Raw genomic sequence first — 230,686 nt, forward strand, 5'->3', positions numbered from 1 at the left:
CACAGTTTACGTTACAGTCTCACTTTTCGAAAACAAAATCGCCTCTTAATCCTCTATCTCTTTCGCTTAAACCACGATATTGAAATACAATATTTTCAATAGCTATTCCTTCAGATTTTAATTTATCTATTCTAAGTGGTAAATAATTTGGTTTTGTTTTATAATACTCGTCACCACAATCATTTTTACATTCGTGTATTATACCAGAGATTTTATTTTTGCTTGGAATTTCTGAAAGATTATACATAGGAAGAGTGTTATCTAAATCAATTTTAAAAGATTGTGTGGAATCGATAATTACAAAACCAGATACATGAGAATCTCTTCCCCCCCAAGCATCATATTTATAAAGTAATTTAGACGACCCCTCTATTTTTTGTACATATAATTCAGCAATATCCCATTCACTAGACATGTCAAAACCACAGCTATTTAAGACGATTGTAAGTATAGATAAAAATAAAAACTTAAATTTCATTTTGTGAGCGGTTTTTCTATTTGCAGTATTCATTAATTCGTTCTTTCGCATATTCTGCTCCGTTGTCCAATGCTTTATTCCAATTTTCGCAAGCTCTCTCTTTGTCTTTTATATTGAAATAAGTGTTGCCTAAATTAAAATATGCCTGTTGTTTTGCTTCCTGCTCCAGTTTGTCAAGTTGCAAAACTGTTTCATAGTCAGCGATTGCACCTTTATAATCTCCATTTTCGTCTTTAAGTCCACCACGATTTATTAAAGCACTCGCAAATTTTGGTGCAATTTCTATTGCTTTGTCGTAGTCTTTAAGTGCCAATTTCCAAGTGTATAGCTCGTTTTTTACGATGGCTCTTGAATAGTAAGCATTTGGGTCTTTGGGGTCAATTTGGATTGTTAAGCTCCAATTAAATATTGCTCCGCTTAAATCTCCATTGTTATAACATGCTAAACCTTTGTCAAAATAATAGTCCGCCTTTGTTGAGTCAATTACTGGAAATTTCTGTTCCTTTGGATCAAAGGGTCCACCGTAAGCATCAAGTTTCGCGTCAAATTCAAAACCTCTTTTATACATATCCAAACCCCAAAAAAGTAAGTTGTCGGCTGTCATTGGAAATTCATTTGTCTCTCCGTTTAGTTCCCACAATTTTCCGTATTTCTTAACTTCTTGAACAGTGTATGGATAGTGTACCTTGATAAATTCTCCAAGCTTTTGTAAGTTCTCACTTTTATCGGAGATAAAAGTAAAGTCCATTTTTGTTAAGCAGTTGTCTTTAAGACCACTCTTTACCATACTATTAAAAACGTCTTCGACAGAAATCATTTCTTTGTCAAATCCGCCAACAAAATTGTCCCAGGTGAAGAATGTCTGTTCCATTTTCTTTTGTCCGTAGGATATTAAGGTTGTTAATAAAAGTAATAGTGTCAATATCTTATTTCTCATTCGTGGTGTCAGTTTTTAAATCGACTAATAAAGCTGTTCGCTTAGCAATCTGATATATCCTTCAATTTTTTTGATTGATATAGTGATCATCTTTATAACTATTAAAATCAACATAAATGCTACTGTTATTAGTTACTATTATGGCATTATACTTTTCAATCGGGCAAGGTTAATACCCGAGCCTAATATACATTATTTATGCTGAATTAATAGGTCTACAGCTATTAACTTTCAAGATTATACAAACTGTAATGCGAAGGTATTGGTTTGAAAGTAGGATTGGTTAGGGGAAACCGTAAGATATTATAGGCTATATGATAAACCCAATAAAAAAATGCGGGGCATCGTATAGATAATTTTTTCGGAACTGACGTATTCTGTCAGTACCGCAGTGCGGTAACTTGTATTTTTTAACACGTTTAGCCCTTGAATATAATAACTGAATGGAGATTTTACTTTCTGGTAACGCAATTCAAAATTTCCATTTATATTAGTAGGATCAGCACTGCTATCACCCAGCCCTGTCTTCAAGAGACTCCAGTCTGTCTTAAATACAAAATTCTTCAGCTGATATTTCCCGGTAATGCTCCATTTATTGAGCGCGACCTTTTGATTATCTGCCAAACTCTTTTGCCAGCTATCTGTTCTTGTCCAGGCTATTTTTACATCAGCCAGCTTTGGTATAAACCACCTTAAGGAAAGGTCCGTCGAAACCGTATTCTGCCGTAGATAAATCTCGCTGTTATCGATACCTTGTGCTAACCTCATATGGATATAGGACAGATATACACCCGGTTCAAACCTACCGTATCTTATGCTATAGCCCCCGATATTGGTGAAATTGAGATCGGGTCGGTCAAACAGCTGCACTGTCTTCAACTGCTCATAGGAAGAAGTCAAAAGGCTGTTCCCTTTGATCTTATCTTTCAAAGTCAATGTACTGTTAAAATGGATTACCCGAAAGTCTGTAAGTCTAAAATTGTTATAGGTAAAAGTAAGTTTATGGAATGTCTGTCCCTCCAGCAGGATATTTCCCCGAGACAAACTATTGTAACCTGTGATCCAATAAGACGGATTAAGGTCCATTGCTGTCGCAAAAGTATAACCTCTTCGGTAATTAAGGCGAAATCCATCCAATGCACTTTTCCCATATTTTAGATCCACCTCCGGTTGTAGAAACCATTGCCCATGACGATTATAGTTTGTTGGAGTCTGGTTGATTAAATATAAGTAATACTGCTTTAAAGAAAATAATATTTTTAACTTATCAAAGTCCAACCGATAGCTCCCACCCAAATAATTGCTGCTGTTTCGATAATATTGTCCGTGATCAAATAACTGTGCCCCGGTTGTATCCTGGGCTCCAACTGACTGCCCATTCTGCCGTAATAATTCATTTTGGGAGTTGACTTCCAGGTGAAGTTGCTGGTTTTGATTGATGACCCAATAGTATTTATAAGACCCATTGAAAAGATGCTTCTTCCGCTCCACAGGTCTCACTATACTATAGTTCGCCATAGAATCAAAACGTATAAAACCACGCAGGAAAAGGCTGTCCGAAGAAAGGGAAAAATTGTCTCTCTCCGAGGTATACTGATGCTGGAAAGCAAATGAGCTGTAACTTCGCAAAGAATGCTTCCAGCTACCTTCCAGGTATTGTTTTAAAACAACAGAATGTCCATCCTGGATTTGTATACTATTGTTGTCTACTCCAAATCTGTCAATGACATTGTTAGTATGTACCTGCTGCTTGGGCATTGTCCAGAATGTACCCAGCTTATAATCCAAGCTAAAATATGGACTTGGCTTAAAATTGCTCGAAATATTGAAAGACGCCTGCCTATTAACCTGCGAAGAACGCATATTGGTTTGTTCTGTATACCGAAGGTCGGGAAAAGAATAATGATTAGTGCCTTCTAACATGGTGCCCAGTCTGTTTTCGGAATATACGCCATAGAGATTTACGTTCAATTTCTTCTTTAGCCCCTTTTGAAAACCGTTGAATGCGGCGAATTTATTGATGTTTTTTATCACATTTCGATTGTCACGATTGTAACCCGTCAGACCATCCTTGGGAACTGAATTTGAAAAATACTGCAACTCGGCGCCCTGCACGCGATCGATATCTTCCTTGGATACCGGTGAAGTACCGATATTATTGATATCCCCAATAAAAGACATAGTTTTTGCCGGTGAGTAATAAAATAGAGCGGCGTGTTCCTTGTAAGATTTTTCGCTTCCCAATGAAGATTCAAGATCTCCAAAGATGAAATTCTTCTTATTCTCTTTCAGTTTGACGTTCATGGCAAGCTGATCATTTACCTGCACGTTTTTCAGCAGGTCGTTTTGGGAAAATCTACTGATCATCTCAACCTTGTCTACTGCATTAGCGGGAATATTCTCGATAGCGAGCTTACTGCCGCCACCAAAAAAGCGTTCATTTTCCACTAAGGTTACATTGACCTGCTTTCCCTGAAAACGCACTTTTCCATCTTCGATAGAAAAGCCAGGCATCTTTTCAATAAGATCCTGTAATTTTCGGTCGGTACTGTCCCTGAAGTAATCGGCAGAAAAACGGATGGTATCTTTGGCAATTTCCACCGCGCGGTATCGGTAGTCAATCTTTACTTCATCAAGTTTCTGGACAGATTTTAATAATTTGTATTTGATTTTCCGTTCTGCTGACTGATTATCTAAGGTATCAACAACTTTCTGATAACCTAACCTGGAGATTGTGAGCTCAATTTTTCCTACGTTCGGAAATTCAAACTGAAAATGGCCCTGCTGATCACTTTTCTGAAATAAGGGAGCACTTCCGGAAGAAGGAATACGCTTGATCACGATACTTGCGTTCTCCAACGGTTTGTCACTCTCGTCAACAACAAGACCTTTAATTAGCAAGCTTTGTTGCGCCGGTAAACTAGGGGGAAGAACAAATAAGAGAATAAATAATAGTATAAATCTAAACTTCACGCGCTATTAGTAGGGAATATTCAAATCTTTGGCTTTTTCATATAATCTAGTACGCCACTCTTCTTTAGTAATAATTTCTTTATTCGGTAATGGTGCAATCTCAGGTTTACTTGCAAAATTCAATTCCTTCAATCCATAAAGAGTTCCACCTTCTTGAAATTCAAAGATCAGTCCTGGAAGATTCCGTGTGTATATAGGACCAAAGGATACCGGAATATCAGGGCAAAACCAAGCTATAACGAGCCTTTTCTTTATCTTAGTAACTCCTTCCTCGATATAGCTTGTTTCCCTATTTCCCGTTGCTTTATAACAGATGAATTCACCTATCTGCTTAGTTTCAGCGCTAATTTTCCAATCAAAATTATTATTTGTTTTTAGCATTAAACCCTTTTTATCAAGCGGGTTTTTCATATCCCGATCAAAATTATAGCAATACGCTGTATCCTGCCATGTAGAATCCCTATATCCTATTAAAGTCTCAGTACTCCTTACATCTGCCTTGGCCAACTTGTCAATTTCTTTACTTTTGACTCTGGTAAATAAGGACCTGCTTGCTGTAAATTCAAGTTTAAAAGTCATCATGGAAGCGATTTTCGGGACAAAAGAATGGGCGCTCAATATCCAAAGCTCCTCTGGCGTGTTAAGTGAACTATCGGCGCTTTTTATTACTGAATAATATGCATAGCCGGAAGTTCCCTGACCTTGGCTTTTTAAAATAAAAAATAATAAAAAAAAAGGAAGTAGAGTTCTGTGTAATCTCATTCTTAAAATTATTAAAATGGCTGGATAAATCCAGCCATATTTATGAAATATAAATTTACCAAATTAATAATGACATTATGTCTGCGGCAATGAAGAGTGTGTACCATCTGCACACTTTTCCATTTCAATCTGCAAAATGTCATCCAATACATCTTGTGGATATGCCCCAACCATCTGACTCCCTCGAATTAGTACTTGTATAACGCAAATTACCCTCGGATCTTGAGCTTCAACCATCGTATTTTCTTGTTTGGTAGAGGTTTCTTCAACCAATACATTTTCATGTTTGATAGGAGCTTCTTCAGCGATGGTTGATGCTTGAGCATGATTAAACCCAAAGATTACGCCACCTAGTAGCATCATCTTTAAAATACTTTTTTTCATAATTTATATTTAATATAATATCGAATATATTTATAAAAATCACATCTATAATATGGTTTTTTGAAATTTACACAAATGTGTAGTAAATAAAAGATTGTCTGAATTAATTAATGTCACCTGAATACTATTATTTACATACAAATAATATATCACTTTATAAATCACCGAATTACAACAATAAAAAAAAGATAATCAACATGAAACGACATAAATTTTACCCTAAAAAAAGGTGTACCCAACAATATATTTGAAGCTATTTTCTTTTACACCATTACCTCTGTTTCCGTAAAAGGAAGTTAATTGATTGATGTAAAACGGAAAAATCTCCTCCATTGGTTTCATTCATAGCATAATCTGTGGGTAAAGAAATAGAATACTTGCTTTCCCCTAATTACCTTTCTTCCAATGATTTTACAAAAGTGGTATCCACCGAATGATCCACAGATTTATGATCATTATTTTGTCCAAAGCTGGTCAATATTAATGTTGTCAGCAAGACAATCATTGTCAATTGTATCTTCATAACTTGGTTGTCTTTGTAAGGATTGGTTATTCTAAATTTTATACTTCATGACCTAGCATATGACTCACTTTTTCTGAAAATTCGCCAATATCTTCATTTAACCCAATAATAGCATCAGCACTAATTGCATGTAAATGCTGCTTGAGCGTTTCTGTAACATGTTTATACATTTCCCGTACCTCCTTTTCATTGCTGGTCGAGCGACCTCCAAGGAAATCTACATAGCTCGCTCCTTACTCGTATTGGTTATCACGACTTTCCCTACTCCGCCAGATTCTGTGGAAGCTGCAAACTGCCTTTCTCAAAGAACTATACCCAACCAAAGGTAAAAATTCACATGGAGGAAGAATTGCTTTATTATAAAATTTTAATTTTCCACATTTCCATATTTTGTCTCGATTTATTACGAATGGTGATATAATTATTGTCATCCCATTTATAGTCTAAATAATAAACTATTTCACCACCGCTAGGCTCGTCTTCTGTTATCAAGTCTCGATTGATTTCACGACTAGCCTTGTCAAATAAAACCCAAAATAACCTAAAACAGTTAATCTCCCATTCGCACCAAAGTCCTAATTTCCATTGACGATTTGGTGAGATTTTGTATTTACTATTTATAAAGAATTTATAATTCAAATCGTTGTCAAGACAATATTTATATGCTTTCAATAATGGTTCAGTATCCCACTTTTCCAATTCAGCAATATTGGTCATTCCGGAATGAATCAAATCAAGCTGTAAAAACTTCTTTTCACATGCACTCATTTCAAAATACTGGTCAAAATTTATTTGCTTATAAACTTCGCGGAAGCCCTGATATGATGTTATTTTATCCACTTCTGAAGGATCATCTCCAACCGAAATCACACATTTCCTGACACCATCAGTATTATATTCACGAAGAAATGACCAATACATTTCCGCAATGCTCCAACATTCTTCATTAAATTCTTTAAAATTTTCACCTTGAACAAATTTCGCTCTCAGACTAATTTCACTTAAATTCATTAGGTCTACTATTTACTTAAAAGTGAGAGATAGTTATTTCCCTATGCATCATGAATCGCATAATTATAGAGTAATTCTGCCAGTTCTTCATTAGAAAGTGATCTGTTTTGACCATTATTTGCCTCTTCAATGGCGTCTAAGAAATAATAAAAATCAAATAAATTATGGTAATTTATTCCATTATCTGAATATTCTATACTACCTCCAGTTTTCTCGATTTCAAAATATCGCAATTCATTATGAATATCCAATGGGATCTCCATAAAAACCTCAATCACTTCGGATTGCTCATGCAATGACTGCAGATGGCAGAATTCTTTGAACGAACCACCATCCCTAAAAAAATCAATTAATTCTAAAAGCTTCATCTAACGCTGCTATTTTATGTTAAATTTAAACAATCTTAAAACACCTGGCAAAGAATTGAAGATAACAAAAACAACTGCAGATTAAATAATGAGCATACTGTAGATTTCGGACATCAGGGCCATGCAATTCCGACGCAAATTGACCACTATAAATAGGAACCATAAAATAAGCAAAAATGGATTTTAAACTTCTCAGCATAATATTTTAATGGTCAAAATTTTCCGAATTGAATGGTCATGAATTTTCGAATTCGGATGGTCTGCAGTATCGAAATCTCCACGTTATCGTACATATAATATCTATTTGGGCCTTTTATCTCGAAAGACTTAAACAACAAAAGCCCAATCTCATAAACCTGGATTGGGCCACTTTTATTTTTCCACAAGCTACCTTTACTATTTCAATTCTGATAAAAATACTTTAACAACAAAATTTCTTATTTCATACCAATTATTATCTGTTAGAAAGTCCTCAACATTCCATCTAAACTGATCCAAATCCTCAATAGCAGACCGTATCTTCATTAATAAAACAACACCATTGCTGGAAATAACATTAGACTGGTGTAATTCTTCAATAAAAGTTTGATTTAAAAATGAATGATAGTCTCCTTCAAGCTCTTCTAAGCTTCTTCGAACTTTTTCTTCATATAAAACACCTGGTTCTTTGAGTGGAACAAGTATCATGTTTAATGTAGATACCAGTAACTCGTATTTTTCAATTATATTTAGACTATTTTCCATAAATTATCCGAGATTTATCATCTTTAGCAGGCCTATATCCCTCTCCTACAACTTTAGTTTTTCCTGAGGAACCACTATTTATTTTATAATATCTTTACCCATTCCCTATAAATTCTCACCTCCATTTGTGACTTTGCCCATTATAATTCAAATAATCAAAGAAGCTTTAGACAAAGGAGGTTACGCGGTCTGTTATGACCTGGCCTCCAAGATATGTCGCAAATTTGTTCATGAATAAATATGTTGAACAATCTGAGAAAAAACTATCTTCCCCATTTCAACGATTTACTTATATTCTGTTACTTTCTCAACAAACACCTGTTAATTTAAAAAAATAAAAAGATCAATTTCTAATGGCTCATGTCGATCTTCAAATACGAGGAAAAATAAGAATTTGCATCAGACCTGATATACTTCCCAAACCACGCCGCCCAATACCAATTTGACAAGAGTGCCATCTTCAACCAGTGTATGTAGCATCTCATGTAATTCAGACTCCTCCAATTTAACTATTCCATATGCTTTATTGGTCAAAATAAATTCACGCATTTTCCATAGGCTGAACTTTATGGAATATGCATTGATAGGCATAAAATCAAATTCACATACTACACCATCTTTCTCTAAACGGCAGCCCGCACCATGAAACTGGTAATTGAATCCACCAATTTGTCCAGAGCGATTTCGACTGCTTTTTTGTTCAAATTCATCAATATTTGGAGAGAACTGATATTTGAAGTCGTTAATGAAAGCAACATAGTCATTCAAAACCTTCCGTATAATTAGATTATTCATGTTGTATTAAGATACAAAATAGATACGTAAATTAGTCGCTTAGTTATATATATTAATACGATGAGAATTTCTTGGATTCGTAAGTTATCATTTATGTTTATTGTATCAATAAGCATCTTATCGCAGTCTGTCGGTCAGTCCCTTGTTTTGGATGACTCAATCGCGGATATTCCTCCTCACATGATTGAAATATTTCCTGAGCCACCTTATGGTACAAACGGATTTAAAAATTGGATTGTTAAAAATTATAAGATACCAACTGCAGCCAAGAAAGCCAAAGTAAACGGCAAACTGATGATCAATTTTACGATTGAGAAAGATGGACGGCTCAGTAATTTTCAGATAACCAAAGATATCGGTTATCAAACAGCTGAAACACTAATTGAATTGATCAAAAAATCCAGTCCTTGGAAACCGGGATACCAAAATGGACGTGCTGTAAAATCCGGCTATACATACCCCCTATCATTCAGTGAAGGTGATTTAAAATTAAAATCTGAGGCAAAAAGACAAAGATGAAAATCCACATCGTTAGCGACCTGCATAGAGAATTTGGATACAATGATTTCGATCTGAATTTAGCAGATGTACTTATATTGGCTGGAGATACGGATCTAGGAGTAAAAGGGATCAGCTGGCTCAAATCACTTTCATTGGATATACCGATCATTTATGTGCTGGGTAATCATGAGTATTACAAAGGAGCCTATCCGAAAACACTATATAAAATCAAGGACGCTGCAAGCAATTCAAATATCCATGTGCTGGAAAATGAATCTTTGGAGATCGACCACGTTTGTTTCCATGGCTGCACACTCTGGACCGATTTTTCCTTAAAGGGCAATCCTGCCGAATATGGATCGTTATGCCAAAGCCGTATGAATGATTATAAGAAGATCAGATTAGGTGACAATTATGCCAAATTAAGAAGTATCGTTACGTTTAGAATCCACCAAACTTCCAGACAATGGCTGACGGAAAGTCTTAGTGTCAGCGAAGCGAAACACAACATCGTAGTGACGCATCATGCTCCGAGCATTCGATCCTTGTCCATGAAGTATTTAGACGATCCGATCAGCGCCGCCTATGTCTCAGATATGGAAGACTTGATAATAAAGCATCAGCCCTCCTACTGGATCCATGGCCATATACATACTCCTGTAAACTATAAAATCGGTAACACCGAAATTATATGCAATCCACACGGCTATATCAATGAACTGTATAATGGATTTAATAAGAACCTCGTCATAGAGATATGAACAAAAAACAACAATGAGAATGGAACAAATCGAAGTCCTATGGCAGGGAAAAGCTATTCAATTTCCATATCGGATATATACATTCATAACGAAAAACGACGTTGAAACGATGAAGGATTTTTTACCATGACACCGTGGTGCTTCCACTCCACCGGTTTGCGCTTTAAGAATAAAAAATACTAGCCATAGACGGATAGTCCAGCCTAATTTTGTAAATTCAACGTATAAGCCATAGTATGAAACAGTTCATAAAACTATTCCACATTTCTGCCCTTACTATCCTAGTTACCGGTTGCAAGGATCCATCTCGCACAAAGACAATGGATTTTGGTCTATTTACGCTTGAAGTTCCCTATAAATGGCAGCAGGTCAAACAAAACGGAATAGACAGTTATGTCGGCGCAATTGCTGTAGACAACAACGATACGCTTTACTTCGATCTGGGCATGTATTCCAATAGTTTGACAGAGCATAACATAGAAGTCATTACCAGACAGATGATGGAGGAAAGTGCAATGGACTCTTCGGACTATATTATTGTAAAAGATATGCCGATACTGGATCTGGATCTCGACGCCGATCTGTACAGAAAACAAAATGTGTCCTGGGATACTATCGATAATAGAAGAGCGAAAATCGTATTTCCGAGAATATCTGGAAAAGGAACCACCGGAGTGTATATCGGCAACCTATGGGGAGACTCTTCAAAAGTCCGATTTAACCTTCATGGTTCAAACCTGAAAGCGCAAACAGAACAGGATCTTCTTAAATCGATAAAGACATTGATATTCCACTAACGTAATATAGATAATGAAGAGAATTAACGCTACACTATTTGTACGTCTCAGTTTTATGGCTTTGACATTTTATGTAGTATTAATAGACGGAGATTGGCTGAGGTATTTTACGGGGAGTTAAAATTTTAACCTGATTATCTTTGGATTTCAAGTTGCAGCACTTATTTATGCAGGGTACCTACAGGCGCAGAGAAATAGAAAGATATTCTCCATATTCTGGCCAGCATTGATTGGACTACTGATGTTAATATTGACTAATTTATTTAAATTAGAGCTAAATATTTAGAAAACTCTATTAAGCAAAATGAAATCAACGGAAGTATATCGAATAATCAATAAAATTATCTTTCCCGAATTAAAAGGTGCAGGGTTTAAAAAGACTAAAAGTGGCATGCTGGGATTTTACAAACAATTAAAAGATCACTATTTAGTTATTTGGTTCCAATGTGCCCAAGGTGGTTTTGATGCTTATGCTGGTTCTAAATTTGTCGTTGAAGTACAGATTAGCAAGAACAATGACATCGGCTCTCCTTCTATTTTCAGGGAAAGAATCCCATTTTTTTTAACAGTGGACGATCTAGCCAGAGTAACTGAGCTCGAAAATAAAGTTAAAGACAAACTGCGTTTGCCACCTAATAACCATTATATTTTTGGCATGGATGAAAATATACAGCTTTGGTACAAGAAAAAGTTTGAGAAAGTTGAAAACATCTACAAAAATTCTAGTGATATCTGGTTTGTATATTTTGACGAAACAGATATCAACAATTGGATTGAATCCTTACAACCTGTCATAAGAAAGGTCATATTTGATTTTGAAAAATCAAATTACTAAATGGAAAGTTTTTAATATCTTATCTAAAAGAATAGTTTTCCAACATGTTAAATGCCAACAGTTCATTTCGGCAGAAAGAAACCATCTACATCGATGGAAAGGACAAAACCAAAGATATCCAGTCCTATTCTTTTGTGAGCGAGAAACGTATTGTGGCATTTAAAAGCAGTAATAAACAATACACCTACAACAAGGATAAAGTTCAGATCATCAAATCTGCTTTTCAGAGCAAAAAAGCGGCTACCACTTTCAACTATCTAAAAGCGATTGCCGATGCTGTAGGGCTTAATTCTGAAGATGGAAAAAACATTCTTGAAGATAGCTTTATAGAATATCATTTATCCCAGAATATGCCATCCTATCCAATTATCTGAATGAAATACAACCCAAAAATTGTGATCTCCTCGCCCCTGTTGAAATCTTTCCTTTTGGATTCAATCCCAGTCAAAAAGAAGCTTTAAATAATGCCTTTGCCAACCTACTCAGTATTATCGAGGGCCCTCCTGGGACCGGTAAAACACAGACGTTTACATGAAGATGTCTCGCTTCTTTAAAAGCTAAGTCAGTATTATTAAAAACGAACAAATTCCCTGGATACATTGGCAAGAATTATAAATAATTTAAATAAAGTACAATCGCCTACCAGATTTGAATCATGGATGGTTATTCATAAAAAACAAAAATATATTAATGGGAGATATTGGATTTAAAGGTGCTCCTAATGAACATAGTGAAGTTGCTCTTGTGTTTGTTCGTTTTTTGTAGATTTGAACCGTATTCAACGTTTTGTTTTAATTTTCCGCTATACAATTGAGGCACCGTTAATTATAATTGGGATTATTAGTGACCTTGGTAATATCACAATCAGATAAAAAATGAGCAACAGTGATACTAAACGACTTTCACGATTGACCGCAATCTTGACCCGCTTACAAACTAAACATTTAATAACAGCTTCTGAACTAGCTGATAGATTTTCAGTGAGTAAAAGAACAATTTATCGTGACATACGCGCATTGGAAGATGCCGGAGTGCCCATTCTTACGGAAGAAGGGAAAGGTTATGCGTTGATGGATGGTTACAAAATACCACCTGTGATGTTTACGGAAAGTGAAGCCAATGCGCTGATAACAGCAGAACAATTGATTCTGAAAAATAAAGATGCTTCGTTTGTAAAAGACTACACTGATGCGGTTAACAAAATAAAAGCGGTTTTAAGAAATAATACAAAAAATAAAGCCAATCTGTTGTCGAGCAGAATTTTATCCGGACAAAATACTGAAAGAGTCCGTACAAGTAACAATTTATCAATTCTGCAGTTAGCTTTGACAAACTATAATTTGGTGAAGATTAAATATTATTCTCCCGAAAATCATCAAACTACAGAAAGAATGGTGGAACCTTTTGCCATTTACACCACAAAAGAAAATTGGCTGTTAATTGCGCTTTGCAGACTCAGAAACGACTACAGGGCTTTTCGCCTAGATCGTATCGAAAGCTTATCGGTTCAGAATCAAACATTTGTACCGCACAAAATTACTTTCGAAGAATATATTGCCCTAATTGAGAAAAAATGTTTGTGACCCTTGACATAAGGCTGTCTTTAGCCTGATCTATTTTTGCATCAGTATAAATTTAAAACTGAAAAAAATATGATTCTACTCAACACTGGTCCAGCAAAAGCTATGGAATTTACGAGTTTTAGAAAAAGAGAAAATATCACCGATGATGAGCTTTTGTTTGCTGTGTTAAAATTTGAAACGGTCTTGGCTCAACAAGAAGATATCCTTTTTCATTGCCTGGTCAGGAATTATGAAAATGAATATGCAAATGTTCTTTTTGCGGATTCTATCGAAGCTTTAAAAGATTTGGGTAAAAATCTAGCTCATCAACCGGAAGTTCAACGTTTTTTCGAAATGGTTGATAGGAGAACCGTAAAAATCGAATATCACGACATACAAAAAGACAATTTTGAGATTCCGACGCATTTTTCCTGCATCGAGAAAGGAACATTTTCTTTGAATGATATTAATAATTCAGATAAATTATCGTCAGTTTCCGAGAATATTGAAAATGAATATTTAAGTGCTTTTGAAAATACTCAAGCGCATTTTATCGGAAAATTAGTTGAAAACAAATTTTCAGAAGTAACCTTTGGTAAAACTCTCGCAAAAACAAAGCAGACCTGTTTCGGTTATTTTGAGAATCTTTATGGTCTGGAATTATTAAATCTTGCTGATAAAGAAAATATGGAATTAAATTTTTGGCACTTAATTGCATAAAGAATGACAAAACAAATTCCACTTGTTGACAAGTTATATCTTCTTGAAAAATTTCAGGGAAAAGGGGGATGGACCTTTGCCAGAATACCTGAAGTCGCTCCAAACAACAACTCCCCTTTTGGCTTGGTAAGAGTTAACGGAACGATTGACGGTTGCAAAATCCGAAACTATAATCTGCAATCAATGGGAAATGGTCTTCTTTTTCTTCCAATAAAATCTGAAATCCGTAAAAAAATCAAAAAACAGGAAGGCGATTATGTTCACATAATATTGTATGAAGACGTGAATCCAATTGAAATCCCAGAGGAATTAATTCTTTGTCTAAAAGAAGTTGAAGGTGTTTATGAAGCATTTTTAGCGTATTCTGAAAGAAAAAAAATTACGATTCTCAACTGTATCTATTCGGCAAAAACAGACCAGACGAGAGTGAACCGAATTGCAAAAACAATTGATGAAATTGTTAACAAAATTAAATAGCGTAAAAATGGAAAATATAACGATTCAAAAATTTTATATCGCAGGAATTTCTGTGAGAACGACTAATCAAAATGGTCAAGCTTCAGAAGACATCGAAGCACTTTGGGAAAGATTCTGGACTGAAGATATTCAGAATAAAATCCCCAATAAAACCAGTGACGAAATATACGCCGTTTACACGAACTATGAATCTGATTTCAAAGGCTTTTACACAACGATTATAGGAATGTCCGTTGATTCATTAGAGAATTGTCCCGAAGGTTTTGTAGGAATAATTATTGAAGCGGACAACTACGAAAAATTTGTTTCTAAGGGCAAAATGCCTCAAGCGGTTGTAGAAACCTGGTTAGAAATATGGGCAGACCAAGACTTGAATTCAAGACGTGCTTACAAAGCTGATTTTACAATCCACGGAAAGAAATATTACGACGGAGATAACGCTGAGGTAGAAACTTATCTGTCAATCAAATAATTGCGTAAAACAAGCTATTACTATTTATTTCGGATAAAGGCCAAAAAGTGATTGAATACAAAGTTTTAAGATTGGCTTGATCTGGAAACTTTGGATACATTGCCAAGAATTATAAATAATTTAAGTAAAGTACAATCACCTACCGGATTTGAATCATGGATGGTTATTCATAAAAACACAAATATATTAATGGGACATCTTTTCTTTGTTACATTGATCATACTACTTTTCACAGTGACAAAAAAGGACATTTATTCATTAAACTTGTAAAAATAATTTCAATCAATTAAGTAAAAGTACATGGATGATCAATTATATGAATTGAAAGTAAACGACAAACATAGCTTCATCAAATTTCTTGATTTGTTGCGCCGGGATTTGCTCCATCACCCTGAAACTTGGGAAAACAAAACTTTGCCCGACTTTCTGGAGGCTTTGGCATCATACGCAGAAGACATCCAAGGGTATTATGATAATACAGACGCAAATGTAGATGCTGAAAAAGCTGCGTGGTCAACGTTTGCTGATATTTTCAAAGGAGCGAAAGTTTACGAGTAATAGTAAACGCTCCTTTCACATATTTGTATATTTACCAACGAAGAACATTCGCCTAAATATACTAACGAAAACTACAGAATAATATATGAACATACAGCTAAGTGTCAATAGAGATTTAAACGCAAACGACGTTCTGCAACTATACCAAGCTAATAAATGGAGTGCAGCCGAAAAACCAGAACTACTGATGAAAGCACTCTTGAATTCGCATTCCTTAGTTACGGCATGGGACGGTCCCACATTAGTAGGCCTAGGGAATGCCATTTCCGATGGTTATCTCGTGGTATATTATCCACATCTACTCGTACTACCCTCCTATCAAGGCAGAGGGGTTGGGCGTTTGATTATGGATAAAATGCAAGAGATTTATAGGGGCTTTCATATGCAGATGCTTACTGCTGACGGTAAAGCTATCGACTTTTATAAAAAGAATGGCTTTGAACGGGCAGGTCAAACAGAGCCTATGTGGATCTATAAAGGTAATGATCACTGAGAGAAAGTTAAGGTTATCTCCTACAAAACCCATGATAGATTCAATGGTTAAAAGCTTAGAGCCAGTTCAATGAGCTCCTAAAAATAGATACTTGGTTAGATAGTAAATTAATAATCGAATAGAAAAGATTACCTATCAGAGAGAAATATAAAGGCCGGACTTGCTTCCCCGACCTTTGACACAGTTTACTTTACACTTCCAAAAACTTAGAGTTTTTCGACCTCTTCGACTGAAAGTCCTGTGCCTTTAGCAATATCAGCTATTGGTAATCCCATTTCCTTAAATGCTTTGGCAGTCTCAAGAGCTTTTTTGCGTTCCCCTTCTGCCAGACCTTCTGCTAGGCCTTTAGCGTGACCTAAAGCTTCTCCTGATTTCTTGGCCGAATTAAATACGCTCTCCGCATCACGATTATGTTTTAAACTTGCTTCATATGACATGAGTTCCTCCTCCTTTAATTTACCTATCTCTCCTATCTCAAAGATAAGACCAAATTGATAGCAAATCTAACCTCTCTATATAATCTCAACTTTAATCTCATTTAAAAGGAGTTACACTGATTTCAATCATCAGATTTTCAAAATAAAAATAGAATCCAAATGAATCCCTTATTTTCTTTGGTGCGCTTTGAAATTTCAAACCGCTGTCGTTTATTAATTTCTGATATACCTCGTGAACAGCTTTCTCATCTTTTTGATAAAATCCAATATGGAAATTCGCTGGATACTTAGGTCTACTTTCTTCGTTGTTCAATTGCTGCCCCCAAAGGACCAAAGCAAAATTATTGCTACTTTCAAGCACGGCCATTTTGCCGTTTCTGTTTATTATTAAATTAAAACCCAAATTTTGGGTAAATAAGTCTACGGCTTTATCTACCTCTTTTACGACTAGATTAATGTGATTTAGATGCATTTTATTTTCTGTTATTTAATACAAAATTATGCATCAGGAATCAGGTTCAATTGGATAAATCGGTCATTTTCATTTTTGTTTAAAATAGTTGGCGTTACTCCGGCGTATTTTTTTACTTCACGGATAAAGTGAGATTGGTCGCCATAGTTCAGTTCTGGATAGAAGTTCCCTTCTTTCAGCTGTTTCAATGAATTTGAAAAACGTACAATGTTAACATATGATTTTAGTGTAAGCCCAAACCAATGCTGGAAATAACGGTTAATCTGCCTGCTACTCCAAAATATTTTACCTGCCAGTTCATTTACCGTAATTTCTCCTCTAGATTTACTGATAAACTCAAACAACTTCTGTTTCATTCCATCCATTTGTTTTTTATATTTAGAAGAAATAGTATAACAGGCCTTTTGATAAAAACACTCGAAGTCAATGAGGTCATCTTTTGAAAATCCCCAATAATCATCTGGCAACGTTTTTTTCGTATTTTTTAAATCCGAAAAAGAGTGATTAAAAATATATTCCGCAGCAATTGGATAAAAGCTAATGGCGAACATCCGAGATTTCGGAAATGGTGGCTTTATAACAGCTTCTGTACAGACTCCACAAATAAAAATCTCAAAGGCTCCTTTTTCATCTGTCAGAAGAAATAAGTCTATTTTGCCGTCTGGAACGATAATTCCTTCTTTATTCTCATCAGAATGATTTATTACCATCCAGATACTCTCTACGATGTGTTCAAGTGGTTGCCACGGCTTAAGTGAAATATATTCTAATTGATTATTTTGAAGATTCATCGTTAAGCAGCTCTAAAATTGATATTTACAAATGTATCATTTTAAATAATTCTCTGTTCACTCTTCTTAACATAATCTCATCGCAAAAAGCAGTGGATTGGCCGTCGGCGGTTTGCATCTGCGTAGCTATCTTCACTTGTATTTTAAATGCTCCGACAGAAAAGCCAGTATTTCCGTTACCAATTTTTGATGTATTGATTTTCTGTCCATGGCATTATGGTCTCGATAATAAACAGGTTCTTCATTAATCAATTTAAGCTTCCCTTCATTCAAGAAAATGTAATGCCCCACTTTACCTTGAAGTACGCTGTATTTTGAATTTTCGATTACTTCATGGTATCGTATTGCGTTAGTTTTAAGAGGAGCAATCGAATCGTCAACCGCGCCAATGATCAAAACTGGAGATGTATTGGTTTGCTTCACTTTGGGAAGGCCGAGCCCAAGGGCTGGAGACAAGGCTACACTGGCTTTAACGCGACTATCTCTTAAATTTAGCGGCACCTGTTCGCAAGATATTTTTTGCATTAATTCCTGGAGGTCACCTAATTCAGGAACAACAAATTGTTTTCGATTTTCGGCTAACGATGCGTTTTTCTTGAGCGTATCGCAATCTAATTTGACCCCGGCAAGCGCCAAAGTAGTATATCCCCCCAATGAAAATCCTATACCGGCAATCCTACTGCTGTCTATGTAGCTATTAAACCGTGTGTCGTCAAGTAATGATGAAATCAGGAAATGAATATCTAGCGGTCTATCCCAATAACGTACAAAGTTTTCAGGGATTTTATTATCCAGCGTGTTGCCCCAATGATCTGGAGCAACAACAAAATATCCATTTTTCGCCAATTCAATCGCCAGCCAGGATAAGCTAAATCTGTTGCCTCCAGTGCCATGAGACAACACGATCAATGGATGTTTATTTTGTATAAATTCCGCATTTTTTGCTGTAGGTGGTAAAACAAATGGCCGTTCTGTATCCTTAACATTGCTGTCCTCGGTCGGATACCAGAGCTGCGCACTTAAAGGACGCCCTCGTATATAATCAGAATAGGCAATTTTCCGTTCGCCAACGTTGTTGACCGGTGTATAATAAATCATTAAAAACAGACTTAACAAAATAAGACTAAATGGGATATTCATATTTGATACCAATAAACTTAGGTTATTATCAATGAGAATAGAGACCAAGCCTCCTATCAACAGACAAATTTACGATCAGTACCGTTATTAGATCAATGGTTATCTTTAACCATAAAATCAGTTTTCTCTCCATTATCCTATTTTAGATAGCAGCTCAGACATAGACTAAGCTGCTAGTTGATACTGGCTAAAAAATTGATCCAACCCTTCTTGAGTAAGCTTCAATCCAAAGCGCCTAAGATTAACAGAAAAAATGTTTTTTTTAAAAGCATGGAAGAGTGGTCACATTGATTTTCTGATCACGAAAAGTACTCGCATACATTTCGTGATAACCTAAATTAATTATCGTTAATATTTTTCATTTCAAAAATTTGATATTGATCATTTTACATTCTTCTCCTTCTTGGTGATTTGTCATCCGATTGATCAGAAAAATGATTTTCTTTCTCCTTTGGGGCACGTAATCCGCCAAACTGCCAGCTGACCGTCAACGTAGCGGCCCTATTATAAAATCTGTTGATCACTACTTATAGCGGCTATTAGGTAAAAAAGCTTTATCTAACATAATTTTACCTATTAAAATTGATAATATTTATTATATTTATTTAATAGACCATTAAATTTTTGATGACCAATTTATCCTTAATTCCTGCAATGACGTATTGTCAAAACACTATTCTCTTTTATTGCTCTATGTTGTGATATTGAACAGTATTTCCTATCCTTAATGAAAGAACCACTATAATGGCAGATTATGAAATGGGATATAAAGGAAAGAAATGTACGCAGCCAATTCAATCATAATAGTAGAATACTTGCACTATTTATAAAGAAAAATATTTCAACTATGAAAAAATCAGTAATAATTGCTTTAATGCCAATATTGTTTCACGGTATCATTTACAGCCAAGAGACAAATAATCAATCCGTAGGTTTAGTTAACAGGGGCGACCTATAGTTTCTATTTTTCCGTGTAGTAATTCCAGATAGCTTTTGTTATGTCGGCAATAATTTTTTCAGTGACCTCTCGTTCTTCGGTGATATCTTTTAAGTAAACAGAAAGAACGACGTGATTTCCATTGGGAAGTTTAAAAATGCCTACATCGTTCATCGCTGCTCTTAAACCATGCTCATTTCTATCTGAAATTCCAGTTCTGTGTGCTAATTCTGTTCCTTTGGGAAGCCCTGCTTTCATCCAGGTAAGGCCTCTCGAGCATTCAACCATGAGTTGATAGAGGTATTTTGTGGTGTTCTTTTTAAGAACCTGCCCTGCATAAAATTTCTCCAATAATTCGGTGGACGCTAATGGCGTTGTTGTGTTAACATAAAGATTCTCCCAAGTTCGCATTTCTTGTTCATTGACTTTTATGGTAAAATCCTTTATTCCTTGTTTATGGATAAACTTTTGGACGGTCTCTGGACCTCCAATCAGGTCTAGAAGAATATCACAGCCATTGTTATCGCTGTGCGAAACAGTATATTGTAATAGTTGGTCCAAAGTTAAATCCATATTTCCGTTCGGAAATTCTTCCCGAATTGGGCTCCAGGTATCTGCATGCAGATCTTCTTTTTTAATGAAAAATTTCTGTGATAAAGAAAGTTTACCCTGATCAACCAAGTTCAAGGTCGCCAAAGCAATATGAAATTTAAACACGCTCATTAATGGTGCATTTAAATGTCCATTAATGCTTAATGTGTCTTTGGTTCCAATTCCCTTCATTGAAATACCGACTGTTGCATTCTTTGTTGCAATGATTTGATGAAGTTCTTTGCGGAGGCTATTACTTTGCTGTGCAAAAGACTGAATTGAAAACAAGAAAATACAGAAAAATAATGAAAGTTTTTTCATGAAGAAATTTAGTTTAAAAGGTTACTTTCTTTCACAATCTTTCTCACTTCCTGCACAAAATAGTAAGCGATATCAAAGTTTTCATTGCCTGTATTTTCCATTACAACTACGCTGGTTTTAGTTTTCGGATAATATAAATTAACGGCCGTAAAACCTTCACTCGGATGGAAACCTGTATGCCCAATTTCGTAAATATCCGCTTTATCATTTATGCGCAAGCCATAACCATATCCAATTGGCTTTTCGCTAAAAACCTGATGTTGGTTGGTAATTACATAATGGGTCATCATGTTATAAGTCGCAGGTTTTAGCACTTTTCCGCTATGTAGACATTCGTTCCATTTTGCCAGATCGGGTGCAGTAACTATCAGATGACTTCCGAAATAATTTGTACTATCGAAATCTGACTTTACATTTAATCGAAAAGTTCCGTCTTTTTTTATGGTGTGTCCTTTTACCAAAAGCTGGCTATTTTTTTTATTGGGATAATAACTATTAGCCATTTTACATTTTTTGAATAAGGCTGTAATTAAAGTTTCAAAACTTTTACCACTTTGTTTTTCCAAAACCAATCCTGCAACATAATACCCAACGTTTGAATAGCTAAAAGCCGTGCCTGGCTTAAATTTCAAGGGTTTGTCCATGCTTTCGCTGTACAACCCCGATGTATTGTTCAGCAAGTGATGAACCGTAACGGTATCTGCCCAGGAATATTTAAAATCAGGCAAATACTTTCGGATTGGGGCTTGCAAATCAATTGTTCCTTTTTCGACTTCCTGTAAAATCAGGGCAGCTGTAAATTGTTTAGCTATGGACATTGTCGAAAATTTATCATCGATTTTCAACGGCGTCTGTTTGTTAAAGTCAGCAAATCCATGCGCTTTTGCATATTTCGTTTTTCCGTTTTGTTGAATGTGAACAGCACCATTAAATGCTCTCGGATTTGTAGCGTTTAGTAAACTATCTATCCTTGTCGGGTAATCATCTTTTTGCTGTGCCGAAGAAGTACAACTTGTCAAAAGAAATCCCAACGCAAGAAATGTTAATTTGAAAATTTGTGTCATTGTATTGATGTTCTGAACTAGTCCTCTTAATTTTTACGGTTATTGGGCTTAGGAATTTAGGTTTGATGCAGATTTTGTATCCGTAAAACCAACTCAAGCGCTACCACCAAATAAAGAAACAAATAAAAAATGGAATACCTGAGCAAAATTAAATTAACATAAAACTTAATGTCAATTTCTTATCTTTTGGAAATACTCCGACGGGGACACTCCTTTTACAACTCGCGCTCCACGTATTCAATCTGGTAACCGATGCGTGCATGTTGCAGGTAGTGGTAAAATCCGTACCAGTATACTTTTTCAGTATATAGGACATGTAGCGTTCATTGGTGCCGATCAGTGCTGCCAGGTCGGATAGGTTGTGCCCTTTCTTCGACTAAGCACTTCTGTTATTAGATTTATCCATTGCATAATAAAAGGAAAAAACAACAGTAGTCGCTGTAATTAATCCTATTGTGATATATCTCGCAATTCCAGGATTTGGATCTAAGAAATAAAGTACGAATTATCAAACCATTCCGCCGTCAATAAAGCGCGCTCACCCTTTCATGAAGCTATGCACAATAAACAGCAAAAAAACCAATCTCACAAACCCGATTGGGCCACTTTGATTTTCCCACAATCTACCTCGACTATTTCAATTCCGATAAAAATACATTAACAACAAAATTTCTTATTTCATGCCAATTATTATCAGTTAGAAAGTCCTCAACATTCCATTTAAAATGATCCAAATGCTCAATTGCGGACCGTATATTCATCAATAAAACAACACCATCTTTGGAAACAACATTAGACTGGTGTAAATCTTCAATAAAAGTTTGATTCAAAAATGAATAATAGTCTCCTTCAAGCTCTTCTAAATTTTTTCGAACTTTTTCTTCATATAAAACACCCGGTTCTTTGAGTGGAACAAGTATCATGTTTAATGTAGAAACCAGTAACTCGTATTTTTCAATTATACTTAGACTATTTTCCATAAGTTATTCCAGATTTATCATCTTTAGCAGGACTATATCCCTTTCCTACAGCTGTAATTTTTCCTGAAGAACCACTAAGATACCAACGGCAGCCAAGAAAGCAAAACTAAACGGCAAACATTTATGCGACCAGCCGTTTGAAACTTACCAATGACCATTTAATTCCCGAATAGATGAACCGTAAAGACAAGTAAATTGAACCGTAGAAGAAAGCAAAATGGTAATTAAATCAAGACCTTTGTATAATAAAATTAAATTCGTCAAATGTCAGAAATCACCAAAATTCAATTGGGTCAAAACGGCCCCACGGTTTCAAAGCTTGGTCTGGGATGTATGCGGATGTCATCAATATGGGGTGGCCCAACTCCCGACGAAACCGAATGTATTGCAACAATCCATCAAGCTTTGGACAGCGGGATAAACTTCCTGAATACGGGAGATTTTTATGGTGCAGGCCACAACGAAATGCTTATTGGCAAAGCAATTAAGGGTAGACGGGATGATGCCTTCATCAGTGTCAAATTCGGTGCTATTTTTCACAACGGCCAATGGATTGGCTTGGATCTCCGTCCTGTAGCGATCAAGAATTTTATCAACTATTCGTTGACCCGTCTGGGCATTGAAACTATCGACTTATATCAACCCTGTAGAATGGATAGCAGTGTGCCAATAGAAGACATCATTGGAACGATTGCAGACCTCGTAGCTGAAGGAAAAGTACACCATATAGGCGTATCGGAAATAACCGCCCATCAGCTCCGTAAAGCCAATAGCGTTTATCCCATCAGTGCACTGGAAATCGGTTATTCTTTGGCTGACCGTCAGATCGAAAATGAGCTGTTGCCTGCAGCTAAAGAATTAGGGATTGGTGTCGTGGCATTTGCCAATACGGCCGAAGGACTCTTAACAGGTGACCTGCAACCTCCAATTCCTGCGGATGACCATCGAAATCACTTTTCCCGTTTTCAGGGTAATAACTTAATCCATATTCTTGAAAAAGTAGAAGTATTAAAAGAAATTGCTTTACGTAAGAATGTCAGCCCTACACAACTTGCGATTGCGTGGGTAAAAGAACAAGGCGACAATATCATGCCATTGGTGAGTATGAGCCGCAGATCAAGACTACCCGAAAATATCACTGCGATGGAAATTGTATTTACGCCAGAGGAGATGAATATTTTAAACACTACATTTGCAATAGGTGCTATCAAAGGCGGTACTTACTTACAAAGATAAATGGAAAGTCCAGCAGAAATACTTCCCGGCGTGATATTCTATTCTTACCTTTCTTCTCTAAAGAAAGAGAAAGCATGCGTCTGGAACCATCATACCCTGGTATTACAGGTTTCGGGCCAAATGGTTCTCGAAACCGCTGAGCAGCATGTAAATATATCTGCCGGGGAAGTATTGCTAATTCACAAGAATCAGCTTGGAACCTTGACTAAAACTCCCGGGCCAAATGGCCACTATGAAACTATCGTAATATCACTGCAAGAAGATCTGATGCGCCAGATAGCACTAGAGGAAAAGATGGAAGCTCAGGGTAAATACACCGGACTTCCGAATATATGCCTTCCCAATAATGCGTTTATCAAAGGTTATTTCCAGTCGGTCATTCCCTACGCGCGAAGCGCTGGTCATGAAATGACTGACGAGATGGGCCTTTTAAAGGTGAAAGAGGGAATCAAGTTAATACTGATAGCTATCCCGGCACTGCGTAACTTTTTGTTTGACTTCTCAGCATCTTATAAGATGGATCTAGAAAAATTTATGCTGAGCAATTTTCATTTCAATGTCCCTATTGAAAAGTTTGCACAACTCACAGGGAGGAGCCTTTCAGGATATAAAAGAGATTTTCAGAAAACCTTCGGTATGCCGCCACGTAAGTGGTTACAGGATAAAAGGCTGAATGAAGCATGGCATTTAATTAAAAGAAAAAACAAAAAACCATCAGCTATCTATCTCGATCTTGGTTTCGAGAACCTGTCCCATTTTTCTTCCGCCTTTAAGAAGAAATTTGGCGAAGCGCCGACTTTAGGTGAATAGGATTCCCACCCTTTTAATTGAATTTTTAACTCTTAAAAACCTACCACCTATTGCCCATATTTTGTCATCTATTCCATTGATCGACCAATTAAGAAAGTATCAGCTTGGAAAGGTTACTTTTAAGCTCTTAGATGGTTTGAACTACCTTATATCAGAAGCTATTTAACAAACATTCCGGAAAGCAACATATGCTCGTTAAAATTCAGCGTTACTGTATAAGGTACTGTTTTGATTTCGATATAATTAGCAAAATCCACCGGATGATAAGTTATTTTGAGCTTATCTAACAGCTTTAGCACTTCTTTAAATTGTAAGCCTGGTTTTAAGTTATTTTCAAATGAGATGTTAACCTTTCCAAAGTCGTTGATGGCGTAACCATTGATCGTGTTTTCCTTTTGGTTCTCCGGATCATTTTTGCTGACAGCAAAATAAAGGTTGAAATCATGATAGGTATCCTGATAATAGATCTCATTGGTTTTTCCGGTAGCGCCATCAAACTCTGTTATCCGTTCAAAACGATTATTTATAGGAGATTTCGTAAAATCCTCTTCAGTTGTTTTGCCAACAATGAAATTGTTTATATTCCAGTTATTATCAATTTTCAGCGTGGGTTTGTCTTTAACATCTTCTGGTCTGGTCGCATTTTTTAGCAGGTCCGCCATATATTCTTCATTGTTGCATCCGCCAAAATCAATTAAACCATTCATGATATCCCAATAACACGTTTTAGACAGGTTTGTATTGTTCAGCATGATTAACCTATTATAGTCTGGCGCGTATAAAATAAACTTGTTTTGGGGCTTTAAATTCCAGTATAAACCATGGTCGGTATTTGGATTTTTTGTTCCTTTACCATATTTTGCCTCTAGTTTCTTTAAGATACTCGCCTTTAACTCTTGCGTCTTGAGCTCAATTCTTACGCCATATATTTTACCATCAGCATCGTATCTTTTTAAAGTTTCGTCTAACTCAATGGCGGTTTTGGCTTGTTTGAGATCAATGTGTCCACCGCCAAGACGTGTAATACTATCTGTTTTTAATGTTTCAGAGTTGATTTGAAATATAATCCGCTGCCCTGCTAAATCAATTCCATCGAAACGATACCTTTGTGATTTTTCAACCTCGAGCAACAGACTGAAGGGATACTCGATAGTCTCAACGCCAACCAATAATCGATCCTCAAATTTACTGATGTGTTCAATCGGCTCATTTAAGTTCAAGTTTGCTAAATCTATTTTTTCCTGACTTCTGCAACACATAACAAGGGGTAAAACAGCTAGTAATGATAATTTCTTCATGATTCTTATTCTTTTTTATAACAGGCAAAACGCTACTTTTCACTGGATCTTTCCCACCTTAATCTCCGATCACCAAAAGGTTCTGTTTTCCCTTTTTTATAAATAACCCGTTTACGAATTGTTCCATCTTCTTTATAGTAAATCCATTCACCTTCCTTAAGGTTGTTTAGATATGTGCCCCTCTCTGCCAGCTTCTTATTTCTGTAAACGCTGGCCTCTCCATTTTTAAAACCATCTGTAAATGGCTCGAAATTGGTTTGAAACCCATTAAATTTTATCGCATAATTCCCGTTTAAAGGTTCTCCCGTTTCCTTTAAACAAGTTTTATCAGTAGCATCATCGTACTCGGTTTCCTCAAGTTCAATCTTGATCCATGTTTGTGCAAAACCATTACTCATTGGAATTAAAAGAAAAAATAAAAAAGTGATGCCGCCAAGCATCTTCCTTAAAGCAGTTAGCGGTAAAATTAAAATCGATGGAATTAATATTACTTTATTCATTTATCAGGATGCTAAAATGTTGACATTATTGTTTAAGATTTCAGCTTCATTTACCCAACAAATTTAGCTGTAAATTTTAGCGCTAAATGAACCGATTACGATTCGCTTGGTATAAATAACGATTCGTGGCCATTTGCTTTTTTTCCTTCTTCGATGGGACCTTTAATTCATTATGCTGCTGCCAGATCTGACGACTTTGTATTCAAACAATGGCTTCGAACAAAAACGGTCGGATTATATTACCTTATAATTTGTTTAAATAATACATGGTATTCTTCTTCTATACTCTTCTTGAATTCAAGGCTTTGCTCCATTGTGTTTTATTGCATCTTGGACATGCCTTGGAATCGTTCTCAAAACTAAATACGACATGGCCGCAATACATGCATGCGAATGGCCCTTCAGCACTGAATACATCAACCTTTTTGAAAGAAGATGGGAATAATGGTAGCCCATACCTCACATCACTATCAGCATAAAATAAAACGCTTAATGTTCCATCGACTTCTAGAATCCCTTCCTTAACCTGTCCCAAATGTTCAACATTTAAATTTCTCAGTTCAGAAAAAAATTCCATACGCGAAAAGGTATTATCATTTTCATGTTTTATATCAAATACGCCATCCTTTACTACAGGTAAAACTTTACCTTCCAATAAATGGGCAATATTCTCTGATCGGGAGGCAATCCAGGTTACCAACTTATAAACAAAGATTACACATATAAAGACAACAATCGCATGAAAGATGGGTATTTCTTCTTGAAACATGGGATCTCCCGCAGCTGAGCCCAAACTGATTATAATCGCAACCTCAAAAAGAGTTAACTGCCGAACTCCCCTTCTACCCGAGAGCCTTAGAATGATCAATATTAGAAGAAACATTATAATTGTTCTCGCGCCTATTTCAATAAGAAAGGAGCTTTCCACCCCCTCTGCAAATATTTTTTGTATATCAATCATAACCTTTTAAAATCCAAAAATCTTAATGTGGCCGCCGCCATTCAATCCTAAAACATTCCTCCGGTCGCAATAGTTCATCACTTAGCAAAAACAACAAACATACGGTATCAATCTTCAATGATGGCAAAGTAATAGTCACGGTAAAGAATCTATTGACTAATACATAGATGTCAAGGTCGATATTTCTGAAGGAAACAAAGTTTTTATTGGAGTTTTTGTATATTGGCTCCACAAACCCATATTATCTAGCTTTATATATTCCCAAAAATGAAAAAAATATTATCGCTCATTGTCATAATTTTGTTCTGTCAAAGTCTAAGCGCCCAGACCATAGAAGAATTAAATGCGCAAGGTATAAAATATGCTAAAAAAGAAAAATTTGACGAGGCTTTTTCAGCTTTCGATAAAGCAATAAATCTGTATCCCAATTCACCTGGTACCTACGTAAATAGAGGCAACATTCACAGGTTTCGAGGAAATTACGACCTTGCAATAGCTGATTATTCAAAATTTCTGGATTTTTCTCCCAAGAACATCGATGTGCTCTATGCCAGAGCGGGTGTTTATAAAGAAGTTGCTGCATTTGACAAAGCAATTTCTGACTATTCGAGGGTAATTGAAATAAATCCATCCTATACAGACATATATTTTGACAGAGCATATTCTTATATCAGATTGAAAGATTATGAGAATGCAAAAAATGATCTAATAGCACAATTAAAAATATCGCCGAAAGATTTTAAGTCGCTTGCAAATCTGATAAACGTTAAAAAGGAATTAAAACTATTTGACGAAGCGCTTGTGGACTATGATAAATTACTAAATGAATTTTCTAATCAGCCAGACCTTCATATACTTTATAACAATCGAGCGAATCTCTATAGAGAAACTAATAGACCTCAAGAGGCACTAGTGGAAATAGAGAAAGCTTTAAAAGCAAATAAGAACTATGCTATAGGTTACTTTAATCGGGCAAGCATCTATCTGGATCTTGGCGATGAAAACAATGCTTGCAAAGATTTTAAAAAAGCATTGTCCCTAAATCTTCAGGAAGATCCCCATTTTGAAGTAGATGAAGATTTTGAAAAGCTGAAATCACTTTGTAAATAAATGATTTGCTGAACTCTTTTTATGCAAAATTGCATATATTGGATTTGAAATAAAGGCTATTCATATTAAATCAATATTTTATGGGCAATATATTTGACGAGCAAAAGTTATACCCTTATGATGGGACAATCAAAGGCCATTTCAAAGATCATTATGACAGCGTTTTCATTGCTCTCCTCCCCTTCTTTCAACTTGACAGAGAGGAAACTGATAAAAGTAATCTAAAAAAAGCTAAGTTACTATCGCACGAAGAAGCGCTGAAGGAAGTTGATTTTTTAAAAAGACTTCCCGAAGCGAATAGGGAAATCTATAGGCCCTAAGGACTTCTATAGGTGGGCTAAACCAGAATTTTACGAGACCGGACCTCATGGAAAAGCTTAACAATTTTACAGACCACGAAAGTATCTACCAACCGACTGAAGGCGCGCTTGGTATACTTTCAAAGATGGCTATCCGTAAAGCTTTCAAACTCTTGGGAAAAAACCAGATCCTGATAACAGACGAATTTTATGAAAACACCACAACTATAGATCTTGATCGATTAACGGAATATGAATTCTGTGATGAGATCGGCGGTAAAGATTATTATCTATACTCGGCTGATAAAGAAATTCTATTTACCATTGAATGGGATAGCTTCTTCTTTCTCATAGCAACAGATCATAAAAAAATGGATAAGCTTATCGCCAGCCATTTGTTTGAGGGTTTTCTTTGTAGTGACAAGACAGAACATTATTGGGAATACACCTTTGAATAAATAACAATTATAGTCTAAAAAAGGCTCATTATAACATAGTTACACAGTCATTTATGAAACCAGAAACTCAAGAAAAATTTGACAGAATCATAAAAGAAAGCTTTATTGAAATCTTAAAACCGCTCGGTTTCAAAAAGAAGGCCAACAACTTTTATCTGCAGCTTGAGAAAATCGGTCACATCATAAATATTCAAAAAAGTTGTTATAGCACCAGAGATTCTAGTTCCACCCGAAGCAATGTTTTTTAAATAGAAAAGCGCAGATCGATGATTTTAATGGACATATGTATTCGATAGCATATTGAACCATTCCCAAAATCTCACCTTACCAAATCGTCATTAGACTACTAAATTCGGGAAACTGTTCAAGTATTTCCCTCTTTGAATAGGGAGTTTGCTACAATACTTAATCGATGATAATGTCTGTTTCATTTTTCTATCCAAAGAACTCACACTGTTCAATATGGTAATGAGTTAATTCTTAAAATATCTGGGTAACGAAAATGGAATCCAATTGAAGAATCTTTACTATTTTCATTAATAAGATTTTATCTATATTCATAAGAATTTGCTTTTAAAATATAAGGCTTGGAACATATTCAATTAAATCATTTAATTAAAATTATCAAGCAGTTGTTTCCTTTGAATGATAAGGAGATTTCACTCTTGAATGATGGTATCAGTTTTTTTTCTGCAGAAAAGGAAAAGAATCTGATCAAACCGTTGCATGTTGCCGATCGGCTTTTTTTTCTAGAAAAGGGAACTGTTAGAAGTTTCTATCAGAAAGATTATAAAGACATCAATACTGAATTCTTTTTTGAAAATGATTTTTTTACCGCGTTTACAAGTTTTCTGACCCAGGAGAAAACGAACTTACATTTTCAATGCATTGAACAATGTGATTTAATAAGTATACCAAGGGAGCTCTTGGATAAATTGCTCCAGGAGGATACCAAATGGAATATTTTATTGAATAATATTTTAGCCAAAGAATATATCAAAAAATGCCGAAGGGAAAGTTCCTTTCTACTTTTGGATGCAAATGAACGATATCACTATTTTCTAAAACAGTTCCCGGATGCAGATAATCGGATACCGCTTTTCCATATTGCTTCATACCTTGGGATGAGTCCTGAAACACTCAGTAGGATCAGAAGTAAAAAAATCAATCAAATTGATCTAAGTCAAGTAAACAATATTTAGATTTCCACACTTTTGTCATAGTAAGATTGAAACATTCTATGGAAAAAAGAGTAAAATTTGACTTCGAGATATTCTTTACAAATGGCGGTAGTATCAAAGGGGAAGATTTCAGATTAGATATATCCGGAGACGATATCAGCGAGAGTGCCCTGGCCGACTACATCGTTGAAGATATGCAGTTGCTAATGGTAGGAAAAGTTAATATCCTTAACAAAGAAATCCTGATTGAGTCCCATAAACGTAAGCCAATCGATGAAAGTGTGGTAGAAGACTCCTTAATTGATTTGAGTCATACAATCGAAGATGGACTGATAACTTACAAGGGGCTACCGGCACCTCATATTTGCGATTATCTTTCTAGGGAACAGTCAAAAAATAACTATGACGGCGATACATCTTTTCAAATTGGAAAAATCGAGATGGTCACTAACACCGGAACTTATATTGATTGCCCGTTTCATCGATTTGCGGATGGCAACGACACAGCCCAAACGGCATTAAAGAGTTTTGCGGAGCTTGACGCGGTAATGATTCATATACCATTTACAGAAACCCTGAAAATTACGGAAGATCATCTTAAGAATAGAGAAATCAGAAATCGAGCGGTGTTAATACAGACTGGTTGGGATAAACATTGGAATACCGAGCTATATTATCAGGGCCATCCTTATCTTACCGAGCAGGCGGCAATGTATCTTCGGGACTGTAACGTCAAACTTGTAGGTATTGATTCCCATAATATAGACGACACAGCCGGGAGAACAAGACCTGCTCATACCTTGCTATTGAGTGCCGGGATTTTAATCGTTGAGCATCTCTGCAATTTAAATAAATTGCCAGATCATAACTTTAAGTTCACCGCTGCCCCACCAAAAGTCAAAGGTGTGGGGACTTTTCCGGTGAGAGCATTTGCTTCCATTGAAAAAAAATAATTATATTCAAATACGAAATCACTTTCAGCAAGAAACACAATTACATGGAAAATAACATCGGATTGACAAAGGGTGCAGGCTGGCAGTTCGGAATCAGAAAAACAATGCCAGCGAACCTGGAAACACTATGGAATATCTTTTTTTCAGACCGGGGATTAAGCTATTGGTCTGAAGGCGTAGACCAGGATTTTTCAACTTTTAATAAATATTCACATATCCGGACAAAGTGGAGGCACAAAGATTTCACAGAAGCCGCCAATTTACAGATCAGATTTATTCCTTCGAAAAATCAAGATAAAACAACAATTTCATTTCATGTTGATAAATTAAAAAATGAAGGCCAGCGTGAAGTGACTAGAGAATATTGGTCAAAAGTGATTGAAGATCTAAAACTGTTGCTGGAATCTCAGAGCCAGAGTTAAGCCTACGAATCGACTACCTCATTTGACATAATGGATATTTAAAATATGCACGCAATGCATGTTCTATGCACCGGACTGAAATCGAAACAAACACTTTGTGTGGATGCTTTTATTGTTTACAGACTTTTTCTCCAGTTGAGATTTTGGAGTAGATAGATGGAATTTGGTAAATTTAAGGATATAATTGCCTAACTTAATACGCTATAAGCATGGATATAAAGTTAGTTAAATACGTAGAAAGTGATTTTGATCTTTTCAAGACAATGGTAAGTGATGATGAGACAATGAAATATATAGCCGGAGATGGCTGGACAGAAAGTCAAGCAAAGGTTCACTTTGACGCAATGATTGAAATTAATCGCAAAGAAGAGGGTTTGGGATTTTACAAAGTAATCAATCAAGAAAACCTATTTATAGGAAATTGCTCATTAGAACGCTACAAACATGATTGCAAAATTCTTGAAATCGGATATGTACTGAAAAAGGAATTTTGGAGAATGGGATATGGATCTGCAATATGCCTAGAAATACTTGCTAAAGCCAATGGTTTATATCCCGAATCGCAGGTTATCGCAATTATAAATCCAGATAATCTTGCTTCGAAAGCACTACTTGAGAAGTATGGTTTTGAACTTTATTTTAGAGGACTGGAAGACGGTCAGTTTTGCGAAAAATTTATATTAAAAACGCGGAGTGTAGATTAGAGAATACGCATATAGATAAACCTTCTCCCAGAAAAGTATCAGGAGGTGAAAATTCTAAATGAACCTTTATGTGAAGGACAAGGAGAGCCACTGAATATCTTCCTTTCTCCATTTTATTTCGCCGCGCTGGATCATAGCGATATATTTTTGGGCATGATCGTCGGTCAATAGGCTTTGGTCGTCAATATGATATTGAAATATCCCGGTAGTCTTATCGCAGGTGATACTTCCAACAATGGCTTCGTTGAGATAGATATGCCAAAGACTAAATTTCTTCACGCGCACCTCAATTACCTGACGCTTACCCTGGTGATAGAAGATTTCCGGCACATCGTTATCGAATCGGATAATCAACGAATCTATAAACGCTTCTTTGATATCGTCGGCAAGTTCAACGTAGGCTAATTCGTATACTCCATGAGATTTTCTGAAAACACAGTATGTGAATCCATTTTCGTTGTAATGAAGATAGTCCTTCATTCCCATACTCTTATCGTGTATCCTCATTCGAACAAACATAAACTGATTTCGGTGATAGACTTCAAGAGGTTTCATGAAGCATTATTACTAGTATTGTTAGTAATAAATCAAAAAAGGATTTACAATTTTTCTAAAAACAAAGGTCTAGCTGTGCATTATCCAGGAAATTTTATCCCTGATTAATTGTGATTGATCCAACTGTCTATATCGGATGAAATCAAGTTGCAACGTGACTTTCTATTATAATTGGCTTTCGATTAACGCGACAGCTTCTAAAGCGGAAATTTCAGTATGTGACAACGTCAAATAACATCTTTCAACCATTTGGTATACCAATCTTCAAACGACACCCTCAAGCCATTCGAATCTAATAAAGGGTTTATTCCTCCATAATCAGCCCTCTCATCAATCCAAATATTTCCGTATTCAACTCCATTTACAACCAAAAGATAAGTACAACCATGCCCAATATGGCAAATCTGCAAACATCCATGTATATGGTCTGTATCCATATATGCATTTAACTGATTTTCATCCGGTCGCTCTCCACTCTCCCAATCAATCTCAAAAACCCAGTCTTCATTCCAGCTTTCAGAACAAGGAAAAGGCATTGTCAGATCAATAGCAGGTTTTGTTTTAAGTTTGAAGTCTATCATTGATTCCTCTAATGACAAAAGCCCATAATCTGGTCCAGTACAACCATTCCCTATTTTGGTAATGAAGTCCCTGTAATTTTCAGGAAACTTAATCCTTAGATTACGTTCAATGTAAATGACCACGGACTCAGGAATAGTGGGATTAAGGAGAAACTCTTTTTGTATAATTTTGTTTAATTTATTTGGGTTATCCTGTAGAAAGCGTAATTTCTCTTTTATATAATTTATATCCATGCATAATTCCATTGTTGCAACCTCTCACCTAACTGGGGTATTTAAAAGTAAAGAATTCAGTGGTGAATTACTAATTTTAAAAGTAAGAAAAAGCGTATCTGATTATCGGATTTCACTGCATAGATCATGCGAGGCACCTTGCTTCTTCAATTTCTTCCAGTTTGGATGGATGACTCATTACTGTCTCAAATGAATAACTAATACCATTCTCTAGTAAATGATACCGTATAAAAGAGCTAATAAGCGAAACTTCATAGCTATGTGTATCCTGCGGCTTGTCCACAATCATATTTTCACGAAGACAACAAATAAATTCAATTAGTACCGTAAATTAGAAAAGTCCAATCCCAGCTTTCGGAAAAATGGGGTACTTACACACCAATAATGCTAAAATATATTTTAGTGAATATGGTAAAGTTGATAAACAGCTGAGACAATATTATTTTATTAAACCGAACGATTCAACCCACTTCTCTGTTATGGGTGATTGGGACTCTCCTTCGAATTATAGATTTAATGATGATAGCATGATATTTATCTTTTCAGTTGATTCTATACAGTTAAAAACAGAAATGTTGGATAAACATCCACAAACTATTATTCGGAAATTTGAAATAGCCCAAAAGACATTAATCGATAACAATTGGCGTTTTGAAATCAAGTAGCCCCTCACGAAAAAAGTGCATCAAAAGATGACAGTTTGGTGATAAAAATTGAGGCAAAACACAATAATCACCTGCAAATAAACCACTTATTAATTCACCAAAATAGTTAAGACTGTAAAGTAAAATTTGTCCACAAATTTAATTGGCTCAAGCCATTCATCCATTGGCGTGACAGTCACCCCATATTAGATAACATTTTGAAAAACTGAAAACCTTATGTCGATAGACGACTTGCAGATCTGATTGTGACTTATTCAGTGGCTAACCATTGACGACTTCACCACCATTGGGATGTAAAACTTGACCACTCATAAAATGTGAATCTTCGCTAGCTAGGAATAGAAAGCTTGGTGCAATTTCATTTGGCATTGCTGCCCTTCCCATTGGGGAGTCGCTTCCAAATTCGGAATTCTTTTTAGGATCAAATGAAGATGCTATCAATGGAGTCCATACCGGCCCCGGCGCAACAGCATTGACCCTAATTCCTTTAGCTATAAGATTTGCTGACAAGCTTCGTGTGAAAGAAATTATTGCACCTTTTGTAGCAGAATAATCGATCAACTTTGGACTGCCTCGATATGCAGTCACCGAGGATGTATTAATGATGCTTGCCCCCTTCTTAAGATAAGGCATAGCATACTTCGTAATCCAGAAATAGGAATAGAAATTATTCTGAAAAGTCTTGTGTAACTGTTCAGTGGTAATTTTTTCAATTGATTCTGTTTCCCAATGCAGCCCCGCGTTATTAACGATAATATCAACTTTCTTATGCGTTTTTATCGTAAATTCAATTACTCTTTTACAGTGATTTTCTTTTCCCAAATCACCTTTAATCAGCGTACATTTTCTAGAGAAGGATTCAACCTCCTTCTGGGTTTGTTTTGCATCTTTTGTTTCACTAAGATAGGCAATAACAATATCAGCTCCCTCCTTCGCAAATAACAAAGCTACAGCTTTCCCGATGCCGCTATCTCCTCCCGTAATTAATGCTACCTTATTTTTCAATTTTCCTTCTGCAGGATACTTTAACGGCGAAGTGTCAGGAACTGGTGTCATATTTATTTCTAATCCGGGTCGCTTTTGCTTTTGCAACGGTCGAATCTTTTTACTTGCTGCTTTTTTCATACCATTTTTTAGAATAATGACAGATAATAGCTGATTTCCAAAATGTGTAAGGGTCAGTGCAAATGGCAAAGTCCTAAAGTCTCGGTAATCTTTAGTAATCTGTATTGATAAATGGAGGTAATCGCCATTCTGCGAAAGAGTTTAACCGATTCATCCATAGAGTGAACAAATCCAAAGTCTGAAAGGTTTGGCAGCTATTTACATTTGCGCTATCGCTTTTGCCTTATCTTCAATTAAAGCCTTCTCATACTTAAATACAAACCCTTTGGTCAATAATCCCTCGTCACCTTTAAGTCGTTTTTGATTTGTGTAGCCTAATTCAAATTCTACTGAATGTCCTTGACTTACTTTTATCCTATCAAGTGTATCATTAAATGCAAATCTCTTTTTAGAATTTGTTGCTACAATGTGGTTAGGAGTCTCCCTGTCTAATTTTATTCCTGAGTTGTTTGCTTTTTCAATTAAGTTATTTATATCAGTGCACCTATGTTGGTCAAGCGATAAACAATATGCGCCTACTAGACAAGAGTCTTCGCGGATTCTTCTAATATCCAGAGCCCAAGAATTTCTTCCACCACGTCCGTCTCGCTTTGGGCAAGCTGTTGTTAGGTGCAGCAATTTTTCCCTCTTTCATTATTTCTGTCACGTCCATAATTAAACCTTCCACCATTGGAGAAAAGTTTCTGTACTTTTTATGCTGAACTTTTATAATATGATATGAGTTCTTAGATGTCTCGTCTGAGGAGTTATTTATTCTAATAATTATTCTGCAAAGTTGTTCAATACAATTTCGTACAATATTGCTGTTATCTGTTCCTTTTATTATGCTCTCAAGGATTTCAAGAGCTTTGGTATTTTCACCGGTCTCAACATATAACGCTGCCAATTCTTGATTGTAGACTTCGGTTAGAAAATCTTTATCATTTTTTTTGAGTGTCAATTTAAACGCTTCAATTTCTAAAGCCTTGTCGTTTGTATATTTCACGTATGTCCTATATAAACTTAGTTCTTCATAAGTCCACGCTCTTTCTTGATCGATCCATTCGGGTAGTTTCTTCAAAAATAGTTCCCGTTCATTTGTCGAATAGAGAAAATACAGCTCGTCATGAATTGGTAATTTGTAACTTCTGAAATAGGACTTTTTGTATTCTTTCCAATCGTCAATGTCTATTTGCGAATAAATACAACTTTCTTCAGCTTCTCCAATATACTTTAACAGTTCAGTTTTCTTTGGGTTGTCCGCTGTTTTTAAATATCGGTAAGTTTCTTTAATTCCTGCCGAAACCAAATATTCGCTATCAAATCCGATTCCGCTGTCAAAATCAATATTTTTAGCTTCAAAGAACAACCAAACAATTTCAGGTGAATTGAAAAGTGTCAGTATGAAGGCGCAGAAATATAAATTATCAACTTCACCGCCCTTTCCATATTTTCGCCATTCCATCTCTTCTGCAAAAAGAAATTTTACGATTTCATAGTCTGTCTGTTTAAGGTCATTGTAAATCGCAATATTGAGTCTTAATCGGTCAAAGTGTTTTGAATCTATAGCGTCTTTGTCAAAGCGATAATTGTCCAAGAGTTTTGGGTTCTGTCGGACTAATTCGAGTTCAGCTTTATAATTTTCTACTACTGTCACGGTGTCTTGGTGTTATTATACATAGCTCTCAAATATACGCAATTCAACAGATTAGAAAATGGATGCTTTGTGGAGATTTCGGGCATTGAGACCTCTCGCTTTTTTAGCTCGGTCAGAATTGCCCGAATTGAATGATCATCAGTTTTCGAAACAGATAATCAACGGTATCAAAATCTCCAATTAAGGGAAGATCATTACCCGTCGAGTGGCAGATATGACACATACTTTGTACTATAGGTTCGGGTGGCTTTCTGAAATTTTCAGCTCTTCATAAAATTACATATATTGGATTATTAAAATAAAGGCTATTCATAGTATAGTTGAATTGCAAAAGAAGTTAAACTATGACCTGACGGTAAATCTGATATCCGAAATATCGGTATTATTAAACTGAGTTCAGGCAGAATAAATCATAAGGCCGTATTATTGGCAATTGCAAATCAGGACTTTCCTTCAAGATTCCCGAGGTTAGAGGATAATCACATAATTTCGAACAAAGAGATTTACTTTATAAATATCAATAAAAAACTTATTTTAAATATGTACGACGACAGAGGTCTTGATGTTGTCGCTACTGATATTGAAGCACTGCGACCAATTTACGAAAAACATAGAGACTGGATCCTTGACTGTGACAGGGAGCAAATAGAAAAGCTCCTCAGTACTATCTCCCAATGATACGAGGATAGATGGAACGCCAGACAAGCCATCAATGCCGGAATAAAATTGAAGAAGTATTTCATCTCTAAGGCCAGCTTTGGAAACGTTCTGTGAAGTTTTCCTCATCCCACACGTCATAGACTTATAACCAACGACTTGGCAAAACAGATCCACTTTCGTATCTTCGATACGGCTACGATACTTCGCTAAGTCGCCACACCAGTTACCTGAAAACATACCACGACTCATCAAGACAACAAAATTGAATTTATGACACCGACGGAAAAACTAACATCCATTTTGACCGAACAATATATCTCAGAAGATTTTGTAATTGCAGACTTGATAGACGAACAAATTCAAAGCGGATTTGCGTGGGGCAAATTCGGATCAAACATTGACAAAGCAAAACGATGCGAAACTGAATTAATTTGGCTAATTGAGAAGTCAAAGGACTTTTATCAAAGCTATTTGGACGATAATGATAATAGGCAATCTGACAATGTTTAGGGAGTACAAATAAACCGTAGCATGAAATTCTTAAATCATTCATTTTAACGCTAGCTTTATGGAAACTAATGGAGCAACAGTAGTAATTTCTCACCATATCAGAGAAGGACGGGATCATGATTATGAGCGATGGCTGAATGAGATAGGACCGCTTTGTAGAAATGCAAGAGGACTTATCGACTGGCAGATCATTCGTCCGATTCAGGGGCTAACTTACCTGTATACAGTCATCATTCGGTTTGATACGATAAGTAATTTGAAACACTGGATGCAATCCGACGATAGAAAACAATTGATTGAAAAAATCCGTCCCCTTTTGGCGAAAGATGATAATTATTACATTAAAACGGGGCTTGATTTTTTATTTACTTCAGAAAATGGCACGATGAAGCCTCCAGTGCGCTGGAAGCAATTTTTGGTAACATGGTCGGCTATTTATCCTTTATCAATAGTAATTCCGATAATTTTACTTCCTATATTAAAAAGGCTGGGATTCCCTTCCATCCGGTTGGTTGATTCACTGTTTATATCTTGCGCTGTCGTTGCATTAATGGTCTATGTCATTATGCCTAACTATACGAAATGGATAAAAAAATGGCTTTATCGGTAAATTAAAATGATAGAAAATTTGTTATAGGAAACGACACCCAGCTTTACAAATTCTGCACTCATAAAACAATTACTTTGTGGTATTAAATATTGTGAGAAAATTCAGGGTTTATGAAATCAAAAAACCTTATCTGTTTTCATAATAATCTGTACGACGGTAATAATGTATGGTCGAATTAGATTTTTTCATCCTATTATTATAGTCTTTTTTAAACAGAAACGCTATAATCACAATAAATACGAACAATGATAAATAGACAAATAATATATCGCATAGCCAAGATCCTTGCAGATAAAAAGAATCGTCTGCAAGAAAAAACTTTTGCTGTTCAATATTTTGTGGATTGTAAAACAATATGTATTCCTTATCGGATATTTTTCTCTTTGCTCTGTCAAACAGTTCAGTCCGCATCTCTTCAAAACGTCGCTGGCCCATAACAGGTAAAAATGCATAGCGCTTTTCCGCCTTATCTAATTTCCGCAAATACAGCTGTCCGTTCGCAGTATACCGGTATTCGATACTTAAATACGCATATTTTGTTTTTCCTCTTTGTATTTTAGACTCGAAGTTTATGATAGCGGGTGCTGTAGCAGCCCAGCTCGGATGCGTCAGCGCAAACTCTTTACGTTCCAAAGATGGACTTACAGAAAAAAGGGAAATTATTAAAATATAAACTGCTACCAATAGGATCCCAAACGCCACGCGCTTGCCACCTTGCATCGTTATGCGTCTTCCATTCACATCATAGTGGGCTTCCCGGCCATCGCTATTACCTAATTTGCTAAGGACTATTTTTTGTAAAAGGAAATAAAGCAAAGAAGAGCATACCAGCGCATAAATAAAATAACGGTAACTATTACCCCAAAAAACGATGACAACGATGAAGGCAGCAGCCACCAACCATTGCAGAAATTTCCCAATTGATTTCATAAGACTTTGTTCAGATTTAAGCACCAAGCATAGTAATAACTTTTATAGTTTATTCCGTTACAGTTCCCAATTATTCAAGAATAAAAATAAGGTATTCGACAATATCCATAGCCCCCTATTTAAAATCCGTGAGCAGAAAATTATGATTCGCTGTACAGTTGTAAATTTTTGTAACCTGGATCAAGGAGCGGAAGTACCACTTCCTTTTTATCATCCTGAAAATTACAGCAAAAGCTTATCGAATGAAAGTACCTTGTCCATTCAAACTTTAGCGCGAGACAATCTTTTTTCGTTCATAAATATTCAGAAAGACTTTAACGGTTATGTTTTTATTCAGGAAAGTGTCTTTCAATCAATTTTAAACCAATCCCAATTGGAGAGCAAATTAAAAGAATCCGGTAGTGAATTACTAATTTTCAAAAGAAGGAACCGCATTTCAGATAATCGGATTTCATTGCATAGATCATGCGAGGCATCTCTGCTGGGTTCCAGAGTGTGTTATGATAAACTTTGAAGACGCAATGAGGGTCATCCAAATATTGAGTCAGTCAATAGAAATTTTAGCGATGAGTCCCAGAAAAATACATTGTTTTCTATCTTTATAAGACGCCAATAATCATAATCTATTTTTTCACTGACAACGCAATTTTGGCTAGTTGTATCGGTAAACTGGCGTCCAGATGATCTTCCTCCATCCAGATTGCTGATAAGCCTACCCATGCGATTACCCAGTCTAGCATTCTATGGAAATCAATATTGGTCTCTTGGCCAATTACCTCAATTTGTCTAACGAGTCGACCTTTATCTAAAGCGACTTCTTTATAAGGGTTACACAATATGTTTGCAAAGTCGAAGGCTCTATCGCCACATAATGCTTTTGGATCTATTGCTAACCAACCGTTAACATCCGAATAAAGGATGTTTTCATGGTGAAGATCTCCGTGAAGCACACAGAGTTCAGTTTGGTTAGAAAGTAATCTACTTGCTACTAAAGCAGACTCTTTTAAAATTTCATCGGAGAAATTTACTTCGTTTAAAAGTGGGGCAAACCAATCCATTAGAGAAATTAAAGGGGGTAATTCTTTTCCTTGAGAACTATGGAGCTTATTAGCGGTCTGGCAAATGATACGAGTTGCTTCGTTGTCTTGACCCTGCTTTACTAAATTTATCAATGATACATTATTTTCATTTTCTATTCTCTCGAGTAGAATGGCTTTAGAATCTACTTTTAAAACTTTGGCTGCGGCTTTACCATCCCACCACTGCAAAAGTTTTGACGCACGAAGTTCTTCTTCTATAAATGGAATTTTGAGCATTGCTTTTAATCCGTCATAAACACAGGGTTGTAATAAGCTTGAATTTGTTCTAAAACTTGCTCCTTCCCGTGAAAGATTCCATTTTTTGATATATAACGCTAGTATTGGTTCAGTCATTTAATGGTTTTATAAAATTTACATCCTTGACTTTAATTGCCTTAAGATATTAGCAAAGAAGTAAATTACACAAAACCATTCGAATCATAAGCGCCCAGTGTAAGAAATTGTAAGTACAAATAAATGTAACATGGTTTTTTGTGCATTCTTTTTTCATATATTTAGTTGATATTCTCATAGAAATAAACGAAAGTAAGCGATATGGATACAGGATAATGTAGATATCCCCTATCAATTAGAAAAGTCCAACTATAGCTTTAGGAAAAATAGTCTATTGGCCAGACATATTGGGAAAGCTAGATAACAATGGGCCGAGCGAACTTCGAGGAACTTGGAAATTAAGGTCAGAATACCGCAAATGCACCTGTATGAATAGTATAAAGGATATTCTTTTAGTATTGGATTTGGACGAAACATTGTTGTACGCGACAAAAAATAAGTTGATACAGCAGGAAGACTTTGTTATAGGGCCATATTATGTATATGTCCGTCCAAATTTAACCTATTTTTTAACAAAGATGGCTGGAGATTTTAAACTGGCCATTTGGAGCTCTGCGGATGATAGTTACGTGCAGGAACTCGTTGATAAAATAAAACCAGCCGCTGTCAATTTTGAGTTTATCTGGGGACGATCGCGCACGACAAAAAAAAGAATGAGTGTGACTGATGAATACTATTACGTAAAAAGGTTATCCAAAGTAAAACGCAAAGGCTTCTTATTGGAAAAAACGCTTATTATTGATGATACGGCTGAAAAATCAATGTTGAACTATAGCAATGCAATCCAAATAGTTGAATTTGTAGGAAATACTAACGATGGCGAGCTACTCCTACTGGCTTCCTATTTAAAGAAATTTAAAAATGTCGAAAATGTCAGGAGAATCGAGAAAAGATATTGGAAGAGTGAAGTTTTTGCAGATTACGTGTAGGATTCAGCTATAAAATTAATCGAAATAGCGAATATATTTTTTGCTGTCCCCTTACCGAGATAATTTCCGACTTGTATATTTATATTTACGAACGAATGATATTAGAGATCAAATTCAGACGCGCATTAAAAACTGACCTCAAGTTTCTGCTGGACCTCAGAAAACAGACCATGACTCCGCATTTAATTGCCAGTTCATTACCCATCTCAGAAAAAGCGCATTTACAAAGGATTGATTATAAATTTGAACATGCCTTAATAATTGAAATGGAAGACATTCCTATTGGGCTTTTAAAAGTGGATAGACAACACGATAATATTGATCTGATACAAATTCAGATCACACCCAACTACCAAGGTAAAGGGGTCGGTAGGAAAATATTGAATGATTTGATAAAGGAAGCTATTGAAACAGAGAAATCGATCACATTAAGTGTCTTAAAAACCAATCAGGCTAAAAAACTATACTTAAACGTTGGTTTCAAAATTGTTGGTGAGACGGATAATTCCTATCTTATGCTATCTGATGCCCACAAGAAAAGGTCTGTTTAACAGGCCTGCTATCGTATCCTTTTGGTCAATCCATTATTTGGGGCGACTCAATAAGGAATATCCCTTCTCACATGCATGAAGTATTTTCGGAGCCACCTTACGATACAAACGGATTTAAAATTTAGGATACCATCGGCTGCTAAGATTAAGGAATATAAAACAATTTTAGAAAAGTCGATCAACAGCCGAAGCATCCAAACTAAAAATTACATAAAAAATAAAAGTAGGTATATTTACTTTTGTATCAGGTAAAACAACGACTAATGTACGATACTTTAATCAACTATATCAATTCGCGGGTCTCCAGACCCCTAACCTTAGATGAAATCGGGATCCTAAAAAATAATTTTGTGCACCGTAAAATCAAAAAACGTCAAACATTTTTGCAGGAAGGTTACATAAGTAATAACATGGGATTCCTTGTCAAAGGTGCTATGAAAAAATACAGTATAGACGCTAAAGGTACCGAGCACATCATGAGTCTTTATATTGAAGGCTGGTGGGTCGGTGACCGTGAAAGTTTTGCAAAAATCACACCCTCCGCCTTCTATATTGAAGCTTGTATAGATACTGATTTGCTTGTATTGACAAAAAATGCCGCAGAAAATGTATTTTCTCTTCCAATCATGAATGAACTTACACGCCTATTGGATGAAAATTATTCTTATGCAAGCCAAAAAAGAATAAATGCTGCCCTAAGTATGACTGCTGAAGAACGTTATAATATGCTCATTGATAGCTATCCTGAATTTACACAGCGATTTCCACAGCAGCTGATTGCATCTTATCTAGGTATTACCAAAGAAACGCTGAGCAGAATCAGGTCCCGGGCAGTCAAAAAATAATCAGGATTGATTTACCATGGGAATTACTTTTGTTCCGATTAATTCAATAGCTCTGAATGTATCTTCCTTGCTCAGTCCTGGGTTATCCATCTGAAATGTAAATCTTGAGATACCACCCAATGCCTCACTATGTCGCAATATCTTTTCTGCAACTTCTTCGGGACTGCCAATAACATAGGCGCCAGTCGGCTCAGCTTGGGCCTCAAACATTTCCCGCGTTGGCGTCGACCAGCCTCTCTCCTTTCCAATTTTGCCCATCATTTCCTGATACCCCGGAAAATAAAGATTTTTAGCCTTTGATGTTGTATCCGCGACAAAACCGAGTGAATGTAATCCTACTTTAAGCTTCTCCCGAGGATGTCCGGCTTTTTGTCCGGCCTCATAATATAAATCTATCAAAGGCCGAAACCGATGGGTTTCACCGCCGATGACGGCTACCATTAATGGGAGCCCCAGTATTCCGGCTCGAATAAATGATTGTGGCGTGCCTCCCACTCCTATCCAAACAGGGAGTTGCTCCTGCACCGGCCTCGGATATACTGCCTGTTGTTTCAGCTCTGCCCGGAATTTTCCCTTCCAGGTTACTGTTTCATGATCACGTAATTCTAGAAGCAATTTGACTTTCTCCTCGAATAGTGCATCATAGTCTTGCGTGTTGAACCCAAATAACGGAAAAGCATCAATAAATGATCCTCTTCCGGCTACAATCTCAGCCCGCCCTTTAGAAATAATATCCAATGTTGCATACTCCTGGAATACCCTTACCGGATCCGCCGCACTCACTACAGTAACCGCACTCGTTAGACGGATATGCTGAGTTCTAGCGGCCGCTGCAGCCAGTATAACTGCTGGTGATTCATCTAAAAATTCTTTTCTATGATGTTCCCCGAGCCCGAAGACATGCAAGCCTGCCTGATCTGCAAACGCTATCTTTGACAATAGGGCTTCCATTGCTGTTATATTTTCCGCTGAACTCAACCCACCATCATATGCTCCGGTAGCGATAAAACTATCTATTCCTATTTCCATAATTACTTTTAATCTGATAGACTTCCCTTATTGAAAGCTATTCAAATTTCTATTTTTCCGACGGCTTAAAACGATGATCTAGATCAAAAAAGATGTTTTTTCATTTTAGATTGGCACTTAAAGGAGCATGCATTGAACAATGCAATCTGATAAGTCTATCAACTCGAATCTTTCTTAATTCTTGCTCATCGCTTTCATGGCTAGACCAGCGGCCACTCCTCCGATCACATACCAGGCCACGGTCATTAACTTGGTACGATCAGTCTTTTTTATTGGCTTGGCATCCAGTCCGGCCTGTTCAGGAATAGTCAGTGTTGCCAGACCAACTACTGTTCCGAGCAGCGCTCCTTTGAGCAGCATATTTTTCTGACCTCCATATCCGATGAGGGTATATAACATGGCATTGGAAGCTACATCTGCCCCAAAAGTTGCCGCCACCAGTGCATTACCCTTTGGCGGTTTAAATCCAGCAAAACGCACTGTTTTCTGCATCGCTTCTTCGCCTACTTTATCCACTTCTGGTGCTTTGGGATCGAATCTCTTGGCAGCACTATGGACCACATTGAGTACGAGCGCACCGATCAATCCGCCCAACATATTTTTATTAAATCCATTCATATTTTGCTTTTTACGTTTTCAACCTTTTTTGTACTGTTTTTGTGCAGTTATTCTGAGAACAATGGACAACCTAAAATCGTTTAATCAAATCCACAGACGAAATTTTTGCTACAATGTATTAAGCTTTCAGGACAGTCCAGAGAAGTTTGTTCAGAACTGGCAAATCGATCGTTTGCTCTTGCGGAGGATGGTTGCAGAAATACCTCACCCTATATTGAAGTAACTTTTCGGAAGATTATTTTAAGTTTTCTTTTGTGAATGCTGCGATGTCCCGAAAAGCTTCTCTGGTTTCTCTTAAAACAGCTCCCATATGCAAAAAACCATGGACCATCTCTTTGTAATGAGTAATTTTGACTGGTATTTCGGAGGTTTTCATATTCGCTGCCAATTGTTTTCCTTCATCCCGCAAAGGATCGTGTTCAGCCAATAAAATCAACGTTGGAGGCGTATTTTTAAAATCTTTAATCAAAAGAGGAATTGCCATGGGGTTCTGTTGATCCATTGGGTCGGTTAGATACCAATTCCAGGCTTTTATTCCTTCCTCTTTATTAATAATCGGACCATTTTCATAGTCTTTCCATGACTGTGTATTTAATTGATTATCAGCTGCCGGATAAATCAACACCTGAAACCTCAAATGCTCACCAAGCCGTGTCGAAACTCCTACGGCTAAGGCTGCCCCCGCACTGTCGCCAATAATTCCGATCATATTTTTATCGATGTTTAAAGAGTCCGAATTATTAACGACCCACTCAGTCGCTGATTGAGCATCATCGAAACCAGCCGGAAAAGGATACTCTGGCGCCAGTCGATAGTCGACAAAAACAATGGCAGAACCCGTAGCATTGGCCAATTGACGGACAATAGCATCGTGCGTCTCAAAACTTCCCGAAATAAACCAACCGCCATGAAGATAAACGATAGCCGGTGATTTTTCATTTATAATTTCATTGGGTCGGTATATTCTCACAGGAATTTCGTGATTCTTGCTACGAATATTAAATTCTTCTATCATTTTCACTGCTTCTTTTTTGCCGCTGAGCTGAATGGCCATTGTCTCATATCCTTTGCGGCTTATATCTAATGAATTTATGCCGTCAAACACATGAAGCTTGTTCAGGTTTTCAATTATTTTAGTTATTTCAGGAGTCAATTTAGTTGTATTCATTTCTTTACTATGATTTATGTTTTTATTGAAAATCATTCCCGGTATCACGCGTATTCCGAGAATCTTTTTGATAGGCTATCAAAATTTCAAGTAAAATTAAATAGAAGTCATACATTTACTATAATACACCGCTGAATGTATGTTACTAACAAATTTGTAAGTAATATTTTAGGCAATATTAGGATATGGTACCAGAAGACTAAATAAGAGCTATTATGTTTCCCATAGATCATGAATTTACAATGGTATATACATTATATATACTTCTATTTTCCTATATTATCTATCGAATTTTAGCAGCTGGCAACGGAGAAAAAGTTCGACTGATATTTATTGTGTGTATTAGCCTTATAGCTAATGTTTTTCTTTATATAGATCCTGCTGATTTTCAAGGTGGAGCATCATTAGTGGTACTATTTTACTCATTAATTATTTGGGTGTTAACCTTCCTAGCAACAGCTGTCAATTACATTTTTTCAAGTTGGAAAAAGAAAAATTAGCTATCGTAGTTATGGAAAAAGAAAGAAGTCAAAAAACTATACGGACTCAAAGAATCATCCATATATGCCGAATGCTATGTTGCCAACCTGTTTATGTTTTTTTTATTTTGGAAGATTGAAATCCACTTAAAATAATTGACACTAATACAAGTAAAATTCCAACTATTAAAAATGGAATCCAAGATATGAAGCAAAATTCTGATAATTCTATTATGAATGAGCTATAATCACCTCTCGAAGCAAACATTCCGACGCCAAATAATAACATTAGAATTGACGAAAGACATAATGTTATTCCAATGAAGAATAATTTTCTACGATGTGACATTTTATTCGGTGTTTTCAGGTTCATAGCTTCCCCAAGCCGATCTTAGGATAATTATATCCTCAAATTTCCTCCCCTTCGACGTAATTGGAAGTGGGTACTACCATAGAATTCTACTTTTCAACTGTGAAATTAATATGAACATCCACAATTTACTCAAGCCAGTATCACTACGATTATTGACTAATTTTAATACAAAGATAGCAATTGTCTTTAGCTATTTTGACCGTTTATTAAATAATGGAAGCGAAATCATTTTACATCTCAATTTATCCACTGAGCGTGTTTCAAATACGCTCAGTTTATGTTGTTTGGTGTACAGTACCACATGCTAGCTAAACTCCTGACGCGGATTTATACGTGTTTTTCAAAAAAAACAGGCTGTTTTTCATTGGTTTTAGTTTTATAGATTAAATTGGACAACAATATTTGGAATACAACACTATATGGGAAAACGTGCGTCAGGCATTAATGAATTAAATATATATCTTAAGGCTTTAAATTCTGCTTATTCAGGCATTATTATCACCGATAATTTGCAGCATGATAATCCGATTATCTATTGCAATAAGGCCTTTGAAAACATCAGTGGTTATTCACACGATGAAATTATCGGTCACAATTGTCGCTTTTTGCAAGCGCAGGATCGTTCTCAACCTGAACGCTACATCCTCAAAGATTGTATCAAAAATGGTGAAGAATGTAAGATCGAAATTCGCAATTACCGCAAAGACGGAACACTTTTTTGGAATGAGCTTTTCATTTCACCTGTGAAGAATGAGGCCGGCCAGGTGACGCACTTTATTGGTGTTCAAAATGATATTACCTCGCGTAAAAAGGCCGAACACGAACTTCGGGAGGAAAAAAACAATGTTGAGATCAAAATACAGCAACGGACCAAAGAATTGCAGGAGAAGGAAAGCTTCCTCTCGAGCATGATTGAAACGGTTCGCGAAAGTCTTCTAGTACTCGATGGCAATTATACTGTGCTGAGTGCAAATAAACATTTTTTAACATCATTTCACGTCTCCTCAGAGGAGACTGTAGGAAAATTATTGTTTGATCTGGGCAATAAGCAATGGGATATCCCCTCCTTGAAGGAACTTCTTACGCATATTTTACCAACCAGCAATCCCGTAATTGACTACGAAGTAGAACATGTATTTCCGCATATCGGCCGCAAAGTGATGTTATTAAATGCCTATCGCATAGAGTTTGAAGGGCAATATAAAGACCGTATCCTGATCGCCATTGAAGACATCACCGAGAAAAAAGAACAGGATCTACGTAAAGACGATTTTTTGTCCGTCGCTAGTCATGAACTAAAGACGCCCCTAACGACCATTAAGGGGCTTGTACAGATTCTGCAACGACTTAGTATAGACCATTCCGACAATAAATTTGTCAGTACACTGGATAAAATTTCGGCCTATATAGATCGACTGAATATATTGATTACTAAATTACTAGACACCTCAAAAATACAGTCTGGCCATATTGAGCTCCACATGGAGCCATTTGCCATAGATCATACAATTCGGGAAGCCATTGACAATATAATGGTAGGTGTACCTGGTTACAAAATAAACCTATTTGGCTCCACAGATGCTACAGTTAGCGGCGATGAATTACAAATTATTCAGGTAATCAATAATCTGTTGTCCAATGCGATCAAATATTCACCGGGTTCAAATAGAATCGACGTTGCCATTCACAGGGTTGCCAATTTTGTCAAGATCTCTGTACGAGACTATGGCATGGGAATAGCAAATGTCGACAAGCAAAAAATATTTGAGCGCTTCTTTCGCGCCGGCCATACCCAAAAGAAATTTCCGGGATTAGGTATTGGACTTTATGTATCGCACGAGATCATAACGCATCACAACGGAACCCTTTGGGTAGAAAGCGAACCCGGAGAAGGTTCTACTTTTAATTTCACATTACCAATAATGAGGACAGAAAACGATGGAAAGTAAGAAAATAATGATCTGTGACGATGACCAAGGCATTGTTGAGATGCTGGAATTATTCTTGGATCTGGAGGGTTACCAGGTCTTAAGCGAAACAAACAGTACAAATCTGACCAAACAGCTCATAGCATATCAGCCAGATCTTTTGTTATTGGATCTCTGGATGCCTGTGCTTTCGGGCGACCAGCTGATTAAAATCATACGCAATACACCCGAAATCAAAAATATACCTATCCTTGTTCTATCCGCCAGTGTAGATGGTCGCGATGTTGCCGAAGGACTTGGCGCAAACGGATTTATTGCGAAACCTTTTGATTTAAATGAAATTACATCCAGTATTCACGACGTATTGGCTAGTTAAAAGTATAGTACAATCTCCTAATTTCGTCCGACTTCGTTGGGTAGGCCCTGCTGGCACACAAAACTATACAGTCGAAAATCCGGATATCCTTGATTTCTTGATCACTAGCGGTTTTTCCAATAAATTAGAAACTTTGACCGCTAGGTTGTTGTTATAATAATCAAAAATGTGACTTAAATAAAGTAAAATATCATGGCAAAAAAACAACAGAACTCAAAACAGGAAATTGCGAACTTTTTAGGTGAAATGATTTCATTCAGAAACGCATTGAAGCTGACCCATTGGTCGATAACAGGAAAAGGGAGCTATGAGGCTCATATTTCTTTAGACCAAGCGATTGAGTCTCTTATTGATATTACAGACAGACTGGTGGAAACCACTTTTTCATTGGAAGGTACACTTGATATCGTGATTCCCCAAACGTCAAAACCGGCTAATTACATCAAATACATTGAGGATTTTTACAAGCAAGTTGAAAACAAACGAGAAGGACTTTTTAAGGAAAACTTCTCACAATCCATTATTGATGATGCGCAAGAAGCTGTCCAACAGTTATTGTTCAGATTAAAAAGATTGGAGTAATGCCCATGTTCGGGAGCTTTTCCTGAGTAACGGTCGAACCTATATTCGGCCGTTTTTTTATAGATTAAATTGAGTAACCAATTGCTCTCCCCTCCAGTAACAAAAATAATAGCACGCTATTTTTACTAGCCAACGTCTTGATTACTGCATTTTTTAATGATTTTATTTTCTTGCAAAGAGCAAGAAAATAAAAGAGAAATTTTGGATAAACTAAAATACTTTACCAACTAGAGCAATTAGGGGTATTATCCTAAAATTCTTTTTAAAATTATTGTCCGCAGTCTATCTTCGTTTTGATCACCCCAGTGTCCTAATGCGGAAATTATGGGTATTAAACTCATCCCTAAATCTGTAAGCGAATATTCAACTTTTGGAGGAACGACAGGATATATTTTCTTCATGACTAGCTCATGATCTTCCAGTTCTTTCAGCTGTATATTCAGCACCCGTCTGGAGGCGTCTGGTATCTTACGCTGCAATTCACTCGGTCTTTTATGTCCCTGGTCAATAAACCAGAGCAAGCGTATTTTCCATTTTCCGTAAAGCACTTCACCTATCAAGTCGAGACCGCAATTTAGGTTCGGAATTATTTTTCTCTCATACATATTTTCAAAATTAAGGGTATGTTCCGATTTGTACAATAGGGGAAAAATTTATCCCTATATGAATCGTAATTCCGTACTTGCACAGGCTGGTTTTATACCTCAATTTTGTCCTATAAACAATTTGTAAAAATGGAACAATTTAATTTCAACAACGAATTATCAGACAAGATTGCCTTGGTAACAGGGGGTACAAAAGGCACTGGAAGAGCAATCGCGGAAAGACTATTACAGGCTGGAGCAACAGTTGTGATTACCGCAAGAAACGTCCCCGACCTGGAAAACAGCAAGCTGCATTTCATTGCTTCCGATCTGAGTACAGCAGAAGGGGCTCAAAAAGTGGTGAGCGAAGTGCTTTCGAGCTATGGTAGACTAGACATCTTGGTAAACAACCTTGGTGGATCTTCTACCCCCGCAGGAGGATTTGCTGTGTTAAGTGATGAGGATTGGGAATCGACACTGCAAGCTAACCTTTTGGCTCCGATCCGTCTAGATAGGAGCTTTTTACCGCAGATGATAGAACGCCAAAACGGTGTGATCATCCACATTGCTTCTATTCAGGGCAAATTACCCTTATATGATTCAACATTACCTTACGCAGCGGCAAAGGCTGGATTGAGGAACTACAGCAAAAGCTTATCGAACGAGGTTACTCCTAAAGGTGTCCGTGTACTGACGGTTTCGCCTGGCTGGATCAATACCACCGCATCTGAAGCCTGGCTAGGCGAAATTGCAAGAAATTCGAACAGTACTATAGAAGAGGCGCAACAGGGCGTAATGGATGCACTGGGCGGGATCCCTTTCGGGAGACCTGCAGAGCCTGCAGAGGTAGCTGAACTTGTTGGCTTTCTAGTTTCACCAAGAGCCAGCTATCTAACGGGGACAGAATACGTAATTGACGGCGGAACATTACCAACCATTTAATAATCTTCCTAAGATTTGAAAATATGAATTTACCAAACATTATCTCCGAACTCCTGAAAGCACAAAACAAATTTGACAGTGGTGCTTATGCGAATTGTTTTACTGAAGATGCAGAAGTATTTGATGAGGGAAAAAAACACAAGGGAAAAATTGAAATTAGAAACTGGATTGACAAAGCTAACAAAGAATACGGGGCGACCATGGCACCATTAGATTTTAATGAAAGCGAAAATATTTTATCAGCAGAGACTGCAGGCACATTTCCTGGTAGTCCCGTTGTTTTGAGATATCATTTCCAGTTGTTTAATGATCGAATTAAATATCTGAAAATAACAACTTAACAGTGCAATATATTATTGGCGCCGATAGTAGCATTGTCCACCTTTGGATTATTATTCAAAGTATTCAATAGGAAATCTGGGGTAATTATTTACTTTTTTAGTATCTTAACAGTAAACAACCATCCTATGCCAAAAAAAATTATTAGAAATCTTCAGATCGGTGTAATGCTCTCTTTAATACTGCTGATTACGGGTTCTATAGCCTCTTATATTAGCATACATAAGCAGATGGAAAGTAGGCAAAGCCTCTTAAAAACGAAGGAATCTATCAGTTTAATAAAGGATATTTTAAACACGCTGTTAAATGCTGAAACTGGCAATCGGGGTTACCAGCTTACCGGCAAGGAAGAATTTCTTGAACCGTTGGATAAAAGCGGGAAAGAATATCCCCTGCTTATTGCTGACAAAGAAAGGTTTAATCTTAAAGATAAACTCCAAATTAATATCTTTCATGAACTGCGGCACACCTCAGACCTGCTGATGAAAGAATATGCCTCGCTGATTAATAATCGTAAAAAGGGTATATTAATGACCCCAGAAGAGCTTGAACAAAACAAGCAGATCATGGATAAATGTCGAATGCTTGTTCAGGAATTTGTAAAACATGGAGAAAGTCAGCTTGCTATAAAAAATGAAGACCTGAATAACTCCACCAAACGGACCGTTTTGTTCATTATATTTTCTGCAGTTGCGGCAATCGGTGTCACCATTTTCGTCTATATTCAACTAAAATCTGACATAATGCGCCGGGACAGGTTGGAAAAAGATCTGTTTTATACGAAGGAAATGCTCGAGGAAACAAGTGCGGTTGCCCAAGTGGGAGGCTGGGAAGTCAATATGAAAAGCGGAAAACTCACTTGGTCTCAAAGTGTGCGAGAAATTCATAAAACTAACATTAATTTCCAACCAACTTTTGAAAATGCCCTTGGATTTTACGAAGGAAAAAATAGAGAGCGAATAGAATATCTATTTAACAGAGCAGTACAACAAGGAATTTCTTTTGATGAGGAGCTGCAACTCATGCGTAATGACGGCGTTACGATTTGGGTAAGGATAAAGGGTATTCCCGAATTTGAAAATGAAATATGCCACAGGGTTTTTGGAATTATTCAGGACATTGATGCCTTCAAAAAAATGTTTCTAGAGGTTGCCGAGAAGGAGGCTATGATGCAGTCTTTTGCCACCGATGTTCCTATTCCATTGGCAATGTTGGACAAAGCCCTTAACTACGTTGCTGTAAGTAGTAGATGGCGAGATGAATTTAATATGAATAATGTCGATCTTATCGGCAATAATATATTTACAATATCGCCTAATATTCCAGAAGAAAGAAAAAAAATTTACAGGAATGCGCTTTTGGGAGAAACGTACATCGATGGGGATTTTGCGGTAAAGGTGGAAGGTAAAGAAGAAATTCAGCATTACGACCTTAAAGTCGGGCCATGGTATCTTACAAAAGATGAGGTTGGAGGTATAATTATTTCCATACAGAATATTACAAATTCCGTAAAAATAAACGAAGAACTGAAAAGCGCTAAGGAAACTGCGGATATAGCCAGCAGGGCAAAATCCGAATTTCTGGCCAATATGAGTCATGAGATCCGTACGCCTTTGAACGGAGTTATTGGATTTTCAGACCTCCTCCTCCGTACACCGCTGAATGAAACACAAACACAATATCTGAATTACATCAACGAATCAGGAGAAAACCTGCTCAGCATTATCAATGATATACTGGATTTTTCTAAAATAGAATCCGGAAAAATGGAACTTTTGATCGAAAAAAGTGACTTGTATGATATGTTAAGTCAAGTCATCAACGTGATTCTTTATCAATCCCAGAAAAAAAACATCGAACTTCTTCTCAACGTTGAGCCGGGCCTCCCGAAAACACTTTTTATTGATGAAGCCAGGTTAAAACAGATCTTGATCAATCTGCTAGGGAATGCTGTGAAATTCACAGAAAAGGGTGAGATCGAACTAAAAGTAGAGAAATTGCGCATGGATGATCATACGATTGCTTTGCGTTTCTCGGTAAGAGATACAGGAATCGGCATTCCTGTTGAGAAACAGAAATATATTTTTGATGCCTTTACCCAGGAAAACAGTTCAATCAGCAAGCGATTTGGCGGTACGGGACTAGGGCTAACGATCTCAAACAATATCTTGGGCTATATGGGGAGTCATTTATCTCTAAACAGCGAGATAGACAGCGGATCTGTATTTTTCTTCGATCTCACGGTTCCATACGAAAAGTCTGAATGGAAGGAAGAAGATGAAACGGCTATTAAAAAGGCATTAGTGGTAGATGATAATGAAAGCAACAGGATTATCCTTGAACACATGCTTACCTATAAAAATATCAAATCCACATTGGCTTCTAACGGCATGGAAGCACTGGATATCATGTTGAAGGGTGAGCGGTTTGATGTGATTTTGATGGATTATCATATGCCTATCATGTCTGGATTGGAAACAATTGAGAAAATAAAAGGCTTGTTAAATCAGCGAAAGGAGATCGCTCCATTTATAGTACTTTCTTCTTCTTCGGAAGAACTGGATATACTTACTTCAGTTAGAAAAATAGAAAATACACATTTGCTGTTGAAGCCTATAAAATCACATGATCTATACAAAACCCTAAAAAAGGTAGACAGAAGTACTGTATTAGAAATTATTCAGGATCAGCCAGAAAAAGATTCGCATGCATTTGCACGGGAATTAGATGTGCTTTTGGTTGATGATAACCCAGTAAATATGGTCCTGAACAATAGGATAATGAAGTCTCTAGCTCCCAACATACATTTAACGGAAGCTGCAAACGGTTTACAAGCTTTGGAAGAATGCAGGAAAAAGCAGTTTTCCCTTATTATTATGGATGTACAGATGCCGATAATGAGTGGTATTGAGGCAACACAAAATATTAGAATGCTGTCAGGATATCAACACATCCCGATCATAGGTGTTACCGCCGGAAATGTGCTGGGAGAAAAAGAAAAATGTCTTGAATCCGGAATGAATGACTTTCTTCCTAAACCAATACGGCGGGCAGACCTTCTCGAAGTACTCAAAAAATATATTAGTGTTTAATAGTTATAGAAATAGGAGTGCTTAGCATATAAATGAGTTCATATTATCGCGCCATCTATAATTTATCGTCCACCAAAGTGCTTATAATACATTTGGTAATACTTATCCTATGTCAAGCTTGAGTTTTGGATACTAAAGCTTAATTTTGGTTATCACAACAAAAATTATAAAACCGCCAATTTGGAAAATTACAGTATTACAACAACTCTGCATTCACCTGCAGAAAAAGTACTCGGTACATTGATCAATGACATTCCACTATGGTGGACTGAAATTTTTGAAGGCATTTCAAATAAACAAAGGGAATCTTTTACGACTCTTTTTGGAGAACCAATAGTTAACCAATTTCGCCTACAGGAGCTCCAAGCAAACACAAAAGCCGTGTTTTATAGCATCCTCTGAGTTATTTTGCCGGTAGTAGGAAATTTACACCCGTTTGAAAAGCAATCCCGCCAAATCTATTTTCGGTTGCAAAATTCTGCGTTACCCGGGCCATTATACCGATTTTATGAGGTACCACCCAATACGATCCGAATGCACCTATTCCAGCATTTTGGTCAGAAAGAAAACTTCCTTCTGTTCCCTTGTCATCGGATACTTGTTTTGAATAGTTACCAAATAACCCTACTTCATCTCCCCGAGAATTCAGTAGATATGAACCACCTAAATCAAAAGTAAGATGACTTCCTTCTTTAAAGTCAGTGTTTTTTTGCCACTGATTGATCTCTAATGTAGGAGCAATACTTAAATTGATCTTGGAAGTTGGTTTATATTTAAGAGCACCACGGATATTATGTGACCAATATCCATGCCCCCCATTATCTAAACTACCATGCTCGTATTTCCCAGTCGGCGCCCATAGGCCATAATTTAATGCATATTGAAACTTCCCCTGCTTCCATGATAACCAGATTGGCTGTACATACATGTCGCCAAATCCTAAACTCTTATTGGTAAAAACATATCTTCCAGGACCTGTCTGCTGCGAATAGTAGTCCAACGCAATATTGGCGGTAGGACTGTTTACTGTCGGAATAACCATCAGTCCCCAATTGGCGCCCAAGATCTTCCCCTTTCCTCCGTAAATTGCCATCAGGATAAAAGAATGCGTGATCACCTTTTGTTCAATTTGTAAAGTAGTAGGATTTCCAGGAACCGGATTAATCAATTGATCTGTCTTTTTACCCTGACCATTGAAATAATTCATATTGGCATAACCATACCATACTGGTATAATCAACCCTTCATGCGGAGCAAAATAATCGTTGGGATTAAACGATGAACCGTTGTAATGCCCCTGACCATAAACTTTCATCATGGAAAGGATAAATAGAAACACATAAAATATCTTTTTCATATGACGAATCATTAATCCCTTATAATATCATTCAAAATGCAAACAACTCTACGCGTGTTTTGTTGCATTTTCCAGATAATTTCCACTTTATATTCATCCTCCTACTCGCGCAGCGCTTAAATGTATTAAAGACGATATTCGATCACAGCGAATTAAGCAATAATTATTTAAAAAGTATTTGGATAATATTTTACGAGCCAGATGTAATATTTCACATGGCATAACTGTCTTAAAGCAAAATCTATTTTATAAAATCGTAGAACAACGCTTTTCAAGCACAAAATTACAGTTGACATTGATAAAATAAAGCTATTTACTTAAACTAAAACCCCCCAATGAAACTATTATTTAACCTCCTTCTTTTCATGCTATTGACCACCTGTGTATTCGCGCAGACAGCTTCTACGACATGGCATAAATTCCTCTCAGACTTTAAGAATTTAGAACAGGAATATAATAATTATTACCCGGCAAAGGATTATCAAAAAGCAACCACAGTATTAAATGCCATATCGGCCAAAATGGACAGCTTACAGCTGTCTGAAAAAGAAAAGCAGGAATATCAAACTACGATAAGTGAAATTAATGCGAATATAAACTACAACCTTGCTTGTTTACAATCATTACTCAATCAAAAAAAACAAGCTATTTCAAGTTTTGAAAAGGCAATTTTGTGGGGATATACCGACTATCGTAATGCTTTAAATGATCATGATCTAAATAATATTCGTAAGGAAAGTAAATTTTTAAAAGCATTAGCCCAACTGAAGCAATACGATAAATTAACCCTGCTGCAGCAATCTGGAGGATATGTTTCTGCAAATAGTGACTCTTTGCCGACATTTACTTACGAGGTAACAAGCAATCGTAATTTATCAGCGGTAAAAAGTTTTTTCAACCTGGACTCGATAGCTGGTAATGGCGACGAAATTTCCAAAATCCGTAATATCATGTTTTTTGTGGCAAACAACATCAAATATGACGGCAGCAATTGGGCGCTATGTGAATTTGACGCAATTGATTTTTACAACTACCACAAGGCAACAGGAAAAGGTATCAACTGTCGGCACAAAGCGATGACGTTAAATGAAATGTATCTCGCTATGGGATTTAAGTCACGCTATGTTACGTGCATGCCAAAAGACGACAAAGATACTGATTGCCATGTAATCAATAGCGTATATGCTGAAACTCTAAAAAAATGGCTGTGGATGGATCCTTCCCATGGCACATTTGTGATGGACGACAACAACAATTTACTGAGCATTGAAGAAGTCAGGGAGCATTTAAAAAATAATCAATCGCTCAAGCTAAACCCAGAGTCCAAAGTAAATAAACTTTGGTACCTGGATTATTATATGGCAAAGAATTTATATTGGATTCAATGCACAAATAAAAGCCAGTTTAACACAGAAAGTAGATATAGGCCTGCCGACCCTGATCTGCAGTACATTTCTTTAGTTCCAAGCGGGTTTAACAAAAGCAATAACAAATATTTAAAAAACAATGTGATTACATTCGATCCTGCCTACTTCTGGAGATCTCCGCAATAAATAACAACATACTCATCTTTATTAACGATTTTTGCAAATTTTACATTCGCTAATTGGCTTACTACAATGAAAATTAGTGCTAGGAGATTTTTGTGATTCATTTTTTATCATATTATTGCTCATCATAATTTGGGAACGTTTCGAAATAGAATTTTAATTTCTAGCTCAGACTCGAAGGCTTTGACTTTACGTGAATGCCCGTCATTACCGCGTATTTATAAACACAATTTGTTGATCGCAGATTTTCATACGCTTAAATTCAACTTGTCGGACTATCATTTTTATTTACAATCAATTCTTCAATTTCCTGCTTCCAAAATTCCGAACTTGATAGCAAATCAGCGTTTATTTTTGAGAATTTTTGTTTGAGTGTTTCAATATCCTCTTGCCTATACAAGTTATCAAATAAAGCTTCCGCACCATATTTTGATTGTACAACGTTAATAAACATTCTGTAGGCCAATATTGAATCCAAAAACTCATCTATGTTTCTGTTTGTTGAGACAATCTTCTCCAGTTCAAAATCTAAAAGGACAATTTCGTTGTTGTTTAATTTATTAATACAAAAAGGATTCCCAGCTCCGTCTGATCCAAATACAATATATTCTAAACCATTTTCAAAATTTTTATCGAAATAATCATTTAGTGTTTGAAAGTATATAAAGCTTTCTTTCCTATTAAAACTTGAAAACGGAGCAAATGATTCTGGAACACCGCCGTTTAAAGCTTTTGCTACTTTGTCGTCAGAAATTAAATTACCAATCAGATCAAGGTTTAATTCGAGCCATTCTTCATATTCATGAGGACTCCAATTTTCTTTGCTAAATTTCATATACGATTGTTTTGGTACACATGGGTTCATCATCCATTCTAGACTTATCCCTTATAAACTGAAAAAGATCTATCTTTATTTCTTCTAGATTTTCCACCATAATTTTTCTAACATAGCTAATAATTTTGTAAGGCTGGTTTTAAAGCATCTATACTTGAGGTGATAACCATCAATTTCAATGACAATTAAAGCTTTTCAGTTCAAAGTAACAGTCTTCACAGATAAGTTTGATATTTGCGAATTTCTCAGAATCTTCGTTCCAACCATTATTTCTGAGCCTGACCTTTTCACATTTATCACACCAAGCTTGAAAATCGTCATCGTCACCAAGTTCCATCCCTCTATATGTTTCAAAAGCCTCTTCAAAGCCTTTGGGATCCGCTAAGTTTAGATGCTGACAAATAAATGCGGGTCTTGATCGTCCATGGATTTTGCATTCAACTTTTGCTTGGTTAAAATGGATAACTTCCCGAGAATCTTCCTCTAAAACAGCAATGATGAGAAAATAGCTTTGGAGCTTTTCGGTGGAAACCCTATACACTCCCATGCCGCCCAAAAGATCAAAAGATATCGCCGCAAATTCCCAACAATCGAACTCATCGGCTGGGAAAGTTCCATCTATCAATTTTCGATAATCGTTTTTGATTCCAAATTCTCTAACTGCAAATGTGCTGTCCTTATTAGGCTCGAGACAATGGTCATTGAACCAACTCCACATCCACGTTTCTGATGTAAGTGAAAAAGTACCAATAGGAATATATTTGAAATACAATTGATCTTTATCGTCATTGTATAACCGCAAGAGTGCAAGTTCAGCATCGTAAAACCAATGTTGATAGCCGTCCATGCTCAATTGTTCTCTAAATATTTCCTGGATTTGCATAAGTTCACGACACTTTTTACCAGCAAACTGTTCGTAATTTATTCCCAACTTTGTATATGTTTTATTTTTGGCAGTCTTTACAACATTTCTAACTACTTAAAACTGAATGACTATCCGGCCTTTCAGCTTCTATCAGAGTGACAATATAATCATATGGCATCTATTGATCAAAATAAATAAAATTTTCTTCTGTATCCCGCAATGGAATAAACCTGAATCAATGTAATGCAGTCACATCTATGTCATTTTTAGAATAATAACGTTTTGCTTCTTCCTATAACTAATTGTCCGAAATCAATTTATGCAATACTTTTTTTAATTCACTACTCCGAAGGTTTCGTGCTACAATCTTTCCTTCTTTGTCTAAAAGAAAGTTGTCAGGAACTCCTTTTAAACCAAAAATCTGATAAAGTTCACCACTAAGCCCCCCCTTGTCCCTTACATTAGTCCATGAAAGCTTTTCATTATTTATTGCTGTAAGCCAGTCCATACGTGATTCATCGATCGATACGGCCAGGATCTCAAAGTTTTTTGATTTGTATTCGCTATGCAAAGATTGCAAAAGGGGAAATTCCTTGCGGCATGGCCCGCACCAACTTGCCCAAAACTCAACCAAAACATATTTACCTCTGAAGTCTTCAAGACTAACGAGATTGCCGTTATCGTTTGCAAGCTCAAAAATGGGAAGACTTTTGCCGATTTCAAGCTGAGGCTGAGCCTTTATCTTTTTGTTCAAAAGTATGCCTGTGAAGCTATTTTTTTGTTCGGTTGACAATGCGTTATACAAAGTATTTAGCAAGTCGGGGTGTCTACTCAAGGACGAAAAAGATCTGTTCAAAAGGTATAAGCTATAGAAACTGTTAGGATTGTTTTGGATAAATTTGCTTATTATGCTGTCCTCTAGTCCGGTCGCTTTTTCTTGGTCTTTATTTGATAAATAGATGGCTCTTCGGTTTTCGCCATAGGTAATTGCTATCTTATCCAATGTGGAACCTTTCAATACATATTTGCTATCATCTATTTTCAAATTGCTTTTAGGGCCCACAAGCCAACCTGTTAGACCATGAAAGTCAACCGTATCCCCTGGTGAAACCCAAAATGAGTAAACAATTTGATCTTTTACAAGTCGTGGATTGAAATCATTATCAATAATAAAATTAACCCGCGTCGGCTCACCAATACTACCATGAAAAGTAAAAGTTCGATCCGCAGATAATTGTAGCAAATCATCTATTTTCTTTTCATTATTTCTATACATAATTCTATATTTCGCATTCGGAACAGTGTCGATCTTTCCTTGAATAATAAAGCCGTTATTCCTCTGCCCTAAGATTATCAAAGGCATTGATAACAAGAATGAAACTATAGCCAATAATGCAGTTGACCGTTTTCCCATAACTATTAATTAGGTTTATACTAATCAAATTACTAGTTATAGATCACAAATGCAATTCATCTGCAAAAAACTAATCCTTTGGTGAGAAAATTACCATTGTAGTATCAAGAAAAGATAGGTTGTAAGTTCGCACCTAATCGCATAGCCTCATTGAACGAAATCTATGCTATCGTAAATATTGAGAAAAAGTCTCCCTTGAAGATGGTCAAAAGAAGATTTATTAATTTGCTCTTTCCAAATGATCATTTATCTAGTTCCATTCAAAACTATAATATGCTTGATACCAATGTCCTGACACAGATTGAAATCTAAAAAATAAAACAATGTCGTCCAACTTTGACTGATAGGTTATCTCATAATAATTATCTCCTTTCTTCTTTAAAAAGGAATAATCTTCAACATTACAATCCTGATATTGTCAATAAAAAGTTTAAACATATTAAGTTTTTTACCATTGAATCGATTTGTATTTTTAAAGATTTTATAGGTCATAAGTTAGCACCCCAAATTGTTGAAAACAAAGAAAATTATGGGGCGAAATTTGTAGTCTGGTTGCAGGACATGAAATACTTAAACAATTCTTGAACAATATAGGTCATCCTCTATTTTTTGAAAAATCGTTTTGATCCGTAAAATACTCAAGCCCTATAATTAATACAATGGTGCTGCCATTATTTATTTTCTGTATCAATGAAAGCAAATCCCACCGTCCTGTAACATACAAATAGGTTTTCTAGCGCCAGCTTACCAATGGCATACTTTTTATTTTAGGAGCAAATTCACTTATTTTTCATAAGGAAACCTTAATCGCATATTCATTGAAAGGTATAAAATCAAATTCCCATACAATACAGTCTTTTTCTAAACGGCAACCCGTGCCTTGAATTATGATCAAAGGTTCTTAAAAGCTGAAACATTTGTTCCAGAGTACTTTTTGAAAAACCGGCTAAAATGGGCAGGACTTTCAAAACCGAGTTCGTATGCTATTTCCTTCGCTGACTTCTCGGTATAATGGAGGTACCTTTTAGCCTCAAGAATTATTCGGTTACGGATAAGAACAGATGGCGCTGACTGTTTCAACAGCCCAAATACATTGCTCAGTGTTTTTGGTGATTTGTTGAGTGCAGCGGCATAGAACCTGACTTCATGTTCCTCTTTAAAGTTACATTCCAGTAGCAATGCAAACTTTCTCACAATATCCATTTTTTCGTCGGGAAATAGCTGATAGCTTTCACTTTGGAGCTTTGCAATTCTTGTGGTATTGATAATAACTCTCTTAAGAAGGGTGCGCAGCATTTCACCCTGAAAATTATCTTTTACCATCATCTCATTGGAAAACACATTCTCCAGATGAGACATTTCTTCGACAGCAGTATCATTTAATACAATGAACATTGGATGTCGAATACCATAGAACAGAAAACCAACACAACCGACCTCAGCATCGTGGTCAACGATACAATAGAACTCCCTATTAAACTGCCAGGCAGTCAGCGCATCGGGCTGCTCAAATACAAAATGCTGATTGGAAACCAAAGGAAGTATACACCTTGCTGGCATCGTATAGCTAATCTCATCGATCGTCACTTTCTGTTCGCCGCCCTTGTTGTAGATAAATGTGTTGATAGGCAGAGAACCCGCATTACGAAGTCCCCTACCTGAAAACTGGTTGTTGTCACTATGCATCACAAACCGTGCAGCGGTCACGTTATCATTATACTCCCTAATCATGTTGTCGTTTACTTACAGCATTTCAATTCGCTTAAATTTAATCATTTTCTTAAGAGTCTACTATCCAAAAACTAGAAATTTAAAGGTCTTCTTTAATGCTGCTTGCAGCTGCAAGCAGCAGATTGGAGGACAATCTCTGTTTGAAATCGGGATTGATAAATTCAAAGTGTATGGTTCCCGTTTGATCGACTATAAAAACTGATGGCACTGGGAGCAATAACTCGCTGTCCTTACCTCCAGTTGTTTTCGGAAGCATCTCCCAATAGTCTTTTGGAGCTTTATATGCAATCCCCATTTGTTTCGACAGCGCAAGATCTGAATCCGATAAAAGTGTATAGCTTAATTTTTCTTTTGCTGCAGCTTCCATTAGTCCTTCAGATTCGTCTGTGCTTATGGCAATCAACTGATACCCCATTTCCTCCAATCCTGAAAAGGCCTCTTGTAAGCCCGAAAGTTGTCTGATACAATAAGGACACCAGCCACCGCGGTAGAAAACCAAAATGGTCGGTTTTTGGGAAATCGCCCTATTGAGATCAAATCGTTTACCGGAAACGTCAAACAATACGGCCATCGGTATTTTTTCTCCACACAATAGCGGGCTGATGTCTTCCGGATTTTGCGGAATATGATAAGGTGATTGCTTCATTTCGATTTTATGTATCACGCCGTCAGCTTTACTCATGCGAGAAGGCTCTTGCGCATTGGCTAGGCCTGCGATGCACGTCGTGAATAACAGCAACGCAATAAACGCAGCTAATTTTGTTTTTATATAATTTTTCATTTTACAACACATTTACTACTTATTAAACTGAATCTATACTTTTTCCCCATGGAAACTCAATCGATACTTTAGCCCCGCATGTAATAGGTTGCTGATTGTCCTGTCTCCAGTAAGGACAATAATATCCATGAGATTTTCGTACGTATAACCGGACTCAAAAATTAGTTGATTGTTACTTTTATCATGCTGGAAATTGATGGCAGTGTGGTGAACCCATTTGGATTAGGCACTTCTATAACAGGTTTACGTTCTGTCGCAGGAGTGCCGCCTAATCCTGCTTGCTCATTGCCGGCTCCGGGAAACTGATTAATCGCTGTCCCATTGTCAAACAATCCGATTGAATAGGATACATCTCCTTTTACTGTTGCATCAATTCCATTATCTTTTGTGGCGAAGAACCAATCGTTGGAAAGCCCATACATGCTTGCAATGGCAATTCGGTCTCCACTTGCTACACTTAACTGCTGCGAAACGCTACTTCCCGCCTGCGCTCCGATTTTAGGAAGTAATACAGTTGAGCTAGCAGCCGGAAGGATATAAACAGCTTTTACACCTGCGAGTGTTTTAAGATAAGTCGCCAGGCCTGATGCATCACCTTTTTGCGCTAAATCTTTCAGTCCTTTTCCAAGGTCATTTTCACCGGTTTTATATATCGGGTTTTCGATGCCTTTATACAACACCACCAAAACCGGAGATAATGGTGTAAAAATACCTGTTTGTGTATTGATATAATTTCCTAAAACGCTATTGTCTCCCATTTCCGCAATATTTGTCATGCCATTTGCACTTGGTTTTCCTGCCTCAAATAATGGATTAGAATTTATCAGCTTGCCTCCTGCGATATATGAAATCGCCCAAACTCCGGGACTGAAGGGAGTCGGATTGCTCGTATCGCCAGAGGTATTAGTGATTATAAGTGTAAAATTGGAATTCCCTTCATAATGAAGTGTTGCCTTCATTAAAGTAGAAGCTGCAGCATAAGTATTGCCCTGTGCATCGGTTCCATTTACTTCGCTAATAGCTTTTGGAGCAGTTTCTGTGGTTCCCGGGTGCATTACAGCTGCGCCTGGTTTCTGATTGATACGAGTACCATTATCCCATAATTTGATCTGTACCGAAACATCGCCCTCAACCGGAGTTCCATTGTCCTGATACAGCTTTATGCCAGGATCTTCTGGAGCAAAAAACAAATCATTCGACCAACCATACATCGTTGCAAAGCTAAGCGCTTGTCCTTTGGCTGCAGAAAACTTAATTGAAATTGCTTCACCAGGCATAATCACTGGCGAAGCACCATTGTTTTTAAAACGACCAGACTCGACCAATGGTTTCGAATCCAATACATTTTCTATCGTGATGGTCGTCTCCGACATCGATGGCATAGTATCATTTTTTTTGCAAGCGGTAATTAGCGAGGGGAATGCTGCTATAGCCCACAAAATTGAATGTTTATACTTCATAATGAATTCTTTTTAAATTACATTACAAATGTAAATTTCATCAGAGGAGCTGCAGGTATCTGGATTTCCCGCTGTGTTGCCGATATTTCCCGATGGAATAGTTTATAGGCAAGTAGGTGTTGGACTGTATTGATAGTACAAGAGGACTGATCCGCCAGAAAAAGGCTTTGTTTTTAATAATTTAAAAACTTTTCTATCGATTATATTTTCAAAAAGTGAAAGCCCCTGTCCTACAACAACTGGATAAATGCACAGCTGAAATTCGTCGATCAAATTGAGATTCAACAACTGTACAATTAAACTTCGACTCCCAACCAAAATATCCCTACCGGATTGCTGTTTCAATTTCAATAATTCATCTTTAAGTATACCATCGGCCAATTTTGCACTTGCCCAGTCTATATTTTTCAGGCTATTTGAAAAAACAACTTTTGGAATTTTATCGATAGCCAATGCAAAGTCATCCATTGATTTTTCACCTGAGGGACTTTTTACAAAAGGCCGCCAATATTCCATAAGCTGATAAGTAATCCTACCATACAAAATGACATCAGCGTTATTTAATAGATGCGTATAATGAAGATGTATTTCCTCATCGGGAATGCCTGCTGTATGATCACAAAACCCGTCAAGGGTCATATTGAATGCTGCAATTACTTTTCTCATATCCTTACGATAAGCTTCTTTTACACCATAAATCTAACATTTTATATATTGAAAAGACTTTGCATACGACAAGAAATAAAACTGATGTGCTATTTTACATTTTTCACCATCAAGATTATTATTTTAATTCTTATTTTCACAAGCGCAACAGGAAGCAAAATCCGTTACTCCTACTGTAGGATCAATGCTTTCGCAGGTGCAGTGGCGTCTGTTAGTGAAGTAGTAAAGAAATATACTTAGCAATGCTCAGACAGTTTCTGGATCTGAGATACACGTTTAGAAAAGAACATATGAAAAAAATCGTGTTATTAAATACCATGTTTATTCCATTAATCGGATGGGCTCAATTACAGCCAGTTTTTAAGCATAAAATAGATTCTATTTATGATAAAAATAAGGATGCAATCGGGATTATTGTTCATGTAGAAGCACCGAAACACAATATTTCCTGGAGTTATGCAAGAGGAGTAGCAGATACCAGCACGAACCAAGCGCTGGAAGACCAACAGCCTGTTTTGATTGCTAGCAACACAAAACCTTATGTTGCTGCAGCAATGCTAAGATTGGTAGAAAAAGGTGAATTTTCTATTGATCAACCGATTGCCAATTTATTATCAAAAAAAACACGTCACCTATTTGAAAGCGATGGCTATAATCTAGCGGGAATTACTATAAAGAACTTGCTGTCACATACTTCGGGAATTCAAGATTATGTAGATGAAGCTTATTTTGAATTCGTCAATCAGCATCCTAAATATAAATGGAAAAAAGACGAGCAGATCAAAAGATCCATCGATATCGGGAGCCCACAGCCTGTCGGGGAAAAGTTTAGTTACGCTGATATTAATTATTTGCTCCTCACCGAGATTATTGAGCAAAAAACGCATCTGCCATTTTATACAGCTATTCGAAATTTACTGAAATACAAAGAATTAAATCTTACAAAGACATGGTTTATAAACTTAGAGCATTATCCTGAAAGCACCTTGCCACTCGCCCATCAATACGCTAACAAATACAACTGGGACTCTTATGCTATTGATCCTTCCTGGGATCTGTACGGAGGCGGCGGAATCGCAGCAACAGCCAAAGAGACTTCCCTGTTTTTCCAATATCTATTTAACGGGAAAATCATTCAGGATAAAAAGCTTCTAGAAGCGATGCATACCTATGTTCTTTCGTCGGATAAATCTAAATACTGTTTGGGAATTTATCATTTTGACATGGGATTCAACGCCTACTATCATGGGGGTTGGTGGGGAACAGATGTGATCTATTCGCCGGAGTCTGATGCGACTATCACTGTCTTTACATTGCAAAAAGGATTTCAGCACGTCATCAATCCATTTATCGGAAAAGAATTTCAAAAGCTATTGATTGCAAAATCAGCAATAAAATAATAGTTGGTTTCGCTGCATTACTATGGAAAGCTTAAAATTCGATTGCCAAACCATGACCTAGCATCATACCAAGTAAACATTAGACAGTCAATCGCTTACGATATTGAACATAGTAGTATACAATTACGTTTAGCAAAACAATGAGAGCAGCCATTATAGCCGTTGTATACACCGGACTATTAACTAATTTATTAGCAGCTGAAATAGCTATTAAAGCCCATACGGCGACAAGTCCAAATACCGGCAAATGACGTTGCCAGATCATCAATAAGTGAATGATTAATGCAATTGCAACCATGATAATAGCCCATATGGTAGCTGACAATCCAAAACCACCCCAGCCTATCTTCGTCAGATAGGCTGCAATATTGGCAATCAAAGCGACAGAAATCCACCCTGCATAAAGTTGAAAAGGGATCTTAAGAAATATACGCTTGCTGCGTGCAGCATGAAACGCAATAGTTTGTGTATAGTAAATTATCTTTAATAGCGACACAAAAAGTAAGACCATCAATAAAATAGTTAAAAAGGTATAGTCATACAACCAGGTAATGACCCATAAACTATTTGCTAGACAAGAAATCAAGAACCACCATCCGACTTTTAAAACTACTTTATCTTTTTCATTTGTCTGTCTGACAAAAGGACCAAAATAAATTACAAATCCAAACAACCCCAAATAAATGAGACCCCATATGGAAAAGGCATATCCCGCAGGTGTAAATAGATTTTGATATTTAGCAGAAATTGTTGCCATGGTCTCCCCATTAAAAATCCCCGTATTGGATAGGTAATTAATGATCACAGTGATGACCAAAGCAACTCCATTGCTTATTTGATAAAATTTCTTCATTGTAAACTACTTCTTTCTTTTCGGTCACGTGAACTGCAATAGATTCGTTACCACTAATTATGAGTTTGATTAAATAATTTTTCTAAAACCTGATGACGGTAATCGAAGATTCGCTCCAACTTCCTTTTAACAAAAATTCCGTGCGCAATTGTGCCTAGAATCCCCAAAGGCAATTCATAATCAACCCTGTCTTTCATGAGTACCCCATTTTCGTTTGGGATAAATTCATGAAAATGACTCCAATAGGCATAAGGTCCCTTTAGTTGGAAATCAGTAAAACTTTTATTCTTTTCCACCTGCGTTATTTTGGTCTTCCACTTCAGCGGAAACCGAAGAATCGGAGATACCAAATAATCGATGATCATTCCTTCAAAAATTTCTTGTTGATCACAGTCTGAGGTGACTACAAAACCCATATCTTTTGGAGTAATTTCTGAAAGATTCATGGGTGACGAAAAAAATGCCCATGCGGTATCCATATCGCAGGTCAATTGCTGTTCTCTATATAATTTGTACCTCATCTGATTTGAGCTAACTTTATTGCTTGCCAATATAACAATATTAATGCAATTTAGTTTATTATTACACCATAAAACACCTTTACGAGGTACTGAATCGGTGTTATAAAGAATATTTTTACACAAATACATTATTTAAATTGAAGCTAGCTTTTAAAGCATACTTTTTATCAATGGCTATTTAGCAGCAATATCCTTTTCCAATGCTTTTACGAGCGCCTTTGTATAACTTTTAGAAAAATCTGCTAAGCTGGAAGGGTTGATCGTTTCAGACTGTACACTCCAAAGCAGTTGTTCGGAGCTAACATCATATAGATTGCTTTCCAGATAGTACATTTTATCCGTCGTGTAATAACCAGGATCGTATGCAATTGGGTACCAATGGGAGTAATAGCTCCAAAAATTACCATACCAACCAAATCTCGGATAAGGCATATAAGGCCCATTTCCCGGTACATATCGGGTCTCGCTGGCTTTGTCGATCAGGGTAACAGTGAAAATGGCATCTGCATTCAAACTGTGTACTGCTTTCATCACTAAATCTTTGTTTTGACTTTCATCTTTGGTAAACGTCCGTTTAAAAACGTCGCTGCTTTTAATAGCCTTGTAGCCATGCATGGAAGCTGCTTCTGCCAAATTGGATTCAATGACCTCCTTTGCTTTAGCGTGGTTTGTCATTGCAATAATGAATATTGTTTGGTATTGTTTGGGAGTAAGGTCTCTATTTTTATAGATATCTGTTATCCTTGTTGAAGTGCTACAAGCCAACAACAATAAGCTTGAGACAATTGCGATTAAAAATGACTTCGATTTCATATGTTTTAAAAATTAGTGTCGTTTAAATTGTTGAAGAGCGTCTTTTCCGAGGGATGGTAAAATTACACCAGTAAATAGAATTATAATGGACAGTTTAATAGCACATCCTATCTAACCTTTTGTTAAACAACACTTTTACAACAACATTTGTTTTCACAATTATTGATCGTAAATGAAATACTTTAATTTTTAATTGATATTATCAGAAAATCATCTTGACCATTTCAATCTGGTTGATTGTGTTGACCAGGCCTTGTCTTTGTAGAAATAGTTGCAAGTTTTTGGCTTTTTCATCAACGTTAGTAATTTGTACCTTTGCGCTGGACACAAACACTTTCAGCTCGGATAAAAGCTGTGTTGCAATACCTTTCCGCCTATGCTGCCGTGCTACCGCAATTTGGTAGATCCGCCTATTGGACGAATTGAACAAGATATATCCCACCAAATCGGAGCCAATAAATGCCCCCACCCCTTTAAGCTGAATTAATTCACTACGCTCACTTCTATTTTGCCAGCTGGGTTCAACATCCCAAAAAGACTGCAAAATATCCCAAGAAAAATCATGGATAGACTGTATACGGATAGGCTGTGTTCTGCCAGATAAAGCACCCATCTTTACATGAAGTTCTCCTCCAAAGCACAGTAATCTACGGCCTTTAACAAAACCATTTTTTTCATATACCCGAATAGCACGTCGATTACTTTCTATCACTTCCAATAGTAATTTTTTCACGCGATACTCTCTGAAATATGGCTGCATAAATCTGTACATTTCACCGACTAATCCGCTGTTCCGATAGGCGGGCAAAACACCTGTACCAGCGTTGTAGATCACTTTACTACCCTCAATTTCTCGCATGCCATGCATAATAAAAGCTACCAGTTGTATTCCGTCAAAAACACCAACTGACAAGTCCATTAAAATATCCTCGCCTCTGATCTTCGACTCCAATTGCAATGCGTCTAACTGAAATGGTACAATATAGTCGGCAAAAGCTCCATTAATTGCATTTAACAAGTCAGCACTATCTCCCGCTTTCAATTTCCGTATCTCCATCCCTTATTTTTTATGGACTATTAAATTTATTGATGCCTGAACAAAGAGCTCTCATGCTATCCTTTCCTAAATTTTTTCATTCGGACAAAATCTGATTTCTGTGATGCTTCAAATGCACCACATAGTCAAGCATCAAAAATTCGAGGCTATGGTCATTACAAGTCCTTTGAATCAATTTGTTCGCAATTACCTGCTTAAACAAAAACAACAATTGTTCGTTTACCGATCGCCATAAATTGCATAATTTCTCGGTCTCAGCATGTTGGTAACCTGCAGATGCACAATAGGCTACCTGATCATAGTATATTTTTGGATTTTCTTCAAATTGAGCTCTTATAAACCGTTGGTAATTAACAAAAGCGCTATCGACTAGATGACCCAGAATCTCCTTTTTGCTCCATTTATCTGGTTCTAATTTGCGATTAAAATCGTCATCATTTATTTCCAAAATTTGCGAAGAAAACTTCTGAATAATATGCTCAAATTCTTCCAATAATGTATTCATACCTAAATCTAGCTAGTATAACCTTAATGTCTTACCAATTTAATCCGATGCATCCACGCTGCTTTGTCCAAGGTTCTCATTATAATACGATTCTATTGTTCCGCAACCTTTATTGTATCATTCCACTATTGTACCATTCCACAGCTTTTGCTTCATGCTCTTTCAAAAATTCATCTTTCGCATTATTATAGTCGTTGCCATCTTTCCATTGCTGTAACACCAACTTTTCTTTGATTGCCTGATACTGATCTCTTACTTCGTCATGTGCACGCAGATAATCGCGAAAGGCTATATGGCGCAACCAGTGTTTTGATTGCAAGGGTATGCTATGGATATGTGCTACTCGTAACGAATGGTCATGCAATCGTGCTGGAATTTCATCGCCAGGTGCGATTTGCTCTGGTAATCCTAATACTTCAGGACGATCAATCAGGGCGATAAAAAAACGTCTATAAGGCATATCCTCGTTGTATTTTTCATAATATACATAGCACTTGTCCCGCAACAGGAGCGGAATGCGATCAAGATCGTTTTCTTCCTCTAAACCGATCAATATTTCAATGATTGGTTTGGCAGACAATCCCTCAACGGCCGTACTGCCTATGTGATCAACCCTCGACTTTATTGGTTTCAACAACGTAAAAAGTTCATGTTGAATACTGTCAAAATTCGCTTTCCATATCGGATTATAAGGTTCAAACGGTAAAATCATACGCTGTTGTCTTTGCCAATACAAGATAAATACACATCATTCGATCAAATACGCCTCGAATGACACCCTAAAAGTTAAAGTTAATAAATTTATCGTTTTCCGAGAGAGCCTATAATCCAGTTCTCTTTTTTCTAATGCATTTATCGGGCAAATCTCTTCGTTCCAACGACACAAAGAATAACAGCAACTGTTACGGCCAGCATGCCAACACCGACTTGTTCATGAAGAAGCCCGGCGGCTAAAGCCAGACCGAAAAAAGGCTGGAGTAACTGTAATTGTCCGATGGTCGCCGTGCCACCTTGGGCGAGTCCTTTATACCAAAAAACAAAGCCAATAAACATACTGAACATCGACACATAGGCTAAACTGGCCCAGGCCCCGATAGGCACAGTGTCAAAAGACGATGGAAGGTAGACAAAGGTAAGTGGCAACATCAACGGCAGCGACAAAACCAAGGCCCAGGAAATGACCTGCCAGCCCCCTAGCGTCTTGGTCAATTTTGCACCTTCAGCATAGCCCAAACCACAGAGAATGACCGATAAAATCATTAAAACGTCGCCTAAAGGTGAGGCTGTTAGTCCTTGTGCCAGCGCATAGCCGATCACCAGTAGACTCCCTAGAGCAGAGAACAGCCAAAAGATTGGCTTCGGACGCTCGCCACCGCGTATAATACCAAATACGGCTGTCGATACGGGCAAAATACCGATAAAAACGATGGAATGCGCGGACGTGATGTGCTGCAGAGCCAAAGCGCTCAGTAAGGGAAATCCAACGACACATCCTATTGCCACGATGCATAGCGACCCCAATTGCTTTCTTTCTGGACGTTTTTCCTTAAAAACCATCAATGTTATCAGTGCCAATATGCCTGCAATGGAAGCCCTTGCTAATGTAACAAATACAGGGTCAAAAGCTAAAACCGCCATGCGTGTTGCCGGCAACGAACCACTAAATAATACCACACCAATAAAACCATTTAACCAACCGCTTGTTGTATTTTCCTGTAATTTACTTATACTTAATTGCGCCATGTATCAATCTTTTACACAAAGTTCGTCCATTACAAGAATTAAGCACAGTCACAGTTTTTGATAATTCAATGGACACAGTTACCTTTAAAGACGAACACTAATCCTAATTTGATGAAAAAAGATTATTTGTATAATGAAATAGCAGACAATATTGCCAATAAGATTAAATCAGGCGTCTTAAAAGCTGGCGAAAAACTACCTTCGGTGAGGAAGCTAAGCGCTGAACACGGTATCAGTATAAATACCGCAAAAAGGGCATTTCTAGCGTTGGAAGAACGTTCTCTTATACAGTCCAAGCCCCAATCCGGCTACTTCGTTAGTCCTCCAAACTATTTGCAACTTCCGTTGGCGGCAGCCAGTCAACCTATTCCAATCGCCAACAACAGAGAACCGGATCAATTGATGAATAAGGTGTATTCAACCATGGGACGTCGCGACTTAACCTTATTTTCAATCGGTGTTCCTTCCGGAAGTCTCCTACCTACCGCAAAATTAAAAAAAGAAATCGTCCTCGCTACACGGGAGCTCAGCGATGGTGGCACAGCATATGAACCCTTGCAAGGCAATATAAAATTACGTCGTATGGTGGCCGTACGTTCATTGGCCTGGGGTGGAAATCTAAATGAAGATGATGTCGTTACCACCAACGGCTGTATGAATGCTTTAGTTTTGTGTCTGATGGCCTTAACCAAACCTGGAGATACACTGGCTCTGGAAAGCCCCTGCTATCCGGGTATCCTCCAACTTGCCGTCAGTCTAGGGCTTAAGTTGCTGGAAATAGCTACGGACCCCATCATAGGAATAGACATTGAAGCCCTCAAAAATCTGTTGCCCCAAATTAAAGTCTGTTTACTGGTCCCCAATTTTAACACCCCTTTGGGTTATTGCATGCCGGATGAGCATAAGAGGGAAATTGTGGCATTGTTGTCAAAACACCAAATTCCGCTAATCGAAGATGACACCTACAGCGACCTCCATTTTGGCACGCAACGCCCCAAATGTTGCAAATCTTTTGACCGGGATGGCAATGTCCTCTGGTGTGGATCCGTTTCAAAGACGTTGGCTCCAGGCTTCCGTGTCGGATGGGTTGCTCCTGGAAAATACAAAGAACAGATTATCAAACTAAAACTGATCCATTCCCTGTCATCTACGGCGATCATCAATGAGGCGGTTGGAAATTTTCTATTAACCGGAAAGTATGAAAACCACCTGCGTAAACTTCGTAGATCATTAACGGAAAACTACCAGCGCTACGCTGCCATCATTTCGGCCCATTTTCCGGAAGGCACTAAAATTAGCCGTCCACAGGGTGGACTTGCCCTATGGGTCGAGTTTCCAAAACACATCGATACAGGCAAGCTATATAACTATGCGCTTAAACTACAGATCAGCATTTCACCGGGGCGGATTTTCACCTTACAGGATCAATTTCACCATTGCATGCGTCTCTGTATTGGTTTACCCTGGAGCAATGAACTCGCTTTAAAATTAAAACAGCTCGGTAAACTTACAAAAGCACTCTAATACATAACATGATAAGAGCATAATACCAACGGTCGGGGCAATAAAACAACAGATCGGAGCCTATGATTACTTGAGTTCCAGCTCCAGCCTATGTTTACCAGCGTCCAATTGGACGACATCCCTACTGCTAATGCTAACATTATCCGGCGGATAAAATGTCGCCGTGGCATTTGCGGGTATTTGGATATCATAAACAATCTTTTTATCCTTTAACTTCCATTCGGAAACAATTTTACCGTAGGGTGAATCATAAGAAATAGAAGATTCTTTCAGTTCCTGGGGGAAGATGGGTTTTAAGAGCACATGTTTAAATCCAGGTTGTTTAGGATCTGGCAGAATCCCGCCGATAGATTTAAAAAACCAACCACCGATTTCGCCAAACATCATGTGGTTGTCTGAAATATCACGGGTTGCTTTTAAATCCCAGTTCTCCAACAATGTTGTTGCGCCATTTACAATCCACCATCCCCAAGACGGATAAGTATCTTGTACCGCAACCTTATAGGCTGTCGTTGCATAACCGTTATCTTTTAACGCATTCAATAATGCTTTTGCACCCAATACTCCTACATCTAAGTGAAAGTTGGTCTCTTCCACTTTCTTATTCAGGTTGGCTGCAACCCGGGCTTTCATTTCGTCAGGTACCACACCCCAATAGAGTGGAACACTCAGTTCAGTCTGTGTTCCATTGCTATAAATACCCTTGGAAGCATCTAAAAATTTAGCGTTGATGGCCGTCTTAATTTTTCTGCTCAGCAGTTCATATTTTTTTTGATCTGCTGTGTATCCAAACAATTTAGCCGTAGCAGCCAAGATGGTCGCATCCACATAAAAATAAACCGAGGAGGTCAACTCCAGATTCGACTGTGACTTCACTGGCACCCAGTCTCCACGCCCAAAAGTGGTCAACCCAGATGGGCTGATTCCGTCGACATAATCGACATAGCGTTTGATATTAAGATAGCATTCTTCTAATGCACGTGGGTCTCCATAAAACTGATAGATCTGCCAGGGAATGATGGCAATGGTACTTGTCCAATCCAAACCATTCGCTGTACCATAACCCCATCCCCCAGTTGGAATAATATCGGGTAAGACACCGTTCTCCTGTTGCTCATCACGATGATCCGCCATCCATTTTTCATAAACTGTTATCCCGTCAAAATTGTACAAAGCTGTTTCAATCGCAAGGTGCCCATCCCCTGTCCAACCGTTCTTTTCGCGCTGCGGACAGTCTGTCGGATAGCCCATCAAATTGGACAAGTAGGCATTGTTGGTCGCTTCCCATAGTTTGTTGACCAACGCTGATGACGTCTTGAGCTGTCCAATGGCGGGCACATCACTATGCATAAAATAAGCGGTCACAGCCGAACTATCCAATGCAATTGCCGCACTACTACTAATTTCGACGTAACGAAATCCTTTGTAACCGAACTTTGCCATAAACTCATCATTACGACCGCTTAAGGTAAGAATGTCCGTTTGAAAGGGCTCCTTTTCCTTATCGCCCCGATAATAAACATCAATATTGGACAGGTCAAGACGCCCATCTGCCGACAATCGTTCACCGTGCTTGATACGTAGCATAGTCCCTGCAGCTCCTTTGACTTTAACTTTTGTAATCCCAGCCATATTTTGGCCCATATCGAAAACATAAGTACGTTGGTCTATCTTTGTCACTGATTTGGGCTTATAGGACTTCACGAGCCGAATCGGTACCATCTGTTGGGAAACGATATGTGCAGATGGCGCATTTCTATACTGAACAACCTGCCAAGTTGAATCATCATATTTAGGTTTGTCCCAGTTGGGTATTTCCAGTCTTGCATCATAATGCTCACCAGTGTAAATATTATTATAAGTAATTGGTCCCGAAGCTGTTTTCCACTGCTTATCTGAAACAATAGTTTCTACTGTACCATCTGTATAAACGATTTTCAGCTCTAAACAGAATGTTGGTCGGGCCCGCCACGGTGCTTTATCAAAGTTCCAAACCGCCAGTGGTTGGTGATTATACCAGCCATTCCCCAAAACAACGCCAATAGCGTTCTCTCCTTGTTGGAGCTGCTGGGTTACGTCCGTCACGACATATAATGTACGCCGGTCGAATCGAGTATACATTGGATCCAGGCGATGGTCTCCTACGCGTTGACCATTCATGGAAAGTTCATATAGCCCTGCTGTGGCAATATACGCGCGTGCAGACTTTATCGGCTTATTTATCTTAAATTCTGTTCTAAAATAAGGCGTTTCTCGCGCATGAATATCCTTATTGTCGCTAATCCATTTTCCTTTCCAAAGGTCCATTCCCATCATTCCAGTTTCGAACGATGCTATTTTAGAACTTGTTGATATACCATCCTTATCCCATACTTTAACCTTCCAGAAATACGTGGTCTGTGGCTTTAACTGTGCGCCGTTATAGGTCACTAACATGGACGAGCTGAGCTGTTTGCCACTATCCCAGCTATTTTTCGTCTCCTTCAGTAGTGCCAGCGAATCTTGCCCTAAAAGGATCTGATAAGCCTGTTGTACCGCACCATTACGTTGGTCCTCAAGTCGCCAGCTAAGTCTCGGCTGGGTTGCATCGATACCCAATGGATTGACCAGACGTTCGCATGTCAACTGTACCGCGATGCAGTTGCTTTTAGGTTGGGCATAAGTGCTGTTCGTTATACACAACAGTATTGTCAATAAAATCCTACGCATGAAAAGATACTATTCTTGGTGGTTGTTAAATTGTTTTAGCTGATTTAAAAATCTAATATATCAAATATTTTCCACATGGTGACCTGTACTTTCCTGCACGATATACCTCAGGCAGCAAAATAAATTCTTGCAACTTTCATAAAAATAACCTTATATTAGTCGCAACTTTAGGGGTGTCTGCTCATGCAGGCTGAGATTTTACCCTTAGAACCTGATCCGGATCATACTGGCGTAGGGAAAAGTGAGCTGTCTACAAGGTGCATTGCTGCGCCTTTGTGTAGCCATTCCTAAAGTTTTACCAAAAAAAATTAAGGAATGGAACTTACAATAAACCATCAAATTCGATTTTTCGATCCCGCACTTACTTCACTAGAAGGCTTGTTACTTTTGGAATTATCTGGCAAAACCCAGGGTGTGGCTGTAGCCATCAACAACCAAGTCATCCCCAAAAAGGACTGGGCTACGACAACACTTAAACCTTTTGATCAGATTATCTTAATCACTGCATCTCAAGGCGGCTAGCCTTTCAAAAAAAATCAACCGAGTAATTCACCACAGTACAGAAAAAATGACAGCTGACACAATTACGCAATCCCCCTTTCCAAATGCAAAGAAAATTTTTGTAGCCGGAAAACTATTTCCTATTCAAGTCGCTATGCGTCAAATCTCCTTGAGCCCAACCAAATTAACGAATGGACAGATCGAAATTAATCCACCGGTAACAATCTATGATACTTCTGGGCCTTATACAGATGACACCATCCATATCGATATCCGCAAAGGACTCCCTCGCCTTCGCGAGCAGTGGATCTTGGATCGTCAGGATGTCATACAGTTGGCTGGCATCAGCTCTGAATATGGACAAAAACGACTTTCTGATCCAACGTTGGACGAACTCCGATTTGCCTATAGCCACAAACCGAAAGTAGCCTCTGCCGGCAAGAATGTCACCCAATTACATTATGCAAAGCAAGGCATCATTACCCCGGAAATGGAGTATGTTGCTATCCGGGAAAACCAACGTATTGAGCAGTTGGAAGCCAGTACCCCTGGAATGGATCATCAGCATCGGGGGCAAAACTTTGGTGCGAGAACACATGATAAAGCTATTACACCAGAATTTGTCCGTGAAGAAATCGCCGCCGGAAGAGCGATCATACCCAATAATATTAATCACCCTGAAAGTGAACCCATGATTATCGGACGCAACTTTCTTGTTAAAATCAATGCCAATATTGGCAATAGCGCCGTAAGTTCAAGCATAGAGGAAGAAGTTGAGAAAGCGGTATGGGCCTGTCGTTGGGGGGCTGATACCATCATGGATCTATCCACTGGCAAAAATATTCACGAAACCCGCGAATGGATTATCCGTAACTCGCCAGTCCCAATCGGTACAGTACCGATCTATCAGGCGCTCGAAAAAGTAAAGGGGGTGGCCGAGGATCTTACCTGGGAAATATTCAAAGATACCTTGATTGAACAGGCCGAACAGGGTGTTTCGTACTTTACCATACACGCCGGCGTATTGCTTCGTTATATCCATCTCACGGCATCCCGAGTTACTGGAATTGTCTCCAGAGGCGGCTCTATCATGGCCAAATGGTGTCTTTTTCATCACAAAGAAAATTTTCTCTATACCCATTTTGAGGAAATATGCGAAATTATGAAACAATATGATGTGGCCTTTTCACTTGGCGACGGTCTTCGCCCCGGAGCTATTGCAGATGCAAACGATGCAGCTCAATTTGCGGAGCTCGAAACCCTGGGCGAACTCACCAAAATCGCCTGGAAACATGATGTTCAGGTGATGATCGAAGGGCCAGGACATGTTCCTATGCAATTGATCAAAGAGAATATGGACAAGCAATTGGCCTGTTGTGACGAAGCGCCATTTTATACCTTAGGTCCCTTAACAACAGATATTGCTCCAGGCTATGACCATATCACATCCGCCATTGGAGCGGCTATGATCGGTTGGTATGGCTGTGCAATGCTTTGCTATGTTACCCCAAAAGAACACCTGGGTCTACCAAATAAAAAAGATGTCAAAGATGGTGTAATCACCTATAAACTAGCTGCCCATGCGGCCGATTTAGCCAAAGGACACCCTGGTGCACAATATCGTGATAACGCCTTGAGTAAAGCCAGATTCGAATTCAGATGGGAAGATCAATTCAACCTTTCCCTTGATCCAGATACCGCACGGGAATATCATGACGAAACATTGCCGGCAGATGCGGCTAAAGTTGCGCACTTCTGCTCCATGTGCGGTCCCAAATTTTGCTCGATGAAAATAACGCAGGAAATCAGGGATAGTGCCGCCCAGGGGATGCTGGAAAAATCACAGGAATTCATCGCACAAGGAAAAGAGATCTATTCATGATTATTGCATTGACAGCAGCAGAAACAATCCGTTCTGAACAGGCGATTATAGCAGCGTTGTTTAAAGAAGGTCTTGATATTCTGCATTTGCGTAAGTATCATTTTACAGACTTACAAATGTCGCGATATATAGAAACTATAGCTCCTATATACCGCGACAGATTGGTTCTACACTCACATGCGCATCTATCGGCTGAGCTTGGGATTGCACGAATCCACCTGAACGATAAAAGTAGACTGCATGGATCTGCAAATCAACTGGGACCTACAACAATCTGTTCAACATCTGTGCATGATATTGATCAATTCAATAGCCTTGATGAACGTTGGGCCTATGCTTTTTTCAGTCCATTATTTCCGAGCATCTCAAAAGTGGGGTATGGAACGCATAATGCAAGACTAGGTCAACTCCCGTCACGCGCCAACTTTGCTGTTCGTCTCATCGGTCTTGGAGGGATAAACCAAGACAACTGTCTTATTCCGATGCAGCAAGGTGCAGATGGGATTGCCTTATATGGCACTTTATGGAAACATCGGGATCCTATTCAAAATTTTATTGCATGCAAACAAAAACTATGGAAAGACTCCAATATATCTCACAAGGTAAAACTATAAGGGAACAAAAAAACAACATGCTGAAAGCGCTGGATGCGGGGGCCAAATGGATACAGATCCGATGGAAGGAAGCCGAGGAAAAAGATCTTTATGCGCTCGCCGAAGAGATCAGGCAGGCTTGTTCCGAATTTGGTGCCAGCTGTATCATCAATGACCATCCTTCGCTTGCAGCGGCTGTAGACGCTGATGGGGTGCACTTGGGACTGGACGACTGCAGTGTAGCAGCTGCCCGGCACCTATTGGGTGCAGGAAAAATAATCGGCGGTACAGCCAATAGCTTTGCCAATGTAAAGCAAAGAATGAGTGAACATTGTGACTATATCGGGCTCGGGCCATTCAACTATACCACGACAAAACAAAAACTAAGTCCCCTACTGGGGATTGCAGGATATGAAAACATCATCCAACAAGTCCGCCGAGAAGGCCTAACCCCTATTCCAATATTCGCAATTGGCGGTATAAGCCAACTTGAAGATATCCAACATCTATTAGAAATTGGCGTCTACGGTGTAGCACTCTCGGGAATCGTAACCAAGACTCCAAACATTGTTTCATCCATCAATAAAATTTTACTATGAGCAACCTACATATAGCCGATCGCGTATTTGAATCCAGATTATTTCTCGGTACGGGCAAATTCGGTAATCTCACGGAAATGAGCGCTGCCATTGTGGCTTCGGCTTCCCAATTGGTCACCGTCGCCCTCAAACGAATCGACCAGACCGGCTCAGACGACAGTCTCATCAGTGCGCTCGATCTGGCGGCAATCCATTTGCTTCCCAATACTTCGGGAGCACGAACAGCTGAAGAAGCAGTACTTGCGGCTCAACTTGCTCGCGAAGCACTGGAAACAAACTGGGTGAAATTGGAAATTCATCCCGACCCACGTTATCTGCTGCCCGATCCTATTGAAACCTTACGCGCAACCGAATCACTTGCTAAATTGGGTTTCGTCGTCATGCCCTATATTCACGCAGACCCGGTACTTTGTAAACGTTTAGAAAATGCAGGCACAGCTGTCGTTATGCCTTTAGGTGCCCCTATTGGAAGCAATAAAGGGCTGCGTACCTTGGACTTTCTCGAAATTATTATTGAGGAAAGTAATGTCCCAGTGGTCGTAGACGCTGGAATCGGAGCGCCTTCCGATGCCGCTAAAGCCATGGAAATCGGAGCTGATGCGGTGCTTGTCAATACGGCAATTGCAGTCTCTAATAATCCGATACGTATGGCCGAAGCTTTCAGAGAGGCCGTTATCGCTGGACGGAAAGCTTATGAGGCCGGATTGGGAAAGATAGGCTCCCACGCAATCGCTTCGAGCCCCCTAACTTCATTTTTATTTGACTGATAATTCACTATGACAGATTTCAAAATGATACGCGATGAATACTCCTGGGATGAGGTCCATGCACAGATTTATGACGCTACCGATCAGGATGTACAACATGCGTTAGAAAAAGACCATTTAACAATCGCTGACTTTAGAGCGCTCATCTCACCGGCTGCAGCACCATATCTGGAGCAAATGGCACAAAAAACCCAACAAATCACGCAACGTCGTTTCGGTAAAACCATACAGCTCTATGCCCCGCTTTACCTGAGCAATGAGTGCCAAAACATCTGTACATATTGCGGTTTTAGCATGGACAATAAAATCAAACGCAAAACGCTGAGCAACACCGAACTATTACTAGAGGCAATGGCACTCAAAGCCATGGGAATCAACCACATTTTACTGGTCAGCGGAGAAGCCAACAAAACTGTCGAGATCACTTATTTCCTAAATGCTATTCGGCTTTTAAAACCTCATTTTTCACAGATATCCATTGAAGTGCAGCCACTGGAAGAATCCGAGTACCGATTACTGCAGGCAGCCGGAGTCTATGCAATATTGGTCTATCAGGAAACCTACCATCGCGAAGTTTACAAACAATATCATCCGAAAGGAAAAAAGTCCAATTTTGACTATCGTTTGGATACGCCTGACCGTATAGGCCGGGCGGGAATCCATAAAATCGGACTGGGCGTATTACTTGGGCTGGAGGACTGGCGGGTGGACAGCTTTTTCACCGCGGCACACATCGCCTATTTACAAAAACGATATTGGCAAACACGCTATTCGATTTCCTTTCCACGCCTGCGACCAGCCGCAGGTTCTGTTGAGCCAAATTTTCATTTGGCAGACCGCGATCTACTGCAGTTGATCTGTGCATACCGCCTGTGGAATGAAAATTTAGAAATCTCCATTTCGACCCGAGAGAACGAAACCTTCAGGGATCATATCATACCTATTGGCGTAACGACCATGAGTGCCGCTTCGAAAACCAATCCGGGAGGCTATGTTGTTGATCCGCAAGCTTTGGAACAATTTGAAGTAAGTGATGAAAGAGATATGGAAACAATAAAAAATCAAATCCGAAAGATGGGCTATTCTCCAGTGATGAAAGACTGGGAGAGCAATTATGCGGGTATAGTACGTTAAATACATGAAAAATAACATTTTTGATCGCTATAGCAGACAGATTTTTATTGAAGAGATCGGCGTTGCCGGACAACGGAAGATTATGGATGCCAAGGTATTGGTCGTCGGTGCGGGCGGACTCGGGAGCCCTGTCGTTCAATATTTAGCCGCGGCTGGTATAGGCAAACTTGGCCTGGTTGATTTTGACAGGGTTGAAATCCACAATCTAAATAGACAGATCATTCATTCCGAAGATAATATACACCAGGCAAAAACAGAAAGTGCCACAGCCTATATACGGCAACACAATAGTACAATTGATTTTGAGCCCTTTCAGGTAAAAATAGATGCAGACAACGCGCTAGCATTGCTCGCTCCCTATCATATCATTGTCGATTGCTGTGATAACTTTACAACACGCTACCTGCTTAATCATACGTGCCTACAACTCGATAAACCTTTGGTGTACGGTAGCATCTATGGTTTTGAAGGACAGCTGGCTGTCTTTAACTATCAGGGTAGTAAAAACCTATTGGATATCTTTCCAACGCCCCCCGATCCGGAACAGGTTCCAAATTGCGATAAAAATGGGGTGCTGGGTCCTTTACCCGGTATTATCGGCAGTATGATGGCCATGCAGGTGCTTAAAATAATAACCGGATTACCCGTAGACAGCAACCAGTTAACGGTTGTTGACACATTCCATTGGCGTTTTTCGAAACTCTCCTTCTAAGGATTATTTCGGAAGGCGTTCCGCAAAAAGAGATAGAACGCTTTAAAAGAGCTCAAAAATTTATTTTAAAACAAAAGCAGACAAACAAAATTTGCTAATTTTAGTTTATATATTAGCAAGCTTAAATGTCAACTTTACGATCTGGAATGAAAAAAGTAATTTATCCATTACTCTCCCTCTCTTTATTACCCTTATTTTCAATTGCGCAAGAGACGAAACTCACTGCTGACGATCTCTTTGTAAAAGCGCGAAAGGTAGCCTTTGATTCAAAAGATTATCCGCAAGCCATTCAATTATCCAAACAGGCGCTACTTCAAGCACCGGATTACTCGGATATCAGTATCTTTCTCGGACGGCTTTATACCTGGTCGGACAAAATTGATTCGGCAAGAACCATCTTCACAGAACTGGACAAAAAGAATACAAGTGATGAAGATTTCTTTTTAGCCTATGCCTCATTGGAATATTGGAATGATCAGACTGACAAAGCTATTGCAATTACAGACAAAGGGCTTAGCCTACATCCGCAGTCGCAGGATCTACTTCTGTTAAAAGGTAAAATTAGTTATGGCAATGATCATTATGAAGCTGCCGAAAAGGCAATTCATCGTTTATTGGCAATTAATCCTAAAAACACAGAAGCTCGAGCACTGGCAAAAAGTATTGAAGAATATACGGCTAAAAACGCAATCGGTCTGACCTACAACTTCGTCTATTTTGACAAACAGTTTGATCATAATTGGCACATTGTAGGCTTAAGTTATAAGCGGGCAACCCCCATAGGGTCAGTTATTTTCAGGACCAACTATGCAAATAAATTTGCAGAAAACGGCGTACAATTCGAGATGGAGGCTTATCCGCGTCTTTCAAAGATATTTTACCTATATGTAGGTGCTGGATACTCCAATAATGTAGGGATTTTTGCGAAATATAGAACTGGCGTGTCTCTCTATGCCAATCTTCCGAACAGCTTTGAGGGAGAGATCGGATATCGTCAGCTTTATTTTAGCGACAACATCTGGATGTACACGGCTTCAGTCGGAAAATATTACCAAAACTTTTGGTTCAATCTGAGGACTTATCTTACACCGGGCGAAAAGAATATTTCCCAATCCTATACCGGAACAGTCCGCTATTATACAAAAGGAGCAAACGATTACTTCGGATTTAGTGCCGGAACGGGTCTGAGCCCCGAAGAAAACCGAAATAATCTATTGGACAACGCTTCCTATAAATTAAAGACATTCAAAGTAGGTGCCGAGTATAACTTCTCGGTGAAACAAAGTAACCTATTTTCAATTTCGGGCACCTATTATAACCAAGAATTCAGGCCAAAAGAGAAAGGAAATCAATTGGACATCATCCTTGGTTATATTCGAAAATTCTAGTTCTTCTTTGTTCTATTAAAGTAATTTGTATACACACTGTCTGGAAGAAGTCGCTTCTGGGTATAAAAGAGTTTGTTCTTGCGCTTAAATAATTCAAAGCGCTTGGACAATTCTTCTTTCGCATTATCCGCGGTGGCATCTTCATTGAGTATTCCATCCAGTTTATACAGTTGTCCGTCGGAAAGATGGTAACTGCCCTTTACAAAATCTATCAATTGATTTTTACTCTGCATCATGGCTATGCCATCACCCTGAGCTGAAGCGCCCTTGTCAAGCCCCTGACCGATCCAGGTAACTTGTGTAGGAGTTTTCATCCCAAAATTCTCGCGATAGTAGGCCAATATGGAAGGGGCGACATCAAAATGGCTAACAAAATGATGAAAAGTCTTTGGCCCTTTCAAAAGTGGTGAATAAATCAACAGTGGAACATGATAACGATCGATTTTGCTTTGCAAGGGTATCTCAGGCATCGCGTGGTCCCCAGTTATGACAAAAATAGTATTTGCAAAATCTGGTCTCTTTTTATATTCATTAAAGAACTGCTCCATCGCATCATCTAGATTCAGCACCGAAACAAGCTGGGTACGGTTTTCCAAAGCCCACTTTTTTTGTTCGGGTGTAAGGTTCAATGTTGCGATACGTTGATCAAATAGTTGCTCATAATGAGCCGCATTATTAATCAAAAACGGATTATGGGTTGATAGTGTCAAAAGAACATGGAAATAAGGGTGTTCCTGTACCTTCTGTACTTCAAGAAGTTTGCTAAAGACAGCTTGATCTTCATATCCCCAGCTCTCCCCACCCTTTTCGGGTAATTTTTTATAAGGAGGTCCGAATGCGGCTTGGTCCATGAGCATATCTATTTTATTATAATCCATGAACTTTTTCATGAAATCAAAATTAGAATGACCGCCATAGAAAAACCCAGTATTGAATCCATTACTCTTCAAAATATTAAATAGATTAAAGTTGTCAGGCAAGGTGTCTTGTTCCAGGAATCCATGTGTTGCAAAAGGCAACGAACCTGTTATGGTCGGCAAAACGGAAAATGTCCGACCCGAGGAACTCATATTATTATCCCAATACAAAGACTGTTGCTTCAATGTACCTATAAAAGGTGTAAAGTTGCCAATATAGCCACTTTCGGCACTATAGGCATGTCCTAAACCCTCAATAACAAGAATGACCAAATTGGGTACTTTCGCCGTTTTCTGCATGTATGCCCCTAGGAAATCTTTAGTATCCTCTTTTTTCAAAAAGGGAAATCTAGTATCTACCACTTTTGCATCATCGTCGTCTTTATTGAACATAGCGAGCATCCCGGGGTGCTCATCCACGTAATTAGTGAAATTGGAATCGAAAAAATAACGCCACTTACTCCGGCTTGCATTGGCGACGAATTCATCTTTTTCGGAGCTCCCCCCCAAAAGCGAAGCCGAGGAGACAAAAAACGATATGATCCCCAAAGATAACAGTGCAATACTCGCATAAGCCTTTTTGAATGTCTGTTTATTGGCTACCCAAAGGGGAACCCAAGAAATTACGATCAATAATAAAAGTAAAGCAATATTGGTAAAGCTCAACATACCACTGGCCTCCAAAATTTGCTTCATCTCTTCCGAACTATAATAGAACATATCAGCCCCAAGCAAATTTCTCGATTCGCCAAAATACAAAAACAAGATGAATTGCATAACGACGATAAACGAGAACGATATGACCATAAGAAGTCTTGCCCAAAAACTGCTGATGAACTGAAGCAATAAATAGCCGATTCCCAAACAGGCCAAGGATTGAAAGATAAACAAGATGTTATCCAAAAACAGGTATTTCCCGGCATGTGACTCCGAAAGCTGAGAAAATCGACGACCGTACCACCACCACTCGACACCAACAGATAACATATACAAGGCAAAAACAACCAACATAACAGGTCCTAAGCTCTGTAACGACAGATTTAATCGCTGACCAAGGTATTTCCAAACCGACTCATTGGCATCTTTTTGTTGAAAGCCTTGCCGTGTCATTTCTCCCCAGCCATGCTGCTTGCGAAAGTAATCAACAACCCCCTGTACCCCAGCTTTAACAACAATGGGATGAAAGTATAAAGGTTCTAGTATCGCCGTAGTTATCAGGGTGGAAAGATCTCGTTTCTTCGAATAAACCTGATGGCTAACAAGATCAACCAAGATGGCATAGATCGAATACAAAATTCCGGAAGCAATCACCAGTGCAAATAGTGCAACGAAAAATGGCCAATTGATTATTCCTAGAATAAAAAAGATTAGAAAAACAATATAGCCCGTAAATTCGACAATGGGTCCCAAGAATTCAAAGAAAAACCAATAAGGCATACTGAGCATACCAAAACGGCCGTATTTGGGATTGAACATGAGTTTTCGATGTTTCCATAAGGTTTCCATCGTGCCCCGCATCCAACGATTGCGCTGCTTACGCAATACTTCTTTTGACTCGGGTACTTCCGTCCAGCACAATGGATCAGGAATGTTGACCACCTCGTAGGCTTGCTTTTGCTCCTCCATATAGCGGCGCATACGAACAACGAGTTCCATGTCTTCTCCCACAGTATTTCGGTCATAGCCCCCGCACGCTAATACAATCTCCCGGTCAAAAGCGCCAAATGCCCCGGAAATAAGAATTAATCCAGAAGCCCTGGACCAAGCCATACGGCCTAAAATAAAAGCGCGGATATACTCCAAAGCCTGCGTACGTCCCAACCATGATTTTGGTAGATTAACGTCGACCACCGAACCGTTCACGACATTACAGTTATTAGCCAAACGTATAACTCCGCCACAGGCTATAACCCGTTTGTCGGTCTGCTCCAAAAATGGCTTTGCTAATTTTAGAATAGCATCCTGTTCCAAAATGCAGTCCACATCAATACAGACGATATAATCTCCTGAAGAAATATTAACGCCGACATTGAGCGCATCAGCCTTACCGCCGTTTTCCTTGTCAACAACAATCAGCTTCTTAAAAGCTGGATTTTTGCTCTTATAGATCCCCCTTATATCCTTGGTCTCAATAGTTCCCTGAACAAAAAAGGACGTTGGTTCAAGTTCATAAGAAGCTATCAATTTCAAAATTGAGTCGTCTTTACTACCATCATTAACGATAATAATTTCCAGATTATGATAATACAGCGACAATAATGAACGTACGTTTTCAACGATGGTCATCCCTTCGTTGTATGCTGGCGCAATCAGACTGAATGTTGGCGCGTTGGGGTTGGTGGCAATAATACTATAATCCGTAAATGTATTATTGTGTTTGTAACGAAACACCGCTCCATAAGCGTATAGCCCTATCCAAGTATAGATAATGAATACTGCTGCCGAATAAAGCAAAAATAACCAAACTATAATTTCGTATACGATATGGGAAAACTCTAACATTTTTTCTCTTGCAAAGCGTGTTTAATAATTTGTGTAAGTTCGTCGTATGTATCTTCACGTTGTGAAATCTCGCGCAAATACTGTTCTTCGCCCAGTACAACGAGTACTTCTGCTGCAGAAATTTTAATTGACACTTGGTTATGATTCCACAGTTGATCCTTTAGAAAATACTCACTTTCTCTACTTTTGGCAATCTTCATTGCTTTAAGGATTTCGATCTGAACTTCTATTGGTTGCAGATCAAAATTTTGCATAAATTGCTGAATTGTCCCACTGTTCTCAATAGCCTGCAACGTTCGTATGGCTTGTACACGAACCTTCGTAGATGGATGATCCAATAGGCTAAAAACTTCGGTATAAAAAGTCATCAATCTAAATTTTCGGATCAAACGCAATGTAAATACGACGACAGAATCATTTGAACTCTTAAGCCAGGTATCCACATGTAACTCCGAAAGCTCGGGTATTTCATGAATAGAAAACAATAAACGCAGTTGTTGCCAGTCAGATAAGGGACGATCGAAATGGTCCAAAAAACCAAGTCCCTCATATCCCTTAAAACTTACGATCGCATATTGTGCTTCTTGATATACCGCAGTACGGGGATCATTAAGCTTGGCTGTTATCTCAGGGATTGCCGGTTCAACATTCATCGCGGCAAGCTCTTGAACCCCACCCGCAACCAGATAAGCTTTTCTATGCCGAAGCTTTCGCCAAGCCTCATCCTCCAATTTAAAATCATGAAACAACCTATTGATCGATTGTTTCGCTCCACCAGAAAATTTTCGATCCGAGTCAACTAATACATCCAAAAAAAGAGCCCGAAAAGAAGGTTCCTTCAGGTATTTCGCAAACTCCAGGTCTCGATCGCCATTCTCATCGCCACCTACTATAGTTTCCATAATTTTGTACTCGATGATCTGTCGCCAAGATTGCCTATTATGAAGGATTCTATAGCTATAAAAGCTGTATCCCAGTACTGTGATAATCAATAATAGTACTAAAATCAATACGATAACAATCGCCAGAATAAGCTCATGTAGCTCGATATGGTGGTGCATAATTTTATTTATTTATCAGGCGTTTTATCCTAAGAATCAGTTCGTTTGGACTAAATGGTTTAACCATAAAATCAGATGCGCCTAAATCAAATGCATCCACCACGACCTCCTCTTGGCCCATACTCGATAATACAATAACCGGGATTTTCTTTCCGATACTCTTTATTGCCGAAAGAATTTCAATACCAGAAGCAAAGGGCATCATAATATCCGTTACAACTAAATCCAAATTCAGTTCATTAATTTTCTCGATGGCTTCACGGCCATTTCTGGTCAGCACCACTTCGTGTCCTTCTTTCACTAATTTGTGTTCAACAGTACGTAGTATCAATTCGTCGTCTTCCGCTATTAAAATCAACATATCATTATTTATTTAAGATTTTTGCAATTAATTCCAATCCGATATCCATTTCTTGTTCGATTGCCACAAAAGCGATCGCAAGGTCTGTTTCAATCGTTGGGCTGATCTCCAGGTCCTTGGTCATTTGAGCCAATTTAATAAGTCCGGCTGTCGATGAAGTTCCCCGCAACTTATGAAGGAGTTCTTTGATGCGTACAATATCGTTTGTATCAATGGCCTCCTTTAACTGCTTTCTAGACCCCTTTATTTCCCTGACGACCAAATCCAGAAAAAAGGTTAAAAATGCGGGATCATCGCCAGCCTGTTCTTCCAGCCGTCGCATATCCAGATGCTCGTCCAAATCTTCCAGATCCGAGGCTTCGGCAGCACTGGGTTTAACCGATAACATGGCTTTTTCCAAGGCCTTGAATAAATCCTGTTGACGAATAGGTTTAGCTAGAAAGTCTGACATTCCCGCTTCCAGACAGCGTTCCTTTTCGCCTGAAATATTACCGGCAGTAACACCGATAATAGGTGTCTCAGCATAGGAGGACATTTGCCGGATCTGCTTGGTTGCTTCAATACCATCGACCTCGGGCATCTGAACATCCATCAAAATAAAATCAAATTGTTTCTCTTTGCAAGCACGAATGGCTTGGGCTCCGTCAGAAACTTCGGTTAACTGGGCGCCAGGCATGATGCTAGCCATCATGCGTAAATTAAGCGCCATGTTAACGGCATTGTCGTCTGCCAAGAGCACCTGAACGTCTTGACCGTACGATTCTGATGATAACGATAAGTTTGCATTCGCCTTTACTTGCACAGCATCTTCCCTATTTTGTTGTATCGCCCTTCTTAAAGTCGAATACAGTTCTTCAGATTTAATCGGCTTAAGTAGACAGAATGACCGCTCCTCCTGTCTAAATGCAGAAATCACCTCATGCTCTTCCGAGGAAGTATGTAATACAATCAATGGAATGCCTTCTTCTTGTTTTCTAAAGAGTTCCTTAATCTTTTCTATCGTTTCCAGACCCGATAAGATAGGCATATGATAGTCCATTAAAATCACATCGAATCGTTCACCTTTCATCAGCAACTGTAAGGCTTCCATACCGTTTTCTGCGAGGACAGACTCAACGTTTTTATAGGCCAACATATGTTGAAGGATAATCCGATTATTAGCATTGTCATCGACAACGAGGACACGATTTAACGGTAAGTCTGTATCTTCCTCCTCCATTTCTTCGCATCGGACCTCGATATCAAAATAGAACGTCGATCCGACGCCCAGTTCGCTTTCCAGATTCAATTTACTACCCATGTATTTCAGGAGGTTATTGGAGATTGTCAAGCCTAGTCCCGTGCCGCCGTATCGTTTACTGACGGAGCTATCTTCTTGTGTAAAGGCATCAAAGATGCGTTGTTGTTTCTCTGGTGGAATTCCTATCCCCGTATCTCTAACCGAAAAACGTAAGGTCAATTTATCCTCATCGTTGCGAAGTTTACTGATCTTAAATTCAATCTCACCTTTTTCCGTAAACTTAACGGCGTTACCTAATAGATTCACCAATACTTGCTTAATACGTGCCTCATCAATCCAAACAAAAGCCGGCAGCCCCTGTTCAATGTTCAAAAGCAGTTCGACTTCTTTGCGTTGTGCTTGATAGAGAACAACATTAATAACCTGATTCGCTACATCATATACATTATACTTATCGACAAATAATTCAAGCTTACCGGATTCGATTTTTGAAAAGTCTAAAATATCATTAATAATATTGAGTAAGCTGTTTCCAGATTCATTGATATAGCCTAAGTATTGTAACTGTGTATCATTTAATGGTGTTTTTAATAACAAATCGGAGAATCCAATCACACCGTTCAATGGCGTTCGAATTTCGTGACTCATATTGGCGAGGAATTCGGACTTTGCCTTACTCGCCAGATCGGCCAACTCTTTCGCTAATTTTAATTCATCATTTATTTTAACCGATTCAGTGATATTTTGTGTAAAAATAATGATACCACCTATACTTCCATCAGCGAGATGCCACGGTCTTACTTCCCAATTGAAATGTTGTGCTTCGGCAAGTCCACCAGCCTGTATGACTTCATCCGTATTCTTATACGGTATTCCCTCCAGCGCATCAAGGTAGATTTTTTTTCTATTTTCCGGTATATTTGGAAACAATTGAAAAAAGTTACTATTTGGCGGCAAACTTACTCCTTCGTGAAAATCTTCCAACCATTGATTACTCACCGAAATATAGTTAAAGTCTCGGTCAAACATAGCAACCGAAGCAGGAACATAATCCACAAAAGCCCGTAACATAGATTCTTTGCGTTCCAGTTCCAAGAATAGCGATTTACTTTTATCAATATCCTGAATAATTCCAAAAACACGTTTACACACATCATTTTCAAATTCGGGAATACCTTTTACCCGCACCCAAATTGATTCACCATCTTGTTTTAATAGACGCAATTCGGTATCATAGGGTGTTCTTGTTTTAACGGCGTTTTCAAAAATTCCACGCAAAATAACCTGGCTTTCCGGCTCATAAAATCCGATTGCATGTTCAAAATCAGGTGTAAAATCAGGATCCACACCATGAATTAACTTCGTGGAGTCGGACCAATAGACCTTGTTTTCAGCTAAATTGACCTCCCATCCGCCTACCTGAGCGACAGCATTGGTCTGCTCCAGGATTTGTTTGGTATGCAAAAGATCATTTTCAAGGCGCAGTCGATCCGTCATATTCAAGGCCGTACTGACAACATAAGATCGTCCATTTTCATCCGTTTCCAACATATTATGGTATAGCCAAGAAATGTCTTCACCATCTTTTGTTTGAAGAACCATCATTCCCGAGTCCTCTTTGTTGCTTGCAATACGTTTGAGATAGTCTTCAACAAGACCGACATGATGAGACGGCACCAATTTCTTGAGGTTAAGTCCTTTTACCTCTTCTTTGGCATACCGCAATATCTCCCTTCCTTTTTCATTAACGGATAGAATATTACCGTCCAAGTCATGCATGCTCATTAGACCGATCGCATTTTCAAAAAAGCTACGGAATCTACGTTCAGAATTCTCCAACTTGAGTTTTTCTTCGCGCTCTTTTGTTACGTTTCTGCCAAAAGCCAGAATATCATGATTTATTGGATCATATTTGAAATGCCATTCAATTTCAACAACTTGGCCATTCTCTATTTTAGTCCTACTCGTTGATTGAACGCCGTATTTGGTTTCCTCAACCCGACCTAAGTCCGACACTAATTCCCTTTCAGTATCTCCCAATAAGGTAAAAATAGATTTGCCTAAACTATTCGACCTGGACAATCCCAGGACTTTACTAAATGCGGGGTTAACTTCTTTTACCTTGCGCGCCTCATCCAATACACAAATAATATTGTTCGTCAAGTGAAAAATTTCGGAGAAGTAACCAGCCTGAACTTTTCGTTTTTTTCCCAATAATATTTTGGTTACTGCCTTGCCCAGCTCCTCCAACGAGTCTTTTTGTTTATCCGAAAGCGTTTTCGGGTGGAAATCAATGACACAGATCGTTCCAAGCGCATCGCCATCATCATCCAGGAGCGGAACGCCGGCATAAAAACGGATATTTCCCTCGCGAATCAATGGATTGGAAGACGAGCGTGGGTCTTCAAAAGTATCTTCAATGACGAGGACCTCCTTACTCATTATGGTGTATTGACAGACTGTATTCTTCCTGTCAACGGTATCCAACTCCATACCAACGCAACTTTGAATACGTTGTGTGTCTTGCTCCATCATGGCAATTAACGCTGCGGGACAATCTGTAATCAGACAGGCCGCCTGCGCAAAAACATCCAGCTCAGGGTCTTTCCCGAGTCCCATTAACTCATAGGACTTTAATTTTTCTATCCTTCTTAACTCATTTTCAGGAAAAACATTATTTGCCATTCACTTCTACTATTTAGATCTGGTTTATTGTGACCGTGAAGTTAATAAAAACATTGTTTAACGCCTAAACAATAAGGAAATATTGCTCAGATAAATGTTTTATAAAGAACAATCAACTGCAAAAATAGTTGATGCTATAAAAAGATTATTCATACGCCTTCTTCATAATTTAGTTATTTACTAATTGAATTTTATATCGTTTTTACCTTATTAAGAAAGCGGGAACTTTAATTCTACAGTGCATTTGGATAAATTGATCCAGAAAATAGCTTAAAAACGAACGAGCCCCGCTAAATGTGATAGCGGGGCTCTGCGATAGGTATAAGTTAAAAAAGTTTTTCAATACTCTGTTCGGCATAGCCGGCACTTGCTGTCATTCCCTTCCCTCCGATACCGGTTCTAACATGTATCTTTGAGCTAACGTCGATTTCAAGAATATGATCTTTGTGCTGCGAATAATAACCTGCCCAAGAGGATGAAATCGAGGCACGCTCCATCGGCATGATACGGTTGGCTTCTGTAATCATCAATTCATTGATATAGGAATTCACAGCGAAGCCCAATTCATCCAGTCTGTTGCCCGCTGCATATTCGTGCGAATCACCGATAATAATACTACCATCCGTGGCCTGTTTAAAAAGCATATGAATTCCATAATTGCGTAGCTCCTGATAGTGATCAGGCAATGGAATTGTTTGAAAAGATGGGCAGTATTCTTCAAAACTCTCGTATCGACGAATGGTCAGTCCTGTTAAAATATTCCCTGGCAAATGGATATGGGCCAAAGGTTTCGTTCGCATCATTTGCAACTTGCTAATTTCAAGTCCACTATTGTCAAATAAGGAACGATATAAAATTTTAAACTCGTATCCATTGCAAATAAGCAATTTCTTCCCTTCAAAGTTTTGCAACGTACTGCTTGTGACAACAACAGCATCATTTTTATCCTCGCAGGCCACAATTGTCGTATCGTATTTCAACGTATAGTCCACAAACTTATTTTGCATATAAATATGCAGCTGTCTAATCATTGACTCGGGTTCTACACTGAGTTCCTGCGGAAAAAAGATGGCCTCTTTAACATAACTAGCATTCATCACAGGATATTTCAATAAAACCTGTTCCTTCGACCAAAGTTCATGTTCATATCCTTTCGCTTGATAATGCTTAGATAACTCATGAAGTACCTGAACTTCATCATTATCTGAAGCAATATAGATACTACCATTTTTTCTAACGGATATATCCATCTCCCGCTGAATAGATTGATATATTTCAAGTCCACGTACACCATAATCAAACCATTCACCGGCCATCCCCGATGGCACTACTTGTCCAAAATTACGAACGGTAGATCCCACGGGAAAATTATCCTTTTCGAGTTGGAGCACACGTAACCCCTTTTGTAACGCATGATAGGCATGAAAGGTTCCTAAAATCCCGCCCCCAACAATAATTAAATCATATGTATTTGTTTTCATCTTTATAAATAGAATATCATAAAAAAGTATAGTTAACTAATTTGTACTTCTCCTTTTGTCGCATGCCAAGGAGCCAACAACTCATCGTCGCTTTCTTTCATCTGTTCTTTTTTTCGAATAAAATAAAGTAGGGAGAAGATGCCCAAAATCGCTCCGATAATAGACGCCGAAAAAACCAATTGAATAAAGTAATTTCCCCAAGTAACAGAATTTGGCATAAACTCTTTGTTCACCAATATCAGAAAACTACCCAAATAGCCGATTGAATCAGCCATATACATCACAAAACCAATATTACTTTTCATACGATATGTAGCGATCATTCTTTCAAAAAATATAGCGTTATAAGGAATGTATGCCATATATAACCCCAAACCGACGAGCAACATCCAACTTAAACCATCAATCCATTGCCTCGTAAACAAATAGGTAGAAATACCTGCAGTAAGGAAACCCATAATGATCATATAGTGAATCAACTTAAACGCTTTAAGATTGTTTTTAACCATGATAAGACAACTCACCAACAGCAATACAATTAATGAAATAGTCCCATCAACTTTTGCAAAAATACCCGCTCCTTTTACATGTAACATCTGCCAGATTTCTACCTCAAAGTTATCCCGCACGTCACGTAAAATAGTAAGCATCGTGTACACGATAATAGTCAATACAATCCCGGGCATAAAGGTTTTAAAAAAGTGTTTTCGCATTTGACTGTCCATTGCAACGCGTTCTGTCCGTAGCTTCTTATCCTCCGTTGTAGGTTCTGGGGCATTTTCAAGTATCCATACGCACAAAATAAAGGGTAGAAAAAAAAGTAAACCCGTCAAAAATGGCATCCAAAATTCATTAATATGAAAAGAAGACATCAACCACCGTCCAACAGTTTTTATCAGTCCAGAAGCAAAAATCAGACTCACGGACATTACTGCCCCCATAATCTCTGTAAAACGCCTTCCTTCTAAATAACTAAATACCAATCCCCAAACCATTCCCAATGGAAAACCATTGATAAAAAGAAAGACAACATTCCAAGGCCTTGGACAAAGTGCAAATGCCAAAAGCCCTATCCATGAAATACAAATCAATGCGATTAAATACCCTCCTCTATTACGTTGTTTACTTTCAGAAATAAATTTAATGCCATAGAACTTTGACAACAAATAGCCCAGCATTTGAATGACCACCATACAGACTTTATAATCGACACCAAAAATAGTATCATTTGCAAAGGCAGATGCCGTAAATGACTTTCTAAATGAATACATACTCGTATAACATAAAAATGCTGTAACAGCCAGAACAATAGCCACAGATTTCTCATCCAGTCTATTTATGCGTCGTTTTATTCGTTGGTTTAACTCCATCATCTAAACTTGTTAACAGACCTCATCGTCCGCAATCAAAAGTAAATTTTGGAAATTAACACAAGACTAAACTTTTGTTAAGTATTTATAAACAAATATAATTATCCATTTGTAATACGAAAAGTATAAAATAAAAAAAGCATCATTGAATGATTCAATGATGCTCTAATACTTAACGTGTTATTATCTATTTCTTATTTTCAAAAAAGTATACAATTAGCATGACGGCCTTTCCATTTCCAACATTGCGCGGTGTATGTGATAGTCGTCCATTAAAGAAAATCGAATCGCCCTCCGCTAAGCTAATTTTTTGATCATTGAAGATATACTCCACCTGTCCGCTAATGATATATTTATATTCATAGGCTTCGGTCTCCACCATGGGGCGTTCTGCATCTGGAAGCAACTCCAAAAGAACAATATCCATGGTCGAACTATCCATCGCAGTTGTAAAAATCCGTTTATAATGAAAACCTATCGCCGACTCTTTTTCAAACGGACTATACGTATCTTTTTTCCGAACGACCACAGGGCCTGAATCCAATTCAGAATTAAAATCTTTAAAAAACTCGTTAAGATCAATATTCAGTGCATTGATGATATTAATCAATACGAGTAAGGAGGGTATTGTTCTGTTATTTTCAATCTGCGAAATAAGCCCCTTGCTTACACCCGCTCTATCGGCAACTTCCTGTATGGTAATTCCTTTTTCTTTTCGAATTTCCTTAATTTTATTGCTAATCTTGAATATCGTATTATCTTCCATAACTTGGCCAAAAGTAAACATTTTTATGATGTCGTGTATATTAAGTTTTTATCACTTAATCATAGGTCACCTATAAAATTATGATATTTTACTGTTCTCAGAAAACTGAGGTTCAATAACAGTAGATTTTTTTTCATCATTCATTTTGCTCAGCATTGGTGAGTACTATTGGTAAACTTTAACCCAGTCAACACGCATCTCAACGGGTAGCTTGTCTTGATTCACTTCACCAACCCAGCTTCCGCCCAACTGTTGGTCAATCAAAAGATAAAAGGGTTGATCATAAGGCCACTGAGAGGGATCTACACCATCAACTCTTGGGTAAGTAAAGGTGTCAACACCATTTAACTGAAATACGATACGGTCGGGATACCAGCTTATACCATATATATTATACGCGTCAGTGTTGACCGAAGCGGTACCAAAATGTTTCGGATTCTCCTTTTGCCCCAGATCCAACGTATAATAGGAATGCGTGGTCTGGTATATGATATTGTCAAAATTAAGATGCTCCATAATATCGATTTCACCATTTCTAGGATATTTCCCATACTTGTCCAACTCCGCCAGCATCCACATGGCAGGCCATGCTCCTTTTGCACTTCCTAGCTTGGCTCTGATTTCTATGCGTCCGTACTGAAAAGCAAACTTCCCCTTGCTCCATATCCCGCCTGTCAAAAATGGTCTTGAATCGCTATTTTTGTCTGTATTTTTTATTCCTTTAAGAATTAACTCACCATTTTCCCATCCAAAACAGGCGTCATCCATGCTCATATGCCGATTCCAATCGGCTTCCCCTGCTGGAATCCGGGACCATTTACTACTATCTAGTTTTGGGGAATTGAAGTTTTCTTCCCATACCAGCTTCCATTCTTTAAGCTCACGATCCTTCTTTTGCATATACACATAAGGATATTCTTTTGGACTATAATGAACACTACATGCAGAAAATAGTAAGAAAAAACAACTTAGGCTTAGGACTCTCTTCATAATTAAAATAGTGGTTTCGCAAAAAATGATTTAGGCCTAAATTTAGACATAAATTACCATAACCGACAACTCCGCTAAAAATTAATAGAAACAAAGATTCAAACGCAAAAAATGAGATTGCGCAAAGTCCTTAAAACATAGGGTGAGCATTTGCCGCGTTCTTAGGTACATCTTGCTGCGCGTCCCAATGCTCTACGATTTTACCTTCTTCCAATCTGAAGATATCGATTGTCGATTTAAGGCTACCATCTGGATTCTTATTTTTTAGGTGTATGAAGACCAAGTCGCCGTCCGAAGCAATATGCTGTACATCAATCTTTGTCTTAGGCTGCCCTTCAAACCACTTTGTCGCAGCGAGCTTAAACGCTGCTGCCCCATCCGCAATAGCGGGATTATGTTGGATATACTGAGGAGAAATGTACTTGTCAACTGCAGAAATATCCTTATCACCAAACATTTGCTGATAAAAATCTAAAACGATTCTTTTATTCTCTTTGTTTTCGTCAAGTTGTTTTTGCGCAGCTTCTTTGGATTCATCTGTCGAAGGTTGCTGACAACCCAGCGTTAGCAATAAAACAGAGAAAGTCATAACCTTAACCATTATTCTATTTTTCATCTTTAAATCCATTTTAATTGAAGTCATCGATTCACACCTCACCTTAGCACACTCCAATTTACCTAATTTATACAATATAAACAGCTTTTATCTGAGGTCTTTTACTTTATAAATATTGGCATGATAATTGGATTTATTCCTATAGTATAATATTCAGAAATATACATTTCATAAATTTAGGTTAATAATTGGTTAGGTTAAACACCTGAAGTCCCCAACTTCAGGTGTTTTTTATATATTTTCGAAAATCAGTATTGCTATAAAAACAAAAATGACAATTATCGCTTTTATTAATCTAGTTCAATAAAATTCCTTATTGCGCGATGTAACTTTACGTCAGTTAAGAAAATAAAATTATCAGCTATGGAAAATAAAATATTAGGACTACATCACATTACGGCGATAGCAGACAATGCAAAGCGAAATCTCGATTTCTATACAAAAGTACTGGGCGTACGCCTTGTCAAAAAAACAGTTAATTTCGACGACCCAAGCACCTACCACTTCTATTTCGGTAATGAACAGGGCGAACCAGGAACGATTCTTACGTTTTTCCCTTGGGAAGGTATCGGAAAGGGTACTCCGGGAGCGGGAATGGCGACTCATATTGGCTATGCCGTACCTCAAGGGAGTTTGGATTTCTGGAAAAATCGCTTAGCGGAACATCAGATTAGTTTACAGGAAAATGAGATTTTTGGAGAGAAGCTGATTTCATTTAATGATCCCGATGGATTGCAACTTCAGTTTATTGAAACTAACGACCCTAGAAAGGCATGGACAACTACCGACATCAATGCAGATCATGCGCTAAAAGGATTCCATAATGTCACGCTTTCATTAAAAGAAGCAGATCCAACTATACGCGTATTGACCGATATTTTAGGTTATTCGTTTCATCAGCAGGATGAGAACCGCTATAGATTAACAACTGACAGCATTGAAACAGCAAACATTGTCGACATAATAGCGGATAAAAATCTGCCCTATGGCAAAAATGCGGCCGGCACAAACCATCATATCGCATTCCGGGTAAAGGATGATAATGTATTGATGGAGTATCGCGAAAAGGTCCTTTCGGCAGGGCTGAATATCACAGAAAAAATAAATAGAGATTACTTTTTCTCACTCTATTTTCGTGAACCTGGCGGTGTCTTATTTGAAATCGCGACAGACAATCCCGGGTTTACAGTAGATGAACCCTTATCCACTTTAGGAGCGGCACTCAAATTGCCAAAACAATATGAAAGCTATCGTTCGCAGATTGAACAGACATTGCCAAAAATCGATTAATAAAAGTTTATAAACATCATTTTACAAAAGAAGAAGTTATGGAAAGAACTGAAATTGTATTAGACAAAAATCAACGTGGGGAGCTCCAATTATTCTCCGACGATCACAAAGCAGGTTTAATGAGCATCGCTATCATTGACGGGAATTTAGTAGTTTACCATACAGAGGTAGACGAAGCTTATGAAGGCCGAGGATTTGCCAAAATACTTCTTGAGAAATTGGTATCTCATGCGCGTGAAAACAACATGAAAATTGTTCCTTTATGTCCTTATGTAAACGCACAGTTTCATCGTCATCCAGAGCTTTATCAGGATGTTTGGTTTAAAAAAACGGTATAAATTACCATAAAAAGAAGGGACAAAATGAGTCATTCAATCAATATTAAAACGGCTGGGCAAAGTTTGGAACAGGCAAAAAAAGCCATCGTCATGATCCATGGTCGTGGGGGAAGTGCAGAAGACATCCTTGGTATGTCATCCTATCTTCATGTCGATAATTTTGCGTTACTTGCACCACAGGCAGAAAATCACAGCTGGTACCCCTATTCTTTTATTGCTCCCGTACAAGAGAACGAACCCTGGTTGAGTTCTGCAATTGATCTGATCGATCATACGGTCAAACTAGCTTTAGCCAATGGAATCCTCACCGAAAACATCTATTTTTTTGGTTTTTCTCAGGGTGCCTGTTTAACACTAGAATACCTTACACGGCATGGTCAACGCTATGGTGGTGCTATAGCAATTATTGGCGGAGTAATCGGTGAAGAAATTAACAGGGATAATTACAAGGGTGACTTTGCTCAAACACCTATTTTTATAGGCACTAGCGATCCAGATTTCCATGTTCCTCTTGAACGGGTGGAAGCTACAGTAGCCATCTTAGAACAAATGAATGCCAATGTAAAGCTCATGGTATATCAAAACGCAGGCCACTCCATCAACCGCGAGGAGATCGATCTTGCAAACGAATTCGTTCTTTAAGAAAGACAGAAATGATCCATTGGTAAGAGTGATCCATTGGTTGTTGATTAACTATGATTAATCAACAACCAATTTTTTCGACACATTAGACTTTAGGGTATTTATAGCCATTATGATAAACTGATGCCAGGTACCTATTCGCTTTCTGATCCGTAAAATGCTGTTGTTCTTTATCCCAATAGAGTTTTTGTCCTGTCCTAAATGCAATATTTCCCAATTGAGAAAAGATGGCAATATGGGCTCCTACTTCAATTGGTGCATGGAGTATTTGTGGATTACGTTGGCGAATGGCAGCCACAAAATTTTCCATATGTTTATCCAAGCCATTTTCTAAAGAAGGTTGGATAGAGACCGCTTCCATCCTTCCTTTTTCTGGAATGACCTCCCATCCCGATCTATTCAACACCAGCGTACCATTGTTACCAATAAATGCGACACCATGATTACGATTATAAGGTCCGAGATCAATACCCTTAGCATGCTCCCATTGGATGTTGAAGCCCTCAAACTCATATACGGCAGTCATGGTATCAGGCGTTTGGCCAGCATCGTCCGGGAATGCGAACTTACCTCCTGAGGCCATGATGGATTTTGGATCAGAAACTTTCATCCCCAGTAAAGCATAATCCAACATATGCACGCCCCAATCTGTCATCAAACCACCCGCATAGTCCCAAAACCAGCGGAAATTAAAGTGGAATCGATTCGAATTAAATGGTCTTTTTTGTGCCGGGCCTAGCCATTCCGTATAATGCACACCTGCGGGAACCGGTTCATCGGGTACAATGGGAATAGCACTTTTCCACCCCTGATAAGACCAAGCTTTCACCAATCGTATTTTACCTAATTTACCCGAATGAACAAAATCAATGGCGTCCTGGAAATGTTGCTGGCTCCGTTGCCACTGTCCAACTTGCACAATAGCCTTATTCTTTTTTGCCGCCTGAACCATTAATTGACATTCAAGGATAGAGTTACCAATAGGCTTTTCGACATAGACGTGTTTCCCCGCATTTACGGCATCGATCATTTGCAGGCAATGCCAATGATCCGGAGTTGCAATAATGACCGCATCCACCATTGGGCTGTTGAGCATTTTTTTATAATCTACAAATGTTTCGACATGTATGTTTCTTTTTTGAAGTTCTTCCGCTCTCTTTTTAAGAATATTTTCATCCACATCGCAAAGAGCGGTACAAACCAAGCCATCATTCTTTAACAGCGCATTCAAATCAGCCCAGCCCATACCATTTACACCAATTAATCCAACCCGGATGGATTGATCTAAAAAGGTTGAACCTTTCGCATTTAAAAAAAATGTTGAAGCAGCTAAAACAGTAGACGTTTTGATAAAATCTTTTCTATTCATTGGATATTGGTTTAAGTTTTGTTTTTAACGGATATCATCTAAATATCAAATACGAATAGACTACATATGCTTGGATGAATGCCATTTAACAAGAATTACGTTCTTTATTATTAAAAACAAATTGCTTCGATGAAAATACAAAAATGAATTTAGGTGCTCGCAAAAAGCATTGTAAAATATATATCGACAATTGTTGCGGAACCTTATGGACAAAACGAAAAAATGGTCGAGTTAGAATCACTCGACCATACATCTACCTATGAAAAACATGCCCTTGGGAGGGGCGCATGAAGTTAATACTAATTTCACGAAGAACAAACATTTAAAAAAATATTTATCTAAATAATTAATAATACCATTAACAATAGAATTATTAATTGATCATGTTACATTGGTTGGAGGGATTGTGTTATATTAGGCATTTATGTTCAATAATTTCCTTCCTCTAGCGCTGTTCCAATCAACATCTTCTTCAAAAAAAGCCTCAGTTACACAACACATTTTATAATTCATTTAAAAAAAATAAAAGATTAATCATTTATTATGCCTACCTTGCCGCACTTAATTAAAAATAATGAATACAGGTAAAATTAAATTTTTCAATGAAACTAAAGGTTTTGGTTTTATTACACCAGAGGATGGTAGTGCAGATGTTTTCGTACACGTTTCTGCGCTTAAAAACCAAGTATCTGAAGGCGACGTTGTAACTTATGATGTAGAAAGAACTCCAAAGGGGATCAGCGCTACAAATGTAAAATTGGCGTAATCCAAAAAATACACTTTCTTGTTAATGGGGTAATTCTTAATGACTTATCCCATTTCTTTTTCCTATTCTTCCTTTACAATTTTTCAGCAATCCTTTACTTTTCCGTTGAAGACTTTTAGTTTTCAAATAAAAGCATAAAAAGGATTCTCAAAGGTTTTATTTAAGACAAATTCGAACATACTATTTATGGAATTTAAACAACTCAGTTTAATCGCTCCGCTTTTAAAAGCAATAACAGAAACAGGCTACACACACCCCACTGCAATTCAACAGAAAGCCATTCCAGTTGTATTGCAAGGCAACGATCTTATTGGTTGTGCACAAACGGGAACAGGCAAAACCGCCGCTTTTGCACTTCCGCTTTTACAACGTCTTGAAGAAACTAAGACTTCAGGTAAGCTCGTTCCGATTAGGGCTTTGATCCTTACGCCAACACGTGAACTAGCCATTCAAATTGGAGACAATATAAACTTATACCGGAAATATCTAAAACTAAACTACTGCACTATTTTCGGTGGTGTAAGCCAAGAAAAACAAGTTAAAGAAATTAAAAAGGGCGTCGATATTCTTGTAGCTACCCCAGGCCGCTTACTGGATTTAATGAATCAAAAAATAGTTTCTCTAGATAAAATCGAAATCTTAATATTGGACGAGGCGGACAATATGCTGGACATGGGCTTTATTCATGACATCAAAAAGATCCTGGCCAAAGTTCCGTCAAAACGACAAACATTATTCTTCTCGGCAACGATGCCACCCAATATCCGTAAATTTGCACATGGCATATTACATAAACCTATTGAAGTTGACGTCACCCCGGTAAGCTCAACGGCCGAGAAAGTCAATCAATCTGTATTTTTTGTTGAAAAGAAGGATAAGATCAAATTATTGACGAGCATACTAAAAAAGCTGAAGCATGAGCGTACCATTGTCTTCTCCCGAACAAAACACGGAGCGGATAAAATCGTTAAGTTACTTGCGAAAAATGGTTTGAGAGCAGCAGCCATTCACGGAAATAAATCTCAAAATGCGAGACAAAAAGCGCTAGGTGAATTTAAGGACAGTCATCTTAAAATATTGATCGCTACCGATATTGCTGCAAGAGGAATTGATATCGAACAACTCCCCCTTGTGATTAATTATGATCTCCCTAATGTACCGGAAACCTACGTTCATCGCATCGGAAGAACAGGAAGAGCTGGCCAGGAAGGAAAAGCCGTTTCTTTTTGCGATGTAGAAGAAAGACCATATTTAGCTGATATTGAAAAATTAATCGGACTAAAAATCAAAATAGAAAAGATCAATAAATAGATCTTTATAAAACCTCAAGTAAAAGCCCCTAAATTATTGGATTTAGGGGCTTTTATGTTTTATTTATGGTTTGCGATCTGCCATCAACAGTGTCGATGGCGTGAAAGGAAGCCAATGTACTTTTTTATTGACAATTTTGTTCCAGCTGGGAAGGCTGATCAACATTAAGTCTTGCTCCTGCCAGGTCTCACGGTTTAACTCTTTTTCAGTTAGTGTAAGATGATTTGGTACAAGTTGTTCCAATTGCCTCAATTTCTCTTTAAAGCTCTCATTGGTTTTCAGCACTTGGTTGAGATCCCACACAATGACTTGAGCATCGGAATGCTGTATTAGACGCTGTATCATTTCACCAAGAAATTCATCGTTTTTTAAGACAACAGGAACAACCACACGCTTTGCCTTTAGAAAATTTTTATCGATTAAGATACCTACCTGTGCATTTACTTTAGCATTGATTTGCTGATTTCGATCGAAAGTCATGAAAGGAGACTCTGCATTTGTAACCGTATGGAATAACTTCTCGGGATTCACAATCCGGGTAGTAAAATCTAAAAAACGCCCCAGTAAGCTTCCCTCATAAATTGATTCACTGACACCCAACAATAATAAGTCCTGATTGCGCTCATTGGAAGTTTGAACAATCTCGCTGTCAATATCACTGGAGATTTTAAAAATTGTCTGGATCGGTTGCCCAAGCTGCATCGCCACCTGCTTAATTTCACGGAAACTATCCAGCTCCTGGATTTCCACTTCATAATGATGTAATTCGTTGGCAGGCTCAATATGTAATGCCGTAATTTCAGCGTTCTTTTTTGATTTCAACGTTAAAGCATCAGCCAGATACAATAGTGAAATCCCCGTGTTACTTTTCGCAAAAGACAATAGAATCTTAAATTTTGATTTATCACGGAAATCTTCCTGTAGTGAATTTTTCTTAGGTCGATAGAGGAAATTGATTAAATCTAAAGATGGTCCCGTCATAAAAGTAGTGACCAACGCCATTACAACCATCATCGAAAATAATTCAGCACTTAAAACGCCAAGATCGTATCCAATATTGAGGACGATAAGTTCCATTAGTCCCCGCGTGTTCATTAAGGCACCAATACTCAAACTATCTTTCCAGCTTTGACCAACAAAGCGCGCCGCTAACGTACTACCTGCAAATTTACCAATAACCGCAACCAAAATAATCCCAATGGTAATCATCCATAACTGAAGGTCATTAAGCAGACCGATCTGCGTGCGGAGACCTGTAAAGACAAAGAATAAAGGTAATAGTAACAAGGTTGAAACATCTTCGATTTTTTCGATAAATGCTGTCCGGAATCGACTCCCTTCAGGCATAATAGCTCCGGCCATAAATGCTCCAAAAAGTGCATGGATTCCGATTACTTCGGTCGCATAAGCCGACAATAACAGCACAATAAAGAAAATAGCAACAACAGGCTTACTTAGGGCTTCTTTACTTCCTTTTACCTCTCCAACGCGCATCAAAAATGGACGAACGATCTTAATCATGATGAGCACATAGGCAACAGCCAGCCCGATGGTATATAATGCACTAGCGAAATCACCCGCTTTGACAATTGCTATCACGACAGCCAGAATACACCAAGCTGTAATATCGTCTGCAGCGGCGCAGGTAATCGCCATTGCACCTAACTTACTTTTTTGCAATCCCCTTTCTTGTATAATTCTAGCAAGAACAGGAAACGCTGTTATACTCATGGAAATACCAATAAACAAGCTGTAGGATAGAAACTCTACATTTGTGGGTGGATGGAATAGGTATAAAAAATAAGCCAGTGAAATTCCCAACGTAAATGGGATCACAATGCTTGCATGAGAAATGACAACAGCATCATGCGCTTTATTTCGCAGCACATTCAGGTCCAGCTCCATTCCAATGATAAACATAAATAAGATTAGCCCAATTTGGCTCAGAAACTGCAAGTTACTAAGCGATTCTACAGGAAAAAGTGTATGCGAAAATTCGGGAAAATGGAGTCCCAGCAACGATGGCCCCAATATGATACCGGCGAGCATCTCTCCTATGACGACAGGCTGCTTAATCTTTATGCAAATCCAGCCCATGATACGTGCAGCGATAATGATTGTCACGATTTGCGCCAGTAATATCGCTAGCGGATGCTGCAGACTATGGAATAAGGTTGATGTAAAATCGTTCCAGGCACCTTGACTTGTTTTCTGTCCACGCAGCAGCTCTGGAGCCTCCAGCTGTGTCCCCAAATGAATCACCCAATACATCACACCGAGTAATGTACCCACTAACACTACGTAGAAAATTGTATTCCTATATCTCCTCATCTTCAATGGCAATTAAAATAAATATAATGACAATAGCATACTAAGTCCCGACCAATATTCTTTAAATAAAGGGGGGATAAAATACATTCTCAACAAAAATATAATTCTGTTGCAGTTTTAATGCCTTTCAGCAGGTAGGTCTAAGAAAATATGTAATGAACCAAAAGAATTTTGTAATCAACTGAATTTCTCGAAAAACATTTTCTTGTACGATTCGCCCAAATTAAAAACAAGGGGTAGATTTTGTTCGTCCAACAAAGTGCTTGTAATTTCATCAGCCGAGAAAAATTTGACGATCTTGGCTGCAATGATCTCTTTTTTATTGATACGGATAAAATCCTGTTCAGGCAAGATCTCCATCAGCTTATCAAAGCTTATATTTTTCAATAAAATAAATGAACCATCCGCCAAATAAACTGTTTTATCCCGGCTGTCTACTTCAGCTATTTGAACATAGTTAATCTGTTCGAAATACAATACTGTTTTTCCTTTATTCGTATTAAATTGCGCAAACGAGACAGTTTCAGATCGCTTGCTGATTAGCTGCTCAACCTTCATAATGGCTTGTTGAAGACGTTCCAAGGACAGTGGTTTACGCATATAATCTACTGCGTTGATGTCAAATGCCTCGCTCGCATATTGTTTATATGCGGTAGAAAACACAATTGGAAAGTCTTTTAGCTCTATGGCTAGATCAAATCCGTTAAATTCCGGCATTTCAATATCCAGAATACAAAAATCAAAACTCAACTTGCGGTATTCACTCAATAATACAGTTGGATCATTAAAAGTTTTCACCACCTCCAAGCCAGGAATCTGTTCACATAGCATTTTCAAAAATCTCAAGCTTGGTATTTCATCATCCAAAAGAATACATTTCAAATTTTTTTCAATCGGCATACAATCTAATTTGAAGGTGGGCAGTATAAACATCATTTTCTACAAATCTGCGCAGATGATGTCTACCTGGATAATACAACATGAGACGCTCTTCCAAGGTTTTGCTACCTATTCCACTTTTAGACTTTTGCAATGGTGAACGTTTTGATATTCGATTGTTTACAACTAATTCGAATAAACCGTTCTTAAAGGTCAACATGATTGCGATAAAAGAATCCGGACCGTGAAAGTCCGCATGCTTAAACGCATTTTCAATTAAATCAACCGACATCAGAGGAACAAAAGAAGGTGTGTTCAATATAGCGTCATTTAGTTCATCAATATCAAATTTTACGCGGATATCAAATAAAGGGCTTAATTTAACTTTATTAATCTCAATGAGATTGCGGGCAAATTCAATTTCGGCCTTTGGTGAAACGAGCTCATCTTCGCTTTCATACAACACGTAATCCAATACCATGGCCAATTTGTCCATCGTATAATAGGTTTGATAAGCATGGGAAAGTATTCCGTTCAACGAATTTTTAAGCAAATGTGGATTTAATTGAGCCCGATGGAAATGTGCTATCTTTTGATTGTCCATACGATTAAAAAGATCTTTTTGTCGTCTATTTTCGACCTCCAATTTCCGGTATTTTTGTCTTAACAATAGAAACAAAACCAATACTACAGCAACAATGGTCAGCAATAATAGAATGATTATATTCGAGATTTCAGTCGTCATGTTCATCCAAACTTAGTTAAAATTTCATTCTAAACGAAAAACCAGTTGCAGAAAACCTGGATAATCAAACTCGTTAACGATCAAATGAAATCTGAGCAATCTAAACAAAATACAGCACTGTAAAATTCTCATGTATTTATTACAAAAATTAACAGTTTCATTACAATTTAGTCACTTTGAAACATTAATTTCAGATTATTATCCTTATATTGAGACTATTGTAATTAGCCGATCAAATGATTGTCTACGCTATTTTGGTTAAACCCGCCTGATTCTTAATCAGGCCTAATATGAAACACTATGGAAAAGCTCATTTTCGAAACTAATGCACAACATCCCAGTCTTGTAGACAAAATTAAACAAGCTGTTGAAAAACTGAATGGCATCCACGAATGGAAAATCGACTTGGATTCTATTTACAATCTGTTAACCATAGAAGGCATTCGATTAAACCCGACGGAAATCGAATCGGAGCTTGCGCTACATGGCGTCGAAGCAAGTCGTCTATATGAAGAGTAGACAAACGACTTGATAGCAAATAAAATAAGTTTCTTGGAAGCTAGATGGTTAATAACAACCGAATTCAATAAAACTGAACTTCTTCCAGCATAAGATTAATGCATTCTTATGCTGGAAGAAGCATCAAATCTTTTTAATAACCATGGCAGAGGCACCGCCGCCACCATTACATATCGCAGCCAGTCCTAATGATCCCCCTTCCTGTCTTAAGATACTACTAAGTGTTACCACAATTCTAGCTCCCGAACATCCCAATGGATGCCCCAAAGATACCGCCCCCCCATAAACGTTTACTTTGTTCAAGGGTAAGCCTAAAATTTGTGCATTTGCCAAAGCGACAACAGAAAAGGCTTCATTAAATTCGAAATAATCAATATCATCAATGGTAAGGCCTGCTTTTTTTAATACTTTATTTGTGGCAATACTAGGCGTTGTCGTAAACCATTCTGGCACTTGTTCAGCATCAGCATAAGCAATAATCTCGGCTAAGGGGACAAGTCCAAGTTCTTCCAATTTTTCACCAGACATGAGCAGTACCGCAGCAGCTCCATCACTTATCGTCGATGCGTTCGCTGCAGTTACAGTCCCCTCTTTTTTGAAAGCGGGTTTAAGCTCAGGTATCTTGTCAAAATTGACCTGAGAAAACTCTTCATCCCGCGAAACAAGCACCTCTCCTTTTCGACTCTGTACCGTTATAGGTTGGACTTCGCTCAAAAACTTATTTTTTTGCCAAGCATCGAGACTTCTTTTATAGGAACTTATTGCATAATTATCTTGTTCTTCACGACCAATATGATATTTTTCGGCGCATAGTTCCGCGAAGACTCCCATGGCATCATTTGAATAAGCATCACTCAAGCCATCGCGTTGCAAGCCATCACTCAGGCTTTGAGCACCAAACTTCGCACCCCAGCGCATAGCATCTGCATAGTAAGGTACCCTGCTCATGCTTTCCATCCCCCCTGCAATCACAACATCCGCATCTCCCAATAGAATACTCTGCGCAGCAACCGCTATGGCTTTCATGCCACTTGCACATACCTTATTGATGGTTGTTGCAGTTGTATGATCTGATAAACCGGCGAAACGAGCAACCTGTCGAGCCGGTGCTTGTCCTAAATCAGCTTGCAAAACAGCCCCCATAATAATCTCGTCGACTAAATCACTGGCAATTCCAACTTCATCAACAACCGCTCGGACAACCCGGGCTGCGAGCTTCGTGGCTGAAATCGACGATAGCGCTCCACCAAAGCTTCCAATTGGTGTACGTTTCGCTGCAACGATAAATACGCTTTTTGACATGATATAAAAATTTATAATTGTTTTGCTAAAATTAGGAGGCCTATCCTAAGCGTATCCGCAACAGCCCTTCCTCATCTTAAAGATAAAAAATATAACAGATACCCCACAACAAGTCGGTTTTATTTTTTTTATAAAAACAGAATAAATAGAAAAAAAACAACCCAAAAACTTCCCTACTTAAACTATTAAACGAAAAATAAAGAATAAAAATTTGCAAAAAGCCAAGCCTTTTCGTTAAATTCGTTTAGATAACATCCTAATGGACGGGCATTCAAAAGGCCCCCTTACATAAGATAACCAGAAGCAAGATAAACGATTATGCAGACAATCCGGTTTACAGCTGAACATCAGATTTTTCGCGATACACTTCGCGCATTTATTCGAAAAGAGATTACACCTTACATCGATTATTGGGAAAAACAGGGGGAGATCGACCGGAAAGTGTGGAAGAAAATGGGTGATATGGGATTTATGGGTCTCAATTATCCAGAAGTGTATGGCGGACTAGAACTCGATTTTTATTATTCCTTGATACTCTGCGAAGAATTATCGTATTGTTTTTCTGGCGGATTTACCATTTCCGCGCTTGTCATTCAGTTTATGTCGGCTCCATACCTACTGAAATATGGATCAGAAGATCTGAAAGCACGCTATCTTAAACCGGTTATTGCTGGTGATATGATCAGCGCTGTTGCTATTACTGAACCCGGGGCTGGTTCTGACGTAAAGCAGATCAAAACAACAGCTGTCCGCGACGGAGATTTTTATATTGTCAACGGATCTAAAACATTTATTACCAACGGTTACTACGGTGATTTTTTCATTACAGCAGTCAAAACGGCTCCTGACCAAGGAACAAAAGGAATAAGCTTGTTAATTATTGACAGAAATGCAAGCGGAGTCTCTTCAAACAAAATCAATAAATTAGGTTGGCACGCCTCGGACACTGCCGAACTAGGTTTTAATAATGTGCGAGTCCCTATTTCTCACCTTGTTGGCATTGCCGGAGAAGGATTTCGCTATTTAATGGATGGACTTCAGTTGGAAAGGCTTACCGCAGCTGTTCATAGTCTCGCTACCGCAGAATCCGCATTTCAGTATACGCTTGATTATATAGCACAACGCGAAGCCTTTGGAAAAAAGATCCAGGAATTTCAAACCATACGGCACCGGATCGCACAAATGGCAGCCAATATTGCTACCACGAAAGCCTTTGTCTACCATTGTTGTGATCTCCAAGACCAAAACGAATATGCAGTCCAAGAATGTTCCATAGCGAAGCTACAAGCAAGTGAGCTCGCCGTCAATGTCGTAAACCAATGTCTCCAATTATTTGGCGGTTATGGCTTTACAGAAGATTATAAAATCGCACGTTTATATCGCGATGTCCGTGTCGGCACCATTATCGGAGGAACCTCAGAAATCATGCTCGAAATTATCGCGAAAATGACAATAGATCATGTGACTTATCAATCCGGAAAGTCCAAACAATAGAAAGCTTTTAAAAATCAGGACCAATACAATGGATGAAAATAAATCTTATAGGACACACCCTCTCTTTCGTGTAGAACAGGATAATCATCATATCATTACAATCCAACCTCTATCGGCAGCAGCTCCAGAGCAGTTGGATATGATAGGCTATCTCACACAATTTGTCGATTTGGTTACGTTCATTCTCGAACGGGAAGATACGGTAGGCGTCGTATACACTTGCCCGATTCAAGACGAAAAAATTGAGTATGCGCAATTATTTAGGCAGTTTTCTTCGAGCCGCTCGAGCCCTTCGGACTTATTCGAGCTTACATCAAAAGTTTTGCGTTGGGAAACGTTTAAAAAGCCAATTGTCTCTCTTTTCACTAACAATTGTACTGCGATTGCCCTAGCGACTATGCTATGGTCTACTTATCGTATCGCCTCCGAAAAACTTCAGTTTGGCTTTCCGGAAAGTAGGTATGGTTTGTTTACGGCTTTTGGTGCAACGATCTATTTGCCAGCATTGATAGGTACTGAAAATGCCCTAAGTCTGCTGACACAAAGCAAACTTGTGAGCAGTGAAGAAGCACATCAACTTGGGTTAATCAATGAATTGGCGCAGAAGCCGGACGATTGCCTACCTTTAGCAAAAAACTGGATTCTTCATCCTCCCAGCATTGATGCCAACCAGCACACAAAACAAATGGACGAACTGGGGCCCGAAGCAATTCTCGCTATCCAAAAAAAAGCACGCGGCTTATACGCCGGCACAAATGCAGTTATTGAATTATTACAAAAAAAACAATTATCTACACCGTTTGAGGCGGCCGAGCAGGAAGCAAACTTGTACCTGCATGTATTAAGACGTCCCGAGCCACTCAGCATGGTCCGTACACTTCATTATGGTGTCCAATTGGCGAAATCACCCAAAAGTATAAACCATTTTGAGGATTATAGCCTAAAAAAAATAGGCATTCTGGGTGCTGGAATGATGGGTTCGGGGATCGCTTATGAGGCGGCCCGGGCGGGAATAGAAGTTGCTTTAAAAGACGTTACACTTTCCCAAGCCCAACGCGGCAAAGCTTATGCTAAGCAGGTTTGTGAAAAATCACTGGCTTTAGAGGCCATGACCGCATCCCAAGGGGAACAATTGCTTGCACGCATAAAACCAACGGAACAAGTCGGTGATCTGAATGGATCTGACTGTATTATTGAAGCTGTATTTGAAGATTTCCACCTAAAAGCTAATGTCACACAAGAAAGCTTACCCTATTTAAGTGAAAATGGGTTCTTCGCGACAAATACGACATCATTGCCCATTACGGAGCTTGCGAAAGCAAGCACCGAGCCTAAGAGTTTTATCGGCATGCATTTCTTTTCTCCTGTTGACCGCATGCCTCTTGTCGAAATCATCTGTGGTAAACAAACCGCGCAAAAAACGTTGGAGAAAGCACTCGCCACAGCTTTACGCCTCAATAAAATTCCGATAGTCCTACAAGACGGTCCAGGTTTTTTCACCTCGCGTATTTTCTTCAACTATTTACTGGAGGGTATTACAATGGTATTGGAAGGAATCTCTCCAACTCTTATTGAAGAGGAAGCGATAGCTGCAGGTTTTGCCGTAGGTCCCTTAGCGGTATTAGACGAAATCTCCTTGGAGCTAATGCTCCATGTATATGATCAACTTCCACAACTACATGCCAGCCAAAAGCGCACATACAATTACCTCAAAGGTATGGTGGATCAAGGAAGAAAAGGAAAAAAATCAGGCGCCGGATTCTACGATTATGACACTGAAACCAAAAAGAAGAAAATTTGGAAAAACCCTATAATTGCATCTGTAAAGGAAAATATAACTGCTACAATTATCCGTAAGCGTTTATTGCATGTTATGGCATTGGATAGTTACCGATGCCTCGCAGAAGGTGTACTTCATCAACCCATCGATGGCGATATTGGTTCCATCTTAGGGGTTGGTTATGCAAGCCATACAGGGGGGGTATTCGGTCACATCGATCTCACAACACTTCCTCTATTCGTTTCGGAATGTCAACTATTTCAGCCCTACGGTGAACAATGGGATATTCCAGCATCTTTAAGAGAGCTGGCAGATAAAGATTTCAGATTTTATAATGGTTTCGACTCAAACTGGTCTTAAAACCGACCTGTGCTCAACTGAAGAAGTTGTCTAGCACCTATTAAATGCTACCCTAATAGATAACCATTAAAGGGTTAAAAAACTACCAAACAAAGGATTACATCTTTAAAACTAAAAATTCTATATAATTGCGTAATGATGTTATAAAGTACTAAACAAAAGCTAGGGCGACAAATAGGCTGAGTCACCCTAGCTATATCATTAGCGCACAAACAAATCCATGATACGCGAAACATCCTGTTCGAGGAAAGTATCGTAGTCCAAGGTAGCTGCAAGTATTTCCTTTTGCTGTTTTTCAGAAAATACCCGAGCAAGATTTGTTTTGTATTTTTCAATTAACTTAGGTATTCCTTCTGCCCTCCTTCTTGGATGACCTATTGGGTATTCGACAACTACCTCAGGCAATAAGGTCCCATCAGTCAATTCAATGGTCAAAGCATTTGATATCGCCCGCTTCTGTGGATCGTGATAATCAAGGGTGAATTGAGTATCTTCGATACAATAAATTTTATCGCGCAGTACATCAATTCTTGGATCAGAAGCGATATGATTTTCATAATCTTCAGCTGTCAGACGTCCAAAGATCAGCGGCACAGCAACCATATATTGAATACAGTGATCACGGTCTGCAGGGTTGTGCAAAGGCCCCTTTTTATCGATAATCCGGATAGCCGCTTCATGTGTACGAATGGTAACACGGGCAATATCCGAAGTACTTTTTCCGAATTCCTTCAATTGCTGATGAAGTAACATTGCTGCTTCGGTTGCAGTCTGTGCATGGAACTCAGCGGGAAAAGAAATCTTAAAAAGAATATTCTCCATCACATATGATCCGTAAGCACGTTGAAATTTAAATGCACTTCCTTTAAAGGATACATCGTAGAATCCCCAGATTGGAGCTGTCAAAACAGATGGATAGCCCATTTCTCCTGTTTTTGCGATCATGGCCAGTCGAACAGCACGTGAAGTTGCATCTCCGGCTGCCCATGATTTTCGGCTACCTGTATTTGGTGCATGCCGATAAGTGCGTAAAGCTTGTCCATCGACAAAAGCCAAAGAAACCGCGTTGAGCAATTCCTCTCTTGTGAGACCAAGGAGCCTACCTACCACCGCTGTTGAAGCTACCTTAACCAAAATAACATGGTCCAAACCCACTTTATTAAACGAGTTTTCAAGCGCCAAAACACCTTGTATCTCATGAGCCATAATCATTGCCTCGAGCACCACTTTAGTTTTCAATGGTTTTTGACCATTCGCAATATTGGTTCGGCTCAACCAATCTGCGACAGCTAAAATTCCCCCTAAATTATCGGATGGATGGCCCCATTCTGCAGCTAGCCAGGTATCATTAAAATCCAGCCATCGAATAATCGTGCCGATATTGAAGGCAGCCTGAATGGGATCCAATTGAAAATTTGTACCCGGCACCCTTGCACCATTCGGTACAACGGTCCCTGCCACAACTGGCCCCAACAATTTAGTACAGGCAGGATAAGTCAATGCTTCCAAGCCGCAGCCGATGGTATCGAGAAAACAGTAAAATGCTGTATTCCAAGCAACTTTTTCCTCAATTTTATAATTTAGGACATAATCCACAATGTCCACTAAAACCTGATCCGGTTGTGGTCTTTCATTTGATATTGCTGAACTCATTCGTGTATTTCGTATAAGACTATCGTTCTATTTATTAATATAATTCGTTTTTTTTATGCGCTAAATTCTTCCTCTCCCCCCTGTTCAAAAAGCACTTTAAACACCTTTCATTAATCCAAATTTACCGTTCGGAAAGAGGTACAAAAGGTCTATCATCGGGACCAATGTAGTTTGCACTCGGCCGGATAATTTTTCCATCCTGACGTTGCTCAAAAACATGCGCTGACCAGCCTGTTATACGTGAGAGAACAAATAAGGGCGTAAACATCTCCGTTGGAATCCCCATAATATGATAGGACACGGCGGAGTACCAATCCAGGTTAGGAAACATTTTCTTTTCTTCCCACATAACTTTTTCCAACCGCTCTGCGATCAGGTAGAGTGTCATGTCTCCTGCTTCTTCCGACAGCTCTCTCGCAACTTGTTTTATCACTTGATTTCTTGGATCCGAGATCGTATACACCGGATGGCCAAATCCAATAATGACTTCTTTATTTGCCAATCGTCTTCGGATATCCTCTTCCGCCTCATCAGCATTTGCATAACGACTCTGAATTTCGAAAGCGACCTCATTGGCTCCGCCATGCTTAGGTCCACGTAGCGCACCTATTGCCCCTGCTATACAGGAATACATATCTGATCCTGTTCCTGCAATTACCCGAGCGGTGAATGTGGATGCGTTGAATTCATGCTCCGCATATAAATTAAGTGAAATTTGCATCGCACTCACCCAAGACGGCGATGGAACCTTTCCGTGCAGGAGATGTAGAAAATGTCCGCCTAAAGTGGAGTCCGAAGTCTCAACCTGCACCTCACGTCCATGCTGACTAAAGTGATACCAGTACAACAGTGCTGAAGCCATCGATGCCATCAGACGAGTTGCAATATCCCGTGCACCAGCAATGGGATGACTATCCTTTTCTGGCGATACACTACCGAAAAACGAAACATAAGTCCGTAAAACATCCATGGCATGGGCTGTAGATGGCAACTGCTTAAGGACTTGTTGAACAGTAATAGGTAGGCCACGTTGACTGATCAACTGACTTTGATACGTAACGAGCTGCGCCTGTGTTGGTAGACTTCCATAAATAAGTAAGTAAGCAACCTCTTCAAAACTTGCCTGATGCGCCAGATCTAAAATATCATAACCCCTATAATGCAGATCATTACCACTTTTTCCGACAGTACTCAAAGCCGTATTACCAGCTGTTACACCAGAAAGTGCTACACTTTTTTTAGGCTTAAAACCTGCGCCGTTTGTCTCTTCCATCTGAATATAATTATTTGTTAAACAATTGATCCAATCGATTTTCATAAGCATAATAATCGATACTTCTGTATAACTCCTCTCTCGTCTGCATATCGTCGATCACATTCAGCTGCCCCCCATCTTCCCGAATATGACGATAAACAGTTGTAGCGGCTTTATTAGCTGCACGGAAGGCAGATAGCGGATAAAGGACAATAGAAACATCCGCGTGACGAAGTTCATCCAGGCCAAACAACGGTGTTTGTCCAAATTCGGTGATATTCGCCAAAATCGGAAGACCTGTTGCCGCACTAAATTGAACGTATTGCTCCAAATGATGCACCGCCTCGGCAAAAATAAAATCCGCTCCGGCTTCTTTATAAGCCACTGCCCTTTCCAAAGCAAGCTCAAGGCCTTCGGAAGCCAGTGCATCTGTACGTGCACCAATGGCAAAATGCTCATCCGTGCGTGCATCCACCGCCGCTTTCAGACGGTCAACCATTTCAGATCGAGAGACGAGCTCTTTCCCAGGCCGGTGCCCACAACGCTTAGCTCCCACCTGATCCTCCATGTGTACTGCCGCCGCGCCCACTTTAATTAAAGACTTTATTGTACGTGCCACATTGAATGCCGAAGGACCGAAGCCAGTGTCAATATCCACCAGCAAAGGAAGTTTACACACGTTTGTAATGCGATCCACATCAATCAAAACATCCTGAAGTGTTGTAATCCCAAGATCCGGAATCCCAAGAGAACCTGCTGCAACACCACCTCCAGAAAGATAAATAGCTTTAAAACCGGCCTGTTCAGCCAAAAGAGCATGATTCGCATTGATCGCTCCAACAATTTGTAATGGTTTTTCATTCTTGATCGCTTCCTTAAAAAGGAAGCCCGGGGATTTTATCATAATATCGAATTTGAAATTCCATGCCCTATAACCTCCTTTAGATGCAGGTTACAGCGACTACTTAAGTTTACTTAGTCTGAAGGAATTCTTTTGAGGCCCTTCCTCTTAAAGATACTAATTATCACCGCAATAAAACAAATTATTTTCTACATTAAAGGTCAATGACAGAAGAAAATACGGTAATAGTCCCAATTAATTATAAATAAATTATTTCAGCGGCTAAAGCTTTCCCGCAGTCTGCTAAATGGCCTTATCAACCGTGCACTATTTTTTCTAAGGGAGGATACAGTAGCAATTAAAAAGCCTCAACTTTTTGAAATTGATTTTTTTCTAATACTACAATCCCTTATTAAACGAGTTAACCGTACAAGAAACCCTTGCCAAAATACTAGCAAGGGTTTTCGCTTCAGTAAAACAGTAAAAATAACTTACTTTTCAATAAATTTTTGTCCATGAAAGACGCGTTTTGCCTGTCCCCGTGACACCTCGATTTGATCTTTCCATTTTTGTACTTTGGTCGCGTTTAACTTGGCCTGCCCTAAATCCCGAAGACGTGCAGCCAAGCGCAGCATTGCAATCTCCTTATTCTGCAATTGGGATCTCGTATCCATCACCTGAACACTCACCCCTGTCGGTGCATGCGTAGCTCTGACGCCAGAACTTACTTTATTGACATGCTGCCCACCTGCGCCGCTACTCCGCATTGTTTGGAAATATACATCCTTCAAATCCAACAGCCTTTCCTTTTCCCCAGGATGGTACATTTTAACGTCGACAAACCAATTCTTCCGTTTGTGTAAAGGACGAAAGGGGCTTTTACACACCCAACAGATTGTACCAACCCAATGATCAATCAATTGTTCCATATCTCTTCCGCTCAATCTGACGATTAACGAACAAGGAAGTCCATCAACGTCTTCTCTTTCTATTTCCGTGACTTCTACACCAACTTTACGGCTTTCAACAGCGAGTCTATCGAATACTAGCCGGACAGCCATATTACATTCCTTAGGACCTCGTCCCGAAGAAACCTGTAAATACCTTTCTTCCATCACCTTTATTTGTCCATGCGTACAATCTTCGGACTAAACGTTCCGAGAACATTCACCAGTTCCTCCTGCAATTTCATCACCCGATGAATATCTTTATAAGCACGTGGCGACTCATCCAACGCGCCCCCGATCAACTCCACACCACATGCTTCCAGATCTTTCAACATGGCGCTTTTTGTTAAATTATTTTTGCACGCAGATCTCGACATAACCCGCCCCGCTCCATGGGATGCCGACTGTAAACTTAAGGGGTTTCCCCTCCCTTCCACAATGAACCCCGGTGCTGTCATCGAGCCGGGAATCACCCCCAATACACCCTTTCCAGCAGGAGTTGCTCCCTTCCGATGAACGATATATTCCTCACCATTCACGAATTCCTTCCATGCGAAATTATGATGATTTTCGATCGTTACCACGGGGTTACATCCAAGTGCTTTAGCCAAACGTCGGTGGATATCCGTATGACAGGCCTGGGCATAGTCCCCTGCCAAATTCATTGCCATCCAATATTCTTGTCCTTCTTGGGTTGATAAATCCAACCAGGCCAAATGCTGCACATGACGAGGTAATGGACACAGTTGGGCAGCCAGACTCGTATAGTGTTTAGCGATATGTGCTCCCAGGCCGCGAGAACCACTATGGGATAAAATCCCCAAATACTGCCCTGGATCCATCCCCCATTCGTTCCGCACGGTATGAAGCTCAACAATGCCCATTTCGACAAAATGATTTCCGCTGCCAGAAGTCCCGAATTGCCTATAAGCTTTCCCCAACAGGGATTTTAACAGCGGGATTTCCTGAAATTCCGCCCTACTGAAAATGATGTGATCAGACTTCTCACGATGCGTGTCGGTTAAACCAAATTTGGTATTTTCCTTCAATATATTTCTCAGTTGAAATTCTCGTCCTTTAAAATAACTGCCAGGTAAGTCGAATATCGACAGGCTCATCCGGCAACCGATATCCACCCCGACACCATAGGGTATAACGGCATTTTCTGTAGCCAGGACCCCACCGATGGGAAGCCCATAACCTGTATGCGCATCTGGCATCAATGCACCTTGCCTTGAAATAGGCAATTGCAATGCATCGTACAATTGTCTTTTCGCCTGCTCATCAATTTCATTTGCACCAAATATGTTAAATGGAGCTCCATGCGCGCTCAGCTCCCGGACACGTATTTCTATGGGCTGCACCAGTCCTTCAGAAAGCTTTCCCCATATTTTATGCTCCATAAATCGCTCCGGAGCTTCTAAAAGCTCAGCAAGTTCAAGAAGAATGGTTTCTTTATTTTCTTTCTTTCGATACCTTGTGATCAGTCCCAAAGCTGTGTTAACTATATTATTTTGTGGAAAACCTATTTTTATTAGATCTTTTCCAGATAATTTACTTCCCATTTTTTGTAAAAAACATACATAATTAGCCACCAATTCCATCGTAGAAATCGGCAGCATTTTTGAAAAAATTTCGGGAATATTCTTTTAGAGATAACGAATCTATTAAACAAATGCTCTTCATTATGCACAGTTAATTCGTGCGAAAGAGCGGATTATAAACAGCTTTTCAGAAAGCCATATGCCCCTAAAGTGTCTAAGTTGTATGAATAGAAACGAAAATCAGGAAAAATAAAAAGCCCGAATGAACTTCGGCTTTTTCATCTGTATTAATTGGTTTTCCAAAAGAAGTGAAGCGATCCGATTATTCATTCCAGCGGATTGAACAAACACGATGTGCTCCAATTTTGAAGAATGTCTTAATTATGACAAAAAGCACGAAGATTGCTTTCAGCAAATCCATTTGCCTTAAAAGCTTGCGGTGTTATAATCTTGGTGACCAACATATCTCTTCGTTTTTAATTGTTATAATACTATTCTTGACAGCAAAGATAAATAAGTTTTATTTAAACTTTTCATATTTGCAAAAATTTAATTCGGGTTAAATGGAAGTGGATCCTTTAGCACAAATTTAAAGTCGCGTGTATTCCCGCCTCTGGTTACGCGGAAACGCATTTCCTTTCCCTCTTCTGATTTAAAAAGATTGTGGATCGACTCCAGGGAAAATGAAGATGCAGGTCTACCATTGATCCTTATAACCTTATCTCCCGGCATTAGTCCTGCGATTGCCGCAGGCGAACCATCACGAACCGTCGCAATTTTGTACATATTCCGTAGTACAAAGCGATACTGCACACTGTTGCCCATTCTTACCTCTGTACCGCCATCTTTTTGCAGAACCACGGGTATTTCTTCTTTTTCGTATTTAATGCCATCGTGGATAATTTCTAAGCCACTCATATTCAAATAATAAAAGCGATCAAAATCTTTATTCTTATGAAGGTATATGGATTTGTTGGGGTAATCGAATACGACCTTAAATCGGCGTAACAACTCATTTCCAATGGAACCTACCCTTTCGCTCACAAATGTTGCATGCTGTAACGAACTCAATTCGGGATAGGCTACGAGGGGATAATCCATTGTAAACGGCCCAAGTTCGAGCGATCGGATTCGATTTCTTTTTCCATAAATCTCACCGTTAAATCCTTGCCCTATGTAGTCATCAATAAATGGAGGCTTAATATCAAAATTATTTAGCTTGGAAGGAATAAGCATTAAGGCATCGCTATTTCCCATGTCGATCAATACACGACCATCAATAGCCACATCGCCCTGTTTAAAAGCAACCGAAGTATAGGGGCGACTGTTTAAAATATCCAAGGGCAAACGCTGCATCTTCTCAAGCCCCTTAGGCTTGTTCGCTCTAGGATATAAGGTGATGCGATGTTTTTGAAAATCCATTTCGATCATTTGGTTTTCAAAAAAACGACTACCCATAATTCCATTCACTTCCACGCCGATCCGGGTAGAAATATCAATATGAGCGTTTTGAAGAATATAGATCGGTTGATCCGAATCTTCATATACGCCTGCAATATTCACGTGATTGCTGATGGATAAATAGCCATCCAAACCCTCTTCCCGACCCAAGCCCTGAAACTTATTAACAAAAACAGCGCTATCAATTGACTTTAATGTTTCCCCAAATATCATGGTTTCTTTAACACCTGTATCCAACAGGAAGTTCATCATATACCCGTTTACTTGCACAGGTATAATGACTAGGTTATGAACAAAAAGAAAAGGAATTTTGACATTCTTTTTCCCGTTCAAGACAAACCCCACTTGTCCCTGCGTCATGAAAAAACACAACAGTGCCAGCGATAAAAAAACTGTTTTCATCCAAGTTTATATTTGGTATTTCCAATTTAAACAAGAAAATTCAGATTAAAGAAAGTTTATAAAAAAAAGCCCGTCTTACTGCCAATTCAACGGTAGGCAATTTATCTTTCTTATCTACAAGTCTGGTTGAGGATTACACCTACGTTACCGTTTCTTTGCTCTTTTATTGCTCTTTTATTGGCATTTTATCGTTAAAACACCAAAGAAAGACCAGAGAAACACCAAAGAAAGACCAAAGAAATACCAAGGAAACACCAAGGAAACACCAGAGAAATAGCGAACGAATACCCAGGAAGGTCTAATGAAAGTCCCTATAATAAGCGAAGAAACACCAAAGAACAAGCTATAGCTATTGTAGCAAATTCGGATCAAAGAGCGATCAGATTAGCTATTTAGACACTGCTTGTTCAGTGCTTGTTCAGTGCTCGTTCAGTGCTTGCTCAGTGACAACTGAATAAGTAATGACTAATCACTGTCTAAAAACTGCTTAAAAACTGGTATTAGGTATACGTTGGTATTAGGATATATCCGTTATATTGTCTATCTTGATAAGTTATTATCGGGGTATTGTCGAAATCATCAGGTCAGAAAAACATAGGTGTATAAAAAAAGCCTCTTTACGTATCGTAAAGAGGCTTTCAGTACCCGGAGCCGGAGTCGAACCGGCACGGTTTCCCACTGGTGTTTGAGACCAGCGCGTCTACCAATTCCGCCATCCGGGCATATCCGTTTGGGATGATGCAAAAGTAGGTTTTTTATTGAAAAGGAGAAAACTTTTTGAATAAATTTTCAATCAAAACCAATATAGGACTGAGATTCAGTCAAATAATTTTTCATTAGTTACTCAAAAAACTTGCTTTAACTGTGATATTAGCTGTTTTTTTTCTTGATGCTGTATTAAATGCACCACCTGAAGAGTATTCTTCGTTGTCGTTTTGTCCCGTTATCTGAAAAATTCCCAGATCGGCCTTTACCAGATTACCCAATCCGGCATTCGATTCCTTTGCGATATTCTCTGCACGTTGATGTGCATTTTTTGAAGCCTGTGAAATAAGTTCCAGCTTTAGATCCTCTAGCTTGGAGTAATAATAGTTAGGGGTACTGGAGCTAAGTTCTATCCCCTTGGAAATTAATGTCGATATTTCTCTTGAAGCATTGTCAACTTTATTTAAGTCTTTTGATTCGACACTGACGGCCTGCGATAAGGTATAACCGGAAAAAGTATTATAACCATTGCCTTTTCCATCGGTATGATATTCAAAGTCTTTGGCAATATTAACAGCCTCGAAACGGATCTCGTCAGCCTTAACCCCCTGTTGTACTAAAAAGTCCCGCACCAAATCTCTATCGGTAGCCAATTGTGCTGAAGCAGCACTCAATTCATAATTCTTTCGGCTAAAAGTAGCACTCCATTTGACTAAATCGGATTCAAAATCTTTTTTGGCATTACCATTAACAGTGATTGTCTGCGTCGATTTAAACTTATAGCGATAAGCTGTACCCAATATCCAGGTGCCGAGCAAGAGCACAACGCCCATTATAATCGAAATAATAACAGCGGATGATGATTTCATAACCAGTTTTTTATGTTTACGTAACAATGAATATACCAAAAAATCGATGTTTATTTATTTTTTATGAATAAATTGCGACAAAAAGGTTTAAAAATATGAATAAGAAAAGTATCTGTATTCCATTTTGTTTTCTGGCTGCATTCGCTGCCCATGCGCAAAAGAAACCATTGGATCATACGGTATATGATAGTTGGCAAAGCGTATCATCACCCTATATCAGTAAATCGGGAAAATTTATCCTATTCCAGGTCGTTCCACAAGAAGGCGACAATCAGCTTTTTCTCAAAACCAAAGAGAACAAAGAAATCATTCAAATTCCCCGTGGGTATAATGGAAAACTAACAGATACCGAAAATCATCTGTTAAGTTTGGTCAAAGCGCCATTTGCCTTAACCCGCGAAGCCAAGATCAAAAAGAAGAAAGCCGAAGATCTCCCAAAAGATTCATTGGCAATCTACAATGTAACAACGTCATCCCTTGTCAAATTTGCGCAGGTAAAATCCTATAAAATTGCTGATCAAAACAACAATTTCGTCTCTTTTCTTTTCGACAAGGAAATAAATGAAAAACCTGATTCAAAAACGGCTACTGATGCCACACAAGCAAAGAAAGGCAGCGATAAAAAGAAAAAAACAGTGGCAACGCTTGCTTTATATGATCTAAATTCTGGTGATTCGGTGCAATTCTCATCTGTAGATCAATACGAATGGAATAAAAATGGATCAAAAATCGTTTTTTCAAAAAAAACAGATTCAAAAGATAGCCTATCAAAAGAATCTGGAGTCTACCTTTACGAAATAGCAACTAAAAAGCTTAAAAAGATATCAAATGGAAAAGGTAATTATAAAAATTTCAAATTTGATGAATCAGGTAATCAGCTCGCTTACCTGGGGGATCTCTCCAATGAAAAGGCATTACTAAAAAATTACAATCTATATTATTATGCCAATGGTATAGATACAGCCCAATACCTCACAACAAAAACAAGCAATGGTATACCTAAAGACTGGGCCGTTAGTGGGGATGGCGATATCCGTTTCAGCAAAAATGGGGAGAAGCTATTTTTCGGCATAGCACCAATACCACGTGTCAGAGACACCACTTTGGTTGATTTTGAGCATGCTAAAGTGGACGTTTGGAACTGGCAAGACGACTATTTACAGCCCATGCAGTTGGTCAATTTAAAGAAAGATCTTGCAAGAAATTTCTTAGCGGTTACTTACCCCAAATATAATCGCAACATTATTCCCCTTACGGACCAAACATTTAACTCCACCGCACTTACACCGGACGGAAATGAAGAGTATATCTTAGCTCGCACTGATTTTGGCAAGCGCATCGCAAGTCAATGGGAAGGCAGTACACGAGACGACATTTATCTGGTTTCAACAAAAACAGGAAATAAAGAGTTAATCCTTTCAAACTTTTCAGGAAATGCAATCTTAAGTCCTGACGCAAAATACATCGTATATTTCGACCAAGATAAAGGTTCCTGGAATTCCTATCAAGTTAGTTCAAAGAAAAAGATGGTGCTAAATGACGGTATACCAGCGTCCTTTGCCGACGAGGAAAATGATATGCCTACTGCCGCGCAAGGATATGGCATGGCAGCATGGAGTCCGGACTTTAAAGGGATTTACGTCAATTCGAGGTATGATATCTGGTATTTTAACTTGGACGGTTCCAACAAATCCATCTTGACCAACGGCTATGGAGCTGCATCGCAGACAACTTTCCGCTACTTACCGCTAAAAAGAGAAGAGGACCGCGAACAAGCCACAACACTCGACTATAAAAAGGGTGGTTTTCTAACTTCCTTTGACAATAAAACCAAAGAATCTGGTTTCTACCAGTTCAAGGGGCAGCATAACGATCCTAAAAGTCTTTTGGTGGAGGCAAAAACGTTCAGGAATATCAGCTCTTCAGCGGATCAACAAACGATACTGTACAGTAAAGAGGATTATATGAATTCGCCTAATATCTACACCAATACCATAAAGTTCAAAGACGAATTACAACTATCCAATATTAATCAGCAACAGGCTAATTACAACTGGGGGACAGCGGAGTTAGTCCATTGGACAACGCCCGAAGGAAATCAGGCTGAGGGAATTCTTTATAAACCAGAAAATTTTGATCCTGCAAAAAAATATCCCATTATAGCTTACTTCTATGAAAAGCTTTCAGATGGATTATATACGTATCAACCCCCTGCTCCTACGCCATCGCGTTTGAACATCCCCTATTTTGTAAGTAACGAGTACCTGGTATTTGCGCCAAATATAAGCTACAAAACAGGTCATCCGGGTAAATCAGCTGAAGAATACATCAATTCTGGGATGAGATACCTCGCTCAGAATGCATGGGTTGATAGCACAAAGATGGGAATACAGGGCCAAAGTTGGGGCGGTTATCAAGTTGCTCACCTCATTACGCGGACCAATATGTACGCTGCAGCATGGACTGGTGCTCCTGTCGTCAACATGACATCTGCCTATGGCGGAATACGCTGGCAAAGTGGTATGTCCCGCCAGTTCCAATACGAACATACACAAAGCCGCATCGGAAAAACCCTGTGGGAAGCTCCAGAACTATATATCGAAAATTCACCTTTATTCCATTTGGATAAAGTTAAAACTCCTGTTGTCATTATGGCTAATGACAACGACGGGGCCGTGCCATGGTATCAAGGTATTGAAATGTTTACTGCGTTACGCCGATTAAACAAACCTGTATGGATGCTGAATTATAATGGTGATGAACATAACCTTATACTTCGACAAAACCGTAAGGATATACAAATTCGCGAACAGCAATTCTTCGATCATTTCCTAAAAGGTGCCCCCGCTCCTTCTTGGATGAAGAAAGGAGTACCTGCCACCGAAAAAGGAATAGACTGGGGATTCGAATTATAACACAAAACAATAAAAAAGGTGTGATTTATATAAATCACACCTTTTTTATTAGCCAAAAACCATAATTTTTGAATTATTTCACAAAAAACATCAAAAAAAATTTCAGTTTTCAATAAAAACACAATATTTTTGAAAAACAAAATCAACAAAACTGTAATTTAACTACAAAATACAAATGTCGAACCTAAGATTCAAAGCAGTAGAAGCAGCAGGCTCACGCCAAATTGCTTCATTTGAAAAAGTTGAAACTAAAAAAGCAACTGACATTTACGGAAAGAATGTTTTTTCCGTAAACAAAATGAAAGACTACCTTCCTAAAAATTCATACAAGGAGTTAGTTGCATCCATTGAAGAGGGACAGATTATTTCAAGAGATTTGGCTGAACACATTTCACAGGCCATGAAAACTTGGGCACTTAACCACGGCGTTTCTCACTACACACACTGGTTTCAACCTTTAACGGGTTCGACTGCTGAAAAACATGATGCTTTTTTTGAGCCAGACGAAAACGGTGAAGCCATTGAAAAATTTACTGCTGACGCATTAGTTCAACAAGAGCCCGATGCATCTTCTTTCCCAAATGGTGGTATCCGTAATACATTCGAAGCTAGAGGATATACAGCTTGGGATCCATCTTCTCCTGCATTCATTTACGAAACAGGTGCTGGTAAAACATTATGTATTCCAACAGTTTTTGTTTCCTATACGGGTGAATCATTAGACTATAAAGCTCCTTTATTGAAAGCCATCAACGCAGTAGATAAAGCGGCAACGGATGTTGCTCAATATTTTGACAAATCGGTCACTAAAGTAAACGCTTCTCTAGGTATTGAACAAGAGTATTTCTTGGTTGACCTTTCCTTATATAATGCTCGTCCAGATCTTCAGTTAACGGGCCGTACGTTATTTGGCCACATGTCGGCCAAAGGCCAACAATTGGAAGACCACTATTTTGGTGCGATTCCAGAGCGCGTATTAGCGTACATGGTGGACTTGGAAAACGAAGCGCTAAAATTAGGTATTCCTTTAAAGACTCGTCACAACGAAGTTGCACCTTCTCAATTTGAATGTGCTCCAATGTACGAAGAAATCAACTTGGCCATCGATCACAACCAATTGTTGATGAATGTCATGGAACAAGTTGCTTTAAGACACAACTTCAAAGTATTGTTGCATGAAAAACCATACTCTGGTGTCAACGGATCTGGTAAACACAACAACTGGTCTTTAATCACAAATACTGGTGTAAATTTATTATCTCCTGGAAAAACACCTAAAAACAATTTGATGTTCTTGACTTTCTTCGTCAATACCATCAAAGCTGTTTATGAATACGCTGATTTGATGCGCGCTTCTATCGCTAGTGCAAGCAACGATCACCGTCTGGGTGCAAATGAGGCTCCACCAGCAATTATTTCAATTTTCTTAGGCTCTCAATTGGATGAGCTTTTGGAAGAAGTTGAATCTGCTCGTGTTGCTAAAAAAGTAAAAGCAGAGGCAAACTTATGGCATGGTATTCCTAAAGTTCCTGAATTAAAACTGGACAATACAGACCGGAACCGTACTTCACCATTTGCCTTTACCGGTAACAAGTTTGAATTCCGCGCTGTTGGTTCTTCTGCAAACTCCGCTTTACCGATGACCGTGTTGAATGCGATCGTTGCAGCGCAATTGATCGAGTTCAAAACAGAAGTAGATAAACAAATCAAAAAAGGCACCAAAAAAGATCTTGCGATCTTAAATGTTGTCCGCAAATACATCAAAGATTCAAAAGCTATCCGCTTTGAAGGCAATGGATACAGCGAAGAATGGGAAAAAGAGGCCGAAGCACGTGGTCTTTCTAACATCAAATCGACACCTAAAGCATTAGATGTTTATGTAAAAGAAGAATCTTTAGCCCTGTTTGAATCACTAGGTATTTATACCAAACGTGAATCAGAAGCTCGCCACGAAATTTTGCTTGAAAACTTCTATAAAAAATTACAAATTGAGGCGCGTGTCATCGAAGAGATGGTTAACAACCAAATCGCCCCGGCATGTTTCATTTATCAAAATGAATTGATTGAAAACGTCAAAGGATTAAAAGACCTGGGTCTGGCACAAGCAGCATTCAGCTCTCAATTGAACTTTGTAGAACGTATTTCAACACACGTAAATACCATCTTGGAGCAAGCTGAAGCAATGCGTCAAGAACGTAAAAAAGCAAACCAAATTGATGATGTACGTGAGAGATCAATCGCTTACGATGAATTGGTTAAACCATATTTCGATGTGATCCGTTATCATGTCAACAAATTGGAGAAAATTGTTGATGACAAAAAATGGCCTCTTCCAAAATTGAGAGAGATCTTATTTTTAAGTTAAGATAACTTCCCAATAAAACAAAAAGAGCCGGCGATATTGCTGGCTCTTTTTGTTTTAGGGGAACGTTCGTCATCTCTTGCTCCTTACCTCCTCTCACAACAATAGCTCCTATTTTTTTAATCGATTATCTTCGTCATTATTCCCTCCCTTTTTATTGGCTGACTTAATATTCATATTACCAAAACGATAAGAAACAGACAATCGGATAACCCGACTATCATATGCATTTCGTATACGATAGTATCCATTTTCCTGATAACTCGACAATCTGCGCTGGCCTCTTGTATTCAAGACATCATTTATACCCAACTTGACATTCAATTTTTTGTCAAGAAATGTTTTACCTGCACCTAGATCAATGCCATAGTAAGACTGAAAACTAAATACGCCATATACTGCTGGCGAGAAATAATTGCCCGTCAGCTCCAGGTTTGTTGTTTCCCCAATTCGGATATCATGATTGGAACTTACCTGAAACGATAACTTTTCCAATTGGCGTTGCGCTCCGGAGTGCTCATCAAAACTAAACTTATTATAAAAAGCGCTGGCATTGTTAGAAATACTCCACCATTTAAAAAGCTTAACGGGTATATTGACATTCATGTTGTAATAATCAAAATAAGCCAAATTTCGATCGGTCTGTGCAATAGCTTTGGTCTCTGAATTACTTTCTATGACCTGAGTGATTGCATCGTTGGTCCTCTTATAGCCCAAACTCAGTAAATAGCGATCTTTAAAGGTATAATTTACTTCATACGAATTGGTATATTGTGGATTTAAATAAGGGTTGCCATACTGATACGTGTATTGATCCAAATAATACACAAAGGGATTCAATGCCCCATAATCAGGGCGGTCAATACGTCTGCTATAACTCGCACCAAGCTTGTGATTATCATTAATCTGTTGCTGTACAAATATTGATGGAAAAAAATCGGTATAGGTACGTTTTGTTTGTTGCCCAAGCGTCACTGAGTTTCCTAGGGAGTTCGTATTTTCAACACGCAGTCCAGTTTGTACCGAAAACTTTCCGAACGATTTATTTAAACTGAAATAAGCTGCTGCTATATTTTCATTGTACAAAAAATGATTACTTTGACCATTATTTTGCACAAACTCGCCTTGCTGATCCTGATCTTCGTACAACAAATTATTATCTGTTTTTACGCGGCTATATTTTAACCCCGCCTCGAGTTTCGTCGTTTTATTAAAAGGATGCACAAAATCGGTTTTAAAAACTAATATTTTTGCCTTAGAAAGCATATCATTCCGGAAAATATGCGGTGATTTAAATTCTTCCCAGTTTGCGTCCAAAAAATGGTTTCCAACAGTGCTATTGTCATTATTTTTCGAATATGAATAATCCCCATTAAACGTCAATTCAGTCCCTAAGGTATCAAATGTCTTTTTGTAATTCAGATTATAAGTGAGGTAATGGTATTTAAAATCTGACAAATTACTTCCTAATACTACCGAATCAAGCTTTCCTTTTTGAGAAGCGATCAGATTGCTTCCCTCCCGTGTTGAATGACCATTGCTTACATTACCATTAACCACAAATCCAATGACCTCCTGTTTCCCCAGGTTAAAATCTGCCGCAAATTTGAAATTATGACCTCGATAGCGGAATTTCGAATAAGAATCCGAATTGAAAAAAGTCGTCCCGCTTTTGGTATCTACAGCCCTATCGATATCTAAATCATTAAAGCCTAAGGCAGTTGCATAGTTATAGGAAGAAAATAAGTTCACCCAATTGTTACGATGGTTTATGAGAAAGCCACCATCAGCCTTTGTATATTTACCCTGCCCTAAATTGAGGTTTAAACTAACATTACTTCCAAATTGCGTATTCCTCTTCGTCTTAATATTAATAATTCCTGCATTCCCTGCCGCATCATATTTTGCAGGTGGATTGGTGAGTACTTCGATCGAGGCTATTGCATTTGAAGCTGTATTTTCCAATAAGCGCGACACTTCATCTGCAGAAAGATAAGTAGGCTTACCATCAATCATGATGATCACATTACTTTTTCCACGAAGGTTGATCTTTTTGTTGTCTAAAGTTACCCCCGGGACCTTTTGCAAGAGTTCCAATGCGTTATTTCCGGTTGCCAAAATACTGTTCTCGACATTGAGCACAACTTTATCAAGGTGACTTTCAATTAATGGCTTCTTGCCAATTACCTGCGCCTCATCCAGCACTTTACTTTCCAGCTGTAATCGAATCGTATCCAGCACCTTGAAATCACCCGCACGCAGCATTATTTCCCCAGAACGATAAGTACCATAACCCACCGTGGACACTTGTAAGCTGTACTTCCCCTCGGGTATCGCAAACAACACAATTTCTCCATTTTCGTTGGATAAGGTTCCTTTTAACAAGACATCATTGGGTTTACGAAACAGTGAAATATTTGCGGCAGCAATGGGCTGGTTGTCCTGCCCAACAACGACAGTACGTAATTTCCCCCCGTCAGACTGTGCTGAAACGGGTCCGGCATTAGAACACAGGAATAAAACAATAGAAAATAAGAGCAATTTAATTTTTTGTGGTTTCATAATGTAATTTCTTTGGGCTATCGATCGGATAGTCAACTTCATAATAATGACAACAAACCTCGTGTATTCATTACACGTTGACTAGCAGAAATAGACAGGTAGTGCGATTCACTCGGTAGACAACCAAATAATATCGGTAAACCCTATCCTTCGCTGATCGCTTTTACAGCGGATAGGATCATGCGAGCTAATTTTGAATCTTCTGAAACATATCGTAGAAAAAAAACATCGAATCAAAATAAAAATTCAAAAAACAAATAAAATTCAAAACAAATAAATTGTATACAAAAAATATTAAGCATAATATTTGTATTTTTGCATCGAAAATTAGTAAACTGATTCATGAGCACTGTATCATTGAAGAAAAGACTCTACCGTATTTATATCCTTATGATACGATTTATGCATGGCGAGCATGCTGGAGACGCATTACGTAATGTTGCCATCAGTATTTTGCCAAGTTTGGCGATCTATTTATTGGGAGCGCAAGCGAGCACGGCTATCGGAATCGGTGTCGGATCGTTGTTAACGACACTCACCGATCCTCCTGGCAACAGAAAAGATAAACTTTCTTCAGCTCTGGTATGTATTCCCACCTTCTTTATTGCATCATTGTTTACAGCTATTGTATTTCCCTATCATTGGCCCTTGGTTATCGTGCTAGCGTCAGCCGGTTTTATATGCACCTTATACGGCATTTTTGGAGCCCGCTATGCTGCAATTGGAAACATGACATTGATTCTCATGAGTTTTGTGATCGGAATGGCCCCACAACACCCCTTTGCGGTTAGCTTACAGATTACAACAGGGTCCATAATATATTACTTTTTTAGCCTTTTACAAGCCTATATACAACCTTATCGCTCTTTAAAACATGCCATGGCTAATGGCTTTCATGGATTGTCCCAATTTCTATTGATACGATCACAGTCTTACGATCCCGATATTCCTTTGAATATTACGTACAGTCGCGTAGGAAAAATTCATGGCCAGATCAGCGAACAGCAGGAACAAATCAGGTCTCTTCTGTTTCGAGAAAAAAAAATCATAAGCCAACAGTGGCATAAAAGCAATTATTGGCTCAGTCAGGTTTATGGATTAATTGACCTCCATGAGTTAATTATTGCGCTTGATCATGACTACGATGCAATTCGCAAAAATCTTGCAGACACGGGCAGCCTCCCCTTAATTCGTCACACAATCAAATTATTAGCGTTAGAAATCGATAGCTTTTCACAACCCAACAAGAGGTTCCGGTATGCACATCAATTATACCATAATAACTTTAAAATTAATGCCCTCTTACGGGATTTAAAAGAAATTCAAGAACAACAGGCCGATCCAGCAAAAGGTATATTATGTTCTATCATATGCAACATCGAAGCAATTATTGATGTACTCAACAGAATCCAGGTCGCTTTTTATCAAAATCAGGAAATTCAGGATAAGATTGACACCAGCGAGTACCAACAATTTATCAGTCGACCATTACGTAATCTCGCTGATCTAAAAAGTAAACTCCATCTGAATAATCCGCTTTTTCGATTTGCGGTTCGGATGGCTCTTCTTTTTGGAACAGGTGCATTGATCGGTATTTTATTTTTTGATTTTAAATATACCTATTGGATCTTACTGACGATCGCTATTGTTGCCAGGCCAGCATTTTCAATGACAAAAACCCGTAATATAGAACGTATTGTCGGTACATTCTCGGGTATTATAGTTGGTGTGTTCTGCTTAATTTCTATTCATTTTCTTCCAGCACTCCTAACCATAGCTGCATTGGGTCTTTTTGGATTCTTTTTGTTCAACCGATCTAATTATATGGTCAGTGTCATCTTCATTACCTTGGGAATTGTGATTGCGCTCAATCTGTTCGAAGGGAACATCAATCTCATTTTAGGCAGCCGAATACTTTTCACACTGATTGGAGCATTCTTGGCTATAGCGGGTTATTTCTTGATACCTGTGCGCCAGAGCACAGGCATGGTTCAGCTGGCAAAAGAGGTATCCCTTTACAACGCGCATTATTTCCAGATCATCAATAACCGTCTGTCGGACGAACGACAAAGTTCGTTTGATATACGACTGGCTCGTAAAAAGGCGCAGACCGCCATGGCCCTGTTTTCAGACGCCATCAATCAAATGAAAAAAGAACCCGAGCACAAATGGATGGATTGGTCACATATTCACCATTTTCAGGCACTCGCATATCAGGTCAATTCCCATTTGGTGGGCCTTTCGCTATCGTTAAGCAAAAAGACGAATCGCCACCTCGCCTATGATATCCATAGTAGAATCGATGCGCTTAAACCTCTTCTAACAGATTTAAATCAAACTGCAGAACGGATCAATTTAAAGAAATCATAATACCCGATTGACAGTTACTTTTGCGGTTTCATCGGAAGATATGTGATGCCAATCGGCATGTTATTCAAAATTCCTTTAACTAAAAAATAGCATTTCTTTTGCTTTAATAAAAAAAGAGTTTATATTTGTGTCGTCTTCGAAAGAAGATTTCTAATCAACACCTCCCTTCATCAGTAGGTCTTGATTTATAAAGAAGTGGCGAGAGACTGGCTCAATGACCCACTGGCAACCTTCAATTTGTTTGAAAAGGTGCCAATTCCTGTCCAAAACAATATCGTTTTGGAGCATATAAATGACATAAGACAATGATTATTAAATTACTGAAGTCCATTAAAAATTCAGGTTCAACACAAGTGAACCGCACGATAAGCGAAAGTGTAACCCATCGTACAATTGTATCGATGCGAATGCGTATGCATATGCACTTCCATGCTTGTTAAAAATAATTTCCGTTTTCTTGGATAAAGATTTAACAGACCCTTCAAGGAGGTGTGTATGCTTCTCTTTTTACTTTGCAATTTCTTTTTGAACCCTTAAAATCTGATATATTATGTCTTCAAACAAAAATTTAAAATTCGAAACTCTTCAGGTTCACGCTGGTCAAGTCGCTGACCCTACTACGGGATCTAGAGCAGTTCCTATATATCAAACAACATCTTTTGTATTTGAAAATGCCGAACACGGCGCAAACTTATTTGCATTAAAGCAGTTCGGTAATATTTATACACGGATTATGAACCCTACTACGGATGTTTTCGAACAACGTATTGCGGCACTGGAAGGTGGAGTTGCAGCTGTTGCTGTTGCATCCGGCCAGGCGGCACAGTTTATAGCTTTAAATAATATTTTGGAAAGTGGTGACAATTTTGTTGCGGGATCCAACTTATACGGCGGTACATTCAACCAGTTTAAAGTTTCTTTTAAGCGCCTAGGCATCGAAGCTCGTTTTGCAACAGACGCCGAAGCAGATAAAATTGAAGCGCTCATTGATGATAAAACAAAAGCAATCTATGTTGAAACAATCGGAAACCCAAGTTTCAATATTCCCGACTTTGAAAAAATTGCTGCCGTAGCAAAAAAATATGACTTACCATTAATCGTCGACAATACTTTTGGAGCCGGAGGTTATTTATTTAAACCTCTGGAGTATGGTGCAAATGTGGTTGTTGAATCGGCAACTAAATGGATCGGTGGACATGGCACAAGCATTGGCGGTGTCATCGTCGACGGCGGAAACTACAATTGGGGCAATGGAAAATACCCGCAATTTTCCGAACCATCTGAAGGCTATCATGGTTTAGTATTTTCCGAAGTTTTCGGTGAAAGCGGACCATTCGGAAATATTCAATTTGCCATTCGGGCGCGTGTGGAAGGGCTCCGGGATTTCGGACCAGCACTCTCCCCTTTCAATTCATTTTTATTATTACAAGGACTTGAAACCTTGTCTTTGCGGGTGCAACGCCATGTAGACAACACTTTAGAGGTCGCAAAATGGCTTGAGGCGCATCCACAGGTAGAAAAAGTAAACTATCCGGGATTAAAAAGCTCTCCGAGCTTCGCTAACGCACAAAAATACCTTAAAAATGGCTATGGCGCGGTACTTTCTTTCCAGCTTAAAGGTGACGCAGCGCAAAAGGCCAATAGCTTTATCGACAGCTTAGAATTGATCAGTCATTTAGCCAATGTTGGTGATACGAAGTCATTGATTATTCATCCAGCAGCTACAACCCATCAACAATTGAGTGATGAAGATCAAGCCAATGCCGGAGTCTTCAAAGGCTTATTACGTCTTTCTGTAGGAATAGAGCATATTGATGATATCAAAGCTGATTTACAACAAGCTTTTGATAAAATTAAATAATCAGATTTTTTCGGCTTAAAACTTAAACATGAAATGAGTAAGCATATATATCTGCACCCGGAGCCTTTTGTATTTGAAAATGGAAGAGAGCTTACTGATTTACAAATCAGTTATGAAACTTTTGGCAAACCCAACGCAGATCGCAGCAATGTGATCTGGGTTTGCCATGCATTAACGGCCAATGCAGATGTGCTGGATTGGTGGTCCGGTCTTTTTGGAACAGGTGAGTTGTTTGATGCAAACGATTATTATATTATTTGTGCCAATGTCATAGGATCAGCATATAATAGCAGTAATCCGCTATCTGTAAACCCAGCAACCGGACAACCCTATTACCTATCTTTCCCCGAATTCACAGTGAGGGATTTGGTCCACGCACATCAAGTCCTTGCGGACCACCTGGAAATCAAACAAATAGAGATCCTTATCGGGGGGTCATTAGGCGGTCAACAAGCATTGGAATGGGCCGTATCGCACAGTATAGCCATCAACCATCTCATCGTGGTTGGAACAAATGCCGTCCACTCACCATGGGGTATTGCATTCAATGAAAGTCAACGTCTGGCCATTACAACTGATCGAACCTTTTACGCCAATCACCCTGATGGTGGAGCTAAAGGATTGAAAGTTGCACGCGCTATGGCACTGTTGTCTTACCGCAACTATACAACGTATGCCAACACGCAAAAGGAAGATGATAACGAAAAACTCGATCATTATAAAGCATCCTCCTATCAGAACTATCAGGGTGAAAAATTGGTGAAACGCTATAATGCGTACAGCTATTATTTCCTGACCAAAGCAATGGACAGCCACAATTTAGGTCGGGGAAGACGATCTATTGAATCTGCTTTGGCGAGCATTGATTGTCCAACTTTAGTCCTGAGCGTTAATACAGATTTGTTGTTTCCGCCACAAGAGCAACAATTCATCGCGCAACATGTTCCCAATGCCCATTATCAAGAGATTGAATCGACCTATGGCCACGATGGCTTTTTGATCGAAACAAAAAAACTCACCAAAATCATTAGCAGCTTTCTGCGGGAACAAAAAGAATACATAAACGAATTAGTATAAGAGAGTAAATAATATATAAGAGAATTTAAGAAGAGATATGAGTAATAAATTAACAATAGGGATGTTTGGGTTTGGTGTCGTAGGCCAAGGTCTTTACGATATCATCAAAACCAAAGATCTTAATCTGGAGATCAAGAAATTTGTCATTAAAAACGGAGATAAAAAACGCTCGCTACCAGCAGATTTATTTTCTACCGATGCCGAAACAATTTTAGGTGATCCAGAAATTAATACTGTTGTCGAACTAATCGATGATGCCGAAGCAGCATACCAACTAACTGTTCGTGCCTTGAAATCGGGGAAAAATGTGGTATCTGCCAATAAAAAAATGATTGCCAGCCATTTGGAAGAGCTGGTTGATATCCAACATGAATACGGGACCAGTTTATTATATGAAGGTGCCGTTTGCGGAAGTATTCCCATTATACGGAATTTAGAAGAATACTATGACAATGAATTACTGCATTCTGTCAGCGGTATTTTTAATGGATCTTCCAACTACATTTTATCTAAAGTTTTCAACGAAAATCAGCAATATACAGATGCTTTAAAGAAAGCACAAGAACTTGGTTTTGCAGAAACAGATCCAACGCTGGATGTAGGTGGATTTGACCCCAAATTTAAGGTATGTATTGTTGCTTCGCATGCGTACGGTATCTATGTCAAACCAGAAGATGTGTTCAATATTGGTATTGATAAATTGGGACAGCAAGATATTCGTTTTGCGAAAGAAAAGAACCTCAAGATCAAATTGATACCGACGGCAAAAGAGATCGACGGCGACAAAGTTGTACTTTATGTATTACCACGCCTAGTAGGCAAAGACAGCATGCTCTATAATGTAGAAAATGAGAACAATGGAGTATTGGTGAAAGCGGCCTTTGCAGACGAACAATTTTTCTATGGTAAAGGAGCAGGTGGCCACCCAACAGGTTCTGCTGTGCTATCGGATATCGCGGCTCTTCGCTATGGATACCGCTATGAGTATAAAAAACATTTAGAATCCAGCACATTAAATTATAGCCAAGATTATTTAATTAAGGTTTATTTGAGATATACAGATGATACACTGATTGAAAAGTTAAATTTCAGTGAAATCACAGAACGATATTACGCACCAGATTTCAAATATGTCATCGGACATATTAATCTTCAACAAATCGCAGCCCATAAAGCTGATTTGGATCAAGAGGGCAATTTTATTACTGAAATCGCGTAGGCAATCAACAAACCAACCTACCTTGAAAATAGCCCCGAATGGGGCTATTTTTTTATCTTATATTTAGTCACCTTTCAACTTGAGATCTAAAATCCCACCTTCCACCAAACGTTCAAAAGGAAGTTGCCAACCTTTCCACAGGCGATTATTCAACCGAACTTGATCAACAATAGAACTATTGGGTTGCTCTTTCTTCACCTGAATGATAAATTTATTTTTTCTCAATTTCTTCGGCAATTGTATCGTTACCCGATCGAAAAGTGGCGCGCCTATCTGAAGTGCGGGCTTCTCGGTGGTGAGACTTCGGACATCGAATAGGCCGATACTCGACAAGACATACCATGCTCCAAGCTGTCCTTGGTCTTCGTCTTGTCCGTAGCCATAGCCATGTATCGCATCGTTACCATAAAACTCATTGCAAATTGCCCGTACCCATTTTTGACTCAGATCAGGTCTACCAGAAAAATAGAACAGCCAAGAGATATGCAGGTTCGGTTGATTACCGTGATTATAAAGACTTTCAATCCCTGCGAAGGCGTCAATTTGTGTACCACCTCCAAACACATTCTTCTGCGACACCGTAAAGATACTATCCAACCGCTGATTGAACAGATCCTTTCCAACGAGTTTAACCAATTCTTGTGGGACATGCGGAACATAGAACGTATACTGCCATGCATTTCCTTCCTGAAATCCACGCCATGGTTCATAAGGATTAAAGTTTGAAATGAATCGTCCAGTACTATCCTTTGGCCGCATAAACTTCGTCTCGGCATCATACAGATTGCGCCATCCATTGGATAATTCCTGAAATTTAACATAGTCTTTTTGACGCCCCAATGATTTTGCAAATTGCGCAGCCGCTCCAGCGGAAAAAGCATATTCCAAGGTATGCGAAGCGCCAAAAGGAGATCCATTGGTCATTAATTCGGGACTGCCATGATCATCTTTTATATAAGGTGAGTAGCCTTTGCGGACGAAAACTCCCACATCTAACTTTCCTGCTCCAGGCAGACGGTCCTTCGCTTCCAATTCATTTTTGCGTACCGCATCATAAGCAAGATTCATATCATAGTCACGAATACCGACATTGTAGGCCGCTGCGATTGCCAAACCCGTAAAATTAGTTCCTACACCCGAAACGTATTTACTGTTGGCAATACCGTCTCCTAACCAACCTGCATCGCGATAGACCAACAATTGACTCTGAATCCAGTCGTTGTAATAGTCTGGATACGCAATAGACCACAACTGTGTCAAATTCCAAAATGCGCCCCAGATAGCATCGGTATTATAATGATGATGAATCGGTTGCCCTTGCTTATTTAGGGCAATCTGCCCTACCGAGCCGTCATTTTTGGGATATGCACCATTTACATCGCTTGCAAGCCCACGGCCAAGTAAAGCATGATACAATCCCGTATAAAATTTAATGCGGTCGTCCGCTTTGCCCCCTTCCACCAAAATTCTTCCCAGTTCACTATTCCAGGTTTGCAAGGCATTATTCTTTGCAGCATCAAACGACATATCCTTCGCCTCTTTAAGCAAATTCAGTTGTGCGTTTTCTACAGAAGTATAAGATAAACCCGTCTTGATGTCTATTGATTCGCCTGCTTCAGTGCCAAACTTCAGATATACTCCAGCTCCTTTTCCTTTTATGCGCGTATGTTGGTCAAAAGTTATAGAATCTCTAAATGTCCCAAAAGACTTCGGTTGTTTGTTGATCTCCGCAAAGAAAAACATTTTGACCGTAGCCCCCTGCTGATATTTTTGTACATAGACAGGATTGGTAACCACATATCCCCAGACGTGCTGTTTGTCATAATTTACTTCGGCATCAACGACCGGTCCACTTTCCCCCATCACATGGCCAATATCGAAAATAAGGTTGGCTTCTTCCGTTTTTGGAAAAGTATAGCGGTGAAAACCGACACGCTTCGTTGCCGTAAGCTCAGCAAGTATATTATAATCTTTTAGCATGACACGGTAATAGCCAGAAGTGGCAAATTCATCCTTCTTGTCAAAATCGGAACGATAACCGCTTTTTGGACGATCAAGTTGACCGGGCATTGTCTTCAATTTTCCGACGGATGGTGCAAATACCACTCCGCCTACCTGAAATTCGTGAAAATTAGCAAAGCCTTCTATTGAGGTATGCCTATCGTCATAACCCACGGCCTCCCAGCCCGACTTGTTCCCATAGCTTCCATTTGTGCTCGGAGCGAGCTTAGCCATTCCAAAAGGTACGGCTGCTGGTGTATAAAAGAAATACCGACTATGGACGGATCCAATATTAGGTTTTACAAAAACGGTCAAATCTGTTTTCTGCTGTGCGGAAACAGCTGCCGTACTCACAAATAAACTACAAAAATAATAAATGATACGCTTTACCATTGTTCTCAATTAGGTTCTACAGCAAACTTACAAAAAAATAGAGTATGTATAAACATGAGTTAGATTTTATTACTTAATTTAACGACTTAACAGATTGCATCGCAACGCCTAAATTTGTAAAATTTTAAATACTAATCAAATAAAACACTATTAAAGCTTAAATACTGACATTTTTCCATAACTTTGATTGTACATACATATTAAAATATAACCAGTAAATAAATTCAAAAAAATACACATCGAACGGCTGATCTTCGATCACAAGCCTGAAATAAATACAAATTAACGTTGAAATAAATTCCAATGATTGACAGGTACACTTGTCAATCCTAATTAATTACAATACAACCACAATGAAAAAAAACACCACATTTTTTAGTCTAATACTTCTGTTACTCGGAACCCAACTATCAGCACAACAAACAAAATCCGACCGTATCGCGCAACTTAAGTTAGCAAAAAGCATTCTAGCGGATCAAAACCTAAAATATGTGGACAGCCTTGCCCGAGAGGTCATCAAAGAAGGTTTCAATGCGGGAAGTGGCTACTCACAAATTTGGGCCAGAGATCTCAATACATTCATCGAAACCGCATTGGAAGAGCGGTCCCAAGCGGACATTAGAGGGGCTATTTTAGTATTTTTTAGGATGCAACAGCCCAATGGCGAAATGGTAGACGGCTATGTACTAAAGAAAGACTTTACCTGGCATGATGATACACCCTACTATTCAAAAAACGCTCCTGATCATGTGGGTTTTAAAAACACGGTAGAAACCGACCAGGAAACGTCACTCATCCAATTGTTGGGTAAATACATAATAAAAACAAAGGATTACAGTATCTTGGAGGAGTCTATCGGTGGAATTTCTGTAAAAGACCGTATCCAACTTATGTTGGATTATCTGAAAAAGGAACGGTTCAACCAAAAGTATCAGCTACTTTGGGGTGCGATGACAGCAGATTGGGGAGATGTACAGCCCAACGACAGCTTTGGTTGTGATTGGAATGACCAACTTTCCAATGAGGCAATCGATATTTATGACAACGCGATGTTTATTATTGCATTGCAGACCTTGATTGAAATCCAGCCCAACTCTCCCAAGGTGGCGGAATGGGAAGGATTAAAAAAGAGTCTCGAAACGAACAGTAGACGTTATTTATGGGATAAGAAAAAACAAAAATTCATTCCGCACATATACCCTAAGACATCACCTATTCCTAAAGGATTTGATGAAAATACGATCCATTATCATGGCGGCACCGCCATCGCTATAGAAGCGGGGCTACTAACACCTTCAGAAATAAAAACAGTCAACAAACAAATGCTTGAAAACGTGCGGTTATCTGGCATGCCGAGTATTGGATTGACCTTATACCCAACCTATCCAGTTGGATTTTTCATTGGCGGAATGGCTCAACCTTACCAATACCAAAATGGTGGTGATTGGACCTGGTTTGGCGGACGAATGATCCAACAACTCGTTTTAAACGGTTTCTATCCGGAAGCCTATACCGAACTCCAACCGATGATCGATCGGGTTGTGAAAAACAAAGGATTTTACGAATGGTATGATCAAAATAACGTACCCAGTGGATCAGGAAAATTCAAAGGTTCAGCAGGCGTGCTGAGTAAAGCAATAGCTCTCCTAGAAAGCTGGGCTGAAACTACCCTGGAAAAGAATCATTAAAAGAATAAATAAATTAGCTATTCACTCATCCAATTGATCCATTCAAAAAGGATGAGTGAATTCCCTAATAATCTCTTCTGCTTTCGACAGTATAGGTAAAACTTTCCGCGCGGTAGAACCCCAAATTATATTCAATCGGCTTCCCAGATTGGTCAAATACAAAGCGCTTGCGGGACAGAATAGGATCACCGATATTAATCTCCAATTTATCAGCTATAAATTTATTTGCGGCCATTGCATCCAGCTCTTCCTGAGAAAGATCTGCAACGACATGATAATCTGCTTCTAAGATCTCATATAAAGGTCTCTTAAAATCTTCATCGCCGTTTAAACCTATACGCGGATGGAAGTAAGATATAAAATAAACAAATGGGTCATCTTTCTTTCCTCTCAGACGTTCTAGTTTTAATAGCTTTTGGTCCTCATCTACATTAAAAAACTTCGAGACTGCTTTGTCCGGAACAACCCAGCTGACGTGAAGCTCAAAATTCTTTACCTCAATTCCTCGGTTTTTCATCTCTTGTGAGAAACTCAGCCAATTCTTGGATTTGGAACTAAATTTGGAACTGGCCACCTTCGTGCCTATTCCCTTCTTTCTAATGAGCAACTCCTCGTAGACTAGTTTATTGATCGCCAAACGCAAAGTAGAACGGGAAATTGCCAATCTTTTTGCTAATTCAATTTCGTTGGGCAATAACTTACCCTCTATATATTCAGGCTGCTTAATTAATTCGCGTAACAGATTCTCTGCTTGTATATGCAGCGGAACAGGGCTTTTATGATCTATTTTTAAATTCATCAGTTGGATTGCTTGTGCTAAAATAAGATTTTTTGCATAATTAAAAAAATAGATATATGTTTGTATGTATATACATATTAATATAAACCGCAGATGTCAAAGAGATTTATCATCATTTTATGTATCGTTTCACTTGGAGGACTCCTTTTCGGTTTCGATATGGCTGTAATTGCAGGTGCATTGCCGTTAGTAAAGCAATTTTTCGGACTATCTCCTGCTCAAGAGGGCGTTTTTGTCAGTTCAGCCCTGCTAGGCTGTATTGTTGGTGTATTTTTCACAGGACCATTAACAGATAAATACGGCAGAAAACCAGCCTTTGTTACTGCGGCCCTGTTCTTTTTATGTTCAGCAATTGGCTGTGGATTCAGTTCTTCTTATAGCATATTAATTGCAAGTAGAAGCATTGGGGGCTTGGGTGTTGGAATAGCCTCAATCGTTGTGCCCTTATATCTCGCGGAAATATCGCCAAGTAAATTTAGAGGAAGATCAGTCACCTGTTACCAACTCGCTATTACATTCGGGATCCTTTTTGCGTATATCAGCAATTATTTGATTCTCGAATATAGCTCCGCACAGCAAAATGAACTCTGGCGAACTATGTTTTTAGTTGGTGCAGTACCGGCTTTATTGTTATGCATCGGAGTTTACTTTATTCCTGAAAGTCCACGTTGGCTATCTAAAAATGGGCGGAACACGGAAGTAGCAGCGATCAGTGGCGCATTAGGACTATCGGATATACAAGAGGTCGGCAACGTTTCCTCGAAGGGAAATCTACGTGATCTCTTCTCGCCTATTTATCGCAAGGCCTTCCTATTGGGCTTATTCCTTCCTTTATTTTCACAGCTCAGTGGCATAAACGCAATTGTCTACTATGGTCCGAGCATATTGCTTGAATCTGGTATTTCATTAAATAATTCCTATCATGCTCAACTATTCTTTGGAGCCGCCAATGTGTTATTTACTTTCTTTGCCATCTGGAAGGTTGACAATTGGGGTAGACGTCCCTTATATCTTTTGGGAACGGTAGGTGCTACCCTGAGTTTGCTGGTTACTGGATATCTTTTTAATCAAGGTCAAGTCAATAATATCGCATTGATTATCGCTATACTTTCGTTCTTATTTTTCTTTGCTTTTTCCATTGGCCCGCTAAAATTTGTTGTGGCGGCCGAAATCTTCCCAAATGCCATCCGGGCTCGTGCCATGGGTATCAGTATTATGGTGATGTGGATTTCCGATGCTATCGTGGGACAACTAACACCCATTCTACTCGCTTCCTGGGGGGCCCGCTATACGTTCTGGTTGTTTGCATTTTTCTGTGCCATCGCATTCCTTGTTGTACTTGCATTCCTTCCGGAAACAAAGGGTAAACCTTTGGAAGAGATCGAAAAATTCTGGATTGAAAAGCACAATAAAAAATCAACAAACAAGTAAGCAAAAAGCGACTTAATCCAACATCATTCATTTGCAATAAATTACATTATATGTATTCTAATACTCAAACAAAACCTTTTCAGTACGAAATCACACCGACGTTTCCGGTTCAAGGAACACTATCAAATTCCTACACGGATCTTGTTGCACATCTCATTACACATAATATACATAGCATTGATGGTTTTGTAGGTGTTGACTGGGCTACAATCATCCCCAAGCTAAAGCAAGAATTTGAAAAACAGGGCGTAACTCCACGATTTATTGCCATGGATTCAGCTTTAAAAACTGAATCAGCGATCCAGGAGCTTGTCGCACCATACCTCGGTGGCGACGATCCATTATTTGGAAAAAAGGCCGGGATTCAACTCATTGAATACTTTGACAACCAAAAGCTTGCGGACCTTCAAACCATACGAGCAAACGCCGAATCAATACAAGCTGAGTATACCATCTTTTATGGCCCTGGAGCATCATTAGTCGATACGTCTAGTCAGCTGATGTTTATTGATCTGCCCAAAAACGTGCTAATTCAACGTATGCGTGCGGGAGAAGCTTCAAACTTAGGTTGTTCAACACAGACCAATCAAAAGGAAACCTACAAACGTTACTATTTTGTCGACTGGGAAATATTGAATAGACATAAAAGGTCTATCCTTTCCCGTGTCGAAATTCTTGCCGATCAACAATCGTCCCAAAACCTACCATGGATCACAGGGAAGGATCTACATGCTACTTTGCTGGCCATGTCCCAAAATTACTTCCGCGTACGACCAACTTTTGAACCCGGCGTATGGGGTGGACAGTGGATGAAAGAGCACCTTTCAGGCATAGATCAGCATGTCAAAAACTATGCGTGGTCCTTCGAAATGATTGTCCCTGAGAATGGCATTTTGCTCGAAGCAGATGGACATACACTCGAAATTTCATTTGATCAATTGATGTTTCAAGAAAGTGCCAATGTGCTTGGTCATGCCCAGCAACGTTTCGATGTTGAATTCCCGATACGCTTCAATTTTCTGGATACCTTTGATGGCGGCAACCTATCCATTCAATGTCACCCTAGTCCAGCCTATGCAAAAACAGAATTTGGAGAAAACTTCACACAGGACGAATCATACTATATCGTTGATAGAAAAGAGGACGCACAAGTGTATCTGGGCTTTCAGCAATCCATTGATGCAGACAAATTTCGCTCAGCTTTAGAAGAGAGCTTCCATACCGGAACAGCCATGGATATCGAGCAATACGTTCAAAAATTCGAATCCAAGAAACACCAATTGTATTTGATACCACATGGTACTGTACATTCTTCCGGCGTGAATAATCTCGTACTCGAAATCAGTGCAACACCTTACAATTATACCTTTAAAATGTACGACTGGGTGCGTCCGGATTTAGATGGGAAACCACGCCCATTAAATATTGATAGAGCATTCGCCAACCTCAATTTTAGCCGAAAAGGTGATGTCGTAAAAAACACGCTGCTTGCTCAGCCCACTGAAGTAGCCCTTGATGCGCAAGCAACAAGAATACATTTGCCAACGCATGAAGATCATTTCTACGATGTTTTTAGATACGAATTCGATCAGGATGTTGCAATTGAAACACAAGGACAGTGTCACATCATGATGCTTGTGGAGGGGGAGGCAATTGAGCTGACGACAGCAAATGGCATGAAGAAAGTCTTTCATTATGCTGAGACTTTTGCTGTTCCTGCTGCTGCCGGATCCTATACATTGCGTAATTTAGGAAACGATAAGGCAAAGGTTATCCAATCTTTTGTCAAAGAATCCAAATGTTAATCAAACCATTTACTATAAACTAACAGCACAATGAGAACTCTATTTTTTGCGTTATCTTCGTCTCTCCTATTACTGTCCTGCCAAAATGCTGGCGGTAAGGTTTCGACAAGCAATTTACAGGACAGCATCCAAAAAGACAGCAGCTTCAATCTTGTCAAAGATATGGCTACGAACGTCATTAAAAGTGGATTCAATGCGGGGGATGGATACAGTGAGGTGTGGATTAGAGATTACAATACATTTATCACCTTAGCAACAAAAGTCCATCCCCATGAACAGATCAAAGATCAATTAGCTTTGTTTTTTAAGCTACAAGGTCCTGATGGTAATATTGCCGATGGTTTTGTCAAAAAATCCAGCTTAAAAAATGGCGTATCGGACTATTATACCATCACTAGTCCCTTAGCTCCTGATTATGCAGCACACAAAAATACAGTTGAAACGGACCAGGAGTCTTCTTTGATCCAAGCGGTACATAAATATATCGTTGCAACGAAAGATAAGGCTTTTCTCGATGAAAAAATTGGAAATGCGGCTGTAAAGGATCGCATGGAGCATGCTTTACAATTTTTATTGGACAAACGTTATAATGCTACTTATGGTTTACTTTGGGGCGCAACTACAGTCGATTGGGGTGACGTTCAACCTGAACACGATTGGGGTGTCCACCTGGATGAAAATTCGCATATTGCTTTGGACATCTACGACAATGCAATGTTTTTGATCGCGCTTGACAATTACATGGATCTTTTCCCTGAGAAAAAAGAAAAGTGGGGAAAAATCAGAGCGTCTATAGCAAGTAATACCATGAAACACCTTTGGGATGAAAAGAACCAAAAGTTTATTCCTCATATATATATCAAAGGCTCTCCATTTGCGGCTGATTTTGATGAAAATCAAATCTATTATCATGGTGGAACAGCAATCGCTATTGAGGCTAATTTGCTCAGCAAAGAGCAAATAAAAGTTTCATTGGATAAAATGATTAAAAATGTAAAGGACGCTGGTGCAGCAACAATTGGACTTACTGTGTACCCGACTTATCCGGCAGGCTCGTTTAAGAACAAAGGCATGTATCCTTACGGTTATCAAAATGGTGGGGACTGGACCTGGTTTGGTGGTCGTATGATTCAGCAGCTTGTTAAAAATGGCTTTCAACAGGAAGCTTATGCGCAAATACAGCCGATGCTTGCCCGTGTTATCAAAAACAAAGGATTTTATGAATGGTACACAAAAGATAACAAACCAGAGGGCTCTGGAACTTTTAGAGGTGAAGCAGGTGTCCTTTACGATGCCATCGAGTTATTAGAAGGTGCTGGCACGAAATAAAAACAGCTTATCGTGATGTAAAAAGAGCAGCAGGAAATTCCTTGCTGCTCTTTTATTTGAAATCGTCACCTCCGCATTCCTATTCCTATTCCTATTCCTATTCCTATTCCTATTCCTATTCCTATTCCTCCTATCCCACTCTAGCGCATTTTGTCTCATTCCCCTTATACACTCGCTTCACATCTGCTAAAAAATCCTGTTTATGTTCCTTAAATTACTTGTCCATGTCGCCCCAATTGTTAAATTGTACAAGAGCATTCTATTTGGATCGCGGATTTCCAGCGTATAGCCAGCAATTCCAACAACAGCTCAAAACCTGATTGTATCGGTTTCAATAAAAGGCAAACTATAATTACCGGTATCTGCCTTAATCTTAGCGTTCAGCTGCTTTATCGTAGCGACTTCCTGATTTGCGGTTTTATAGAGATAGACGTTTTTTAAACTCGGAAGCCCGTTCAGTTTTGATAGACCTTTTGATGTAACTTTTGTGCCTGTCAGATTCAAATACGTTAATTTTGACAGGCCTTTCAGCTGGCTCAATCCAGCATCGGAAATTTTTGTATTTTCCAAATGCAGACGGGAAAGAATGGGCATTGCCGAAAATGTTGAAAAAGCAAGATCTGTAACAGCCGTATTTCCTAATTTCAGCTGTACAATATTATCCTTAATGGCTAACAATTCCTGTAGGTCCTTATCATTAAATTGAGGATAATTAATCGCATTAACCAACACAAAGTTATTATCTCTTGCAACTTGGATGATCTTAATACCCTTAGCCTGCCAAGCATCAACTTTATTTTTTGGCAAAGCTGGTGCTGCTGGTAGATCAGCATACAATACAGCAGACTCCTCTTTTTCCCCTGTTTCCAATTTTTTCAACAAATGAGCTATTTCCTCCGTTTGTGGTATTTCATGCACTTTTTTATCAAAATTGGCTCCTTGATCAATCCACCAGGCAATCAGTTTTATCTGATCAGCGGTTATCGGTGTACGACCTTTAGGTGGCATACGTTTCTTATGTCCCTCGGGCAACACCAATCGGGCATATAATTCACTCTTTTTCGAATCATTTGCATTTAGTACTGTGCCGTTCTCTCCTCCTTTTAACAAATTCTCTTTTGTATCCAGTGCCAGCCCCCCTTCCTGCTTTCTTTGCCCGTGGCAGCTTTGACAACGCTGTTTTAGAATAGGTTGAATAATTCCCTTATAGGCTTCTGCCTCCTGCGCATTTTGAACGATAAGAACCTCCTCTTTAGCCTCTTCCGCTTTAAACAGCTTTTTAAGTGCTACTGGCATAGCTTCCACAAAGTACCCCTTTCCATGTGTCAGTGTTCCACCGTAGTGTCCAGTCACCCCAATTAAGAGCACCAGGATAAAAAAAAGCCAAAAGCGAAATGCACCAGGAGATTCTTTACGATAAAGAAACCAAAGCAATAAACTACTGATAGCCACGGCAATTCCCAGCCATTTGTGATAGCTCAGGACATCCTCCTCATAACCTCCATTTCGTGAAAGCAGATATCCCGATAAAGCAGCTACTATAGCTGCGATAGTCCCTAGGAATAAGGAGAGCTTAATAGCAGGCAAATACATATCTCCGCCTTTAAACTGAGTCCTAATTGCCATAACAAAAGCCAACAATAATATGCCGATCGGTAAATGGACCAAAAGCGGGTGAAATCGTCCCAAAAAGTCCAATAATTCATCAAAGAAAACTATCATTCTTTATATCTGTCTTTGAGTAAACGCAACATATAAACATTGATTGACCATTGATCGGCCACCGGTTGTTGTGTAAATGGTAATGTGGGTAAATAACCCGCTGGACCAAACTCGGTCGTTATGGTCAATACCTTCACCCCATTTTCCTTGTGCTTAGCAACAACTTTATCCCACCAGGTCAAATGTTGTGCAACGATACTCTTCCATTCAGGAGCCGCGGGGTCATTGACTTGTGGTCCTTCGGGATGCCCAATGCGTGCATGAATGTGCTCCGTTCTGGAAAGCGCTTTTGTTACAGCCTCGGTCTGATCAGAAAGCATTGATTCATGCACATTGCACCAATGCGAGATATCCAATGCAAGTTGTAAGGTCGGAATCTTCTCTAAATATTCTTTTGTCACATGAGCTGCAAAACTAAATCTTCCGCGATGAGTCTCATGATAAACGGGGATGTGGTACTTATTTTTAGCCGCATCGGCAAGCTCAATCAATGTTTTATTCTGCTCAAACGAGTAATAATCTTTACCTGTATGGCAATTGATATAATCGGGTTTCAGCTGTGCTGCTTCATCCAAATTATGCTTAAAACTTTGTTTATATTCCTCGTAAGTTCCGCCCGATCCGCCTGAAAGCAATCCTAAACTCAATCCATGTTTATGTAATGCCTCGATCATCTCCTTGCGCTCATTTGGACTACCGGGTAACCAGGATTCAACACCATCGTAACCAGCATTTTTCACCCGGAGACAGAATGTATCCCAAGAATCGCTATTTCCCCAATTGGTGCAATAATATTTGATGTGTAACTGCTGGGCAGTCATGGATAGAAAACTGCTCATAAATAAAATTAATACTAGAAATTGTTTCATGTTTTTAAATTATAGCTTGAATAAGTTCACCCTCCACATCTGTCAATCGGAATGGCCTTCCTTGAAAATCGTATGTAAATTTCTCATGATCAAAACCCAAAAGGTGGAGCATGGTCGCATGGACATCGTGTACAGAACTGCGCCCTTCTATCCCAGCGAACCCAATATCATCGGTTTGACCGTAACTTATACCATTACGAACTCCCCCGCCTGCCATCCAGATGGTATAGGCGTCGGTATGATGATCGCGTCCCAGGAATGGCATATCGCTGTTGTCCCTATTTTCTTGCATCGGTGTGCGTCCAAATTCCCCGCCCCACACAACCAGTGTTTCTTCCAGCAAACCACGTTGTTTGAGATCCATAATCAATGCGGTCATTGGTCGATCTATCTCCCGGCATTTATTTCTAAAGCCAAGATCAATCGAATCTGCGGGATTTGTACCGTGACTGTCCCAACCCCAATCAAATAACTGCACGAATCGTACCCCCTGTTCTACAAGTTTCCGAGCCAAAAGGCAATTATTGGCAAACGATTCTTTACCCGGCTCAGTTCCATACAATTCGTGAATATACGCAGGTTCATTATTGATGTCCATCACTTCAGGTACGGCTACCTGCATTTTATAAGCCATCTCATATTGTGCAATCCGCGACAAGGTTTCTGGGTCTTTAAAGGTATCGTATTCTGTTTTGTTGACATTATTTATGGCATCAATCAAATCACGCTTCATATCCCTTCCCATTCCTTCAGGATCGGCAATATACAATACGGGATCACCCTTTGAACGACATTGAACGCCTTGGTATACGGACGGTAAAAATCCACTTCCCCAGACACTTTTTCCTGCATCCGGTGTTTTACCTCCCGATGTTAACACAACAAATCCGGGTAAATTGCTATTTTCAGATCCCAGACCGTAAGTTACCCATGAACCAATGCTTGGCCGGCCGAGACGGGCACTTCCCGTATGCATAAACAATTGCGCTGGACCGTGATTGAACTGATCGGTATGCACGGCCTTCAGAAAACTCACTTCATCAACAACTTTACTAAAGTGAGGCAAATGATCTGATACCCAAGCCCCACTTGCTCCATATTGTTTAAAAGTAGCCTGTGGCCCTAACATTTTTGGAATCCCACGAATAAAGGCAAATTTCTTTCCTGCGAGCAAGGATTCCGGGCAAGGTTGATTATGTAATTTCTGCAATGCAGGCTTGTAATCAAATAACTCCAATTGCGACGGAGCGCCGGCCATATGCAGATAAATTACGCTTTTAGCCTTACCTGGGAAATGAGGAGGCTTGGGTACCAGCGGATTGAGTGCATTCAGATCCAACTTTTCTGCTGATTTTGACTGTCCCCATCCATTACAACTCGTCAACAAACTCCCTAAAGCAATACCTCCGATACCTGCCACACAGTCCTTTAAAAAATGTCTCCTTGTGACAGCCTGCAATTCAAATTGTTGCGCTTCTTTTATTAGCTTATTTAGATCTTTCATCTGACTATCATTACGTATGAACGGTCTGTGTCACTAAATTTTTAGTCCGCAGCTTTAGCTCATTTCGGTTTATGTTCTTATTATTTCATAGGCCTTATCCTTCTTAACAAGAGACTTCGTTTTCATACGAAAAGCCCTTATCCAGAAGTTTCAGTCCATATTTATTATTTCATTATTTATGATTTCGTTAAAAACTCGTCCAGATTCAACACTGCATTGGCAACAAGCATGTAGGCAGCTTTTGAAGGCAGGACCTTTACATTGCTTTTTGCTAAATCTTCATTCAAAAATTTGGCTGCTGAATCAGGCTTTTTGCTGAAATCAATCAACGCTTTTTGATAAAGATGTTCCAGCTCTTTGAGTTTCTTTTCATCGGCATCCTTCAACATTGCACGTTTATAACCGACACGAATACTATTTCTAAGGTTTCCATTTCCCTCCTTTTCCATAATAGCCCCCAGATGTTTAGCTGCTTCGAGATAAACAGGATCGTTTAATGTGGCGAGCGCTTGTAGCGGTGTATTGGTACGGATTCGGTCGACCAAACAAACCTCGCGACTAGAAGCATCGAAAGAAACAAAGGAAGGATAAGGACTCGTACGCTTTAAAAACGTATAGATGCCCCTTCGGTATTGATCTTCTCCAGCACTTTTCACCCAGGACTCACCGCTGTATACAGTCATCCATACCCCATCCGGTTGGTATGGCATTACACTTGGTCCATACATTTTATTGCTGAGCAATCCACTCACGGCTAATGCCTGATCACGAATCTGTTCGGCAGATAACCTAAAACGAGGGCCCCTTGCCAAATAATAATTCTGTGGATCCTTTTCAAAATTGGAATTGTTCAGGCTAGAGGACTGCTTATAAGTTCCGGATAATACCATCTCGCGGATCAATTTTTTAATACTCCACTTTTTGGTATTCATCAGATCTAGGGCAAGATAATCTAGTAATTCTCGGTGAATCGGCGGAATACTCTGTGTGCCCATATCTCCCAATGGTTCAACTAGTCCCCGACCAAATAGTTGAGCCCATACGCGATTAACTAAAGTTCGCGCAGTCAATGGGTTTTCCTTACTGACAATCCACTGCGCAAAACCCAAACGATTGCGTTGAGCCCCCTTAGGGAAACTATTCAATGATGCCGGAACTGTAGGCTGCACTTCCGCACCTAGCGACAGGCGGTTACCACGTATAAATACATTTGTCTTACGATGCATGTCTTTGGGATTTTCAATCATGATTGGTACTCCCTCAGGTTGCATGTTGACCAACTGGAGAAAAGTCTTTTGAAAATTCATATTATCCAGTGACTTTTCATGTGGAAAGTTCTCGCGAAATGCAAACCATTCAATCATGCAGATCGGCTGTCCATGAGCGACAGATGGATTCTTGAAAACCAGATATAAGTCATGTACACCGCGGGTCGGGAGTATGGGAGACTGAATAACCTGTCTTCCATTTGTACTCGGCAAATCAATAACGGCGAGAATTGGTCCTGTAGGTTTATCCACGTGAATTTCTAATTTTCCACCTACCGCGCCTGTCCAGAAATTCATAAAAAATTGCTGTTTATTATCCAAGTTTATTGCCCTTAACCGAGCCGATCCTCCAGTTCTAACCCCCAACCATTTCGTATCATAAAGCGCACCATCTACTATTTGATCGCTGTAATGCGCATGTATTTTGGGTTCAAGAGTGTGAAGGAATAGATCTGTTGATTTTACCAAGCTTGCATTTCCTGTCGTCGACAACCACCTTTTTATACTGTCAATTCGCTTTTCATCTTGTACCGTATAAAAACGAAGTTTAGGATGATCACCTTGGGTGTCTTCATCTCTGGTGTTATTAAAAAAAGCTAACGATTTATAATACTCTTCAAATTTAAAGGGATCATAAGTATGACTATGGCATTGCACGCATTCGAAGGTTGTACTCAACCATACTTGATAGGTTGTATTTAAGCGATCCAAAACCGCAGCCATCCGAAATTCCTCACTATCGGTCCCCCCTTCATCATTATTCATGGTATTGCGATGGAAGGCGGTTGCGATAAGTTGATCCTTAGTTGGCTCCGGGAGCAAATCCCCAGCGAGCTGTTCAATCGTAAATTCATCATAAGGCATATCCTTGTTCAGGGCCTTAATGACCCAATCCCGATAGGACCATATCGTGCGCGAACCATCCTTCTCGTAACCCTTCGTATCTGCATATCGCGCCATATCCAACCACCAACTCGCCCACTTTTCGCCATATTTCTGTGACGCCAGCAAACTATCTACCCGCAAGGTATAAGCATCATCACGCTGATCTGCTTCAAAGGCTTGAATTTCTGCCGACGTTGGTGGAATACCAATCAGATCTAAATACACTCTCCGTAGCAACAGTGCTTTATCGGCCTCATCAGCAAAGGATAATTTCTTCTCCTTCATTTTATCCAAAACAAAAAAATCAATCGTATTATTCACCCCTTTAGGTTTGACACCAAATATACCGAGCAATGAAAAAGGTTTAGGTACCTCAGTCTCCTTGGGCGTTGTATATGCCCAATGCTCTCCCCATTTGGCACCTTCATCAATCCATCTTTTGAGTATATCAATTTCATCATCGTTCAGTTTAGGGGCATTGTAAGGCATACGCAATTCAGGGTCATCGGAAATCAGTCTCTTTACCAGTTCACTATGTTCGCCATCGCCACGAATAATTGCTGGTTTGCCAGACTCGGCTTTGGCGAAGGCCTCATTTTCAAAAAGAAAACTCAGTCCGCCATTTTTTTTAACCCCACCATGGCATGTGATACAATGTTTATTCAATATCGGTTTAACATCAGCGCTAAAATCAATTGGCTCTTTCTTTCCAAAGGTCAAAATGCTCGTACCAATAAGCACAAGCGCCAATAATGTTAGCACCACAATCTTTTTTCTCATAGCATTAGGATATATCTACTCTATAATATTTTAGGTTTATGCACTACAACGAAATAAATAATGATTGTTTTTTTCGTTAAGTGGAGCCGAAACTATCCGATAAATGTGCTAGTTTCGAGTAGGATAAAATTAGATAACAACACTGGATTATACTAAAACTGGATTAACAGAAACATAAACAATATTACCCTTTGCTCTTGCAAGATTTTCTGGATACTATATTCCCACTTGCTCAAAAGATTGATTTAAAACAGCATGATGTACTTTTTTCGGTTAAACTGCAGACCCTAAAAACGGTACTTTTATACCATATTCTTTTGTCTCAAAAAGTATAACAATTTCGATACGAACTCACTTTTTTGATTTCATACACTGCATACATCTCAGTTAAATTTGCTTAAACGTGATTCCAGGATCAGGGCCATCGCTTTGCTAAAATAGTATGCAAAAAAGTAACAATAGTGTCAGTACCTCCCCATCCAGAGTTTTAAATTTACAAGCTAACCCTTTCAATTATGAAATATCTTTATTTAATACTATGCTGTTCGTTTACCCTGTTCTCTTTCGGGCTACCAACACCTGACAACAACCTCCATTTCGATCAGTTGGCTTCGCGATGGGATGAAGCCATTCCCTTGGGAAATGGTCAATTGGGTGCACTGATTTGGAAAAAAGACAATACGATTCGATTTTCGCTTGATCGCGCAGACCTATGGGACGAAAGAAAGGCCTTTGCAATAGAAAACCACAATTTCAATTGGGTCCAACAACAAATAAAAAACAACAGCTACGGCATTGTACAACAGTGGGGAGACGCTCCTTATGACAGATCCCCCTATCCCACCAAGCTTCCAGCAGCGTCGCTGTTTTTTGACTTGGCGAAATTTGGCTCTGTCGTTTCAAACGTACTTGATCTGGAACAGGCCACCAATATTCTTAGATTTAAAGATGATAGGATATTAAAAACCTTCATACATGCCTATAAACCATTTGGCTATTTTGAAATCACAGGAAACAATGTTAGTGACCTTTTACCTCAATTAATTCCACATCAATATGAAAATAACGCAAACAAAGACGAAAACAAAAGCGTTGTCGAAGGTCAAGATTTAGCAAGATTAGGGTATAAGCAAGGAAATATAATCCGCACCAGCAACTATGAAGTGCTGCACCAAAAAACGTATGATGATCATTTTTTTGAAGTTGTATTGAGGTGGGAAAAAATATCAGCTAAAAAGCTGATTGGTTATTGGACAATCGTCAATGATCAAAAGGCAAGCCCATCTGCACTTTCCCTCAAAAAATACACCGAAGAAAAAGCAAGCCATTTGCAGTGGTGGTCAAACTATTGGTCCAAATCAAGTATAACCATTCCTGATAAAAATCTTGAAAAACAATATTATCTTGATATGTATAAACTCGGTGCTGTCGCAAGAGAAGGTGCTCCAGCAATTACGCTTCAGGCCGTGTGGACGGCGGATAATGGTGGTCTTCCTCCTTGGAAAGGCGACTTTCACAATGACCTTAATACACAATTAAGCTACTGGCCAGCCTATTCGGGAAATAGATTGGCCGAAGCCAAAAGCTATACGGATTGGCTCTGGAAGATCCGCAAAAAAAACAAGGACTTTACAAAGCAATATTTTGGTGTCGATGGGCTGAATGTACCAGGTGTCCTCACGTTAAATGGAGACCCTATGGGTGGATGGATTCAGTATTCTCTTTCTCCTACTATTGGTGCATGGGCGGCCCAGCATTTTTATTGGCAATGGAAATATAGCATGGATAAAACCTTTCTAAAAGAACAAGCCTATCCCTATATCATGGAATCTGCAACTTACCTTAAAAATATAACCACACTAAAAAATGAACGCCGTTACCTGCCCTTGAGCAGCAGTCCCTAATACAACGACAATAGTGTATCAGCATGGTTTGACAATTGGACTAATTTCGATCTTAGTTTAGCGCATTTTCTTTTCCAGGCTGCTACAGAGGTGAGTACAGCAATGGGCAAACCGCAAGAAGCAGAGAATTGGTTAAAATGCAAGGCGCAACTACCTCACTATGCGGCCGATGAAACTGGGCTACAAGTTGCTGTAAATCTTCCAATGAAACATTCCCACCGTCATATGTCTCCCTATATGGCAATTTATCCATTGGATTTATTAGACATCAATAATCCGCAGGAAAAAGAGCTCATTGAGAGCTCCCTAAATCACATTGAAAAACTGGGTACACGAGCGTGGGTTGGTTATTCCTTTGCATGGATGGCTTGTTTACACGCGCGCGCTAAACAAGGAAAGGAAGCCGTAACCAATCTCCAAAAATTTGCGCAGAACTTTTGTTCCTCCAATTCCTTTCATTTGAATGGCGACCAAAAAGGCGGGCAATATTCAGACTTTACGTATCGACCATTTACCTTAGAAGGTAACTTTGCATTTGCACAAGGAATACACGAATTGCTCATTCAGAGCAAAAATAACTATGTAGAAGTTTTTCCGGCTTTACCTACTGAATGGGCAACAGCGTCTTTCAAAAATTTGAGAACGATGGGTGGATTTATCGTAAGCGCTGAAAAAAAAGAAAATAAAATTGTTCTGCTTAAAATAACTGCTACCGAAGATGGTACCTTTCGAATTTTTGAACCCAAGGCACTCATGCACATCAGCACTAAGAAGCTCATACAGAGAGATAACACCATACAATATGTGAAATTAAAAAAGGGACAAACAGTCAACCTATGTAGCCTATAAAAACAATGGATTTGCCTTACCAAATAAAAAAAACACCTTACACAGTACCGATACAGTCAATTTAAGTCAGCTGATAACGTGCAAACAATGCAAAGAACCCAAATCATCCGAAGCGATAATTTGGGTTCTTTGCATTGTTACATTACATTATTTAGAATGATTATAAAAAATAATAGATAATCCTTTGAAAAATGCAATAGGACCAATAACTTTACCTCTGTTTATAATTAATCTAAATAAAATATTCAATGAATCGCATCATCATCTACCTTATGTTGCTTGTCCCAGGAGCTCTACTTGCGCAAGCACAGCACAAAGCAGAAATACTGGGTAAAATCCTTTCGTCCGACGGAAAGCCCATTGAAGGGATAACCGTCAGACTACAACCGCAAAACATAACAACTTCTACACGATCTAATGGTTCATATCAATTTAAATCACTTAAGCCGGGTCTGGCAAAATTAGCCATCTCAGCCATAGGTATTCAACCACATGAGCAGGAAGTCGAAATTACGGATGGTAAAAATAGGGTTCCTGATATTTACTTAATTGAAAATCAAGCGACACTGCAAGAGATCGTTATTAATGGTAAAGGAAATAACAAATTCACACGGAAACAGAGTTTATATGTTTCCAAAATGCCACTGAAAAATATGGAGAATGCACAGTCGTATGCTGTTGTTACCAAAGAGTTGCTAAAAAGTCAGGTGAATACAAATTATGATGATGCATTAGCCAACGTTTCAGGAATTGATAAGCTTTGGTCGGCGACTGGACGGCCCGGAGACGGTGTTAGTTACTACACGTTGCGCGGTTTTAGTACGCAGGCTGCCATGATTAATGGTGTAGTAGGTATTTCCAGTACAAGTCCAGACCCTGCGAATCTCGAAACAATTGAAGTGATTAAAGGGCCCTCTGGTTCATTATATGGCGGTGCGGCTGTTGGTTTCGGTGGATTAATCAATAATATCACGAAAAAACCTTTAGATACCGTGGGCGGTCGGGTAAATTATATTTTTGGAAGTTTCGCACAACATCGCCTTACGGCAGATATATATGGCCCATTAACAGCAGATAAAAAATTGCTCGGACGAATCAATACAGCATTATCCCATACAGGTACCTATCAAGACGCAGGATTTAATAAGTCGGTGTTTATTACACCTTCACTAACCTATAAACCAAACGAGAAACTGGATATCCAACTCGATGTTGAACTTTACCAAAACAAGGCTACTAATCCACTGATGGTTTTTCTCAATCGTTCACGTCAATTATTTGCCAGAACCCCCGAGGCACTCCAATTCGATTTTGATAAGTCCTATACTGCTAACGACGTCACATTCAAAAACCCAACCACCAACCTCCGCGGAAATGTAGTGTACCGGTTTAATGAGCGGTGGACGTCCAATACCACTGTAAACTGGAACAACCGGAAGGCCGATGGCTACTTTCAATATGTGATGTACCTACAAAACAGCAATGACACACTTATTAACAGATATGCTGGTAAACAAAATTATGCTGCAAAAAATATCAATGCTCAACAGAACTTTATTGGTGATTTTCATATCGGTGAGCTTCGCAATAGACTACTTGTCGGTCTGGATTATTTATACCAGCAAACAGAAACACATAACTCGCCCTATGTCCTTGTAGACCAGATCAACACAGCAATAGATGATCCAGATTACTATAAATTTAATGCAGGAACCATTGACGCAGCCATAAGCGCTTCAACGGCAGCCAAAACGAACAATAGAGGTCGAAATCAAGTATTGGGAGCCTATGTTTCAAATGTATTGGATCTCACATCGCAGCTACATCTAAACCTAGCGTTGCGTATGGATTATTTTGATAATAAAGGAACCTACAACTTCGATAAAGACACAACGACTGGGACTTACCATCAGACTGCTTTCTCACCCCGTTTTGGCTTGGTTTATGAAGCTGTAAAAGGTCAGGTATCACTATTCGCCAATTATCAAAATGGGTTTAAAAATGTATCTCCAGTTGTACAGCCACATCCCAGCATCTCGGGAGACTTCAAGCCCCAACAAGCCAAACAATGGGAAGCCGGAGTCAAATTAGACCTTTTAAACAACAAATTAGGCCTGACAGCAAGTTACTATGACATTTCAGTAGATAATATGCTTCGTCCTGACATAGTCACCATTGACGGACAAACCTATAATATTAGTGTACAGGACGGCACGCGCTTGAGCCGGGGAGTTGACTTTGATGTAACATTGGCCCCTATTCAAGGTCTAAACCTCATTATGAGCTATAGTTATAACAATAGTAAGATGACTAAAGCAGACAAGAATGTCAACAACCTACGTCCGACAGAAGCTGGGCCTAAACATCTTTCCAACATCTGGGCAAACTATAGCTTACAGCAAGGAAAACTAAAAGGACTAGGATTTGGTATCGGCATGAATTATGCAAGTGAAAATGTAATTACCAATAGTGTTGCAACTGGCACATTTACCCTTCCGTCTTACACACTCCTGAACGCGAGTCTATCTTATGGATTTAAACATTTTGAATTCGCCTTCAAAGCAAACAATTTAGGAAATCAAACTTATTTCAAAGGATGGACAACGGTAAACCCGCAAATGCCTAGAAATGTACTTGGAAGTGTTGCCTATCAATTTTAAAAATATTTTCTATAAAAAAAGCGTTTCGACAATGGTGGAAACGCTTTTTTTAACGTGAACTACAATTTATGCGAGCTCAATCAAAAATTCCTCTTTTGGAAGTCTAAATTTTTTCAGCTTCAACAACCAATCTTGTTCTTCCATCCGATAACCCAACGGAAGCATAACCGCACTCTTCAATCCTAGCTTATCTAAACCAAGTAATTCATCCAATTCGGCATTTGAAAAACCCTCCATAGGCGTTGCATCAACGCCTAGTTCTGCTGCCTGTGCAATTGCCAAACCAAAAGCAATATAAGCTTGCTTCGCCGCATGTGCCGCTTGTTGTTCTTCTGTAAAACTTGCTAATTGGCCTTTCAGCCTATTTTTATACTCGTCAGTGGTGTCTAAAGGTAAACCTCTCAAGGTATTCATCTTGTCGAAGGTTTTATCAATGCGTTCGTCGGTGTATCTATCCCATCCTGCAAACACCAATAGATGTGAACTATCAGCCACTATTTGTTGCCCCCAAGCCACAGGCACAATTTTTTCTTTTAATTCCTGATTCGTAATCACAATTACACGGAACTGTTGAAGTCCAGAAGAGCTAGGTGCCATCCGTGCTGCCTCCAAAATCTTATCCAAGTCTTCCTGAGCGACCTTTTTTGTGGGGTCGTATTTTTTTGTGGCATAACGCCATTCTAGGGTATCCAATAAAGCCATTTTGTTCTAGTTTAAATGATCAATAGCAACTTTATAAAGTTATGTAAAGATACATAAAAAAATAAATGTCTAAACATCAAAATCAAGAACTAAGGCAATAAAATTAGGACAAAAACAGATTGTTATTTAGCACTTGCTACTAAACTTTTAAGGCTAAAATACTGTACATTTACTTCTAATCGCAAACAAATGCCTATTTTATTCAATTTTATTAGGACCTTTGTATTAGTTTGCATCGGGTATAACAAAATGACCTTGAACCATTTGTTCTCGGTGGTAATACCTTAACAAAATAGAAAACAGGGCTTACGTGCTCCACAATAAAAACATCAGCAATGTCTATAACGAATGAAACTGAGCTAACAGGCATACAAAAAGCGAGCGATGCTGTTGCCATCACCTTAAAAGCTATGATAGAACATGCTCAAGTGGGCATGTCCACGAAGGAGCTTGACGAATATGGAGCCGAAATATTAAAAAGCATGGGTGCAAAATCTGCTCCCGCTCTCACTTATGATTTCCCAGGTTACACGTGTATCAGTATAAACAACGAATTTTGCCACGGAATACCTACGGCGGAAAGGATATTGCAAGAAGGCGATTTGATCAATATCGATGTATCTGCCGAATTAGATGGATATTGGGCTGATAATGGTTGTTCCTTTGTTATAGGAAAGGACATCTTTGAACACGAAAAATTGGTCAATGCATCGAAAGAAATTCTTCAAAAGGCAATCAATAATATTCGTGGTGGTGTGAAAATAGCGGATATTGGGCATCTAATCGAAACTGAGGCTAAAAAAAGAGGGTATAAAGTCATCAAGAACCTTGGGGGACATGGTGTAGGAAAAAGTCTGCACGAGGAGCCCGACGAACTGCTTAACTATAAAAACCGCTTCGACCAACGAAGATTTCGAAAAAATACCGTTGTTGCTATTGAAACCTTTATTTCAACGACCTCCACATACGCAACCGAACTCAACGATGGCTGGACAATGGTTGGGGACAAGGGTGGATTCATGGCACAACACGAACATACGATTCTCATTACCGATGGCTATCCCGTTATATTAACTGCACAGAATGCAATTTACTAACCAGTCATAAGAAGATACTTAGAGGTCTTTTCGAGCAAATTATTGAAAGCTATCGAAAAGACCTATTTTCTTTAAACAAGACTCCAAACTTGTGGTATAGTGCATCAACCCTTTACATCAGGATAGAGGTTGTTAAAATAATTAAGGGGCCTCTCATAACGAGAAAACCCCCAAATAATATATTTTTATGGCTAAATAATTTTTGTCAAACCCAAAGATTAATCTCACTGGATAACTGACTACAGCAGTAAAAATAGCTTATTCTTCTCAGCAAAAAAGTGATGAAAATCACTTTTCATAAAAATTTTATTCTCGTATTCAAAATTCAGCTTCACTCGTCTTCACATGCCCCTCAACTATTGTCTTTTAACTGTTTTGAAAACTATTTTGAAAAACACCAAACATTAGAAAACCTTTGTTCCAAACTCTTCGCTTCCAACCCTTAATCCTTGCTCAGCTGCCTGAATAAACATGTGGGATAAAACGCTACGATAATATTTGTATTTAGGCTGGTGTAACTTATAAAGTTTAGTATTTTTGATCGATTAAAGTAATCTAGATTGAGAACAATAAAATTCCATAAGGGAGAATGCGGTGTTGACTTCTTGTTGAATGTCCTCAACGAAATAGAAACGGATTATACACATCAAGAAACTTACCATAAAGACTTTTTTGAAATTCTATTTTTCAAAAAAGCGAAAGGCAGATTGATATTGGGGCAAGAGATCCTCTCCTTGTCCGACAATTCAATTATCTTTATTTCAGCTTTTCAGAAACATACCTGGGAACTGGATCCTGAACACCTTGAGTTTACAACATTGATTTTTCAGGAAGACTTTTTAAATGATTTCTTTTCGGATAAATTATTCACATACAAACTATTATATTTCTACCAGCTTAGTTATGTACCCCAGATTATAGCAGATGACACACATATGTCAAAATTCTTAGGTCTTCTCGCCGAAATTAAACTTGAACTCATGGAAACCCAAGCAGATAGTGTCCATATTATTCGTTCTTTACTTTATTACCTATTGCAAACTTTAAACCGAAAATATGCACGCTTAAATATGCTTCCGAACCAAAAAGCGGAAAATAACTTCGCCTATCAATTCAAAGAACTTATGGAACAGTTCATTCGGGAGAAACAACGGGTAAACGAATATGCGACACTTATGGGAATAAGTAGGATTACACTAAATCAGGCCGTTAAGGCACAGTTTAATACCACAGCAGCCCACTTACTTCGACAACGGTTACTATTCGAGATTCAGGATCTGCTGATCCACTCTGACCATTCCGTTAATCAAATTGCTTTTGATCTTAACTTTTCAGAACCCAATCATTTAATGCGTTTTTTTAAAACTCAAACTGGAAAAACCATAAGTGCATTTATTCAGGAATTCAAATAAATGTTGAATTATCTATTATACAAATTGTCGCTATGGAAATCGCGCCATGCAGATCGGCCTCCCCATGGCCCGATTTCCCAATAAATCAATAGCGTGCCAAGTACGTCTCGGTATCCTGAACCTGCGCATAAAAGAACGCCAAAGCAGCAAGAAAGGCATGCTGAACATCCAGTGCAGCAACTACGGAACCATTAATCTCAAGATCGCGCGTTGCACAGGCATCAGCAATTACAGTACATGAAAAACCTAAATCGACAGCGGCGCGTACCGTAGCGTCGATACACATATGGGTCATCATGCCTACGACAACAAGTTTCTCGACCTTATTGCTGCGAAGGTAATCCAATAATTCTGTCTCTCTAAAGCTGTTGGGAAAATGTTTACGTATTACTAGCTCGTTTGGCATTGGACTCACGCTTTCATGAATTTCGGCAGCTCTTGTGCCATCAATAAAGAATGGCATTGCTTTTGGATCTGAGGAAATATGTTGGATATGGACCACCGGCAATTTTTCTCGCCTAAATTGGTCGATCACTCTTCTGGCGTTCATCCCTGCCTTTAAGGGATCCACAAGTTCCATTCCGCCATCTTCAAAATACTCGTTTTGAATATCAATGACTATTAATGCGCTATTTCTCATCTATTTTATGAATTAAGTTTAATACAAAATTAAGCTGGATTTAGCGGCGATGACCTACCAATAAATCACCAAATACTACCATTTTGATAAGAGCGATAAGACGGGATGGATAGAAAGTTATGTAATGTTTTACATAATTTCGATCAAAAAATCACCAACAAAAGCTAACTTCGCTGCATATAAACGTCACATACAGGTGATAAATCGTAATAATAGATATCATGGCATTGAAAGAATTACAACACAGCAAAATATATGGCGCAGATAACGGTGGCACTCCATTAATTGTCCTACATGGGCTTTTTGGCATGGCAGACAACTGGGGATCCTTTGGTCGTAGTTTTGGCGAGAAAAGACAGGTACATCTACTCGATCTTCGTAATCACGGACGAAGTTTCCATAGTGAAGATATGTCGGTGGAAGTTATGGTAGACGATCTGCTATCCTATATTGCATCCATTGGAGCACATAAAGTATTGCTATTGGGCCATTCTCTAGGCGGAAAAGTAGCGATGCAATTTGCTATTGACCATCCTGAAAAGATTGAAAAACTGATCATCGCTGATATAGCCCCGAAAGCTTATCCTCCACATCATGAGGACATATTCGACGCGCTATCTGCTGTAGATATTACAACACTAGAAAACAGGAAAGATGTACAAGTAAAGATTGAACACTACTTGAGTGATCCGGGTGTTATCCAATTTTTATTAAAAAATGTATATATCAGAGAAGATCGAAAATTAGATTGGCGCTTTAATCTGGATGTTTTAAAAAATAAATATACGGAGTTTATTACTGTCGGGGTAAAATCAGGAATATTCAACGGCCCCACATTATTTCTACCAGGAGAAAAATCAAGATATATATTACCTGAAGATAAGATTAAGATCAGGGAACAATTTCCAAATGCCGTATTTAAAACAATTCCTAATGCTGGTCACTGGGTTCAAGCTGAAAATCCACAGGCATTCGACGCATTCGTTGCCGAGTTTTTAGATCGATAAAAATGAGATACATTGAATGTCTACTCCGACTTGCTGGTCCTTAAAACCTCTCGTAAGATGTAGACATTCAAGACTATTATTTCAACGCCTTTGCGTAGGTCTTTATCGCACGATCACGGGCAATCTGATGGTCAACCATAGGCTCACAATAGGCTGGAGTACCTAATTCAGGAACCCATTTTTTTATATACTCCTGATTTTTATCGAACTTCTCAGCCTGAAGCGTCGGATTAAAAACCCTGAAATACGGGGCTGCGTCGCAGCCACTGCCTGAGGCCCATTGCCAGTTACCATTGTTGGCCGACAGATCATAATCATTTAATTTTTGCGCAAAGTAGGCCTCCCCCCACCTCCAGTCAATCAAAAGGTGTTTACAAAGAAAACTGGCTACGACCATTCGTACGCGATTGTGCATATAACCGGAAGTATTCAATTGGCGCATACCCGCATCTACTAAAGGATATCCGGTCTGTCCTTCACACCATTGCTGGAATTCTACCTCATCGTTCCGCCATTGTATGGCGTCGTATTGCTTTCTAAAGGATTCGGTAACAACATGCGGATAGTGATAGAGAATCTGCATAAAAAATTCACGCCAGATCAATTCAGACAACCAGGTCGCATTGTGTTTTAAAGCAAAGGTAACACACCGACGTACACTGATTGTTCCAAAACGAAGTGCTATCCCCAAATGAGTAGTGCCCATTAACGCTGGATAATCGCGGGTTTTATCATAGTGATCAATGATAGTAGCATCCAGGTGTGGTTCTTTAAAGCTAAGATCGGTCTCTAAAAAACCTAAGTTCTCCAAAGAAATGATCTGCTGATGCTTTTGCTGAACGAAGGGTTCCATTGCGTAGGTATAGGAACGATGGTCCTCAGGACGTAATTTCTCACGCCATTTTTTTGCATAAGGCGTATAAACCGTATATGGTGTCCCATCATTCTTTAAGATATCTGCTTTATCAAAAATAACCTGATCTTTCACAGCTTTGAAGGGAATTCCCTTAGCTTGAAAGAACTCAAAAATTTCTTTGTCCCGCGCAATTGCCATTGGCTCATAGTCCCGATTACAATAGACGCCCTGCACATCAAATTTTTCAACCAAGTTCCTGTAGATAGCGATAGGTTTACCATAGAACGTATTCAACGTTGCACCACTTTCCCCTAGTATAGTATTGATACGGGTTAAAGCCTGATGGATGTAATGAAGACGTCGATCCCTTTTATCCTCCAATTGCATCAAAATTTCCTCGTCAAATATAAATATAGGTAGTACCGGATAACCCAAAGCCAGCGCGCGAGCAAGCCCGGCATTATCATCCAGCCGTAAATCACGACGAAACCAAAACACAATAATTTTATTTTTTTCCATAAAAACGACCAATATTTACCATCATTACCCATGTTAACAATTTTAAAGGGTAAAAGGTTAACTCAATAATTAGGTAAAAATACCTCTATAAACAGACTGAACCATCAAAGGTACTTGAAATTCCCCTTGATGGTTCAGCATTGAATAATTTTATTGTGTTAGTTTTTCAAACTTGCCATGTCAATAACAAACCGGTATTTAACATCACTTTTCAATAGTCTATCATAAGCATGATTGATATCCTGCATTTTAATCAGCTCTATGTCGGATATAATATTGTGTTTACCACAAAAATCAAGCATCTCCTGTGTTTCGGCTATCCCCCCGATCATCGAACCTGAAAAACTCTTTCGTGTTGGAATCAGGCTAAAAGGAGCCACAGGAAGTGGATGCTCCGGAGCACCAACAAGAGTCAGGGAACCATCTCGTTTCAATAAACTTAAATAGGCATTGATGTCATGCTGTGCCGAAACACAATCTAAAATGAAATGTAAAGTTCCCGCATGCGCTTTCATTTGTTCTGCATCAGTTGACAAGATCACTTCATCGGCACCTAAACGTTTGGCGTCATCCACTTTAGACGCAGACGTTGTAATGACAACAACTTGTGCTCCCATTGCTTTCGCTATTTTTACCCCCATGTGTCCCAAGCCGCCGATACCTACGATACCTACTTTTTTTCCTGGTCCCACATTCCAATGCCTCAAAGGCGAATAAGTGGTAATTCCAGCACATAATAAAGGCGCTGTTGCTGCAAGATCCAAATTTTCAGGAATGTGGAGCACAAAATCCTGGTCTACTACAACGCGTTCGGAATAACCGCCGAATGTCTGTTTATTAAGGTGCTTATCGTGTCCATTGTAGGTTTGAATATTTCCATTTTCACAATATTGTTCCAGTCCTTCCTTACAACTTTCACATTCGCGACAACTATCTACCATACAGCCTACACCAGCCAAATCGCCGACTTTAAACTTGGTTACCGCTGAGCCAACTTGAGTAATTCGCCCTACAATTTCATGGCCGGGTACATTCGGATAAACGGTCCCACCCCATTCGTTTCGCGCTGTATGTAAATCCGAATGGCAAACTCCACAAAATAAGATATCAATCTCGACATCTTTCTCCGTCACTTCGCGACGTTCAATATCCATCTGTTTTAGATCGGCCGTTGGTGCACTTGTTCCAAAAGCTCTAATTGAAAATGTACTCATACTTGATAAAATTGTTGTTTTCTGTTTTAAATGACTGCATAAAATTCCTATGTACAACACAGATTCCATCCGCACGATAAAATTAACCAATGGATGGAAAAAATGTTTTGAAGGAACGATAACAAAAGTAAAAAGCAACTTTCAGAATTATGTTGCCATAAAGCTCAAGTTGCTGTTTCTTTACGGCTCACCGCATCATGCTTGAACATCTGCGATAAGCTAAGCTTTGTAAACCGCACGGGTTCGTCAGGATTTTCTACCTGTTCAAACGAACTAATCAGCATCTTCTACCTGTACAGACGGATTAATCAGTATCTTCTACCTGTACAAATTGCATTGCCAACCCCTGTTTCTGGCAGATGTTCAGAATAGAAAATTCCAATCGGGTACTAATCCGCAGGACAAGCAAAAATTGCTGATCATCCAACAATAAATCAATATTTTTTATCTCCGGGAAACTCTGATAGAGAAAATGATAAATCTCGCTGGCTTTCCACTTCAGCTTACGAGATAAAGAATAAACAACTTTATACATATTTAGATTATTTCAAAATTTTAACGGCAATTTGTTGTAATTGGTGGTTCAAAAAAGGCATCTGTTTCAGTTCCTCAAAATCTCGGGCTAGTCGAACCTTTTTATTTTCATTTTCCAGCGCAAGAGCGAGGCTATCCAAGCGCTCCACATCATTGTGTATCAATAAATAACAATCAATATCGGGATCCAGTACCCCCATCATTTCAGGGCGGATCGTTTCCTCTGTCTCCACCATGACCAAAACGCATCTTTCTGATGCAAAGCTATCCACCGACTTGCCTACTTTCGCATTTAACACCATAGTTGTCATCCTGTTTATTGTCTGTATAAAAAGAATCGATCAATCAAAATAGACATATTTTGTATTTTTGTCGAAACCACCTTCAAAAAAAAGAACGATATACGTCCCTATTATTTACAATAACTTTTCTCGTTATCCTGTCGAATGGCTAGCGCAGCCCCTTAACACATATACTTGTCAACCAGGAAAGCCTCGCTTCAAAATCCGGAAAACGATCAAAAAGTAAAACTTCCTGCTCAAAACAACGTGATGTTGTCACTAACATTTCCGATAAAAACAAGACATCCTTTTCCTCCAAGGCCTGAATTTCTTCTTTCCTAACGGCTAATTCAATCATTTCACGAATCAGCTTAATCTCGTCATCCAGCATGTATCGTGTTTTTGAAACCATCAAGGCTGGGTCGGATTTCATATCTTCGAATGCGAGATGAAAGCGTTTCGTAATTAAATTAATCTGACGTAGTTTTGCTTGTAAAAAACCAACTAAATTATCTTCCAGTGAAGCTTCCCTGTTATAAGTTCTACTCGCGACCTCAAACACTTGCTGACATAAGTACTCCGCAATCGCATCAAAGACATCCATCTTACTGGTAAAATAGTAATACAACGTGCTCCGCCCCTTTCCACAAGCTTTTGAAATATCCTGCATGGAAACCCTTGCAAATCCATAGGTTTCAAACACTTTCATGGATGATAAGATAATTTCCTCTTTAATATTTTCTTGTTGACCTGTCATTACTCGACAAATCTACAAAAAATGTCGAAAAATCAATTCACCCAGCCAACTTTTTTTCGCCACTCATTATAGGTGTCGTTCTCCTGATCCAGAAATGGAATTCGCTTCACATCTTCAATTTTATTCATTTCTTTAGGATTAAGGGGTAAAAGGTTCATTGTGCTCCTTAAGCTGTTTATTGCATTTTTATCTTCCACGGGATAAATACTGCCACAGCTGCTTAACTGTGTCCCATAACGTTGCGGCTTACGTTTGAAAACCTGAATTCGATCGTGCAAATAAGCCAGATTTGCGAGATTGATGTCCATGATATTATCAAGAAGCAACTGATAACAATCTTGCATAAATTGAGGTTCTCCTATCGCATGCTGAACAATCAGCCAAGCTGAATTGCTAGCTGCTTCGCCGACTTTTGAAATAGTTGGATAACCTATTTCGGCAATGATTTCACGTAATCTTTTTGCATTCCGTCGGTGAATTGTTTCCATCTCCACATGATATCCACCATGAAGCTCTCCCCTCTGCAATAACTTTTCCCGCATTGATTCGTCGTCCTGCGCTAATCGGATAATCTCTTCCGCAATATTTCTATATAACATCTCAATTTTCTAAAATTTTTAATACGTATTTTACTTCTCTAAATCCTTTCCGCCTCGGCCGGTAACCTATTACATTCATAAGCTATCTTGCTCAACTATTGCTAGATTACATTTGATTTGAATACATCGACGGAAATACACTACGTTTTATGTATAATCTTATTCAGGTGACTTACATCAGTCAGCCCAAATTCAGCGACAATTTCCTTTAAGGTAACTCTTCCTGTTGCTATTCTTTGACGTATTAATGTATTGCGGTAGTTTTGAATATATTCGCGTAAGGTAATTCCTGCCTGACGTTTAAAGTAAATACCGAGATAATCGTTGGCAATGTTAAAATGCTCCGCCATTATTTGTATCCGTAAACGATTGGGATCGTAAATATTTTTATGGATATAACAAAACATGGCCTGCAGGTCACGGCTTTTAAAACTATTGCTACGCAATTCGGGCATATTCCGCTGCAAAACATGTACAACACTGAATAATTGGAACCAAATAAGCTCCTGATTTACAATTTGATCTTTTCTTAATAAGAGAAGGGTATCAAAGATCAGTGTTATTATCGCATTATCTTCTCCAACTAACTGAAACCCCATCTGATGAGTTTCTCTACTTTTTATAAGATATTCCAGCTGTTGTATAGCGGACGTAGAACCCGAACTGTTACGACCAAGGTAGGCGTCGGTGAACTTAAGATATACAAAATGGGTGAGTTGTTCGATTTCAAAATAATGTTGGTCATCTGGCCCTAGTAGAAAGATCGACCCTGCTTTGTAAGGAAATGAATGCCCATTAACAATATGTCGCCCTGTCCCCTCACGAATAAAAATGAACTCGTAATGATTGTGATTGTGTTCCGGATGAGTCCATTCAAGTATCTTAAACCCTGAAATAAGCACCGGTTCAAACTGACGATAACGTTTCATTTCAGAAATATACCTTATTATATTGGATTTTTACATTAAAACCCACTAAGCTTCCAACTAACTTTGGCCCTATAAGTAATATAGAAAGATGAAGACTAGAAAAAACACCGCTTTAGTTGTTGGCGCCAATGGCGTTATTGGCAACAATCTCATAGACTATCTTGAAAAGATGGAGGAATGGGAAATTATAGGTTTATCACGACGAGCAAATGCCGATCGGGCTAACGTTCGTTTTATCGCTGTGGATTTATTGGATATAGCCGATTGTCTCAAAAAGCTAGGCAACTTGGATACCGTAACCCATATTTACTACGTTGCTTATCAGGATAGACCGACCTGGGCTGAGCTAGTGGAGCCCAATATGAAAATGCTAAGCAATGTTTTGGCCGCGGTGGAACCGGTAGCAAGTGATCTTCAGCACATCAGCTTAATGCAAGGGTATAAAGTATATGGTGCTCATCTGGGCCCTTTCAAGACACCAGCCAAAGAATCAGATGCCGGACATATGCCGCCGGAATTCAATACCAGCCAACAGCAATACCTCGAACAATTGCAAAAGGGTAAGAAATGGACTTGGTCAGCGATGCGTCCGTCAGTTGTTGGTGGAACGACCCCCAATAATCCCATGAATCTAGCGATGCTCATTGCTGTATATGCATCTATCTCAAAAGAACTCGGTATTCCACTTCGATTTCCAGGAAAAATTGGCGCTTTTCAGACATTGATGGAAATGACCGATGCAACACTATTAGCCAAAGCAACGGTATGGGCCTCGACCAATCCACAAGCGGCCAATCAAGCCTTCAACATTAACAACGGCGACCTCTTCCGCTGGAAGGAACTATGGCCCAAATTAGCGGCCTATTTTGATATGGAAAGCGCTGATCCTATTCCGCTATCACTCAACACAATGATGGCAGACAAGGAGCCTATATGGCAAAAATTAAAAGAAAAGCATTTATTAAGCTATAGCTATGATCAAGTTTCAGCTTGGCCTTTTGGCGATTTTGTATTTTCTTGGGATTATGATTTTTTTGCCGATGGCACAAAGGCAAGGCGTCTCGGCTTTCATGAATTTATTGACACCGAACAAATGTTTTATCAGCTCTTTGACGAAATGCGTAAAAAAAGAATAATTCCATAATAGCAAAGATTAAATTTTACCGTCTATTTTTGTAACTTACCTGGCTCAAGCATAACCTTTACTTCATTGCAATTTCATCCGATATCATTTTATCGTTTCATAGTCAAAAGGATAGCAGATGTTTTGATAAAACAAACAATATGAATACAAAAAAAGCCTTTGTAGTTGGATCAGGAAAACTGGCAAACGCGATACTGGAAGCCGATTATTCCATCCCCAATGTAGAAATTCTACCTTGGCAGCCATCCATTACAACGTCGTCGCCATCGATCATTATACATGCCGGATCGGGTCGGGAGTTGCAAGATTGTCTTGATTTTTGTGCACGTACAGATTCGTTATTCATTGAACTGTCTACAGGGCTAGAGACCGAAAAGCTCGAGACAGCGTTTCCACTTGTCATTTGCCCAAATACCTCCATACTTTTGCTAAAAACACTCCATATGCTTCAACAATTTGGTCATAATTTCAAAGACTACGAAATATCTATTATGGAGTCTCATCAGTCTTCCAAGCTTACTGAACCAGGTACAGCTTATCATATAGCCAATTCTTTACATGTCGCTCATGAACGCGTTATCTCTATTCGCGATGCAAAAACGCAAGCTTATAAAATCAATATTCCCGTTGCCTACTTAGAAAAGCATGCCTACCATCAGATTGTGATCAAAGATAAAAATGATGAAATTAAAATTGAGACCAAGGTCCTCGGACATGATTCTTATTCAAATGGTGTCAAAAAAATCCTTGAAGCATGTGTCAACAATAAATTAGCCAATAGAAGGCATACTGTGTTGGATTTGGTAGCTATGGGGCTACTTTAGTTAAACTTTCAATTTAGAAAGGAGCTTTCTACAAGAGGAGTAAGAGGAAAATCCATTTGATTTTCTTCTAAGGCCACAACATCAAAAAATATGGGATTTGGAGTATTTATCTTTATACCGTTGCTGATAATTCTGCTGTTATGCGGGGTTATCACAAAAAGACGATTCTTCGGGTATGCAATTTTATCTCTGATCGGTGGCGCAATTATACTTTTTTCTTTGTCTCAATTTTTTCAATGGATCACGAGCCCAAAAATCCTAAAAAAAGAAGATTATTATGGTACCTACCATATAAAGCGTGACCTGTTCCCAGGAAAACAAGCTGACTGGCAATATAATAGCTACAATTTTGTCATAAAGGATAACGATTCGATTTATTTCAACGTCGTAAGTGCGGGTAAAGTATCCAAAGTTTACAAAGGCAAGATCGAAACAGTCTGTCCTTACCAATCCGCACGCTTAAAACTGTGGATGGACTTCCCCGCTCATCATATTCTTGCTTCAGATCCAACGGTATACCGAAGCCCTTTAGGCTTCTATTTGGTATTTTATTCGTCGAAATATAACAACGTTTTTTTTGAAAAACACTGACATTCAAGCGTTATTTAACATGACAAAATATTTTCTCTATGTACAGATCACTGTCCTAGGTAACATACATAAAAAAACACCAAAAAATGGTATTTTTTTTATTTTATAATAAATATAGGATTAGTTTGCTGGCGGCTATTTCTCTTTTGATTGTAGAAATCGTTTTGACAAATATTGCCGTATGGGTATATCGTATAACTTCAAACAGCCGTATGCAAGCACAATACTTCCGATCACAACAGCCGCTGCTCCGGGCAACGACTCTTCAAAACTCAGATTTTCATTCTTAACCCAAGCATAGTATAGATAGATAAAGGGATAATGTACCATATACAAAGGATAGGATATATCACCTAAAAACTTGCAAAGCCAACTTGTAATACCATTACCGCCCTTGCCAGAAGCGCCTAACACAACGAGTAAAGGGAAAACCACGACACAACATAGCGTGTCGTATAAACCATTCATCCATAGTTGCTCGGCACCACCAATGCGCGGCATAGCCAAAAGTGGCACTAGGATCAAACTACAAATCCAAAATGCGCCCTTGATCTGTAAAGACTTAAATACTCTAGATAAGAATAAGCCTGCTGTAAATGAAAACAAAAGACGAAGTGAACCCGCCGTAAATTCCGTTTCTGTGAGTGAAAAACCAGCACAGATATCTCCCAAAGGTCCCAATATCGCAAAGGCCGCCAACCCTATCCCGAATAAAGCAACGAGCCCAGCCAATACTTTGGTTGAAAATCTACGAATAATCAATGCATACAGAATATTACCGATGTATTCGAAAAACAACGACCAGCTCGGCCCATTTAATGGAAACATCTCCCCAAGCCCTCTCACTTCTTGCCCTGGAATGGCAGGAATCAACAAGGCATTCAAAAGGGTCGCGATTGCCAGCGAAGAAAATGTCACCTTAGTCACATCCCAAACAGAACATCCCTGAAAATAAAACATGACTGCTCCAATGATCGCACCCATTACAACCATCGGATGTAAACGTATTATCCGACGCTTGATAAATTCTTTTATTGTCATTGTCTTCCAACGATCGTCATAAGCATAGCCCACGACAAAACCTGAAAGCATAAAGAAAAAGTCAACGGCCAAATAACCGTGATTAATACGCTGGTCTAAATGGCTCGTCGCAAAGGCTTCAAAAATATGAAAGCAAACAACAGTTATAGCTGCTACACCGCGTAACCCGTCAAGTACTGCATAATGTGGTTTGGTATCTGCATAAACGGAAGTCGGTATTTGAGTATCGGACATAAAAACACAACGATTTGATTGATTTTTTTACAAGGACGTAAATATAAACAAAATCGTCCATGCAGATTTGTAACAAGTTTACCGGTGCCCCATTTTTAAAGGCTGTTAATTAACACTGGGAATATAATCCGGTAAGTAAACCTGCTCTTTTTGCATATTTTGGATGTAAATTTTAGAATAAATTTCCAGACGGATATCGGTGATGTCTGTAGTCGTCGGCTTGTCGTCTTCATCTTCTCCAAATGAAAAAATCTGTTCTTCTCTTCTATTTTTTTTATGCAAAAAATAGTAAAAGTCTTTATTTTCCCAACCTTTTATATCACTTCCCGCATCATCTTGAACCTTCAATTTTGTAAACGTCTTCTGTAGATAGTTGTAAATATTTTGAAAATCATCTTTATTTTTTGAAGTCTTCAGTGCATATAGATAAGCAAATTCACCATTTTTATCCTCTGCCACTGTCAACGCTGGAAAAGGAACTCCGTCTAATATGGCTATGGTGTCCTTATCTTCATTGTAAGAAACCGTGGTGTAACGATAACCGAAATCTCTGACCGGCTTTAATTTTCGTGTTCCCCAGACTGCAGTAGACTCGATATAAAATGGTGTTGGCAAACTCCCTTCTGAATTAAAAACAGCAAGCGTATCCTTTTTAAATATGGCGGTTTCAAAAACTACTTTCAACTCTTTCTTATCCATACTTTTAACGTCCGCATGCAGCAACTCTTCGCTCCTTTTTATCTTGGGGCCATAAAATTTGGATGCATTAAAGGTTCTATCCAATTTTTCAAGTATCACCCTGTCTGGATCTTGCGATTGACAGGAATACAGGATACCCGATAAAAGGATCAGACAGCATACACTATAATATAGAAAATGAAACGGCTTCATCGGAATTGTCATTTAAATTATTTTTTGGGTTATGATCTTTACTTTGCCATAAAGATCTTCAAACTAAAATAAATTTGTACTCATTTGCAAATGAAATTATGCGGGATTAGATCCTTTGAACTTATAAGGCGTGTAGCGAGATCTAAAAGGACATCGTTCGTGGTCGCTTGCTATTTGGGAGTCCTTCTGCTCAAATTCAGAAACATCACTAAGTAAATTGGGCTTCCAAGCTACTAGTCAGACTATAAAACGTATTCTTGCATATAAAAATCAATTTATCTATGTTTGAAATATACAAATTGTGTTAATTTAAATAGATCAAGAACAAGCAAGCTCATATGATGTTCAAAAAGGTATTTTCTTTCGTTTTCTGCTGTTTGTCTACAGCCATTTTTTTCAACGTATCTGCACAAGATTTCAAGCTTTCCTCATTGCCAAGTCAGTATCAAAAACCGGTCAAAAATGCACTAAAAGCTGCCGGCATGAATCGCACTGAATTAGAGAAAGTACTAGCGAAACTACCCAAAGAAATGCGTGAAGGGGCGGCTTTTCTCATAGCTTATATGCCCAAGAATGATTTAACGACTATTAAGAGTGATCATCTTATCCATAATATTGAAAAGGCTTACCAGGCAAGATCAACGTTTTCCTGGGCAAAGGAAATTCCAGATTCAATTTTTCTAAATGAGGTATTGCCCTATCGGGTATTTTCTGAAGATCTCGACGATTGGCGTGGTGACTTCTACGATCGTTTCTCAAAATATGTGACAAATAGCAAAACGATAAAAGATGCCATTGTAGCCATAAATAAGAATATCAGAGATGAAGTGAAAGTCGATTACAATACGCAACGAAAAAAAGCAGATCAAAATCCATCTGAATCGATAAGCCAAGGAATGGCTTCTTGTACCGGATTATCCATTTTATTGATCGACGCATTGCGATCAGTAGGTATACCGGCTCGGATTGCGGGAACGCCAAACTGGCATGACAACCGTGGTAACCACAGTTGGGTCGAGGTGTGGATTAATGGTAAATGGTATTTTACTGAATATTATCCGGACAAAGACCTGAATTACAGCTGGTTTTTAGCAGACGCGGGTAAAGCCGATCCGAATAGCAAGGAACATTCTATTTATGCGGCTTCCTACAAACCGGCAGCTACCTCATTCCCGGCGTGGAGTGAAACAGAAGTGTATGCCGATAATGTTTCTCAGCGCTATATTGATCTATTCAATCAGCAATATAGCCAACAATTGAAGGACAAATCTTACACCCGTCTAAACGTAACCATGTATCTCAGTAAGGATCAATGTCAACCGGAAGGAAGAACAAAATGCAATGTAGATATCTTCCAAGGAAATGATCAAATTGGCGGAGGCTCGACTGCTACTAAACTGCAGGATGCGAATGATCATTTAACATTTATCGTGAAAAAAAATCAGTCTTATACATTGAGGTACAGCAATAAAAATGGGCCTACCGAAAAGAAAGTAACTGTAAATGATGAGCCTTTAAATGTGATATTATACTTCAATTAATGTAGATTATTATTTCGTTAATTTAAATTATGAAAAATATTTTTGACCAAACAGTGAGTGATGAAGTGATAGCACGGATTCAAAATCTTAATCCAGGCAGCAGTGCCCAATGGGTAAAATGACTGTCGATGCCTTCTAATTAATCTCAGTTGCCAATTGGATCGCCAGGCGCGGGAGTGCACTGACGATCCAATTAAAGTTATCGCCACCAATGATAATAGTTATGCGTGCCGTCGTATTCAAATCCACACCTCGGATAAAGACTATTACCGATAACATTTGTTTTCTCGGTCTCAAGCATCAGACCACAAGCTCCAGTCTCTTCACACCAAGCTTTACTTCGATCTATAAGCCGAACCGAAAGACCTCTACTCCGATGATCAGGATGCACAAATAGATCACTCAACAACCACTGCCGCTGCAATTTAGTATAATGAAACAATTTATAAAGCTGAACAAAACCAACAGCTTGTTCGCCCTGAATTGCCAAAAAGATTTCTGACTCTCCGTTCAAAAATCGCTCCCTCAAAAATTCTTTGGCTTTTTCCAAATCCGATTCCTGTCTGTAGAAAATTCGATAAAGATTGAATAACGCTGCTGCTTGATCAAGATCCTCAAGACTTGCCTTTCTAATGTTATAATTCATTTCATTAAATAGTTTGATTTATAGTGCAAATGTATCCTAACTCTTTCGTATCAACCTCATCCAGATAGCAGATGTACAGTGGTCCAATCTTCGGTAGCATGGATTTCGATGCGACCATAAACAAGTTCATAATAATTTCAAAAACAGACTTCATGCCCTTATAACTAATAGTTGTCGAATTATAAATGCTTCTGAACGAATTGTAATTCTTCGATGCAGTCAATTTATAAGGTCCCTATATTTAGATATGAAAAGGAGAAAATTAGCAGCTACAGACAGTGAAACCTTTATCAATTATTACCTACCAAATTGGCGATCCATTATCATTGGCAGTATTTTGATTTTAATGGGGATATCGACTTGTTTTATCGGTTATCATCCTCATAATTCACTTAAAGAGAATTTCAGCGCCATGGTACTTGACTTTAAAGATGTATTTCGCTTTTTAGTCTCATTATTTATGCTGTTACTCCACTTATCTTTTATTATCGGCGGCTTCCTTCTTCTAAAAAACAGCAGGAAAGTTATCCGAGCCCGGACAGATAAAAAAGGATTGTATTTTAAACGGATCGAAAAAAAGACCGGGAGTGTCTGGGCTTTGGCAGATTTGGATGCGCTGGTATTCGTGCCCTACATTCAAATCGTTAATATCCGCATTATTGAAAGCAATTGGTTGGGTCCGAGACTTGAGCTTGAGACTTTTCAAGGTAAAGAAATCCTGACCATGTTGAACGTATTAAGCCGAAAACAAAAAGAGCAAATTTGCCAAACCGTGAAAGAATATGGTATTTAATGGAGATATGGTCTGTCCCCCCTGTTTAAACAAGTAAAGGTTACTAAAATCAGAAAAATTTGATTTTAATAACCTTTTAATTTGATTTACTTGTTCGTATAATTTTATAATCAATCGTTGGGTAACAACTGATCGACATATTCTCTGATCTCTTGGGGTAACATCAGATAAACTGAGGTTTTCAGATTTGCTTTACTTGGTTCCCCATCGATGAAAATATTCTTAAATCCTTCATTGAGCCATTTCCCCTCATCTTCTAGATATCCATGATATTTGCTGTTTAAATTCTCAATAATATTATTATCGTTTCCCATGTTTTCCGTCATTTATTATATGTAATCTGCATCTAAAATATTCAACAGGGAAACATCAACTTTGGTGCCACTCCTCCTTAAAATTTTTAAATTTGGCTATCCAATAGCATGTTTTAAGTTTCTTAACATTTACATAAGCTAACAGGACAAAACCACTAAGCGCTATATATCAACACATTGCAATTATAAAAAAAACTACTTATTTTGCTTAAGTTGATATTATTTGCAATTTTTAGTAGTGAATACCGTAATTTTGTATTTTAATGTTATAAACCTTTTACTTATGATACTAATAGCAGTTTTACTTCCTTGGTTATCGTTTTTTTTACGTGGTAAAATTCTAAGTGGCATTCTCTGTTTGATCCTTCAGATAACTATACTTGGTTGGATACCCGCAGCCATATGGGCGGTTGCATCGCGTGTTGACGGGAAAAATGAACAGCGCATGCGTAAATTGGAACGCAATATGCGTAATTACCGATAAATCATTAGGGCTCCGTTATTCGATAACCCGAACATCATTTAGATTCCAAAAATTGTTGTACTTGTTTTAATGTAAAATCAATCAGTTCAACGTTGACATCGCCATTAAAATCAGCCATCATATAGTTGCCATGATTTGCCGGTAGAATAAGTAATCGTGCAGCAGGAATCTGCTGTTGCATAGCAGCTAAATGTGTCGTTTTCACAACATCTTGGTCTCCGCCTAGCAAAAATACGGGGCAGGTCAAACGCGTTAAGGATTCGGCGTCAAAATCCTGAAAGTGTATCATGCGCTGGCTGTCTTTTTCATACATATTTCTAAACTTCTCTGGATCTGGGTTCAGCTTCATAAAATTCTCCTTCAGAAATGGCGGCATATCGTTAATAGTTGACGCTTCCATACTTTCAAAAAAACCATCCAGAAGCCCCTCTCTTTTGGTATTTCCAGATGCTGCTATCAGCTTTTCGACCTTGTCTGGATACATCGTCGCAAATTTCAAAAGGGTTGTCGCTCCATTGCTAAAACCAAAAAACGAAGCTTTTCCGATGGAAAGAAAATCTAGAACAGCCAAAATATCTTTGGCATCCTGCTCGAATGTTTCAGCTGAGGATCGATGATCGGATCTTCCATGATTTTGGAGATCTATCAAAATCAACTGATACTGATCATGCAACCTTTTTACAGTCTCCTCAAAATCCGAAAAACCGGAGGAGCCACCACCATGAATAAGAACGAGAGGTTTTCCTGTGCCAAATATTTCGTAGTAAAGTTTTATCCCGTTAGCAGGTGCATAACCGCTTTTCGATTCTATTTCACGCATAATTTATACTAAATGGTCTATATTTTTATCATTAGCAACACGCTTCTACAGCGATTTGTTTTCTATAAATTTTTTAAAACTTAACAATACCCCATCGGTAAAAGACTGTTGCAGGTCCAAACTTGTAAACGGATCAGGATCGAAAGTTTCGCGAATAATTGTATTGTTATCAATCGCCTGAAATTCCACAATACACTTTCTTCCCCCACTGTTACTTTCAATAGACTCCATCCAAATAATCTCATCGTACACACCCACATAATCAAATCCTTCGCAACTATTTTTTTGTTCCATTCTAAAATTAAACATCCCTCCTTCCCTAAAATCGATACCAGCAGCCGGACAGTGCCAATCGTCAAATGGAATATTCCATTGCATAATGGCATCAGCATCACTCCAGTATTTCCAAACATCGGCTAGCTGCTTTTCAACTAAAATAACCGAAACCAATTTTTTTACAGGTTAATCTTTATGTTTCATAGGATGTTTTAAATGATAAGAATCCTTTTATCTATCTACACCGGTTTAAAATCATTCCGTTTAATGTACTGAGATAAAAGGCTACATTGAACGACATCACAATATTAATAAACTATACAGAAATTCGACTTGTCCTATGACAATATTGACGTACGCTACAGATTTTTCTGCGATACTGTAGAGATACACTTTATAGCTAATTAAAGGATGAAAATCTAACGTAGTGGGTCGATAAAGAATAAACTGATGACTGTGGTATATTTATTGTACGAACCTCATGGAACATATAAAAACCGATTCAAATGAGAAAATTAGCATTTATAGCAATGAGTCTTATTACTTTCACGGCCTGTAATAATACTCCCAAGAACAATGAATCCAAAGAAGCAGTTGATCAAAGCAAGGAAGAAGCAACCCCGTCGATCGGCGGCAACAAGGATGAGCACGGTTGTTTGGTCGCGGCAGGACAAACTTGGAGTGAGATCAAACAAGGATGTATCCAGGTCTTTAATGTTGGCTTACGCCTAAATCCAACGGAGAAAGAAGAAGGAAAAGCTGTAATTAGTGCCTTTGTTGTCCTTAGCGAGGATAAATCAAAGCTAGAATTATTCTTACCCGATGACAATAAAAATACCATTATCTTGGATAAAGTTGAGAATGACATTTATCAGAAGGATAGCTATAGATACGATGCTAAAAAATCAGCGCTTTATGTAAATAACACGATTAAATACAAAGGCGATGTCGAATAGCCTAGAAAGATTGAACTATTGGCACAATTTGCACTAGGTATGGCCCTGAATAATGATTCCCTATCATTTTATTCTCATTCACAGTAATATGATATTGGCCAATATCTTTAAATCTATAGGTAAGCTCCTTGCCAAAAGGGCCATCAGAAGAACCATCGGGCAGAAAAAGCTGACTAATTCGTACATTGGCTGTATCCATGGGAGTTTTTATTTTGATAAGAACCGAATCTGCCTGATGGACTGAAATGAAAATAGTATCTGTTTTCCCTGATACCATATTCATTTCCTTAGATCTTCCACCACCAAAAAAGGTTACGTTAGAAGGTAATTCCTGTGCCTTGTGCTTAGATTCATTTGTACTGGATTGTGGTGGGCGCTGAGGAAATTGACAAGCTCCATAAATAAAAATTGCCAACACACTCATGATCAATAATCGTAATTTGCCCATAACGTTTTACTTAAAATAACAAAAGTTATTAGATTACGGTTTTAGTTACGACAACTTTTTCAGTACAAAACAAACGCTGAAATTGAATTTGTTACATCCTCCACAAACTCCATTTTGATTTGATTGCATGTGGATTTAGTTCCCGTATTTTTTGATAAAAAGCATAGAAATTCCTATTCCAAAGGGAATAGTTATGCGTAAAACTGAAAATGGACTGTCCCTTACTATCCAATTCAACAACTACTTGCCAGATATAGTGATTATTAATTTGAGTCGATGTCCTACGAAGCTCAATGATATCCACTAACCTAAAGGATCTACCTGCCCCGCCTCTTCGACCGACAGCATAGAAATAATTTTCATCAAAAAAATAATCTTCGTCAGTTAGCAGATTATCTTCTATACCAAATAAAAAGGGACGTGATGACAGCTTTCTTAATTTACCTTTCTCAAAATGATCATTCATTTCATAGCTTTTTTTAACACCGTATAAATAATTCTTAGCTACATTTTTTCTATAGACTTCTATGAACACGACAACGATCAACACACAACTGATAACCAAAATGATGCCTTTAGAATTCATTTATTCCACAAAAAGAAATTAACTTCCACAAGTCAGATAGAACATCGGAATTCCCCCTTCATCTTTCTCGATAGCATCTAATCCTTCGAAATAGCTATGGTCACCGAGTTGTTTCTGAGCGATTTGTTGTTCAAATTGATAAAGCAAATCCAAAGCTGTAAAATGTAGTGGATATGAAGGTCACGTTAGACAACACTCAGACGGAATGATTACCATTCTACCATGCGATATTATTCCAAGGACTTCCTTTCTTTTCTTTAAGATACCCAATATACCTTTTCAAGTAAGATTTCCCAATTTTACTGTTTACACCAACTTGATCTTCTCCTTCCAGGAAATAATCGGAAAATTGCAACCAATCAATAAAATGCTTTCTCGCATATAGTGACAAACTCTTGAGAACATTTAATGCCACAGGTTTTGGTAAATATCCAACGTCCGTTGCGGATGTCGTAATATGACTTACTACAGCAACAACAAAGGCATTTACCCCTGATTTGGAGATATCCCAAATGGATGTATCAATTTTGCCGTTTTTTCCCTCCAATGCGGTCCCTGTCTTTTCTATCCCAAGTAACGTAAAGTATGAACTCAACATTTGAAGACAAGTTTCTCTATCCGTTATACCAAAATCTCTCTTTAGCAATTTGATAAAATCACTTCTATATTGATCAATTCTTGGATAATTACCAAATTGATATAAGTGAATCGGATAACTACCATCATCTCCGGTACTTCCGAATACTGTAAACCAATCCCCAAAAACAATCACTCTAAATGCGGCTCCTAGCGCATTACCAAACTGTTCTTCATAAGGAATATTCAGAAGTATAGTGTTATCAGGTACTAAACTTCCCGTCCTTTTTTCCTCTTCGGCTTTCAAAGTAAGTTCATCTTTGGCTTCATTTACACCTTCCTTTGCCGCATTCAATAATTCTTTCAAAAACTTAAACATAACGGTATTGATATTAACTACTTAAAAGAAATCTTACTTACTATATTTTGCTACCAGCGCATAATCGTACGGGATTCTCATGGACAGCTCGCGTGCTTGCCAAATATCCCCTTCGGACGCCTGGTAGAAATCATAGGCGTTTTTCAAGAAATTCTCGCCGTTTGGAGCTTCAACCCAATCTTTCTTCTCTCGATTGTAAAGTAAAATCATACAACTTACACAGCGATAATTACCTGCTGTTTTTGGGTTTTCAAAACAAGTTCCAACTTTAATATTAATCTTCTGATTGATTATCACATCGGTCAATTTACGATCTGTGAGATGAATTAATGCAATTTGTGCATCCTCATGATCGGGTCGTAACTTTGCTATTACTAATCGCCCAAAATCTGCCTTTTTAATTTTTTCGATTTCTAAAGCCCTAAATTCCGGCGATATGCGATTCGTATCGACCGGATATAGATCATCTTCGGCAGCCGTCACTTCTGTCGTCGTTACTTCGGTGGCTCCGGAAGCCAATAGCTGCTTATTTTTTTCGTAATTTTCCCAATCTGCTGCATCGTAGCTAACCCACTGCTGTATCTTATAGAGTAAGGTTTCCCTCTTGTTGACTTTTATAAAAAACGCTGCAATTAAAAATGAAACCAGCAATATGAACAGGATAATGAGGACTCTTTTCAAACTAAAAATATTTAATGAAGTATTTAAATCTGTAAAATCGTGAAAACATACCCCATGTTTTCATTGATCACCGTAAATCTGCACATAATTATTCACCCCTTAAATCTGCAACCCATATTAGGTCAAAACTTAGCGATATTTGTAGCTTAACAATCAATATTTGAAAACAACATGACAATTGTTAATTTCAAATATTTTAACCAATTAAATACAAGTAGACTGTATGATTTCCTTATTTACTAGAGTAGGTCATAGACATCAAGGATAAAACTGAAATACATTGATAGCAAATTGTATCTAATAACAGTTTTAAATCAATTTTTAGACAGTAGTCAATCATTGTTTATTCAGTCTACACTGAATGATCACTGAACAAGCACTGACTAAGCACTGAACAAGCACTGACTAAGCACTTTCGAAAGTTAGAATTCGAGTACTGTCTGATCTTTCCTTTGTTGCCCTTGAAAATGATAAGAAAAAAATGACCAGCATATTGCATCCGAATACGTCAGCAAGCCCTTGATTAAGTAAACATAACCATAGATAGCCTCTTTGACATCAATAAACTTAATTTGCTCAAATAATAGTCTGTTCAGATCACTGAAGATAAGTATGAGTTAGATCAGACAAATAGTTTAAAAAAAATATCGAACAAAGCTGTCAATATATTCATAAAATGCTTCATAAAAAAGAAGTTACAGGGATCAATCCAACTTTATTGTTTAGCCAGAATGAGCTTTACAACTTTTTCAATAGGTCGACCAATTACGGCTACACCATCCTTTACAACGATAGGTCGCTCAATTAAGACCGGATACGTTAACATCGCATCGATCCATTCCTCATCGGTCAAATGAAGATTTTGGAATTTTTCCTGAAAAACAGATTCTCCTTTTCTGATAAGTTCCAAAGGTTTTAAATTGAGTTGTCCCAATAATTCAATCAACTGGTCTCTGGTTGGAACATCATTTAAGTACTCCTGCACTTCTATATCCACAGCTTGATGCTGTAGCACTTCCAATGCATTACAACTCTTGCTACAATTTTTATTATGATAAATTTTAATCATGGCCATAACATGTAAAGGGTATCTTTGTGATAAAGAAAAACAATTATTGGATAACGCAAAAATACGAACAAGATCACAAACAGTTTAAATAAAATACCATTAGCTAACCAAAAATTGGAATTCATTTTTGAGAAACTGATCCATTTATGACCTAGGATTGTTTCACTTTTTTTAATTTAGTGATATGAAATCAGCCGAAAGTGTAACAGATTTTTACAAAAGGCAACCAGGTTTAACTAATTTGGATTTGCCGCTAAATAATACCGGAATTGGGCATTTCAATGTTTTCAGTAGAGAATCCTGTACTGTCGTATCTCCGTACAATCGCCGTGATTTTTATAAAACCTCCCTTATTATAGGGCGTGGAAAACTATATTACGCAGATAAGTGGATACAAATCGATAAACCGGCAATGTTATTTGCGAATCCGGTTGTCCCCTATGCTTGGGAACCGGAATCCTCAGAACAATCAGGATGGTATTGTATATTTACAGAGGAATTTATACAGCATAGTGAACGGATAGAAAGTCTAAAAGACTCCCCGCTGTTCAAGATAGGCAGCAATCCGATCTATTTTCCGGATGAAACACAATTAGCAGAAATTTCTGCAATCTTCCAGAAGATGATAGTTGAAATGAACTCAAGCTACGTTCATAAAGATGATATGTTGCGAAGTTATCTACATCTTCTAATTCATGAAACCATGAAATCGAGTCCCGCAGCGAGTTTTGGATCTTATACCAACGCTTCAACCAGGGTATCGGGACTATTTCTTGAGCTGTTAGAAAGACAATTTCCAATCAATACCCTTCAGCTTAGCCTACAGTTGAAAAGCCCTGCAGATTATGCTCATGCGCTTTCGGTTCATATCAATCACCTCAACAGGTCGGTAAAAGAAGCCACAGGCAAAACCACCAGTACACACATTGCAAACCGTGTGGCCCAAGAAGCCAAAGCTTTGTTGTTGCATACCAATTGGAATATATCGGATATTGCCTACAGCCTAGGATTTGAATATCCTTCCTATTTCACCAATTTCTTCAAAAAGCAAACGGGGATGTCCCCAAACCAAGTCCGAAGCGGTACTGTTTGAATTGTATAACAATCTGTTTGATTGTCTTAACTCCCTTCGTTTATTCCATGTGTACTTTTGTATTAAACAAAATGTCATTATTATGAAATATAGAAATCTTGGAACAACAAATGAAAAACTCTCTGCGATTGGATTAGGTTGTATGGGAATGAGCTTTGCATACGGACCTACGGACGAGAAAGAGAGCATTGCTACATTGGAAAGAGCATTGGACCTAGGCATTAATTTTTGGGATACCGCAGATATGTACGGCAACGGTGCCAATGAGGAGCTTATTTCAAAAGTACTTGTTCCCAACCGTGACAAAGTTTTTATTGCAACAAAATTTGGGTTTCGCTTTAAAGATGAAATAGCAGGTCCAAGTGGTACGGCAAACACCTACTTCGATGGCTCGCCCGAATGGATAAAATTAGCGGTGGAAAAAAGTTTAAAACGCCTTGGAATAGATACCATAGATCTTTATTATGCACATCGCGTAGATCCCAATATTCCCATCGAAGAGACCGTAGGCGCTATGGCGGAATTGGTTAAAGAAGGAAAAGTGAGGTATCTTGGCTTAAGCGAAGCATCCCCCGCCTCAATCATCAAAGCAAATGCCGTACACCCTATAGCTGCTTTACAGAGCGAATATTCGCTCCTTACACGCGATGTAGAAAAAGAAATCCTAAAGACTGTACGTCAGTTGGGGATAAGTTTAATTCCTTATGCACCGCTAGCGCGTGGATTATTTTCAAATTCTTTAAATCTAGAAAATCTCGCTTCGGACGACTTTAGAAGAACCTTACCGCGTAATCAAGGCGAACATGCTTTGAACAATGCACAATTGGTCGCCGACTTCTCTCTACTGGCAAAAGATAAAAACTGTAGTCCTATACAGCTCGCTTTAGCGTGGGTACTGGCACAGGGAAATGACATCATTCCCATTCCAGGAACTAAAAAAAGAAAATATCTGGAAGAAAATGTGGGCGCCCTTGACATACAATTATCGAATGATGATTTAAAAACAATCGATGAAATACTCCATAAATACCCTAATATCGGAGCTCGATACAGCGAAGGTGCTATGGCTTTAGTTAACCATTAATCCATTTTTGAGATTATGAGTGGCTCGCCGGCACCACTTATAATCTCAAAAACTGTTCTCATCTGATCCAACTTTGTCGTGTTGTCATAATACACTATAGGAACAGACACCATCCGATTAGTATGTATTAATTATCGGGAATAGCAGTACGTAATGAAAAATAGAAAGAACTTCCTGCGCCATAATCACTTTCAACACCAATCTCGCCTCCTTGCGCTTCTATAAACTCTTTACTAATACTTAAACCAAGTCCTGTTCCACCTTTTTTGGATCCCGGTACACGAAAGTAGCGTGCAAATATTTTATCCAGATATTTAGGCTCGATCCCTTGCCCGCTGTCGGTAACGATAAATTTTGTTTTAAGTTCGTTATTTTCCACCCCTATACGAATGACCGAATCTTCATGCGAGTAACGTATCGCATTGGAAAGAAAATTGGTAAGAACCCAGGCAGTTTTCTCATTGTCAGCAAATATAGCTTTCACTTTGGGATCTACCTCGATAACAAAGTGTATATTTTTTTGATTCGCAGCAAATTGATTCGCCATGATAGCATATTCAATAATAGGCTGTATTTCTGTCGTATGTAAGTTAATTTGGATGGAACCACTTTCAACCTGGGTCATATTTAACAGTTCACCGGTTATTTGAAGCAGTCGGTTAGAATCCTCTTTTATTCCGTTTAACAAGGTGAGCTGTTCGGTATTCAGATGGCCTATTTGTTCATTTTCCAGCAATTGAACCCCCATCTGAATCGCAGCAATAGGTGTTTTGAACTCGTGAGAAACGGTGCCGATAAAGTTTGTTTTTGCAAGATCAAGTTCCTTAAATGGCGTAATATTCTTTAGGATAACCACCTGCCCAATAAACTTTGATTCCAGTTCACCAGTCGGCAAAACATTGATATCGATAACATCTTTCTCAAAATAGCTTTCTCTATCGTCCGCATAAATTTTAACAGCATTCTTTTCACGTTGCTCCACGGGAAGGAACAGGTCTTTAAAAATATCTTTAGCAAGATCATTTTCATCTGAAACCGCCAAAGCAGATCTTCCGAGAAGTTGATCTTTATGTAGATTGGTGATGCGAAGCGCTTCCTCGTTGACAAAAATAACACGTCGCTCTTCGTCGAAGCCTATCACCGGATCATGCATATGATCCACAAGAGACTCGATTCGACTTTTTTCCTTTAAAATTTTTTCAAGTTTACTTTCAGCGTATTCTTCAAGTTTCTCTGCCATGGAATTGAATGAAGCGACGAGTTCAGCAAACTCACCTCCGCTCTGTACCTGAATTCGTTCTTTGTAGTTCTGTCCTGCAATCTGTCGAATACTCGCTGTCAATTTTGCTATGGGATCAGCTATATTGGACGGCAAATTGACCAGCAATATAAAAGCAATAATAAAACAGAGTGCCCCAGCAAATGAAATGACCAAAATTGCATGTTCTGCGGTGCGATCCGCAACAATACTCTTCCTAGAAATTGCCGTCATATTTTGCTCCATTAACAAAGCAATATCCTTTCTGATGGACGAGATAATAGTGATGTCTAAGGGCTTATATTTCAGTTTTAAAAAATGTTCAGCAATCGCGTTCGTTGTTTGTTGCTCTCCGACTTCAGTAACATTTCTCCGTTGTTTGTCAAGGTTGACCTCGAAGTTCTTAAAAGCAGTTTTTTCAACAGGAATTTCCTCCAAAGCCAATAACATATTCTTGGCATACAGCAGCGTGTTGTAATTTGCTGTCAATATATTTGCGGTATCCTTTTTTAACCGGTTTACATACCAGCCGCTTAAAGTGGCGAGTAGAAAGATCATGAGAAAAAGTGATCCTACACCAAAGGTAAGTTTCGTTTTTATTTTCATCTTATTCACAATTTACCTTTATCATTATGACAATATAATCAGGTCGATGTCTTCGGTCGACAGTTGCGTCAGCAATTTGCTAAATGTATCCTTAGCAAGTAACATCCTTAAAAGAGATAATCGTGGTTTACCAATACAAACTGTGGTGATCTTGCGGAGCTCGCACAAAGCGATAATCTCTTTTGCCACACTATGACTTTCCACTTTGATAATTTCACCACCAAGTTCTGTCGCCAGCTTAAAGTTATTGATCAGGTGCCGCTGTTTATTTAAGGCTATCCGATCGCCACGCTCTTTTGGCAACTGTACATACAGCAGAAACCAACTGCTATTGTAATATCCTGCTAAGCGCGCTGTTTTTCTGATCACGTTTTTTGCTTTTATTTCATTGGAACTTATACAAGCCAGGAAACGCTCCTTTCGTACCCATCGTTGAGGTTGAACTTCGATCTCCACTTTACGTTGAACCTGGGAAGCCACTTCTTTCAACGCCATTTCCCGCAATTGCAAGATATGTTCGCTTTTAAAGAAGTTTTGAAGTGCTGCCTGAATTTTTGAAGCGTCATAGATCTTGCCCTCTTTTAGGCGGATGATAAGTTCTTCTGCAGTAAGGTCAATGTTAACGACTTCATCGGCGGAATCAATAACACTGTCAGGGACACGTTCTTGCACTTCAACCCCTGTAATCGCTTTAACCTCCTCGTTTAAACTCTCAATATGCTGGATATTTACAGCGCTGATCACATTAATCCCGGCTTCCAGAATCTCCATAACATCCTGCCACCTTTTGGTATTTTTGCTACCTTCAATATTGGTATGTGCCAGCTCATCGATAATGACTACCTCAGGATGTGAATTCAAAACAGCATAAAGATCCAGTTCCTCTAACTGTTTGCCTTTATAAAAAAGATGGCGTCGGGCTATAACGGGTAGACCATCCAGCAATTGATGGGTTTCCTTCCGATTATGTGTCTCAATATAGCCAATACGCGCATCGATTCCTCCCTGTAAAAGTGTATGGGCATCCTGTAACATGCGGTAAGTTTTTCCGACGCCTGCACTCATGCCGATATAAAGTTTGAAGCGACCTCTTCTCGATTTTCGGATAAGGTCCAAAAAGTGTTCAGCGCTTTTCCTTTCTTCCATTTTTATTGCCTTTCATTTCAGAAAGTTCCTGCCGATCCAACACACGACAGGAACGATTGTTTTAAAAACTAACTGTAAGTGCTGTGACAGCCGTCAAACTATTTTTCACCAACTTATTTGTCCGATCAAGGAAAATAGCATCTTTATTGGTGAGATTACGTAGTTCCGTGCGCCAAACGACATTGGGAAGAATTGCATAATCTGCATTTAAAGAATAGCCAAACGTTTGAAAACCTTGATCTGTCGTAGTCGAAACGATTACACCATGCTTATCGTTGTAATATTCTCCTCTTGCTGTTAAGCTAAATTTTTCGGTCGTCGCATATCGCGCAATTAACACAGGCGTGTACCATACATTGTACGTTGAGCTACCTTTTGCTTTTTGTTCCGCTCCAATATCAAATCCGAATGTAATTCCTAGCTTTTCATTCATTTGATAAATGGCATAAAGATTATGAAAATAGCGCATCTGTCTGACGCTATCTGCTTTATCACTGCCGATAAAAGAACCACTATTGATAGTCCATTTAGCTGTCGGTTTATAGACTAATTGATGTCCAAATGCCGGTAAACTGCTACCATCCACACGTTGAATCCGCTGCCATCCGTTTAAAATAAGCCCGCTTAAAAATAGTTTTCCTGATGCGGATGTATAGGATATTTTTGCGCCGGTTTCAAAATAAGGGGAATTATCAGCAAAAATACTCCTTGTTACAGTCCAATTATCCTTTCCTATAGCGCTTTCAAAGCCCAAGTGGGATGAAAATATTCCAGCATCGATCCATAGATTATGTTTTTTCGAGATACGAACACCGGCATTCGCTTCGTAAATATTTTTTAAGACACCGGGTTCCGCACTGTAGTTCGCATTCATATATGTACCGACACCTAAAGCAAGATTTGCACGGGTATTTGTTGTTTCGTACGCAGCTTTTAAAAGTGCCAAGTTTATGTTTACTTCATTGGTTCTGTTGTGACTATATACAAAGCCTGGGCGTGTATTTCCAATTGGGTTGTTAAAGTCCCGAAGGTAATATGCTTCAAGGTAACCACTGATAGACAATTGGGTATTTTGAGTTGTATCTTGCTGTGCAAATAATTGTGTTGCTCCTGCGAGTAAACAGGCCAACATCGCTAGTTTTTTCATGTATATCGTTCTTGTAAAGTGTAAATCAATGACCCATCAGGTCAATTTTATTTTTCAACCATCTTGTCCAAAGCAATATTTAGTTCAAGGACATTGATTTTGCGAGGTCCAAACATATTCCATAGAGGGGTCTGAACGTGAGCATCAACGAGAGACTGTAAGCTATTTACCGATATACCTCTTGCTTTCGCAACACGATCGATTTGTATTTTTGCGGCCTCTACCGAGATATCTGGATCCAAACCACTGCCACTGGCTGTAACAATGTCTACCGGTACCTGTTCGCGTTTTACGGTGGGATTGTGGACTAAGAACGTATCAATACGGGCCTTAACTTCCGAAAGATATTCCCCATTAGAGGGTCCTTTGTTACTTCCTCCCGATCCTGCTGCATTATAACCAACAGCGGAAGGACGCGACCAGAAGTAATCATCACGCGTAAAGGCCTGTCCAATATTTCTGTAATACTTTTGCCCGTTGTACGCTAGCATTTCCCCTTTTCCATGATTAGGTGCTATCTGAGCTATTGCCCAAACAAGGGCCGGATATACAACTGACAGCAGGAGCAATAAAACTATTGTAATCTTTATTGCTGGATATATTTGTGTTTTCATCTTTGCTTTAATTATTAAAAATGTATTAGATAAATAGCGAAACCAGCAGGTCTATGACCTTGATACCAATAAATGGAACGAGCACTCCACCAAGTCCAAAAACGAGCAGGTTTCTCCGTAACAATGCGCTTGCGCCTATAGCTTTGTATGCAACTCCCTTTAATGCCAAAGGAATCAGTAATGGGATAATAATTGCGTTGAAGATGACAGCCGATAGTATGGCGCTTTGTGGACTACTGAGCTGCATAATATTTAAACCTTGAAGTGCCGGTATTGCCGCAATAAACAGGGCCGGAATAATCGCAAAATATTTGGCAACATCGTTTGCAATACTGAATGTTGTCAGCGTACCCCGGGTCATCAACAATTGCTTACCTATCTCCACAACCTCGATCAATTTGGTCGGATCATTGTCGAGATCGACCATATTTCCAGCCTCTTTTGCAGCTTGCGTACCGCTATTCATTGCTACACCAACATCCGCTTGTGCAAGTGCCGGAGCATCGTTTGTACCATCCCCCATCATGGCGACCAATCGCCCGTCAAGCTGTTCTTTTTTGATATAGTTCATCTTGTCTTCGGGTTTCGCTTCGGCGATGAAATCATCCACCCCCGCTTTTTCGGCAATATATTTGGCCGTTAACGGATTGTCTCCTGTCACCATAACAGTCTTAATACCCATTTTTCGCAACCTTTCAAAGCGTTCATGAATCCCGGGTTTTATCACATCCTGCAATTCTATGACACCGAGTACTTGTTCATTCTCGGCTACGACCAATGGGGTCCCCCCATTTTGAGAGATAAGCTTTACGCGCTCATCTATTTCCTGAGGAAATAGATTTCCAGCCTTTACAATGATATTTCGAATAGCATCTGTTGCACCTTTACGAATACGTGTCTGTTCAAAGTCTATTCCCGAGCTACGGGTTTCGGCGGTAAACTTAATGAATGCCGGGTTTTCGACCTTATAGCTCGATGGGTTGACACCAGCCAATTCGACAATTGATTTCCCTTCTGGTGTTTCATCCGCCATGGAGCTCAATGTTGCTGCACGTACCAGCGCTTCTTTCATGACACCATCGGCGGGATAAAAATTTGTCGCCTTACGATTTCCGATCGTAATGGTTCCAGTTTTATCAAGCAACAAGACATCAATGTCACCCGCCGTTTCAACTGCCTTGCCACTTTTTGTAATAACATTTGCACGAAGTGCGCGATCCATTCCCGCGATACCAATCGCCGATAAAAGACCACCTATTGTCGTTGGAATCAGACAGACAAAAAGTGAAATAAACGAAGCAATGGTGATACCGACATTGGCATAATCCGCAAATGGTTTTAAGGTCACCGTTACGATAATAAAAACAAGTGTAAAACCTGCCAAAAGGATGGTTAAGGCAATCTCGTTAGGTGTTTTTTGGCGGCTTGCCCCTTCGACCAGTGCGATCATCTTATCCAGAAAGCTTTCACCCGGTTCTGTCGTTACCTGCACGACAATTCGATCGGATAAAACCTTGGTGCCACCTGTAACTGAACTTTTATCGCCCCCAGCCTCGCGGATCACCGGTGCTGATTCACCGGTAATTGCACTTTCATCTATTGTCGCCAACCCCTCGATAATTTCCCCATCCAATGGAATTACATCACCAGCCTGACAAACAAAAACATCATTTTTTTTCAATTGAGCGGATGAAACGACCCCACCATCGCGCAGGGTTGCAGGAGTTTCCTCCCGAGTTTTCCGAAGACTATCTGCTTGCGCCTTTCCGCGGGCTTCGGCAATTGCCTCCGCAAAATTGCCAAAAAGCAAGGTTAAAAATAGGATAAGAAATACTGTAAAATTATAACCAAGTGTACCTTGTGATTTTTCTCCGGTCATTATCCAAAGACAAACCACGGCCATAATCAACGTCCCGATTTCCACGGTAAACATCACTGGATTACGGAACATTATTTTAGGATTTAGCTTCACGAAAGATTGCTTTAACGCTTGTTGTACAAGCTCTTTCTGAAACAATGTTTTTTGACTGCTCATTTTTAGAATTCTTTAATTTTTACGTATTACATGGAAAAATATTCCGCAATTGGACCCAGTGCCAACGCATGGAAGAAAGAGAGTGCTGCAATAATCGCGATCACAGCGAATACCATTAAACCGAATGTACTTGTATCAGTTTTTAGCGTTCCCTCGCCTTCAGGTATAAATTTCTTCTCAGCCAATAACCCAGCAATAGCAATTGGGCCTATAATCGGTATAAATCGGCCGAGTAACAATACGATACCCGTCGAAATGTTCCACCAAATGGTATTATCTCCAAGACCTTCAAAACCACTACCATTGTTGGCTGCGGATGAAGTATATTCGTACAATATTTCACTAAAACCATGGAATCCAGGGTTATTCAATGTAGAAGCACCTTGGGCTGGAAACGCTGTCGCAAGTGCTGTACCGACAAGGATTAGAAAAGGATGGGCAAGAGCAACAATCATGGCGATTTTCATTTCGCGCGCTTCAACTTTCTTACCCATAAACTCTGGTGTGCGCCCCACCATCAAGCCACTAATGAAAACGGCGAGTATAATAAAAATGAAAAAATTGAGTATTCCCGCGCCCACACCGCCATAAAAGGCATTCACCATCATGGCTATCAGTTCGTTCATACCAGATAAGGGCATGTAACTATCATGCATAGAATTGACTGATCCCGTCGAAATCATCGTTGTGACAATACTCCAAAAGCCGGATGCTGCGGCACCAATACGTATTTCCTTTCCCTCCATAGCCCCCATAGACGTATCAATACCCATCTGTGCGATCGCTGGATTTCCAGCCATTTCCATTTTTATATTTGGAATCGTCAGGATGATAAACCCAATGGTCATCACGCCAAACATCATCCATGAAAATTTACGCTTGCGAATAAAAAAGCCGAATGCAAATATCATCGCCATCGGGATAATAAACTGGGCAATCATTTCCACCATGTTGGTCAAATAATTGGGATTTTCGAATGGATGCGCACTGTTCGCACCAAAAAAACCACCTCCATTTGTTCCCAGATGTTTAATTGGAACAAAGGCAGCTACTGGTCCTCGACTTACCTGTACGGTATCGCCAGCAACAGTAATCATACTGTCCTTACCTTCGAATGTCATCGGCATGCCTTGGAACACGAAAATGGCAGCAACCAGGACCGAGATAGGGAGTAAAATGCGGGTGCAAGATTTCACAAAGAAATCGTAAAAATTGCCCAATTGCGTTGTTGTTTTATCCCTAAAAGCTTTAAAAATAACCACTGCAGCAGCCATTCCCACGCCTGCAGTCACGAATTGGAGAAACATGAGCCAAATTTGTCCTAGATAACTCACGCCCGACTCCCCAGAATAGTGTTGGAGATTACAGTTAACCAAAAAGGATATACTGGTATTAAAAGCCAAATCAGCAGTCATTCCAGGATTTCCATCTGGATTTAAAGGCAAACTTCCCATATTCATCAGGATAGCCATACTCAACAGGAACCACACTAGATTAATTGTCAGAAGAGCAACGAGGTGCTGTTGCCAAGTCATCTGAACATTGGGATTAATTCCTGTCACTCGATAAAAAAAACGTTCCAATGGTTGAAACAATGGATCTAACCAGGTCTTTTCGTTACCATATACCTTAGCTATATATTTCCCGAGGGGAAGTCCGAGTAGTAATGTTACGATGAACATCACTATGATTCCAAGAATCTCTGTATTCATTTCTTTAATTGATTTGTATAAAAAGTGTATCATGATCAATCGTCAGCTAACTTTAAGCCCTTCTTTTGACTTCGTAATGCCAAAAGGACTGACTGAAAGCGCAGTTTCATCGCTGACAATGACGAATGAGTAATCTTGTTATTAAAATTTTTCTGGCCTTAAGAGTACATAACAGATGTATGTAAAAACCAGTAGTGCTACAATAAATAAAGCTGTCATTTACTTTGATATTAGAAGGTTATGGATTTGTTGTCCTTTGAGGACCTCTAAAAATGGTGTTGGTAGCTGGGCTTCGATTTCTGCCCATGCATGGACCGAACTTATGCGTCGAAGACCTCCTAAAGATCTAACAAAAAGATTTTCCAAAATGTATTTTACATAATTGTTTCCTCGTCCATAAATCATTCCGAGGAAATGAATATGCTGGCAGATTTTGTCCGTGCTTTGCAGTACTATTAAGCTCCGAAGATGATTAATAACAGCCTGTAAAGCTCCTGCAAAATTGTGCTTCCGTAATAGGAAACTAATCTCTGATCGGATTTCTTTGTAATGGAGCGCCATATACAGACCTGCACCGTATTGATTTAATTTTTTCATGTTGTTCGTAAAACTATGTATCAAAATCTACCCGATATAGAGTTGAAAAATCATTGCAATAATCAATACCACTACGATGACCTTCGCTATACGGTCGCCCGACACATTATGAGCGGAACCTCTGCCTTTATTTTCTTGCTTCTCTTTCATATTATTTATTTTATATTTTGCCGAAAAAGTCGACCATTTTATAGAATAACCAGAAGAAAAATAGTCCAGTTATGATGAGTACAATTGTTATTACCATTGTTAAACTTTATTAGTGACTTGCGATTTCATTTTTTAAACTTGAATTTAATGCTAGTAGCTTTGCCGATCGTCCCCCTCGGCGGACTCTTACCACATACTTTTCTTTTCCGTCCTGTTTTCATATTTACATTCATTTGTCCCCATAAGCCAAATCCTGTTCCACTGTACCGAAAAACATCATAAAACACTATTAATCAGATGATATAAAAAAATAAGTCACAAAATAGAATTGGAGAATCCTATCATTTTGATAAGGTTATTTTATCAAAATGAGAATGACTATGCTGAAAATGTGATCAAATCATTATAATGTGTACCTTGTCATCTATGCTTGAAAGGTGACCAAAGAAGTATAGACGGCTTGAGCCGATTTATCTTTTAAAATGATGGGCCAGCACATTTTAAAAATTCATGAATGAATGGGAGAATATGTGAACCTCGGGATAAGTATTAGCAGAAGCACTATGTAACAAATTTGCAAAGGAATATGAAATTGTCTCCAAAAGTTCACATTAAAAATTATTTTAGGGAATACATATTGGTTGGGAAAACGTATTAAAGAGACACTTATAAAAATAAAAACAATGATAAACTTAAACCTTTTCAAAAAAATCACCTTATGGGTCTTTCTGGGCTGTATTTTACTCTCCTGTCAAAATGAAAAAAGCAGTCCCAATACATTGACAGAAGAAGAGCAACGTAATGGCTGGCAACTTTTATTTGATGGTAGCACGCTCAACAATTGGCATACGTACAATAATAGCAAAAATGCGCCTACGGCCTGGATTGTAAAAAATGGAACAATTTACTGTGACCCAAACAGTGAAAGCCAAAAATACGATTTGGTATCGGACAAAGAGTATAAAAATTATGAGTTTAAGTTTGAATGGAAGCTGGAAAAAGAGGGAAATAGTGGCGTTTTTGTCAACGTACAGGAAAGACCCGATATTAATGCGACCTACCATTCTGGACCGGAGTACCAACTGTTGGCAGATTCCCATCCTGATTTTGATAAACCGCTAAAGCGTTCGGGCTGTCTTTATACATTTCTACCGCAACAAAACTTTGTCAACATTAAAACGCAAGATGATTGGAATGAATCCAGTATCGTTCAGAAAGATGGAAAAATTACATTCTTCCTAAATGGAAAAATCACTGCTGAAATGGATTTTAATTCAGCTAAATGGAAAGATTTAGTAAAGCATAGTAATTTCAAAGATTATCCGGAGTTTGGTAAGCATATCAATGGGAAATTAGCACTGCAGGATTGGTCGAGAGGCGTATCGTTTAGAAATCTAAAAATAAAGCTTTTATAAAAAAAGTCCTTCACATATGCGAAGGGCTTGGACGCTAAAACAAAAAATTGTTTTAGCGTCTCGATTATAAAAAATATCGCAAGAAGTATTACTACCGCCATTCAATTCTTGTATCTATCCAAAAACAATCCCTATTCCGCCGAAATAGATCTTCTGGTCTTTGGTGATTGTAGATGAGTTCTTCCAACGCATTAAAATTATAGCGAAACATATCTTCATCCTTTGACTGAATAGGGCGCAAAATTGAATCTTCATCATCGATAAAAATATCGGATTCGAAAATATTGATTTGATGCGTATTCACCCAAGCAATTGCCATTTCCTTACTCATTCGTTCCAATGCTTTGGTCGTTTCCTGATATTGTTTCATTTCCCAGGGAAGATCTTCCGGATAATGAGAAGCAATATAGTCTTGGTACGCTTTTATATCACCTTCACGGAGACATTCATTGCGAAGCAATAGTCTTGTCGTGTCTCGAGCAAAGCTAATATACTCCGGCCGCATAAATAGGCCGTACCTTTTACTATACAATTCTATTTTTTCTGCTAGTTCTTGCCTCATAATTTGATTATCAAGCAAAAATCATCCCAACCTACTCTTTTATAAGGAGTTTTGATTAAAAAAGTGAGTTTCAAACGACGTTGAACACTATAGTCAAGCAAATTGAGTTCACCTATATAATTTATTTAAATCTTCCCTAACATAAATAGCATTTCCTGTGGCTTTTTAGAATATTTTTAAACCGATAATTCCAGCGACGATCAATGTTGCTGAAAGAAGCCTAAATATATTGGCAGAATCTCCGAAAAAAAAGATTCCAACAATCAATGTTCCCACAGCTCCCAAACCTGTCCATACGGCATAAGCTGTACCGATAGGAATTGCCTTTTGAGCGTAAAACAATAATCCTCCACTAATGCTCATAGAAACAATAGCCAATATGATCCAACCCAATTTATTTGAATCTGGCTGTTGAGCCATTTTTAATCCGAGCGGCCAGCCAATTTCAAAAATGCCAGCGATGATCAATGCAATCCAATTCATTTTCAATAGTTTAAATTTCTACAGCAAAGATAATCGCTAAATGAGGAGCATTTTTTGACTTATATCAAAATCGTACCTTATCGCCGGATCCGACTAAGTGTTTCTTGTGTAATCCCCAAATATGATGCAATATGACCGAGATTAATTCTATTTAACAAATTGGGCTGTAAGCGCATGAGCGATTGATATCGTTCTACTGCAGATTCGGTATGCAAGGACATAATCCGTTCTTCAAGAATAATACAAACCTCCTCGGCAATCTTCCGACCGATAAGATTTAGTTCAGGATAAATTCTATACAATTCATTCAAATCGTCTACAGAAATTGCATAGATCTCGGAGTCTTCCAGAAGCTGAATATTTTCAAAAGAGGGTTTTTCAGTATAAACGGGTAAAATCGATCCAAAAATCTGGTTTTCCTCACCAAACCAGCTGTTCATTTCACGCCCGTTTTTAAAAAAATAAGCTCGTAGTAATCCTGTACTTAAAACAAAATAGCTGGATAAATGCTGCCCTTCTCTCAAAAAATGCTCGCCCTTTTTCTTAAAGAAATAACGCGTTCTATTTTCTACCGCTTTCTCAATTGGTTCATTGAGATAGCCATATTTTTTGAACTGTTCAATTAGGGGATTCATTCTATTATAGATTAAAATTATTCATAGTTCATCGTGTTATCTGCTGGATTATACTTTAGAAGTTCTGTATATGCATCGCCTTCAATTCCCAATAGCTGACAAAATGCAGGCTCAGTTTTTATCCCACTCCTCTTGAGCTGTCTGACCTGTTCAGCGAATTCTCCACCCCTCAATTGAATAATTTCATGCTCTTTAAGCATATGTAAGTATCCATTCTGAATTTCAGTTGCTTTATCCGTTGCATAAATTTCAAAAAGCTGCTCTTCAATCGTGAAACGGCAGACGATTACACGATCGGCCGGCCGCCGTAACCGAAAATGTGCATGGTTCGAAAAATTAAGAGACAGCATTTCTTCAAGAGCATCAAAATTGTCGACACACAGAATAATGTCTATATCACTCCCACCCACATCCAGCTGAATCGGTATCGTACCAACTTCAATCGGATCATAAGCATCAAGAAGAGTAGTAATGTGATAATCAGTCAATAACCGATAGGCTTTTTTCTGCACGTCGTTTCCAGACTTCAAATAATCTATGTTTTTAAAATTTATGGTCATAAGTAACGATAAAATCCAATCCGGTTAAATAGGTTTGAATATACTAAACAACAAAAGAAAAAATGTAAACATAATCAAAATTAAAAAATAGCCGCAAACAAGATTGGACTGAATTATCAACAGTAAAAAACGGTTTATACCTACGACAGTGGAAACCGTTAAATAATATTTACTTAACACAAAATCAACACTACTCTCCTACCTTTATCGCGGTTTAAAAATCACCTAGTCATTTAAACAGCTACAAAACAAATGAGAAAACATTTGATTACCAGTATTTTGCTAAGCACAATCGGTACCTCACTTACCTATGCGCAAAATGAAACCACCTCTGCTCTGAATGGAACCGTCAGAGCGGGAAATTCGCCAATCAATGGGGCGACAATCGAAGCCATACATTTGCCCTCCGGGACAAAGTACGTTACTTCATCACGAAGTGACGGTCGCTATAATCTCCCCAATATGAGAATCGGTGGCCCTTATCAAATCACGGTAACTTATCTTGGGCATTCACCCAATATCAAGCAGATCGAGAAACTGGCTTTGGGACAAAGCTCAACATTAGATATTCAGATGCAGTCCGCATCGCAGGTATTGGATGAAGCTGTCGTTGTAGGTACGAGACAGGGCAAAGTCTTCAACTCCGGCCGAACAGGTGCTGCACAAAACATTTCCCGCACAGCGATTCAAAATCTACCTACACTCAATCGAAGCTTTACAGACTTTGTCAAACTGACCCCTCAATTTTCGATGCAGTACGGTAATCCTTCTTTTGCAGGAAGAAGCAACCTTGCCAATAACTTTACCATCGATGGCGCGCTATTTAACAACGCGTTTGGACTACAGGGAACCATCGGAAGCCAAACAAACTCGCAACCTATCAATATGGATGCCTTTGAGGAGATTTCAGTAAACATTGCTCCTTATGACGTAAGACAAAATGGTTTTACCGGTGCTGCAATCAATGCCGTAACAAGAAGTGGTACCAACGAAGTACAAGGTTCGTTAAATTATTATTTCAGAAATCAGAATTTAGTCAACAAATACAATTCGGCCGGACTAAGAGCACCAGTCAACAACTTCAGCTTAAAAGGCTATGGTTTTACCGTGGGGGGACCAATTATCAAAAACAAGCTATTCTTTTTTGCAAGCGGCGAGCTTGAGCGAAGAACAGACCCAGGAACAAATTTTATAGCTTCACGCGGAGGAAATACGGGGCCGAATGTTTCAACCGTATCTGCGGAGAAACTTGATGAGCTAGCCAACTACCTTAAATCGATCGGGTATAATCCTGGATCTTATCAAGATTATCCTTTGGATACACGCAGTGACAAATTTTCCGTTAAATTAGATTACAATATCGATCAAAAAAATACCTTAAGCGCTAAATATTTCTACTTTCGTTCCTATCGCGACATCTTACCGTCCAATAGCGGCGCGCCCAAAAATAATCGGCAACCGTCCAACCTTGGCCTACCTTTCAGCTCGGCAGGCTACGGTATAAACAACAACATGGACAATGTGAATTTAGAATTACGTACGCGTATCAGTAGCAAATATTCTAATTCATTGACCGTAGGCTACAATGTCATGAACGACTATAGAGAGTCGAAAGGTGGCCAACCATTTCCTTTGGTAGACATCATGAACCCCGACGGTAGTAGCATGACAGCATTTGGTTACGAACCATTTACAGCATTTAATAGCTTAAAGACGAAGGTATTTCAAGCAACCAACAACTTTAATATTTATGCCGGAAAGCATGAGATTACCTTGGGAGCCAATTTTGAAAATTACAAAACTACCAATGGATTTGCGCCGAACTATTATGGAGCCTATACATTTGCCAGTTTAGATGACTTCTACAACTCTGCAAAAAATAATGTTTCCAACGCAACCAAATACCAAATCCAATATTCTGTTTTACCTGATGGATCGTTTCCTTATGCAGAAATTTCAGCACGTATGTTTGGTCTATATGCACAGGATGCCTATGCTGTAAATAACCATTTTAAATTGACTGCTGGATTGAGAGCCGATTTGACAAACATTTCATCACCGAATGAATTGAAGAATGACAATGTAACCAAGTTAAATTTTGATCAAGGTGAAAAGATTGACGTCTCAAAATATCCAAAGAGTGCAATTCTTTGGTCGCCACGAATTGGCTTTAATTGGAATGTCAATGGAACCAATCAAACGCAGGTACGTGGTGGATCAGGAATCTTTACGGGTCGACCACCGTTGGTGTGGATTTCTAATCAGGCCGGAAACAATGGTGTCATGTTTGGTTCTGAATCCATTAATAATCCTACAAACCGTCCATTTACACCTGATGTAGATGCTTATCGCAATGTAAACCACCAAACTGCAGCCAACAACTCGAGTTACAACTTAGCGGTAACCGATAATAAGTTCAAGTTTATGCAGCTTTGGAGAACGAATCTTGCCGTTGACCAAAAATTACCAGGCGGTGTTATTGGAACTTTTGAAGCCATGTATTCAAAAGATATCAATTCGGTCTACTTCCGTAATGTCAATCTAAATACAACGGACGGTCAAGCGTTGGTTGGTGCGGATAACCGTATGCGTTACAGTACTCCTCGTATTTATGGTGCTGCTAAACCTACTCCCGAAAACCCTAATATTTCGGACGCTATTGTCATGTCCAATACATCAAAAGGTTATAGTTATACCTTGACAGGAACATTGTCGAAAGAGTTCAAAGGTGGATTTTTTGCAAATATCGGTTATACCTATACAGATTCAAGATCTGTGAACGATGGAGGATCTATTGCTCAATCCATGTGGCGTGATCGCTATGTGTCGGGTAATCCAAATAGCGCTGACCTATCTTATTCAACTTATTTGGTTAAAAATAGATTTATTGCCAACTTCTCTTACCGTAAAGAATACCTGGATCATTTAGGAACGACATTCTCCTTATTTTATCAACTGCAGGACGGGCCTCGCTACTCTTATACTTATGGTGGTGACCTGAACAATGATGGTTTGTCGGGTAATGACTTGATCTACATTCCAAATAGTAAAGCTGAAATTGCACTTGTTGGCGACAATGCGCAAGACACTCGGACAGCTGATCAATTATGGTCTCAATTGAACGGATACATTAATCAGGACAATTACCTGAACGCGCACAGAGGCCAATACGCGAAACGTAACGCATTGGTAGGAAAAATGATCGGAACACTGGATATTCGTATCGCGCAAGATGTGTTTTTAAATACCAGCGGAAAGAAACATCAATTGCAGATTACTTTTGATGTATTTAATTTCGGTAATATGATCAACAAAAGCTGGGGAGTCGCCCAATTTGCCAACAAAGCAAACGGTATCTTAAATTACAAAGGATTGAATGCGCAGGGACAGCCAACATTCTCCTTCCCGTATTTAGATGCAACAAATCAGATTCCTTTAACCAACACTTTCTCGAACAGTGTGGATGAAACTTCACGCTGGAGAATTCAGCTGGGTGTACGTTACCGATTCAACCAATAAACAAAAAATAACGTAAATTTGAACCCATCCTATAACAACGGATGGGTTTTTAGTTTAATAATCATGAAAAAACTAGCGCTTTCCATTTTTACATTTCTTGTTACCATAACCTGTCAGGCACAGCATTTTGACCTTGTCCCGCTGGGAATATATGGTGGCGAACAAGAAGACAATCTTTCTGCTTATTTAGTAGGCACTCCAAGAGATACGGCCTTCTTTTGCCTCGATGCCGGAACCATAAATACGGGGATTAGAAAAGCTATTGTGTTGAAAAGTCTAAATGGATCGGTCGAAACAATTTTGCATAACCAAATAAAGGGATATTTCATTTCCCATGGACATCTCGATCATCTATCGGGTCTTATTATTAATTCTCCTGCCGATAGCAAAAAGAACATTTTCGCTATTGATCCGGTCCTTCAAATTCTACAAAATCACTATTTTATCACGGATACCTGGATCAATTTTGGTGATCAGGGCCAAAAACCCATACTAGGAAAGTATCATTACAACAGTTTACAGGAGGGGCTGGAAATGCAAGTACCAAATACAGCATTATCTTTGACGGCATATGAGCTGAGCCATGTAAATCCATATAAAAGCAGTGCAGCACTTGTCCGCCATGATAATCACTACCTCCTTTACCTCGGCGATACTGGCGCGGACCGGGTGGAAAAATCCGATCAGCTAGATAAGCTCTGGAATACGATTACCCCACTGATCAAAAATAAACAATTAAACAGCATATTGATTGAAGTCTCCTTCCCAAATAATCAGCCAGAAAATTTACTCTTCGGTCACCTAACCCCCAATTTGCTGCTAGAAGAACTCCTAAAGCTCAAAGAAAAAACGGGACTGAAAAACTTGGAAGGGCTAAGCATAGTGGTCACACACCGAAAACCAACTGGTAACAACCCTGAAATCATTAAAAACGAATTGCTCAACAATAATCCACTTAAAATAAATTATGTTTTCCCCGAACAGGGCAAAAAGATAAGTTTAAACTAATGTAAAAAAGATGAAACCACTATTGGTTTCATCTTTTTTACCTAGAACTCTTCAATTATATCTGCAATTGTCAAACGTGATTTTGCGGTAATTGCAGGCTGATTTGCATCCTCCACATGTCGATAGCCAATAGCAACTGCAAACAGCGTCTGATAGCCATCGAGTTCCAGTATTTCATCGTAGACGGAATTTTCAATTCCTTCCATTGGGGTTGCGTCAATATGATTTGCAGCACAGGCTGCAAGGAAAAATCCCAAAGAAAGATACACCTGTTGCTTCATCCAGGATTGAACATGGAACTCCCCTTTCGACTGCAAAAATTGCTTATAGTAATTAATCGATCCCTCTGGAAGCGTGTTTGCGATCTGCTCTTCAAAGCGATCTACATCGGTAAGTGCGCTAAAGACAACCAGATGGCTTGCCTCATTTATCTTCTGTGCGTTCCAATAGGATGCGGCAGCGAGTTTTTGTTTCATCTCCCCAGAAGAGACAAAGAAGAATTTCCATGGCTGGCTATTGATGGAAGATGGACTCAATCGGATTATTTCCTTTAATTCAGCGATTTTCTCCTCCGGAATTAGCGCTTCTGAATTATACTTTTTCGTTGTGTAACGTTGCTTTGCAGTTTCTAAAAAAGCCATAACATACAAGATTAAATTAACTATATATTTTATAGTTGCAAACTTAAATATAGTATTATATATTTGCAATAACGGTCAAACTTGATAGTAACAGATGTATTTGATAGACAACAAACAATACCCATGCAGTACCAGCCTAACTATGAAATACATAGGCGGAAAATGGAAAGCAGTAATTTTGATTCATCTAATTGAAAAAAAACGTTATAATGAATTAAGAAAAGAATGTGCATTAATTACCGAGCGTACATTAAGCTTACAATTAAAGGAACTTGAGGCTGATGGTTTAGTAAAGCGTACAGTACATACCGAAAAAGCTCCTTTGAAAGTAGATTACGAACTTACACCATTCGGCAAGACGCTTATTCCGCTATTAGAATCTATTGCAGAATGGGGACGGGAAACGGCTAGTCGGACCGAACGTATTCAACAAATGTAGAGTAGGAACCGTCGACTTTTAAAACGATTATCCATCATAAAGGATCACTTCCTGGTGTCGGTTTATCTTATCGGCAGCTATTATTTCAGTAAAATTTGGACAAAAAAATTTAATAAAGACAGCATTTACGCATCAGGAAGTTTTTGTAAAAACTTCCTGATGAATTAACAATGTGTCACCACTGCCGGAAAACAGATCAATACGGCCACTAAAAAACCTCATCAACAAGTTCTTTATTAACCATTGCTCCAGCTAGGTTTCCTGCAGCAACCGCATTCGCCACCGAACGCATCATACTGGAATTATCTCCACAGGCAAAAACATCCGCAACTGTTGTTTTCTGGAAATTGTCTGTTTTTATATGTCCCTGATCGGTCAATTCGCAACCTAACATTGCAGGAATAAGCGAATGTTGCCTGAAAGGTATGGCAGCATAAACAGCATCAAAGGCAAGTTCACGACCGTCTTTTAATTGTACCTGTTGGACCCATCCATTCTTATGCTGGATTTTAGTTATTTCTTCTTCAATAATCGAAATACCATGTAACTTCAGTTTTGCTTTCTGCTTAACATCAAAACTAGCCTTACCCGAAGTCAATAGCGTTAAGTCGTTCGAGAGATTATTGACCAATCCCGCTACATGAAGTGCACGCTCTCCATTGGCCATAATAGCAGTTTTTCCTTTTCGAAATTCATAACCGTGACAATATGGGCAATGGATAACCGAAATTCCCCAACAGGCTGAAAATCCTTGTATACTAGGCATAATATCTTCCACACCGGTCGCAAAAATGAGCTTTTTAGCGTGAAAGACGTCCCCATTTTCGGTGGTTATTTCATACCCTGTGGCTGTCTTCGTGCCGCTCACAGCAAGCCCTTTCTGGAACTTGACACTCGGGTAGTTCAGAACTTCCTCCCTCGCTTTTTTCGCTATACTAAGCGGCTTTTCACCATCATGCGTAATGAAATTATGAGCGTGCGGCGTCTGTCGATTACAAGGTAGCCCACTATCGATAATCAACACATTCCGCAAGGAACGGCCCAATGCCATCGCTGCAGAAAGCCCCGCATAACTTCCCCCAACGATAATTACCTCATAGCTTCTATCATCTTTCATAAATATATATTTAAATATTAATCCTCTTCTGACAAATGATGAAGTAGAATGGAAAATTTTCCTCCACTTCCCTAATTTCCATTAATCCATAGGGATCGAATTCGGCATGAATGGAATCGACATCGTAAAAAAACATATGTACTCCACCAAACATTGCAAATCGATCAGTGCCTATGGCCTCCCCCTTTCCATAGATGCTCGCTAGCTTTGATACGGTCGTAAAAATCATATAACCTCCTTCAGCTAATTGGTCAAAACAATGCTGGATTAACGCATTACGTTCTTCAGCATCCAATAGATGAATAAGCCCGTAACAAAATATACCGTCATATATATCCTGATCAAAAGGCATTTCATTAACCGAACCATGATGGATAACCGTATTTCCCCAAAGGATTTCCGGGCGAGTTCTATTGCCGTTTTCGAGATCTCAATGCCTGTAATTTTTATTCCATTTTCCAAAAAAGGGCGACCGTTGCGACCGTAGCCGAACCCAGGAATCAGTATATTTTTGATGTTGTGTTCCAAAAAAAAGCCTACTGCAAACGTTGTAGACTTAGCGGCTTCATCCCCCCACATTTCTTGCCTCTCTATAAAATTACGTTCCCAAAATTCCATACTGCTGTTGCTTATATTGTTTAAAATTGAAATCGATCTTGTTTGCTATACCGATTCGGTACTACAGTGGATTAAAAGTCAACTCAGCGAAGATAGTATTTTTCACTATTGCAACTATGTAGCAAAAACATTAAATGCAATTAAATTGCAAATAAATTACAATAGGATGAATTATTGAAATCATGGTTATTTATCAGTATTGAAAACCTGGGCTATGCTTAAATATCTTTGCTGATGAAAATGAATATCATTACAAAAACAAAAACATGAAAACTATAAAGACATTTTTAGCAGCTTCATTATTTCCATTGCTTACGATACAGGCCAGCGCACAAAAATTGGATAAGATGCTTTGGTTTAACGAACCAACAGAATGGAACATCAAAGACAATTCACTTTCGATGTTCGTTACGCCTAAAAGCGATTATTGGCGTATCTCTCATTATGGATTTACAGTAGACGACGCCCCCTTTTTCTATACGCTACGCGGGGGAGAGTTTGAAGTCAAGGCAAAGATCTCGGCGAACTACCAAACCCGCTTTGACCAAGCAGGTCTCATGCTGCGCATTGATCATGAAAACTATATAAAAGCAGGGATAGAATTTGTGGAAGGAAAATACAATTTGAGTACAGTCGTTACGCATAAAACGAGTGATTGGAGCATTATTCCAATAGATAAGGAAATCCCTTTTATTTGGATCAAAGCAATACGTCGATTAGATGCTGTCGAATTTTTCTATTCTTTTGATGACAAGGAGTATATCATGATGAGGAATGCCTGGCTGCAGGATAATCACCCTGTTATGGTTGGTTTAATGGCAGCTTCACCAGACGGCAATGGCTTTCAGGCGAAATTTGACTATTTTACGATCAAACACCTTGCAGATCAACGTCGAAGCAAATGGCTGAAAGAGAATAATTCAAACTAAAAAATATCGACGCCCGTCTAAGACAGCCCCATAGACGGGCGTCATCTTAAGTCAGTATGTCCTGCTGCATCTTGTTAAACACACTCACTGCTTCATATGAATTTCGTACACGAAGCTTTTGGAGTATATTTTGCCGATGCCTGTTAACGGTATTAATGCTCAACCCTAATTTTTCGGCAATTCGTTTACTAATCATCCCCTCCTTGATGCAGCTTAAAATTTCTTTCTCTCGTGTACTAATCGAAGTTTTCGCACCATAGCCATCTAAATGATGGACTACGCCTGTTACCTGATTGAGGATATAATTTCGAAGATTAATTGAAGTTTCAGTTTCTGGTAGTAAGGTATAACAGCATAAAGCCAGCTGGGGGAATTCCGGTCCTGAGGTGTCCAAGTAAAAAATCTGATGGGACAGCTGGATGATTTGCCCCTCTCTCCCTTCGACCCGAAGTATACTGTTTGCTTGATAATTGAATCGCTCCGCCAGATCCTTTTTTTTGACCAAGTTGAGAAATTGAAGCTCCAAAGCATGCTTAATGGCCAAATCATCGGGGTAAACACGTTCGAGAAGAAAATCTTCCCAAATACCGTTTATTTCCAGCTTCTTGTCATATGAAGGAAGGTAAAGTCGTTCTGCAATTGTCCCCATATAGGTATAACTCCAGTTTGCCGTCAGGTCACTCAGTACGACTATACCGTTATGAATGTCGGCAAAAGTTTTTGCGTAACTCTTATAGTGTTTTAGCACAGATAAATCGATGCTGCTATTTCGTAATCTACGCTCAGCAAAATTTCTATCTAATTTTTTTTTGATCTCCGATTTCATTTTATACTTAAAAGCTTCGTTTTAGGTCTTTAAAAAGAAAGTCCAATTCGGAGATAGGGCAAGGTTGCTTCTTTACTGAACCCTATTACTCCTTGAATAGTTAATAGATCTCCTGGCATAAAATAAATTCCGCCACCATATCCCATATGCCAGTCATTGGAATTTTCATGACTCATCCAGACCCTTCCTACATCATAGAAACCAATTGCCCCGACTGTTCCAGGAACGATATAAGAAGAGTAGCTAAATAATTTCAATCGCATGTCAAAATTATTATAAAGCGCTGTTTTCCCAGTAAATCGCCGAGAATTATACCCTCTTAAGCTCATTTCTCCTCCAATTTGTGCGTGCTGATAAAAATAGGGATCTCCCCATACCGCATCAAATCCCACACGATTAGCAAAAGTAATATAGTTGTCGGCAACCGTTTTATAAAAACTCATGGAATGCTGTAATTTTGTATAGTTGCGGCCCTCCCCTCCGATTTCAGCATTCCACCCCAATCTAGTGTGAAAATGTACTCCCGATTTTGGATTACTGATATTATCGCGGGTATCGTAATCTATACCAGTGGTGACCCCAGTGAAAAAATTACTACCGTAGATAGGCTCCGAAGGATATTTTTCATGAAACTCTTCAAAGTATCGTCCAACATTATTTAATTCTTTGCTATTATAATATTCGGAGGAGGATCCATAGAAAACCTTGAATTTGGGGGCTAGGTATCTTTCTAGAAAAATATCACCATTCACAAGATCAAATCGATTTCGGTAATAGGAAATGCGCTTTGAGTCCGATTTATCAAAAATGGTATTATTTCCATACCCAAAGAAGTTGCTCAGGTTTTTGGGCCCAAGGGATGAAAGATGAATGTAAAGATCATGCCCTGCAATGAGTTCCTTATAATTACCTTTGTAATCAAACATAAATGATTCGCGACCGGTCAAATAACTGGCAAGAAACTCATGCCTATACGCATAAGGTTTCTTTCTGAATCCTTGATTTTCGATCATATACCCCAGTCCAAAAATAAGTCCGCGGTCAACGCCATAGTCCAAATTAAAAACAACTCCTTTACGATCATAGACAAAATTGTCATAGTCAAACGTATGGACAGCGCTGTCTTTGCTCAATTTCAGATGAATAGCATCATCAACCTGGATAGTACCCTGAACCTGCTCTTTACCATCATAGATATAAACTTTGCTGCCATTGGCAAATTTGTCTGTTGTACGGTACAAATCCTGACCATCACCACCAATAATCCGAACCTTTATGGGCGATTTGCCCGATCCATGGAACTTATATTCATCAGCGCCCGATATACCATATATGCGAACTTCTTTGGTCTGATCAGGTACAAAAGTACGTTTTAGCAATTTTCGCCCTTCGGTGCCATCCTTTTTCTTGTTATGGATATTGACAGTGACCGAACCATCACTATTGTAATCGACATCTACAAATTCAGATTTGGCGGACAATGGTAGTTCAACGACACGGGCTAGAAATCGGTAGTAGGTTAATCCACTTTCCATCAGTTCGTCCCTTCTTGAACGAATATTTGTTTCCAGTTCATTCGCGCTCATTTTCACAATGGTATCAGGCATCGTTAACATAGCCTGATGAATCAACGAATCCGTCAATGTTTTCTGAACAAATTGTATTTCGTCAATCCACTCGTCCTCTGTAAGATGTGTGAGAAAAAAATGATCAAAAGTACTTGCATTAAAATTCCAATGGGGCACATTTCGGATATGTGGACTAAAGGGTTGCAAATGGGCCTTCAACCATTGATAGGAAAGTAATGTTGGAAATACCCCCGAAGTTTTATAATACACCTTATCCCTATCTCTAGGGACAGGCGTATAGATCTTTTTACCTTTTTCTTTTTCAGGGTCCCAACGCCAGTTGTCTTGATGGCGATCCCAGTCGCCCAACGTAAAATCTAACAATCGTGCACGTAGTGTGAGATTCTGATCAATTTGTGTATCATTGTCTTCCAACACTTTACGCATGACTTTTGCGCTATTATCCGTTTTTTGATCCTCAAAAGGGGTACGCGCCTCAAACATATAGGCCCTATTCTTAAATACCTCACGATACTCGCCAAACCTTGGATCATCTCCCACAAAAACCAGTTCCGGCGACGCTGAAGGAATTCCTAAGGCTTTGTTAAATGGCGGAACGGTCAATGCTCCAAATGGATGATGTATCGAAATCTGATCCTGTACAATATCTTTTGCAAATGTCTTTCGGAGGCTTTCCGGGAGACTGCGTTCAGGGTATTTCTGAATGGACCTGAGAACCCACTCCCTACCCGAAGAATCTACCAGTCGAAGCGACTGGGTCTGCATTCCGCCGCCCAACTTAACGATCTGAAGTCCACCTCGCTCTGTAGCGAGATCCATCAAACGCATCTTAACAGGAGTATTGTATAATTTACGGTAACTATCTCCAAGCCAAAATCGATGCAATAATCCCACTCGGTCATACTCAGGTGCGATCACCGTGGTAATACTGTCCATACGCTGCGCATGCGAATTAAAAACACAGCAACAGGCAATTAATGTAAAGATTCTTCTCATTTTATCTAAGTCGGGTCTTCGAGAAATCAACAGTCGATACAGGTAGAATGTTTGATGGTCTCGATATCTATTTGGGCTAAAGTTCACCTTTTAAAGCAAAGAATCAAAAACTTTCTGCTCCTTTTTTAGTATAAAACCGCTATTTTGATAAAACTTATGGCTCTCGGTTCGAATGGTATTACATCTAACACGCAAACGGCGACACCCTATTGACCTAGCCGAATCGGATGTCGCATGCAATAATAATCGACCCAGCCCCCGACCTCGATATTCTTCATCGACAACCAATCCCATGATTTCCGCATAAACACCAGTCTCCATACTGATAACTTGATGAACTTGAATCCAGCCAACAGTTTTATTGTCAATGGCCCCCACAAATACAGCATACTCCTGCTGCCGTAATAGATCTTTCCAAAATAATTTTCATTCCTTCAATATCGGCTGGATAACCCAGTTGCTCGGTCAACCTTACGAGCTCCAAGGCATCAGATAATACCGCTTTTCTTAAGTCCATACTATAAATTTGTTTCCTATGTTTTAGAATAAGAATAGATCACCCAATACTTCAGTTATGCATCAGGTTGATCCAACAATCGGCGGTGATAATTTATTTGGCCAAGGTGATAAGTTAGATGGGTGGTCAGATGAACGAGCAAATACTGCGTCGTTGTTTTTTCTTCAAACACGAGTATGGGATATATCTCTTGCAGATTCTCTTCCGACAAGAGATCCAAAGAGCGGGTAACCACATCAATCGTATCATCTACCTGATCTATTAATCGTGTTCGAGGAATATCTTTTAACGAAAACTCAGCAGCTCGATCCCTAATATACCCTGTCTTTCCTATTTCAGCACCGATGTACGTTTGAAGATTTCCAATCAAATGTAGACATAGATTGCCCGCTGAATTGGCAATATTTGGTTCAATAAGCCATATATTTCCTTCTTGTTTGTACAATGAAATTTCATCCCGCAGCCTGTTTAAGTCCCGTTGGAAAAGGCTTTTTAAAGTTTCTATAAGCATAGACTAAATTTAGATATATTTCTACTCAAAAAAGCAATTTCTATATCAACACATCAGCTTTAGCCTTAAATAGCCATATTGATACGAATCAGAATATACATCTCCACATGATATTATGTAATTTTAAACAACTTAAAGAGCTATAACCATGAAGATAGTTTCAAATTTCCCAAAGAAAACTTGGGTAATTTTTAGTGTAATAACAGTCGCGGCTACCATTCTCTTCGCTAAATGCGATGGCCCATCCGATGGAAATGACAGATTGGGTTTTCCATTTCCTTTTTATGAATATATGGGTGGCAAGCGCTCAATGGAACCTGAGAATCGAAGTAGTTTCAATCCTATTTATCTTCTTTTCGATCTTATTATCTATTTTGGACTTGCTTATTTTTTCACATTTTTAATCAAGAGATCTAAAAAATAGTGTACATTGAAATGGAATTAATCGACCAAATTATTTCCATCTTTTTTTACAAGTTTTAAGCTAAACCGCCTTTCCGATGAAGAGGAGCACAAAAATAACCAACCAAAGTATCGAATCTGCAGGACTTCCCAAAGACCCTAAACATGCCATTGCTGAATATTTCTGGAATGGATTTGATGCAAAAGCCACACAGATTGAACTCTCTATAATTAAAACAGACCTTATCCGCACCTATCTCGGTTTCATCGACTTGTTATTGCAGTCGGAAAAAAGCACGGAAATCCTCCCTATCATCGAACAGGCATTTCCTCTAACTGACAAAGAAAAGAATCGCATAAAACAGCTTATAACCCGCGCTGTGAACGATGAAAACACTTCTTCCGAGCAGAAAAAATAACACATTTTTATTTAATGACTTTTAGATGTCAATAAATAAAATTAAAAGTATCACTTTTGCTTAACACTGTTAAATTATTTACGCATAGCATGGGTAGCAAAGAACGGATACAACGGCTCAAAGATGAGAATAGAACTAATATTCTAGATGCTGCGCTCCAAATCGTCAAAGAAGAAGGATGGCAGGCCTTGAGTATGCGCAAAATTGCAGATATCATCGAATATACTGCCCCCATGATATACGAGTATTTCGCCAATAAAGATGCCATTCTGATGGAGCTTGCTAACCAAGGTTATCTCCTGCTTGCCAAAAAAGTAAAACAAGCCAAATCAACTGAAACCGATTTGGAGAAACAATTGGAAGCAATGTGGTTTAGCTATTGGGATTTCGCCTTCGAAGAACGCGAATTGTACCAATTAATGTTCGGTGTGGGAACGGCCTGTTGTGGTTTTGAAAAAACCTATAAATGTGCTGAATCCCATGGAAAATTGATAAGTGATGTCATCCGTGAAATCATGAAAGAGAAAAACCCATCCGAAGAATTGATCTGCAGGAAGTATTTTACGTACTGGTCAATTATACATGGATTGATTTCGATCAATTTGGTAAACCAAGGCAATGGCGACAATACCAATCAAGAGGTTTTAAAGGATGCTATTTACGGCATCACACGCTCCCTGACTGATTAATTTTTTTACACCAAAAAATACAACGTTAAGAAATCTAACACCGTTAAATATACCAAAACTTCAATTTTTAATATCACATGAAAACAAATCTATCACCAAGTCTTAAAAGGATTTACGTTCCAACACTTAACAGTGTTAAACGAATTAATATCGTAAAGACTGCATATGTGCTCAGTGCAATCTTTCTATATAGTTGTTCAACAGGCACGAGCAAACCCATTGATCCACCACCGGTTAACCTTCCGGTCGTTACCATCGAGAATGGTAACGAGACGGTTTATCAAGAATATCCAGCAACTATTGAAGCTTCGGCCAATATTGAGATCAGGCCACAAGTCGAAGGGATTTTGGAAAACATCTATGTCGATGAAGGTGCTAAAGTAAATAAAGGTCAGGCGCTTTTTAAGATTAACGACCGCCCTTATCAGGAACAATTAAATCAAGCTAAGGCAAATTTGCTGGCAGCAAAAGCTTCCTTGGAAAACGCCGAGTTAGAAGTGGAAAAGAAAACAAAGCTGGTGAACACCAAAGTACTGACAGACTTTCAGTTAAAAACTGCAATTAGCGCACGTAACGCCGCTAGAGCAAATGTACAACTGGCACTGTCGGCGGTTGAAACGGCAAAAATCAATGTCGGATACACGCTAATACGGGCTTCAGCAGAAGGATACATCGGTAGATTGCAGCGCAAACAAGGGAGTTTAGTGGGACCTACAGACTCCCAACCACTTACAGCATTGTCAAATGTAAGGGATCTCCATGTCTATTTCTCATTGGGAGAAAATGACTTTATCGCATTCAAAAACAATACAGAAGGTAGTAATTTACAACAAAAGCTTCACAACCTACCTCCGATCAGCTTAGTTCTTTCGGATCAGACAATTTATGATCAGAAAGGAAAAATTGATATGGTGGATGGCCAGTTTGACAAAAATACCGGTGCGATTACCCTCCGCGCGACTTTCAACAATCCGGAAGGGGTTTTACGTAACGGAAATACCGGCCGTGTAAGACTACAGAAGAAGTATGCACAAGCATTATTGGTACCTCAACTTGCTACCCTTGAAATGCAGGATAAAATCTTCGTTTACACCGTTGGCAAAGAAAATAAAGTTGTTCAACAGCCCATTACTGTCATCGGAAAAAGTGGTGCAAATTACCTCGTAAGCAAAGGACTGAATGCGGGAGATCGGATTGTCTACAAAGGCATTGACCTGCTTCAGGATGGGCAGAAAATTACGCCACAAGCTTTATCAAGGGATAGCATCAATTCATTATAATATTAGAAAATCACATGCTTAAGAAATTTATAGAAAGACCTGTACTTGCTACCGTTATCTCCATATTACTTGTCATATTGGGGGTGATTGGTATCCTTAAACTGCCTTTACAGCAGTTTCCCGATATTGCACCGCCCGCGGTGCAAGTAACGGCATTATATCCTGGGGCAAATGCCGAAACGGTACTCCGTGCCGTAGCTCCCTCACTCGAAGAGTCAATCAACGGTGTTGAAAATATGAGCTACATGAGCTCTACTGCCAGTAACGACGGCTCGTTAATGATTACCGTATATTTTAAACTTGGCACTGACCCTGACCAAGCTGCTGTGAACGTCCAAAATCGTGTGGCTCAGGCAACCAGCCAATTGCCCGCTGAGGTTGTACAAGCCGGAATTACAACAGCAAAACAGCAAAACAGCTTGATCATGGTATTGGATCTCTATACGGAAGATCAGAGTAAATACGATCAGACCTTTATTACCAACTACGCGCAAATCAATATTATTCCCGAACTGAAACGGATACCTGGTGTTGGACAAGCATTGGCGTTTGGTGGTAGCAAAGACTACTCCATGCGGGTATGGCTTAATCCAAATCAAATGGCGACCTATAAACTAACGCCTGAGGAAGTTATGGCTGCAATTCAAGATAAAAACGTTGAAGCTGCTCCTGGTAAATTCGGCGAGAGCAGCCGTGAAGCTTTTGAATTTGTGATCAAATATAAAGGTAAACTCAACCAACCAAGTGACTACGAAAATATTATTATCCGCTCCAACACTGACGGTTCAGTACTTAAACTCAAAGACGTCGCTCGTGTTGAACTGGGATCCTATACCTATGCGAGCCACACCCGTATCAATGGCAAAGCAGGATTGAATATTGGGGTAATGCAGCTGGCAGGTTCGAATGCAAATGAAATTCAGATCGCGATTCAAAAATTCATGGAGAAAGCCTCTTTAAGCTTTCCGAAAGGTGTCAAATATCTCGTTTTATACAACACAAAAGATGCACTTGATCAATCTATTGACCAAGTAAAACATACACTAGTTGAAGCATTTATATTGGTATTTTTAGTTGTCTTTCTATTCCTTCAGGACTTTAGATCGACATTAATACCAGCGATTGCAGTACCAGTAGCCATCGTTGGAACATTTTTCTTCATGCAGCTCTTCGGCTTTTCAATCAATCTATTGACCTTGTTTGCCCTGGTGCTTGCCATTGGGATTGTCGTCGATGATGCAATTGTGGTCGTCGAGGCAGTGCACGCCAAGATGGAACATGAAAATCTCCCACCTAAGCTCGCTACAACATCTGCCATGAGCGAAATCACCGGGGCAATTATCTCGATTACATTGGTGATGTCTGCCGTATTCCTTCCCATCGGCTTTATGGAAGGTTCTACCGGAGTGTTTTACCGACAATTTGCTTTCACGTTAGCGATTGCAATCGTTATTTCAGCAATTAATGCCTTGACACTAAGTCCTGCGTTATGTGCACTCTTCTTAAAACCAACGCATCATGGTCATTCTGATGCTAAGAAACTTAATTTCAAGGAACGTTTCTTTGCTGGATTCAATGTTGGATTTGACCGGTTGACTAAAAACTATTTAGGTAGTCTACGCTTCTTGATCCGTTACAAGTGGGTTGCATTTGCAGGATTGGCGATTACCCTACTTTTGACAATATTTATGATCCGTAAAACACCTACTGGATTTATTCCGTCGGAAGACCAAGGATTTATTGCCATTTCTTTATCCATGCCTGCAGGCGCTTCGTTAGATCGTACTTCTGGGGCATTAGCCGAAGCTGAGAAGCAACTTCAACATGCTGATTTTACCAAAACTTTAAATGTACTTGCTGGTTTCAATATTTTAACACAATCCACAAGTCCTTCAGCGGGTGTTGCATTTATCCTCCTTAAACCACATGAAGAACGTGGTCAGATAAAAGACATCAATGCGATTATGGCCGATGTGAATCAACGCCTGGCAAATATCAAAGGCGCAAATTTCTTTGTCTTTACCTTCCCTACAGTACCAGGGTTCAGTAATGTTGACGGTCTCGATATGGTATTGCAGGACAGAACCGGTGGACAACTTGGAAAATTCAGTGGCGTAGGCCAGAAGTTTATTGGCGAACTGATGAAACGTCCTGAAATCATGATGGCTTTCACAACCTTTAAAGCAGATTATCCACAATATGAGCTCCAGGTAGATGATATCAAGGCAGAGCAACTTGGCGTAAGCACAAAAAGTATATTACAAACCATGCAGGCCTATTTTGGTAGTGCCCAAGCTTCAGATTTTAATCGTTTTGGAAAGTACTATCGTGTGATGGTCCAAGCTGATGCCAAGGATAGAAGTGAACCTACTTCAATGGACGGTATTTTTGTAAAAAACAGATTAGGTGATATGGTTCCCATCAATACATTAGTCAAATTAGAACGTGTATATGGACCGGAAACAGCATCGCGGTACAACTTGTTTAATTCAATTGGCATAAATGCAATACCAAAACCCGGATATAGTTCTGGAGACGCTATCCGTGCAGTTGAGGAAGTTGCAAAACAACAATTGCCTACTGGATTTACCTATGAATTCTCAGGTATGACCAAGGAAGAAATTGTCTCCGGAGGACAGTCTACATTGATTTTTATTCTCTGTCTGATATTTGTTTACTTCTTGCTTGCGGCACAATATGAAAGCTACATCATTCCATTAGCGGTTATTCTATCCATTCCGACCGGCATATTTGGCGTCTTTGCAGCAATTAGCTTCACTGATATCGCCAACAACATCTATGTACAAGTTGCACTTGTCATGTTGATTGGTTTACTGGCCAAAAATGCCATTTTAATTGTGGAATTTGCTATTCAAGGGCGCAAACAGGGGCTATCGATTCCTAGCGCTGCACTTAAAGCCGCAAGATTACGTTTGAGGCCTATTATAATGACTTCTTTAGCCTTTATTGTTGGTATGATTCCAATGATGACAGCCGTAGGTCCGTCTGCTCAAGGAAATCATTCCATCAGTATTGCCGCTGCGGGTGGGATGTTCACCGGAGTAGTTTTAGGACTCTTTATTATCCCGATTCTCTTTATTTTCTTCCAATTTATCCAAGAGAAAATAGCTGGTGTCCCGAAGCAAAAACAGTATGAAAGCGAGACCGCTTCGTTGGAAATACCCGTGCATACAAACAATTAGTATCTCATGACAAAATTTAAATATATGAATAGTAAAGCAAAGTTACTGACGGTTTTCATCTTATCTTTTGTCGCATGGTCCTGTAAAACAGATAAGTTGGTCAGCAATCAACACCTTGCCCCTAACTTACCCGAACAGTACCGCGACCAAGCTAAAGCTCCGCAGGAAACTAGCATTGGCTCTATTCCATGGCGTGATTTTTTTAAAGATCAAATCCTACAGACATTGATTGACAGTGCAATACAACATAACTTAGATATGAAGCTAGCACTGAAAAACATAGAAGCGTCTCAACTGAGCCTGAAACAAGCAAAAGCGAACTATCTTCCTTCAGCCCAGCTACAGATCAGGGGAAATAGCACCAATCCATCCAATAACAGTATGAATGGATTGAGCCTCGGACAGTTTTTAGGCCAACATCATGTGGAGGATTATACGGCATCCTTAGGTTTATCCTGGGAGGCCGATCTATGGGGTAAAATCAAAAATCAAAATATCGCTGCTTTAGCTTCCTATCTGCAGACAGAAGAAGCTAAAAAAGTAATTCAAACCCAATTAATTGCACAAGTTGCACAAGGTTACTATCAACTGCTGATGCTATATCAATTGCGTGATATTGCCAAACAAAACTTGCAATTAAGCGATACAACCTTACGCATCGTCCAACAGCAATATGAAGTTGGTGACATTACGCTGCTTGCGTTGGAACAGGTTGATGCGCAACGATTGTCCGCAGCGGCGTTAATCCCTGACTTTGAACGGCAGATCACTATTCAAGAAAATGCCATTCAGATTCTTAGCGGAAAACTCCCCCAAGAGATTAAGACAGCGGAGAAATTGACAGACATCCAGTTCCCCGAAGAGCTAGCAACTGGCATACCAGCTGATTTGTTGAGCCACCGTCCGGATGTAAAACAGGCCGAACTAGCTGTTACAGCTTCACAGGCCTATCAACAGTATGCAAAAGCGCGCATGTATCCTTCCTTGGTGATTAGTGCCGAAGCTGGCGTAAACGCATTCAAAGCAAGTAATTGGTTCAACTTGCCCGCGTCATTATTTGGTGCAATTACAGGGAGTATTACACAACCTATTTTCCAACGCAAGGAATTAAAAACGCAATATGAGCTGGCGCGTGTCGAACAAGAAAAGAATGTATTGATCTTCAAGCAAAAAGTAATTTCAGCCGCTGGGGAAGTATCCGATGCTTTAATTTCAATTCAAAAATTGAAAGAAAAACAAAAGATTACTTCGGATAGAACGACGCGTTTAAAGCAAGCGACAAAGCATGCCAATCTTTTGTTTGAAACAGGAATGGCCACCTACTTGGAAGTAATCACAGCGCAAAGCAATATCTTACAAAGTGAGCTCGAACTTGCTCAGGTAAAAAAAGCGGAGCTTTCTGCTGTTGTTGATCTATACCGTTCATTGGGAGGTGGATGGAGCAATAACTAATGCGGTATAAAAAGCAATTTTCTAATTTTATTATACATATCTGGTAGATGGGGGGCCCTTAGGGTCCCCTGTTTTATTTTTATCCGAAGTTCATTTTTACACCACCTTTAACATAACGCCCTGTAAAGCAAACTTCAAATTAGGCAATACATAAGCTTTTTCTATTTTTTAGAATTTCTTCAACAACCCGATCGCATTCAATTTATAAATCCTTCAAACCTTGGAATAAAAGAGACAAATGCAACTGAACCAATGCGATTACTTTTGTTTCATAATATAAATTTTATAAAATGAGAGATTTAAAAAAGATTGCACTAGCGGTATGTATCGCCTTATGCACATTAGCAGTCGTGAGCTGCAGTAAAGATGATGAAACTGTTGTTGAGCCCCAGCTTACCCCAAGCGAAATATTAGCCAGTACGCCATGGGAAACAACAAACGCAAAGAATAATAAAGGTGAAAGTGTAGTATTAACAGATGCTAACGTGGCAAATTTTGTAGGATTTGCTTATTTCAAATCTGATGGTACTTTTACAATGTTCAATCTTGACAATTCTCCAAAAATGCACGGCGACTGGACCGTATCTGCAGATGGTAAAACGAGAACAATTGTTGCTAAAAATGCTGCTGGAGAAACGTTGTTTACTCGTGTGGTTGATATTACGGTATTGACAAAGAAAGAATTCACTTATAGAGTTTATCCAAACGCTAATGACAAAACGATCTATTTCGATATCATCCATACACCAACAACTCATCAAGAGCCAAAATAATTTATTAGATAACACATCGAAAAAATAGTAACCACAATAAAACAGAAAGGCTTGACGAAATGATGTCAAGCCTTTCTGTCTATCGCTAAAAACGAATTCCATATTCAAAGTCACTCTTTGACACGATTAGATCAAATGATTATAAAACAAAAAAAATAACTAAAAGATTTACAATATATTAAAAAAAATAGCACAGGGATTTCATTATGAATTATACAATGATAGGCCAAGGTTAGATCATCTATCAGCCTTCGTCAATATACGCCTGAGTGCATCAAATTGATATTTCAGTCAGGGCTTTATACGCTTCAGCAGAAATTTGTCGTCCAATACTAAAAGGAATTACGAAATTTGCATAGATTTCACCGATACAGATAAGTTAAAAGAATGCAGGATATAGCGATCTATAAAAACGATAAGACTCTAATTAGTACAAATAAAAAAAGGCTGATATTTACCTTTCTGTCCTTTCTGCTTATTTATCTCGTTGCCTATATTATTGATCCATTCTCGAGTTGCTGGGATGGCTATTTTAAACGGAATATGTTTGAAATACTCGGTGAATGGACATTTACGATCATTTATAGCTTTATCATTTCCGAATTTAGTATCATTGTCCATGACAAGCTTAATAAGTTCTTAACCTGGAAAGATAGTCCGACAGAGCGACTTCTACTTGAAACCGTCATCAACCTTTTTGCAGTACTCTTTATCAATTTACTTCTGGAGTACCTGATTTCAAAATATTATTTTGGACCTCAAAATGTTACTATAGCCCCATCTTTGGAGGAAAAAAGGGGGATGATTCAAAACATTACAATCAGTGTATTGATTGCGTTGATGATCATGGGGATCAATATTGGTAGTCATTTGATCACCAACTGGAAGAATGAATCCATGCGCGCTGCAAAGCTTGATCAGGTCATTCTTGAAACAGAACTTCAATCGTTAAAATTACAGATCGACCCCCATTTTGTCTTTAATAACCTGAGCGTGCTCTCAGAAATCATCCTCGAAGACCAACAATTAGGCTATGAATATGCAGAAAACTTCTCCAAAATATATCGCTACCTTCTTGTCAATTCCAAAAAGGACATTATCTCACTCGAAGAAGAACTCAACTTTCTAAATTCATACATATTTCTCATCAAAAACCGATTTGGCGATGGGGTAAACTTCGAAATAAACGTCAATCCCGCCAAACGCAATTGCCAATTACCTCCTCTTACCTTACAGTTATTGGTAGAAAATGCATTAAAGCATAATCAGACAAATAAGAGAAAACCGCTGAAAATTAAAGTCTACACCAACGCCCAGAATCAACTTGTTGTTGAAAATATATTAATTCCTATTGAGAATGTATCCGAATCATCGGGAATCGGAATTTCAAACATCATTAAAAGATACGATTTGCTATCCAACTTAAAACTGCAAATAAAGAATGATGGCAAAACATTTAACGTTATCCTCCCACTTTTAGCGCAAGCATAATGAATATAACCAAAGTATTAATCATCGAGGACGAAAAACTCAATGCCGATCGTTTAAAGCGACTTTTGAAAGAAATAAAACCATCCATCGTTATTTTGGATGTACTTGATAATATTGCGGATAGCATCAATTGGTTCAATAGCAATGAACTTCCCCACCTGGTCATGATGGATATTCGTTTATCCGATGGTTTAAGCTTTGAAATATTAGAGACTATAAAAATAGACTGTCCAATCATATTTACAACAGCATTTGACGAATACGCTGTGAGGGCTTTTAAATTCAATAGCATAGATTATTTGCTCAAACCTGTAGAAAAAATAGAGCTGGGAAATGCCATCCAAAAACTTGACTATCAAAAAGATCTCCAGATCAACCAACAACCGCTTCAAGGTTTATTGGATTTTATCTATCCAAAAGATTTTCGCTCACGTTTTCTAATTCCATTCAAAGACGGTTATAAGACCATTCTCGTCGAAGAAATATTATACTTTTACTCCGAATTTAAACTTACCCATGCGCAACTCAAATGTGGTACTGTCGAAATTGTCCCTCAAACAATGGAAGAACTCGAACAGCAATTGAATCCAAAAGTATTTTTTCGCGCCAACAGGCAATTCATTGTACATATAGATGCGATCAAAAGATTACATAACCACTTCAACGGAAAACTAAAAATAGAAATTAAAAATAACGATCAAGTGGAAATCCTTGTGAGCAGAGAAAAGGCTCAACTGCTAAAAAATTGGTTAGACTATTAATGTTAAAACTGATCCGCTTGCTCCTTTTTTCGTCAGAAAGGCAAAGTAAGTTTTCGCGATGAAGAAGGGATGTTAATCTATAAGCCCAATATCTTCAACACAATTGGATCGTACCATTTAATATCGTAAAATTCAGCTCACCACTGTGACGTTTCAGTAAGCAATTGTAACGTCTCGGTAGATTTCTTTGCCTTATGGCTTAAAAGAATTCTTTTCTTTGTTTCATTATAAAATGATAAAATGGCACAAAGAACGATGACTTTAAAACCTTTCCTTACACTTATTACAGCAGCAGCATTATTATCGTCCTGTGGAGGCAACCAAGATCAACCGCAAGAGCAGGCAGTTACTGTTGACTTTATCGAATTATCTCCTACCCACGCGGAGACCGAAAAAAAATATCCTGGTACATTAGAGGGGACCGTCAACGTCGATGTCAAAGCGCAAGTAACGGGATATCTGGATCAGATTTATGTCAAAGAAGGAGACTATGTATCCCAGGGTCAACCCCTTTTCAAAATAAAAGCTGATGTCTACAACGAACAAGTAAACAACAGCAAGGCAGCTTACCAAGCTGCTTTATCGGCAGAACAAAACGCGAAATTGGAGATTGAAAAAATCAAACCACTTGTTGAAGGTAAAGTGTATACCGAATTACAGTTAAAAACTGCAGAGGCCAATTATGCCGCAGCTAAAGCACAGGTAGCGCAAGCACAAGCTGCACTCGGTTCATCTCAAATAAATGCCAAATTTACGTTGATCAATGCACCAGTGAGTGGTTATATCGGCCGTATTCCTAATCGGATCGGAAATTTAATTACCGCAGCAGATGCGACACCGTTAACAACGCTATCTGAAATCAATACCGTAAATGTGTATTTTTCATTGAGTGAGGCCGATTTTATAACCTTTATCAAAGATCAGAATAACAAATCATCCAATCAACAAGCAACGCTATTACTAGCTGATGGAACGGCATACAACCATTCGGGGAAAGTAGAATTAGCCAGTGGTAACATCGACAGAACAACCGGAAGCATGGCACTTAAAGCAAGTTTCACCAACCCTGATAAAATTCTCCGTTCGGGTGGTTCAGCCAAAGTAATCTTGAAAAAAGCGCACGAAAACGTATTGTTGGTACCTATGGCGGCTGTCAAGGATATTCAAGATCGCTACTTCGTTTATGTTATTGGCGAAAAGAACAAAATTTCCATGAAACAGATTGAAATTGCGGGAAATACCGCCAACGCCTATTTACTTAAATCAGGACTTACAGCTGGTGAAAAAATCGTTATGAATAGAATTGACATGCTTAACGATGGAATGCAAGTTCAACCGACTAAAAAATCCACCATGTAACCAGATGGAGCGTAGAAAGCAACGACAGAGCTGCTGAAAAAGTTCCTTTTTAAATATTTGGGAGAAATCTAGGCAATAGCGATCATGGCAAAAGCTGCAACGTCCAAAGAGCGGTAACACGCCTTTACGTTCCGTATGCGTTTTTAAAAAATGGTACTAAAAGCTTTATAAAAATTATACTAAAATGTTAAAGAAATTTATTGACAGGCCAGTTTTGGCAACTGTTATATCGATCATATTTGTCATACTGGGGGTCATCGGTCTTTTTAGGCTGCCCCAAACGCGATTCCCGGATATCGCCCCGCCCACGGTCCAAGTTACCGGAAGCTATCCCGGAGGAAATAGCGAAACAGTATTGAGATCAGTTGTTACACCCCTTGAGGAACAAATCAATGGTGTGGAGGACATGGAATACATTACATCGACTGCAAGTAACGATGGTACATTCTCTGTGCGCATTGTCTTTAAAGCAGGTGTAAACCCAGATCAAGCAGCCGTCAACGTGCAAAACAGAGTACAACAGGCTACTCCGATCTTGCCACAGGAAGTTGTCCGGATGGGATTAACGACCTCCAAGCAACAAAATAGTATGATCATGATATTTAATATCTATACAGAAGATAATAAAAAATATGATGAACTATTTTTACAGAATTATGTGAACATCAACTTGATCCCACAGATCAAGCGTGTTCCCGGGGTCGGTCAGGCGATGGTATTTGGTTCCAAAGACTATTCGATGCGTGTATGGTTGAATCCGCAAAAAATGGCAAGTTATGGACTTGTGCCGCAAGAAGTCATCGCTGCAATTTCCAAACAAAGTCTGGAATCTGCACCTGGAAAATTAGGTGAAGAATCAAAAGCACCTCTTGAATATGTTATACGCTATAAGGGGAAAAAGAATCTTCCAGAGCAGTATGAAAACATTATCGTTAAAAACAATAATGTCCAGATCGTACGTTTAAAGGATGTGGCACGTATTGAGTTTGGCTCGATCAGCTATAGCGGTAATTCCCAAAATAACGGTCTCAATACCGTCACCATCGGTATATTCCAGACATCAGGCTCCAACGCCAATGAAATTGAAATTGGAATCGACAAACAGATTGAAATAGCGCAACGCTCATTCCCTCCTGGAATCAAGATTTTTAAATTGATCAGTACCAAGGAGCGCTTGGATGAAAGTACAGCCCAAGTACGCTCGACATTAATTGAAGCCTTCATTTTGGTTTTCCTCGTTGTATTCTTATTCTTACAAGACATACGATCGACTATTATTCCAGCAATTGCAGTCCCTGTAGCTATCGTAGGTACCTTCTTCTTCTTGCTCGTATTTGGCTTTACCATCAATATATTGACGTTATTTGCCCTCGTACTCGCCATTGGTATTGTTGTCGATGATGCAATTGTCGTTGTCGAAGCAGTACATGGAAAGATGGAGACTTCCAATTTAACAGGTAAACAGGCTACCCATAGTGCCATGAGTGAAATCACGGGAGCTGTAATCTCCATTACCTTGGTGATGTGTGCAGTTTTTATTCCCATTGGATTTATGACAGGTTCATCGGGCATGTTTTATAAACAGTTTGCCTATACTCTTGTGATCGCCATTGTGATCTCTGCGATCAATGCCTTGACGCTGACACCTGCACTATGTGCATTATTACTTAAAAATACACACGCCGAAAATCAAGATGGACAGACCTCAAAAACTGGGTTTTCTCAGCGTTTTTTCAAAGCGTTTAACGCAGGCTTCGAAAACATGACCAATCGATACGTTGGTTCATTAAAATTCCTTGCAAAGAAAAAATGGATTTCGTCACTTTTGATCCTGGCTACAATTGGCGTTGCGGGGTACCTCATGACAAGCACTTCCAAAAGTTTCGTACCAATGGAAGATGATAACTTTGTCGTATACAGTTTGGAAATGCCCCCAGGAACGGGACTGGACCGAACAACAAAAGCAGTAGAAAAAATCGAAAAACTACTGGCCGATATCCCTTCGATTGAAAGCCATACAAGTATTACTGGATTCAATATGATCGGTAACAACTCCAGCGCAGCCTATGCGACAGGATTTATACGCTTGAAAGATAAAAAGAAACGTGGTGAGATGAACGATATTGATCAGATTCACCAAGTTATCTCACAAAAATTATCCAGTGTCAAAGAAGGTAACGCAATGGCATTTCGCTCCCCTCCTGTTGATGGTTATGGTATGATGAATGGCGCGGAACTCGTTTTGCAGGACAGAGCTGGTAAATCGCCGGTAGAGCTCAAAGCAATGTCCGACTCCGTTATTGCGCAGATTATGAAACAACCGGGAGTGCAATTTGCCTATACCATGTTCAGAGCAGATTATCCACAGATGGAGTTAGAAGTAGATGAAGACAAAGCGGCCCAACTTGGCGTAGATGTCAGTGAAATGCTTTCGTCCGTTCAAACTTACTTTGCGGGTGACCAATCATTGAATTTCAATCGTTTCGGTAAATTCTATCGGATAGCAGTTAAAGCTGATGGCATTTATAGAACCGATAAAGAAGCATTCAACGAAATATTTGTCAAGAATAATCTTGGCCAAATGGTCCCTGTAAATACCTTGGTCACACTTCGTAAAGTGTATGGTCCTGAGTCGGTAACCCGTTATAATTTATACAATTCGCTCACGATAAACGTTGTTAGTACGCCTGATATCAGTAATGGTGCGATCATGGAAACATTGGAGAAAAATGTATTGACCAAGTTACCGGGAGACTACAGCTACGAATGGACGGGACTTAGCTTGGAAGAGAAGTCATCAGGCAATCAAACCGTACTTATCTTAGCATTAAGCTTGCTATTTGTCTATTTCTTACTATCAGCACAGTACGAAAGTTATTTATTGCCTCTTGCCGTCCTGTTATCAATCCCAACAGGTATGATCGGCTCTTTCCTAGGAACACGTGCTATTGGATTGGACAACAATATCTACGTCCAGGTCGGCTTGATCATGCTCATCGGTCTTTTGGCAAAAAATGCCATTTTGATTGTTGAATTTGCTTTACAGCGGAGAAGAGCAGGCTCCTCACTCATTGATTCGGCTTTAGAAGGCGCAAGAGCTCGTCTACGCCCAATCTTGATGACTTCATTGGCTTTCATTGCGGGTATGGTCCCCTTGATGTTTGCGACCGGCGGAACGGCTACAGGTAACCATTCCATCAGTACAGGAGCAGCAATGGGTATGTTAAGCGGTGTTATCCTTGGGGTAATTATTATACCATTACTGTACCTGGTGTTCCAATATTTGCAAGAAAAAGTTTCGGGTAAAAAACTTACGGACAATACAGTACACAATACAAACGATTAAAATGAAAAAATTTCATCACTATATAACAATTTTCGCAAGCACTACCCTGTTGTTGTCCGCATGCAGCGTGGGCAAAAAATACACCCGTCAGGAGATAGCAATGCCCGAAAATTTCAAAAACAGCGAGGTTGTCGTGACGTCTGATACGCTACAGCTATCCTGGCGTAACTTTGTACAGGATCCCCTGTTGACATCACTCATTGAAAAGGCTTTGTCCAATAATACGAACGTCAATGTAGCACTCCTGAACATGCAACAATTGGAACTCGCGTACAAGCAGTCTAAGAAAGGATTACTACCAACAGCTGATTTAAGTATTGGAGCGAATAGAACCTGGTTATCGAGCAACTCTTTAAATGGCTCACTAAGTGACCAATTTATCGGGACGCCTCATATGGACGATTATAGTGCTACGCTCAGATTGTCTTGGGAAGCCGATATATGGGGAAAGGTAAAAATGCAAAAAGAAGAATCCTTGGCCAATTTTTTTGGCCAAAAGGAAAATTTATCGGCTTTGAAAACCCGGGTTATTGTACAGGTCATCCAGTCATATTACAATCTGATTGCTTTGGATGAACAGCTTAAGATTGCACAAAGAAATGTTCAATTGAGCGATAGCACACTGAATATGATACGTTTGCAATACAACTCATCACTGGTCAGTTCGCTTGCTGTGGAGCAAGCCGAAGCTCAGAAGAAAACTGCTGAATTATTAATTCCCCTAGCCCATCAAAATATGGCGGTCGAAGAAAATGCACTGAGCATTCTTTGCGGAGGTTTCCCCGAGGGCATTCAACGTACAGCAAGTTTAGATGATACGATTGTTGGAGACGGACTTGCCGCAGGGGTACCGGCCGAACTATTAAGCCGCAGACCAGATGTCAGAGCAGCTGAATACGCTGTTGTGGCTGCGACAAGCAGAATGGGACTCGCTAAAGCAGCAATGTACCCCTCCATAAGCTTGACTCCATCCATTGGTACAAACTCCATTCAATTTAGCAAATGGTTTGATCTACCGGGTTCTATTGTGAAAACAATAGCAGGGAATATTGCTCAACCGATTTTTCAGAAAGGGGCCTTGAAAACAAACTATGAGATATCGGTCATCGAACGCGAAAAGATAGCTTTGCAGTTTAAACAGTCGGTTATGGTCGCAGTTTCGGAAGTTTCTGATGCCTTGGCAAAAATCAAACATACAGAACAGCGCCTGCGACTTATCCACGCCAAATCAAATGCCCTCGCCAAAGCCACCGCTGATGCGGCCTTACTTTACAAAAGTGGGATGGCAAACTATTTGGAAGTGATAACTGCCCAAAACAATGCACTTCAAAATGATTTGGAACGTATTACAGTAAAACGGGAAAAGCTCAATGCGGCCATAGATCTTTACCGTGCACTGGGGGGCGGAACGGATACTTTACCGCCAAATACGCCATAAAAGCAGAAAATAAAAAGCACAAAATAAAGGCAACTGAATAAATATACGCCCCTAGAAGCAAAAACTTCCTAGGGGCTTTTTCATTACTTTTTTGCAGCTGCGCCCAAAATTCCCTATCTTCGGGTAAATACAAATATGATGAATAGAACGAGTTGTCTTCCTCCTCCAGTAGCGTAATATTTTTTCCCGATATTACTGAAGCCCAATACCAGAAATGGACCGATTTGCTGTGCTTCTTATTTTCTATCAATTTTATTATTTAACATCTTTCGTCCTTATTGGGCGGAACTGGAAGACAATTTCTTATGAAACATTCATATTTCATGCTGCACCTTGCTGTGCTGTGCCTGGGACTATCTGGCGTATTTGGAAAAGTGATTTCACTCAACGAGGGGATACTCACATGGTACCGTGTATTTTTAGCTGCCGTTATCCTATTTTTTATTCTAAAATGGTATAAAATACCTACAGATTTTACTTTCAAAGAGAAACTGCATATTGCAAAAAATGGGCTACTATTGACAGCATCCTGGCTATTATTCTATGCTAGCATCAAATATTCAAACATTTCCATCGGCGTGATCTGCTACTGTATGGCAAGTTTTTTTACCGCTATTTTTGCACCGATGATCAATAAAACGAAATTTAGATTGTCTGAACTTCTGTTGAGTGGACTTACGTTGTGTGGGATAGCACTGATATTTCACTTCGATACCTCACACCAGCTTGGCATAGTCTTAGGGATAATTTCTCCGGCTTTTGCCTCACTCTATGCGGTTCACAATGAAAAATTGACCAAAAAGTACAATGCAATATGCATTAATTATTATCAAATGATCGGTGGAACAATAGGGCTGGCATGTCTACTTCCTTTTTACATTCAGCACTATCCAATCAGCACTTTCATTCCCAATGCCCTGGATATTTTCTATCTGATCATCCTATCTTTATGTTGCACTGTGGGAGTCTATCTCGCATTTACAGAAATCTTAAAGAAGATATCAGCATTTACATTGAACTTAAGCTTAAATCTTGAGCCAGTATATGCTATTTTGATTGCATTTTTACTTCTTAATGAAGCAAGAGAATTAAACCTATCCTTCTATGTTGGACTGTTTTTGGTAGTTTCATCTGTGTTATTGCAGTATTGGATCAGCAGTAAAAAGAGCGCTTAACAACCTCCATTCATTTCCCAGTCCAACGAAGATTGGGAAATGAATATTGTTTCCTCCTTGTGCCAAGCAGGTAGCCCCGATAAACAGGTAGCCCCGAAAAAACATGTTGAAAAGAAAAATGTGTGTCATTTTCAACAAAGCCTTATATTTATGAAACGATTCGGGTTAATTCCAAAACCGGCACAACCGGTCAAGCAATTTATTATATATACATTAAATAGATAGTTCCGTTATGAGCAATAGCAGTACAGAAAA

The 230,686-nt window shown here is 38.9% G+C and carries 211 protein-coding genes, 1 tRNA gene, 2 pseudogenes and 2 riboswitches (1 of these 216 cut by a window edge); of the genes and pseudogenes, 95 read left to right on the forward strand and 119 right to left on the reverse strand.

Annotated features, from left to right (window positions below; translation table 11 throughout):
* Positions 1-19 precede the first annotated feature (19 nt).
* The 11 genes and pseudogenes from B3P16_RS08370 to B3P16_RS08415 all read right to left on the reverse strand — a co-directional run bounded on the left by B3P16_RS08370 (position 20) and on the right by B3P16_RS08415 (position 8,975).
* Positions 20-478, reverse strand: coding sequence for a hypothetical protein (locus B3P16_RS08370; RefSeq protein ID WP_286754000.1), 459 nt, complete (start codon positions 476-478; stop codon positions 20-22).
* Between the two features lie 16 nt (positions 479-494).
* Positions 495-1,415, reverse strand: coding sequence for a tetratricopeptide repeat protein (locus tag B3P16_RS08375; RefSeq protein ID WP_286753999.1), 921 nt, complete (start codon positions 1,413-1,415; stop codon positions 495-497).
* 303 nt (positions 1,416-1,718) lie between these two features.
* A complete protein-coding gene (locus tag B3P16_RS08380; protein ID WP_286753998.1) occupies positions 1,719-4,388 on the reverse strand; it encodes a carboxypeptidase-like regulatory domain-containing protein in 2,670 nt (889 codons plus the stop codon).
* A 6-nt stretch (positions 4,389-4,394) separates the two neighbouring features.
* The gene (locus B3P16_RS08385; RefSeq protein WP_075993086.1) at positions 4,395-5,150 is read right to left on the reverse strand and encodes a GLPGLI family protein; all 756 of its coding nucleotides are present in this window, start codon (positions 5,148-5,150) and stop codon (positions 4,395-4,397) included.
* Positions 5,151-5,225: 75 nt separating this feature from the next.
* Positions 5,226-5,534, reverse strand: coding sequence for a hypothetical protein (locus B3P16_RS08390; RefSeq protein WP_286753997.1), 309 nt, complete (start codon positions 5,532-5,534; stop codon positions 5,226-5,228).
* 391 nt (positions 5,535-5,925) lie between these two features.
* Positions 5,926-6,057 carry a hypothetical protein gene (locus tag B3P16_RS08395; RefSeq protein ID WP_286753996.1) on the reverse strand — a complete coding sequence of 44 codons (132 nt, stop codon included), beginning with the start codon at positions 6,055-6,057 and terminating at the stop codon, positions 5,926-5,928.
* A gap of 38 nt (positions 6,058-6,095) precedes the next feature.
* A pseudogene (locus B3P16_RS24325) lies at positions 6,096-6,269 on the reverse strand (hypothetical protein); the annotation flags it as partial.
* Positions 6,270-6,414: 145 nt separating this feature from the next.
* Positions 6,415-7,068: a hypothetical protein gene (locus B3P16_RS08400; RefSeq protein WP_286753995.1), complete on the reverse strand. Its 654-nt coding sequence runs from the start codon at positions 7,066-7,068 to the stop codon at positions 6,415-6,417.
* A 41-nt stretch (positions 7,069-7,109) separates the two neighbouring features.
* The gene (locus B3P16_RS08405; RefSeq protein WP_286753994.1) at positions 7,110-7,436 is read right to left on the reverse strand and encodes a hypothetical protein; all 327 of its coding nucleotides are present in this window, start codon (positions 7,434-7,436) and stop codon (positions 7,110-7,112) included.
* A 396-nt stretch (positions 7,437-7,832) separates the two neighbouring features.
* Positions 7,833-8,180: a hypothetical protein gene (locus B3P16_RS08410; protein WP_286753993.1), complete on the reverse strand. Its 348-nt coding sequence runs from the start codon at positions 8,178-8,180 to the stop codon at positions 7,833-7,835.
* A gap of 399 nt (positions 8,181-8,579) precedes the next feature.
* Positions 8,580-8,975, reverse strand: a complete 396-nt coding sequence (locus B3P16_RS08415; RefSeq protein WP_286753992.1) for a DUF6896 domain-containing protein — start codon at positions 8,973-8,975, stop codon at positions 8,580-8,582.
* Between the two features lie 93 nt (positions 8,976-9,068).
* Between B3P16_RS08415 and B3P16_RS08420 the strand changes: the two genes are divergently transcribed.
* From B3P16_RS08420 to B3P16_RS08470, 11 genes are all read left to right on the forward strand, one after another.
* Entirely contained in the window at positions 9,069-9,494 is a 426-nt protein-coding gene (locus B3P16_RS08420; RefSeq protein ID WP_286769837.1) for an energy transducer TonB, read from the forward strand.
* Complete coding sequence (locus tag B3P16_RS08425) at positions 9,491-10,237, forward strand: metallophosphoesterase (RefSeq protein WP_286753990.1); 747 nt, start codon at positions 9,491-9,493, stop codon at positions 10,235-10,237. Before B3P16_RS08420 ends, B3P16_RS08425 begins: the two co-directional genes overlap by 4 nt.
* 236 nt (positions 10,238-10,473) lie before the next feature.
* Complete coding sequence (locus tag B3P16_RS08430; RefSeq protein ID WP_286842395.1) at positions 10,474-11,034, forward strand: hypothetical protein; 561 nt, start codon at positions 10,474-10,476, stop codon at positions 11,032-11,034.
* A 304-nt stretch (positions 11,035-11,338) separates the two neighbouring features.
* Positions 11,339-11,869: a hypothetical protein gene (locus B3P16_RS08435; RefSeq protein ID WP_286753988.1), complete on the forward strand. Its 531-nt coding sequence runs from the start codon at positions 11,339-11,341 to the stop codon at positions 11,867-11,869.
* A 44-nt stretch (positions 11,870-11,913) separates the two neighbouring features.
* Positions 11,914-12,243: a hypothetical protein gene (locus B3P16_RS08440; RefSeq protein WP_286753987.1), complete on the forward strand. Its 330-nt coding sequence runs from the start codon at positions 11,914-11,916 to the stop codon at positions 12,241-12,243.
* A 501-nt stretch (positions 12,244-12,744) separates the two neighbouring features.
* Positions 12,745-13,452: a helix-turn-helix transcriptional regulator gene (locus B3P16_RS08445; protein ID WP_286753986.1), complete on the forward strand. Its 708-nt coding sequence runs from the start codon at positions 12,745-12,747 to the stop codon at positions 13,450-13,452.
* 69 nt (positions 13,453-13,521) lie between these two features.
* On the forward strand, positions 13,522-14,151 hold the full coding sequence (locus B3P16_RS08450; protein ID WP_286753985.1) for a hypothetical protein: 630 nt from the start codon (positions 13,522-13,524) through the stop codon (positions 14,149-14,151).
* A 3-nt stretch (positions 14,152-14,154) separates the two neighbouring features.
* A complete protein-coding gene (locus B3P16_RS08455) occupies positions 14,155-14,628 on the forward strand; it encodes a YdeI/OmpD-associated family protein (protein WP_286753984.1) in 474 nt (157 codons plus the stop codon).
* A gap of 7 nt (positions 14,629-14,635) precedes the next feature.
* The gene (locus B3P16_RS08460; protein WP_286753983.1) at positions 14,636-15,100 is read left to right on the forward strand and encodes a GyrI-like domain-containing protein; all 465 of its coding nucleotides are present in this window, start codon (positions 14,636-14,638) and stop codon (positions 15,098-15,100) included.
* A 300-nt stretch (positions 15,101-15,400) separates the two neighbouring features.
* Positions 15,401-15,658: a DUF7660 family protein gene (locus tag B3P16_RS08465; protein ID WP_286753982.1), complete on the forward strand. Its 258-nt coding sequence runs from the start codon at positions 15,401-15,403 to the stop codon at positions 15,656-15,658.
* Between the two features lie 85 nt (positions 15,659-15,743).
* Positions 15,744-16,151: a GNAT family N-acetyltransferase gene (locus B3P16_RS08470; protein WP_286753981.1), complete on the forward strand. Its 408-nt coding sequence runs from the start codon at positions 15,744-15,746 to the stop codon at positions 16,149-16,151.
* 206 nt (positions 16,152-16,357) lie between these two features.
* Here B3P16_RS08470 and B3P16_RS08475 read toward each other — a convergent pair whose 3' ends face one another.
* The 7 genes from B3P16_RS08475 to B3P16_RS08505 form a co-directional block, all read right to left on the reverse strand.
* Positions 16,358-16,588, reverse strand: a complete 231-nt coding sequence (locus tag B3P16_RS08475) for a hypothetical protein (RefSeq protein WP_286753980.1) — start codon at positions 16,586-16,588, stop codon at positions 16,358-16,360.
* A 97-nt stretch (positions 16,589-16,685) separates the two neighbouring features.
* Positions 16,686-17,060 carry a VOC family protein gene (locus tag B3P16_RS08480; RefSeq protein WP_286753979.1) on the reverse strand — a complete coding sequence of 125 codons (375 nt, stop codon included), beginning with the start codon at positions 17,058-17,060 and terminating at the stop codon, positions 16,686-16,688.
* 26 nt (positions 17,061-17,086) lie between these two features.
* Positions 17,087-17,851 (reverse strand): helix-turn-helix domain-containing protein, encoded by a 765-nt coding sequence (locus B3P16_RS08485; RefSeq protein ID WP_286753978.1) that lies wholly within the window; start codon positions 17,849-17,851, stop codon positions 17,087-17,089.
* Positions 17,852-17,983: 132 nt separating this feature from the next.
* Positions 17,984-18,991, reverse strand: a complete 1,008-nt coding sequence (locus B3P16_RS08490; RefSeq protein ID WP_286842399.1) for an alpha/beta hydrolase family protein — start codon at positions 18,989-18,991, stop codon at positions 17,984-17,986.
* A 961-nt stretch (positions 18,992-19,952) separates the two neighbouring features.
* Positions 19,953-20,840: a class A beta-lactamase, subclass A2 gene (gene bla / locus B3P16_RS08495; RefSeq protein ID WP_286753976.1), complete on the reverse strand. Its 888-nt coding sequence runs from the start codon at positions 20,838-20,840 to the stop codon at positions 19,953-19,955.
* A gap of 8 nt (positions 20,841-20,848) precedes the next feature.
* On the reverse strand, positions 20,849-21,904 hold the full coding sequence (locus B3P16_RS08500) for a serine hydrolase domain-containing protein (protein ID WP_286842401.1): 1,056 nt from the start codon (positions 21,902-21,904) through the stop codon (positions 20,849-20,851).
* Between the two features lie 632 nt (positions 21,905-22,536).
* Positions 22,537-22,884 (reverse strand): hypothetical protein, encoded by a 348-nt coding sequence (locus B3P16_RS08505; RefSeq protein WP_286753974.1) that lies wholly within the window; start codon positions 22,882-22,884, stop codon positions 22,537-22,539.
* A gap of 264 nt (positions 22,885-23,148) precedes the next feature.
* On the opposite strand from B3P16_RS08505, the gene B3P16_RS08510 reads away from it, so the two are divergent.
* Positions 23,149-24,120 carry an aldo/keto reductase gene (locus tag B3P16_RS08510; protein WP_286842403.1) on the forward strand — a complete coding sequence of 324 codons (972 nt, stop codon included), beginning with the start codon at positions 23,149-23,151 and terminating at the stop codon, positions 24,118-24,120.
* A complete protein-coding gene (locus tag B3P16_RS08515; RefSeq protein WP_286753972.1) occupies positions 24,121-24,930 on the forward strand; it encodes a helix-turn-helix domain-containing protein in 810 nt (269 codons plus the stop codon).
* A gap of 158 nt (positions 24,931-25,088) precedes the next feature.
* On the opposite strand, the gene B3P16_RS08520 is transcribed toward B3P16_RS08515, so the two are convergent.
* The 3 genes from B3P16_RS08520 to B3P16_RS08530 all read right to left on the reverse strand — a co-directional run bounded on the left by B3P16_RS08520 (position 25,089) and on the right by B3P16_RS08530 (position 27,689).
* Positions 25,089-26,228, reverse strand: coding sequence for a hypothetical protein (locus tag B3P16_RS08520; protein ID WP_286753971.1), 1,140 nt, complete (start codon positions 26,226-26,228; stop codon positions 25,089-25,091).
* Positions 26,229-26,260: 32 nt separating this feature from the next.
* Positions 26,261-26,728 carry a toxin-antitoxin system YwqK family antitoxin gene (locus B3P16_RS08525; RefSeq protein WP_286753970.1) on the reverse strand — a complete coding sequence of 156 codons (468 nt, stop codon included), beginning with the start codon at positions 26,726-26,728 and terminating at the stop codon, positions 26,261-26,263.
* Between the two features lie 280 nt (positions 26,729-27,008).
* Positions 27,009-27,689 (reverse strand): DUF421 domain-containing protein, encoded by a 681-nt coding sequence (locus B3P16_RS08530; RefSeq protein WP_286753969.1) that lies wholly within the window; start codon positions 27,687-27,689, stop codon positions 27,009-27,011.
* 267 nt (positions 27,690-27,956) lie between these two features.
* Here B3P16_RS08530 and B3P16_RS08535 point away from each other — a divergent pair, with 267 nt between their 5' ends.
* The 8 genes from B3P16_RS08535 (at position 27,957) to B3P16_RS08565 (ending at position 32,816) form a co-directional block, all read left to right on the forward strand.
* Entirely contained in the window at positions 27,957-28,799 is an 843-nt protein-coding gene (locus B3P16_RS08535) for a tetratricopeptide repeat protein (protein WP_286753968.1), read from the forward strand.
* A gap of 80 nt (positions 28,800-28,879) precedes the next feature.
* The gene (locus tag B3P16_RS08540; RefSeq protein ID WP_286842407.1) at positions 28,880-29,119 is read left to right on the forward strand and encodes a hypothetical protein; all 240 of its coding nucleotides are present in this window, start codon (positions 28,880-28,882) and stop codon (positions 29,117-29,119) included.
* Between the two features lie 47 nt (positions 29,120-29,166).
* Positions 29,167-29,556, forward strand: a complete 390-nt coding sequence (locus B3P16_RS08545) for a DUF2711 family protein (protein ID WP_286842408.1) — start codon at positions 29,167-29,169, stop codon at positions 29,554-29,556.
* A 53-nt stretch (positions 29,557-29,609) separates the two neighbouring features.
* The gene (locus tag B3P16_RS24330) at positions 29,610-29,804 is read left to right on the forward strand and encodes a DUF4304 domain-containing protein (protein WP_353681986.1); all 195 of its coding nucleotides are present in this window, start codon (positions 29,610-29,612) and stop codon (positions 29,802-29,804) included.
* Between the two features lie 339 nt (positions 29,805-30,143).
* Entirely contained in the window at positions 30,144-30,758 is a 615-nt protein-coding gene (locus B3P16_RS08550) for a Crp/Fnr family transcriptional regulator (RefSeq protein WP_286753966.1), read from the forward strand.
* Positions 30,759-30,796: 38 nt separating this feature from the next.
* Positions 30,797-31,690 carry a cyclase family protein gene (locus tag B3P16_RS08555; protein ID WP_286753965.1) on the forward strand — a complete coding sequence of 298 codons (894 nt, stop codon included), beginning with the start codon at positions 30,797-30,799 and terminating at the stop codon, positions 31,688-31,690.
* A gap of 44 nt (positions 31,691-31,734) precedes the next feature.
* On the forward strand, positions 31,735-32,112 hold the full coding sequence (locus tag B3P16_RS08560) for an SRPBCC domain-containing protein (RefSeq protein ID WP_286753964.1): 378 nt from the start codon (positions 31,735-31,737) through the stop codon (positions 32,110-32,112).
* A 209-nt stretch (positions 32,113-32,321) separates the two neighbouring features.
* Positions 32,322-32,816 (forward strand): GNAT family N-acetyltransferase, encoded by a 495-nt coding sequence (locus B3P16_RS08565; protein ID WP_286753963.1) that lies wholly within the window; start codon positions 32,322-32,324, stop codon positions 32,814-32,816.
* A 66-nt stretch (positions 32,817-32,882) separates the two neighbouring features.
* On the opposite strand, the gene B3P16_RS08570 is transcribed toward B3P16_RS08565, so the two are convergent.
* Positions 32,883-33,371 (reverse strand): hypothetical protein, encoded by a 489-nt coding sequence (locus tag B3P16_RS08570; protein ID WP_286753962.1) that lies wholly within the window; start codon positions 33,369-33,371, stop codon positions 32,883-32,885.
* A gap of 227 nt (positions 33,372-33,598) precedes the next feature.
* Complete coding sequence (locus B3P16_RS08575) at positions 33,599-34,186, reverse strand: hypothetical protein (protein ID WP_286753961.1); 588 nt, start codon at positions 34,184-34,186, stop codon at positions 33,599-33,601.
* Positions 34,187-34,548: 362 nt separating this feature from the next.
* Here B3P16_RS08575 and B3P16_RS08580 point away from each other — a divergent pair, with 362 nt between their 5' ends.
* Positions 34,549-34,851 carry a hypothetical protein gene (locus tag B3P16_RS08580; RefSeq protein WP_286753960.1) on the forward strand — a complete coding sequence of 101 codons (303 nt, stop codon included), beginning with the start codon at positions 34,549-34,551 and terminating at the stop codon, positions 34,849-34,851.
* Positions 34,852-35,112: 261 nt separating this feature from the next.
* On the opposite strand, the gene B3P16_RS08585 is transcribed toward B3P16_RS08580, so the two are convergent.
* From B3P16_RS08585 to B3P16_RS08595, 3 genes are all read right to left on the reverse strand, one after another.
* Positions 35,113-35,976 (reverse strand): SDR family oxidoreductase, encoded by an 864-nt coding sequence (locus B3P16_RS08585; RefSeq protein WP_286842411.1) that lies wholly within the window; start codon positions 35,974-35,976, stop codon positions 35,113-35,115.
* Positions 35,977-36,174: 198 nt separating this feature from the next.
* Positions 36,175-36,594 (reverse strand): RNA 2'-phosphotransferase, encoded by a 420-nt coding sequence (locus tag B3P16_RS08590; protein WP_286753958.1) that lies wholly within the window; start codon positions 36,592-36,594, stop codon positions 36,175-36,177.
* On the reverse strand, positions 36,521-37,612 hold the full coding sequence (locus tag B3P16_RS08595) for a hypothetical protein (protein WP_286753957.1): 1,092 nt from the start codon (positions 37,610-37,612) through the stop codon (positions 36,521-36,523). The genes B3P16_RS08590 and B3P16_RS08595 overlap by 74 nt, the downstream gene beginning before the upstream one ends.
* Positions 37,613-38,038: 426 nt before the next feature.
* Between B3P16_RS08595 and B3P16_RS24385 the strand changes: the two genes are divergently transcribed.
* Complete coding sequence (locus B3P16_RS24385; RefSeq protein ID WP_422663610.1) at positions 38,039-38,290, forward strand: DUF3885 domain-containing protein; 252 nt, start codon at positions 38,039-38,041, stop codon at positions 38,288-38,290.
* Positions 38,291-38,840: 550 nt separating this feature from the next.
* Positions 38,841-39,392 carry a hypothetical protein gene (locus B3P16_RS08605; protein ID WP_286753955.1) on the forward strand — a complete coding sequence of 184 codons (552 nt, stop codon included), beginning with the start codon at positions 38,841-38,843 and terminating at the stop codon, positions 39,390-39,392.
* Between the two features lie 126 nt (positions 39,393-39,518).
* Here B3P16_RS08605 and B3P16_RS08610 read toward each other — a convergent pair whose 3' ends face one another.
* Positions 39,519-40,322 carry a hypothetical protein gene (locus tag B3P16_RS08610; RefSeq protein ID WP_286753954.1) on the reverse strand — a complete coding sequence of 268 codons (804 nt, stop codon included), beginning with the start codon at positions 40,320-40,322 and terminating at the stop codon, positions 39,519-39,521.
* A gap of 623 nt (positions 40,323-40,945) precedes the next feature.
* A complete protein-coding gene (locus B3P16_RS08615; RefSeq protein ID WP_286769862.1) occupies positions 40,946-41,755 on the reverse strand; it encodes an aminoglycoside phosphotransferase family protein in 810 nt (269 codons plus the stop codon).
* 368 nt (positions 41,756-42,123) lie between these two features.
* Here B3P16_RS08615 and B3P16_RS08620 point away from each other — a divergent pair, with 368 nt between their 5' ends.
* The 3 genes from B3P16_RS08620 to B3P16_RS08630 all read left to right on the forward strand — a co-directional run bounded on the left by B3P16_RS08620 (position 42,124) and on the right by B3P16_RS08630 (position 44,080).
* Entirely contained in the window at positions 42,124-42,684 is a 561-nt protein-coding gene (locus B3P16_RS08620) for an HAD family hydrolase (protein ID WP_286753952.1), read from the forward strand.
* 95 nt (positions 42,685-42,779) lie between these two features.
* A complete protein-coding gene (locus B3P16_RS08625) occupies positions 42,780-43,235 on the forward strand; it encodes a GNAT family N-acetyltransferase (RefSeq protein WP_286753951.1) in 456 nt (151 codons plus the stop codon).
* Positions 43,236-43,498: 263 nt separating this feature from the next.
* Positions 43,499-44,080 (forward strand): Crp/Fnr family transcriptional regulator, encoded by a 582-nt coding sequence (locus B3P16_RS08630; RefSeq protein ID WP_286753950.1) that lies wholly within the window; start codon positions 43,499-43,501, stop codon positions 44,078-44,080.
* On the opposite strand, the gene B3P16_RS08635 is transcribed toward B3P16_RS08630, so the two are convergent.
* The 3 genes from B3P16_RS08635 to B3P16_RS08645 form a co-directional block, all read right to left on the reverse strand.
* Positions 44,081-45,109, reverse strand: coding sequence for an LLM class flavin-dependent oxidoreductase (locus tag B3P16_RS08635; protein WP_286842417.1), 1,029 nt, complete (start codon positions 45,107-45,109; stop codon positions 44,081-44,083).
* Positions 45,110-45,283: 174 nt separating this feature from the next.
* Positions 45,284-45,727 carry a hypothetical protein gene (locus B3P16_RS08640; RefSeq protein WP_286753948.1) on the reverse strand — a complete coding sequence of 148 codons (444 nt, stop codon included), beginning with the start codon at positions 45,725-45,727 and terminating at the stop codon, positions 45,284-45,286.
* Between the two features lie 235 nt (positions 45,728-45,962).
* Positions 45,963-46,895 (reverse strand): alpha/beta hydrolase, encoded by a 933-nt coding sequence (locus tag B3P16_RS08645; RefSeq protein WP_286753947.1) that lies wholly within the window; start codon positions 46,893-46,895, stop codon positions 45,963-45,965.
* Positions 46,896-48,166: 1,271 nt separating this feature from the next.
* On the opposite strand from B3P16_RS08645, the gene B3P16_RS08650 reads away from it, so the two are divergent.
* From B3P16_RS08650 to B3P16_RS08660, 3 genes are all read left to right on the forward strand, one after another.
* The gene (locus B3P16_RS08650; protein WP_286842419.1) at positions 48,167-49,696 is read left to right on the forward strand and encodes a PAS domain-containing sensor histidine kinase; all 1,530 of its coding nucleotides are present in this window, start codon (positions 48,167-48,169) and stop codon (positions 49,694-49,696) included.
* The gene (locus tag B3P16_RS08655) at positions 49,686-50,051 is read left to right on the forward strand and encodes a response regulator (protein ID WP_286753945.1); all 366 of its coding nucleotides are present in this window, start codon (positions 49,686-49,688) and stop codon (positions 50,049-50,051) included. The genes B3P16_RS08650 and B3P16_RS08655 overlap by 11 nt, the downstream gene beginning before the upstream one ends.
* 192 nt (positions 50,052-50,243) lie before the next feature.
* A complete protein-coding gene (locus B3P16_RS08660; protein WP_046672983.1) occupies positions 50,244-50,633 on the forward strand; it encodes a DUF5856 family protein in 390 nt (129 codons plus the stop codon).
* 245 nt (positions 50,634-50,878) lie between these two features.
* Here the strand turns inward: B3P16_RS08660 and B3P16_RS08665 are convergent, their stop codons facing one another.
* Positions 50,879-51,238, reverse strand: a complete 360-nt coding sequence (locus B3P16_RS08665) for a winged helix-turn-helix transcriptional regulator (protein WP_286753944.1) — start codon at positions 51,236-51,238, stop codon at positions 50,879-50,881.
* 129 nt (positions 51,239-51,367) lie between these two features.
* Here B3P16_RS08665 and B3P16_RS08670 point away from each other — a divergent pair, with 129 nt between their 5' ends.
* The 3 genes from B3P16_RS08670 to B3P16_RS08680 all read left to right on the forward strand — a co-directional run bounded on the left by B3P16_RS08670 (position 51,368) and on the right by B3P16_RS08680 (position 55,590).
* Positions 51,368-52,159, forward strand: coding sequence for an SDR family oxidoreductase (locus tag B3P16_RS08670; RefSeq protein WP_115049220.1), 792 nt, complete (start codon positions 51,368-51,370; stop codon positions 52,157-52,159).
* Between the two features lie 23 nt (positions 52,160-52,182).
* Positions 52,183-52,500 (forward strand): nuclear transport factor 2 family protein, encoded by a 318-nt coding sequence (locus tag B3P16_RS08675; protein ID WP_286753943.1) that lies wholly within the window; start codon positions 52,183-52,185, stop codon positions 52,498-52,500.
* Positions 52,501-52,626: 126 nt separating this feature from the next.
* Positions 52,627-55,590: a response regulator gene (locus B3P16_RS08680; RefSeq protein WP_286842421.1), complete on the forward strand. Its 2,964-nt coding sequence runs from the start codon at positions 52,627-52,629 to the stop codon at positions 55,588-55,590.
* A 403-nt stretch (positions 55,591-55,993) separates the two neighbouring features.
* Here the strand turns inward: B3P16_RS08680 and B3P16_RS08685 are convergent, their stop codons facing one another.
* On the reverse strand, positions 55,994-56,947 hold the full coding sequence (locus B3P16_RS08685) for a SphA family protein (RefSeq protein WP_286753941.1): 954 nt from the start codon (positions 56,945-56,947) through the stop codon (positions 55,994-55,996).
* 335 nt (positions 56,948-57,282) lie between these two features.
* Here B3P16_RS08685 and B3P16_RS08690 point away from each other — a divergent pair, with 335 nt between their 5' ends.
* Positions 57,283-58,500: a transglutaminase-like domain-containing protein gene (locus B3P16_RS08690; RefSeq protein ID WP_286753940.1), complete on the forward strand. Its 1,218-nt coding sequence runs from the start codon at positions 57,283-57,285 to the stop codon at positions 58,498-58,500.
* Positions 58,501-58,759: 259 nt separating this feature from the next.
* Here the strand turns inward: B3P16_RS08690 and B3P16_RS08695 are convergent, their stop codons facing one another.
* The 7 genes from B3P16_RS08695 to B3P16_RS08725 form a co-directional block, all read right to left on the reverse strand.
* A complete protein-coding gene (locus B3P16_RS08695) occupies positions 58,760-59,332 on the reverse strand; it encodes a hypothetical protein (RefSeq protein ID WP_286753939.1) in 573 nt (190 codons plus the stop codon).
* 175 nt (positions 59,333-59,507) lie between these two features.
* Entirely contained in the window at positions 59,508-60,263 is a 756-nt protein-coding gene (locus tag B3P16_RS08700) for a DUF6882 domain-containing protein (protein WP_286842423.1), read from the reverse strand.
* Positions 60,264-60,495: 232 nt separating this feature from the next.
* Positions 60,496-61,473 carry a TlpA family protein disulfide reductase gene (locus tag B3P16_RS08705; protein WP_286842424.1) on the reverse strand — a complete coding sequence of 326 codons (978 nt, stop codon included), beginning with the start codon at positions 61,471-61,473 and terminating at the stop codon, positions 60,496-60,498.
* A gap of 1,029 nt (positions 61,474-62,502) precedes the next feature.
* Positions 62,503-63,342: an AraC family transcriptional regulator gene (locus tag B3P16_RS08710; RefSeq protein ID WP_112376251.1), complete on the reverse strand. Its 840-nt coding sequence runs from the start codon at positions 63,340-63,342 to the stop codon at positions 62,503-62,505.
* A 79-nt stretch (positions 63,343-63,421) separates the two neighbouring features.
* Entirely contained in the window at positions 63,422-64,123 is a 702-nt protein-coding gene (locus tag B3P16_RS08715) for a peroxiredoxin-like family protein (protein WP_286753936.1), read from the reverse strand.
* A 161-nt stretch (positions 64,124-64,284) separates the two neighbouring features.
* Positions 64,285-65,583 (reverse strand): spondin domain-containing protein, encoded by a 1,299-nt coding sequence (locus tag B3P16_RS08720; RefSeq protein ID WP_286842426.1) that lies wholly within the window; start codon positions 65,581-65,583, stop codon positions 64,285-64,287.
* A 102-nt stretch (positions 65,584-65,685) separates the two neighbouring features.
* Complete coding sequence (locus B3P16_RS08725; RefSeq protein WP_286842428.1) at positions 65,686-66,249, reverse strand: dihydrofolate reductase family protein; 564 nt, start codon at positions 66,247-66,249, stop codon at positions 65,686-65,688.
* 290 nt (positions 66,250-66,539) lie between these two features.
* Here B3P16_RS08725 and B3P16_RS08730 point away from each other — a divergent pair, with 290 nt between their 5' ends.
* Positions 66,540-67,649, forward strand: coding sequence for a serine hydrolase domain-containing protein (locus B3P16_RS08730; protein WP_286842430.1), 1,110 nt, complete (start codon positions 66,540-66,542; stop codon positions 67,647-67,649).
* Positions 67,650-67,728: 79 nt separating this feature from the next.
* On the opposite strand, the gene B3P16_RS08735 is transcribed toward B3P16_RS08730, so the two are convergent.
* From B3P16_RS08735 to B3P16_RS08765, 7 genes are all read right to left on the reverse strand, one after another.
* On the reverse strand, positions 67,729-68,502 hold the full coding sequence (locus B3P16_RS08735; protein ID WP_286842431.1) for a hypothetical protein: 774 nt from the start codon (positions 68,500-68,502) through the stop codon (positions 67,729-67,731).
* 53 nt (positions 68,503-68,555) lie between these two features.
* Entirely contained in the window at positions 68,556-69,023 is a 468-nt protein-coding gene (locus B3P16_RS08740; protein ID WP_286842433.1) for an SRPBCC family protein, read from the reverse strand.
* A 174-nt stretch (positions 69,024-69,197) separates the two neighbouring features.
* Positions 69,198-69,836, reverse strand: a complete 639-nt coding sequence (locus B3P16_RS08745; RefSeq protein ID WP_070570550.1) for a hypothetical protein — start codon at positions 69,834-69,836, stop codon at positions 69,198-69,200.
* Between the two features lie 202 nt (positions 69,837-70,038).
* On the reverse strand, positions 70,039-70,893 hold the full coding sequence (locus B3P16_RS08750; RefSeq protein WP_286842436.1) for a GNAT family N-acetyltransferase: 855 nt from the start codon (positions 70,891-70,893) through the stop codon (positions 70,039-70,041).
* A gap of 76 nt (positions 70,894-70,969) precedes the next feature.
* Positions 70,970-71,398 carry a DinB family protein gene (locus B3P16_RS08755; protein ID WP_046672965.1) on the reverse strand — a complete coding sequence of 143 codons (429 nt, stop codon included), beginning with the start codon at positions 71,396-71,398 and terminating at the stop codon, positions 70,970-70,972.
* Positions 71,399-71,507: 109 nt separating this feature from the next.
* Positions 71,508-72,110, reverse strand: coding sequence for a GrpB family protein (locus B3P16_RS08760; protein ID WP_286842438.1), 603 nt, complete (start codon positions 72,108-72,110; stop codon positions 71,508-71,510).
* Between the two features lie 140 nt (positions 72,111-72,250).
* Complete coding sequence (locus B3P16_RS08765) at positions 72,251-73,141, reverse strand: DMT family transporter (RefSeq protein ID WP_286726792.1); 891 nt, start codon at positions 73,139-73,141, stop codon at positions 72,251-72,253.
* Between the two features lie 111 nt (positions 73,142-73,252).
* Here B3P16_RS08765 and B3P16_RS08770 point away from each other — a divergent pair, with 111 nt between their 5' ends.
* A complete protein-coding gene (locus tag B3P16_RS08770) occupies positions 73,253-74,665 on the forward strand; it encodes a PLP-dependent aminotransferase family protein (RefSeq protein ID WP_286842439.1) in 1,413 nt (470 codons plus the stop codon).
* A 66-nt stretch (positions 74,666-74,731) separates the two neighbouring features.
* On the opposite strand, the gene B3P16_RS08775 is transcribed toward B3P16_RS08770, so the two are convergent.
* A complete protein-coding gene (locus tag B3P16_RS08775; protein ID WP_286842441.1) occupies positions 74,732-77,374 on the reverse strand; it encodes an alpha-L-rhamnosidase in 2,643 nt (880 codons plus the stop codon).
* Between the two features lie 159 nt (positions 77,375-77,533).
* Positions 77,534-77,629: riboswitch (TPP riboswitch) on the forward strand.
* 60 nt (positions 77,630-77,689) lie between these two features.
* Between B3P16_RS08775 and thiS the strand changes: the two genes are divergently transcribed.
* The 8 genes from thiS to B3P16_RS08815 all read left to right on the forward strand — a co-directional run bounded on the left by thiS (position 77,690) and on the right by B3P16_RS08815 (position 84,950).
* Positions 77,690-77,896 carry a sulfur carrier protein ThiS gene (gene thiS, locus B3P16_RS08780; protein ID WP_286842442.1) on the forward strand — a complete coding sequence of 69 codons (207 nt, stop codon included), beginning with the start codon at positions 77,690-77,692 and terminating at the stop codon, positions 77,894-77,896.
* Between the two features lie 46 nt (positions 77,897-77,942).
* Positions 77,943-79,757: a phosphomethylpyrimidine synthase ThiC gene (gene thiC / locus B3P16_RS08785; protein WP_286842444.1), complete on the forward strand. Its 1,815-nt coding sequence runs from the start codon at positions 77,943-77,945 to the stop codon at positions 79,755-79,757.
* On the forward strand, positions 79,754-80,371 hold the full coding sequence (locus B3P16_RS08790) for a thiamine phosphate synthase (RefSeq protein ID WP_286842447.1): 618 nt from the start codon (positions 79,754-79,756) through the stop codon (positions 80,369-80,371). Before thiC ends, B3P16_RS08790 begins: the two co-directional genes overlap by 4 nt.
* Positions 80,332-80,949, forward strand: coding sequence for a thiamine phosphate synthase (gene thiE, locus B3P16_RS08795; protein ID WP_286842450.1), 618 nt, complete (start codon positions 80,332-80,334; stop codon positions 80,947-80,949). Before B3P16_RS08790 ends, thiE begins: the two co-directional genes overlap by 40 nt.
* Positions 80,946-81,716 carry a thiazole synthase gene (locus B3P16_RS08800; protein ID WP_286842453.1) on the forward strand — a complete coding sequence of 257 codons (771 nt, stop codon included), beginning with the start codon at positions 80,946-80,948 and terminating at the stop codon, positions 81,714-81,716. Before thiE ends, B3P16_RS08800 begins: the two co-directional genes overlap by 4 nt.
* Positions 81,717-81,725: 9 nt before the next feature.
* On the forward strand, positions 81,726-82,850 hold the full coding sequence (gene thiH / locus B3P16_RS08805; protein WP_286842456.1) for a 2-iminoacetate synthase ThiH: 1,125 nt from the start codon (positions 81,726-81,728) through the stop codon (positions 82,848-82,850).
* 4 nt (positions 82,851-82,854) lie between these two features.
* Positions 82,855-83,562: a HesA/MoeB/ThiF family protein gene (locus tag B3P16_RS08810; RefSeq protein ID WP_046672955.1), complete on the forward strand. Its 708-nt coding sequence runs from the start codon at positions 82,855-82,857 to the stop codon at positions 83,560-83,562.
* Between the two features lie 146 nt (positions 83,563-83,708).
* Positions 83,709-84,950: a YaiO family outer membrane beta-barrel protein gene (locus tag B3P16_RS08815; protein ID WP_286842459.1), complete on the forward strand. Its 1,242-nt coding sequence runs from the start codon at positions 83,709-83,711 to the stop codon at positions 84,948-84,950.
* Here the strand turns inward: B3P16_RS08815 and B3P16_RS08820 are convergent.
* From B3P16_RS08820 to B3P16_RS08860, 9 genes are all read right to left on the reverse strand, one after another.
* The gene (locus tag B3P16_RS08820; RefSeq protein ID WP_286842461.1) at positions 84,947-88,369 is read right to left on the reverse strand and encodes a sulfatase-like hydrolase/transferase; all 3,423 of its coding nucleotides are present in this window, start codon (positions 88,367-88,369) and stop codon (positions 84,947-84,949) included. The genes B3P16_RS08815 and B3P16_RS08820 overlap by 4 nt on opposite strands.
* Positions 88,363-89,430 carry a hypothetical protein gene (locus tag B3P16_RS08825; protein WP_115049269.1) on the reverse strand — a complete coding sequence of 356 codons (1,068 nt, stop codon included), beginning with the start codon at positions 89,428-89,430 and terminating at the stop codon, positions 88,363-88,365. Before B3P16_RS08825 ends, B3P16_RS08820 begins: the two co-directional genes overlap by 7 nt.
* A gap of 4 nt (positions 89,431-89,434) precedes the next feature.
* On the reverse strand, positions 89,435-89,791 hold the full coding sequence (locus B3P16_RS08830; protein ID WP_070570518.1) for a response regulator transcription factor: 357 nt from the start codon (positions 89,789-89,791) through the stop codon (positions 89,435-89,437).
* A 4-nt stretch (positions 89,792-89,795) separates the two neighbouring features.
* Entirely contained in the window at positions 89,796-93,716 is a 3,921-nt protein-coding gene (locus B3P16_RS08835) for a response regulator (protein ID WP_286842464.1), read from the reverse strand.
* A 326-nt stretch (positions 93,717-94,042) separates the two neighbouring features.
* Positions 94,043-95,197 carry a TIGR03364 family FAD-dependent oxidoreductase gene (locus tag B3P16_RS08840; protein WP_286842465.1) on the reverse strand — a complete coding sequence of 385 codons (1,155 nt, stop codon included), beginning with the start codon at positions 95,195-95,197 and terminating at the stop codon, positions 94,043-94,045.
* A gap of 32 nt (positions 95,198-95,229) precedes the next feature.
* The gene (locus B3P16_RS08845; RefSeq protein WP_286842468.1) at positions 95,230-96,570 is read right to left on the reverse strand and encodes a DUF5690 family protein; all 1,341 of its coding nucleotides are present in this window, start codon (positions 96,568-96,570) and stop codon (positions 95,230-95,232) included.
* A 184-nt stretch (positions 96,571-96,754) separates the two neighbouring features.
* Entirely contained in the window at positions 96,755-97,354 is a 600-nt protein-coding gene (locus B3P16_RS08850) for a helix-turn-helix domain-containing protein (RefSeq protein ID WP_254667692.1), read from the reverse strand.
* Positions 97,355-97,498: 144 nt separating this feature from the next.
* Positions 97,499-98,323: a glycoside hydrolase family 16 protein gene (locus B3P16_RS08855; RefSeq protein ID WP_070565327.1), complete on the reverse strand. Its 825-nt coding sequence runs from the start codon at positions 98,321-98,323 to the stop codon at positions 97,499-97,501.
* 130 nt (positions 98,324-98,453) lie between these two features.
* Complete coding sequence (locus tag B3P16_RS08860) at positions 98,454-98,939, reverse strand: nuclear transport factor 2 family protein (protein ID WP_286842470.1); 486 nt, start codon at positions 98,937-98,939, stop codon at positions 98,454-98,456.
* Positions 98,940-99,302: 363 nt separating this feature from the next.
* Here B3P16_RS08860 and B3P16_RS08865 point away from each other — a divergent pair, with 363 nt between their 5' ends.
* From B3P16_RS08865 to B3P16_RS08875, 3 genes are read left to right on the forward strand one after another with little or no spacing between them, the layout of a single operon-like run.
* A complete protein-coding gene (locus tag B3P16_RS08865) occupies positions 99,303-100,229 on the forward strand; it encodes a ring-cleaving dioxygenase (RefSeq protein WP_286842472.1) in 927 nt (308 codons plus the stop codon).
* A gap of 38 nt (positions 100,230-100,267) precedes the next feature.
* Positions 100,268-100,567, forward strand: a complete 300-nt coding sequence (locus B3P16_RS08870; protein WP_046672947.1) for a GNAT family N-acetyltransferase — start codon at positions 100,268-100,270, stop codon at positions 100,565-100,567.
* A 24-nt stretch (positions 100,568-100,591) separates the two neighbouring features.
* Positions 100,592-101,209, forward strand: a complete 618-nt coding sequence (locus B3P16_RS08875; protein ID WP_070565331.1) for an alpha/beta hydrolase — start codon at positions 100,592-100,594, stop codon at positions 101,207-101,209.
* A gap of 85 nt (positions 101,210-101,294) precedes the next feature.
* On the opposite strand, the gene B3P16_RS08880 is transcribed toward B3P16_RS08875, so the two are convergent.
* Positions 101,295-102,578 (reverse strand): Gfo/Idh/MocA family protein, encoded by a 1,284-nt coding sequence (locus B3P16_RS08880; protein WP_286842474.1) that lies wholly within the window; start codon positions 102,576-102,578, stop codon positions 101,295-101,297.
* Between the two features lie 574 nt (positions 102,579-103,152).
* Between B3P16_RS08880 and B3P16_RS08885 the strand changes: the two genes are divergently transcribed.
* Together B3P16_RS08885 and B3P16_RS08890 are read left to right on the forward strand one after the other, a co-directional pair.
* A complete protein-coding gene (locus B3P16_RS08885) occupies positions 103,153-103,344 on the forward strand; it encodes a cold-shock protein (protein ID WP_046672944.1) in 192 nt (63 codons plus the stop codon).
* 186 nt (positions 103,345-103,530) lie between these two features.
* Positions 103,531-104,655 (forward strand): DEAD/DEAH box helicase, encoded by a 1,125-nt coding sequence (locus tag B3P16_RS08890; RefSeq protein WP_070565335.1) that lies wholly within the window; start codon positions 103,531-103,533, stop codon positions 104,653-104,655.
* A gap of 63 nt (positions 104,656-104,718) precedes the next feature.
* Here B3P16_RS08890 and B3P16_RS08895 read toward each other — a convergent pair whose 3' ends face one another.
* From B3P16_RS08895 to B3P16_RS08905, 3 genes are all read right to left on the reverse strand, one after another.
* Positions 104,719-106,986, reverse strand: a complete 2,268-nt coding sequence (locus B3P16_RS08895) for a cation:proton antiporter (RefSeq protein WP_286842475.1) — start codon at positions 106,984-106,986, stop codon at positions 104,719-104,721.
* A gap of 177 nt (positions 106,987-107,163) precedes the next feature.
* Positions 107,164-107,886 (reverse strand): LytR/AlgR family response regulator transcription factor, encoded by a 723-nt coding sequence (locus B3P16_RS08900; RefSeq protein WP_201303549.1) that lies wholly within the window; start codon positions 107,884-107,886, stop codon positions 107,164-107,166.
* Positions 107,876-108,616 (reverse strand): histidine kinase, encoded by a 741-nt coding sequence (locus B3P16_RS08905; RefSeq protein ID WP_083295901.1) that lies wholly within the window; start codon positions 108,614-108,616, stop codon positions 107,876-107,878. Before B3P16_RS08905 ends, B3P16_RS08900 begins: the two co-directional genes overlap by 11 nt.
* Before the next feature lie 294 nt (positions 108,617-108,910).
* On the opposite strand from B3P16_RS08905, the gene B3P16_RS08910 reads away from it, so the two are divergent.
* The gene (locus tag B3P16_RS08910) at positions 108,911-109,129 is read left to right on the forward strand and encodes a hypothetical protein (RefSeq protein WP_046672939.1); all 219 of its coding nucleotides are present in this window, start codon (positions 108,911-108,913) and stop codon (positions 109,127-109,129) included.
* A 123-nt stretch (positions 109,130-109,252) separates the two neighbouring features.
* Here B3P16_RS08910 and B3P16_RS08915 read toward each other — a convergent pair whose 3' ends face one another.
* A complete protein-coding gene (locus B3P16_RS08915; protein ID WP_286842478.1) occupies positions 109,253-110,431 on the reverse strand; it encodes a thiolase family protein in 1,179 nt (392 codons plus the stop codon).
* Between the two features lie 318 nt (positions 110,432-110,749).
* On the opposite strand from B3P16_RS08915, the gene B3P16_RS08920 reads away from it, so the two are divergent.
* Both B3P16_RS08920 and B3P16_RS08925 read left to right on the forward strand, forming a co-directional pair.
* Positions 110,750-111,925, forward strand: a complete 1,176-nt coding sequence (locus tag B3P16_RS08920; RefSeq protein WP_286842480.1) for an acyl-CoA dehydrogenase family protein — start codon at positions 110,750-110,752, stop codon at positions 111,923-111,925.
* Positions 111,926-111,953: 28 nt separating this feature from the next.
* Positions 111,954-114,065, forward strand: coding sequence for a 3-hydroxyacyl-CoA dehydrogenase NAD-binding domain-containing protein (locus B3P16_RS08925; protein WP_286842482.1), 2,112 nt, complete (start codon positions 111,954-111,956; stop codon positions 114,063-114,065).
* Positions 114,066-114,266: 201 nt separating this feature from the next.
* Here B3P16_RS08925 and B3P16_RS08930 read toward each other — a convergent pair whose 3' ends face one another.
* From B3P16_RS08930 to B3P16_RS08965, 8 genes are all read right to left on the reverse strand, one after another.
* On the reverse strand, positions 114,267-115,718 hold the full coding sequence (locus B3P16_RS08930; RefSeq protein ID WP_286842484.1) for a bifunctional 2-methylcitrate dehydratase/aconitate hydratase: 1,452 nt from the start codon (positions 115,716-115,718) through the stop codon (positions 114,267-114,269).
* 121 nt (positions 115,719-115,839) lie between these two features.
* Positions 115,840-116,991, reverse strand: coding sequence for a bifunctional 2-methylcitrate synthase/citrate synthase (gene prpC, locus B3P16_RS08935; RefSeq protein ID WP_286842486.1), 1,152 nt, complete (start codon positions 116,989-116,991; stop codon positions 115,840-115,842).
* Between the two features lie 10 nt (positions 116,992-117,001).
* Positions 117,002-117,877 carry a methylisocitrate lyase gene (gene prpB / locus B3P16_RS08940; RefSeq protein WP_115049283.1) on the reverse strand — a complete coding sequence of 292 codons (876 nt, stop codon included), beginning with the start codon at positions 117,875-117,877 and terminating at the stop codon, positions 117,002-117,004.
* Between the two features lie 428 nt (positions 117,878-118,305).
* On the reverse strand, positions 118,306-118,929 hold the full coding sequence (gene prfH / locus B3P16_RS08945) for a peptide chain release factor H (protein WP_286842488.1): 624 nt from the start codon (positions 118,927-118,929) through the stop codon (positions 118,306-118,308).
* Positions 118,930-118,934: 5 nt separating this feature from the next.
* Positions 118,935-120,326, reverse strand: a complete 1,392-nt coding sequence (locus tag B3P16_RS08950; RefSeq protein ID WP_286842491.1) for an RtcB family protein — start codon at positions 120,324-120,326, stop codon at positions 118,935-118,937.
* A 528-nt stretch (positions 120,327-120,854) separates the two neighbouring features.
* On the reverse strand, positions 120,855-122,168 hold the full coding sequence (locus B3P16_RS08955) for a PDZ domain-containing protein (RefSeq protein WP_286803033.1): 1,314 nt from the start codon (positions 122,166-122,168) through the stop codon (positions 120,855-120,857).
* 642 nt (positions 122,169-122,810) lie between these two features.
* Positions 122,811-122,890, reverse strand: a tRNA-Leu gene (locus tag B3P16_RS08960).
* Positions 122,891-123,004: 114 nt separating this feature from the next.
* Positions 123,005-123,742 (reverse strand): SIMPL domain-containing protein, encoded by a 738-nt coding sequence (locus tag B3P16_RS08965; RefSeq protein ID WP_046674621.1) that lies wholly within the window; start codon positions 123,740-123,742, stop codon positions 123,005-123,007.
* A gap of 95 nt (positions 123,743-123,837) precedes the next feature.
* Here B3P16_RS08965 and B3P16_RS08970 point away from each other — a divergent pair, with 95 nt between their 5' ends.
* Positions 123,838-126,657: a S9 family peptidase gene (locus tag B3P16_RS08970; RefSeq protein WP_286842492.1), complete on the forward strand. Its 2,820-nt coding sequence runs from the start codon at positions 123,838-123,840 to the stop codon at positions 126,655-126,657.
* Positions 126,658-126,832: 175 nt separating this feature from the next.
* Positions 126,833-129,022, forward strand: a complete 2,190-nt coding sequence (locus B3P16_RS08975) for a glutamine synthetase III (RefSeq protein ID WP_070565356.1) — start codon at positions 126,833-126,835, stop codon at positions 129,020-129,022.
* A gap of 108 nt (positions 129,023-129,130) precedes the next feature.
* On the opposite strand, the gene B3P16_RS08980 is transcribed toward B3P16_RS08975, so the two are convergent.
* Positions 129,131-131,581 (reverse strand): TonB-dependent receptor domain-containing protein, encoded by a 2,451-nt coding sequence (locus tag B3P16_RS08980; protein WP_286842494.1) that lies wholly within the window; start codon positions 131,579-131,581, stop codon positions 129,131-129,133.
* Between the two features lie 342 nt (positions 131,582-131,923).
* Between B3P16_RS08980 and B3P16_RS08985 the strand changes: the two genes are divergently transcribed.
* From B3P16_RS08985 to B3P16_RS09000, 4 genes are all read left to right on the forward strand, one after another.
* Complete coding sequence (locus tag B3P16_RS08985; protein ID WP_286842496.1) at positions 131,924-133,951, forward strand: FUSC family protein; 2,028 nt, start codon at positions 131,924-131,926, stop codon at positions 133,949-133,951.
* 182 nt (positions 133,952-134,133) lie between these two features.
* Positions 134,134-134,246, forward strand: a riboswitch (SAM riboswitch).
* A gap of 255 nt (positions 134,247-134,501) precedes the next feature.
* Positions 134,502-135,812 carry an O-acetylhomoserine aminocarboxypropyltransferase/cysteine synthase family protein gene (locus B3P16_RS08990; RefSeq protein ID WP_046674616.1) on the forward strand — a complete coding sequence of 437 codons (1,311 nt, stop codon included), beginning with the start codon at positions 134,502-134,504 and terminating at the stop codon, positions 135,810-135,812.
* Positions 135,813-135,845: 33 nt separating this feature from the next.
* Positions 135,846-136,889 carry a homoserine O-acetyltransferase family protein gene (locus B3P16_RS08995; protein WP_286753855.1) on the forward strand — a complete coding sequence of 348 codons (1,044 nt, stop codon included), beginning with the start codon at positions 135,846-135,848 and terminating at the stop codon, positions 136,887-136,889.
* A 37-nt stretch (positions 136,890-136,926) separates the two neighbouring features.
* On the forward strand, positions 136,927-138,108 hold the full coding sequence (locus tag B3P16_RS09000) for a homoserine dehydrogenase (RefSeq protein WP_286842497.1): 1,182 nt from the start codon (positions 136,927-136,929) through the stop codon (positions 138,106-138,108).
* A 63-nt stretch (positions 138,109-138,171) separates the two neighbouring features.
* Here B3P16_RS09000 and B3P16_RS09005 read toward each other — a convergent pair whose 3' ends face one another.
* Positions 138,172-140,502, reverse strand: a complete 2,331-nt coding sequence (locus B3P16_RS09005) for a GH92 family glycosyl hydrolase (protein ID WP_286753854.1) — start codon at positions 140,500-140,502, stop codon at positions 138,172-138,174.
* Between the two features lie 353 nt (positions 140,503-140,855).
* Between B3P16_RS09005 and B3P16_RS09010 the strand changes: the two genes are divergently transcribed.
* Positions 140,856-142,190, forward strand: a complete 1,335-nt coding sequence (locus tag B3P16_RS09010) for a hypothetical protein (RefSeq protein WP_286842499.1) — start codon at positions 140,856-140,858, stop codon at positions 142,188-142,190.
* A gap of 64 nt (positions 142,191-142,254) precedes the next feature.
* Here the strand turns inward: B3P16_RS09010 and B3P16_RS09015 are convergent, their stop codons facing one another.
* Positions 142,255-142,989: a GntR family transcriptional regulator gene (locus B3P16_RS09015; protein ID WP_046674612.1), complete on the reverse strand. Its 735-nt coding sequence runs from the start codon at positions 142,987-142,989 to the stop codon at positions 142,255-142,257.
* 93 nt (positions 142,990-143,082) lie between these two features.
* Here B3P16_RS09015 and B3P16_RS09020 point away from each other — a divergent pair, with 93 nt between their 5' ends.
* From B3P16_RS09020 to B3P16_RS09030, 3 genes are read left to right on the forward strand one after another with little or no spacing between them, the layout of a single operon-like run.
* On the forward strand, positions 143,083-144,420 hold the full coding sequence (locus B3P16_RS09020) for a sugar porter family MFS transporter (RefSeq protein ID WP_286842501.1): 1,338 nt from the start codon (positions 143,083-143,085) through the stop codon (positions 144,418-144,420).
* Positions 144,421-144,470: 50 nt separating this feature from the next.
* On the forward strand, positions 144,471-146,225 hold the full coding sequence (locus tag B3P16_RS09025) for a class I mannose-6-phosphate isomerase (RefSeq protein ID WP_286842503.1): 1,755 nt from the start codon (positions 144,471-144,473) through the stop codon (positions 146,223-146,225).
* Between the two features lie 30 nt (positions 146,226-146,255).
* A complete protein-coding gene (locus B3P16_RS09030; RefSeq protein WP_286801176.1) occupies positions 146,256-147,554 on the forward strand; it encodes a hypothetical protein in 1,299 nt (432 codons plus the stop codon).
* A 309-nt stretch (positions 147,555-147,863) separates the two neighbouring features.
* Here the strand turns inward: B3P16_RS09030 and B3P16_RS09035 are convergent, their stop codons facing one another.
* The 4 genes from B3P16_RS09035 to B3P16_RS09050 form a co-directional block, all read right to left on the reverse strand.
* The gene (locus B3P16_RS09035; protein ID WP_286842504.1) at positions 147,864-149,276 is read right to left on the reverse strand and encodes a c-type cytochrome domain-containing protein; all 1,413 of its coding nucleotides are present in this window, start codon (positions 149,274-149,276) and stop codon (positions 147,864-147,866) included.
* The gene (locus B3P16_RS09040) at positions 149,273-150,145 is read right to left on the reverse strand and encodes a sugar phosphate isomerase/epimerase family protein (protein WP_286842507.1); all 873 of its coding nucleotides are present in this window, start codon (positions 150,143-150,145) and stop codon (positions 149,273-149,275) included. Before B3P16_RS09040 ends, B3P16_RS09035 begins: the two co-directional genes overlap by 4 nt.
* Before the next feature lie 4 nt (positions 150,146-150,149).
* On the reverse strand, positions 150,150-151,649 hold the full coding sequence (locus B3P16_RS09045; protein ID WP_286842510.1) for a DUF1501 domain-containing protein: 1,500 nt from the start codon (positions 151,647-151,649) through the stop codon (positions 150,150-150,152).
* A 176-nt stretch (positions 151,650-151,825) separates the two neighbouring features.
* Entirely contained in the window at positions 151,826-154,582 is a 2,757-nt protein-coding gene (locus tag B3P16_RS09050) for a DUF1553 domain-containing protein (RefSeq protein WP_286842512.1), read from the reverse strand.
* Positions 154,583-155,097: 515 nt separating this feature from the next.
* Here B3P16_RS09050 and B3P16_RS09055 point away from each other — a divergent pair.
* The 3 genes and pseudogenes from B3P16_RS09055 to B3P16_RS09065 form a co-directional block, all read left to right on the forward strand.
* Positions 155,098-157,035, forward strand: a pseudogene (locus tag B3P16_RS09055) (glycosyl hydrolase family 95 catalytic domain-containing protein); the annotation flags it as partial.
* Between the two features lie 6 nt (positions 157,036-157,041).
* Positions 157,042-157,335 carry a glycoside hydrolase family 95-like protein gene (locus tag B3P16_RS24340; RefSeq protein WP_376786274.1) on the forward strand — a complete coding sequence of 98 codons (294 nt, stop codon included), beginning with the start codon at positions 157,042-157,044 and terminating at the stop codon, positions 157,333-157,335.
* Between the two features lie 248 nt (positions 157,336-157,583).
* On the forward strand, positions 157,584-159,995 hold the full coding sequence (locus B3P16_RS09065; protein ID WP_286842518.1) for a TonB-dependent siderophore receptor: 2,412 nt from the start codon (positions 157,584-157,586) through the stop codon (positions 159,993-159,995).
* Between the two features lie 66 nt (positions 159,996-160,061).
* Here the strand turns inward: B3P16_RS09065 and B3P16_RS09070 are convergent, their stop codons facing one another.
* On the reverse strand, positions 160,062-160,697 hold the full coding sequence (locus tag B3P16_RS09070) for an NAD(P)H-dependent oxidoreductase (protein WP_046674603.1): 636 nt from the start codon (positions 160,695-160,697) through the stop codon (positions 160,062-160,064).
* Between the two features lie 335 nt (positions 160,698-161,032).
* On the opposite strand from B3P16_RS09070, the gene map reads away from it, so the two are divergent.
* Positions 161,033-161,794 carry a type I methionyl aminopeptidase gene (gene map / locus B3P16_RS09075; protein WP_115049314.1) on the forward strand — a complete coding sequence of 254 codons (762 nt, stop codon included), beginning with the start codon at positions 161,033-161,035 and terminating at the stop codon, positions 161,792-161,794.
* A 560-nt stretch (positions 161,795-162,354) separates the two neighbouring features.
* Positions 162,355-163,206, forward strand: coding sequence for a helix-turn-helix domain-containing protein (locus B3P16_RS09080; protein ID WP_046674601.1), 852 nt, complete (start codon positions 162,355-162,357; stop codon positions 163,204-163,206).
* An 85-nt stretch (positions 163,207-163,291) separates the two neighbouring features.
* Here the strand turns inward: B3P16_RS09080 and B3P16_RS09085 are convergent, their stop codons facing one another.
* On the reverse strand, positions 163,292-163,846 hold the full coding sequence (locus B3P16_RS09085; protein WP_046674600.1) for a cysteine hydrolase family protein: 555 nt from the start codon (positions 163,844-163,846) through the stop codon (positions 163,292-163,294).
* A gap of 221 nt (positions 163,847-164,067) precedes the next feature.
* On the opposite strand from B3P16_RS09085, the gene B3P16_RS09090 reads away from it, so the two are divergent.
* Positions 164,068-164,853 carry an alpha/beta fold hydrolase gene (locus tag B3P16_RS09090; protein WP_286842520.1) on the forward strand — a complete coding sequence of 262 codons (786 nt, stop codon included), beginning with the start codon at positions 164,068-164,070 and terminating at the stop codon, positions 164,851-164,853.
* Between the two features lie 76 nt (positions 164,854-164,929).
* Here the strand turns inward: B3P16_RS09090 and B3P16_RS09095 are convergent, their stop codons facing one another.
* The 7 genes from B3P16_RS09095 to B3P16_RS09125 form a co-directional block, all read right to left on the reverse strand.
* Entirely contained in the window at positions 164,930-166,228 is a 1,299-nt protein-coding gene (locus B3P16_RS09095; RefSeq protein WP_115049318.1) for a cryptochrome/photolyase family protein, read from the reverse strand.
* A gap of 158 nt (positions 166,229-166,386) precedes the next feature.
* A complete protein-coding gene (locus B3P16_RS09100) occupies positions 166,387-167,442 on the reverse strand; it encodes an NAD(P)-dependent alcohol dehydrogenase (protein ID WP_112376208.1) in 1,056 nt (351 codons plus the stop codon).
* A 304-nt stretch (positions 167,443-167,746) separates the two neighbouring features.
* Complete coding sequence (locus B3P16_RS09105) at positions 167,747-167,977, reverse strand: hypothetical protein (RefSeq protein WP_046674596.1); 231 nt, start codon at positions 167,975-167,977, stop codon at positions 167,747-167,749.
* A gap of 7 nt (positions 167,978-167,984) precedes the next feature.
* The gene (locus B3P16_RS09110; RefSeq protein ID WP_286753839.1) at positions 167,985-168,287 is read right to left on the reverse strand and encodes a hypothetical protein; all 303 of its coding nucleotides are present in this window, start codon (positions 168,285-168,287) and stop codon (positions 167,985-167,987) included.
* 139 nt (positions 168,288-168,426) lie between these two features.
* Positions 168,427-169,014 (reverse strand): TetR/AcrR family transcriptional regulator, encoded by a 588-nt coding sequence (locus B3P16_RS09115; protein ID WP_286767099.1) that lies wholly within the window; start codon positions 169,012-169,014, stop codon positions 168,427-168,429.
* 32 nt (positions 169,015-169,046) lie between these two features.
* Positions 169,047-169,613, reverse strand: a complete 567-nt coding sequence (locus B3P16_RS09120) for a DUF6624 domain-containing protein (protein ID WP_286842525.1) — start codon at positions 169,611-169,613, stop codon at positions 169,047-169,049.
* Between the two features lie 140 nt (positions 169,614-169,753).
* Complete coding sequence (locus tag B3P16_RS09125) at positions 169,754-170,542, reverse strand: AraC family transcriptional regulator (protein ID WP_286709996.1); 789 nt, start codon at positions 170,540-170,542, stop codon at positions 169,754-169,756.
* Positions 170,543-170,630: 88 nt separating this feature from the next.
* Here B3P16_RS09125 and B3P16_RS09130 point away from each other — a divergent pair, with 88 nt between their 5' ends.
* The 3 genes from B3P16_RS09130 to B3P16_RS09140 all read left to right on the forward strand — a co-directional run bounded on the left by B3P16_RS09130 (position 170,631) and on the right by B3P16_RS09140 (position 173,101).
* The gene (locus tag B3P16_RS09130; protein WP_286842527.1) at positions 170,631-171,686 is read left to right on the forward strand and encodes an SDR family oxidoreductase; all 1,056 of its coding nucleotides are present in this window, start codon (positions 170,631-170,633) and stop codon (positions 171,684-171,686) included.
* 140 nt (positions 171,687-171,826) lie between these two features.
* Entirely contained in the window at positions 171,827-172,510 is a 684-nt protein-coding gene (locus B3P16_RS09135; RefSeq protein ID WP_286842528.1) for a dihydrodipicolinate reductase C-terminal domain-containing protein, read from the forward strand.
* A 90-nt stretch (positions 172,511-172,600) separates the two neighbouring features.
* The gene (locus tag B3P16_RS09140) at positions 172,601-173,101 is read left to right on the forward strand and encodes a hypothetical protein (RefSeq protein ID WP_286842530.1); all 501 of its coding nucleotides are present in this window, start codon (positions 172,601-172,603) and stop codon (positions 173,099-173,101) included.
* A 135-nt stretch (positions 173,102-173,236) separates the two neighbouring features.
* On the opposite strand, the gene B3P16_RS09145 is transcribed toward B3P16_RS09140, so the two are convergent.
* Together B3P16_RS09145 and B3P16_RS09150 are read right to left on the reverse strand one after the other, a co-directional pair.
* Positions 173,237-174,376 carry an acyltransferase family protein gene (locus B3P16_RS09145; RefSeq protein WP_286842531.1) on the reverse strand — a complete coding sequence of 380 codons (1,140 nt, stop codon included), beginning with the start codon at positions 174,374-174,376 and terminating at the stop codon, positions 173,237-173,239.
* Positions 174,377-174,481: 105 nt separating this feature from the next.
* Complete coding sequence (locus tag B3P16_RS09150) at positions 174,482-175,267, reverse strand: hypothetical protein (protein WP_286842533.1); 786 nt, start codon at positions 175,265-175,267, stop codon at positions 174,482-174,484.
* 338 nt (positions 175,268-175,605) lie between these two features.
* Between B3P16_RS09150 and B3P16_RS09155 the strand changes: the two genes are divergently transcribed.
* Complete coding sequence (locus B3P16_RS09155) at positions 175,606-176,808, forward strand: transglutaminase-like domain-containing protein (RefSeq protein WP_286753832.1); 1,203 nt, start codon at positions 175,606-175,608, stop codon at positions 176,806-176,808.
* 199 nt (positions 176,809-177,007) lie between these two features.
* On the opposite strand, the gene B3P16_RS09160 is transcribed toward B3P16_RS09155, so the two are convergent.
* The gene (locus B3P16_RS09160; RefSeq protein WP_286842535.1) at positions 177,008-177,454 is read right to left on the reverse strand and encodes a GNAT family N-acetyltransferase; all 447 of its coding nucleotides are present in this window, start codon (positions 177,452-177,454) and stop codon (positions 177,008-177,010) included.
* Between the two features lie 247 nt (positions 177,455-177,701).
* Here B3P16_RS09160 and B3P16_RS09165 point away from each other — a divergent pair, with 247 nt between their 5' ends.
* Complete coding sequence (locus tag B3P16_RS09165) at positions 177,702-178,247, forward strand: hypothetical protein (RefSeq protein WP_046674585.1); 546 nt, start codon at positions 177,702-177,704, stop codon at positions 178,245-178,247.
* Between the two features lie 110 nt (positions 178,248-178,357).
* On the opposite strand, the gene B3P16_RS09170 is transcribed toward B3P16_RS09165, so the two are convergent.
* On the reverse strand, positions 178,358-178,561 hold the full coding sequence (locus B3P16_RS09170; RefSeq protein WP_139144971.1) for a hypothetical protein: 204 nt from the start codon (positions 178,559-178,561) through the stop codon (positions 178,358-178,360).
* A gap of 283 nt (positions 178,562-178,844) precedes the next feature.
* Between B3P16_RS09170 and B3P16_RS09175 the strand changes: the two genes are divergently transcribed.
* Positions 178,845-179,045 carry a YqaE/Pmp3 family membrane protein gene (locus B3P16_RS09175; protein ID WP_046674694.1) on the forward strand — a complete coding sequence of 67 codons (201 nt, stop codon included), beginning with the start codon at positions 178,845-178,847 and terminating at the stop codon, positions 179,043-179,045.
* Positions 179,046-179,079: 34 nt separating this feature from the next.
* Here B3P16_RS09175 and B3P16_RS09180 read toward each other — a convergent pair whose 3' ends face one another.
* On the reverse strand, positions 179,080-179,865 hold the full coding sequence (locus tag B3P16_RS09180) for an alpha/beta fold hydrolase (protein ID WP_046674583.1): 786 nt from the start codon (positions 179,863-179,865) through the stop codon (positions 179,080-179,082).
* A gap of 45 nt (positions 179,866-179,910) precedes the next feature.
* On the reverse strand, positions 179,911-180,315 hold the full coding sequence (locus B3P16_RS09185; protein WP_286842538.1) for an SRPBCC domain-containing protein: 405 nt from the start codon (positions 180,313-180,315) through the stop codon (positions 179,911-179,913).
* Positions 180,316-180,647: 332 nt separating this feature from the next.
* Here B3P16_RS09185 and B3P16_RS09190 point away from each other — a divergent pair, with 332 nt between their 5' ends.
* Positions 180,648-181,097, forward strand: a complete 450-nt coding sequence (locus tag B3P16_RS09190) for a hypothetical protein (RefSeq protein ID WP_286842541.1) — start codon at positions 180,648-180,650, stop codon at positions 181,095-181,097.
* 1 nt (position 181,098) lies between these two features.
* Here the strand turns inward: B3P16_RS09190 and B3P16_RS09195 are convergent, their stop codons facing one another.
* The 6 genes from B3P16_RS09195 to B3P16_RS09220 form a co-directional block, all read right to left on the reverse strand.
* The gene (locus B3P16_RS09195; protein WP_286842543.1) at positions 181,099-181,545 is read right to left on the reverse strand and encodes a hypothetical protein; all 447 of its coding nucleotides are present in this window, start codon (positions 181,543-181,545) and stop codon (positions 181,099-181,101) included.
* A 91-nt stretch (positions 181,546-181,636) separates the two neighbouring features.
* Entirely contained in the window at positions 181,637-182,011 is a 375-nt protein-coding gene (locus tag B3P16_RS09200; RefSeq protein WP_286842598.1) for a hypothetical protein, read from the reverse strand.
* A gap of 138 nt (positions 182,012-182,149) precedes the next feature.
* Entirely contained in the window at positions 182,150-182,284 is a 135-nt protein-coding gene (locus tag B3P16_RS09205) for a hypothetical protein (protein WP_256604644.1), read from the reverse strand.
* A gap of 64 nt (positions 182,285-182,348) precedes the next feature.
* Positions 182,349-183,086, reverse strand: coding sequence for a DUF1266 domain-containing protein (locus B3P16_RS09210; protein WP_286842600.1), 738 nt, complete (start codon positions 183,084-183,086; stop codon positions 182,349-182,351).
* Positions 183,087-183,119: 33 nt separating this feature from the next.
* Positions 183,120-183,767, reverse strand: coding sequence for a hypothetical protein (locus B3P16_RS09215; RefSeq protein WP_201303551.1), 648 nt, complete (start codon positions 183,765-183,767; stop codon positions 183,120-183,122).
* 715 nt (positions 183,768-184,482) lie between these two features.
* On the reverse strand, positions 184,483-184,836 hold the full coding sequence (locus B3P16_RS09220) for an arsenate reductase family protein (RefSeq protein WP_286842602.1): 354 nt from the start codon (positions 184,834-184,836) through the stop codon (positions 184,483-184,485).
* A gap of 184 nt (positions 184,837-185,020) precedes the next feature.
* Between B3P16_RS09220 and B3P16_RS09225 the strand changes: the two genes are divergently transcribed.
* Positions 185,021-185,929 carry a helix-turn-helix domain-containing protein gene (locus B3P16_RS09225; RefSeq protein ID WP_286842605.1) on the forward strand — a complete coding sequence of 303 codons (909 nt, stop codon included), beginning with the start codon at positions 185,021-185,023 and terminating at the stop codon, positions 185,927-185,929.
* A gap of 82 nt (positions 185,930-186,011) precedes the next feature.
* Positions 186,012-187,013 (forward strand): aldo/keto reductase, encoded by a 1,002-nt coding sequence (locus B3P16_RS09230; protein WP_286842607.1) that lies wholly within the window; start codon positions 186,012-186,014, stop codon positions 187,011-187,013.
* Positions 187,014-187,140: 127 nt separating this feature from the next.
* Here B3P16_RS09230 and B3P16_RS09235 read toward each other — a convergent pair whose 3' ends face one another.
* The 9 genes from B3P16_RS09235 to B3P16_RS09270 all read right to left on the reverse strand — a co-directional run bounded on the left by B3P16_RS09235 (position 187,141) and on the right by B3P16_RS09270 (position 196,278).
* On the reverse strand, positions 187,141-188,877 hold the full coding sequence (locus B3P16_RS09235; RefSeq protein WP_070565433.1) for a HAMP domain-containing sensor histidine kinase: 1,737 nt from the start codon (positions 188,875-188,877) through the stop codon (positions 187,141-187,143).
* A gap of 24 nt (positions 188,878-188,901) precedes the next feature.
* On the reverse strand, positions 188,902-190,023 hold the full coding sequence (locus B3P16_RS09240) for a sensor protein KdpD (RefSeq protein ID WP_286842609.1): 1,122 nt from the start codon (positions 190,021-190,023) through the stop codon (positions 188,902-188,904).
* A gap of 61 nt (positions 190,024-190,084) precedes the next feature.
* Complete coding sequence (locus B3P16_RS09245) at positions 190,085-191,170, reverse strand: porin (protein WP_286842610.1); 1,086 nt, start codon at positions 191,168-191,170, stop codon at positions 190,085-190,087.
* A 47-nt stretch (positions 191,171-191,217) separates the two neighbouring features.
* Positions 191,218-191,784: a K(+)-transporting ATPase subunit C gene (locus B3P16_RS09250; RefSeq protein ID WP_115045781.1), complete on the reverse strand. Its 567-nt coding sequence runs from the start codon at positions 191,782-191,784 to the stop codon at positions 191,218-191,220.
* Between the two features lie 25 nt (positions 191,785-191,809).
* On the reverse strand, positions 191,810-193,819 hold the full coding sequence (gene kdpB / locus B3P16_RS09255; RefSeq protein ID WP_286842611.1) for a potassium-transporting ATPase subunit KdpB: 2,010 nt from the start codon (positions 193,817-193,819) through the stop codon (positions 191,810-191,812).
* 26 nt (positions 193,820-193,845) lie between these two features.
* On the reverse strand, positions 193,846-195,531 hold the full coding sequence (gene kdpA, locus B3P16_RS09260; protein ID WP_286842612.1) for a potassium-transporting ATPase subunit KdpA: 1,686 nt from the start codon (positions 195,529-195,531) through the stop codon (positions 193,846-193,848).
* Positions 195,532-195,672: 141 nt separating this feature from the next.
* Positions 195,673-195,750 carry a potassium-transporting ATPase subunit F gene (locus tag B3P16_RS24345; RefSeq protein WP_084823209.1) on the reverse strand — a complete coding sequence of 26 codons (78 nt, stop codon included), beginning with the start codon at positions 195,748-195,750 and terminating at the stop codon, positions 195,673-195,675.
* Positions 195,751-196,128 (reverse strand): DUF7674 family protein, encoded by a 378-nt coding sequence (locus B3P16_RS09265; protein ID WP_112376186.1) that lies wholly within the window; start codon positions 196,126-196,128, stop codon positions 195,751-195,753.
* A 27-nt stretch (positions 196,129-196,155) separates the two neighbouring features.
* The gene (locus tag B3P16_RS09270; protein ID WP_256604641.1) at positions 196,156-196,278 is read right to left on the reverse strand and encodes a hypothetical protein; all 123 of its coding nucleotides are present in this window, start codon (positions 196,276-196,278) and stop codon (positions 196,156-196,158) included.
* A gap of 683 nt (positions 196,279-196,961) precedes the next feature.
* Here B3P16_RS09270 and B3P16_RS09275 point away from each other — a divergent pair.
* The gene (locus B3P16_RS09275; RefSeq protein ID WP_115045806.1) at positions 196,962-197,693 is read left to right on the forward strand and encodes a 3-keto-disaccharide hydrolase; all 732 of its coding nucleotides are present in this window, start codon (positions 196,962-196,964) and stop codon (positions 197,691-197,693) included.
* Positions 197,694-197,784: 91 nt separating this feature from the next.
* Here B3P16_RS09275 and B3P16_RS09280 read toward each other — a convergent pair whose 3' ends face one another.
* The 4 genes from B3P16_RS09280 to B3P16_RS09295 all read right to left on the reverse strand — a co-directional run bounded on the left by B3P16_RS09280 (position 197,785) and on the right by B3P16_RS09295 (position 199,903).
* Positions 197,785-198,255: a hypothetical protein gene (locus B3P16_RS09280; RefSeq protein ID WP_046674568.1), complete on the reverse strand. Its 471-nt coding sequence runs from the start codon at positions 198,253-198,255 to the stop codon at positions 197,785-197,787.
* Positions 198,256-198,420: 165 nt separating this feature from the next.
* Positions 198,421-198,738 (reverse strand): DMT family transporter, encoded by a 318-nt coding sequence (locus tag B3P16_RS09285; protein ID WP_046674567.1) that lies wholly within the window; start codon positions 198,736-198,738, stop codon positions 198,421-198,423.
* Positions 198,739-198,815: 77 nt separating this feature from the next.
* On the reverse strand, positions 198,816-199,373 hold the full coding sequence (locus tag B3P16_RS09290) for a Crp/Fnr family transcriptional regulator (protein WP_286842614.1): 558 nt from the start codon (positions 199,371-199,373) through the stop codon (positions 198,816-198,818).
* 17 nt (positions 199,374-199,390) lie between these two features.
* Positions 199,391-199,903, reverse strand: coding sequence for a DUF4269 domain-containing protein (locus tag B3P16_RS09295; RefSeq protein WP_286842616.1), 513 nt, complete (start codon positions 199,901-199,903; stop codon positions 199,391-199,393).
* Positions 199,904-200,185: 282 nt separating this feature from the next.
* On the opposite strand from B3P16_RS09295, the gene B3P16_RS09300 reads away from it, so the two are divergent.
* Together B3P16_RS09300 and B3P16_RS09305 are read left to right on the forward strand one after the other, a co-directional pair.
* Positions 200,186-203,452 carry a TonB-dependent receptor gene (locus B3P16_RS09300; RefSeq protein ID WP_286842618.1) on the forward strand — a complete coding sequence of 1,089 codons (3,267 nt, stop codon included), beginning with the start codon at positions 200,186-200,188 and terminating at the stop codon, positions 203,450-203,452.
* Between the two features lie 63 nt (positions 203,453-203,515).
* Positions 203,516-204,460 carry an MBL fold metallo-hydrolase gene (locus B3P16_RS09305; RefSeq protein WP_286842620.1) on the forward strand — a complete coding sequence of 315 codons (945 nt, stop codon included), beginning with the start codon at positions 203,516-203,518 and terminating at the stop codon, positions 204,458-204,460.
* A 41-nt stretch (positions 204,461-204,501) separates the two neighbouring features.
* Here B3P16_RS09305 and B3P16_RS09310 read toward each other — a convergent pair whose 3' ends face one another.
* Positions 204,502-205,101: a nitroreductase family protein gene (locus B3P16_RS09310; protein WP_070565457.1), complete on the reverse strand. Its 600-nt coding sequence runs from the start codon at positions 205,099-205,101 to the stop codon at positions 204,502-204,504.
* A gap of 142 nt (positions 205,102-205,243) precedes the next feature.
* Here B3P16_RS09310 and B3P16_RS09315 point away from each other — a divergent pair, with 142 nt between their 5' ends.
* Positions 205,244-205,540: a winged helix-turn-helix transcriptional regulator gene (locus B3P16_RS09315; RefSeq protein WP_201303552.1), complete on the forward strand. Its 297-nt coding sequence runs from the start codon at positions 205,244-205,246 to the stop codon at positions 205,538-205,540.
* 208 nt (positions 205,541-205,748) lie between these two features.
* Here B3P16_RS09315 and B3P16_RS09320 read toward each other — a convergent pair whose 3' ends face one another.
* Together B3P16_RS09320 and B3P16_RS09325 are read right to left on the reverse strand one after the other, a co-directional pair.
* Positions 205,749-206,657, reverse strand: coding sequence for an NAD(P)/FAD-dependent oxidoreductase (locus tag B3P16_RS09320; RefSeq protein WP_286842623.1), 909 nt, complete (start codon positions 206,655-206,657; stop codon positions 205,749-205,751).
* 10 nt (positions 206,658-206,667) lie between these two features.
* Entirely contained in the window at positions 206,668-207,009 is a 342-nt protein-coding gene (locus B3P16_RS09325) for a class I SAM-dependent methyltransferase (protein WP_286842626.1), read from the reverse strand.
* Positions 207,010-207,541: 532 nt separating this feature from the next.
* Here B3P16_RS09325 and B3P16_RS09330 point away from each other — a divergent pair.
* Entirely contained in the window at positions 207,542-208,204 is a 663-nt protein-coding gene (locus B3P16_RS09330; RefSeq protein ID WP_115045768.1) for a DUF1349 domain-containing protein, read from the forward strand.
* Positions 208,205-208,250: 46 nt separating this feature from the next.
* Here the strand turns inward: B3P16_RS09330 and B3P16_RS09335 are convergent, their stop codons facing one another.
* The 5 genes from B3P16_RS09335 to B3P16_RS09350 form a co-directional block, all read right to left on the reverse strand.
* The gene (locus B3P16_RS09335) at positions 208,251-209,030 is read right to left on the reverse strand and encodes a helix-turn-helix domain-containing protein (protein ID WP_286842629.1); all 780 of its coding nucleotides are present in this window, start codon (positions 209,028-209,030) and stop codon (positions 208,251-208,253) included.
* 29 nt (positions 209,031-209,059) lie between these two features.
* Positions 209,060-211,615, reverse strand: a complete 2,556-nt coding sequence (locus tag B3P16_RS09340) for a BamA/TamA family outer membrane protein (RefSeq protein ID WP_286842631.1) — start codon at positions 211,613-211,615, stop codon at positions 209,060-209,062.
* A 90-nt stretch (positions 211,616-211,705) separates the two neighbouring features.
* Complete coding sequence (locus tag B3P16_RS24350; RefSeq protein WP_115045762.1) at positions 211,706-211,993, reverse strand: GNAT family N-acetyltransferase; 288 nt, start codon at positions 211,991-211,993, stop codon at positions 211,706-211,708.
* A complete protein-coding gene (locus tag B3P16_RS09345; RefSeq protein ID WP_159333051.1) occupies positions 211,980-212,132 on the reverse strand; it encodes a hypothetical protein in 153 nt (50 codons plus the stop codon). Before B3P16_RS09345 ends, B3P16_RS24350 begins: the two co-directional genes overlap by 14 nt.
* Positions 212,133-212,187: 55 nt before the next feature.
* Positions 212,188-212,643 carry a DUF1572 family protein gene (locus tag B3P16_RS09350; RefSeq protein ID WP_115045761.1) on the reverse strand — a complete coding sequence of 152 codons (456 nt, stop codon included), beginning with the start codon at positions 212,641-212,643 and terminating at the stop codon, positions 212,188-212,190.
* Between the two features lie 500 nt (positions 212,644-213,143).
* On the opposite strand from B3P16_RS09350, the gene B3P16_RS09355 reads away from it, so the two are divergent.
* The 13 genes from B3P16_RS09355 to B3P16_RS09415 all read left to right on the forward strand — a co-directional run.
* Positions 213,144-213,464: a hypothetical protein gene (locus B3P16_RS09355; protein ID WP_286842633.1), complete on the forward strand. Its 321-nt coding sequence runs from the start codon at positions 213,144-213,146 to the stop codon at positions 213,462-213,464.
* An 89-nt stretch (positions 213,465-213,553) separates the two neighbouring features.
* A complete protein-coding gene (locus tag B3P16_RS09360) occupies positions 213,554-214,153 on the forward strand; it encodes a TetR/AcrR family transcriptional regulator (protein WP_046674552.1) in 600 nt (199 codons plus the stop codon).
* Positions 214,154-214,230: 77 nt separating this feature from the next.
* Positions 214,231-215,433 (forward strand): efflux RND transporter periplasmic adaptor subunit, encoded by a 1,203-nt coding sequence (locus tag B3P16_RS09365; protein WP_115045755.1) that lies wholly within the window; start codon positions 214,231-214,233, stop codon positions 215,431-215,433.
* A gap of 14 nt (positions 215,434-215,447) precedes the next feature.
* Positions 215,448-218,636: an efflux RND transporter permease subunit gene (locus B3P16_RS09370; protein WP_070565477.1), complete on the forward strand. Its 3,189-nt coding sequence runs from the start codon at positions 215,448-215,450 to the stop codon at positions 218,634-218,636.
* Between the two features lie 24 nt (positions 218,637-218,660).
* Positions 218,661-220,088 carry an efflux transporter outer membrane subunit gene (locus B3P16_RS09375; protein ID WP_286842635.1) on the forward strand — a complete coding sequence of 476 codons (1,428 nt, stop codon included), beginning with the start codon at positions 218,661-218,663 and terminating at the stop codon, positions 220,086-220,088.
* A 290-nt stretch (positions 220,089-220,378) separates the two neighbouring features.
* Positions 220,379-220,861 carry a DUF4822 domain-containing protein gene (locus tag B3P16_RS09380; protein ID WP_201639077.1) on the forward strand — a complete coding sequence of 161 codons (483 nt, stop codon included), beginning with the start codon at positions 220,379-220,381 and terminating at the stop codon, positions 220,859-220,861.
* A gap of 387 nt (positions 220,862-221,248) precedes the next feature.
* Positions 221,249-222,352 carry a sensor histidine kinase gene (locus B3P16_RS09385; protein WP_070565481.1) on the forward strand — a complete coding sequence of 368 codons (1,104 nt, stop codon included), beginning with the start codon at positions 221,249-221,251 and terminating at the stop codon, positions 222,350-222,352.
* On the forward strand, positions 222,352-223,113 hold the full coding sequence (locus tag B3P16_RS09390) for a LytR/AlgR family response regulator transcription factor (protein WP_115045752.1): 762 nt from the start codon (positions 222,352-222,354) through the stop codon (positions 223,111-223,113). Before B3P16_RS09385 ends, B3P16_RS09390 begins: the two co-directional genes overlap by 1 nt.
* A gap of 240 nt (positions 223,114-223,353) precedes the next feature.
* Positions 223,354-224,472 carry an efflux RND transporter periplasmic adaptor subunit gene (locus B3P16_RS09395; RefSeq protein ID WP_286842638.1) on the forward strand — a complete coding sequence of 373 codons (1,119 nt, stop codon included), beginning with the start codon at positions 223,354-223,356 and terminating at the stop codon, positions 224,470-224,472.
* 184 nt (positions 224,473-224,656) lie between these two features.
* Positions 224,657-227,818, forward strand: coding sequence for an efflux RND transporter permease subunit (locus B3P16_RS09400; RefSeq protein ID WP_286842640.1), 3,162 nt, complete (start codon positions 224,657-224,659; stop codon positions 227,816-227,818).
* Between the two features lies 1 nt (position 227,819).
* Positions 227,820-229,256, forward strand: coding sequence for an efflux transporter outer membrane subunit (locus tag B3P16_RS09405; RefSeq protein ID WP_286842641.1), 1,437 nt, complete (start codon positions 227,820-227,822; stop codon positions 229,254-229,256).
* 305 nt (positions 229,257-229,561) lie between these two features.
* Positions 229,562-230,431, forward strand: coding sequence for a DMT family transporter (locus B3P16_RS09410; RefSeq protein WP_115045744.1), 870 nt, complete (start codon positions 229,562-229,564; stop codon positions 230,429-230,431).
* A 232-nt stretch (positions 230,432-230,663) separates the two neighbouring features.
* On the forward strand, positions 230,664-230,686 hold the 5' end (the start) of the coding sequence (locus tag B3P16_RS09415; protein ID WP_046674543.1) for a VOC family protein. 343 nt of this gene lie beyond the right edge of the window; only the first 23 of its 366 coding nucleotides appear in the window; it begins with the start codon at positions 230,664-230,666; its stop codon lies off the right edge, out of view.

The organism is Sphingobacterium sp. UBA7631 (assembly GCF_002483935.1).
Taxonomy (GTDB): Bacteria; Bacteroidota; Bacteroidia; order Sphingobacteriales; family Sphingobacteriaceae; genus Sphingobacterium; species Sphingobacterium multivorum.

Coding starts and splice junctions, on each gene's coding strand:
- B3P16_RS08620 (WP_286753952.1), top strand. CDS start 42,124: ATGAATAGTATAAAGGATATTCTTTTAGTATTGGATTTGGACGAAACA.
- B3P16_RS08760 (WP_286842438.1), bottom strand. CDS start 72,110: ATGATTTTACCGTTTGAACCTTATAATCCGATATGGAAAGCGAATTTT.
- B3P16_RS08690 (WP_286753940.1), top strand. CDS start 57,283: ATGAAACTATTATTTAACCTCCTTCTTTTCATGCTATTGACCACCTGT.
- B3P16_RS08635 (WP_286842417.1), bottom strand. CDS start 45,109: ATGGAAATAGGAATAGATAGTTTTATCGCTACCGGAGCATATGATGGT.
- B3P16_RS09265 (WP_112376186.1), bottom strand. CDS start 196,128: ATGAAAAAATTAAATCAATACGGTGCAGGTCTGTATATGGCGCTCCAT.
- B3P16_RS08765 (WP_286726792.1), bottom strand. CDS start 73,141: ATGGCGCAATTAAGTATAAGTAAATTACAGGAAAATACAACAAGCGGT.
- B3P16_RS08890 (WP_070565335.1), top strand. CDS start 103,531: ATGGAATTTAAACAACTCAGTTTAATCGCTCCGCTTTTAAAAGCAATA.
- B3P16_RS09270 (WP_256604641.1), bottom strand. CDS start 196,278: ATGAAAGAGAAGCAAGAAAATAAAGGCAGAGGTTCCGCTCATAATGTG.
- B3P16_RS09405 (WP_286842641.1), top strand. CDS start 227,820: ATGAAAAAATTTCATCACTATATAACAATTTTCGCAAGCACTACCCTG.
- B3P16_RS08410 (WP_286753993.1), bottom strand. CDS start 8,180: ATGGAAAATAGTCTAAATATAATTGAAAAATACGAGTTACTGGTATCT.
- B3P16_RS08830 (WP_070570518.1), bottom strand. CDS start 89,791: ATGTTGATTTTAATAGCGGAAGACGACGAATTGATACTACGTACTGTT.
- map (WP_115049314.1), top strand. CDS start 161,033: ATGTCTATAACGAATGAAACTGAGCTAACAGGCATACAAAAAGCGAGC.
- B3P16_RS09210 (WP_286842600.1), bottom strand. CDS start 183,086: ATGTTTAAGTTTTTGAAAGAATTATTGAATGCGGCAAAGGAAGGTGTA.
- B3P16_RS08555 (WP_286753965.1), top strand. CDS start 30,797: ATGGAAAAAAGAGTAAAATTTGACTTCGAGATATTCTTTACAAATGGC.
- B3P16_RS09100 (WP_112376208.1), bottom strand. CDS start 167,442: ATGAGTACATTTTCAATTAGAGCTTTTGGAACAAGTGCACCAACGGCC.
- B3P16_RS08735 (WP_286842431.1), bottom strand. CDS start 68,502: ATGAAGAAATTTTATCAAATAAGCAATGGAGTTGCTTTGGTCATCACT.
- thiS (WP_286842442.1), top strand. CDS start 77,690: ATGGAACTTACAATAAACCATCAAATTCGATTTTTCGATCCCGCACTT.
- B3P16_RS08470 (WP_286753981.1), top strand. CDS start 15,744: ATGAACATACAGCTAAGTGTCAATAGAGATTTAAACGCAAACGACGTT.
- B3P16_RS08900 (WP_201303549.1), bottom strand. CDS start 107,886: ATGCCGATTGAAAAAAATTTGAAATGTATTCTTTTGGATGATGAAATA.
- B3P16_RS08730 (WP_286842430.1), top strand. CDS start 66,540: ATGAAAAAAATCGTGTTATTAAATACCATGTTTATTCCATTAATCGGA.
- B3P16_RS08415 (WP_286753992.1), bottom strand. CDS start 8,975: ATGAATAATCTAATTATACGGAAGGTTTTGAATGACTATGTTGCTTTC.
- B3P16_RS08440 (WP_286753987.1), top strand. CDS start 11,914: ATGTTAAATGCCAACAGTTCATTTCGGCAGAAAGAAACCATCTACATC.
- B3P16_RS08630 (WP_286753950.1), top strand. CDS start 43,499: ATGTACGATACTTTAATCAACTATATCAATTCGCGGGTCTCCAGACCC.
- B3P16_RS09375 (WP_286842635.1), top strand. CDS start 218,661: ATGAATAGTAAAGCAAAGTTACTGACGGTTTTCATCTTATCTTTTGTC.
- B3P16_RS08955 (WP_286803033.1), bottom strand. CDS start 122,168: ATGAAAACAGTTTTTTTATCGCTGGCACTGTTGTGTTTTTTCATGACG.
- B3P16_RS08930 (WP_286842484.1), bottom strand. CDS start 115,718: ATGAGTTCAGCAATATCAAATGAAAGACCACAACCGGATCAGGTTTTA.
- B3P16_RS09085 (WP_046674600.1), bottom strand. CDS start 163,846: ATGAGAAATAGCGCATTAATAGTCATTGATATTCAAAACGAGTATTTT.
- B3P16_RS08715 (WP_286753936.1), bottom strand. CDS start 64,123: ATGAAAAATTATATAAAAACAAAATTAGCTGCGTTTATTGCGTTGCTG.
- B3P16_RS09310 (WP_070565457.1), bottom strand. CDS start 205,101: ATGGCTTTTTTAGAAACTGCAAAGCAACGTTACACAACGAAAAAGTAT.
- thiH (WP_286842456.1), top strand. CDS start 81,726: ATGACAGATTTCAAAATGATACGCGATGAATACTCCTGGGATGAGGTC.
- B3P16_RS08520 (WP_286753971.1), bottom strand. CDS start 26,228: ATGAAGAAATTATCATTACTAGCTGTTTTACCCCTTGTTATGTGTTGC.
- B3P16_RS08815 (WP_286842459.1), top strand. CDS start 83,709: ATGAAAAAAGTAATTTATCCATTACTCTCCCTCTCTTTATTACCCTTA.
- B3P16_RS08605 (WP_286753955.1), top strand. CDS start 38,841: ATGGAAACTAATGGAGCAACAGTAGTAATTTCTCACCATATCAGAGAA.
- B3P16_RS09235 (WP_070565433.1), bottom strand. CDS start 188,877: ATGAAAATAAAAACGAAACTTACCTTTGGTGTAGGATCACTTTTTCTC.
- B3P16_RS09395 (WP_286842638.1), top strand. CDS start 223,354: ATGGCACAAAGAACGATGACTTTAAAACCTTTCCTTACACTTATTACA.
- B3P16_RS08835 (WP_286842464.1), bottom strand. CDS start 93,716: ATGGCAAATAATGTTTTTCCTGAAAATGAGTTAAGAAGGATAGAAAAA.
- B3P16_RS08615 (WP_286769862.1), bottom strand. CDS start 41,755: ATGACTGAACCAATACTAGCGTTATATATCAAAAAATGGAATCTTTCA.
- B3P16_RS08745 (WP_070570550.1), bottom strand. CDS start 69,836: ATGAAATCGAAGTCATTTTTAATCGCAATTGTCTCAAGCTTATTGTTG.
- B3P16_RS09130 (WP_286842527.1), top strand. CDS start 170,631: ATGAAGACTAGAAAAAACACCGCTTTAGTTGTTGGCGCCAATGGCGTT.
- B3P16_RS09000 (WP_286842497.1), top strand. CDS start 136,927: ATGAGTAATAAATTAACAATAGGGATGTTTGGGTTTGGTGTCGTAGGC.
- B3P16_RS08435 (WP_286753988.1), top strand. CDS start 11,339: ATGAAATCAACGGAAGTATATCGAATAATCAATAAAATTATCTTTCCC.
- B3P16_RS09165 (WP_046674585.1), top strand. CDS start 177,702: ATGAAAAGGAGAAAATTAGCAGCTACAGACAGTGAAACCTTTATCAAT.
- B3P16_RS08420 (WP_286769837.1), top strand. CDS start 9,069: ATGTTTATTGTATCAATAAGCATCTTATCGCAGTCTGTCGGTCAGTCC.
- B3P16_RS08530 (WP_286753969.1), bottom strand. CDS start 27,689: ATGATTGATATACAAAAAATATTTGCAGAGGGGGTGGAAAGCTCCTTT.
- B3P16_RS08665 (WP_286753944.1), bottom strand. CDS start 51,238: ATGTATGAGAGAAAAATAATTCCGAACCTAAATTGCGGTCTCGACTTG.
- B3P16_RS09050 (WP_286842512.1), bottom strand. CDS start 154,582: ATGAGAAAAAAGATTGTGGTGCTAACATTATTGGCGCTTGTGCTTATT.
- B3P16_RS08565 (WP_286753963.1), top strand. CDS start 32,322: ATGGATATAAAGTTAGTTAAATACGTAGAAAGTGATTTTGATCTTTTC.
- B3P16_RS08840 (WP_286842465.1), bottom strand. CDS start 95,197: ATGAAAACAAATACATATGATTTAATTATTGTTGGGGGCGGGATTTTA.
- B3P16_RS08885 (WP_046672944.1), top strand. CDS start 103,153: ATGAATACAGGTAAAATTAAATTTTTCAATGAAACTAAAGGTTTTGGT.
- B3P16_RS09365 (WP_115045755.1), top strand. CDS start 214,231: ATGAAAACAAATCTATCACCAAGTCTTAAAAGGATTTACGTTCCAACA.
- B3P16_RS08370 (WP_286754000.1), bottom strand. CDS start 478: ATGAAATTTAAGTTTTTATTTTTATCTATACTTACAATCGTCTTAAAT.
- B3P16_RS08680 (WP_286842421.1), top strand. CDS start 52,627: ATGCCAAAAAAAATTATTAGAAATCTTCAGATCGGTGTAATGCTCTCT.
- B3P16_RS08770 (WP_286842439.1), top strand. CDS start 73,253: ATGAAAAAAGATTATTTGTATAATGAAATAGCAGACAATATTGCCAAT.
- B3P16_RS08975 (WP_070565356.1), top strand. CDS start 126,833: ATGTCGAACCTAAGATTCAAAGCAGTAGAAGCAGCAGGCTCACGCCAA.
- B3P16_RS09320 (WP_286842623.1), bottom strand. CDS start 206,657: ATGAAAGATGATAGAAGCTATGAGGTAATTATCGTTGGGGGAAGTTAT.
- B3P16_RS08655 (WP_286753945.1), top strand. CDS start 49,686: ATGGAAAGTAAGAAAATAATGATCTGTGACGATGACCAAGGCATTGTT.
- B3P16_RS09245 (WP_286842610.1), bottom strand. CDS start 191,170: ATGAAAAAACTAGCGATGTTGGCCTGTTTACTCGCAGGAGCAACACAA.
- B3P16_RS08985 (WP_286842496.1), top strand. CDS start 131,924: ATGAGCACTGTATCATTGAAGAAAAGACTCTACCGTATTTATATCCTT.
- B3P16_RS24330 (WP_353681986.1), top strand. CDS start 29,610: ATGAAACCAGAAACTCAAGAAAAATTTGACAGAATCATAAAAGAAAGC.
- B3P16_RS08810 (WP_046672955.1), top strand. CDS start 82,855: ATGAAAAATAACATTTTTGATCGCTATAGCAGACAGATTTTTATTGAA.
- B3P16_RS08625 (WP_286753951.1), top strand. CDS start 42,780: ATGATATTAGAGATCAAATTCAGACGCGCATTAAAAACTGACCTCAAG.
- B3P16_RS08695 (WP_286753939.1), bottom strand. CDS start 59,332: ATGAAATTTAGCAAAGAAAATTGGAGTCCTCATGAATATGAAGAATGG.
- B3P16_RS09120 (WP_286842525.1), bottom strand. CDS start 169,613: ATGTTATATAGAAATATTGCGGAAGAGATTATCCGATTAGCGCAGGAC.
- B3P16_RS09345 (WP_159333051.1), bottom strand. CDS start 212,132: ATGGACTTAAGAAAAGCGGTATTATCTGATGCCTTGGAGCTCGTAAGG.
- B3P16_RS08405 (WP_286753994.1), bottom strand. CDS start 7,436: ATGAAGCTTTTAGAATTAATTGATTTTTTTAGGGATGGTGGTTCGTTC.
- B3P16_RS09160 (WP_286842535.1), bottom strand. CDS start 177,454: ATGAATTATAACATTAGAAAGGCAAGTCTTGAGGATCTTGATCAAGCA.
- B3P16_RS08790 (WP_286842447.1), top strand. CDS start 79,754: ATGATTATTGCATTGACAGCAGCAGAAACAATCCGTTCTGAACAGGCG.
- B3P16_RS09145 (WP_286842531.1), bottom strand. CDS start 174,376: ATGTCCGATACTCAAATACCGACTTCCGTTTATGCAGATACCAAACCA.
- B3P16_RS08490 (WP_286842399.1), bottom strand. CDS start 18,991: ATGAATATCCCATTTAGTCTTATTTTGTTAAGTCTGTTTTTAATGATT.
- B3P16_RS09030 (WP_286801176.1), top strand. CDS start 146,256: ATGAGAACTCTATTTTTTGCGTTATCTTCGTCTCTCCTATTACTGTCC.
- B3P16_RS08585 (WP_286842411.1), bottom strand. CDS start 35,976: ATGAAAAAAGCAGCAAGTAAAAAGATTCGACCGTTGCAAAAGCAAAAG.
- B3P16_RS24345 (WP_084823209.1), bottom strand. CDS start 195,750: ATGACAGCTTTATTTATTGTAGCACTACTGGTTTTTACATACATCTGT.
- B3P16_RS08515 (WP_286753972.1), top strand. CDS start 24,121: ATGGAAAGTCCAGCAGAAATACTTCCCGGCGTGATATTCTATTCTTAC.
- B3P16_RS09110 (WP_286753839.1), bottom strand. CDS start 168,287: ATGACAACTATGGTGTTAAATGCGAAAGTAGGCAAGTCGGTGGATAGC.
- B3P16_RS08385 (WP_075993086.1), bottom strand. CDS start 5,150: ATGAGATTACACAGAACTCTACTTCCTTTTTTTTTATTATTTTTTATT.
- B3P16_RS08560 (WP_286753964.1), top strand. CDS start 31,735: ATGGAAAATAACATCGGATTGACAAAGGGTGCAGGCTGGCAGTTCGGA.
- B3P16_RS08430 (WP_286842395.1), top strand. CDS start 10,474: ATGAAACAGTTCATAAAACTATTCCACATTTCTGCCCTTACTATCCTA.
- B3P16_RS09150 (WP_286842533.1), bottom strand. CDS start 175,267: ATGAAGCCGTTTCATTTTCTATATTATAGTGTATGCTGTCTGATCCTT.
- B3P16_RS09340 (WP_286842631.1), bottom strand. CDS start 211,615: ATGAGAAGAATCTTTACATTAATTGCCTGTTGCTGTGTTTTTAATTCG.
- B3P16_RS08750 (WP_286842436.1), bottom strand. CDS start 70,893: ATGGAGATACGGAAATTGAAAGCGGGAGATAGTGCTGACTTGTTAAAT.
- B3P16_RS09095 (WP_115049318.1), bottom strand. CDS start 166,228: ATGGAAAAAAATAAAATTATTGTGTTTTGGTTTCGTCGTGATTTACGG.
- B3P16_RS08480 (WP_286753979.1), bottom strand. CDS start 17,060: ATGCATCTAAATCACATTAATCTAGTCGTAAAAGAGGTAGATAAAGCC.
- B3P16_RS08650 (WP_286842419.1), top strand. CDS start 48,167: ATGGGAAAACGTGCGTCAGGCATTAATGAATTAAATATATATCTTAAG.
- B3P16_RS09045 (WP_286842510.1), bottom strand. CDS start 151,649: ATGAAAGATCTAAATAAGCTAATAAAAGAAGCGCAACAATTTGAATTG.
- B3P16_RS09025 (WP_286842503.1), top strand. CDS start 144,471: ATGTATTCTAATACTCAAACAAAACCTTTTCAGTACGAAATCACACCG.
- B3P16_RS08485 (WP_286753978.1), bottom strand. CDS start 17,851: ATGAATCTTCAAAATAATCAATTAGAATATATTTCACTTAAGCCGTGG.
- B3P16_RS09070 (WP_046674603.1), bottom strand. CDS start 160,697: ATGGCTTTATTGGATACCCTAGAATGGCGTTATGCCACAAAAAAATAC.
- B3P16_RS08740 (WP_286842433.1), bottom strand. CDS start 69,023: ATGAGGTACAAATTATATAGAGAACAGCAATTGACCTGCGATATGGAT.
- B3P16_RS08825 (WP_115049269.1), bottom strand. CDS start 89,430: ATGCACCACCATATCGAGCTACATGAGCTTATTCTGGCGATTGTTATC.
- kdpB (WP_286842611.1), bottom strand. CDS start 193,819: ATGAGCAGTCAAAAAACATTGTTTCAGAAAGAGCTTGTACAACAAGCG.
- B3P16_RS09380 (WP_201639077.1), top strand. CDS start 220,379: ATGAGAGATTTAAAAAAGATTGCACTAGCGGTATGTATCGCCTTATGC.
- B3P16_RS09035 (WP_286842504.1), bottom strand. CDS start 149,276: ATGATAGTTTTCTTTGATGAATTATTGGACTTTTTGGGACGATTTCAC.
- B3P16_RS09370 (WP_070565477.1), top strand. CDS start 215,448: ATGCTTAAGAAATTTATAGAAAGACCTGTACTTGCTACCGTTATCTCC.
- B3P16_RS09105 (WP_046674596.1), bottom strand. CDS start 167,977: ATGTATAAAGTTGTTTATTCTTTATCTCGTAAGCTGAAGTGGAAAGCC.
- B3P16_RS09390 (WP_115045752.1), top strand. CDS start 222,352: ATGAATATAACCAAAGTATTAATCATCGAGGACGAAAAACTCAATGCC.
- thiC (WP_286842444.1), top strand. CDS start 77,943: ATGACAGCTGACACAATTACGCAATCCCCCTTTCCAAATGCAAAGAAA.
- B3P16_RS08570 (WP_286753962.1), bottom strand. CDS start 33,371: ATGAAACCTCTTGAAGTCTATCACCGAAATCAGTTTATGTTTGTTCGA.
- B3P16_RS09190 (WP_286842541.1), top strand. CDS start 180,648: ATGAGAAAATTAGCATTTATAGCAATGAGTCTTATTACTTTCACGGCC.
- B3P16_RS09005 (WP_286753854.1), bottom strand. CDS start 140,502: ATGGTAAAGCGTATCATTTATTATTTTTGTAGTTTATTTGTGAGTACG.
- B3P16_RS08860 (WP_286842470.1), bottom strand. CDS start 98,939: ATGAAAAATAGAATAATGGTTAAGGTTATGACTTTCTCTGTTTTATTG.
- B3P16_RS08915 (WP_286842478.1), bottom strand. CDS start 110,431: ATGTCAAAAAGCGTATTTATCGTTGCAGCGAAACGTACACCAATTGGA.
- B3P16_RS08450 (WP_286753985.1), top strand. CDS start 13,522: ATGATTCTACTCAACACTGGTCCAGCAAAAGCTATGGAATTTACGAGT.
- B3P16_RS09355 (WP_286842633.1), top strand. CDS start 213,144: ATGAAGAGGAGCACAAAAATAACCAACCAAAGTATCGAATCTGCAGGA.
- B3P16_RS08455 (WP_286753984.1), top strand. CDS start 14,155: ATGACAAAACAAATTCCACTTGTTGACAAGTTATATCTTCTTGAAAAA.
- B3P16_RS09315 (WP_201303552.1), top strand. CDS start 205,244: ATGAAATACATAGGCGGAAAATGGAAAGCAGTAATTTTGATTCATCTA.
- prpC (WP_286842486.1), bottom strand. CDS start 116,991: ATGGAAGAGACAAACGGCGCAGGTTTTAAGCCTAAAAAAAGTGTAGCA.
- B3P16_RS08705 (WP_286842424.1), bottom strand. CDS start 61,473: ATGTATAGAAATAATGAAAAGAAAATAGATGATTTGCTACAATTATCT.
- B3P16_RS08855 (WP_070565327.1), bottom strand. CDS start 98,323: ATGAAGAGAGTCCTAAGCCTAAGTTGTTTTTTCTTACTATTTTCTGCA.
- B3P16_RS09290 (WP_286842614.1), bottom strand. CDS start 199,373: ATGAATCCCCTAATTGAACAGTTCAAAAAATATGGCTATCTCAATGAA.
- B3P16_RS09065 (WP_286842518.1), top strand. CDS start 157,584: ATGAATCGCATCATCATCTACCTTATGTTGCTTGTCCCAGGAGCTCTA.
- B3P16_RS08545 (WP_286842408.1), top strand. CDS start 29,167: ATGGAAAAGCTTAACAATTTTACAGACCACGAAAGTATCTACCAACCG.
- B3P16_RS09300 (WP_286842618.1), top strand. CDS start 200,186: ATGAGAAAACATTTGATTACCAGTATTTTGCTAAGCACAATCGGTACC.
- B3P16_RS09140 (WP_286842530.1), top strand. CDS start 172,601: ATGGGATTTGGAGTATTTATCTTTATACCGTTGCTGATAATTCTGCTG.
- B3P16_RS09125 (WP_286709996.1), bottom strand. CDS start 170,542: ATGAAACGTTATCGTCAGTTTGAACCGGTGCTTATTTCAGGGTTTAAG.
- B3P16_RS09350 (WP_115045761.1), bottom strand. CDS start 212,643: ATGCTTATAGAAACTTTAAAAAGCCTTTTCCAACGGGACTTAAACAGG.
- B3P16_RS08445 (WP_286753986.1), top strand. CDS start 12,745: ATGAGCAACAGTGATACTAAACGACTTTCACGATTGACCGCAATCTTG.
- B3P16_RS08755 (WP_046672965.1), bottom strand. CDS start 71,398: ATGAATACATTATTGGAAGAATTTGAGCATATTATTCAGAAGTTTTCT.
- B3P16_RS08875 (WP_070565331.1), top strand. CDS start 100,592: ATGAGTCATTCAATCAATATTAAAACGGCTGGGCAAAGTTTGGAACAG.
- B3P16_RS08725 (WP_286842428.1), bottom strand. CDS start 66,249: ATGAGAAAAGTAATTGCAGCATTCAATATGACCCTTGACGGGTTTTGT.
- B3P16_RS09410 (WP_115045744.1), top strand. CDS start 229,562: ATGAAACATTCATATTTCATGCTGCACCTTGCTGTGCTGTGCCTGGGA.
- B3P16_RS08800 (WP_286842453.1), top strand. CDS start 80,946: ATGAGCAACCTACATATAGCCGATCGCGTATTTGAATCCAGATTATTT.
- B3P16_RS08970 (WP_286842492.1), top strand. CDS start 123,838: ATGAATAAGAAAAGTATCTGTATTCCATTTTGTTTTCTGGCTGCATTC.
- B3P16_RS08610 (WP_286753954.1), bottom strand. CDS start 40,322: ATGAAATCAATTGGGAAATTTCTGCAATGGTTGGTGGCTGCTGCCTTC.
- B3P16_RS08675 (WP_286753943.1), top strand. CDS start 52,183: ATGAATTTACCAAACATTATCTCCGAACTCCTGAAAGCACAAAACAAA.
- B3P16_RS09305 (WP_286842620.1), top strand. CDS start 203,516: ATGAAAAAACTAGCGCTTTCCATTTTTACATTTCTTGTTACCATAACC.
- B3P16_RS08575 (WP_286753961.1), bottom strand. CDS start 34,186: ATGGATATAAATTATATAAAAGAGAAATTACGCTTTCTACAGGATAAC.
- B3P16_RS08375 (WP_286753999.1), bottom strand. CDS start 1,415: ATGAGAAATAAGATATTGACACTATTACTTTTATTAACAACCTTAATA.
- B3P16_RS09230 (WP_286842607.1), top strand. CDS start 186,012: ATGAAATATAGAAATCTTGGAACAACAAATGAAAAACTCTCTGCGATT.
- B3P16_RS08475 (WP_286753980.1), bottom strand. CDS start 16,588: ATGTCATATGAAGCAAGTTTAAAACATAATCGTGATGCGGAGAGCGTA.
- B3P16_RS08505 (WP_286753974.1), bottom strand. CDS start 22,884: ATGGAAAATAGTCTAAGTATAATTGAAAAATACGAGTTACTGGTTTCT.
- B3P16_RS09195 (WP_286842543.1), bottom strand. CDS start 181,545: ATGGGCAAATTACGATTATTGATCATGAGTGTGTTGGCAATTTTTATT.
- B3P16_RS08950 (WP_286842491.1), bottom strand. CDS start 120,326: ATGGGAAGTAAATTATCTGGAAAAGATCTAATAAAAATAGGTTTTCCA.
- B3P16_RS09360 (WP_046674552.1), top strand. CDS start 213,554: ATGGGTAGCAAAGAACGGATACAACGGCTCAAAGATGAGAATAGAACT.
- B3P16_RS08870 (WP_046672947.1), top strand. CDS start 100,268: ATGGAAAGAACTGAAATTGTATTAGACAAAAATCAACGTGGGGAGCTC.
- B3P16_RS09175 (WP_046674694.1), top strand. CDS start 178,845: ATGATACTAATAGCAGTTTTACTTCCTTGGTTATCGTTTTTTTTACGT.
- B3P16_RS08535 (WP_286753968.1), top strand. CDS start 27,957: ATGAAAAAAATATTATCGCTCATTGTCATAATTTTGTTCTGTCAAAGT.
- B3P16_RS08580 (WP_286753960.1), top strand. CDS start 34,549: ATGGGGTACTTACACACCAATAATGCTAAAATATATTTTAGTGAATAT.
- B3P16_RS08865 (WP_286842472.1), top strand. CDS start 99,303: ATGGAAAATAAAATATTAGGACTACATCACATTACGGCGATAGCAGAC.
- B3P16_RS09200 (WP_286842598.1), bottom strand. CDS start 182,011: ATGAATGATCATTTTGAGAAAGGTAAATTAAGAAAGCTGTCATCACGT.
- B3P16_RS08980 (WP_286842494.1), bottom strand. CDS start 131,581: ATGAAACCACAAAAAATTAAATTGCTCTTATTTTCTATTGTTTTATTC.
- B3P16_RS09400 (WP_286842640.1), top strand. CDS start 224,657: ATGTTAAAGAAATTTATTGACAGGCCAGTTTTGGCAACTGTTATATCG.
- B3P16_RS09385 (WP_070565481.1), top strand. CDS start 221,249: ATGCAGGATATAGCGATCTATAAAAACGATAAGACTCTAATTAGTACA.
- B3P16_RS08645 (WP_286753947.1), bottom strand. CDS start 46,895: ATGAATACAACTAAATTGACTCCTGAAATAACTAAAATAATTGAAAAC.
- B3P16_RS09240 (WP_286842609.1), bottom strand. CDS start 190,023: ATGGAAGAAAGGAAAAGCGCTGAACACTTTTTGGACCTTATCCGAAAA.
- B3P16_RS08425 (WP_286753990.1), top strand. CDS start 9,491: ATGAAAATCCACATCGTTAGCGACCTGCATAGAGAATTTGGATACAAT.
- B3P16_RS09220 (WP_286842602.1), bottom strand. CDS start 184,836: ATGATTAAAATTTATCATAATAAAAATTGTAGCAAGAGTTGTAATGCA.
- B3P16_RS08965 (WP_046674621.1), bottom strand. CDS start 123,742: ATGAAATCATCATCCGCTGTTATTATTTCGATTATAATGGGCGTTGTG.
- prpB (WP_115049283.1), bottom strand. CDS start 117,877: ATGATAAAATCCCCGGGCTTCCTTTTTAAGGAAGCGATCAAGAATGAA.
- B3P16_RS08510 (WP_286842403.1), top strand. CDS start 23,149: ATGTCAGAAATCACCAAAATTCAATTGGGTCAAAACGGCCCCACGGTT.
- B3P16_RS09155 (WP_286753832.1), top strand. CDS start 175,606: ATGATGTTCAAAAAGGTATTTTCTTTCGTTTTCTGCTGTTTGTCTACA.
- B3P16_RS09015 (WP_046674612.1), bottom strand. CDS start 142,989: ATGAATTTAAAAATAGATCATAAAAGCCCTGTTCCGCTGCATATACAA.
- B3P16_RS09180 (WP_046674583.1), bottom strand. CDS start 179,865: ATGCGTGAAATAGAATCGAAAAGCGGTTATGCACCTGCTAACGGGATA.
- B3P16_RS08925 (WP_286842482.1), top strand. CDS start 111,954: ATGGATGAAAATAAATCTTATAGGACACACCCTCTCTTTCGTGTAGAA.
- B3P16_RS09135 (WP_286842528.1), top strand. CDS start 171,827: ATGAATACAAAAAAAGCCTTTGTAGTTGGATCAGGAAAACTGGCAAAC.
- B3P16_RS08880 (WP_286842474.1), bottom strand. CDS start 102,578: ATGAATAGAAAAGATTTTATCAAAACGTCTACTGTTTTAGCTGCTTCA.
- B3P16_RS09330 (WP_115045768.1), top strand. CDS start 207,542: ATGAAAACTATAAAGACATTTTTAGCAGCTTCATTATTTCCATTGCTT.
- B3P16_RS08845 (WP_286842468.1), bottom strand. CDS start 96,570: ATGATGGAGTTAAACCAACGAATAAAACGACGCATAAATAGACTGGAT.
- B3P16_RS08400 (WP_286753995.1), bottom strand. CDS start 7,068: ATGAATTTAAGTGAAATTAGTCTGAGAGCGAAATTTGTTCAAGGTGAA.
- B3P16_RS09010 (WP_286842499.1), top strand. CDS start 140,856: ATGAAAAAAAACACCACATTTTTTAGTCTAATACTTCTGTTACTCGGA.
- prfH (WP_286842488.1), bottom strand. CDS start 118,929: ATGGAAGAAAGGTATTTACAGGTTTCTTCGGGACGAGGTCCTAAGGAA.
- B3P16_RS08540 (WP_286842407.1), top strand. CDS start 28,880: ATGGGCAATATATTTGACGAGCAAAAGTTATACCCTTATGATGGGACA.
- B3P16_RS08640 (WP_286753948.1), bottom strand. CDS start 45,727: ATGAATGGATTTAATAAAAATATGTTGGGCGGATTGATCGGTGCGCTC.
- B3P16_RS09020 (WP_286842501.1), top strand. CDS start 143,083: ATGTCAAAGAGATTTATCATCATTTTATGTATCGTTTCACTTGGAGGA.
- B3P16_RS08775 (WP_286842441.1), bottom strand. CDS start 77,374: ATGCGTAGGATTTTATTGACAATACTGTTGTGTATAACGAACAGCACT.
- B3P16_RS08720 (WP_286842426.1), bottom strand. CDS start 65,583: ATGAAGTATAAACATTCAATTTTGTGGGCTATAGCAGCATTCCCCTCG.
- B3P16_RS08670 (WP_115049220.1), top strand. CDS start 51,368: ATGGAACAATTTAATTTCAACAACGAATTATCAGACAAGATTGCCTTG.
- B3P16_RS08820 (WP_286842461.1), bottom strand. CDS start 88,369: ATGTTAGAGTTTTCCCATATCGTATACGAAATTATAGTTTGGTTATTT.
- B3P16_RS09115 (WP_286767099.1), bottom strand. CDS start 169,014: ATGACAGGTCAACAAGAAAATATTAAAGAGGAAATTATCTTATCATCC.
- B3P16_RS09325 (WP_286842626.1), bottom strand. CDS start 207,009: ATGCCTTTTGATCAGGATATATATGACGGTATATTTTGTTACGGGCTT.
- B3P16_RS08395 (WP_286753996.1), bottom strand. CDS start 6,057: ATGAAGATACAATTGACAATGATTGTCTTGCTGACAACATTAATATTG.
- B3P16_RS08995 (WP_286753855.1), top strand. CDS start 135,846: ATGAGTAAGCATATATATCTGCACCCGGAGCCTTTTGTATTTGAAAAT.
- B3P16_RS09225 (WP_286842605.1), top strand. CDS start 185,021: ATGAAATCAGCCGAAAGTGTAACAGATTTTTACAAAAGGCAACCAGGT.
- bla (WP_286753976.1), bottom strand. CDS start 20,840: ATGAAAAAACTTTCATTATTTTTCTGTATTTTCTTGTTTTCAATTCAG.
- B3P16_RS08660 (WP_046672983.1), top strand. CDS start 50,244: ATGGCAAAAAAACAACAGAACTCAAAACAGGAAATTGCGAACTTTTTA.
- thiE (WP_286842450.1), top strand. CDS start 80,332: ATGGAAAGACTCCAATATATCTCACAAGGTAAAACTATAAGGGAACAA.
- B3P16_RS08525 (WP_286753970.1), bottom strand. CDS start 26,728: ATGAATAAAGTAATATTAATTCCATCGATTTTAATTTTACCGCTAACT.
- B3P16_RS08685 (WP_286753941.1), bottom strand. CDS start 56,947: ATGAAAAAGATATTTTATGTGTTTCTATTTATCCTTTCCATGATGAAA.
- B3P16_RS09275 (WP_115045806.1), top strand. CDS start 196,962: ATGATAAACTTAAACCTTTTCAAAAAAATCACCTTATGGGTCTTTCTG.
- B3P16_RS09250 (WP_115045781.1), bottom strand. CDS start 191,784: ATGAAAACACAAATATATCCAGCAATAAAGATTACAATAGTTTTATTG.
- B3P16_RS08500 (WP_286842401.1), bottom strand. CDS start 21,904: ATGACACAAATTTTCAAATTAACATTTCTTGCGTTGGGATTTCTTTTG.
- B3P16_RS09170 (WP_139144971.1), bottom strand. CDS start 178,561: ATGGGAAACGATAATAATATTATTGAGAATTTAAACAGCAAATATCAT.
- B3P16_RS08850 (WP_254667692.1), bottom strand. CDS start 97,354: ATGTTTACTTTTGGCCAAGTTATGGAAGATAATACGATATTCAAGATT.
- kdpA (WP_286842612.1), bottom strand. CDS start 195,531: ATGAATACAGAGATTCTTGGAATCATAGTGATGTTCATCGTAACATTA.
- B3P16_RS08460 (WP_286753983.1), top strand. CDS start 14,636: ATGGAAAATATAACGATTCAAAAATTTTATATCGCAGGAATTTCTGTG.
- B3P16_RS08910 (WP_046672939.1), top strand. CDS start 108,911: ATGGAAAAGCTCATTTTCGAAACTAATGCACAACATCCCAGTCTTGTA.
- B3P16_RS09280 (WP_046674568.1), bottom strand. CDS start 198,255: ATGAGGCAAGAACTAGCAGAAAAAATAGAATTGTATAGTAAAAGGTAC.
- B3P16_RS08710 (WP_112376251.1), bottom strand. CDS start 63,342: ATGATTAGGGAGTATAATGATAACGTGACCGCTGCACGGTTTGTGATG.
- B3P16_RS09040 (WP_286842507.1), bottom strand. CDS start 150,145: ATGAAACAATTTCTAGTATTAATTTTATTTATGAGCAGTTTTCTATCC.
- B3P16_RS08990 (WP_046674616.1), top strand. CDS start 134,502: ATGTCTTCAAACAAAAATTTAAAATTCGAAACTCTTCAGGTTCACGCT.
- B3P16_RS08920 (WP_286842480.1), top strand. CDS start 110,750: ATGCAGACAATCCGGTTTACAGCTGAACATCAGATTTTTCGCGATACA.
- B3P16_RS08905 (WP_083295901.1), bottom strand. CDS start 108,616: ATGAACATGACGACTGAAATCTCGAATATAATCATTCTATTATTGCTG.
- B3P16_RS09090 (WP_286842520.1), top strand. CDS start 164,068: ATGGCATTGAAAGAATTACAACACAGCAAAATATATGGCGCAGATAAC.
- B3P16_RS08390 (WP_286753997.1), bottom strand. CDS start 5,534: ATGAAAAAAAGTATTTTAAAGATGATGCTACTAGGTGGCGTAATCTTT.
- B3P16_RS08465 (WP_286753982.1), top strand. CDS start 15,401: ATGGATGATCAATTATATGAATTGAAAGTAAACGACAAACATAGCTTC.
- B3P16_RS08895 (WP_286842475.1), bottom strand. CDS start 106,986: ATGAGGAGATATAGGAATACAATTTTCTACGTAGTGTTAGTGGGTACA.
- B3P16_RS09335 (WP_286842629.1), bottom strand. CDS start 209,030: ATGAAATCGGAGATCAAAAAAAAATTAGATAGAAATTTTGCTGAGCGT.
- B3P16_RS09285 (WP_046674567.1), bottom strand. CDS start 198,738: ATGAATTGGATTGCATTGATCATCGCTGGCATTTTTGAAATTGGCTGG.